Origin of the sequence: Arthrobacter sp. StoSoilB13 (genome assembly GCF_019977255.1) — a bacterium.
In the GTDB taxonomy this organism is placed as follows: Bacteria; Actinomycetota; Actinomycetes; order Actinomycetales; family Micrococcaceae; genus Arthrobacter.
Map to the genome: position 1 here is coordinate 341077 of NZ_AP024647.1, position 230686 is coordinate 571762.

The window sequence follows — 230686 nt, forward strand, 5'->3', positions numbered from 1 at the left end:
GTCCACGTCATCAGAGGCGTAATGGCCTTCAACGCAGGCGGCTGTTGGAGTGCGGCCTGCCACTGGGTGTTCCCGCAGTAACTGCCACCGAGCATCCCGACGCGCCCGGTGGAGCCGGGAAGCTGGGCGGCCCAGGCAATGGTGTCGGCGCCGTCTTCACCTTCGTGCTGCAGCGGCTCCCAGTCACCGTCAGAGGCATAACGCCCACGGACGTCCTGGATGACCATGATGAACCCTCTGCGGGCCACTTCTGTGGGGGAGAAGCCGTTCCAGACGTTGTCCGCCGCGCCGCTCTTGTTATAGGGCGTCCGGACCACCAACGTCGGCCATGGGCCCTCGCCGGCCGGCCGGTAGACGTCAGCCCGCAGCACGACGCCGTCCCGCATCTGGGCAGGGGCATCGAACTCCACTTGCACTGATGTTGCCGCGTCAGTATCGGCGTTCATAGTCCCAATTTCCTGCGCTTTCGTGTCCTGGGTCATTTGTCTTCAACCTGGTCGCGGAAGATCCAGCGGAGTGTCTCCGGGAACACCGCACCGGCATGCCGGAGGGTGTGTCCGCCTGTGCCGTACACGAACATCGAATCGTAGCGGCGGTACTTCAGGGCCGCGTCGAGGTCGTGGTTGGCGATGGGGATGTTGCCGTAGATGACGTCGACGTCGCGCGTCCCGGTCTGGTGCCAGACCCTGATCGGCTTTCGCGGTGCGCGGCGTACCATGCTGGGCAGGTTGTTGGCACCCAATATGTTGATGAAGCTGCCGCAATGCGAGATCACGTTTCCGAACTCGTTCGGGCGATGGAAGGCCGCGGTGAAGGCGCCTGCGCCGCCGGAGCTGAAGCCGCAGATCACGCGGCCGCGTGGGTCGTCGGTGAGCCTGACCTTGGTCCGGATGACGGGAAATAGCTCCTCCACGAGGTAGCGGGCGAAGTCATCGTTGACGGTGTCGTACTCGACAGCGCGGTTGGTGCTCCCGCCGTAGATCGGGTAGCCCGGTCCGGTTTCGCCCGGGTTGTGGAAGAGGCCAACGGTCATGGGGATCTCGCCGTCATGCACCAGGTTGTCCAGCACTGTGGTGGCACGACACTGCTCTCCGGCGTAACTCCAGGCCGTCCAGGCAGATCATCAGGTTGACCGATTCGGCTTCCTCAGCGCCGTGGGGCAGGTACAGGTAGACGCTGCTGGTAACGCCCGGGTAAACGGTGTGACTGGTCCAGCGGAAGTGGTAGTACTTCCCGGCAGGAACGCCGTCTCGAGGAAGTGAGTCGGACGTCAGCATGTATTCGGACGCTGTGTCGTTTTCTGATAACTCGTAAGTGGAAATGTCCTTGCGCGGCAACGTGTGCGCCAAGTCATCATCGTTTGTCAACATTCCCCAGTGGTCAAGATCCACCAGTTCGAGTTCGGTTGCAGCTACCTGCGGATAAGTCATGGTAAATACCTTTCTTCTTCTCAAGGTGGTCGAGGTCTTGTCTCAAGGTCGCTTGAGCACTTCGCCGTAACGGTGGGCGTTGAGCTCCAACCTAAAGTCTTGGCGCTCTGTTGTGACAAGCACCACAAAACCAACACCAAGCACTCTGACGACGGCGGCGCGAGTCATCGTCTGGATCGGCTTAGCGCGCTTCGCCGGCTCCCTTTGTGTACATATCCTCAGGTGGTCTCCTTAGGTCCGTAAGTATTCGGCAGCGTGCACTGATCTTGCCCTACGTAAATCGCTTCGGGTAGTGGTGGTTTAACCAATCGACGAGCACGGATTTGGTGTTGTTTCAGTGTCTAGACCCAGTTCGAAGGTGACGTCCGCGTAACAAGCAGCCGATGTTCCCGCGGGCGGAAGAGTCACGGACGAGAAGAGCCTTGGGTGAGCCATCAGTTTGGTGGTCCTCGTCGAGTGAACCGGGCCCGCGGTGTGGGGCCCTCTGCGGTTCCGTTCCTAGCTAACTTAGTCGCGGAAGTTCCAGCGGGGTGTCCCTGGGGAACACCGCACCGGAATGCCAGAGGGTGAGTCCGCCGGGTGCAGTGGACGAACATCGAGTCGTATGGGCGATACTTCAGGGCCGCGTCGAGGTCCTGGTTGGCGATGAGGATGTTGCCGTAGATAACGGTGACGTCGCGCGTCCCGGTCTGGTGCCAGACTCGGTCTGCTTTCGCAGGGCGCGGCGGACCATGCTGGGCATGGTGTTCGCGCCCAGGATGCTGATGAAGCTGCCGTGCATTGGTTTTCACTCGACATCGGCCGACAAGCAGCCCAGATTCTTGTACTGTCAGACCGTCTGTCCGTCTCTGGCACAACGTCGGCAAAGTCAGAAGGTGGAACCTTGCGCGGGGGTGTGAGGGGACGACGATGTTTCGACTGCAACAACGGACTCGTGGAACTCAAGGCTCACAGCCCTTCTCCTAAGCCGTGAGCGATTGCCATGGCAGCCTTCACCAACATGCCCCCGAATTTATCTTCCAACTCAGCCGACATTCGATGAACCGGGGTTGAGATGCCTATCCCAGCCACGCCTACTCCCGCGACAACGATGGGTGCCGCAATGCCGTGGACGCCTTCCTGCCACTGCTGGTCGTTCACTGCGTAGCCAAGTACTCTGGCCTGGTCAATGGCAGCGGACAGGGTATCGCGTTCCGTGATTGTAAACGGTGTGTAGGCGGTCAATCCCCGAGACAGGATCTCGTTGACCTCCTCGTCCGACCATGTCGAGAGAAGCGCTTGCCCGTTGGCGGAGGCCAACAGTGGAATGGACATGCCAGGTGAGACGTGGGCACGTACCGCCTGGGGGCTTTCGAGGCACTCGAGGACGAAAACCGAATCCCCTTTTATGACAGACAGATGGACGGTCTCGCGCGTCTCCTCCCGAAGATGCTCCATCGCCGGTAAGGCTATCGTGCGGAGATCATTGCCTGCCTGGTGTCGCTGCCCCAACTGGAACATTTTCGGTGTCAAGGTCCAACGTGTCACTTGGCCTTGGACCTCGGCGGCCCAACCTCCCTCTTGAAGCGTGCGGAGCATCCGCTGTACTGACGATTTTGGGAGCTCCAAGTCTCTGGCCAGCTGCGATACACCCACCAGACCAGGCTCGGAAAGTCGCTCAAGGACACGCATTCCGGTCAACACGCTTCTCACGCCCTCATTAGCCAACCGACCCCTCCCAATTTTTGCCGACACTGCAGATTGTCTCGCCAGCTTACTGCGTCCCGCCGTACCAGCCGGGACATCGAAGCTGACTGCAAGGGTCGGTGTTGAATCGAACTGGGATGACATTATGGGATTATCAGCTAATAACGGCTGCCGCCGAGTAGGGTTATTTGTAGCCGTCCTTGTCGTGGATGATCCAGGGGAGTCCGGGAACACCGAACTAGCATGCGTGAGGGCGTGTCCACCGCTGCCGTTCACGAACGTTGAGTCGTAGCGGAAGTGCTTCAGGGCCGCGTCGAGGTCATGGTTGGCGATCGGGATGTAGCCGTAGATGATGTCGACCTCGCCTTTCCCGCTCTTTTGTCATACACGGGTAGGCTTGCGTTGTAAGCGGCGGATTATGCTGGGCAGGTTGCTCGCACCCAGGCCTGAAATCCCGACTGGACAAAGGCCGGGCGCCCCAGCCGTGTTAGCGTCCAACAGGGTGGGACAGTTAGGCACGCTAGGACGCGGCTAGCATGCACGGATCAAGGCGTCCGAGATTGCCCGACTAAACATCACTTCGGGGCAGTTGACGAAGTGATGTTTAGTCGGGCGGCTTGCACGCGGCGCCTGTTCAATGGCAGCATTCCTATCGCGTCAAGATTGGATCAAACCTTCTTCATCAGAGATTCGTCTGCTTTTTCGATGGACGGTGCTGTTGTACGGCCTTGCCAGGCGGCGAACACGAACAAAATGCCTCCGAGCACGAACATGCCAGAAACGGCGGCCGTGCTTTCGGTCCCGGAAGCCGCTATCAGTGCCAGAGCCACCACGGGACCGAAGCCGGCGGTAATTGCGCCGCTGGACTCCTTGCCCACGCCTACTCCCGTGACACGAGTATTGGTAGCAAATTGCCGGGCCATGAATGGGCTTGCCGCTACGGAGAGTAGCGGCGCAAGAATGCCCGTCCCGAGAATCAGGGCGATCCAGATGTACAGCGCGACTCCTGTATTGAGTAGCCAGAAAAAGGGGAACGCGTAGGCGATGACCATAAGGCCGCCGTACGTCAGGACTCTCTGAACAGGGAGTACGTCGCAGAGCCGACCGCAAATGGGTGTCCACAAAATTGCGATCGCGCTGGCCAACGTTATGCCGAAGCTACTGACGGCACCACCAACATCTTTGAATTCAGCAAGGTAAGAAATGGAGAAGGTCTTCCAAAGAGTCGCGATGAGTGCGTAGCCGGCGTAAGTTGCGAACACGATTACCAGGCCCCTCCAGTCTGACCTGAAAAGGTCGGCCAAAACACGAAACCAGCTTCTTCGGGTTTCGGCAATTGGCATTGCCTCGAAATCGGGACTCTCCGGTAGCTTCCGGCGAATAACGAACCCCACGACGGCAACGAGAAAGCTTACTACAAACGGGATTCGCCAACCCCAAGAGTAGAAGAAGTCGTCGCCGATTAACGCCAAACCAGCCACCGCGAGTGAGGCGAAGAAGACGCCCAGGTTGACTCCGAGCGTCGGGAGGGAGCCGAACCGCCCGCGCTTGCCCTCCCCGGCGTGTTCATAGGAGACGGTTATCGCAGCACTGAATTCTGCGCCCGCGCCAACACCTTGAACGATGCGAAGCAGGACCAGCACGATGGGCGCTGCCACGCCGATCGTGTCGTAAGAAGGAAGCAATCCCATCAGTGCCGTGGATCCGCCCATCAAGATAAGACTCCAGGACAACACCACCTTGCGTCCGAACTTATCTCCCATGATGCCGAACACCAGGCCCGCAAGAGGGCGGGGCCAGGAACCCGACACCGAACGTCGCAAGGGCAGCCATTGCGCTTGCAGTTGAGTCCGAAGAGGGGAAGAACGTGGGACCGATTACTAGTCCTGCCATCGCCGAGTACAGAAAGAAATCGAAATATTCGAGAGCGGTGCCTACGACAACCGCGGGTCCGACTCGTCGATGAGCGGCCTTGGCTGACTGGATATTTGCCGCACTGGGCAGCGTTGGATGACTCACTAAATAACCTCCGATTAGTCGAGGTGGTCTGTAGTTTCCCACCCATTTGCCACATTGGCACAGTGTTCCAATAGGCGGCACACCTATGATTGCGGTCACAAACGGCGTGTGTCAATGGCCAAGCACCGCCCCAACGGGTGAATTGGAGAAAGCGGTCTCCGAAATGTTCTGCTCGCCATTGGGTTCTGCGGCGGCTAGTTCGGACCGCTGATCGGCGGCTGGCGTGACCGATATGAAGTCGGGTGAGCAACCTCAGGGTTCCTGCCGCTTGTGGAGATCTTGGGCTCATGGATTTTAGATCGAGCACTGGAAAAACTTACTTTCTAGTAAGCAACTATGTTAGGGTGGGCCCACCGATAGTAGTCGGGCGGAGACCTGAGCCCCCGACCAAGTCGGCAAGATCAAAGAGCAGAGGGCACAATATGTCATTGGATCCAAAACAACGTAATTCGCTCGTTCTGCCCGTTGTGTGCGCACCCATGGCAGGTGTGTCCGGGCCCGACCTGGTTCGCGAGGCATGCAAGTCGGGAATCATGGGCGTCTTACCGCGACACAACGCCGCCGACCTCGCACAATTCGGGGACTGGCTCCGCCAGATCCGCCTCGACCTTGACGAGTATCGCGAACGAGTTCCCTCTGCGATCATCGGCCCCCTGGCAGTGAATTTTTCTCGACGCAAGACAGCTGATGAGATGAAGGAAGACCTTGATCTCTGCGCTCGGTACGGTGTAGAGGTTATCGTCAGTGCGATGGGCGATCCGACCGAGCTCACACGAGTTGTGCACGGATGGGGCGGCAAGGTCTTTCACGATGTCACGAGCATGCGCTTCGCTGAGAAGGCGATCTCCGCCGGCGTCGACGGTCTGACTTGCATTGTCGGCGGTGGAGGTGGCCACTCGGGGCTACTTAGCCCACTGGTCTTCATTCCTCAGGTGCGGAATATGTTCGACGGCACAATACTTATGGCCGGCACCATTTCAACCGGCGCCGCTATCAGGTCTGCAGAGATCCTCGGCGCCGATCTCGCGTACCTAGGGACCCGCTTCATTGCCACAAAAGAGGCGAATGTTCCCCCGGCCTATAGGCAGATGCTTGTTGAGGCTAGGTCGACAGATCTGGTCTATACGAGCAGTGTAACTGCAGTTCCCGCCAATTGGTTGAAGCCCTCACTTGCCTCAATTGGCTTGGATCCTGAGAATCTTCCGGTCTCATCCGGCCGCGGTAATTACGACCATCTGCCGCCGAAGACGCGGCCATGGCGTGATATCTGGAGTGCCGGCCAGGGCATCGACCTCATCGACGATGTTCCTTCAGTGTCTGACTTGGTTCAACGCCTGCGCATCGAGTACCGCGCCGCCTGCCAGATTCCCGAATTTCTCCCGATCCATGAGAACTGTGATGTCAGCGATGCCGTTGACGCCTAGCAATTTGGAACGCCGCTCACTTCAAAGAGTGACGGCATGACAGAGCTGAGGATTGACCGCCCAGCAGCAGGAGTGCTCCGCTGCCGACTGGACGGACCGGACACTTTGAACGCGCTTGATGATCCCGTCAAGCGTGCACTGGTGGAGCAAATTGTCCTTTCGGCATCTGCACCGGAGGTGCGCGTGCTGATGCTGACAGGTACCGGCCGGGCGTTCTGTTCCGGTGGCGATATTGGGGGCATGGGGCGACGCACTCCGGCTGAGATGAACCAAGTGCTGACCTATGGCCGCCAGATTACCGAAGGCCTGTACAACCTGCAGAAGCCGGTCGTGGCGGCGGTGAATGGCATTGCGTCTGGAGCTGGTTTCAACCTTGCCCTCGCCTGCGACCTCATCTTAGCCGCCCCACAGGCATGGTTCCAGCAGTCCTTCGTAAAAATGGGTCTGATGCCAGATATGGGCGGTACTTATTTCCTGGCCCAGTCCATCGGTCTGCACCGCGCCAAGGATGCGGTGCTGAACATGCGCAGGTTCTCCGCACATGAAGGCAAACAGTTGGGGTTCGTAGCTGAGGTTCTGGAGGGTGAGTCTTTTGACGACCAAGCCGTGGCGTATTGTGCATCGCTTTCTCGACGAGCCCCTTTGGCCCTTGGACTGACAAAGCTCCTTACCAACCGCTCGGTTGACGGTACCCTCGGTGATGCACTGGACCGCGAGGGGCTTGCCCAGGGAGTCTTGGCCGCCACGGAAGACCACAAGCGTGCCGTGAGGACGTTTCAAAGCAAAGGTGACCTCAATGCCATCGAGTTCACGGGAAACTAATTCAACCGCTTCCCGGGGCCGGTGTCCGACTCTAGGTCATGTTGTGCTTGGTTTCACCACATTTCGAGCCCTTCGTAGACGCTTGCAAGGACAATCTTTATAGTGCGGCCTCGATGCTGCGGAGATACTGGTTCAGCGCGTCGGCGGGAAGGTCCAGTTTTGCGCTGAGCGCCCGACGAAGCAGACTGTGCCGTCGGGCCGAATAAGAGGGAGCATCTCGGGGAGAGCTGTTGCTCTGACGAACTCCAGGGCTGAGTCGAGGCCATCCGGTGCGAGCTTGCGGATCGCGTCTGGCAGGGAGTCGTCATCGACCAGAGCATGGTCGGCGCACCTCGATGAGGAGATCAGACCGGACTGGGTTTCGGGTTGTTGAGATGACTGTGGCGCCGAGCCCGTGAGCGATTGCATGAGCCCCACGGTGGAAGGCGTTAGTGAGTCGCCCGGCCGGTTCTCATCGTTTACGAGTGGGTGCGACCGGGTTCGGGTTGGCTCGATTACTGAGTGATGCCGGTACCCTCGGCGCCGACGAAGCCGCGGGTATTCCCGGGCCAGCCATGGTTAGGGCTGATGGCCCCTACACCAGCAAGCTCTGGACTGATCCTGTTCGTCGCAGAAACTCTGGGCTGGCCTGGGGCCTCGGCGGCGCTTTCAGGATCTCGTCCTTACCTTGCGTCTGTCCGGTCCTGTCTGCCGGCGGCGGCAGGCCTAGCTCTTTCGGCGTCGATCGGCTTGCTCCACTAACTCAGTAATCCACGGCCTATGCCCTCGATGGAAAGTCAAATGATCGGGTAAGCCATCGACGACTGGGACGGACTGTGAAATGTCAATGGTAATTCTGCCGCCTGCCATGGGTGCGTTTGTGATGTGGACATCACCAAAAGAATCGGGGAGGACTGGGTCCATCCACACGCCGCCTTGGGAAACGTGAGCGTCATACCGCATCAGGCCCGTCACTAACAGGATGGGGGTCGTTGCCGCCCAGGCCTGAGGCGAGCATGCCGTCGGATAGGGTAGAGGCACTGCGAATTGATCCCGGCTGAAACCGCAAAACAACTCCGGGAGACGGCCACCGGAAAACTCGGCGGCCTCCAGTAGGGCAGTCGAGATCCGTTGCGCCTCTTCTACGAACCCATACCGCAGCAGTCCGGCTGCAATAATGGCGTTGTCGTGGGGCCATACGGAGCCGTTGTGATAGCTGGCGGGGTTATACGCACCCATGTCCGTGGCCAAAGTTCGGACGCCCCATCCGCTGAACATCTCGGGGGACATGAGGTGCTTCACCACCGACGGTGCCTTGTCCTCATCCACAAGTCCGAGCCATAGACAGTGCCCCATGTTGGAAGCGCAAGCGTCAACCTGGCGCTTGTTGCCGTCCAAGGCAACGGCGTAATAGCCACGTTCCGGCATCCAGAATTCCTCGTTGAAACGCTTCTTCAACTGCACCATTAGATCGGCGTAATGGTTGCCCAAAACATCGTCTCCGGCATCATAAGCCATCCAGGCGCGGGGCCCGCGTAGGCTCCGTAGACGTATGCCTGCACCTCACACAGGGCTATTGGCGTCTCGGGCATACTTCCATCTGCGAAATTAATACCGTCCCAGGAATCCTTCCAGCCTTGGTTAATCAACCCTTGGTTGTTCAGGCGTTCATATTCGACAAACCCGTCACCGTCTTTATCCCCGTATTTTTGGATCCATTCCAGTGCGCGGTCTGCGTGGGGCAGTAGAGCGGCAATGGTGTCCGCGGCGAATCCCCAACGGCTAACCGATCCGAGAACCATGACAAAGAGAGGGGTGGCGTCAACGCTGCCGTAATAGGTGGCCTTGCCTCCTAGGGCCAGTCCGCTTGAGACATCAAGCCTGACCTCGTGCAAAATCTTGCCGGGTTCTTCTTCGCTTATTGGATCTATCACGCTGCCCTGGCGGTCGGCGAGTGTTTGCAGTGTGCCCAGTGCTAAGGAGGGATCAATAGGAAGCGACATCTCCGAGGCCCATAACGAGTCCCGACCAAAAAGGGTCATGAACCACGGTGCGCCGGCGGCCACGACAACTCGGTCCGGGTGGTAAGGGTCTTCAATCCTGAGTGCGCCCAAATCGTCATAGCTGCGCCGCATAGTTCGTTCAATCGACCGGTTCCCCATCTGCAGGACCGGAATCTTGGCCACCCACTGTTGTCGGCGAAGGTCACTGGGGGAGAGTTCGCCGTCCGCGTGGACGAAGGACGGTGGACGGCTGCCGCTCTCGGTTTCGGGCATCACCGTAATGGTTGTGCTCCACTGGCCGCGCGGTGCGATGGTCAACCTATATGTCAACGCTTCCGCCGTAACCTCCGCGCCAGGGGCACGAATAACGACGCCCTTTTGGACATCTTGCCAGGTGGCCTGAATAACCAGCTCATCGCTCCGGATCTGGCGGGTTTCGTCCCAATGCCTTTTTATTCGCGCCTCCTTCACTTCGAAAAGATCAGCGAAATCGGCGGCAACTCTTAGCGAAACGACGCAGTTGGCCGCCACAAGCGAGTAGTTCCGGACGGTGATCTGTTCGTGGATTCCGGCGCCCACTTCGCGCAGCCGCTCCACAATAAGGGGGCCATCGGCGCGTCCGTTAAAGCCGGGTACACGTCCCGCAAATAGCGCGCGGTACGGTTCCTTCGTTTCAGCCCCCAACTCTTCTACCACCTGGCCGTTTACGGATAAGCCCCAGTGCGACAAGATACGAGTGTCTTGGACGAAAAGACCATGTGGATGCTCAGGATGAATATCACCGTTCGCCAAGGAGATACAGAAAGACGAACCCTCAACGAGAGTAACCGTCCCGGCACCTAGAGGCCCCGCAGCATTATCAACATTCCAAGCGGACATTCCAGACCTCCCAGTAGAGGCCAGCGCCGTTTAGCACCGATACGCCGCAAGGTCTCACGTGAACATTCCCTCGAAATGGACGCTACTCTCGGCTGTGCTTTCAGGCTAGAGAGTGGGACCCGCGAAATTCTTTCGGTGTCTGTCACCAACGGGCAGGTTGAGACTCAGCATGCCGCCACTACCGGCCGATCTAGAGGTGTCCTCATAGCGTCCCAAGTGGCGCGTGTTGGAGTCGAAAGTGCGCATGTTGGCCGGCTAAGGGGTACAAGTTACTTTAATTGGCCTGAATTTTCTCATCCGCCGACAGCCGGATGTCTTCAATAATGCTCCTCATTCTCCTGTCGTACCACCCTCTCCGAACTGCTGCCGATTCCTTGGAAACGTGGGCTTCGGGCACCATCAGATCCGAACCATGAATTGTGCCGGCCCATTGGTGGAGGTCTGCCGTGCCACCGGAACGCCAGATTGCCTGAGCCAAAGCCGTCGTGTCGTCTCGGAAGGCATCACTCGCGCCACACATGAGAAAGACAGGAGGAAAGCCGGAAAAGTCACCGTCAAGCAGACGGCCAACAGCGAGGTGCGGATAGTCATCAAGGATAGAAGGAGAGGCCTTTCCCAGGACGGCGTTCCACATCACGCGGTACATCTCGGCAACAGCCGTAGAACTGTTGTCGAGTTGTTGATAGGAGATCGAACCTGCCCTGTCGTCAATCATGGCCCCGTCAATGACCAAGCCGGCATAGTCCAGGCCAGCCGCGCGCGCTTCGAAAGCGACTGCTGCTGCCAGGCCGGCGCCGCCGCTGAGTCCATGCAGGAACAGGGCATTCCGCGGATAGTTGAGCTCGTTTGCATGAGCTGCGACCCATAAAAAGGCATCAAGAGAATCCAGCATTCCGGCTGGGGCAGGATGGTCGGGCGCCCGACCGTATTCCACTGCAACGACGAGCAGGGACTGATCTTCAGCGATGTCCAAAATTTGGGGAAGATCCAGTGAGAGCGCCGCACCAGTAACCATCCCGCCGCTATGCAACCAAACAACGGCACCACGTGCCGATTGGTGTGCCGGACCTATGACATGCAGGGTCACGGATCGCCCCTTGCGGCCCTCTATAACCTTCGTGTGAACCGTGAACATTCCGTTACGCGTAATCTGATCATCCCCCAGAATTAATTCCCTCTGTTGAATCATCGCTTCGAGCGCAGCCGCTTGGTCTTCGTATGCCGCCATGCTGGCCATGAACGGTGCAACTTCAGGGTCATAGGGAGGAAGGGGGCCGAGGGCAGAAGGTTGAACTGACATTGATTAGTCCTTTTTCTTTAGGGCCGAATGCGGACACTTAGAGGGGAATCCCTTGAGCCGGCATCCTACTTGTCGCTGACCAGAACGGGCGCTGTGAGGACGTCCAGTTCAGGGATATCGGCCGTCCATGCCTCAACCTCAACGAGTGCGTGCTGAGCAGTGGTGGCCTGCGAAAGACTTGAAGACGGCCTGTCCGATGTCAACACATTGGGATTTCCGTGGCGGCAGAACGAAGGATCATCGGGTGCAGGGTCGTACCAGGCCCCTGCTGAAAGCTGGACAACACCCTTGCGTATGGCAGGAGAAATCTCCAGGCCGGCCAAGCACCTTCCACGGTCGTTTCGAACCAAGACGACCTGTCCGTCCGAGAGTTCACGGGCAGCAGCATCTTCTGGATTCATTCGGAGGGGCTCGCGTCCCCGTATTTTGGACTTTTGACTGGTAGCCCCTATGTCCAACTGGCTGTGTAGTTTGGTCTTGGGTTGATTCGCTATCAGGTGCAGCGGGTAATCGCCAGCTGATCCAAGCCATTCGTCGGGCTCGATCCAAACGGGATGACCGGGACAATCAGGGTAGCCGAAACTGTCGATCGTCGAGGAAAAGATCTCAATCTTGCCACTGGGGGTGGCCAGCGGATTCTCAATTGGATCGCGCCGGAATTCGGAAAACAGGACCTGATCCGGCTTTATCACCGGTATCTCGATCTTCTCGCTCGCCCAAAATGTGTCGAAATCCACGACTGGAGTTCCCTTGTCAGCGAGCCTCTTCTGCCACCCGTCATATAGATGGCGAAGCCAGCCCATTGTGTCGCGGTTTTCGGTGAAGACATCACCCCGCCCCATCTTTTCCGCCACAGCGGCAAAGATATCGAAATCATCCCGCGCTTCTCCAGCGGGCGCCGTCAGAGCGTGCATAGGAAAGAACGTAGGGTCGTTGCGGCCGGCCCCGTAATCGTTTCTCTCAAACGTCATTGTTGCAGGCAGTACTATATCGGCGTGCCGTGCGGTACTCGTCCAGAACTGCTCATTGACGATGACGGTTGCCGGCTTTGACCACGCCTTCCGGAATTTGGCAAGGTCTTGGTGGTGATGGAAGGGGTTGCCGCCCGCCCAATAGATCAATTCGATTTTCGGCAAAGTCAGGCGGTTGCCATTGAAGTCGATCTCGCTGCCCGGTTCGAGCAACATGTCCGAGATCCGTGCTACGGGGATATAGGACGGCTCTTCGTTTCGCCCCTGAGGAAAGGACGGTGCGCTCGATACTCGCAATGGCAATCCTACGTCTGCCGAAGAGCCGTACCCATGCTGGAAACCACCGCCAGGCAGGCCGATCTGGCCCAGCATGGCTGCAAGTGTCACACCGAGCCAAACAGGTTGCTCGCCATGCTGCTGCCGCTGCATTGACCAACTGATGTTAATCATCGTCCGCGAGGCTGCCATCTCGCGCGCAAGCCGAACGATTCGCTCAGCAGGTATCGACGTCAACTTTTCTGCCCATTGAGGATTCTTGGGCGCTCCATCAACTTCACCGCGTACGTAGGACAAGAATTTGTTCGCCCCAACGCAATAACGGTCCAGGAATTGCGAGTCAGCGAGGTTCTCTGCATCCAGAACGAAGGCCAATGCCAGCATCAAAGCGGCGTCACTGCCCGGAACGGGGGCGATCCATTCCGCTTGGGCTTCCCTATAAGTATCATCTGCGATTGGTGATACATCGATGAAGCGGCAGCCGCGCGCAACGGCGTCCTTAATTGCGTTGCGAGCGACGTGCCGACCAATTCCGCCTGGGGCCTACTCCGCTGTTTTTTTCTGACAATCCGCCAAAAGCAACGAACAGCTCTGTGTTCTGGCTGACCACGTCCCAGGATGTTGCCTTCGCCATGATTTCAACTGGGGGAGCGATAACGTGCGGAAGCAGTACGCCGGAGGCGCCGTAACTATAGTCGGTCACACCTGCAACGTATCCGCCCAGGGAGTTCAGGAATCTGTGGATTTGGCTTTGGGTGTGATGGAAGCGGCCGGCGCTGGCCCATCCGTATGAGCAGCCGTATACAGCCATGGGCCCGTATTCGGCGTAGACACGGCTAAGTTCCGCACTGACTAGCTCTATGGCCCGTTCCCACGAGACCTCCACGAAGGGCTCGGAACCACGTCCTGATCCACTCCCCGGTCCGTGTTCCAGCCATCCCGAACGAACGGCCGGACGCAGCACGCGAGTTGGATGATGTTGCGCTGAGGCCACATTATCGAGAATGTCTCTGGGGTCCGGATCTCCAGACCATGGTTTGACGGACCGTAGAGACTTTCCGTCGCTCTCAGCTTCGAAGGCTCCCCAGTGTGTCAAATGCGTACCCATGCTTCGGGTCCCCTTGCGTCGTTTCGTGTACGTCGGTCTGGTTCCCGTTCACGTCGTTAGACGTACCAGGCCACTTTGAGAACAGACTAGGTGTCGAAACGGAGTGGTGAACATTGGAGCACAGCCGACAGCGGGTTCGTGTGCTCGGCGAAACTCCAAATCCCCTCAAGAACTACGCATGCAGCACCGTTGCGAACCGGGTGGCAAGCAGTAAAGCTGTGCCGGGGCGAATCAACCTCCTGCGCTCGAGGATGGCTGGAACGCGAACGAAACCATCGACCAATCTTGGTGAATCAGCCAATTCCGGATGCGTAAGAGTGTGGCCAATATCATGTTAGACCGCTGAATTTGGGCGTCCAAACGAGGCCTGGAGCGGCGGTTCCATAATCACGTACCGACCGTGCGAGGCGGACGACACAAAGCGCCTCTCGCGGACAAATCACCTCCTCGGATGGTGCGGCAATAGGTTTTGTCACACCAAGCTTTGGGTACCGCTTGTGGCCCTACCTCGATCATTGGTGATCCAAAAATCGTGAACTAAGAAGGGACAACAAATGGATTTGACGATTCCGGCGGCCGCTGAGCGGTCCACCCAATCGCCCCACCTCACTGGCAACATGGGCTTCTTCCAGCTGATCTTTAGCGTGATGGCCTACAACGCACCGATGGTAGTTGTCATCGGAATTATCCCGATTATGGTCATGGAGGGGGCCGGTATCGGAACTCCCATCTCCTTTGTCGTGGCCGGCATTATCCTGGCTCTGTTCTCAGTTGGATTCACTAGAATGGCAAGGGTGCTGCCCAACCCCGGCGGCTTCTATGCCCTTATCACTGCAGGCCTCGGTCGCCATGTTGGTCTGGGGTCCGGTTATATCGCTTTGCTCGCTTATTTCTGCGTCTACGCCGGCACCTTTTCGTTCGCTGGCATCGTAGCGGGAGAACTCATTACAAACACCCTGCATGGTCCGGAGCTTCCCTGGTATGCCTGGGCGGCCTGCTTTTGGCTGGGTTCAGCGGTCCTCAGCTACTTTAAGGTCGAGTTGTCAGCTAAAGTTCTTACGATATTCCTCTTCTCCGAACTGACCGTCATCGTCATCTACTGCGTCTTGGTTTTCATTAATGGAGGTGCCAATGGTGCTGGCATTTCCTTGGAGCCTCTGAGCCCGGCGCATTGGTTCGACGGAAACTTCAGTCTGGGAGTTCTCCTGGCGATCGGTATGTATGGTGGGTTCGAGGTCACGGTGCTCTTCCGGGAGGAAGTACGTAATCCAGTCCGCGTCATCCCCCGTGCCACCTTCGCGGTCATTGCCATCGCGATGGCGACTTATGCATTGTCGTCGGTTGTATTCATAGGTTCTTTGGGCATCGACAACGTAGTAGGTCTGGCACAGGAAGACCCGACAGGGGCAATGAATGCCAGTATTCACTCCTCTGGCGGAGAATTGCTAGCCACCCTTGCAGCAGTGATGGTCGTTACAAGTACCTTCGCAGTGATCCTGGCTGCGCACAACATCACTGCACGATATGTCTTCAACCTCAGCGCCGATAAAATACTGCCTGAGAGGATGGCCTCGGTCCATAAGCGTCACGGATCGCCGCACATCGCCTCCATCATGACCAGCGCTGCTGCTCTCGTTCTCAATGGTGCCGCCGTTGTTTTCGGACTGGATCCTCTCGTCTTCTACGCGGCGGTACTTGGCATGACCAGCTTCATCGCTCTGGTCATCATCTTTGTCTGCAACCTTTCCGTTGGAACCTATATGCGTCGCAACGGCGGCCAGCTCGCCTCGCCCTGGGCAACCGTTGCTTGCCCGATTCTGGCTGCGGTAGGTCTGGGCAGCGTCCTGGTGATGGCCGCAATAAACTTCCCCATGTTGGTTGGAGGTTCCGAAGTACTAGCCGCTGGACTCATGGCCTTTATAGTCGGTGTGTTCATCTTGGGCGTTGTGACGGCGAGCGTCCATCGCCGTAAGAACGCTGATATTTACAGCCGCATCGGTCGGCAGTAATCGTCCCTTTCCCATGGTAATGACGACGGCGACGCCACCTCGGAAGGGGGCGTCGCCGTCGTCGTTTGTTCACCGTACCGACTCTCGTCCCGCCACGCTGCGCATCAGCGGCCTCCCCCTCCACAAGTCAGCAGCAGCCGCTGTCAGCAACGCCATGGCGTCGGCGACCAGTGCTGATATCAGCCCGTATGTGGCACCCCGGTCATCACAGGCTTGCCCATGCAGGCGATCCATTCCACCCTCGTGTGCCGTGCAACTGCGGCCTGTCCGGGCCGATCACCGCCGCCGGGCCGGTCTTGGTCCCCGCCGCGAAGGAACAAATCCTCCATCACCGAATTGGGAAACAACCGTTACTGATGCATGGCAGGAAAGGGAAAACGCTGGCCGGGGCCATCAAGTCCCCGGCCAGCGCCTTCACGAGTTTTCAGTTCTGCGTACTTGATCCGAAGTCAATGAACGTCGGGCGTAACGACAATCTTGCCGATATGGGTTCTCTTCAGCATCGTCTCCTGAGCCTTACTGAGCTCAGAGAGCGGAAAGACCTCTTCTACGAGAGGCTTGATCTTTCCCTCCTCGATGAGACCGACAAGACGCGCAAACGTCTCGGGCGTAGGGTTAGTGATCCCGTGCAACTCCAGATCCTTATAGATGAGCTCGCGAAGGTCGATACGGCTCACCGGTCCACCGATGGCTCCCGCTGTCGCGTATCGACCTCCACGCCGAAGCATGAGAAGCAAACTCTCGAACATGCTGCCCCCGACAACATCGATAACGACGTCCGCACCGCGTTCACCGATAACAGCTGCTACGGCAGCCGCCAGGTCCGGTACATCTCGAGGGACAAATCCGTCGACGCCGAGTTCTCGCAGCCGTGCCTCTTTGCCAGCACTTGCAATTGCGATAACACGGGCTCCACGTGCCTGCGCCAGCTGGATAGTCGCAGTGCCCACCCCGCCGGCTGCGCCGGTGACGACGACTGTCTCGCCGTCGCTCAGCTCGGTCCGGGCCAGCATCTCCTCGGCAGTGTCGTAAGAGCAGGGGAAAGTGGCGAGCTCGGCGTCACTGAGGTTAGTGCTTACCGGATGGGCGTTCACGGACGGTACGTGCACATACTCTGCGAAACCTCCGTCCCGGTCTCCACCCAGGTACTCAACAATCTGTGCACGGCGGGGAAGCTTCGGATCCCGAACGGACGGGTCGACGACGATTCGAGTACCGATCCGGCTCTCATCCACTCCTTCCCCGACTGCCACGATCGTTCCAGCCACCGAGGCGCCTTGAACCCGGGGAAACGACATTTTCGTGCTATTCCAAGTGGCACCGGCATCGTCGTCGCGCCCCGAACGGCCAAGCTCCTCTGAGACAGACTCCTCGACCACCCGGTCGTACCATCCCGTGCGCGTGTTGATCTCGGTATTGTTGAGTGCGCACGCGCCGACCTTGACCAGGACTTCTCCCGGCCCCGCCACAGGGGTCGGCACGTCGGTCCGGTACACCAGCTGGTCGAGGCCGCCGTGGCCGACCAGCTGGACGGCAGCCATCATTGTGGGAATGTTCGTAATAGTGGTCACTGCTCTCTCTGTCATCTCTTAGTCGTCCAGCTTCTAAAGGTCGAGCCCAGGCTTGACCATGACGTGCTTCAGCTGGGAGTACTCATCCAGACCGTGCAACGATAGCTCGCGGCCGTAGCCCGACTCGCCGTATCCGCCGAATGGCATCTCCGAAACATTGGGAGTGTGCTGGTTGACCCAGACTGTGCCGAAGCGCAGTTCTTTGCTAAAGCGCAGAGTGCGCGCAAGATTGGTCGTCCACACGCTGGCCGACAGGCCGTAATTGACGTCGTTCGCGAGCTGCAGCATCTCATCGTCGCTTTTTGCCGACTGGATACTCACTACCGGGCCGAACACTTCGCTCTGAACGATCTCGTCCGTCTGCTTAACGTCGGTGATCACAGTCGGTTCGATAAACCAGCCCGGACGATCTGCCTGTCGTCCGCCCTGCCTGATCGTGTTGCCGGCTTCCCGAGCGCGTTCGATGAACCCAAGGACGGACTTTAGTTGCCTTTCTGAAATCACCGGCCCCAGTGTCGTGGCAGGATCGGAGGGGTCGCCGAGGACGAGCTCGCTGACTTCTTGGCAGTATGCCTCGACGAATTCCTCGTAGACAGACTCTTCAACGATAATGCGGCAAGCAGCCGTGCAATCCTGGCCAGCGCCCGAATACCCGAAAGCCACGAGGTCCCTGGCCGTCTGGCGAATCGGGCTATCCGCGAACACCAGCACCGGTGCCTTGCCGCCGAGCTCGAGGCCCACCTTCTTGACGGTCTCTGCAGCAGTTGCTGCCACAAACTTGCCGGTGGAGGTTGCGCCAGTGAATGCGATCTTTCGAATTCCGGGGTGTTTGGCCATCGCGGTGCCTGCGGATCCGCTACCCAGGATGAGGTTGATAACGCCTTCAGGAAGGAAGCGGTTGGCGATCTCCACAAGCTTGAGGGTACTGAGGGGTGTAACAGTCGCCGGCTTGAGCAGCATTGTGTTGCCGGCTGCGAGGGCTGGCGCGATCTTCCAAGCTCCCATCAGGAGAGGATAGTTCCAGGGCGTGATGAGCCCGACGACACCGAGCGGCTCCCGCCGAACCCATGAAGTGCTTTCGTTGTCGTACTCATCGACGGCGGGCGCCGTAGAGATCCGGGCAGCACCCGCGAAGAATCGAAGAACATCCACGACAGTCGGCACCACGAAGTCGCGCACATCTCCGATCGGAAGGCCCACGTTCAGGCTCTCGATCCGCGCGAACTCGTCGATTTCCTGCTCGACGGCGTCAGCGATCTTAAGCAGCGCGGCCGCGCGCTCAGCTGGGGACGTGCTTCCCCACGTCTTGAACGCCTCCGAGGCTCGCTGCACGGCAGCATCGACGTCGGAATCAGACGCTATGGGAAATCTGGCGATCACTTCGCCAGTCGCCGGGTTGAATACCTTCGAAGCGTCTTCACCTTTCTCATCAGCGAGGTACGTTTCCGCAAACGCCATAAAGTCCATGCTTTCCAGGGTCATTGTCGAGTTGCTCCTCAGTGGTCGTGGTCGTCGTCCAAGGTTGGGTCACTGTCACGCTCAATCATCGCTTGCCGCGGTGGACGCCGCCTCGTAGATTTTCTGAAACGAACACAGAAAAGTGAGCCCTGGCACAACTGAGAACGATGCGAGGGCATCTGGATCGGCTTTCCGGGTCGCCCCGTTTGGGAATATGGAGATCTCATGATCTGTCATCGGTCACAAGATGCCGTCCGTTACTTCGTAATCTTCCCTAGCCCCTCGCTCGGGCACTTGCGGAAGGATGTTGGCAAGGCATGGATTTCAGTCGAGCGAGGCCGTTCGAACAACGCCATCTACCAAGTGAGGACAAACAATGAAGCTTGACGCTTATGACTACATCATTGTTGGGGGAGGTTCCGCAGGTTGCGTCCTCGCGAACCGTTTGAGCGAAGATCCACAAAACCGAGTATTGGTCCTTGAAGCCGGTCACAGATACTCCTCACTTGATGTCCCCGTGCGAGTGCCTGCAGCATTCCTCTTCCTCATGGGCCACCCTTTCTACGACTGGCGTACCAAGTCGGAGCCGGAGACAGGGCTTAAGGGTCGTCGAATCGACCACTATCACGGCAGAGTCATGGGTGGAAGCAGCTCGATTAACGGGATGTTTTATCAGCGCGCCAATCCACTCGTTTATGAGCGCTGGGCCCAAGAGACCGGAACCGAAGAATGGGATTACGCTCACGTTCTTCCGTATTTTAAGCGGATCGAGACGTTCAAGGGCTCGGATCCCACCGGTGAGTACCGTGGTCAATCTGGACCTATTCCAGTTAATCAGCACCATCACAACGGATCGCGCAACCCGTTGTTCGATGCGCTCTTCTCAGCGGCCGAGCAATCGGGCTACGAACTCGTCAATAACGTCAACGGCTACCGCCAGGAGGGCTTCTCCTCGTTCGATTCAAACATCGAGAACGGCGAACGCTACAACGCTGCGCGCACCTATTTTGCCCCGGTGAAGAAGCGGAAAAACCTCGACGTCATCACAGGCGCTCGAGCAACACGGGTGGTCTTCGAGGGGACACGCGCAGTCGGCGTCGAGTTTGCCACCCGGTTCCGGAAGCGGACCATCGCCAGAGGCGCTGAAGTCATCCTGAGCGGCGGTGCGTACAACTCGCCGCAGCTGCTGCAGCTGTCGGGCGTCGGTAACGCCGCCGAGCTAAGGGAGCATGGCATCGACGTCATCGCCGATCTGCCTGGTGTCGGCGAGAACCTGCAGGATCACCTTGAAGCGTTCATCATGTTCGAGTGCAAACAGCCCGTCTCCAACCAGAGCATCGTCAAAAAGCACACCTATCCGATGACAGGTCTCAAGTGGTTGTTCAATAAGACAGGGCCGGGTGCGTCGAATCACTTCGAAGGCGGCGGGTTCGTCCGCTCGTTCGATGACGCCCCCATGCCGAACCTGATGCTCACCATGCTCACGCTTGGGGTGCGGAACGACGGCACCCCTGCCGAGACTCCTCACGCGTATCAAATCAACCTCGGTCCGCAGCAGCCACAGTCGAAGGGGCACATTAAGTTGCGGAACAGCGATCCGTTCGAGCAGCCCGTTGCGACGTTCAATTATCTGTCCACCGAACGTGATCGCCAGGAATGGATTGACGGTGTTCGCACTACCCGGGGCCCCTTATGAATCAGCCCGCTTTCGCAGCATTCAACGGCGGTGAGCTTTCGCCTGGCCCCGAAGTTCAGACGGACGAGGAGATCCTCGACTGGGTCTCCAAGGATGCCGAGACGACATACCACCCGTGCGGGACCTGCAAGATGGGGAACGATGACCAGTCAGTCGTTGACCCCCACAGCTTCCGGGTGCACGGAGTTGAGGGCCTTCGAGTTGTCGATGCGTCGGTGATGCCGTCTATCCCAAATGCGAACCTCTATGCGCCAGTCATGATGATCGCCGAGAAGGCAGCCGACGTCATCCTCAACAAGGATCCGCTCCCCGCTGAGCACGTCGACTTTTACCGGCATGCTGCGGCCGAGGGTCTCAGCCTCTAGCACGAGGATTCGACCAGCTCGCGGGCATGGGACCGTCCGCAGCAGTCTGCCTCTTCTTCAAGTCAGTTCGACGGCGCGGTGCGGCTTCGCGTGGAAGCCGCAGCCCGCCGTCGTGCCTGTTTCGACTTGGATCCGAATCGCCGTGCTTGGCTGATGTCATGTGGCGACTGAACACGAACGAACAGTCATCCGAACGCTCTTGGTGCATTGGCCGATGTTCCAGATGTATTGCCGGCGTAATCAAAAGCCGTACCCACCGAACTTGAGGTGTCCTCGCGACGCCCACAGTGGCGGTTCCGAGATGACCGACCAACGTTGATGCGGTGAATCCGACAATGTCGCATGCTTCCCGGGCGATGAACATCGAAAAGATCATGCAACTTTATCAAGTTACTTGTGTATAATTATGCGAATGAGCGACGTTATAACGTGTTCCTCTATCGAGAATCTGAATCCGCTACTTCATACACCTCATACAGAGCGGAGGAAGCCTGTGGGCACAAATGGATCGTTGGACCGTCCTGCCGATTTTCCGTGGACGACCGCTTCCAACTTGGCAGGCATATCGCGCGTCAGCTCAAACGGAATCACGCTTGCCGTACGAGAGCATTCGTTCGATGACTGACTCGCCTGCGCCCTCCCGATTGGTTCCGGCTCTGATTTATGCAGCCCTTTCGACGTCGATCGTGAGTTCGCTCGGCATGTTGCTGGTGCCTGCTATATCTCGCGAGATGGATGTTTCGGTCAGCAACGCGCAGTGGATGCTCACCGTCAACCTGTTGTTTGGAGCGATCTCAACACCAATAATGGGGCGTCTAAGCGATGGCCCCCATAAGAAGCGGCTTCTCCTGGTCTCCTTGACCGTCATCCTTGTTGGCTCCGTGGTGGCGGGCCTTGGCGCCAAACTTTACGGTATTCCTCATCGGTCGAGCCCTTCAAGGATTGACCTATGGAATAGTACCGGTGACGATTGCTCTTGCCCGCCGCTACGCTTCGGCCGACAAAGTGCAGGTTTCTATCTCCAGCCTATCCGTGACGGTGGCTACCGGCCTGGGACTTGGGTACCCCTTGACGGGAGTGATCGCGGGCCTAACGGATTTTCGTGTCGCGTTCTGGTTTGCAGTGCTTTTTGTAGTTTCCGCAATCGTAGTGGTGTTCGTTGCAGTTCCGGCAGGACCTGATACGCAAGCCGCGCGTTTACCGTTCGATTACTGCGGAGCCGCGTTGCTCAGCCTAGGTCTGGGCGGACTACTGCTCAGTGTGAGCGAGGCACCAACGTGGGGGTGGGCATCTCCGTGGACAATGGGCAGCTTTGCTTTGGCCGCTCTCTTTCTGTTCCTTTGGGTCAGGACCGGGCTTCGATTGCGGGACCCCCTGATCAACCTACGAGTATTCCGGCACGGTGAGGTCTTGCTCGCTAATGCCACTGGAACCGGATTAGGCGCCGCACTGTACATCGGCCTCTCAATTTCAAGTCTCGTCGCACAAGCTCCCCTGTCCACCGGGTATGGCATCGCCCTTCCGGTCTTCTGGGCTGGATTCGTGATGCTGCCGCTCTCCGTGGGAAGCTTCGCGGCCAACCGACTGGTCCGCTGGCTCTCACGACGAATAAAGCTAACAACGCTTCTGCCGATTGGTGCCGGCATTATGACCGGGGCTGGAATGTTGCTCTGGTTTGCCCACGATGAACTCTGGGAGATTCTGGCGGGGATGGTCACTTTCGGTGTCGGTATGGGGGCCAGTTACGCCGCAATGCCTGCTCTCATTGCACGAAGCGTGGCTAGGGCGGAATTGGGAAGTTCCGTGAGCTTCAACCAGGTCTTACGATCAGTTGGCGCTTCCTTCGGCACCGCCGTTTCTGGCGCTGTGCTCGCGGCGAATATGGCACCTGACCTCCACGCAACCGGGGACGGAATCCGGGCAACCTTCGCGATCGGTGCGCTGCTCTGCATGGCGGTGTTCATAGCGCTGCTTATCCACGCATTCGTCGGTCGTCGTCGCCATATCGGCCTGGGGTGACCGTTCATTTAAGGGCTTGCTGCACAGGCTGGGATGTGTAGTCTGCGGTGAGGCGGGGAGCACACGCTCGACAACATATGCGGAGGGGAGAAGGTTTGGAACGTCGGCAGGGCACTCGGCCAGCTGCCAGCGGCACAGTCGGGGCGGCGATGGTGAGGTTCCCCAAGACGCTCCCTCGGACCTCGACCGTTGGCGAAGTTCGTTCCCTCTTCGCTGACGGCCACGTGCAGCTGGCCTTAGTGGTCGCGGCAGACGGACAGCTTTTGACCACCATCGAACGCTCTGACATTGCGGCGGAAGCGCCCGACGAAGCGCCGGCAGTCCATTTGGGAAGGCTTGAGGATAGGACAGCCTCGGAGTGGTGGCCCATCAGTCGGACGACCGCGTGGCTCAAGCTCTTAGGACGACGCCGGCTCGCAGTTGTCGACGCCGGCGGGCATCTGAGGGGCCTCCTCTGCCTCAAGCGCAGCGGAACAGGATACTGCTCAGACGCAGGCGTCCTTGCCCGGCAGCGGGAACAGGCCGAAGCGTGCGTTGGAGAGTATCCGAGCTGCACCTGAGTCTGCCGTATATTCTCCACTTTCCACTCTGTCGCTCCTTCTCATATATTCCTCTCAACTCTCGCTGAAGAAATCAAGCCATTTAGCCACGCAGCTCCCGGAGGAATCCCTCTGCCTGGTCGGAACCTTAAGTGGGGCTACGCCCCCCATTGTCGGGATAAGAGCGCAACTCGCTCATGCGTATGTGCCGAGCGAAAGCTTCCTAACGTTCGAATTTTCTCGAAATCTGCCGCATCTGACTCCTATGACCGGGAATCGACCGCGGCCATAGCACAGGAGCCTGAACCAGCATGACGACTGAAAACTACGCGGGAACGGGCAAAAGTAACAGTATCGCCGTGGTGAAACCCCTTGAGTCGGGTTTTGCCGCGGGAACCTCGACAGGCTACCGGATAGTCGAGACGGAACCGGGCAGACTGCGCGGCGGGGTCGCCGATGGGCTGGCCGTGTTCAAGGGCATCCACTATGGTGCATCGACGGCGGGGCCCAATCGCTTCCTGCCGCCTCGGCCGGTCACGCCCTGGGCGGGGGTGCGGGACGCGCTCGAGCTAGGTCCTCAATGTCCCCAGATCAACCCGGACTTCCCTGACTGGGTGGACCCCAGCGTTGAAAACGAGGACTGCCTCGTTCTCAACGTCTGGGCGCCGGACCACGCGACCATGTCCTCGAACCTGCCGGTCTTGGTCTGGTTGCACGGGGGGGCCTTCATCTGGGGTTCGGCGGGCGCGCCGTTCTACGACGGGGGCAGCATGGCGCGCCGGGGTGACGTCATCGCCGTCGGCGTCAACCACCGGCTAAACGCATTCGGATACACGTATCTCGGTGAGTCTGCCGACGAGCGGTTCGCTACCTCGGGAAATGTCGGCCAGCTCGATCTCGTTGCCGCGCTGCAGTGGGTGAGGGAGAACATCTCGTCCTTCGGCGGCGACCCGGACAACGTCACAATCTTCGGCCAGTCCGGAGGAGGAGCCAAGGTGATCGGCCTGATGGCGATGGAGGAGGCCAAAGGCCTCTTCCATAAGGCCATCGTGATGAGCGGCTCCCTGCTCAGTTCCAACACGGCCGAGGATGCCTCAACCGTAACGGCGGGCCTCTACCGGGAACTGGGCATCCGCCACGGCGACCTCCAGGCCCTGCAGGCGGCCCCGGCGAAGGCGATTGCGCAGTATGTGGAGAAGGTGACCGACCCGCCTTTGACCCCGAACGGATTGACGGCCTCCTTGAAATACGGGCCGGTAATCGACGGCAGAATCCTGAGGGGTAACTCTTGGGCAGATGGTGCTCCGGAGTCTGCCCGCCACATCCCGATGATGATCGGTACCGATCTGCACGAGACGGTGGGTTTTGCCGGCTTCGTCCCAGGGGAGCTGGAAATACCGCCCGCCGACGATCTCGAGTTCGCGCGGAGACTGGCGCCGTACGCCATCGTCAGCAACGTCAAGGTTGAGGAGCTCGTCCCCCTGATTGATGAATACCGGCGGGCCATGCCGTCGCTGCCACAGACGGAGCTTTCGCTGCGGATCACGACCGACATCGGCTTTTGGAACAGCGCAGTGCGGCAAAGCTCTGCCAAGGCCGAACAGGCAGGGGCCCAGGTCTTCGCGTATGAATGCCAATGGAGGACTCCGTGTTTCGATGGCAGGTGGTCTCCGCACGGCGTTGAGCTTCCGTTCGTCTTCAACCGTCAGGACTACGGTGTGGCCTGGGACGGCTAGGACTCCAATGAGGCACGCACCGCCGCCGACCCGAATGGAGACCGGTTCAATGTAGGGGACAAGATGTTCGATGCCTGGATGAACTTCGCCAGGACGGGCGACCCCTCAACGGACAGCCTGGCCTGGCCGGCCTACAACACGGCCTCGCGCCCGACTATGGTTTTCGACAAACACACCCGTGTGGTCAATGACCTCCGAGGAGACCTTCGGCCGCACATCACGGCGCTCACGATCTGGTGAAGGCACAGCACACCCGGGTTACCCGCCCCGTCGCCGTCTAAAGCAGCAAAGTGAGGGTGTCGACGTCCTTAACGGCGCTTTGGGGACTCCCTTCGTCGATGGGGGGCTTCCGCACGCCTGGCCTAGAAGGACGCAAACTCTCTGTCCAAACAACTTGACCAAGGTAGTCTGCGGCCGCTCGATGTATCGGGCTTGTGGGATACACCAACGGCGATCTCCCTTTTATGAAAATCAACAATTAACGGTGATCTTTTTCACAGATAAGTTCTTTATCAATCGTCATCGGTCTGTCCGATGCACCGAACATGGAGGTGTACCACATGGATCACAGCAGTCACGAGTCATCCGCAGCCAGGCCCGTCAATGCGTTCAAGCTGGAGGCTTCCCGACGGCAGGTGCTTGCGGTCGGCGGCATCAGCCTCGGCGCACTATTGCTGGCTGCTTGCACCAGCTCGCCTGGCACCGGTTCAGAACAGTCCGGGGGAGTTCCCCAGAAGGGCGGTACGCTGCGCATCGCGATCAGTGATGGTAGCAGTTCGGACACCCTGGATCCTGGTACGGCTCTCACCGGCAATGTATCCACAATCATAAAGGCGATCTATGACCCGCTCGCTGTTACCGACAAGGACTTTGTGGCGCAGCCTGCTCTCGCGACCTCGTGGGATGTAAACGCTGCTGCCACGCAGTGGACGATCCACCTTCGGGACGGCGTCAAGTGGCATGACGGAACTGATTTCACGTCAAAGGACGTCGTTTACACCATCAGCCGCTGGCTCGATCCAAAGTCCGGGAGTTCTATGAACGCATTCATGTCGCCTTATGTCGATATGAATGGGGTCTCGGCACCCGATGCCTCGACTGTAGTGCTCAATCTTAAGAAGCCCAACAGCGTCTTGATGCAGACTATTGGCAACTCCCTAAGTCACATAGTTAAGGAGGGTACTACTGATTTCAGCGGTACCACTGTCGTGGGCACGGGGCCGTTCAAGATCACGGCTTGGAGCCCGGGATCCAGCTGGAAGGTTGCGCGGAACGACGCTTACTGGGGTGGGGCGCCGTACTTGGACGGGGTAGAAGCGACGATTACGCCGGATCAGGGCGCCAAGCTGCAGTCCGCCCTGTCGGGAGCGGCAGATGTCACAGATTTGATTCCAATCTCATTGTGGGCAGGGATTCAAGGCCGCGACGATCTGGTGCTCGAAACGATCAAGAATCAGCGAACCTGGATTTATGCCTTTGATCAGCGCGTCGCGCCGTTCAACGATCCGCGAGTGCTCGATGCCATTAAGCTTGCAACCGACCGCGACAAGATGGTTGAAACCGCGCTGCAGGGCCACGGCTCGGCAGCGGCGGACGTGTTTATTGCCCCTGATTCTTCTTGGAATCCTCCTGGCCTTAAGCCCGAGTACGCCCCCGATAAGGCGAAGTCGTTGCTGGCCGAGGCGGGTTTCCCGAATGGCCTGGATATCAAGTTGAGTGTTACCGATTCGGTGCCTGGGATGTTGGACGCTGCTCAAGCATGGCAGCAGGCCGTCAAGGGTGCAGGGATCAACGTGACATTGGATCAGTACTCGCCGGACACGTACTGGTCCAAGGGGTACATGGTTACTCCTGCTTTCATGTCGTACTGTCCTCAGGTCTTCCCTCCGTCCCGGTTTGATGCCAGCTACCGCTCCACCGCAGCTTGGCCGTACAGCCACTTCTCGGATCCGGCCCTGGACAAGATCGTTGATGAGCTTTACACCACCACGGATCCGAGCCGGCAGATTGAACTGACTCAGAAGGCCTTCCTTCAAGCCAGGAAGACTTTTGGCATTCTGCTTCCTGTGTGGGCGGACGCGGCTTATGCTCGTTCCTCCAAAGTCAACGGCCTGTTCATCACTGTTGACACGGTGGATTTCAGAAAGACGTGGTTGGCCTGAAAGCCGAGGGACGGGCAGACACGATCGATGATTCGCAACTGAGAAGGGTAATGACATGACAAGCGTGGCAGCGGAACCCGTAGCCGACCCGGTGGTGGTTGGCGGCAGGAGTATGTCTCGCGTTTTGGCGTTGAGCCGTCAGCTTCTGATGTCGGTTCTGACGCTCGTGCTGATTTCATTCATAGCGTTCGTAGCAATGAACCGTTCAGGTGAGCAAATCGCGCGCAACGCCCTAGGGATCAACGTCACCGACGAGCAGTTGCAATCGTTCATCACGGTGCAGGGACTGGATCGTCCGTTGCTCGTTCGATACTTCGACTGGCTCGGTCACTACATCCAGGGTGATTGGGGAACAACTCTGATCTCAAAAGTACCGATCAAGCCGCTGGTACTTCCTGCTTTCGCCCACACGGCAGAGCTCGCTTTGGCATCTCTGGCCTGGTCCCTTCCCGTTGCCATCCTACTGGGAGTGTTCATGGCTCGAAAAGGAGGGTTCTTTGACCGAGTTGCATTCGTTGTGATGACAGTGCTGGCCGCGCTCCCGGAGTTTGTCATCGGACTGGGCCTGATGATCCTTTTGGCCGTCCAGGTTCGCTGGCTGCCCGTTGGCTCGTCTGCCGCCGCGGGGGAGGTTACTGCTGCCTGGTTCCTGGCATTCATCCTCCCCGCGTTGACTTTGGGACTGAGTGTCGTGCCTTACGTTTCACGAATAGCACGTGCGTCCGTTTCGGAGGCATTGAACGCACCGTTCACAAGGAACGCCGTTCTGCGGGGGTTGCCCAGGCGACTAGTTGTATGGCAACACGCCACCCGGTCCGCGGCCGTCCCGCTCGTGCACGCCGTTGCACTAGTCATGACGTACCTGCTGGGCGGAGCCATCATCGTTGAGAACGTGTTCGGTTTCCCAGGGCTGGGCCGTCTTTTGATTCAGGCCATCACCCAGGGTGACACCAACTCTGCTCTCTCGATAACCGTGCTACTGGGGGCGGTATTTATCGCACTTAGTTTCATCGCGGATATCTTCGTCACGTATCTCAACCCACGATTGAAGGCAGCCCGATGAGCGTTGATTCCATACCTCAAGCCACAGCTGTTCATCGTCGGCCAGTACGTAAGTTTCGTCCTCTGAGACCCATTACCCACACCTGGTCGGGTCGCTTCGGACTGGTCATTGTCAGCGCCGTCCTGCTCGTGCTCATTCTCGGTCCGGCATTGGCTCCACATGCGTACGATCAGCTTGCTGTCGGGCGCCCGCTGTCGCCGCCCAGCAGCGGTCTGCCGTTCGGAACGGACCACTTGGGGCGGGACGTTTTCAGCAGATTCCTACTGGGCGGCCAGATGGTGTTGCTGATTCCCCTCGCGGCCGTTGCACTGGCGACTATCACCGGGGGCTTGCTGGGGATGGTTGCTGCATATGCCGGGGGAGTGTTCGATAAGGTGGTTGCCCGAGTCTTCGACATTCTCCTGACTCTCCCGCCCCTGCTCATTGCCCTGTCCGTTATAGCTGGGTTCGGCTCGTCGGCGACAGTTCTGTTGATTACGGTGGCTGTTGTGTTCGTACCGCCAATCGGACGAGTCGCCCGGGGTGCCACGCTGGCAGTTGTCACGGCCGATTATGTCCAAGCCGCTCGGGCCCCGCGGCGAGCGTGCTGTTTCCATTGTCGTGCGGGAGATCGCCCCGAACATCGTCGGGCCGCTCGTCTCGGATCTTGCCCTCAGGATCACCTACGGCGTGCTCTTCGTTGCAGCCCTCAATTTCCTTGGCCTCGGAGCTACGCCACCCTCCCCTGACTGGGCCCTATCTATCGCGACCAGCTTGGGCTACGTGCAGGTTCAGCCCTGGGCGGCTCTCGCGCCGGTAGTCGGCATCGCCGCGCTGTCGGTTGGCCTCAACCTGATCGCAGATGCGATCATCTCCTACGTCAACAAAGACACTACGAAGGACTTCATGCTATGAGTACCTCGGTCGCACTGGAAGTGCGAGGCCTCTCAGTGGGGTACGGCCTGCGGAACGGCGTCCTGAAAGAGGTCGTGAGCGACGTCGATTTCGTGCTGGAGCGAGGAAAGATCCTCGGAATGGCGGGCGAATCCGGCTGTGGCAAGAGCACGACGGCGTTGGCGGCGATCGGTTATCGGCCGGGCGCCATGCAAGTGCCCGCCGGCCAGTCAAAGCTGGGCGACATTGATCTTCTGAAGATCCCCCTTGCACAACTTCGACGCATATGGGGGAGCAAGGTAGTTTACATGCCCCAAGCATCGTCGAATGGATTGACTCCGGCCTTGACTATTGGGCGTCAGATGGCCGAGCCCATGAAGATCCACCTCGGGCTAACCGGACAAGCCAACTATGACAGGCAAGTGGAGCTTTTGAAGGAGGTCGGCGTCCCTAATCCGGAGGCCGCGCTTCGACGTTATCCGCATCAGTTCAGTGGTGGTCAGCAACAGCGGATCAACCTGGCGATTGCTATCTCATGCAATCCCGAGGTGTTGATCCTCGACGAACCGACGACTGGGTTGGACGTTACGACCCAAGCAAGGATCGTCAAACTTCTCCGACGCGTAGTGGAGGAGCACCAGACCGCTGCCTTGTTCGTTAGCCATGACCTGCCTCTCCTCGCGGAGGTCTCCGACCGAATCGCGATTATGTATGCGGGCCAAGTCATCGAGTCCGGTCCAGCGGGTGAATTGATGTCACGTCCAGAGCACCCCTACACCAGGGCACTGCTGGCGGCCCGTTCCGGATGCAACCGGCACTCGTGCGTTATCAGGGATCCCCGGGGCACCGCCTCCAGGGGTTGTAGCTGGGGCCTGTCCCTTCGCACCACGCTGCCAGTTCAGTATCAAGAGCTGCTCGGAATCCAACCCCAAGCTGTTGCCGCTGCGGCCAACACACAACGTCCGGTGCCTCCGGGCTGGCAACTACGAAACACTTTCGATAAGTGACCGACCTGGAGTCCTGGGCACAGTCGAGGATTCAACGTCGCTGCTTTCTGTTGATGATGTCTGGTGCGAGTACGGCTCGCGTGGTCATGCGATCCCGGTCGTCAAGGGAGTCACATTCAGCGTCGCCCCAGGTGAGACGCTCGCCTTTGTCGGCGAATCGGGCAGTGGAAAATCAACTCTTCTGCGTGCCATTGCAGGACTGCACCCACGCAGCAGTGGAGAAATTCAGTTTGATGGGGCCACACTGGCCCCAGACGTGGGAAAGAGGTCACGCTCCGCGCGGCGCGACGTGCAAATAGTCTTCCAAAACCCCGACATGTCTCTAAACCCGCGGCACGACGTAATGAGCCTCGTCACCAGGCCACTGCATCTCTTTGCTCCCGAGCTATCCAAGGCCGACCGTGAAGAACGAGCACGTAAAATCCTGGCGGACGTAAATCTTCCCGAATCAATGGTCCATCGATACCCAAGTGAGCTCTCTGGTGGGCAGAAGCAACGCATAGCCATCGCACGGGCATTCGTGACGAATCCACGGCTGATTCTTGCCGACGAAATCACCTCAGCACTTGATGTGTCCGTGCAGGCTGCAATACTCGATCTCCTATCCGGACTGTCTGCTGAGTACGGCACGTCTGTAGTATTCGTCACCCATGACCTCGCGGTAGTACGCGCAATAGCCCATCGCGCGCTCGTTTTGCAGAAGGGCGTTGTCAGGGAGATCGGTCCGGTCACCCAACTGTTCGATTCACCGGCGGACGACTACACGCGTGAACTCGTTGGCGCCATCCCCATGTTCAGGCCACAAACGTATGGAGTCGAACCAACGAGCTCACTTACCTGAAAAGTCGCAAGTACGGCTTCGATCTTGAGGTTGAAGCCGTACTGTGCGAGTTCAACGGATCGTGTTCATCACGGCTCCCCCTTGACGTGAACCCTGCCGTACATGGCCACTTCACTGTCGCCGGAATCGCCGCCGGCGTCGCTGTTATATGCCGAGACCGTGGTAGCCCTTCTCTGACGGGCCGGGTCGTTATCTATCCAATGCTCGACGACAGAGACGCAACCTCCCCGTGCATGGGCTGGACAGCGCTGGTAGGAGACCGCTGTAACCGGACGGCGTTTAAGCTGAACTCGATGTCTGGCCAGGCAGTTGGACGCTTGTGGGTTACAGCGCTAAATGGTGGTGTTGTTACGGCGCTGGTGGGGCCTTTCGGAGGCGGTGCTCTTCCCTCGCACGATCGGATGTAGCCCGGAAGCGTTCTGGAACACTCCTGCAGGACTCGCCGAACTTCGTCACTTGGGGCTTTTGGTATCGCGACGCGGAAAGGGCGGCGGAAGCTTCGTGAGGGCGAACACCGGGGACATCGCCAAGGCCCAGCGGGACAACCTTGCTACGTACTCCCTTGAGGATCTGCGCGACATCCGGGCTTGCAGCCACCTCTGGATCCGTCCTTTTCACCCGCCAGGAGATTGCCACGCAGGCGGAGGTGGCGGCCTTGGTTGTTTGGGTCAGCTCGCCTGACCGTCGGCGTATGGCGGCGTACGAACACACGATGATTGTGGACGCAATACGGGCCGGGGACACCACCCGTGCCAGAGGCCTCGCCGAAGAGCCTGTGCGCCTGGACATGAACCGCCTCATTGACCTGCGGCTGTCCCTGGAATCTCCGCCACCAGACTCACCACCCGGAATCGAAGGCATAGATAGCGCAGTTTCCGCACTCGAATCGTGCGCTGTGAGCCTCCTAGGGACCGCCGCCGAATCGATCCGGACGGTCGAAGAAGCCGCCCATGATGCCATTAGCCGTGCTAAGAGGGCCAGGCTGGATGAATTGAATAACGTCTACTACATGGCGCGTCAGAATCTGAACGCCATGCCGGAACTATACGGGACGGGATTCAGAGCCGATTCATCCTACTTTGGCGAACCCGGCTCCATCTGGTGCTACCTCCCGTCGGGACCGGAATCGGCGCAACGGTACGAATACGAGATGGGCCCGGAGTTCTACGACTACTTGACAACGCCATGGTGGCCTGCTCCGGACCCTGATGACAAAGTCCACGCCACCTACGCCTACATCGACGCACTTGGCGCAAACCAACACGTCGTCACTTCAGCAAACGTGTCACCAGAGCGGGCACAATGGCAGGCGTCGCTGCCGCAGACGTCTTCGTCAGCCAGTTCCAGGCCGAATTCGACCCTTTCCTCCGGCCGTTGCCCCCAAACACATGCATCGTGGACCAGAACGAAGTCGTAATCGCCACAGACACGGCCAGCCTCGTCGGTGGAATCCTTTCTCCAACCCATCAGGCTGAACGAAGAATCGCTCTCCCCTTGGTTCCCTGGGGCCTCTGCTTGAGCGTAGATACCAGCGAGAACGCAGCTGATTCGGCCCGTTGAACCGTCGCCGGCCCCTTTGCCGGCTGTCCGGGAGCGTGACTAGGATACTGGCGCCCGCTTCGATTAAGTAGTGGTGACGGCTTCGAACTGGTTTGATCTTCAGCCGCGACTGATAAGCGGACGAGTCGTTCATCCGTGGATCGAACTGAACAGCAAGTTGTGCGCTTCAGATATGGAGACCCGCCTGATCCGGGGTGCAGTGATTTTCGCAGCGGCCTCTTCGGGACATTAGCGCGTCACGACTCACATCGCAGTCGAGTCCTCGCGTCAGGCTGCTGTGTCCCCGTGCCTGCCGGTCACGCCGAACGTCCTGGGAGGAGGGCTCAGAACAAGGGGCCCGGACCAACTCAAGGTTGCCTGGACCCGGGCCGCGGAGCGTGGGAGGTCAGGTGGGGCCTGTACTGAGGGCGAAGCGCCAGTGCACCTATACCGCGGGAGACGTAGGCTTCCATGGCTCGCGGAGCGGTTCGAACAGAACCACTGCGGACCAGGAGGCTTCACCTGTCAGCAGCTCAGGGAAAATACCACAAGCAGCGACCTTAGACGTCAGGGCGTGGCCCGCGGCCTGACGTCTAAGCGATTGTTACCCGCACCTTGTCTAGGTTGCTTCAGCACGGAGCCTGCCGGTCGCGGACTCACCAGAGCGCTCATGGTCTTGCCAAGTCTCCTCAGCCCGCTAATCCCGGGCGGGTGTATTAGCGTGGGCGGTTCGCCGGGGATCGTTCAAAGAGGGCTGCTCACGGAACACTCGTAACCGTCAGCTGCGTGGAAGAGGCGACGTTCCCCTACCCATGAAGTAACCCAAATAATAGTCCGGTCAAAACTCAGTGCGTCTACCGTTCCGGAGAAACGGTGATTCCCATTTTCGAGAACCACGTTATGCCCTTCTTCGACCAGATCCCAAGGGGTGGTTGACGGTTGCGTCCAAGCCTTTGGAGAACCTCCGAGACCTTCATCATATGTTGCTTCCATAGCTGAGATTCGCCCTAAGCGACTTCGTCACGCCAGTGGACTGGGCTGATGGAAAGCAAGAGGCGTGTACCAGGGGTTGCACTGTACTGAACAGTGGTTCCCTTAGGAAGAACGAGCAATTCGTCGGCGTCACCCGTCAGGGTGTCCTTGTGTTTACCATTGATGATAACCAGCCGGGCCTGTCCCTCGATGACGTAAATCGTTTCCTCATACTGAACGGTCCAAGGGTCGCTGAAACCGCTCTCCTCGAACGTCATAATGTAAGTTCCAAGCTGCTGGAGCTCGCAGCCGGCGGTTCGATGCTCGATTTTTGCCGGACCAAAGTCGTTTACGTTGCTTGGATCAAAAGTGGGTTTGTGGTTCAAAGCGGTTGTCATGGGGGCTCCATATGCTGTGGTTAGTGATTGGATGGCCAGCCAGGCGTACTCCGACGTTTTGCTGGCCGAGCTTGATGGGGAGAGTAGCTGGGACTTGGAGCAAGGTTTGTTGGATCAGCCCTCCAAGGCGCCATCGAGTGCCATCGCGACGGCTTCTGGAAGCGGTCGGGAGCGGGCCTGGGTTGGGTCGACGTTAACGTAAACGAGTTCGACGTTCGCCACCTCCGTTCCACCACGGGCAATCGAAACGTCAATCTTGAAGCTCGAGTTCCCGACGTTTCGGCACTTGACGTCAACGTCGAGAATGTCGTCGAAGTAAGCGGGGGATTTGAAGGAAAGAACTGCGCTGACCACCGAGGGATCCGTCCCCTCAGCGACCAGTTTCGGGTAGGGCCAACCAATACTGCGGAAGAACTCCGTCATAGCGACGTCGGCGACCTCGAGATAGCGGCTGTTGAAGAGAAACCCCTGAGAGTCCACCTCATGGTTCCTCACGCGATGCTGGTACAGCGACATTAGGCGCCCATTTCTGCCTGCAGCTTTGCGTACAGATCCAGCCTCCGCAGTGCCAGGCCGGGTGCTTCGGGCTTTGCACGTGAGGCAACCAACAGGTCGTGGTCCAAATCGGCGACCAGCACTTCTTCGTCGGCTGATGCGGTGATGGCCAGAATCCCGTCGTTGACTCCTACTGTTTTGTCCACGGGCCCCGGCGATTAGGGCCTTACCAACTGCGAACATCGGGGAATCGGTGGGAATGCCGCTTGTACCGAACAGTGGTGACATCACCACGTACAGTTGGTTCTCGATAGCTCGCGCCTGACACCCGGTACGCACCCTGTGGACGCCCCGCCGGTTCCACGTGAGGGAGGGGCAAAGGATCAGGTCGACGCCCTTATGGACCAGATAGCGTGAGAGCTCAGGGAACTGGATGTCCGCGCAGATCAGCAGGCCGACAGTAAACGGCCCAATCTTTGTGACCAGAAGTTCATCGCCGCCGCGGGCGCCGAGAGCATGCTCCTGTGGGGTGAGATGGATTTTGTCTTGGGACTCGATCCGACCATCCGGGTGGGCGATGAACGCTGTATTGCGCAGCGATCCATCCTCGGCGACCCGGTTGTGACTTCCACCAGCAACCACGATGTTGTAATCCCGAGCCATCCTGCGCATGCCCTCAACGAGGTCATCCGTGAACTCCGGCAGGAACTTCCAATAGTCCGAGGTGATTGTGGCGGTCGTCACTTCGTGATCGGCGACTGCTCCGAGGAGCCCCGTGCTTGCGAGCTCCGGGAAAAGCACGAGTTCGGCCTTTTGTTCCGCCGCGCGCTTTACCAGCCGCTCCACATGATCCAGATACTGCTGGAGGGTCCTCTCCGGCCGAAGCTCGAACTGAATGGTGGCTACCTTTAGTGACGCCTTGGTCATAGGAATCTCCTGTCTGAGAAGTCGGCCGTCTCTGGTCGGCGGTTCGTCCTTTATGTTCTTCCCGCGGTTGCGGACGCGTTGGTCGGCAGATCGTAGAAAGAATATTCAGGTGGGGCATGGCATTGTTGTCACAATCCATGCGCCGGTCCGACTCATGCAATAGACGCTAACGGAGCGTCGACGGGCTGAATATTAGGAGGATTCTGAAAGGGTAGTCAATGATTTGGTTCTGAGGCCAAAGGGTCAGGACTACTGAGCCTGCTGCATGGCTTTTGACATGGAAAGAACGCTGGAAAGCTAGTCGGCGGAGATTCTGAGCGCGGACCGGTTCATTTTCAAGGCACCAGCAAAGGTGCTGGTCTCCCCGGCGATGACCTCCGCCATCACTTGGCCGCAGATGGGCGCGCTTGCGATGCCCCATGCGTGGCCGAGATTAATATAGGCGCCGTCAGCCCGATCGACGATGGGCAGATGGTCTGTTGTTTCGCTTCCGAGTCCAGCCCAAAGTCCGGTAACGCCGTATTCCGCAAGGCTTGAGTATCTGTCCAAGGTTGTTGAAACCATTGCGTTTGTAGCATTAATGCTGATGTGGGGATTGAGGGAACCCCGTCCGTCAAGACTATTGCCGATGAATATTGACCCACCGCGGTTTTGGGCGATCGAATCGTCATAGTCGACGAACGAGGACCCTGAACTCCCGCCGGGGCTCGTTCCCGCGCTGGAACTGTTTGGGCGGGCAAAAACCGCGGCGTCATAAGTTGGAAGGTCCGTGAGCGCCCCGCATCCGTACACACCCCGGGGTCCATGCATTATGGCGTTCAAGCGCGTGTCTATGGGCTGAGTCAGCATCTGCCCCACTCTTGCGGTGCTGATTGGGACGTCGATCCCCTCGGCCCGGAGGTTGGTTGACCAGGCGCCCGTTGCCCACACCACGCCCGATGCATGGATCTCGCCCCGGACCGTGCGGACCCCTGTTACGGTTTCGCCATTTCGCAGGGTCGAAAGGACAGACGTATTTTCAAAAGTTCGGATACCTGCCCGCACACAGGCGCTGGCCAGAGCGTTGACGAACTGCACACCATCTATTTGGGCATCATCGGCGCAAAAGACGGCGCCGAGCGCGCTTTCCGGAAGGATGGAGGAGTGCTTCTGAGCCTCTTCCCGGCTGATCATGGTTGCGTCCAAGCCGGCTGCCCGCCGGTTGGAAGCATAATCTTCAAGAACCCGGCCCTGTGCGTCGTTTTCGAAGAAAAAGAGGCCACCTTGATTGCGATAGTCGAACACATCGCCAAGTTCGCTCAAGTAGTCCTGGTACTTTTCCTTGCCGGCTCTAGCGAGGGACAGTTCATCCCCTGTACGCCGCGTCTGCAGCCACAGGGAACCCGCGTTTCGTCCGGAAGCACCGTAGGCAGGAAACCGCTGTTCTACGACGACGACGTCGAATCCCCGCTTGCGCAGCTCCCAAGCGGTGCAAAGCCCCACAATTCCTGCTCCTATGACGACAATGTCACCTGTCGCAAGTGTGTCAGCGCTCATGGCAAGATACCTTCTTCCTCGGGCTGTCCTGTGGCCCTCTTCGTTAGTCTTCCAGATAGACGAATCCGATAGCAGGGAGAGAAGTCCTTGACGCTTGAATTTCCGGAGGTCAAGCCCATGCACATGACCTATACGCCAGATAACGCAAGCAGGCCCCATTTGCCAGCCGTACAGTGTTCGAGTCTCCACCTGTGACGTTAGGAGCCCACCAGCACAGGTGTAATTGTTTCTTGTCCAACGTTCGTGGAATAGCGTTAGAATTCTCACAGGGGGACGGCTAAATTTCTGGTCTAGTCTGGGCGAAAGCGCTAGGCGAGGCCAACCGCCCGTCCCGGTCTCTTCCCGAAAGAGTTCCCTATGATAGTTGATCCGACCTCCTTGCCACTGGGAGCAGTTCTAGCGGACTTGGGTCCTGCCGCGAAACTTGTCGCGGGCGCTGCTTCCCAGCAGTCCAGGCAAGTTCGCGGCGCTGTTGTCTTGCTGAAGCCGGAAGACTTACCGACCGACGTGGATGTGGTCGTGATTTGCCCAGGTGCCGCAAGCTTTAATGACTTGGTCGCTGACCGGCTCGATGGGGCCCCGGACGAGTCATCTTCGTTACGGCGTCAGATTCCTCTCTTTCGGAAGGGATCCAAGTCGTCGGGGAGCAACACGTAGTCATCGCTGTTGATCCAGCTCTGAACGTCGCTAGCGTCGTGATGTCATTTTCTCGATCGATGCAGATGCCGGAGGAATCTGTATCCCGGCGATTGGCCTCCTTGCAGCGGGCGCTCAGTCAATCGATGACCGAAACTGAACCGATACCGGCGCTACTAAGCCGATTGGCGCACGTATGTAATGCCACTGCAGTCCTGATCGATAGATTCGGTAAGACTGTCCATGCCACCGGGCCCACACCCATGTCACTTTTGTTTGAAGAGATCGGCCGCACCGAGGCCGATTCACAGAACGTGGACGTGGACGGATGGAGGGGGGTGGCAGCCAGAATTTCGGCGCCTGACGAGGCTGACTCGCATTTCGGTTGGCTCGTCATCACGGCTCGGCGGACGAATTTTCCGGATAGCCATTCAACCTCCGCGGCTCACGTGGCTGCAACCTTGGTGGAGGCCAGCCAGCGAATGGCCGTGGCAGCCCGACAACAAGAACGAGCCATACGCACTGCCGTGCTTGAGGAGGCGCTGGCATTGCGCCGCGAGCCTCACAATCCGGAATTGGCGGCCCGAATAGCGGCTTTCGGCCTGTCTTTCGCCGACGAGTTGCGGACCATTGTTTTCCGGCCAATTCGGCCTGCGGTTGCATCGCGCTCGTTGCCAGCGGCTGAGGATCTATCGGAAATGTTGGGCAAGGCACTGGAGTCACAGTCCATCGCGTACCTCATGACCGCCAAGGACAAGACAATAACGATAGCGGCGCAGTGCAGTGTTCAGGCGTTCAGGAGAATGATCGTGGCGGAAGGCTCCAAACTCCCAGGCGCTCTCATTGGAATCGGCCGCAGTGTTCATGCGTTAGGCGACATTCTGGACTCCTACCAGGATGCGCAGCTGGCGGTTCGAACCCTTCGCCGTAATTCGCGAGGACCAAAAGTTATGGCCTACGAAGACTTCAACTACGCAACGAGGCTTTTCGCTGATGTCGGGTTCGACAAGATGATTAAATGGGCCCAGGAGTTCCTGAAGCCCTTGGAGGGGCGGGAGCTGCTTGTTGAGGGTCTACAGACCTACTTTGAGCATGCTCAGAACATCAACGCGGCGGCCGATTATCTCGAAATCCACCACAACTCATTGCGCTACCGGATAGCTAAAGCTGAAGAAATCCTGGGCATCAATCTCAGGGAACCGGGTGCCGTCTCGTCCGTCTTCTTAGCACTAACAGCTCTTGAGTTAGGACGGATTCAACAGCCGCGGCCCAAGTCGTCGGGCGATACTGCGCGAAGCCGAAGGCCATCGGACGTTGAAGCAAGCGACGTAGTGCCCTACTCGAGGCCATCCGTCGAAAGGGCCGGCGTAGTTCGTGCTCCCGCGAGGTGAGACGCGGAGCGGGAGATCCTAAGAGCGTGGGCGGAGTTATCCAGAAGTCCGCTTCGTGGCGCTAAACGCTTGCTCTGTAGGAATCGTCGTTGGCCAAACCGAACGGAAGTCTTGGTCTCAGGGAGTGCGGCTGGCTGCAGCTCGATCGGGCGATTTGTGGCTCTTAAGCTGTGTTCCGCGGCCGTAGCGTCTGTTACTTGATTGATTTCATGAAGAAGTAGGCTAGTCCGCGCCGGCAACCACGCTTCGCCTGCGCACTACTGAGCCCTAACAATCCGCTTCCGCAAGATCAAAGCGGGATGTCCAACGTGAGACGTCTACCCTGGTGATGGTTCTGCCGGGATGGGTGTTCGTGGCGGTCTGGCTCGCTGCCACTTCGCTGGTGTCGCTCAGGCACCGACAAGCACTTAAATCTCTATCCACCATCGGCAAACCGTGCGCCAGAGACGACTGGTTTCGTAGCGGTGTTGATCAATACCCAGCATCCGCGCGGGTCCGCTTTTTTTGGCTGGACCAGCGGCCACGAGAAACCGAACGAAGCGGCTTCCTTGGCGGTGGCCTTGCCGGATCCGATGAGCGCGGCCAACACCGCTACACGGAGCCTGCGGCTGTGTGCCGTGCCCGGCGCGGGACCTGCGCTGTCTGCTCGCTGAAGGTCTGGCGGGCACAGGCAATCATCGCAAAAGAATCCTCGCTTTGCCGAGACCGCATCGACCGGACCAGCGACAGGAACGTCACGCAGACGTTGATGCCGGCGGGAACGAGCGTGGCTACTGACCTGACTTGGATCACGGGCCCTGGGTTTTCGATCGGGGATGGCTTTGACCTGCGATGATGTCTGCGAAATGGTGCTTTTTCACGCACTAATCGGTTTTGTTCTAGTGTCGCGGTGTGGTGTTTATCAGGCGGGTGCGAACGGCTTCGGGGGCGACGGCGGTGCAGATCGCCGAGTATGTACGAGGTCGTCAGCGGATCGTGGAGCATGTCGGTTCGGCGCATACGGAACCTGAGCTCGGTGTGCTGCTCGAGCGCGCCCGTGAACTGCTGGAGAATCCTGCCCAGGGTGTCCTTGATCTTGGCGTCGAGCCGACGCTGCCGTGAATGGTCTGGTGGGACCTGCCGGCCAGGGCCTGTACGAGGCGGCGGGCACGGTGACGGCGGCCGGTCGTGCCAGCCCGGGACGGGTGGTCGGCACGGACTCGCGGATCCTGTTCGATGCCTTGGCCGGGGTGTTCACAGCGCTGGGTTTCGGCGGGCTCGGCGACGAGGTGTGCCGTGACTTGGTGGTCGCCCGGGTGGTGGAACCGACATCGCTGCTGGATGCCGGCAGGATCCGGCGGGACCTTGGCCAAAACTCACGCACTAAGCAAATGAGCCAAGTCAGGAGCGTGGCTAAGACGACACCGCAGGTCGATGACCTCAAGGTCGGTGAAGCGGCAGCCGGACAGGTTGAAGTTGGTGGAAACGATCCATCCACTCGGTTCGTTCGAAGAGGCGAGACCTGTAAAGGAGACTAGGACACGAATTCTAGGGGAATGCCGTGCCAACTAGAGCAGCCGACCGCTCGAGTCTGCCATCGTCCGCCACCACAGTGGTCGGCATTGATGACAATCCGAGAGTAAGATCCAAGGCGGTCGAAACTCTGCTGGATACGTCCGAGATACTTCCCAGCCCATCCACCTCCGTCAAGATGCCGCGTTCGCCGTACCGGGACGTAACGGCGGTTGTCTGGTCGAAATACAGTTTCATCCTGCTTCTTATGACTTCCGCAGTGTCGTCCGAGCGGTTTTCGCGTTCAGCTCTCTGGAGTAAGCGCTGGACCAGTTCGTCTGTATCGGCAGTGAGCTGCAGTACGACGTCAAGCTCGCGACACCTGGTTGCAAGGATCTCGTCGAGATAGTCAACCTGACCTAGAGTGCGGGGATATCCATCCAACAGAAATCCGTTGTCCGCGTCGTTTTGTTCCAGGCGCTCACGAACCATCGCGTTCGTCACCGAATCGGGCACAAATTGCCCTGCATCCAGATATGACTTGGCCGATTGGCCCAAGCGTGTTTCATTTTTGACATTTTCGCGGAAGATGTCTCCGGTTGAAATGCTGACGATCCCGAACCTCTTTGCAATGTAGCTTGCTTGCGTACCTTTGCCAGCTCCAGGAGGACCTATGAGAAGCATTCTGATCACGGAAGCATCCTATCTAGCGGATCGAGGTCATTGAGGACGGTTCTGGAAACTGCGGGGGAGGACGCCGCTGCTGGCGCAGTGTCGTCTTGCCAGCAGTTGAAGAGCTCGGAGAGCGTTGGAAACCATACACCTTCAAATGAAGTGACGTGGTCGAGGAACTTTTCGAGCATTACAAGGTTGTGTGCGCGTCCAATGGTCTGCGGGTGTAGCGTCCACGTCATTGCGCCCCCGGCACATCGCTCATAGGCGAAATTGAAACTGTCGATCCAACGAGCCAGAACCGTCTCGTTGCTCTGCATGAGCGCGTTTCCCTTGAAAGACTCGAGTTCGGGGAAATCGTCGAGGAACCAGGACACAGGGAACTCAAGTACGCTGCTCTCCGGGCCGAAGGTGTTGCCTTCTTCTTCGCTAACGCCGACCACCATCCGGGGCCGGTAAGGCTCGAAGTCCCTCCCCATGAGAGACGAATCCCAGTCAAACTCGAATTTCGCAAGGAGATCGAGGGTGTTGTCCGTAACGTCCAATGCAGGAGAGCGGTATCCCCGAGGACGTTTACCCAGGAGCTTTTCGTGCTGGGCTATTTGAAGTTCCAGCAGTCGTTCCTCCTCGGCTCGATCGAGTGAAGGCACATATTCGTGGTAGACACCGTGGGCGCCGACTTCATGGCCGGATTCGACAATTGCATCCACTGAGCTGCGGAATGTTTGCATCGTGTGTGTGGGCACACACCACGTCGTAGTGATTCCGTAGCGACGGAAGACGTCAAGGAGTCGTGGGGCGCCGACTAAGGCGCCGAATTCACCTCGGGACATCAAGGACTGGGACGATGATCGAAAAGTGCCTAGCCATACGCTTTGGGCATCAAAATCGGGGCTTAGAGAAACGGCGAGGCGTTTGCCGTCGGGTAGATGAAGAGGCACTACGAGCAACTTTCTGTTCCAGGCAAGGGGAGCTCGCCGTGACGAATGTTCTTGTTCGAGCGGCCAGCCTAGGCTGGCCGCCGGGAAAGAAGGACGATCCAGTCGCCTTCCTGGCAGATCACGCCGTCCTGGTTCAGAATTTGAACCCGGGTGGTCACAACTCCCCGGTCGGGCTTGCTGGCAGACGGCTTGATGCCAATCACTTCTTCGCGGACACTGATGGTGTCGCCAATACGGATCGGCGCACGGAGGTTCCAGTTGTCAATTCCTAGAAAGGCGATTGCTGAGCCGTTCTTCCATCCCAGTGCCATTTCCAGCCCAAAGGCAATTGAAAGTGCGCCGGGACCATGGAAGAGCCGGGTGCCAAATTCTGTCGTTTTGGCGTACTCCTCGTTGGTGTGCAGCGGGTGCATGTCTCCGGACCATGTGGCGAACGTTACGACATCGAACTCTGTGACGGTCCGTCCTGCCGAGTTCCACTGCTGTCCAAGTTCCAACTCGTCCAGGTAGCGCACGGCTGACTCATTGGTCGTGCCGAGTAGATGAGTAGTCAATGTTTCTTTCACTTCCGTATAGTTTCTGATGCTCTTGTGGCAGGGGCGGGTGCCCCGGGCTAATAGCGGATGACTCCGTCTACCGGGGTGGTCAGGGACGACCGGTAGAGGGAAAGTTCGTCGAGGGAGTGGCTGAGGCGGTCGCCTGAGATCAGTTCGGCCACCAGCTTTCCCGTGATCGGCCCGGCCAAGTTGCCGTAGACGTGCCCGGTGGCCAGAATCAGACCGGGAAATTCCTCCACCTCGTCAACGATCGGGAGGGAGTCAGCCGTGGCGGGGACGAGGCCAGCCCAGGCACGTTCAATACCGAGAGCCCTGTAGTTCGGGAAGGTTTTGAGCAATGAATCGATGGCCAGTTTTAGACCGGCAGCAGGCATCCTGTCGTCGAGTTGCTCAGGATAGTCCATTGGGCAGCCAATGAATAGGTTCCCGTCCTCAGTCTTGGCCACACATTCCATGTGTTCGAGGCCCTGTGATTGGTCCTCTGAAGGGGAGGTGAAGTACTCGTCGCGGTAACTGGGGAGGTTCCGGATGTGGGCGTATTGCTTCGCAGCAAGCGGTCCATTCAGGATTTTATCGAGCTTCTCCTCTACAGGAGCCAGTAGGACAGCACCCAGCCTGTGCGGCTTGATGGGTACGGTTATACCCTCTGATTCGAGCATTGTAGACCACACACCACCCGCCCAAACGACCCTGTCAGCTGAAACGCTGCCGCCGGGTGTTCGTACTCCGACGACTTTCGAGCCATTCCGCAGGAGTCCAAGGACCGGCGTGTTTTCATGAATTCGAACACCGAGCCTCCGGCATTCCTGCGCCAAGGCACGGACGAACTTCGGCGTGCGAATTTGGCCATCTTCCGGGCTGAACGTTGCCCCAATAACATCGGGCGGCAGTATCGGGGCGGCTTCGTGGGCGGCCTGGTCGTCAAGGAGCTCGGCTTTGAAGCCATCAGCGATCCGGGCTTCTACAAATTCCTTGTAGACCCGCCGCTGATCGTCCGTGTAGAAGAACGTCATGGCACCGTTGCTTCGGTATTCGAATGACGGCCCAAGGAGGTCCGAAAAGTCGTCGTAAAGAGCCCTCCCAGCACGGGTCAGTTCGACGGCGTAGTCGCCATGGCGATTCTGCATGTGGAGGAATCCGAGGTTTCGCCCGGAAGCCCCGTGGCCAAGTTCCCGCTGTTCTAGAAGAACAACATCGTGTCCTTTTGACGCAAGAAAATAGGCGGTTGATACACCCACTATCCCGCCGCCTACAACAACCACACCGGCCTTATCGAGGATCATTTTCGTCATTTCCTAACATCGTCTTGGAGCAACACTCATGCGGGGTGCCGTCTCGTGATTTGTCGGCCTATGAAGCGGGCTGTTATGCCCTGCCCTGGCTCTTTTCGGCTGACAACAGCGTCGCGACGTCGCGCCTGTTGACTTTTCCCGTTGTCGAATTCACAGGAAGTGAGTCGACGACGATGAACTCGCTTGGGACCTTATACGACGACAGACGGGCGGAAGCGAATCCCTTTACTTCGGCTGCGTCAAGGGGCTCCGTGCCCCTGGGGACGACAGCCGCCACTACACGCTGGCCGTAGACGTCATCTGGAAGACCAACGACCGCCACTTCACCGATAGAGGCATGCTGCTGAAGCACACGCTCAACTTCCGCTGGGGAAATGTTTGTTCCGCCACGGATGATGACGTCGGAGAGCCGTCCAACGACATAGACAAAACCCTCCTCATCCACCCGCACAAGATCTTTTGTGCGGTACCAGCCGTCATCAGTAATGACAGAGCGAGTTTGTTCCTCGTCACGCCAATAACCGAGCATCAACCCCGGTCCAGTCGAGTATGCTTCCCCAACCTGTCCGGCTGAAACTTCCGTTCCGTCGGCGTCGAGAACTTTCAGCTTCGACCGCGGCACAAGCTTGCCTGCCGACCCGGGTTTGGGTGTTGGGTTCGCGATGGGGTCGTAAGTCACCAGCGGTAGGCATTCGGATGCGCAATACGCATCCAAGACTGGCAGTCCAGTTTGGGCTTCCCAACGGCTGAAAGCTACTTCGTTCCGGGGCTCCCCACCTGAGATGCAGAGTCGGAGTGATGGGAAAGCAGGCTGATCGCCGCCTCGGAGTTCAGCGAATTGGGCCAATTTCCCGAAAGTCGCGGTCACACCGGCGAGGAAAGTGGCGGAATGCATCTCGATGGCGGGAGCAATCATGTCAGGACGTGCTCTCCGGACTATCACAACCGTCCCGCCGCGTAGGAGGACGGCCAAGGATGTGCTGGCCAGCCCATAGAGCCACGCCATCGGCAAACAGATTATTGCTTTGTCTTCGGGCGAGAGGTGCCACACTTCGCCGTAAGTGTTCGCGCAGTTGTATAGGGCCAAGGCTGAGAGCATGATCGCTTTTGGACGGCTCGTGGTGCCAGACGAGAAGCAGATCATGGACAGCGGTTCGCGAAGACCCTCAGGGTTGGGAAGTGCGTCGTGCCGAACCTCGGTTACGTGAAAGTCGACGATTTCGACAATTGGCGCATTTCGTGCGGAGGCAGCGATATGCCCACGATCAACGCTTTCGGAGATGACTATCAGCGCAGGATCACTCGTGGCAATGGCATATTCCAGGTCCTCCGGACCCGAAGAAGGATAGACAGTAACCAGAACGCCGCCGCTGCGCCACACAGCGAGGGCTGTGGAAAGGTAGTGCGCTGAACTTTCTGCGACGAGGGCAACCCGGTAGCCTGGCTTAAGGCCAGCTGAAAGCAGCACAGCTGAGCGTTGCTCAATGGATATCTGAAGATCCCTGTAGCTCATGAAGGTGTCGCCGTCGACAATCGCTGTGTTGTCCGGGTACTGATCGGCGATGCGTTCCAGGGCGGAGACGCAATCCGCTAGTTCCGGCGACAATTCATTCATTTCCGCTCCACTTCATCTATTCGTTAGAAATTTCCAGTTCGCCCTTTGAGCCGGCCTCGCCGACTCAACGGGCGCCTGGACATTGGCGTTGGCTATTCTTGCTATTCTCCGGCCGCGAGTCCACGCAGAATTTTTTCTGCGTCTGATGCCATGTTTTGGACGATCTCACCAGCGGGCAGAATCTCATGGACAAGCTGCATGGTCTGACCCACCGGCATCATCCCGAAGTCCATGTCGCCGTCCTGGTAGCCTGTTTCGACCCGGGTGCCGGCGACGGCGTATTGTCCAGGGAATCCTGCCGGTTTCTTGTCAGCGGACTCCCATTCAGAGGTCCATTTGTTCTCGAAGGCACGCATACGCTTACCGCTGTACGAGTAAGTGATAGTGCTGTCCTTGAAGGATCCTTCCAGAACACGGTTCTTGAAATTGTCGTGCCCATAGGCTTCGGGGCTGGCAATGAACCGCGTTCCCACCCAGACGCCAGCTGCGCCCAAAGCGAGCGAGGCGGCCAGGCCGCGTCCATCAGCGATTCCGCCAGCGGCCAGGACTGGTTGATCCACCACATCAATAACGGCAGGGACGAGGGTCATAGTGGATGCGTACCCGGTGTGCCCACCGGCCTCAGTTCCTTGAGCGACAATAAAGTCGACACCCGCTGAGCTGGCTTCCTGGGCCTTGCCCACGGAGCCGACAAGGGAAAACACCGTGATCCCGCGGTCCTTGCACTCTTTGATGAACCAATCCGGTGTAGCGAACGTCAAAACAACTGCCGAAGGTGCAGCGTCCAGGACGATCTGCACCTGATCTGCGACGGCGCCTGGTGTGAGCATGGCCTCGACACCTGCCAGTTTCTTCTGGTCAGCCCCGGAGAGCGACTGCCACAGCTCGCGTACGGGAGCCCACTGCGCCTCATCCTCAGACGTCAACGAATCCGGCAACAGAAGGTTCACCGCGTACGGTTTGTCGGTTCCGGCTTCGATCTTCTTGATTTCGGCGCGAAGCTCATCCGGCATGAAGCTGACACCGCCCAGGCATCCCAAGCCGCCGGCGTTACTGACCGCGGTGACGAGTTCCGCCTGCGCGACACGCGCCATGCCAGCGGAGCAGACGGGGTATTGGAGGCCCAGGGCTTCCGTCAATGCTGTCTTGATCACTTATACACCTTTCATTCGGAGCCCAAGATCATCCTGGCTTCCGGATAGTTCATCATTGACCCAAGAAGGGAATAGTTGGTGGGGGATTCTGTTGTTAGTACGCCATATCGTCGGCGGCCTACGTCGCGTTCCAGCCGCCATCGACTTGGATGGTTTGACCGTTTACATAACCAGCAGCGTCCGACGCGAGGAACAGCACTACGCTCGCCACCTCTGATGGTTCGCCCGATCGCTTTGCCGGAATGAGGAAGTCCATAATTTCAGGCGACACCCCGATGCCTCGCTGCTGCGTCGAAACGAGATCACCCAAGATCTCCTCAGAAGTCGCACGAAGGTTTGTCTTGATGACGCCCGGGGCGACAACGTTGGCGGTTACCCCGTGTGGGGCAACATCGATGGCGAGACGACGGGTCAGTCCCTCTATGCCCGCCTTGGACGCGACGTAGGAGATGCCGTCTGCTGCGCCCCTTTGGCCGGCGACGGAGCCGATTGTAATGATGCGACCTGAGTTCTGCTTCGTCATTACCTGCGCCGCTGCACGGCAGCCGTAGAACGTCCCTGTCAGGTTGACCCCGATAATCTTGGCCCACAGCTCGGGCGTCGTTTCGAGCACGTCGGCGTACCCGTCGAAGACTCCCGCGCTATTGACCATGACGTCCAGTTTGCCGGTCTTCTCGACAACCTCGTCCACCAAGGCTGACACCGAGTGATAGTCGCTAACATCTACGGCCCGTGTGTGGAGTGAGTCCGGAGAGCCGAGCTCTTGCCGGGTCTCCGCCAAACGTTCCTCTGAAACGTCACTCGCATAGACTTCGTAGTCTGCTTCGACGAATGCCTGGGCAATGGCCCGGCCGATGCCTGAGCCGGATCCGGTGATTATTACGCTTTTGCTTCCCATGCCCTAAAAACTACGTTGGGTATCTTCCGAGTGAAACTGTCATCTTCACGGCTTTTTGGCGACGTTGTCGTGGAAGCTACAGGAGCCGGGTTGGAGGTTCGGTATCTGGGCCGTCCGCTCATGGACTCGCAGGTGAAGGATGAGGATGGGCTCTGACGCCCCGCGTTTGTACTTTGACTAGGGGTGCGTGGCGTCCGTTGAAAAAATACCGGGGCCGGTACCCGTCTTGTCGCTCTAAGGTGACAGGTACGACAAACCGTCAGCAGTTTCCGGCAAATCAAGGCGCACAGACCACAGAACGGGAAGCGCAGCGATTATGCCGGTACCAACCCCGGGTCCCCCAACTGACCGTACGCTGGGGGACCCGGCTCCAAGCAGTGCCACGTTTTTCGTCGCTTGACTGGGCCGTCGAGCACTTGCGCAGATGCGTTAGTAATTTTCCGCCTGGACGTCACGGCTTCAGAAAATCTCCAATGCCACGATGATGCGGTTGATTCTAAAGTTCAAGGACATGGCCGACATATTTGGAGCTTGGCTCGTCACCTTGCCTAGCACCGCAGGCCTTTTGAAACACATGACGGTTCGGGAGAAACATTGCAAAAGGATACTGCAGACCAGTCTGGGGCTTATTGGTCATCCTCTGTCAGCCAAGTCACTGATACGAACGTTTATGTTCGCGGCTATGACCTTGAGGACCTGATCGGGCAAATCCCCTTCACGGCAGCCATATTTCTCGTGATCCGTGGTCGGATCCCTTCGGACCATGAGATACGGGCGCTGGACGCAGTCCTCAGCGGAATCCTGGATTATGGTCTTGAAAAGCCCGGGACAGTGGCCGCGAGGTTTGCTGTCTCCGCCAATCCAAGTATGGCTATCGGCATGTCAGCCGCCTGTTTATCTGTCGGGAAGCACACGTTGGCGACTGAGGACAGCGGCCGCTTCATCCGGGCTACGCATGCGGAGTTTCTGGGATCCGGCCTCACACTCGAAGCTTTCGCTGAGGAAAAGGTAAACCGCATGCGTGAAGCAAAGGAACGCATCCCGGGCTTGGGGCACCCTATTTTTAAGGTTGTTGATCCTCGCGCTGAACGGCTCCGGTCGATTGCTCTGCAGGAAGGTCTGTGGGATCAGGCGGCTGAAGTGTACGAGGCAGTGCACAGGGCCTTCACGAAACTCCCAGGTAAGTCGGACATCCCGATAAATGACGTTGGTGTTATGGCCGCGATACTCCTGGGGCTCGGCTTCACGCCCGAAGAGGGTACAGGTGTTGCCTTGCTCTCGACGCTGCCTGGGGTTATCGCCCACGTATCCGAAGAGCTCTCCGGAGGAAAGCCAATCCGAATCGTCCCGAGAGATTCAGCATCCTACGAAGGGACCACTGGCCGGGATTTTGACGCGGACCGACTCAAAGCCGGCTGGGGGCCCTTCCGGGGCCTAGACGGTAACCGAATAGGAGCAAAGATGGATGCAGGAGCCGGGAATCGTCTGATCCCTTCAGCAACTCGATTCTTTGAGGATCTTCAAACCGGAGATTCGTGGTCGTCTCAAGGACGAACGATTACAGAGACGGACCTGGTTACCTTCGCGACGTGGTCCGGGGATATGCACCCCCTACACACCAACCAGGAGTATGCCCGTGGTACTCAGTTTGGAGAACGGGTTTTCCACGGTCCGGGGACACTTGCGATCGCTTTTGGCCTGGAAATGGGAATGGGGTGGAAGGAACGTTCGGCCATAGCATTTCTGGGCATTCACGACTGGAACCTCATTGCACCTGTTCGCATCGGCGACACCATTGCTGTACGGGAAGAGGTAGTAGAGCTCCGGCCTTCTGCGACTAAGCCGGACCGGGGCATTGTGAAAACCAGACTTCAGATACTCAATCAGCGAGGCGAAGTCTGCCAAGAGGGATTGTGGGTCGTTCTCCTGTATCGGTCTGCTGCCTACACACCATGAAGACGGAGGAATCGATGAGTGGGACCGCGGATGAGGAGATGGACTCAGCAGAACCGCGAGTTCCGCCGCTTGCGGTAAGCGTGGTCCTGATGCGGGATTCCCTGCACGGAGTTGAGGTCTTTGTCCAACGCAGGGCACTAACGATGGATTTTGCTGCTGGTGTGGTCGCATTTCCAGGAGGCCGCGTCGACGCTGCTGACTTCTTGCCTTCGGCGCTGAGCAGAACGCTGTTGGACTCTCAGGCATTGGCATGGCGGCGGACCAGGGTTGGAACGGATGCGACGAGTGCGCCCCATACTGCCGCTTGCCTCCTGTCTGCCGCCGTGCGTGAACTGGCAGAAGAATGCGATATTGTCCTACAACCAGAAGACTTGGTTCCGTGGGCAAACTGGATCACACCGGAGGGCTTTCCCAAACGTTTCGATACGTTCTTTTTTGTCACTGCCATAGCGCCCGATGTGGAGCCCCAGCATGTCACCACAGAGGCAACATCGGCGCAATGGATGCTGGTGCGAAGGATCCTTTCAGACGAAGCTGCCGGAAGGCTTAAACTCCTCCCCCCAACGCTGGCAATTCTGGATGAAATTGCAGTAACGCACACCACCGAGCAAGTGCTTTCGCGGAAACGGGCAATCGAGTCGGTGTGCCTACGCCTTGATGAAATAGAGGAGTTTCACCGCCTACGGCAACAGAGCACGACGGATACCCGGAAGCGGTCTTGATGCAGCTTCGCGTGCCTATACCAGCTGCGCATTCGGGGATGCCGCACTGCCAACCCACTACCAAGATTTTCACCAGAGTTTTGGTGAGGGGTTTGGTGCAATTCCAGTAGCGTCGCCGGAGCAGTCGTCGTACCGTGACGCATGTGCCGCAGAGCGGATGAAACTGTCATGAGTAAAGGAGTAGGTGTGGCCGACGTTGGGGATCAGGACGCTTTCCGGACCACGTCAACGGCTCTGCGGGAAGCCACGCTGTTTCCGGGAGATGTTCCTCTCCAACTGGACAGGTTTGTCACCAGAAGATTTTTTCAATATTGCATATCCGACGTGCGTGCCCGGCTTCCGGGACGAAACTGGAGCCTGATAACGCTATGACTCAAGATGTCCTCTCCACCCCGGGCCATGCACCGGTCCTTGCCCGGCTGGAAGCTGCGGGCGTGCTTGCCGAAGAAACGGGCCACCGTATTGCCGCGTATTCCTATGACGCGTCCAACTACAGAGTTCCGCCTCTTGCCGTGGCCTTCCCACGAAGCGTCCAGGATGTCGTCGCTGCGGTGGCCGCATGCCGGGAAACAGGCACACCGCTGGTGAGCCGGGGTGGCGGGACATCCATGGCAGGCAACGCCGTAGGCCCCGGCATTGTTCTGGACTTCTCCCGGTACATGAACCGCATCAATAGCGTCGATGAGGCCACCAAGACCGCCGACGTCGACCCCGGCGTCGTCCTCTCCCACCTCACCGTTGAGACAGAGAGGGTCACCAGTGGAAGGCTCACGTTTGCACCGGACCCTTCGTCAAAGAACCGCGCCACCATCGGCGGCTCACTCGGGAACGATGCTTGCGGTAATCACTCAGTACGCTACGGCCGCACCTCTGATCATGTGCTGGAGATTGACGTCGTCACTTCCGACGGCGCACAGTTGACCGCCACGGCGACCGGTCTGCGCGCAACTGACCCAGCCGATAGGTTCTCGGTCTCCCGCGCATTTGAGCTGGGGGCGGAGCTTAAGCAACTCGCCCAGGACAACCTGGCAAGTTTCCGGGTAGAGCTGGGCCGTATCCAGCGCCAGGTCTCCGGTTACCACCTGGCCAACCTCCTGCCCGAAAATAGTTTCAACGTGGCCCGAGCCCTCGTGGGAACCGAGGGCACTTGCGCGATCGTCGTGCGGGGCCCGCATGAAACTCGTCCCCAAAGCACCCAGCGCCCTCCTCGTGTGTCTCGGGTACGCCGACGTCGTGGACGCCGCCAAGGATATCGAAACCATCCTGGAATTTTCCCCCGCCGCCGTCGAGGGCATCGACGAGGCCATCGTGGACACGATGAAGTTGCGACGCGGACCCGATTCAGTACTCGGCCTGCCCGAAGGCAAGGCCTTCCTCTATGTGGACTTGGACGGGCAGAACCCTGAGCAGGTAGCGGGGGAAGCGTCACGGCTCCTCGAACGGCTGGCGGCAAACGGACGGATGGTGGACGGGCGCGCTGTTCCCGACCTCGTGCAGCGCGCCACCCTCTGGCGGGTCCGGGAAGACGGGGCGGGTCTTTCCTCCCGGCCGGCCAGCGGCGGGGAATCACAGGCAGGCTGGGAAGACTCAGCTGTTGCGCCGCAGAACCTGGCCTCATACTTGTCCGATTTCCGTGACCTTCTTGCTGAGTTCGGGTTGACCGGAATTATGTACGGGCACTTTGGTGCAGGCTGCATGCACATCCGCATCACTTATGACCTGCGTAGCGAGGAGGGCCGGGCCGTCTTCCGCAAGTTCACCCGGTCCGCAGCTGACCTCGTAGTGCGGCACGGTGGCTCTCTGTCTGGTGAGCATGGCGACGGACGCGCCCGGTCAGAGTTTCTGCCGGTCATGTATTCCCCAAAAATGGTCGCAGCATTTGAGACCTACCGTGGACTTTGGGACCCTGCCGGCATCCTGAACCCAGGGTCCATGACAGATGCGGACCCCATGGATGCCAACTTGGCGCACGAAGGTATTCCCCAACGCGAGTGGCGAACCCACTTTGAGCTCCGTCCGGTCGAAGCCGCGGCCGCCGGTGCTGACCCGTGGGTTCACGCTGTCCAGTCTTGCATTGGCGTAGGCAGGTGTCGGTCCGATGCCGGTGGCGTCATGTGCCCGAGCTACCGGGCCACAGGGGATGAAAAGGATTCAACGCGCGGCCGTTCCCGTACGCTCCAGGATATGGTCCGCGGTGCCAAGAGCATCGATGAAGGCTGGAAGTCGAAGGATGTCCGGGAAACACTGGACCTCTGCCTGGCCTGCAAAGCCTGCTCCAATGACTGCCCTGCCGGGGTGGACATGGCCACGTACAAGTCGGAGTTCTTCTCGCATTACTATGAGGGCAAGCTCCGCCCCATGTCGCACTTCACCCTCGGCTGGTTGCCGCGCTGGCTGAAACTGACCACCCTGATCAGCCCGCTCGTGAACCTGGTCTTGGCCAGTCCGCTGGGCAAGGTCGTGGCCGCAGCAGGCGGGCTGACAACGCACCGAAAGATGCCGAAGTTTGCCTCCCGGAAGATGCTCCGCAAAGAGCTGGCGCCCCACGACAATCCGTCGTCCCCGGCAGATGCCGTCCTGTTCGTCGACTCGTTCACCAAGGGCTTCAGGCCCGAAGTGGCCGGCGCGGCCGCCCGGGTCATGGAAAGCACCGGACGCACTGTCGCCTGCGAATCAGACGCCTGCTGCGGCCTGACCTGGATCTCCACCGGCCAATTGGACACCGCCAAGAAGCTCATGGGCAAGGCGGTGGCGAAGCTCGACGACGGGTCCGACACCCCCATCGTGGTGATTGAACCGAGCTGCGCCGCGGCGTTGAAGAAGGACGCACCCGAACTGCTCGGCAGTGAAGCGGCCGAGCGCGTCTCTCATAGGATCCGCAGTTTCGCCGAGGCTGTGAAGGAATGGGTCGACGGCGGCTGGACACCACCTGTCGTACCGACGGACGTCACCGTGCAAACCCACTGCCACGAATACTCAACCTTCGGGGCAACCGTCCAACGCAAGGCATTGGCCGCACTCGGCGTCGCAAACGTCAACGAAGCAACCGGCTGCTGCGGAGTCGCCGGGAACTTCGGGTTTGAAGCCAACCATTACGACATCTCCATGAAGGTGGCCGAACAAGCCCTGGCACCGGCCCTGACCAAAACAGCCTCCGACGTGCCCGTCCTTGCCGACGGCTTCAGCTGTGCCATGCAGATCAAGCAGTTGGACCCGGACCGCAAAAGCCTGCATCTGGCCGAACTCCTCGATGAACGCGCGCCAGGAAGTGAAATGCAATGAAGAAGTTAGAGCCAGCAGCAAGCTTTCCGGCGGCAGTCGAGCCCAACACCCCATGCTTGCCCCTCTTTTTCGATCCTTTGCTGGAGCTGACAAAACAGGGCCCGTCCTGGCGTCCGCAATCTGAACATACCGGCCCGAAGAAGTCACTTCCCCGACGCGGACTGCCGCGGAACCGATCCCGCGGCAGGTCAACTGACAGAAGTGCGATGCTCGACATGGTCGTCCATGACCTGCATGCCCTTGGTGTCCGACTCAATAGCAACAGTGCCCTTTCATCCGAGCACTCGTCCTACCTTCAGATCGGGCGCACGGAGATCCCTCCCCTTAGCTGCCGCGGCGAGGCCTCAGGCGCAATCTAGCGCAGGCCCTCCTCGTCGCGGAGTTCGTGTTACCCGGCCACCCTTCAATGAAGATCTCAAGAAAAGTGCCCCACGTAATGCAAAACGCACAAAAGCCCTCAGGAATGCCCGCCCACCGCTACACGCCGTTCCAGGACCAGATCAAGGTGGAACTGCCGGACCGCACCTGGCCGGACAAAATCATCGCCAAGGCGCCCCGCTGGTGCGCGGTGGACCTGCGCGACGGTAACCAGTCTCTGATCGATCCCATGAGCCCGGCGCGTAAGATGAAGATGTTCGACCTGCTGGTCCGCATGGGCTACAAGGAGATTGAGCTCGGGTTCCCGTCCGCCTCCCAGACCGATTTCGATTTCGTCCGGCAGCTTATCGAGGGCAACCATATCCCGGACGATGTGACCATCCAGGTCCTCACCCAGGCGCGCGAACACCTGATTGAGCGGACCTACGAATCCTTGGTGGGCGCCAAGCAGGCGATCGTCCACCTTTACAACGCCACCTCGGTGTTGCAGCGCCGCGTGGTGTTCAACCAAGACGAGGACGGGATTTTGGATATCGCCCTCCAAGGCGCCCGGCTCTGCAAGAAATACGAGGAAACGCTCGTTGACACGCATATCATCTATGAGTACTCCCCGGAGTCCTTTACGGGCACGGAACTGGAATACGCTGTGCGGGTGTGCAATGCCGTGGCCGATGTTTTTGAAGCCTCCGCTGACCGGCAGGTCATCATTAACCTTCCCGCAACCGTGGAAATGGCAACTCCCAATGTTTACGCCGATTCGATCGAGTGGATGAGCCGTCATCTGCACCCCCGGGAAGGCATCATCCTGTCGATGCACCCGCACAATGACCGTGGAACGGGTGTGGCCGCAGCGGAACTGGGCTACATGGCTGGCGCCGAGCGGATCGAAGGCTGCCTGTTCGGGAACGGCGAGCGGACCGGAAACGTGGACCTGGTCACCCTGGGCCTGAACCTTTTCGTCCAGGGCATCGATCCCATGATTGACTTCTCCAATATTGACGAGGTCCGCCGTACGGTGGAGTACTGCAACCAATTGCCCGTCCCGGAGCGATCCCCCTACGGCGGCGACCTCGTCTTTACAGCGTTCTCCGGATCACACCAGGACGCCATCAAGAAGGGCTTTGAAGCACTCGAACGGGACGCGGCCGCTGCCGGCAAAGACGTTTCCGACTTCACCTGGCAGGTGCCGTACCTGCCCATCGACCCCAAGGATCTGGGTCGCACCTATGAAGCAGTCATCAGGGTCAACTCCCAGTCCGGCAAGGGCGGCGTCGCCTACCTGCTTAAGACCGAGCACAGCCTGGATCTGCCGCGACGTGCCCAGATCGAGTTCTCCAGCGTCATCCAGCGGCGCACTGACACGGTGGGCGGGGAAGTCAGCGGGGCGCAGCTTTGGCGGATCTTCCAAGACGAATATCTGCCATCTGTCGAGGCTGATAGGCAGTGGGGCCGCTACTCGCTGGGCGCCATTAAGACGGAAACAGATGACGACGGCGGCACGACGCTTCACGTCTCACTTACCGTGGACGGCGTGCAGGTTCAGTGCACCGGCACCGGCAACGGCCCAATTGCTGCGCTGCTGAGCATCCTGCGAGAGGACGGCGTGGACCTCAGAGTGCTGGACTACAGCGAGCACGCCCTCTCAGAGGGTGGTAGCGCGATGGCTTCAGCGTGCGTGGAATGCGCGGTGGGGGAGCGAGTCCTCTGGGGCGTCGGCATTGACGCCAACACGAGCACCGCCGCGCTCAAGGCTGTTGTCTCCGCCGTGAATCGAGCCATTCGCGACGCCCAAGCATAATTCCTTCCACCAGGTGACGCCGCGCTGTTTCCGGACACGGTCGGGTGCCCAACCGTGTCCGGAAGCATCGAGATCGGCTAGCACATGAAGCCAGAGTTGCGATCGTTTCCCTAATAACTAGGAAGCCGGAACACCATTATTCAAAGAAGGCCCGTTTCGCATCTTCACATGAAAGAACAACAAAGTTGATCAAGCAGGTTGTATATTCGATGAATGATCGACCAGAAGAAAATGACACAATCCTTCTTCGAGGCGCTGCACCCTCTACTGGCGCGCTTGAACGTGGAGCGGACTCTCTCGCCCGGAAAGCTGGGGGTTCTCCGATATCTAGCTGAACATGGACGGGCGACCACTTCGGAGCTTGCTCAGGCTGGACGGGTTAGCCCTCAAGGCATTTCGCTCGCGGCGCGTGAGCTGGAACGGCTGCAGCTGGTATCGCGCGTCCCCGACGATGTGGACCGCCGCCGGGTTTGGATTGAACTGACGCAGGAAGGCAGCCAGAAACTCGCTCAGGAGGTGTCTGTCGGATACGGCTGGTTGGACCGAACGGTCAGCGAGCGTCTAACGCCGGAAGACCGCAAGGCGCTCGCAGCAGTCATTCCCGTTCTCAGGAAACTGGCGTCTGAGGCGACCAGCGACTGAACTCTGAATGCGTCTGCATCGAGGGGCCCTGGTGTTTGGCGGCCCGTAAGGGGCGCTGACTGAACCTTAAGCGCCTGTTGGCGTTCGGTCACGCCACCGTCTTATGCACAGAATGCGCTGGAACGTCATAGTTGTTCACCAAGTATTATGTTAGGCGGAAGTGTTTAGGGCAGGGTGGCCTAGCTCGTCCTCCAAGGCGGCCCCGCCGCACTTGAGGGGAGCCGGTCCGGCCAATTGCTAACGGCGAAGGCCTGGATAGCCCGTGATTGCAGGTTTCCTGGTGAACCTGCAATGCCCTTCGGTTGAAAGCCCCATGCAGCAGTGTCGGAGCGCCGCTAATGCCCCCCTTGACTAAGGAATGACTTATGACAAACCCCACTCGCACATCAACTCAAACTGATCCTGGGGGAGGCGCCGTACGCGGCCTCTCTTCCTATGCGCAATTGACAGAGGTCCAACTGCCTGCGGCAGGCACCTTCGCACTAATCACGCTTACGGGCGGTGAAGGCAAGCCGGCCACCTTTAGCTCTGAGTCGCTGCTGGGACTCCAGGAGATACTTGTGGAAGTCGCGGCGCGAGTAAACTCCGGACAGGTAGCTGGTGTTGGCATCACTGGCCAGAACCGTTTTTTCGTGGCTGGCGCAGACATTAAGGCTCTGAAGGACCTGAAGGACCTGGGGTCGGCCCGGGCTGTTGCACGCCTGGGGCATCAGGTGTTTGGCGCACTGGAAGCTATGAACGTTCCAACCTTCGCCTTTATCAACGGTGCGGCCATAGGTGGCGGGCTGGAAGTCGCGCTGGCAGCCCGCTACCGTACCGTCTCAACGGACGCGAATGCGATTTCCCTGCCCGAGGTCTACCTAGGCCTGCTGCCCGGCTGGGGCGGAGTGTACCGACTTCCTCGGCTAATCGGGCCCGCTAACGCGGTGAAGGTGATGATCGAGAACCCACTGGCTAACAACAAGGTTCTTGACGGTAGGTCAGCCTATGAGCTTGGTATAGCAGACACCGCATTCGACAGTCCCGATTTCCTGAGTCAGTCCCTCGCCTGGGCGGACCGGATTATCACCGACGCGGCACGCCGGGAAGAACTTGATCAACGGCGGGCCGCGATTGCTGATTCCTCTCGGGAAGAGTGGGATGCGGCCATTGCTGCCGGCCGGGTCATCGTCGAGTCCAAGACCTCCAATGCCGCACCTGCCCCTGCTCGTCTGCTGGATCTGCTCGAACTGGGCAGAAGCCTGGATCAGGCACAATCCGCTGACTTGGAAGTCAACGCACTCGGCGAACTGATCCTGTCACCCCAGTTCAAGGACTCCGTTTATGCGTTTCTTGAACTTCTACAGCGTAGAGCCAAGAATCCGTCGGGCGCGCCTGATCCGGCGCTTGCCCGTCCAGTCAACAAGGTCGGAGTTGTCGGAGCAGGCCTGATGGCAGGGCAGCTGGCCCTGTTGTTTGCTCGACAGTTGCATGTACCCGTTGTGATGACGGACATCGACCAAGGGCCGCGTGGATAAAGGTATAGGTTACGTCCATGCTCAGGTGGAAAAACTGCTCGCCGGGAAACGCATCTCCCCATGCGACGCCGATCACCTTAAGACCCTTATTAGCGGATCGGTTTCCACGACTGCCTTTGCCGACGCTGACTTCGTGGTCGAAGCTGTCTTCGAAGAACTCACCGTCAAGAAGCAAGTACTTGCAGAAGTTGAGTCGGTCGTTTCCGAAAACTGCATTCTCGCTACCAACACGTCCTCGTTGCTCGTAACGGAGATGGCAGCAGACCTCCTGCACCCGGAACGCGTCATTGGATTCCACTTCTTTAATCCGGTGGCGGCTATGCCCTTGCTGGAGATTGTGCGGACTTCCAGGACCAGTGATGAAGTCCTGGCCACGGCGTTTGTCCTCGGCAGGGCGCTGAAGAAGACTACGGTCCTCGTCCTCGATGCGCCTGCCTTCGTTGTCAACCGCGTGCTACTCCGTTCGGTGGCGGAGGTTCTAAAGGCCTTTGACGAGGGTACGCCTGCGGAAATAGCGGACGAAGCACTCAAGCCCATGGGCCTGCCAATGACCCCGTTTGCGCTGTTGGGCATGATTGGTCTTCCTGTCGCACAGCATGTCATCGAGTCTCTCCATAACGCCTTCGGCGACCGATTCCATGTATCTACCAATCTACAAAGACTTATCGACCGCGGCATCACTTCGCTCTGGACCGCTGAACACGATGGCGGCCCGCATATCCCGCAATCCACCATGGGCGTCCTCGAATTCGCTCACTTCCCGGCCACCTCGGAACAATTGCTCGAACGAGTCCAGGATGCCCTGGCAGAAGAAATCGGGCTTCTGCTTGAAGAGGGAGTGGTCGCTTCCGCGGAGGACGTGGATCTATGCATGATGGCCGGCGCCGGCTGGCCGCTGCACCTCGGCGGCATCACTCCGTACCTTGACCGAACGGGCGCCTCCGAGAGAGTCAATGGCAAGCTCTTTCACTTGGGTATGCGCTAAGCCCCAAATCCAGGGCGCACCTTGCCCGTCGGGGTCGTGGCACACGTGTGAGACTACCGTCCCCACATACTGGTGGCATGCTGCTAGATTCACCTTTGATTGATAACCGACAAACAAGTTCTTGATTGCTGACCAGTAAGTTGTTAAGCTACAAGAGCGTTCAAAGGAGTAAGACGTGGACAAAGGGCAAGCTGTCGAAGAAGCGTCCGGATGGCTTTCACACAATGAGGCTGTCTATAACAACACCGAGTTGCAGCGACCAGCCGCCGCTCGGAGGAGTGACCGTCCAGCGGGCAGGGAAGAGCAGGAGCCGGCGCCGAGGCGTCGGACGCAGCAAGAGCGGCGGGAGGAAGCCGAGACCCGGCTTCTTGCCGCTGCACGCACCCTCCTCTCGCGCAAAGGTTGGGTGGGAATGACCCTGGCCGAAGTCGGCCAGACGGCAGGTTACAGCCGGGGGCAAGCTGCTCATCACTTCGGCAGCAAGGGTGCGCTGTTGCGCGCTCTGACTCTGCACATCAATCGGTCCTTCGCCCAGGAGATGCGAGATGCTCCGACGCCCCCCGCTGGCCTGCAGGCGGTACTCGGCTATGTCCGTGTCTACTTGGGCCGAAGCGATCCGAAGTGGACGAACACCCGCACACTCCTACTGCTGCTGGCGGAGTCCCTTCTCGAGAACTCAGAAACGGCGGAAGTTGTTGCCGTCTATAACCGTGAGATGTTTGCGTGGCTGGAGGACAACCTGCGCATAGGAATTGCCCAAGGTGAGGTGCGTGCGGATATCGATCCTGCAATTGGGGCGGAGTTCGTCGTGGGCGCCCTTCGTGGCCTTGCATCCCAGCGTCTTATTCAAGGATCTGCAGCAGACATACGTGGAATCAGGGATCAGGTAGTGCAGTTGGTCGAACATACGTTCGCGGCACCTACCGATCGCGAACAGAAGGAAGGAGCAAACGATGGATGACGAAACGCGCGAGATGCTCCATCAAACGGCGACGAGCATTTTCGCCGATGGACCCCCTGACTTATGGGAGGTTCTGCAAAGCGTCGGTTTTGACAAGGCTTTGGTGCCTGAGAGTAAAGGTGGGGTCGGCGTGAGCTGGGTTGCTGCCTGTGAGCTCTTGGGGATTGCTGGCAAGTACGCCGCTGCCGTGCCGATGGCCGAAGCCATGATTGGGCATTGGCTCCTGAACTTTGCGGGCATTGAAGACGTCGAGTTGCCGACAATCGCCTTCCCTCCGCCCTCGAAACCGTTTCGGCTCAGCCGATCTGGCGACGAGTGGCACGTCGACGGAGCTCTCGTTCGCGTGCCATGGGGACGCGCCTGCACGCACGTCGCGTTCATGAGCGAGGGCCCAGCGGCCCAGCTGATCGTCGTTGCCCGCGATGCAGCCGGTGTCTCGATGACGCCCGGTCAAAACCTCGCAGGCGAACCGCGCGACGACATGACGCTCGAAGGCGTCGTCCCGCTTGCCGTGGTGCCCGTGCCGTTCGAGGCCAATTCGCTGCTGGCGATAGCTGCAGTCATGCGCAGCGCTTTGATGGCAGGTGCAATCGAACATGCATTGGCCTTGACCGTGGATTATGCGAATATGCGGGTCCAATTCGGCCGACCGATCGGCAAGTTTCAGGCGGTCCAGCAGAACATTGCCGTACTGGCCACGCAGGCAGCGGCCGCGCGGGCAGCGTCCGAAGCCGGTGGCGAGGCGATTGATGGCTGGCTCGCCGATACGAACGAGTCTCTCGCGCACAATATCGATGCGGTAAGTGCGAAGATCCGCACCGGTGAAGCGGCCGGACAAGCGTCCGCAATCGCCCACCAAGTATTCGGTGCGATCGGTTTCACGGAGGAACACGAATTGCATCGCTTCACGAAACGGCTCTGGTCCTGGCGCGACGAATGCGGCAACGAAGCCTTTTGGGCCGAAGTTCTAGGGCAATGCGTTCTGGCCGACGAATCTGGGAAAACCCTCTGGCGCACGCTGACGCCGGCGGGCAGTGCCCTCGAATTAGGAGCGACGCGATGAGTAACCTGTCCTTTCCGCGCCCAAGGCAGTCCGAGGTCGGCGAACGGCTGCGGGCAGAGGTACGCGAGTTCCTCGACGATTTTGATTTTCGGAGCGACCCGCACACGGCCAGCGTTTTTGGTGGCTTCGATCCTGAATTTAGCGAAGTGCTTGGCTCGCGCGGATGGATCGGTATGGGCTTTCCCCAGCGCTATGGCGGTGGCGGCTACGGACTCGTTGAACGCTATGTTGTTTTGGAAGAGCTGCTTGCCGCCCGCGCGCCGATCACTGCACACTCTGTAGCCGACCGCCAGAGCGGCCAATTGCTGCTGCGCTTCGGCAATGAGCGTCAGCGTGAGGAAATTTTGCCCCGCATCGCTGCCGGCAAATCTTACTTTTGTATTGGAATGAGCGAGCCGGACTCCGGGTCAGACTTGGCGTCGGTTCGCACTCGTGCCACGAAAGTGGACGGAGGCTGGCTTGTAAACGGCGCGAAAATCTGGACCACGAATGCACACCGCAGCCACTACATGATCCTGCTGTGCCGCACGTCGCCGGCCACTCAGGAGCGTCACGCGGGCCTGAGCCAGTTCCTGGTCGACATGAAGACGCCCGGAATCGTGTGCCAGCCGATCGTCAACATCGCCGGAGTGCACGACTTTAATGAAGTGCACTTGCAGGATGCTTTCCTTCCCGACGAGGCGCTTATCGGGGTCGAGGGTGAAGGATGGAAGCAGGTCACCAGTGAGCTGGCGTTCGAACGTAGCGGGCCGGAGCGCTTTCTGTCTCACCTCGGTCTCTTGGAAGAATTCGTCCATGTTCTGAAACGGCATCCGTCGACTGAGGGCGCCAAGGCCCTAGGGCGCCTGGTTGCCCACCTCGCCACCCTGCGCCGGATGTCACGATCTGTGGCGACGATGATCTCCGACGGCCAAGATGCCGCACTTCATGCGGCGCTGGTAAAAGATCTGGGCACCTGCTTCGAACAGGAGATCCCCGAGATCCTGCGGCTCGCTCTGCAGACCGAGCCCGATCCCACCGCCTCTGACGCCTATCGTGCTGCACTGGCTCACGTGGTTTTGAACGCGCCTTCCTCTACAATCCGCGGAGGAACAAAAGAAGTGCTGCGCAGCATCGTCGCGAAGGGGCTCGGATTGCGATGAGCGGGCTCGCCATGAACACTCAGGTTCCTGTGTCATGGAACGTGATGCTCAAACCCACCAAGAACTACCTAGCGAGGGCTTCAATGGGACGCCCGAGTATGCACAAGCGTAGTTAAATAAGAAGGGCAAATCTAATGTCTATAGAGCTGTCAACGGAGACGGACGAACTTCATCTGCAGCAGACCGGGCACGTCTTGTGGCTAAGGCTAAACCGGCCACAGGCTTTGAATGCGCTTACCGCGTCGCTTGTTGATGATCTGACCAAGGTCATTCAGGACGCTGATGAAGATCCAGATGTGCGGATTATTGTCCTCACTGGAACGGGTCGGGCTTTCTGTGCCGGCGCGGATTTGAAGGACAGTGCAAAGCGCAGTACCGAGGAGGGTGCTCGTTTTGTGAAGAAAATTGGTGAACTCACGAACCTGATCGAAGAGTGCACTAAGCCTGTGATCGCGGCGATTAACGGGATCGCTATCGCCGGTGGTCTGGAATTGGTGCTGGCGTGCGACGTTGTGATTGCGGCGGAGTCGGCGGTCCTCGGGGACGCCCATTCAAATTACGCTATGTTCCCTGGGGCGGGCGCCACGGTGCGTTTGCCGCGGAAGATCGGCCTCAACAATGCCAAGTATCTGATGTTCACAGGCGATATGCCTACCGCCCGCGAGTGGCTGGCGATGGGCTTGGTAAGCCAGGTCGTCCCGGGCGAAGACCTAAATGACGCGGTGTCGGCACTGGCCAGCAAGCTTGCCGGTAAGAGCCCGTTTGGGTTGGCAAAAATGAAGCAAGCGCTAAACGACTCTTTGGATCAACCGGCACAAATCGGACTGCGCTACGAACGGGCGTTGGTAAACCTTTATAGCCATTCTGCCGATCGCGTCGAGGGGCTGGCGGCATTCCGGGAAAAGCGTCCTCCGCAGTTTCAGGGTAGATAGATGGCGGTGCGTCCCGGGCCGAGGCCCCACACCTGCGTATTCAAGATTTAAGGAATGAGATCTATGGAACAGAACGTCAAAGGACCATTGTCAGGCATACGAGTGATCGATGTCGGCACCATGGTCGCTGGGCCCGTGGCTGCAACTCTGATGGCGGATTTCGGTGCTGAGGTGATCAAGGTCGAGCAACCCGGCAAGGGAGACACTTTGCGTCATATCGGCCCGAGTTTGGGCGATGGTGAGAGCTTGTGGTGGAACGTCGAGGGGCGCAACAAGAAATCAATCACGCTGGACTTACGTCAACCCGAGGGGCAGCGGATCCTGAAGGAGTTAGTGAAGAGCGCTGACGTACTGGTGGAGAATTTTCGTCCCGGGACCTTGGAACGGTGGAACCTTGCCTGGGAAGACCTGGAGCAGGTGAACCCTGGGCTGGTGATGCTCAGCGTCTCCGGGTATGGACAAACTGGCCCGTATGCCCCTCGAGCTGGCTATGACCGAATGGGTCTGGCGCTCGGCGGCGTGTTGAACGCGACAGGTTACCCTGACCGTGCTCCGGTTAAGGTCGGCGTTGCCATCGCCGACTACCAGACAGCGGTGCTTGCAGCTTTCGGGACGATGGTGGCCCTGTACAACAGGGACGTACGAGGCGGTAAGGGCCAGCAGATTGACCTTTCGCTGTATGAAACGGTCTTCCGATTCACTGATGTGATGGTGACCGCGTTCGATAAGTTTGGCGACAAGCGGGAGCGCACAGGGAACCTGCATTTTGCGGCCGCACCGGGGGACCACTTTGAAACGATCGATGGGCGGCATATCGTCCTCACAGTATCCTCGGACCGCATGTTCCGTCGCCTGTGTGAAGCAATACCGGACCTGATCGGTGATGAGCGCTTCATCACGCACGCGAATCGCATCGACAACATCGAGGAGATAAATCGACTCGTTGGGGAGTGGATCAAGTCTCTGCCCGTTCCGGAACTCTGCCAGATACTCGACGAAAAGGGTCTAGCATACTCCCTCATTTACTCGATCGAGGACATCGTTGGCGACCCGCAATATCAAGCCCGGGGCACAATCGCCACCGTCGAGAATCCTCGTCACGGTGCGCTGAAAATGCCCGCGCCACAGCCAAGGTTGAACCGCACGCCGGCTCCTGCGATGCGACCAGCTCCCGAACTGGGTTCCAACACGGACGAGGTTCTAAGTGAACTCATTGGTCTCTCGGCCGCGGATATCGCGGGACTGCGCAAAGCGGGCACGATCTAGCCTACGGCGCGGCGCTGTGATGCAAATGTTGGGAAGGCTAGAGATGAAGTTGCAGGGCGGGTCGGGCCCGGCGGGGTGCTAACTGCCCGTTCTGCCAGAGTCCACCTGATAGCCGATGAAGGCGTTCAGTAAGAATTACCGAAATCTAAACACTGCTAGGAGAAGTGCGTTGATATCATCACGCGTCACGACTGAAGTGCAGGACCCCGCGAGTGTGGAAGCCGCCATCGAGAGCCGCTTCTCCTGCCGGGCATTCCTTCCGGACAAGGCCGTCGCCCGAAGCGACATCCAGGAAATACTCCGCGTCGCCAGTCAATCCGCATCCGGCACGAATACACAACCGTGGAAGGTGTACGTGCTTCAGGGCGATCAGCGGGATAACGTTGTCCACCAAGTGTGCGCTGTGGACGACGCGGTCTTCTCTGATCCGGGCTTGGCCGAAAAGCACCGCGACAAGGTCGACTTCTACCCGGCTGAATGGGTTTCGCCGTACATCGACCGGCGGCGTCAAAACGGCTGGAGCTTGTACGACCTTCTCGGAATCGGCAGGGGCGAGAAGGACAAGATGCACGCTCAGCTACAGCGTAACTACCGCTTCTTTGATGCCCCCGTAGGGCTGATCTTTACGGTCGATAAGGTCATGGGGCGAGGATCGCTCATCGATTACGGCATGTTCCTGCAGAACATCATGCTTATGGCCCGGGCTCGGGGCCTTCACACGTGCCCGCAGGCGGCTTGGAACTACTACGAGTCGACAATTAAGCCCATCATTGGCGCTGGTCCGGACGAAACGCTGGTTTGCGGTATGTCACTTGGCTACGCCGATGAGTCAGCGCCAGTGAACACACTCGTGACGCCGCGGGAGACAGTGGATAGTTTCACCCAGTGGGTTTGAGCTATAGAGCTTGGTGCTGCTTCGTCTCGGGAGTGGGACTTTTCCATTCTGACAAGGTTCCCCTGTAGTCACCTTCTACGTCACACCAGCAATTCACCTTAAAAGCAACGGAGAACGAATCGTGGAGAAAATCATCGTCTTGGACGGTGCTCGCACCCCCACCGGCAGCTTCGGTGGCATCTTCAAAGATGTGCCCGGCCACGTGCTTGGGGCGACGGCCAGCAAGGCAGCCCTGGAACGCGCCGATGTTACGGTCGACGACATCGACGAAGTCGTCATGGGTTGCATCGGCCAGGTGGGGGCCGATGCGTATAACGCGCGGCGAGTCGCTGTCACGGCAGGACTGCCAACAGGGGTTCCGGCCTACAACGTCAACCGGCTGTGCGGTTCCGGATTGCAGGCCATCTGGTCGGCAGCCATGGAGATGCAGTGGAACCAGCTTGACTTCGCCCTTGCCGGCGGCAACGAGTCAATGACAAGGATGCCGTACTACGACTTTGGCGCGCGCCAGGGCTACCGACTTGGCGACCGTTCCCTCAGCGACGGCACTCTCATGATGCTCACCGACCCCTTGCACGGCATCCACATGGGAGTCACGGCGGAGAACGTCGCCAGCAAATACAACGTCTCACGCTTGGAACAGGACGAGTTCGCTGTCGAATCACAACGCCGCGCCGCTGCGCCCGAGGCCCAGGCAGCGTTCGCCGAGGAAATCACGCCAGTCTATGTCGCGGGTCGAAAGCCTTTCACAGCTGACAAGGATGAGCACCCCAAGCCTGAGACAAACATGGAGACCTTGGCGGGATTGCGTCCTGCATTTGCCACTGGCGGGACAGTCACGGCCGGCAATGCATCGGGTATCAACGACGGCGCGGCCGCCGTCGTCCTTGCTCGCGAGTCCGTCGCTGCTGAGCGGGGCCTGAAGGGCTTGGTTAGCCTTGAGGCCGTGGCCACGGCCGCCATGGAACCCGAACTCATGGGGTACGCGCCCACGCTGGCTCTGAGGTCCTTGTTCGAGAAGACCGGCACGACGCCAAAGGATATCGGTTCGATTGAACTAAACGAGGCTTTTGCCTCACAGGCTGTCGCTGTCATCCGGGACGCCGACCTCGATCCGGCCCAGGTCAATCCCTACGGCGGAGCCATTGCCCTAGGGCATCCGGTCGGTGCCACCGGGGCGATCCTGACGCTGCGCCTTGCCAAGGACATGGCACGCCGAGATCTGGAACTTGGAATTGTCACCATGTGCATCGGTGGAGGACAGGCGCTCGCAGCACTCTTCCGGAGGATCTGATGCCAACGCCTGTAACTCTAACTACTGTCGGCGGCGTCGGACACCTGCAGCTCAACCGCCCGGAGGCGGCCAACACGATAAATATGCCCTTGGCCGTGGCGCTCGGAGAGGCGGTTAACCGAGTTGCGGAGGACGACGCGATTAAGGCGGTCTTGCTGACCGGCAACGGCAAGCGGTTCTGTGCTGGTGGAGACATTTCTGCGTTCGCAGAGGCCTCAGACCAAGGCCAGTTCCTGACTGAGCTGGCGGCCACGGTTGATGGGGCTGTGCAGGCTCTCGAATCTCTGCAGAAGCCCGTAGTGGCGGCTGTCCACGGGGCCGTTGCCGGTGGTGGGCTTGGCATCATGCTGGGCGCCGACGTCATCATCGCAGCGGAAGGTACAAGCTTTGTGTTTGCCTACCCCTCCATTGGCCTGACTCCCGACTGTGGGACTTCCGCCAGCTTGCCCCGCGCCATGGGGCTACACCGCGCACTGGCCTTTGCCCTGTCCGGGCGGCCTTTGGACGCGGGTCAGGCGCTCAACCAGGGACTTGTCACAGAGGTGGTCGTCGATCCCATGGGCCGCGCACAAGAGGTGGTCGCAGCTTGGGTGGCCGGGGCGCCGGGTGCGCTCGGCGATGTCCGAAGGCTGTTGCGCCAGGGCCTCGGCCTCTCGCGCGCGGAGGTAGGCGCACGCGAGGCCGCGACTATCGGTGAGCGCATGGCCACCGACGAGGCTCAGTTCCTCATTCCAGCGTTCCTTGGTCGCTGACTCGGGGCGGCTCGTTTTCGCTTTCTCAAGGGCGAACCCGCAGCCACTTAACAATTCGCCACAGACGTCCAAGAAAATACTTGTCGAGCAACTAGTATTTTTTGCTAACTCCCCGTAAATTGGGATACGAAAAGCGAAAGCGTTAACCCACCGAGGAGGGTTCTCCATGAAGATTGTTGTGTTGGCGAAGCAGGTTCCGGACACGTGGTCCGATCGTAAAATCGACTTGGAGTCCGGAATGCTGGACCGCGGTGCGTCCGAGCCTGTGCCGGACGAGATCAATGAACGGGCCTTGGAGAACGCCCTTCAGCTGAAGGATTCGCGCAAAGATATCGAAATTGTGGTGGTCGCAATGGGGCCGGAGGACGCGGGCAAGAGCATTCGGAAGTTGTTGTCGATGGGCGCGGACTCCGCCGTTTTGGTCTCGGACGAGTCCTTGGCGGGTTCCGACATGGTGCAGACAGCGCGGGTGCTGGCCGCCGCCGTCGAAAAGCTCGGAGGGGTGGACCTGGTCGTCGCCGGAAACGCGGCCACGGATGGGCGGGGCGGAATGGTCCCTGCGATGGTGGCCGAGATCCTGGGGTGGCCTGTGTTGCCCTCCTTGGATGAGGTGACAATCGCCCCGGATGCCATATCCGGTGTGGCCCAGGTTGATGGTGGCGTTTTGCGCTTGTCGTCGGCTTTCCCAGCCGTGGTGTCGGTTACAGAGAAGTCTGCGGACGCCAGGTTTCCAAACTTCAAGGGGATTATGGCGGCGAAGAAGAAGCCACTGGCCAGTTGGTCGCTGGACGATGTGGGGATCACCGCCACGCCGGAAGCTGTATCGGTGATGGTCTCGGCGTCGGCCCGCCCAGTGAAGCAAGCCGGACCGAAGGTTGTCGACGACGGCACCGCGGCTGCGCAGCTGGCCGAGTTCCTGGCGGCGAACCGCCTCATCTGAACGTGAGCGGACCCTACTGACACAGAAGTTAAACAGCTGAAGGAAAATACCATGCCATATACCGGAAACGTTCTGGTCCTGATCGAGACCAACCGCGAGGGGTCGCCGAAGTCCACTGCCGCTGGCCTGCTTAGGTTGGCTGCCGACCTCGGCAAGCCCGTTGCGGTGGCGGTTACTGCCCCGGGCCGGTCCGGGGGCCTAGTCGCTGAACTGGGGACCTTGGGCGCGGCCAATGTGTACCTGGCCGAATCGGAGAGTGCCGCCACCGAATTGGGGTCCGCGCTGGTCGGTGCCCTGGCAGACGCCGTACATACGTATGGGGCCGGCTTGGTGTTGGTACCGGCGACGAACGATTCCAACGCTGTGGCAGGTCGGCTCGCAATTGTGGCTGGGGGTTCTGTAGCCGCTGACGCGGTCGCTGTTCGCTTTGACGAGGAGAGCCAGGAGCTCATAGCTACCCACTCAATTTTCGGCGGCGACTTTACGACCGAGTCGACCGTGGAAGGTGGCCTAATGGTAGTTACTGTGCGTCCGGGATCCATCGAGGGCGTGGCGGAAACCGTCGCCTCTCCTTCGGTCACGATCGCGGAGATATTAACCACGACGGCGACCGGGGCCACGGTCGATGAGGTCAGCGAGGCTGCGGCGAAAGCTGGCAGGCCGATGTTGAGAGGGGCGAAGAACGTCGTCTCCGGCGGGCGCGGTGTTGGTTCGAAGGAAGCGTTCAGCGTGGTGGAGGAACTAGCCGACGTGCTCGGTGCCGCTGTGGGTGCCTCGCGTGCCGCCGTTGATGCCGGGTACGTGCCGCAGTCCTACCAGGTGGGTCAAACTGGCGTGACGGTAACCCCCCAACTCTATGTGGCGCTGGGAATCTCAGGGGCCATCCAGCACCGGGCAGGCATGCAGACTTCCAAAACGATCGTTGCCATCAACAAGGACGAACATGCTCCGATTTTCGACGTCGCGGATTTCGGCATCGTCGGGGATGTGTTCACAGTGGTCCCACAGCTGATCGAAGAGATCAACAACAGACGCAGCTGACGCCGGTGCCGGGCGGTCCGCTACCCAGTGAGGACCATGAGCAATGGTCCGACGGAGGCCTTCCGGCCATTTGAACCCGAAGTTGATACCCAGGCAAAGGACCGAGATCCATGACTAGCGAGAGAGACCCCAGCCAGGCACCCAGACGCCGCCGCATGGCAGGATACACGCCGCTAGCGCCCGAGCGCACCGATGCCGCGCCCGTGTCTGCAGAGCGCGTACAGAGGCATCTGCAGCATCATCCGGACGATTCGTCGGTTACAGAGAAGGCCATGACGGTGTCGCCGACCATCGATGACGTCACTCCGACGATCGATAAGACGGAGCTTCAGGGAATCGACCTTCCAGCGGAGGGGGAACGCGAGCAAGCCAAGCCCGCTGCTGAGCACGCTACTCCACGCAAGCGCCGGATGGGCGCTGTCCCGCCGGCGGCCGGAGCCCAGGATGTCGCGCGTCCATCGACTGATTCTGCGGTAGGGAGCGGTTCCGGTTCCGCGCAGGCCGGTTTGGTCGCTCCGGCAGCCAAAATGACCTCTTCGGCTAGTCTCCTTGGCACAAAGGGGGCGGCGGAGGGTGGCGACATAAGTGAATCGAGGGTGACCGGCCCGGCATGGCGGAAACCCGCTGTGGTTACTGCTGGTTTATTGGTTCTGGGCCTGCTGATAGTGGTTGGCGCGCGTTGGCTACGTACGCTCGAGGGTGTGCAGCAGTTCGTTATGACTTACAGTGGGCACGCGTGGCAGCCCGAAGGTGCGCCGGTCGGAATCCCGGCATGGCTAGGCTGGCAACATTTTTTCAATATGTTCTTCATCGTGTTGATCGCCCGCACCGGCCTTCAAGTGCGTACGGAGCGTAAGCCTCCCGGCTACTGGACAGCGAAGAAGAACTCGTTCTTCTCCCCGAAGGGCAACAGCCCAAAAAAGGTATCACTGTCCCAATGGCTGCACCAGACTCTGGATGTACTCTGGGTGACGAACGGGATAATCTTTGTCGCTCTGCTATTTGTCAGCGGGCACTGGAATCGGATCGTACCGATGAGCTGGGACATCTTTCCAAACATGCTCTCAGCAGCAGTCCAATATGCCTCGCTGGACTGGCCGGCCGAAAACGGCTGGGTGCACTACAACGCACTGCAGGTGATGGCCTACTTCCTCACGGTGTTCATCGCCGCCCCGTTGGCGGTTCTGACGGGCGTCCGGATGTCGACTTGGTGGCCCGAACGTGCTGGGCGCCTCACGATGATGTTTCCGGTCGAATGGGCGCGGGCATTGCACTTTCCGGTGATGCTCTACTTCGTTGCGTTTACGGTGGTGCATGTGTTCCTGGTGTTCTTCACTGGAGCCTTACAGAACCTAAACCACATGTACGGCTCCCGGGACGTTGTGGACTGGTGGGGCCTCGTCGTGTTTCTGATCTCGCTGTTGGTCATCGCCGCAGCCTGGTTCCTGACCAAGCCGTTGTTCACCACACCCATCGCAAACCGTATGGGCAAGGTCACCAAATAGTCCAACGAGCTCCAGCCCGATGGCTTGAAGTATGGGCATGAGTCACCGCAGACCCCTGCGTGACGCAGTAAACAAACCCAATAACAGGCCGCTCAAAGGCCAATTTCCGGCTGGGACATTCCGTTCGGAAACGCCCGGCGCGCTGACGCGCAGAGTCACCGGCACTGTTCGCCTGGTCACTCTAGGTCGGTCAGCGGGCCGGACGGAAGAGTGCGTGCGCTTGTGCGACGGGCTTGGTTTCGAAGGCCTTGTCAAGGTTCTCTCGCATAGCAGTTCTTGAGCCAAGTGATGCCGGGTTCCGTGGAGTTCTACGGATGCTGAACAGTTCCACGTCCACGCTGCACAGGGAGCGGCCTGCATGTCGGATTCGTGTGCGTGTAGCAAGGGGGGCCGGTGGAAGGGCGGAGAAACACCATCCGCAGGGACTGGAGATCGAAGTGATCAGGAGCCGGAGTGGCCGAATGGGCCGCGAGGCCCGCCATCATGGACATAGCCCCTCCGTGAACGGTCCCATTCCGATTCATAAACTCATCGACCGCAGGGAAATCCGGTCCCCTAAGGAAACCTTCGGTATTCGCTGGCTTCCCGCCCGGAGGGGTTGAGGCCGGACTACGCATGCCAAGCAATCTGTCCAGCGTGACGTCGGATTCGGGCCCCAGTGGCAGCGCGCCCAATCGGTTGAAATGGTCAAGTGCCCCCGCGGGGGTGGGTCCGACTGTTTGAAACCAGCCAACGGCATGCACGTGCTCCCTGCCGTCCGGCCCACGGAGACTGCCAAAGGACACGCCTCCCCTCGGATCTACGAAGCCGCTTCGTGTCCAAGCCTCCAGTACTGTGCCGTCAGTAGGAAGCGGGGCCAGAAAGTTCAGTTGTAGCTCCGTCGTGACCATCCAAGTAAGGTCTGGGGCGGCGGCGCGGATAGAAGTTGCGAGAGTTTGGTCTAAGAGGGAGGCAGCCGTCAACCCCGTTGGGCGCCCCTCATGGTCCAGGCACCAAACTCCAGTGACCATGGAACCGGTGCATTCGGGTACCGTGCCGTCATCGGCGCCACGTAGTTGGGTTCGCATGAGCCGCTCGACGCGACCCGACGTGGGTGCCACGGCACCGGGGGAAGCTGCGGTGCGGGAGTCGGATGGCGCGGAGGACTTGTGCATGCCCGGAGTTGAAGGAGCCATTCCACGAACATATCGCAGTCTTCGCTATGCCTGAATCCGTATAGCAATCTGTGGGCCCTCGAGTGTCCCGCTGGTCTCCGTCGCAAGACCTTCCGGTCGAACTTTTAGTGCCCGTCAACTGCCAAACACTTGATTGCTGATCAGTAAGTGCTATCCTGCTTGCATGGTACCGCTCCAAAGCTAGTCAGAACGTTGGCAAGCGAAGCGATTAGTCCAACGGGGTTGCTACTAGCTCGCCGGCTCCGAGGGCCGGCAATCTCGATACATGGGAGGACTAGAGGTACTGCCACGGTACTCACGAGACTCGCATCGCAGACGTGCTACCTCGCTGCGTTGGCGGTTGTGCGCAACATGAGAAACCAGCGTGCAGGCTCGGAGCATTCGGTGCGCAAGCTATTGAACTACAGGTAAAACTAGAACTGAGGACATCAAAGTGACCACACGTGATACCAATGCTTGGGAAACTGACATAGGGGAAGTCGAAAAGGACGATGTAATTATTCGGGGACACCGCCTGAGTCAATTGATCGGGAATACTTCATATTCTGAGATGATGTACCTGGTTCTTACCGGAAAGCGTGCAACACCTGGTCAGGCTCGCGTTCTCGATGCTCTACTCGTCTCGGTGATGGAACACGGAATATCGCCGTCGAGTACGATCACCAGGATGCTCGCGTCATACGGGGTTCCCATTCAAGTAGGGATTGCGGCCGGAGTAACCACCTTCGGGGACATCCAGGGTGGCGCTGGACAACAACTGGCATTGAAGTTGCAATCGGTTGTTCATCGAATAGCCGAAGATGGCGAGGTCACCGACGAATCGCTGCAGCGAGCCGCCAAGGAGATTGTGGCTGATAGCAGGGCAAGGCGGGAGCCTCTTGAGGGGTTTGGTCATCCGCAACACGGTGCGGATCCGCGCTTTCCTATTCTGATGGGTATCGCCAAGGAAGAAGGGGTCTTCTCCCATCACTCGACATTGCTGGCGCACCTGGAACACGAGCTGAGTCAAGCGGTTGGGCGCAAGATTCCAGCGAATGTCGATGGCGCGATTGCAGCTCTCATTCTTGATCTGGGGTTCACCTGGGAAACGACGCGAATATTCCTGGTCGCACCGCGGTCTGTCGGCCTTGCAGCCCACTACTTAGAGGAGGTTGCACAGGGAAACACTTGGCGGCACGTTCCTGCCGACCAGGTAAATTACACTGGCCCAGACCCATCGTAATTGGTATTCCAACTGTGATGACAATGTTCGAGTGGCAGTATTCGCTTTGCGCTGCGGTCATCTTGTATTTCTCACAATCAACCTAGGTGAAGTTTGCTGTCTGAGTTCCTCCATGTTCAGTTGAGCGACAACACAACTGCGTCGGAATTTCAGCGCATCGTAGCGTGGTTCGGGACAATCTCGCTCGAGCATCAGTTTAAAGAAACGATCGAATGAATGGGAGCAGGCTTATGGGTGTTCTGGATGGAAGAGTGGCGATTGTGACTGGCGCCGGGCGCGGTCTCGGCCGCGAGCACGCCCTGCTGCTTGCGGCCGAGGGTGCGCGTGTGGTGGTAAATGACGTTGGGGGAGCGAGCCCGGACAATGGTCCGGCGCAGGATGTGGTTGCCGAAATCATATCCGCGGGCGGGCAGGCCGTGGCTAATACTGACAGCGTCAGTGACTGGCATGGCGCGCAGCGGCTGGTGGAAACCGCCATCCGCGAATTCGGAGACCTGCATGTGGTCGTAAACAACGCGGGCATCATGAGGGATCGGACGTTGATCAACATGACCGAGGAGGAGTTTGACTCGGTGGTGGACGTCAATCTAAAGGGTACTTTCGCTGTCAGCAGGCACGCGGCTGCGTATTGGCGTAACCAATCAAAATTGGGGTTGGCCGCAGACCGGGCGATTATCAATACTTCCTCGGCCGCGGGTCTACAGCCCGGGGCAGGTCAGACAAACTACGCCGCAGCGAAGGCAGGGATCGCTGCCATGACGCAGGTCGCTTCAAAGGAGCTAAAGAGGTATGGCGTGCGGGTCAACTGTATTGCGCCGGCTGCGCGGACCCACTTGACTCTGTCTACGCCGGGGCTCAGTGAACGGGTTGCGGAGCCGGAATCCGAGACGGAGTTTGACAGCTGGCACCCCGGAAATATCTCACCGCTGGTCGCGTTCCTGGCGGCCGAGCGCTGCACCCTCTCCGGCCATATGTTCCGCGTCGTAGGTGATCTGATCGGAGTCTACGAAGGTTGGCGGGTCGTAGAGACATTCGAGAACGGTAGCCGTTGGAGTGTGCCGCAGATCGAACAGGCACTTGTCGGCGTCGCAGTCGAGCCCGTCGCCCAAGAAGCCTGAGCGTAACGCGTCCTTCCATTGCCGAACGGTAGAAGCTCCGCCCGAAATTCGCCTGGTCATACAGGTGTTCGCGTCCTCGCACATGTGAGGACATGTGCGTTTCGCCGTGGCGGAAAACTGCTGCCAGTGACTCTGGCAAGACTAGGCTGATTCGGGAGTCGAACTAAACACTTGATTGCCAACCAGTAAGTGTTAGACTAGCCAAAGGCCACTTGAGCAAACGACCGCACTGCAGCGGAGCCTTATCGTTTTTGTTAAGAGAGTGAATTGGAGTAACTATGACCGACCGCGTAGCTATCGCTGGAATTGGAATGACTTCTTTTGGGAAGTTTCTTGATCGATCGGTGAAGAGTCTCTCCGAGGAAGCTGTGAGAATGGCGCTGGAGGATGCCGGAATCGATGCGGACAAAGTAGACCGCGTCTACTTCGGCAACTCGGCATCTGGAGTCATCACCGGGCAGGAGATGATTCGAGGCCAAGCGGCGCTCAGGAACACCGGCCTCATGGGTAAGCCAATAATTAATGTGGAAAACGCTTGCGCTACGGGCAGCACAGCGTTCCATCTGGCGTGGCAAACAGTGGCCAGCGGCCAGGCAGATGTTGTGCTGGCAGTGGGAGCGGAGAAGCTGAGCCATGCTGACAAGACCGTCTCCATCGCAGCGTTCGGAGGTGCGGTAGATAAGGAAGAAGAACTGCCTTCGCACGTTGGCTCCGGCAGTGGCTCCATTTTTATGGACATTTACGCAGAACGTACTCGCAGGTACATGGATGCCACGGGAACGACGCCAGCCGATTTTGCTCGAATAACTGTCAAGAGTCGCCACGCTGCGTCGCTCAACCCCTTCGCGCAGTTTCGTAAAGAGACGACAGTCGAGGAAGTGCTGGCAAGCCGGATGATCAGTGAACCGTTGACGCTTCCTATGTGCTCTGCAATCGGCGATGGGGCAGCAGCTGTGATCCTTTGTTCGGCTCGTGTGGCGTCCAAGCTCTCAAGGTTCAGGCCAGTTTGGGTAGCCAGTTCGGCGCTTGTTTCGGGCTCAGCAGATCCGACCAAGCCGAACGCTTCGTCTCGGGCGGCGAAGGTGGCTTACGAGGCAGCTTCGATTGGCCCCGAGGACGTCCATGTTGCAGAGGTTCACGACGCATCGGCCCCTGGCGAGCTGATCAACTACGAGGTCATGCAGTTCTGTGCGCCGGGCGGCGCTGCGGAACTGTTGCGCAGTGGTGCGACAGACCTTGGCGGAAGGATTTCTGTCAATCCGAGCGGTGGTTTGCTCAGCAGGGGCCACCCGATTGGTGCCACAGGAACCGCTCAGATATTCGAACTGGTCCATCAGTTGCGTGGAGAAGCGGGTGCACGGCAACGAAAGTCTGCCAAGGTAGCCTTGGCACAGAATTCTGGCGGGCAGGTTGGTGGCGATTCGGCTGCAGCAGTGGTCTCCATCCTTGTTGCATAGGTTTTCCTTCGTTGCCATCATCACTAATGATCGTGGCTGCTTGACCAAGGTGAGAGTATCCTCACCATCTGCGTTGCAGAACAGACCCCGGTGCGTTTGCACCGGGGTCTGTTGCTTGATGACGGACTATAACTTGTCCTCACCGACAATGTCCTGCCAGGCGTGGGCCATGTCGGATCCGGCCGGCCCGGTCGCAAGGTCCCATTTGGTTCCACCCTCGGCGGTCTCTGGTCGTTGCCGGGCAACAAATGCAACTATCCAACGTGAGTGATCGTCCGACCCTCTGTCGTCCCGGACGCATTCCCTGGCAAAGCAAGCCCCTGCACATATCGAAGGGTCGGTAACCGAGAGCGCATCGTTTAGAACCCGGCGACGAATGGCCTCGGTTGGGAGGACGCCAAAGTCCTGAATGCTCGTTGGTAAAACGACTATTTACGAGCAGATGACCAAGCAACGAATATCGTTATCGGTTGCCGGTCCCGAACACCCGAACTGGCCCTCGTGTCGATGCACCCCAACGAGCGGCCGTACACGTCGGACCCCACGGAAGCACCCCCAATATCTCTTGATATCAACAATCTCTACTTGGAAGGTACTAATCGATAATGAACGGAATGAGTTCAGTGGACACGGAGGTGCAGCGACAGAGCCAACCTCACCTCAAGGGCAATATGGGATTCCTTTCGCTGTTCTTCAGCGTAGTGGCGTATAACGCACCCTTGGTGGTTGTCGTCGGAGCCATCCCAATCATGGTGGGTAGCGGGGCAGGCCTCGGCACACCAGTATCCTTCATCTGTGCAGGGGCCATTTTGGCGGCGTTCGCTGTGGGCTTCACGCGCATGTCGAAAATCATGCCAAAACCAGGCGGCTTCTACTCTATGATCACCGCTGGACTCGGCCCGCAGATGGGCCTTGGCTCCGGTCTGGTGGCCTTTCTGGGCTACTTCTGCGCCTACGCCGGAAGCTTGGTGTTTGGCGGTGTCGTACTTGGAGAGCTGGTACATGGCTCCCTCAACGGCCCAGACATTCCCTGGTATTTTTGGAGTCTAATTTTCTGGGCAGCCAGCGCCGTTCTGGGGTATCTCAAGGTCGAATTGTCAGCCAAAGTACTGTCAATTTTTCTGTTGTTCGAAGTCGTCATCGTCGTCTCCTACGACGTCCTCGTCTTTATCAACGGCGGAGCCGGTCATCAGGGCATCTCTGTAGTGCCACTTAGCCCGAATCACTGGTTTGACGGTTCATTCTCTCTGGGCTTGCTCTTTGCTCTCGGTATGTACGCCGGCTTTGAGGTGACTGTCCTGTTCCGTGAGGAGGTCCGTGACCCCAGCCGAACCATTCCTCGCGTCACATATGCCGTGATCGCCCTGGCAACGGTCGTATACGGGCTGTCCTCGCTTTTGTTCATCAACTCGATCGGCCTCGACAACGTGGTCGAAGCCGCCACCGCAGACCCTACCGGTTCGATGACCCATAGCCTGCAAGCATTCGGCGGGAAAGTCCTTTCGGATGCTGCGACTGTCCTCGTCAACACAAGCACCTTTGCGGTGGTCCTCGCGGCCCACAACATCTCGGCAAGGTACTCCTTCAATCTGAGTGCGGACGGAATCCTCCCACGGACACTTAGCAGGGTGCACGCCCGCCACGGCTCGCCGCACAGCTCCTCCTTCGCCGTTAGTAGCGCGGGCCTCGTTATGCTCCTTGCCATTATTTTCACGGGGGTAGGGGCCATAGAGTTCTACACGGCACTGCTCGGGATCACCAGTTTCGTGATCCTCGGTGTCATCTTCCTTGCGGGAGTCGCCGTCCCTGTCTACCTGAGACGTCACAGCCGGGGGCTCTCGGTATGGAGTAGGATCGTATTCCCGTCCATCTCAATTGTCGGGTTGGGGTCCGGGTTGGTCCTCGCGGGGATCAATTTCCCCCTCCTGGTCGGAGGCTCGAACGTCCTAGCGACCATCTTGATGGTATTGATCGTCGGCCTCTTCGTCCTCGGCTTTACCCTTGCCATGGTTTACCGGCGGATGAGGCCCGGGCACCTATGCCCGGATCGGTCGGCAGTGAGGTCCGGCATTAGCTAGATCGAAGGACTTAGAAACCTACGAACTCAACGGTCCGCATCCCTTTGGGGGAGGCGCGATTGCGACACACGCGATATCGCCGGTGTCCAGCAGGCAAAGCGGCGCTGGTCAACCTGTACGAACCAAGTTGACCAGCGCTCTTAGTGACTTAAAACACGGGCGCTAGCAAACCTTCGACGCGGACAGGTGACAAGGGAACAACTTCGAGTGGAGTGCGACTTGTCTTCGAGTCCGATCTACAAGGAGGTGTTCAGTCCCTCATGCCAACGCGATCCTCACGCCAAAGGGGAGGCTCCCGCTGGCCCTGTGCCGTGGCAGACGCCCGTGCGGTGCTACCGGCAGATCCTCGAGATCAGGGTCAACCGCCGCTGAGGGAGCCCAAGGATCAGTTTCGGCCCGAGATCCATCCCTCCACAGGGCAATGCCGTCGAAACCACGAAGACGGCCGGCACAGCGGCGAATGTGCAAGCTGGGTACGCCTTCCTGCGCGAAGTCCTCGATCACCATTCCCGGCTGGCTTACGCGAGATCCTGGCCGCTTCAAAGAAGGTACAGATGAAGTGAGGAAAGCCGCCGCTGATTTCTGGGAACTTGCCAACTACCTTGAGGCGGGGGGCTCACGGTCAAACGGTCCTGGCCGGTAACGACTCCTGTGACCGCTCCTACGGTTGAGCGCGGCGTGGGCCCGCAGATGAAGCACACCCACACCAAGGCCGAACCACCCACGGCGTGCAAATCCCGCATGTCGTAGCTCAGTGGGCGGCGTTGTTCATTGAGTGCGGTGGGCGCAGGAGTCCTGGAGTGAATGCTTCTGCAGGGTCGCTTCCTAGCTGAATAACCTTGTTGTAGTTGTCTACGTGGACCACGCGAGGCTTGAAAGCTATGGCTTCGTCCGTCGTCATTTCGGCGTACGTGATGAGGATAACAATGTCGTTTTCCTGAACCAAGTGAGCTGCCGGGCCATTGATGCCAATAACACCGGAGCCGCGCTCTCCAGCGATCGTATAGGTCTCCAGACGGGAGCCATTTGTTACGTCGACTATCGAGACCAACTCTCCCGGGAGAATGTCCGCAGCGTTCAAGAGGTCTAAGTCGACCGTAACCGAACCGACGTAATGCAAGTCGGCATGAGTAACCGTTGCTCGATGAATTTTCGACTTGAACATTGTTCGTTTCAATTGAAGTTCCTTTAAGTTCTATCCGTTCGATCGATTTCCCTGATCCAACCAAAAGGTACTCCGTGTGGGTTTGCTTAAGTGGTCGGGTCGGCGGCCCTCCGAAGCACCGGTTTGGTGAGGCGACCTGCGGTGAAGTGTCACAGACGTTGCGAATAATTGATGATCCCAGTGATCACCCGACACCTCACCGCAGGAACTTTGGCTGCAGATATGCAGTTATATGGATCGCTGCTCGGAACCGTTGTATTCGCTGAGCGGCCGGATGAGGGAGTTGGATGCGACCTGTTCCATAATGTGGGCGGTCCAGCCGGTGATGCGGCTGGCGATGAAGATCGGCGTGAACGTGGGGGTGTCGAAGCCCATGAGGTGGTAGGTGGGGCCGGCGGGGTAGTCGAGGTTGGGTTTGATGGCTTTTGCCTCGTCCATGGCCTGTTCCAGGCCGTTGTAGAGGCCCAGGAGTTCGGGACGGCCGTAGTGGGCGATCATCTTGTCCAGTGCGGCTTTCATGGTGGGGACGCGGGAGTCGCCGTGCTTGTAGACGCGGTGTCCGAAGCCCATGACCTTCTTTTTCTGGGCGAGGGCGTCTTCCATCCATGCACGGGCGCGGGTGGCGGCTTCCTCGAGGGATTCTTCGCTGCGGATGCCGATTTCGTCGAAGGTGTGCATGACGGCCTCGTTGGCGCCACCGTGCAAGGGTCCCTTGAGCGCGCCGATCGCTGCAGTCACGGCCGAGTGGAGGTCAGAGAGTGTCGAGGTGACCACCCGGGCGGTGAACGTGGAGGCGTTAAAGGAGTGCTCGGCGTAGAGGATCATAGAGACGTTGAACGCCTCAACCACCTCGTCTACGGGTTCTTCGTCGAACGTCATCCAGAAGAAGTTTGCTGAGTAGCCCAGGTCATCACGGGGCTCGATGACCTCCAGACCACGGCGCCGGCGCTGGTCGTAAGCCACCACGGCAGGCATGGCCGCCCACAGATCCACGGCCTTCTTCATGTTGGCCTCAGGCGAGGAGTCCTCAGCAAGTTCATGCCTGGCACCCAGCACCGAGGCGGCAGTGCGGCAGACGTCCATCGGGTGCGCAGCCTTCGGGAGCGCGTCGATAATGTCCTGTAACGCCGGATCGAGAGCACGTCCGGAACGTTCCCGGGCCGTGAATTCTGCGAGCTGCGTTTGGTCGGGCAGTTCGCCGTTCCAGAGCAGGTAGGCGACCTCTTCGAAGCTGCATTTAGCAGCCAGTTCCTGGACCGGGTACCCACGGTACAGGAGCGAGTTGGTTTCTGCGTTGACCTTGGAGACAGCGGTGTGGTCCACCACGACGCCGGTAAGGCCCTTTTTGATTTCGGTGTCAGGCATGTTGAACTCCTTCGTTGCAGTTCTCGTTTAGTGATTGCCTGGGATCTGAAAGTTAAAGATCCCAGAATCGAATTTGTTGTATGCCTCGTAGTCAACGAGATCATAGAGACGAGCCCGCGTAAGCATCTGCGGGACGCGCACCTCCTGGCTCCCGAGGCTTCTCAGAGTGTCCAAGACCTGTTGCGCAGCGCCCATCGCACTGCGCAGCAGCGTGACGGGGTAGATGACCATGTTCACGCCGACTGCCTGAAGCTGTTTCGTGGTGAACAGCTCGCTTTTGCCGAACTCGGTCATGTTGGCCAGGATGGGCACGTCCACGGCGTCGCGGATGGCTTGGAACTCGTCCAGGGTGGCCATGGCTTCGGGGAAGATCGCGTCGGCCCCGGCATCTACCAGTGCTTTGGCGCGGTCCTGAGCGGCCCGCAAACCGTCGACCGCGCGGATGTCCGTGCGGGCCATGATGAGGAAGTTCGGGTCGCGGCGGGCGTCGGCTGCCGCGCGGATCCGCTTGGTGGCGGTGTCGAGGTCCACGACGTTCTTGCCGTCCAGGTGGCCGCAGCGTTTCGGGTTGAATTGGTCCTCAATGTGCAGTCCGGCCAGGCCGGCGTTTTCGAGTTCCTGGATGGACCGGGCCACGTTCATGGGTTCACCGAAGCCGGTGTCCGCGTCCACCAAGGAGGGCAGGTCCGTCATGCGGGCGATCTGTCCGGCCCGGGTTGCAACCTCTGTGAGGGTGGTTAGGCCGATGTCCGGCAGGCCGAGGTCGTTGGCCAGGACCGCGCCGGAGATGTAGACCCCGGCGAAGCCTTTTTCCTCAATGAGGCGTGCCGAGAGCGGATTGAATGCACCGGGAAACTGCTGGACTGTCCCGGAAGCCAACAGTTCGCGCAGGCGCAGCCGCTTCTGTTCCGGGGTGACTTTGGAGTACAGCATTTAGAACAGTCCCTTAGGTGCGTTCTCGAGGTTGATGATACCGGGGGCTGCGGTGATGTTGAGTTGGTCCAGTTCTCCTTCGCCGAGTTCGGTGACGCGTTCGACGGCGGCGAGGAACCTTTCGATCTCGGCTTCCTCCACGAGTCCGGCGGCGAGGGTGCGGAACTTGTTGATGTATTGCTCGCGGGCGAACGGCCGGGCGCCGAGCGGGTGCGCGTCGGCGACGGCGATCTCGTCAGTGACCACAGTGCCGTCCGTGAGCGTAATGACAACAGTGCCGCCGAAGGCCTTCTCGGCGATGTCCAGGGAGTGGTAGCGGCGGGTCCATTCCGGGTCTTCGACGGTGGTGACCTTGTGCCAGAGTTCCACGGTGTCCGGGCGGGTGGCGCGTTCGGGGGAGTAGGAGTCCACGTGGTGCCAGGCGCCGTCCTGAAGGGCGACGGTGAAGATGTACGGGATGGAGTGGTCCAGGGTTTCCCGTGAGGCGGTGGGGGAGTACTTTTGGGGGTCGTTGGCGCCCGAGCCGATGACGTAGTGCGTGTGGTGGCTGGTCTTGATCAGTACCGAGGCCACGTTGGCCGGGGTGGTGGTTTCGGGGTGTTCGCGGTGGAGTTTGCGGGCGAGGTCGATCCAGGCCTGGGCCTGGTATTCGGCGGAGTGTTCCTTGGTGTAGGTGTCCAAGATCGCGCGCTTGGCTTCGCCCTTCTCCGGCAGCGGGACCTCGTAGGAGGCGTCCGGGCCGTCGAGCATCCACGCGATCACGCCGTCTTCGCCTTCGTAGATCGGCACGGGCGAGGTCTGTCCTCGCATGGCCCGGTCGGCGGCTTCCACGGCCATCTTTCCGGCGAAGGCGGGGGCGTGGGCTTTCCACGTGGAGATTTCGCCCTTGCGGGACTGGCGGGTGGCGGTGGTGGTGTGCAGGGCCTGGCCGACGGACTGGAAGATGGTCTCCACGTCCAGGCCCAGGAGCGTGCCGATCCCGGCGGAGGCGGAGGGGCCGAGGTGGGCTACGTGGTCGATCTTGTGCTTGTGGAGGCAGATGGCCTTGACCAGGTTCACCTGGATCTCGTAGCCGGTGGCGATGGCCCGCACCAGGTCGGCGCCGTTGGAGCCGACGTGCTGGGCCACAGCCAGGATCGGCGGAATGTTGTCGCCAGGGTGCGAGTAATCCGCGGCCAGGAACGTGTCGTGATAGTCCAGTTCCCGCACGGCCACACCGTTCGCCCACGCCGCCCATTCCGGGGAGACCTGCTCTTCAATGCCGAACACCGAGGCGCCCTTGCCGCCCGTGCTCGGTCCGTGGGTCAGGGCCTGGGCGCGGGCAGCGACGATCGGTGCCCGGTTCAACGAGGCAATGGCAACTGAGGCGTTGTCGATGATGCGGTTGATCACCATGTCGGTGACTTCCGGGGTTACGTCGACGGGGTCGGCGGCGACCACGGCGATCTTGTGCGCCAGCTGCTCCTCGCGAGGGAGGTTCTCTTCGGACTTGTAAACGCGGACGTGATGGTTCTTGACCATGGTGCTCCTTTGGGTGAAGGTTCTAGGCGGCCGTGTGGGCGGCCTTGAGATGGGTGAGGCTTCGGTGAAGATGAAGCGTGGTGGCGGCTTCGGCCAGTCGGGGGTTTCCGGCCGCGATGGCCTCGGCAATGGCCGCGTGTTCGGCCGCAGCGTCGGCGAGCCGTGCAGCGTCGTCCGCGGCCAAACGCCGGACGCGGACCAAATGGACGCGGAGACCGCGCATGGCCTGGGCCAGGTAGGAGTTCGCGACGGCGGCATCGATCGCCTCATCCAGCCGTCCCACCAGGGCGTAGTACTCGTGCCGGGCAGGGTCTGCCTCACGCAGCAACCCGGGTGCACCCGCAAGCTGCGTTCGGAGGTCGGCGAAAACCGAGGGGTCGCCTCGTTCGGCGGCCAAGGCCGCCGCCCGCACCTCCAACGTCTCGCGCAGTTCGAAGAGTTCGTCGATGCTGTCCAGCGAGATATCGGTGACCACGACGCCGCGGCCGCCAGCCGCCGTCGTCAATCCTTCAGCGGTGAGCCGGCCCAGCGCCTCCCGCACCGGCGTCCGCGAGACACTCAGCCGTTCGGACTGCTCCACTTCAGCGAGCATGGTTCCCGGCCGCAGGCGCCACTCAATGATGTCCTCACGAAGGGCCTCATAAGCCCGGTCACTGGCGCGCATATCTTCGAGTGTATACATCGGAGGGGTTTGCGGGCAATGAAAGTGAGAAAATCGGTCTATATGTATACATTCTTGTGGGAGGGTCTAATGTAATGTGACATTTACGTCCCACAAGACTGCACATCCGCGGTGTATCGACCCTCATCCGGTAACCGTCCGGAGAGGCTCGGACGGCATGGAGACGCCCACCTACCGAAGGAGAATTAGATGGGTCCAACAAACAGTTCGGAGTCGGACTTTTCAGCTGGCTCTCACGCTCCTCACGGTAACGGTTCGAGTAGTTCGGTCGACTCGGAGGCAGGTCAAAGCCCTGCCAAGGTGCGCATTCATCACTTACAGCAAGCCAAGCTCGACGGTAAGAAATTCGCAATGCTGACCGCCTACGAGCAATACGCGGCAGAAATTTTTGATGCCGCCGGCATCGAAGTGCTCTTAGTTGGCGATTCGGCGTCCAACAATGTTCTCGGCAACGAGACCAGCATTCCCGTCACCGTGGACGAACTACTGCCGTTGTGCCGGGCAGTTGCCCGGTCGACGAAGCGCCCTCTGATCGTGGCGGACCTACCGTTCGGCAGCTACGAAGTTTCTGCGGAGCAGGCAGTATCTACAGGCGTCAGGTTTCTAAAGGAAGGCCTAGCTCATGCCGTCAAGATAGAAGGCGGTAGTTACTATGCTCCCACCATTCGCGCCATGGTTCAGGCCGGAATCCCCGTGATGGCCCATATTGGGTTCACGCCGCAGAGCGAGCATGCGTTGGGGGGCTATCGCATCCAGGGGCCGGGGCGATGATGCGCAACGGGTGATCGACGATGCGGTAGTTCTTGCTGAAGCGGGGGCTTTCTGCGTGCTGATGGAAATGGTTCCCGCAGAGACAGCAGCCGCCGTGGATGCAGCGGTCCGTGTTCCAACAGTGGGCATAGGCGCCGGCGCAGGAACCACAGGACAGGTGCTGGTGTGGCCGGACATGGCGGGTTTGCGCGGCGGGCGGATGGCCAAGTTCGTTAGGCAATACGCAGACCTTCGCCGCATACTCTCTGACGCCGCTGCCGCTTACGGCAGCGATGTTCGATCCGGACGCTTTCCAGGTCCGGAACACTCGTTCTGATTTCTGTATGGAGGGTGTCAGCGCGGAGACGTTTCCGATGTCAACGATGCCGAAGCCGAGGGATGTCGCGTTTGGTTTCGTATGAGTGACTTTGTTGGCGTTCCAGCGAGCGATGACGCCGACGCCGAGCATTTGATTGCTGAGCAGTGTGAAGCGGTAGCTGGTGCTCGGTGTCGAGCGGCAGGTTCATGAACCTTTGTGCTTTCGATCCTCGGCTTTGGTAATAGTTGATGTGGCCGCTGGCAGTGACGATAGGCGCAGCGTGTCGGGGTGGTTCGGGGTCTCCCGGATGATGGACTGCCCCATCTGGGCGCTCCTGAGGCTCGGAAGGCAAACCTCGGTGACGGCCCACCAGGGGGAGAGTCTGGTGGTCTGGCGTCTCGACATATCGACATAATGCTGGCAATGGCCCTGCGGGGTGGCCTATATCCAACGTGCTTGTGCCAATACCTACTTCCTTGTGAAAATGCTCAAGCTGCTACGAAATTTCAGTCTAATTTCTGACTGCGTCAAGTGGCTGAAATGTCCACACTGGATGTACGTGATCGCAACACCAGTTGAAATGAGGGCGAGGACGATGAAGCGCATAGGGACACAATATGACTGCCTCCACTCCGGGACGCCCACGGCGGACACCGCCAGATCGGTCCATGTTTCGACTTTCGTTGTAGAGGTTGGCGCGGTCGCACCTTTAGATAGATGGTGTGATGGCAGCATCTGGCCGGATTGCGCCGATTCGTCCCTTCGGACCACCGCACCAACGTCAGAGGTCGAGTACTTCTAGGGAATCGTTGCCGGCTGCGTTTAGCGCTAGATAACGTGCTTTCCTGGTTGGCCGCCTGAGGTGAGCGCGCGATGCGCGTCTGCGACGCCGTCCAGTCCGCGGTGCGTGCTTGCGATGGCGACGTGGAGGCTTTCCATCTCGATCGCCTTGAGGTACCTGTCGAGTGCGGCGGCCGGGAGGTCGCTGGCTGTACCGGAGTAGCTGGTGAGCCGCACACCGGAGGGGATGCTGAATGGTGAGAAATCAGGGATCGTCCACTTCCCGGTGAGTGCGCCGACGAAGCAGACCGTGCCGGCTGGGCGGACGAGGGACAATGTAGTGGGGAGTGCAGTGGCGCTGACGAATTCGAGCGCCGCATCGAGTACTGTCGGGGCCAGTGCTTGGACCATGTCTGCGAACGCGGCGTTGTCGAGGATGGCGTGGTCGGCGCCGGCGAGTTTGAGGAGGTCGAGGCTGGCCGGGTTGCGGGTGGTGGCGATGATGGTGGCGCCAAGCTGGTGAGCGATTGCGATCGCTGTTAGTCCGACGGTGGAGGTCCCGCCGTGGACAAGGATGCTCTGCTCGGGTTGCAGTTGCAGGGCGGTGGTGAGCGCGCCGTGGGCGGTTTGCAGCATCTCCGGAAGTGCTCCGACGACGTCCCAGGGCAGGGAAGTCTCGAACGGGATCACGTTCACAGGTTCAACGACGGCGTATTCGGCGTAGCTGCCGTCGATCGAGCGGCCGAGGCCGCCCATCATCGTGGCGACCTTCTGGCCCGGTTCGAGATCAACACCGTCACCGACTGCGTCGACCACGCCGACGGCTTCTATGCCCAGGATGCGGGGAAAGGTGAAGTCGGCGTCGGATTCGCCTACCCGGCTGGTTGCCTCGGATTCGTTGATCCCGAAGGCCATCACCCTGATACGAACCCACCCAGGTCGGACCCCGGGGATCGGCATGTCACTGACGGCGAGACCGTCGATGTCGACCGGGCCGTGAGTCGAATTGCGCGCATCGTGTCAGTCATGATTGCTCCTTCGTAGGCAATGGGTGATCGAGGGCAGGGAGGGCGAGGAGGGCTTCATAGGCCTGGCGGACCACCCCCTCATCGAGCCTTGCGTCGGGGTGTGCAAGGCGATGGCTCCACCACCCCCACAGCAGCGCATTGACGGTGAGTGCGGTGCTGTCCGGGAGCAAACCGTGGAACATCACGACGGAATCGTCCTCCACCGCCTGTAGGATCGCGGCCACCTTCGGGTTCCGCGCGCCGTAGTGCCGTATCTCCGCATACAGGCGGATTTCGTCCAGAGTCGGACTCGTCGCTCCGATCGTGGCCTCGACAAGCACGTCGACAATGTCGGCCAGGGTTCGGGCGTCTCGCAAAGGTTCCCCGTAGCGTGGTCCGAGGTCGCTACGGGTCGAATCCAACGCCGCTAGGATAAGGCCCTCGAGCGTGGGGAAGTAGTAGGTCATTGACCCCAGCGGCACCCCGGCGTGCGCGGCTATGCCCCGATACGACGCCCCGGCCACACCATGTTCCGTGATCACGTCAAGGGTGGCCTGCAGGATGCGGGACCGTCTTCCTGGGTCGTTCGGCTTTCCTAGGCGCACATCTTCTCCAATATCTGACAAAGTACGTACACTGGTACGTACCTTGATTCTAAACTAGCTCACGACGGAGGAGAGCGTATGAAGGCCGAAGACTTGCAGGAGTACGCCAGGGGCCGTGTCGAGGAACTCCCGGGTGCGGTCTTGGAGCATCCGTTTGGGCCTGACTGGGACGTGTTCAAGGTGCGGGACAAGGTGTTTATGCTGTTTACCGAGGTGACGGGGGAGCCGATCGTGGTTCTGAAGGCTTCGCCGGACGACGGTGAATTGCTGCGGGAGCAGCACGAGGCCATTACCCCCGGCTACCACATGAACAAGCGGCACTGGCTCACCTTGCATCCTGACGGGCAGTTTCAGAAGCTATTCGTCGAAGACCTCGTGACCGAGTCGTACTTGCTCGTAGTGGAGAGTTTGCCCCGGGCGAAGCGCCCTGTGGACCCTGCCGTGTTTGGCAAGGTCGGCCGGTGACCCTCACTGGTGGGCAGTTGCAGCAGACCGCGCGCGACACCGCGGGCGCGCTCGGGGACGTCAGCAGGGGTCGGCCGTTTACGCCCCACTTCGAGGTGTGGAAGGTCCGGGGCAAGGTGTTCCTGATCGTCACCGAGGATGACCCGGATCAACAGATCATTACGGTGAAGGTCGATCCGCACGAGGGCGACGCGCTCCGCCGCGACCACGACTCGATCACCCGGGGGCACTATCTGGACAAACAGCACTGGATCTCAATCGGGCCCGGCCCCCGGCGTCACTACACGACTTGTCGAGGAGTTGGTGCAGGACTCCTACGATCTCGCCTCGGGCCCGCATTTGGAGCGGCGTTCGTGAGCGGGCAGCCTCTGTCGCTGTTCGGCGTTGACGATTCTTCCCGGCCCCTTGCCGATCGGATGCGTCCGCGTACCCTGGCCGACGTCGTGGGCCAGGACCATCTTCTTGAAGAGGATGCGCCACTCGGACGCATGGTCGGTGCGCATCGACTCGTTTCGATGATCTTGTGGGGCCCTCCTGGCTGCGGGAAGACGACTATCGCGCGCCTCCTCGCAGAGGACACCAACCTGGCGTTCGAACCGCTCTCGGCCACATTCTCGGGTGTCGCGGATCTTAGGAAGGTGTTTCAAACGGCCAAGCGTCGGCGAGAGGTCGGGCAGGGAACGCTGCTCTTCGTCGACGAGATTCACCGCTTCAACCGCGCCCAACAGGACTCGTTCCTGCCCTACGTCGAAGACGGCACAATCGTCCTCGTCGGAGCAACCACCGAGAACCCAAGCTTCGAACTTAACGGCGCCCTGCTGTCCCGATGCCAGGTGTTCGTCCTGAAACGTCTCGACGAAGTAGCGCTCAGCACCCTCATCAATCGCGCCGAAGACATTGTCGGTGCACCGTTGCCACTGGACGAAATCGCCCGGCAGGCACTCATCGCGATGGCAGACGGAGACGGAAGATACCTGCTGAACATGATCGAGCAGGTACAGCACCTCGCCGAACCCGTCGACTCAGCCTCACTCGCTGCCGCGGTGCAGAAACGCGCACCGTTGTACGACAAATCGCAAGAGGGCCACTACAACCTCATCTCCGCGCTCCACAAATCGATGCGAGGCTCGGACCCGGACGCCGCCCTGTACTGGCTAGCGCGAATGCTCGACGGCGGTGAGGACCCGCTGTTTATCGCCCGCCGGATCACCCGGTTCGCCACCGAGGACATCGGCATGGCCGACCCGAACGCCATCCAGCAAGCCCTCGCTGCATGGGACATATACGAGCGACTCGGCTCCCCGGAAGGGGAACTCGCGATCGCGCAAGCCGTGCTGTATCTCGCGACGGCCCCGAAGTCCATCGGTGTCTACCGCGGCTTCAACAAGGCAACCGCTGCAGCTAAACGCACCGGGTCGCTGATGCCGCCTGCGCACATACTCAACGCTCCGACCCGGCTGATGAAGGACCTCGGCTACGGCAAGGGCTACCAGTACGATCCCGACACCGATACCGGGTTCTCCGGCGCCGACTACTTCCCCCACGGCATGACCCGGCAGACCTTTTACGAACCCACCGCCAACGGGTACGAACGCTCCATCACCGAACGCCTAAAGCTCTGGGCACAGCAACGCGACGCCAATCCGAGCACTTCTACCGCCAATAACTCCATAACTCCCGAAACCGACTGAGCTCTGGGAAAGGACTCACAAATGACTAAAACCACTGGCACCCCTGGGAATGAACACGCCGTGCGTTCCTGGCTGGGTATTCCTTACGCCACCGCGGAACGATTTCGCAGGCCCACCTTGGTGCCCTTCGACCCCAATCTGCCTTACGATCAGAAAGGCCCTGCACCGCTTCAGGCCGGGGATACCTCGTGGCTGGAAGCTGATAACGGTTTCAGTGAGGACTGCTTGAACCTCAACGTCTGGGCACCCGACGATGCTGGAGATGAGCTGCTGCCCGTGGTCGTCTACGTCTTCGGCGGCGGATGGGTGCTTGGCTCAAACACGCAGACCACTTCGAACGCGTCCGGACTCGCCTCGACCGGTCGCGCAGTCGGCGTGTCGCTGAATTATAGGCTCGGCCCTTTCGGATGGTTGTCTCTCTCCCAATATGGCGGTGCACTGGAGGAAGCCACGAACCTCGGCCTGCAGGATATCATCACCGCGCTGCGATGGGTGCGGGAGAATATTGCTCTTTTCGGCGGCGACCCGAACAACGTCACCGTTACCGGTCACAGCGCCGGCGCGTTCAACACGCTCGCCTTGCTCGCGGCGCCCTCGGCCGACGGCCTCTACCACCACCTCGCCGCCTTCTCCGGCATGCCCGCACGCCAAGTCCCCGCCTGGGGTGCCGAAGAACGCGCACTGGCCGTCCTCACCGCACTTGGCATCAAAGACGATCCCGAACAGATCCTCACCGTCGACGCGCACCTTCTCGCCGAGACGATGAGCAAAACGCTATCGCCAGACCCCGGTGCGCCGCACGGCGTCGACAACGAAACCATCGCCATCGTCGATGACCGGACCCAGCCCAACGGCATCCTTGTCGATCACCCCATGCGGGTCCTCGAGTCCGGACGACACCGACACGTCGACATCCTCTTCAGCAGCACCACTCATGAAACCGACTGGTGGGTCTTGCACAGAACCGATGATTTCGACCCCGGCAGCATCGACGGCCTGGTCGAAGAATTTGCCCACCGGAACCGTATCCCGCTCACCCGTGCTCGTAAGATCGTTGCAGCCTTCGACGTCGACGGGCGCACCCCCATCCAGGTGCGCGGGGCACTGCTCACCAACTTCTCCTTCACCCTGCCCCAGGGCCCCGCGGGGCACTCGCACACGCTGCAGCGGGCGGCAACGCGCACCTACTATCGGTGGGATCGGTCGACGGGGCGCAGGCGGTACATGGGACGGAGATGTACGGCATCGTCGGCCAAACGCAAAGCGGCGCCAGCGACGAGCAGATCCAACGCGACACCTTCGTCCGCGACACCCTTCTCGCCCTCGCCGCGGGACGAAGCAACGAGCTGTGGGGCGCCGTAACGACTGAACCCACCACGAAGGGCATCGGCAACATGCCCTACGACGCCACCACCCACGCGATCGACGTCCTACGCACCTTCGACGGCATCGAACGCCCCTAAGTTGGCTTAGGTTTCATGGCTCCTGACCCAAGAATTAAGCTCCCCCGGCGTGGTTGGTGGAGATTGCTCAGTGTCAGAGTGCTGCCCAGAGCACCCCCTGACACAGCTGATGCAGTCGGTTGCTACCTGATGGCAGCAGCAGGGTCATTCTGGACCGAGGGTGCAGACGCTTTGGTGAATTTGAGTCCGTAGCTGGCTCGATGTGCGCGTAGAAAGCCTCAGTTTCGGCGTGTTCCTCTTAGACTAAGCACGTTCAGGTCGTGCGATTTTGCGATGGATGATGAAGTCAATGTTGCCGAAGTCTCCCCGGAACTGCGTCGCCAGACGCCGTGCCCGAAGCCTTCGTGAATCTCAACTTTGCGGCCATAAATGCAGAAGCAGACATCACCGCAGGACATGCTGAAGCGGCGTGAGAATGGGCCATGAAAGGCGCCACCGGCCACGTGCGAGTGGCTCCCTCCACTGACCGCCTGCGCTCTCGGCGACTAGATCCAAAAAAGCCAGGGACGCTGGACGGCCTACAAACCGCTTGCAGGATGCCGTGGCAGACCTCAAGCACCGCTTTACCGCCATTCTGCACGAACCGGGCGAACAAGGCCCGCTCTACCGGACCCAATTCGCGGCGTTCGCCTCGCTCTACGAAGCCGAACTCGGCAGGGCCACAACAGCTCCTTACAACGCAGACGCCTGCGACGCGTCCTCTCTGCCGTGGGAAGGAGCCTGTGCACGGCATCGAATCGCCGAAGCGCTCCTCCTCCACGGACACAACAAACGATCAGTTCTTGCCGGTGTCCTGCAGCGTGGCCTCGAACTGTCTACAAGGCTGCAGACGCTCCCCACCCACTGCGCCTGAAACAACTGGCCCACCTCGCCCGGATCCCCACACAGCCCCACCCCAAAAGCAGCCCGAAGGAGACGAACTCCTAAGCGACCTCACAGCGCGGTACAAAGACGTCCTCACGCACGTCATTGCGGGAAAGCCGCACAAAGAAATCGCCGAAAGCATGGTCATCTGCTAAATGGCAGTCAGCACCCACATCTCCAACATTCTCCCAAAAACCGGCAGCACCAACCGCCACGACCTCAAACGCAGAACAGTGCCCAACCAAGGCTGACGATGAGCGCTCCCGAGACCACAGCGCCCCGATGTAGTCGGGCGTTCGGGGATGGCACCGTCGACGCTGCCGTAGCGGGGCTGTCTGAATAAAGGCAAGGATCATTGAAGCCGTGACGTGCCCAAACGGAAACGACGTTTGGACGGGATCCATGAAACCGTCCTCTCGCACTCCGTCTGTGGGCTGACCACCGTGGAAATCGCCGCGCACTTGAGGAGGTCTACGGTGCCAGAGACTCCAAAGACTCCATCTATCGCATCGCCCGAGAAAGACGCGGCCTAGCTGGCTGCATGGGCCATGCGTCCGCTGGACTCGGTCTATCCGGTGCCGAACCGCAGGGCTCGTGATCAGGGCATGCCGAAGTTGTTTTTGTAGGCAGTGCTTTTGTTGGTGTTCCAGCCGGCGATGATGCCGGCTCCGAGCATTTGGTCGGTGAGTCTTGCGAAGCGGTAGCCGGGGTCGGTGTCGAGGGCGAGTTGGAGGTATTGGTGGGCTTTGGATCCTCGGCCTTCCCACCAGTTGATGTAGCCGATGGTGGTGAGGATGGGTGCTGCGTGTTCTGGGGCTGTGAGGGTGTATGCGTGGGTGAGGAGTTGTTTGGCCCATTCGATGCGTGACCAGTCTGGTGCCTGGGTGGTTTGGGCGAAGAGGATGCGTTCGGGTGGTTCGTCGATGCCGGGGATGTCGGCCGTGAGCCGGTCGCGGATGTGCGGGAATTGGTAGTAGGCGATGAGCTTTATGGTGTCCTGGTCGGTGGGGTAGTCCTTGTTGCTGAGCATGCTTGTCCAGAGTTGGTGCGCGTCGTGGGTGGCAGCAGCAGGCGGTCCGCTGAGGATGGTTTGTTTATGGTGTTCGACGGCGGTCGCGTGCTCTTGCTGGTGGGTCGCCGACGGGAGGGTGATTTGGTTGGTGGGTTCGATGATGCTGCCGCGGTAGATGAACTCTGCATTGACTTGGGAATATTCCGTGCTGCTGATCGGGATGGCGATGTCGTTGCTTGGCATCGTGTCGTAGGGGGAGTAGGTGGTGTTGGTGACGTAGATGCCGTCTCGGATGGTGATGCCTTCGTGTGCCAGGACTCCGGTCAGGGTTGCAATGGTGCTTCGGTGCGGCCTTGCCTCGCCTGGCTCTGGGGTTTCTGACGTGTAGAGGGCGAAGACGATGCTGGTGGCTCGTTCGTCGGATGTGAGGTAGGCGGCGACGGTGCGGGCGAAGTGGATCTCCAGCCCTGGTTGTTTGGGGAGGTCGATGCGGAGGGTCGCGCCGACTTTGTCTTTGTCGAGGGTGATGCAGACGAGGCTTTCTTGTGGCCAGAAGCCGAGGGTGTGGCCGATGAAGCTGAGCAGGTCGGCGGGGTCCTTGATAGTGAGCGCATTCATTGTCATGTCTCCTCATGCGTTCTTGGTGTTGTTGAAGGGCCCGTTCTGCTGTGGGCTTCAGCTATCCATGGGCGCATGGCGCTCCCTGCACCATGACGAGACCCCGCCGACTTCGGGGACGGAGCGCACACAAGTGGTCAATCGTGCGGCGACGCGGACGCTGCGAATCCGCTGAGCTGCGCCGTCGTCGTTGGGGGTTGCTAATGTGCTCGTTCGCACGAAACGAGTCCTCTGGGCTGGTACCGAGCGCTTTTGTTCTACGCCTGGGTCCTCAGCTGAACAGCTCGAAATGGGTGCGTGGAAGGTTCGAACATATGCGCCGTTATCGGCTTCCAAGGACAGCGGATGGTGATAGGGGCCGATGTCTGGGGTGCCCGGCCCGGACGGTCAGAAGCAGCGGAGTCTCTTAGAAACGATTGTGATTAGAGAGCGTTGACACGACCAGTTCTGACCAGATCGCGCGTTTCGCTTACCGTACTCTGAATAAGAATTCCAGTGTAAAAGGAGAAAGATTGTAACCCGAAAAGGCTATGGCCACTCGGAAGTTGACTCAACACAACGGGGCGATGGGGAGGCGGAGGCGTTAAAGGACTTCCTCCAGATGGGCGCGTCGGTGAATTCTCTAACCTCGTCGGACTACGGGTTGGACTCGCATGTTCAGCTTCCATTGGTGCCGCAGAAGTTCGGTCGTCTTGAGTCTGAATGGGCACTATCGGGTCGAACCGCTCACGTTCAGGTCAAGAACATGACCAAAGGCGGTTCGCCTTCCGTAGAGGATTCCTCCGTTGAAGGTTGGGTTTCGGGCTCCAAGGTCGGCAGCCCAACCTTCTTTTTTGTCATCAAGAACAACAAAGAAAAGACGTTCTACTCACCGCGTGGTCTAGCCCGCTTGCTCGCAATCTGGAAAAGGACGAAATGCGGGAAAGCGTGCCAAGGGTGAGAAGGAGATCGAATCGGTGACCTTGACTGTAGACGCTGGACGCACTTTTGACGTTGACCTTCTTCCAACTCTCCTGCATCTGTGGACCAAATATCCTCGGGTCCTTATGAACCCAGCGGTGAACGTAGACGAATGGTCGAGACTGGACGCAGCACGTCTGAAGGTCAAGAGGAGGGCTTCGTGGCGCAGGTTTTGTTGGCCTGGCTTAGATCTTATTTTCCGGGACACCCAATTTTGGAAGAGGGGCGGGAAGAACCGCTAGCACTCCCTCTTGTCGCATCGGCATGGGCTGAGTTGGAAAAGGCAAGCAGGGAACGACCGGACAGTCTGTGAAGCACCTTCCACGAATGGACTCCCGAGTTTCTTGAGTACGCCAGCGACGTTATGCGGCCCCTTCTCGAAGCGGCAAGGCACCTTAATGCCTGGCCGACCGCCCCATTAGCTACGTCCTACTCTCTGGAAACAACTCCCCGGGAATCATTCGAAGAGGCAAAGGCTCTTGTCCGCGAGGTAGCCCGGTTCTACAGTCTATGCCTGGAGCGAGCACGGGAGAGTGAACACGCCTGACTCCCAGGCGGGAGAGCTTCGCCTCAAGTAGGGAACCTGCAACATGAGCATGGATCGTCCCCCGCAAACCCGAGAACCGGCAACCGAACGATTCCAGCGGGCCGACTCTTGGAGTCGTTCCGCTTATAGGAGGATGCAGATGCAAACGAGCGGAACAGCGGATACGGCGGCACTACTTTACGCTGACTTCGTGGCGCTCTGGCAAGGCGCCCCCATGCCGTCCAAGAAAATCATGACTGACTGGAATCGGCAGGAGGGAGCTGAAGCAACTGCGGTTGCCCTGCCTTGGGGTTGGATGGTTCGGGTGAGTAGGACAGGGGAAGCGGCCCTAAGGCTTGAAGCGGCAGGCTACTCAGAGGAAGCAGCGCCACTGATCCGTTCGATGCTGGAACACGCCATCAGGCTGCGGTGGGCACAGGCAGCGGGTGCTGAATTTGTTGAAGTTGCCCTCCGTATGCGCTCCAAAAGCCTCGAAAGGATAATCGAGGCCCAACGCGGCGGCTGGCAGCACAACCCGGAGCGCGTCGAGAAAATGGAGGCAGCCATGCAGGAGCAAGACGAAGGATTGGCCAGCTCCAACCATCTGCAAGCCCTTAAGCATGTGGTGGATACAGACCTGGACAAGTTTGGGTTCATGTACCAGCAGTGGCTCCTTGAGACGCAGGTATCACATCCAACTTTCCTGAGCGCCTCACCCTACTATGCGTACGAACAAAGAACGGGTTTCGACTTCTATCAGCAGCCAATAGGTCAAGACCCCGTATCGATGACAGCACGCGGGGGCCCTTCTCGCTGCCGTGGACAGCTACAAGAGCATTTCCGGCCTGGATGAGTATTTCGTCAATGGCTTGCGACCGCTGGCGCTCCGGTTTGGCGCGCTGTCTTGGAAACGTCCCGACGCACGAGCGTGAGGCTGTATGACTTGGGTTTTGCTGGGTCGGCCGCCGTGAGGGCCCTATTTGAAGCTCTGAGGCCCCTTTGCTCGCCGCCTAGCTACCCTGACCTACGGGCTACTTTCCCCAATTTTTTGGGTTCTGCAGTTCCACACCGCTGCCCATCCAACACCGAAGGGTCCTAGCTTAAAAGTTATCGGCTGCTTGGTCTTCAAATACGACTTGGCTAGAGGACACGTTTGATGGCGCTGGCTAGCCTATTTTGTCGGTGTTGTTTGCGTTCTCTTCGGTACCGTTTCCGGACATAGCGGATAACTTGTCGAGAAGTGCCCGGCAGCGCATTACGGCAGCTTGAACTGCCATTGTTAGAGGCTCTGTAGTTTCAGGGTCATCTATGGTCTCGACCCCTTCAGTGTCATCCGTCTCAGCCGTACTGGAACTTTCGTCATTTGCCGTTCCTGAAGTTGTTTTGAGTGAAACCGTTTCGAAATCCACTGCGAGCGGTTCGTCGGGAGCTGACTCTCCGCGGCCGCTATAGCGATGTATGAGCTGCTCAAGAGCACTTACCACACGGTCTTCCTCTGTTTTGGCAGTGGTTATGCCGGCTATGACCCATGGCTCTTCACATGAGATAGCATCCCTGGCGGTGTGCGCAACTACTAAACGAATCAGGTTCCCAACCTCGGAATCGATTTCGCAGGCTACGGGCAGAAGAGGGTATGTTGTCATGGCCTTGACACTCGGTGAATGCTCGTCAAACGGGCGGTAGTACGCCCAAGGGGCGGGGCTTGGGTCGAGCCTTTCGATCGCTCGCATAACCGGCCGCAAATACGCGTATGGCTCACCTTTCCAGGGCGCGCCGGATTTGTGTTCCCAGAGTTTGAGTACGACCTCTCGCGTTGTTGCAGCTAGTTGCTCGTCGTCCGGGTCTTCGCGGCAACGGTTGATGAGCTCAGCCAGGTGATGTGACATCCACCGGCCAACAATATCGCTGGGATTAAGGGCCTCAGCCAAGTCCCGGCCAAGCTGTAGGACGTTGTCGGTGTCAGGACTCATGTACCTCTCCTGCCGTGTCGATTAGGAAGTACTTCGTGTAAGGGGAGGGAAAGCCTAGCTCTTCGTCGTCAGGATTTTCAGAACGGCTACGCGAGATGTCCTCCGAGCGCCGTTGAATCTCAACCTCCAAGATGAGCCAACGATCAAGTTCACGGAGCATCCCTGCCAACCAGGAACGATTGAACACGATACTGTGCCCGATGGAACCCGTGGTTTGTCGTTTATCGGCATGGTCGTCCCACACGGTTGAGGTCGCGACAATCTGATTACCGTCGTACCAATGCCTTAAATCAGGGTCAGGAACCAGAAGATTGATGGGTGTGAACGATGTGCTGGGCCCTGACTGGTGGAAAGTCGATTGACCGTGCATATGGGTCCAGGCGGTCAAGCCCGTAATCAACGCCGTGATCTTCGATCCACCCGGTCAGCTCAAACCCAGGGACCGTCGAGCTGAAAGTGTCGTCGCCGGTGTCGGGGATTCGGTAGGCATGCTTGTCTGGAGACGTCTGAAGCGCCCTAAGCAAAGCGGGGGCCGTGGTTGGGGTGACGAGAGCCGAATGCATACTTACGCGCTCGTTCCGTGAGTAGTGGTCCGCACTCCGGAACCCTGAAACGACGACTTGATCAGGCGAAGGAAATAGCTCCTCCTTGAATCTGTGGGACTCAATCTGGTTAGCCCAAGTTGGGCCGTAGCTCGCTGTCCCGAGTCCCATCGGATCGTCTCGATCTATTCGAGCGTTCGGTGGAGACGGATCTCGCCGATCGGATAACCAGCGGCCGTCATCACGCGTGAGAGTGTGCCATTTGAGGAATCGCGTAAATTCAGACTCCCCGGCCTCATCGTCCTCGTCGTACCTTAGGATGACGGGGCGGCTACGCAGGAGGAGCCCCGCAACTTCATACAGCCCCTGAACGGCGAGGTAGAAGTCCAGGTCCTCTTCTTCAGGCCATTCGCCGCGGCTGGCATAACTATTCCGGGGATACAGTTTGAGAGTGTGACGGATGTCGTCTTCGACACGCCCCCTTGATGAAATCGCCCAACGGTCGATCAACACTTCGGCGACAATCAGTTCAACTGATTTTTCAGTGATGCCGAAAGCGTCGCCGAGGGACTTGCACCAGTACCGGCGGAAGTCGAAAAAGAACCTGAACCGCTCTTCCTCAGCCGGGTCACCGAGTTCGGGAACAATTGGCTGGTCGTCCCCAGCCTGGTTGATTTTGAGGAGTTGTGAGCCGATCTGCTTGGGCTTGGCGAACCTGCTTTTTGGTTGGGTTGAAGCGGTGTCCCTTGGTCTGATGCATGGGGGCCCGCGATATCCGCCAGCGAGACGTCGTCGTTGAGTTCATCCTTCCAGGAGTGGCGTGCGTGGCCCATAGGCTTGCCGGCTTGTTCAATGCCTTGCTTTTCCTCGGAACTGAGGGTGATATGGCCAGCGGTGTGGAGACGGAGCAGACTATCACGCGCAAGCGGCGTGTTAACCGCATGCGGAATTCCTAGTGCGGTCCTTTTCAATAGATGCTCGCAGACGGTTGCAGCTGCGAGACCTGTAGGTTCGACGGTCGCCCGGTTGATGCCTATGAGCAGCCATTGGACAGCATGCTTTTGGTAAAAATCGAGTCGTGAGTCGAGGAAAGGAGTCGGCACAATCCGTTCGCAGGCGAGATCGACCAAGCGTGATATCAAGCCGGCATGACCGAGCGTAAGAGCAAGGCGAACGCTGTGAGCAGCTTGCCATCGCGTCTTTCCTGCCGGGTCACCCAGAGCTGTCCAAATTACAGATGCCAGTGCCGGTTCAGTCTCCCAACTTTCTGTCATTCCGTTGCTGTGATGGCCGTCATGGCTGTTCAGGGGCGCAGCGTCCTTGAAGGACGAAGAGGCGAGGTCGAAAAGTTGGAGGGCCTCGTCCACGGGGAGCCTCCGGCCGAGGTTCGAGGCAAGCGCGTAAGCCTGATCCGTTGTGAAAGACGCCTGCTCGGCCAGTGCACGACTGGCAATGACTTCATAGGTAGTGTCGCTGTTTGTTAAGGTACGCGCGTTCTCGTAGTTGAAAGCACGCCAGGAAACGAGGAGTATATCGGGCGCAAATCGAGGAATTTGAGCAATGAGGACCTGATCAAGCGCGGCTTCAGCAGCCATCGAAAGTGGATGGTTGCCTAGTGCATCCAGCAGGCGGCTGAGGTCCCAGAAGCTGACGGAGGGACACTCCTTGAATGCTTGTAGGACTCCAGCGGATACAGTATCCATAGCAGCGATGTAGTCGAACAAGTCTGTTGACCGGTTGCCTGCTACCGAGCGGTCAAGTGCTTTAGCCCATCCGTCCACCGTTGTGAGATCGAAGTTCTTATAGTCCTCCCAGTCCTTCTTGGGCCTTTCGTCGGAAGCGAACGCGCTGGTTACAGCCTCCGATGTGCGAAGCAGTGAGGCGTCATTCTGTTCAACTGCTCTTTGCGTGACGCCTGTCAGTTCAAGAAGATCTTTTTGTTCGGCCGGGGTAAGCGGTGTGGGACGTCGGAATTGGAGATAAGCGATTACCGCGGAGGTTGCGTCCGGAAGTTTGGTCGCAAGCGCTGAGGCCAGTGCATGGTTGTCTGGGAAGCGGTCTCCGAGGGGAAGGAAACTTAGAGCGGCAGTAGGGTCCTTTTCCAGTAGGAGATCAGAGCTGGCCAGGATCGCATTGGCCAAGTCGCGGATGGAAGCCGTGCGCCTGTCCCTCCAACGCGAGCCAGCCGCGAGGGCTTCCGGCAGGGAAAGACGGCTAGCTGTGGCAAGCACGTCGGAGTGGGAGAGGTAATCCCCGAGGTAGGGTTCGAGGCGTTCTGCTATCTGGCATAGCCTGTAGGCTCTACCGGTTTGATTGGTTGTGCTTTGCCCCGCCTGGTTTGCAATTGCCAGGAACGTCTCCCATCGGCTCCAAGCGTCATCGCCAATGGCATTCGTTATTTCTAACGCTGCTTGGAAATGAACAACCGCTTCGTCGGGCGAGATACGATATGTGGCGCGGGAAAGTTGGACGAAATCGGCGGCAAGTTCGCTGGCGTCCTCCCGGGCAGCGGCCACTTCCTGATGGCAGCGCTTGGCAAGGTCGGATGAGAGCCTTTGGGTCAGGGGATTCGTGGCGGTCTGTCGAACGACGTTCGTCAGAGAACTCCTCGCGATCACATCGTCATTTGCGGCCTGGAACTTTAGGAGTTGCGCGTGGTCGGCGATATCGGGAAAGCGTGCAAGTGCGCGCCCGATGAGGGTGAAGACGTTGTTGATCTTGGTCTGGTCGACCCGTTCTTCACGCCATTCAGGTGGTTCCTGCCGCAAGAACTCGGATATTCGTTGGGAGAATCCGGCCTTGTTTTCAGGGCCGGGATTGCCCAGAAGGTCCAACCATGCCACGGCCCAGGAAGTCAGCGGTTCAACTTTCTCACGGTACGTCCGCAGTTCACGGGAGGACTCGTACTTCTCGCGTTCTTTAGCTTCCCGGATTCGTGGACCCTGGAAGTCGGTGGCATCGACGGAACGGCCCTCAAGTCGGGCGCAAAGTGTGAGCCCGAGGATGGGAAACCAGACGTCAGAGTCGTACCAGGAGCCACTCAGGTGCCCGAGGTTTTGTGGAAGGTACAACCGCAAGAGCTGTGCGGCTTTGTCCGCAGTGAGAACTTCGAGGGATACTGCCTGGTTGATCAGCCAACTCGCGGCCGTCAGGCCGCTGTGAATCGGGTCGCCTGAGCGGTTTCTGCGGTTAAGGTCGTTGCTTCGGCTAAGTTGCGGCTTTTGATCCTGTTTCAGAACTGGTTGAAGAAGGTGCGCCACGATGTCTGCGTCCAACTCCAAATCCCGTTCCGACGCGGCGTGGGCAATGGCAAACTTGAGGTACTTGCCTTTGGAGCAGCGGGCAAACTCCATAAAGTCTGCATCTCTACCGGCATCGAGCAACCGACGTGCGATATCTACTCCAACGTCGAAGGCGAGGGCACGAGGACGCCAGCCCCGTAGGAAACGAGTACATGCCGCAGGTCCGTCAGTGTTCAGCAGCCCCCAAGCGATCTGCAGAAAATCCAGGTCATTCAGATCTGACGGGTTGTTATTCCGCCGGGCCTGGCCCACCCAGACATACATCCAAGACATCGCGCTCCGGAGTCGGTTTCGTGCTTGGTCGCTTTGGCCCGCGGCACCTGCCAGCAGAGCGCCTTCAATTGGAAGGTTAGAGTTAGGCCACTTAGCCGCGATGCTTCGGGTAGCAATGAGATGTTCGAGCACGCTCGGGTCGAGGAAGCGTGCCGCCAGGTCGGTGTTTTCTCGTATTAGGTCGAGGCGGCGGGTACGTCCGGCCGTCAGTGCCCCCAGGCGCAGAGCGAGTTGGGCGGCTTCAAAGTGCCGGTCCGCCCGTAAAGCGGCCGACAGGGCGAAGTGTGTGCGCTGCTGTGCTATCTCACGCCGCTGGACCTCGTTCCGTTGTGAACGTGGGAGTGCGTTGTCAGGAAGCAGATCATCGGAAAGTGCGAGCTGCACAAGATCGTCGAATCGGTTGGCTTCGAAGAGCAGCGCCGGGAGCGAAGTAGCTACATAGGCATCCTTTTCGGCAATGGGCGAAAGGCGCTCTATAAATTCATCCAGACTCGCTCCAGCGGGCCGGAAATGATTTCGGAACCAAGTTTCGGTCGGTTCATCCCGGAACTGTACTGTGTCGCCGTCAATTAGGAGCGGGCGTCCAAGGTCTGCGACGAAGCTCAACACCACTGACGGGTGAACCTTCGCGAGTTCGGCCAAGACGCGAATGGGGATCATCGGGCGCAGTGCAGCAAGGGCCGGTGCAGATCGCGTCGATCTCCGGGGCCGATCCGTGTTGTCGATCGCGGATTTCGGCAACTTGGCGCTCGATGAAAGCATCCAGTGCTTGCCCGGGGGAACCTGGATTTGGTGCCAGCCAAGTCAGGGCTTCTTTGATGTCGTTGGTGGCATCCAGGACCGCGGCTTGTACCCGAGGGTTACTACTCGTCCTGTTGTGAAACTCAGACGCGTCAGTGGACGAGACATCTGGATAGACCGTCTTAAGATGGGCCCGTGTTTCTGCGAGGTCGAAACCTGAAAGCGGAACGTCCTGGTAGCCGACGGGAAGTCCGAGCAGGTCAATCCGCTCTGTCCGACAAGTGACTACTAGCCTCACATTCTGGGGAAGCGGCTCTCGAAGAAGGCCGCCAACAAACGATCGTTCCCCCATCTCATCGGCGATCATGGCCGCGTTGTCTGCGGCATCTACGATAATTGCCAAAAGTGCGTCTGTATCTGTGGCGGCGACCATCTCAGCCGCCTTGCTAAGTCTCCTATGGAAGGTAAGGGCATAATCGGCATCGTCCGCAGTGGAGGACGGAATAAGGGGATCGCATAGCGCGTGCGCTGCAAGTTCGTTAACCAGTTGAACAAAGCCTTGCTTAGAGCGGTGGCGCGGTGCGCTAGGCCGCCGGTACGAGCCATTACCGAAGCAGTCGAACACTATGGTGACTGAGCCTTCGGGTAAGTTGTCCTTCAACGTGCTGGCTAGAACACTTTTGCCAACACCGCCCGGGCCATGAACAAGAGTTGGGGCAGTGGAAGACTCACAAACCTTTGCGGCGATCTCGCCAAACTGGTGCCTATCGATTGAGCGCTTTGGGGCTTCAATCAAATTGGGCGCAGGAAGCAGCAGGTCTTCAGAAGTTTTAAGAGAGGCGAGCACATCGGCGCGACGCACCATGGGATTGTCGCCAGCGACTGACGTCGCCCGACTGGAAATCATTTCCCGCAGCAGAAGAGCCTGTTCGCCCGGTGCCCCGGGGAGTAAATCTGCGACATCCAGGTCCAGAAGATGACGGAGTTTGAGGAGGGATGGTGCTCGCTCATCGACCATGAGCCGTTCGCATAGGAGCCGGAGGTCCTCCGTGGAAATGATTTTCGAGAGCCGCTCTCGGATACTCTTGGTTGCCGGCGAGAGGTTTCCGTTCTGGAGGTCGCTGAGTGCCTTTAGGGCGGAGTCTGCGGGTGGTCGGTTACTGATGAATTCGAAATATACACAATTGAGTACGGCCGGGTTTTTGGTCTTCAAAGTGTTGTATTTGCGTGCGAAGCCAATTAACGTCTTTGTCAGGAACGAAAGCGTCCACGGGTCGTTCGCGTAGCGAGTGGAATGCTTGAACTGTCTATAGACAACCTTGGTCGTGTATGCAATATCGCTTGAGCCCCAATACTCCGCCAAGTCGATGACCTCATCACCCGTGCGAGTCTGCTCGTCGTCAGACAAATCGTCTGAATGGGACACATCGGGCTGCTCGCTGGGATCAACTGCTTCGACAAACAGTGAATCAAGTCCAGATGTTGCGTCGAGTAGTCGTAATGACTGACGCGCCGCCCAAGCGTAGTGAAATTGGTCGCCGTCCCGGCTCGGACGAAGCAGATCAGGTTCGCTCATTCCGAGTGCTCCGAGTGCTCCGAGTGCTCCGAGTGCTCGGACAGCTCTCCGATGGATCGGTTGGAATCTTCTTCCTTCGGTTGGTCGGCTTTTCGGTTGATCTTCTCATCCTCTTTCTGGGGCAGTGGATCTGCTTTCTCCCACAACGTGCTGTAGTGCCTTGAGGTCAACTTCGACGAAGAGGCTTCAAGGGTCGTAGCCACGCCAAATCGTTTGGTGATGGAGTTCAGGCTCGAGCCCAGCATGTAGACGCTTCCCCGCTCTGGGATGATGAAGCGATCGTGAAGCTCGCTTTGCTTGAGAGACCGTAGTGCGAGGTGGGGCACCTTTTCGTGCAGCAGCGCAAACACAGGTGCAATCTGCTTTAGTTTTGAGGTTCCAGTCAAGAGGCGGGTGACAGTATTGAAGTTGGCCAGCGTCAGTAACTGATCCACATCAAGGTAGGGGTCGATGACCATGCATGAATTAAGGCTGGTGATCTTCGACATCAATTGTGCATAGGCAAACGGATCTTTTGGATCAATGACGACTTCGACTGTCGACCCCGTATCGGACTCCGGCAGGGGCGCGTTGGCTTCCCGCAGCACCGCTCGTCCCAGCGGTGTAATGTCTACTTCCCCAGCCCTGAGGGTCATCCAGCGGACACGCACCATGAAATCCAGCATGGGTTCAACAACCCGTCTCCTTCCAAGGACGGACTCAGCAGTTTCCTCATCCATCTCGCTAAGTAGCCGTAAAGAAGACCAATCCATGGGCTTTGTGATTTTTGGTTGCCACCCAGCGGCGTAGGCCTCGAACTCAGCCTGGCGCAAAGTATGCCCCTGCCGCCGGACGGCCTCGACGTACGTCAGAACCCTGTGCGCAGATTCCCCCACGATTTCCATCAGGCGATCATATTAGAAAGGCGGCACCGCCGATGCATGTTGCGGCCTCGCTGCGCATCCCTTCGAGGAACCGGAAACTGCAAGGCTGGAAGTAATTGGCTCGAGTTTCCTTGAGCAACATTGCTCCTCGTGTTCGGCTTCTATACACCTGTGCGTCCCAGCGCTTCCGTGGCCGCCAGGCGTCTGCCTCCAGCAGCGACCGCTCAGGGCAGCGGCCGACGCGCAGCAGGCGAGCTATTCATCTACGTCCGCTGGTGCCAGATAACCACGACACCCGGTCGACTATTCCAGGCGACGCCTTACTGCCGGACATAGCGTCCGGCCCCAGGTGAAAGAGCCCAAGGACGCAAGGTTAGATGGCGTAAGTTGGTTCTTTTCTAAGTAGGTGAGAACATTTCGATCCACCGAGTCTGGATCAAGCCGATGAAGGGTTTCTCCTTGCATTCGACGTCCCAGCTGCGAGTTCAAAGCGCTTTTGCCACTTCGACACGTGCTGTTTCAGTGTCGAGGCCCAGCCGGTACAAACACGCCCAAAGATTTTCAAAAGACGGCGCATGCGCCGCTGGGAAATGACCAACTCGCCAAGGCTCGGAATTCAATGTGACAACTACTTGTTCAGGTAAATAGTCCTGTACGGCTGTGTCGGAGTCTGCAATCCCGTAAACGTGGCTAAGCCCCACGTGTGTTACTAGGAGGGCTGTCTCAGTTGGCGAAAGGTCCGCCTCATTGTTTGCGAATCTTCGCTCGAGACGGCAGTCAATGATCCTGGCAACTATCGACTTAAGCCACTTTAGGGGGCCCTCTACGAATTCGGCTACTAACGATGAACTCATCGACACAACTTGCAATTCAATTGATAGTAGAGCGGATCAGCTAAGCAACTTTGTGGATTTGCGTCATCCCCGTGAGCAGAGCATAGACGAAGCACTGGGATAGCGTTACACCTAGATCCACAGTCCCGGTCGCAAGGTAGTCTGTGCCTATGACGTTTCAGATTTCACTCAGCCGGAATGGTGACTGATGCCCAATATAGTCTATTTTTCGCACAGCTATAGGTCGCGGGATGTGCCTGTCAACGATTATTTTGCCCGCCTCATGAAGAGTGAGAACCTTGTGCCAAGTCTAGATCCGCCTTCGGACGCGATTAACGGCGCGAAACTGGAAAGGCACCTCAACTATAGCGACGGTATGGTCGCCGTGCTAACAGACCGAGGATCGAAAATTTCTCCGTACATAGACTTCGAAATTTCGTTGGCTATTCGTGGGCGTCGGCCGCTGCTTGTTTTTGTTGAAGATACGTTGCCCACGGGTATCGTTCCTCATCGGGTCCTGCAGCAGAGGTTTTCACACAGGTCGTTCCTTCGCCAGGCCAGGGAGCATCGACAAGCTCTTCGAACGCTCCGCGCGTATCTAGGCGAACAACCCGGGCCTCGCTACCAGTCATCAGAGTCTAAGAGGTCTTGCCTGGTCCTTGGTGACCATAACTCGCCGCAGCGTGATGCATTTGTGCAGTTTTTGGATAGCAACTTAGGGTATGAGCCGCTGGTTCTCAATCCGACGGAGGGGCCACCAGTCCTGGAGTCTGATTGGTGGGACGCGATCTCGCATGCGGATGTCGCCGTTGCCCTAGAAGCAGGCGATCCAAGTGCAAGCGACGCATATGCCTTGGGCGCAGTTCGCGGCGCCCTTCGACCATTGATTGTTCTCACTACAGATAAGTCTGCGGCAGTCGCTTCGCCCATACCTGTGGAGTATCGTCCACGTCAAGTTGAGTCGTTCGAATTCGAAGCATTGCAGCCCGCCCTCATCGAGGAGTTTTCGCTTCTCGAGCAAGATTTTCTGGACTTGGACGATCAGGGTGAGGTTGCCCGATATTCTCAACAATTGATAGAGCTAGATGGACATTATGGACCTAGTACGCGAGAACGAGTCACGGAGGTAGTGGTGGGAGACAAATATGAGGTTAGTGGTCAGGCAGCAGCAGTTGGCCCTAATGCCCACGTCCATCACGTAAGTTTCAACCAGCTCTGGCTGCAGAAGAAGGACGAACTGGACCTCGGAACGCTGGCAAGCGAACTCGAGCTAGTTAGGGTCAAAGCTCGAGCGACTGCAACATCTCCAGAAGAGGATGATGCCACAGCTGAAGCCGGTAAAGCTCAAAGGGCTGCTGAGGCGGGTGACGGCCCCACTGCTATGAGTCATCTCGCCCGCGCAGGGAACTGGGTGCTCTCTATTGCCGAGGACGTGGGGGCTGCAGTCGTTAGTGCCGCGATAAAGGCCTCGATCGGCATGTAATGCACTGAACAGCCCAATGACTGCCAATAGCCATCTTCAGTGATGGGGTTGAGATTCCGGAAGGCTAAAGCCGTGGCCGGCATCCAGAAGCGACCATTCCGAGGTTGCCGCTGAGCGATGCAATCTCAAGGCGGAAGCGCTGTACTAGATATCGGTCAAGCGGCGAGTCCGATGCGTCAGGTCGCTGATCTAATGGGGTCCAGCAGCGAGAATGGTGTTCATGAAGGATGAGGATAAGACACCAGCAAAGGCGCTGCGTAAGAATAGCGCCGGCGGCGGGGTTGCCGACAAGTTGGGCAACACGTATGAATTGTCCTGGGCCGTCCACCACGCGTTGCAGTGCATCCAAGATGAGCGGCGCGCTATCACCCTCGAGGATCTCGATCCGGACCTTTCCGACGGTTCTGAGTTCACCTTCGTCGATGAACGGGGCACCGTTGTCGTGACTCAGGTGAAACGTCAGCACAGCATCAACGACCACTGGACCGTCGCAGCCCTGCGGAGTCGCGGCATTTTCGCGGCAGCAGCGAGGCATGTCACTAACGGCCGGGAGTATCACTTCAGCTCCATGACGCCGTGCGGCCGGCTACGCGTGCTTAGCGAGTGGGCACGACAGTCCACGGACGTAAACCAATTCATAAGGCACCAACTCACGGATCAGTTGGGCCCGGCATTCGATGAACTTTCAGCTCCCGACATCTTTGGCAGCGCTGAGGGCGCCTGGCAGGTTATTCGCGGCATGTGGTTCGAGGTCGGTGACGAACAGCAGCTCGTTAGGACGAACGCTATGTTCGCAGCCACGGTGCTGGAGGGCGCCGCGGCGCCGCTGCTGCCCGTGGCTGTCGGCGCGGTGCTTCTGAATAACCTCCGTAAGCGCCTCACAAGGCGCGAATTGCTCGATGAACTGGCCAGCTATGGCATCTACGCCCGCCAGGCAGCAGCGAAACGAACTGCCTATGATGAGATCCACGCTGCAACGACGAGTTGGCGGCGGACCGTAGAGCGGGAATTACTCACACCAGCCATCCCCCGCGCGGAGTCCGTTGATCTCGTCGAGCTTTTGGGACGCACGCGGTTGGCGCTAGTAGTCGGCAGTGGTGGCGGTGGCAAGAGCTCGGTCGTTTATCAAGCTGTGAGAGTTCTTGAGTCGAGGGGCGCTGAGGTGCTGGCGTTCCGACTTGACCGCCGCGGGGCCTTCAGTTCGACCGCCGAGTTGGGGGCGCAGCTGGGCTTGACGAGCTCGCCTGTGGCGTCGCTGAGAATGGCCGCCGACGGCCGAGATGCCTTCTTGGTCATCGACCAGCTCGACGCCGTGTCACTCGTATCGGGACGGCTGTCCGAACGCTATGACGTCATCGAGGATCTGATTTATGAGGCTACGGCAGTTGAGGGCGTAAAGGTCATCCTGGTCTGCCGACTTTTCGATGTTGAGAACGATCATCGTATTCGCAAGCTCGATGCCCGCATGGACGTTGAGCGGCTCACTATCGGGCCGCTGCCCGAGGACGCCGTCAATGGTGCCATAGAAGCGATGGATATTGACCCCACGGTGCTTACGTCGTCGCAAAAACAGCTGCTGAGTTCGCCACTGAATCTCGTTCTACTTGAAAGCGTCGCGAACCAGCCTGGCGCGCTTAACTTTAATTCGCGCGGATCACTTTTCGAGGCCTTTTGGCAGCGCAAGCGCCAGACTATCAACGTCTATCGCCCCGAGGTTCGCTTTAACGACGTGCTTGCTCGCATTGCTAACGCGGCAAGCGATCAACAGGCCCTTTCCGTTGGTATCGAGATCCTCGATGCCGAGGACTACATTAAAGATGCCCAGGTGCTAGCGTCTGAGCAAATATTGGCTATCGACGGCGATCGCGTTTCCTTCTTCCATGAAACATTCTTCGACTACACCTTCGCGCGGCAATGGTTGACACGAGGGCAGTCAATGATCGAGTTCCTCTGCGCCCAGGAGCAAGAACTTTTCCGGCGGGCTCAAGTGCGTCAAATTCTTGAACTGCTGCGTGAACGTGATCCCGTACGCTTCCGCACGGAAGTCGAGGCGATACTGACCGAATCGTCTATCCGAATCCACATCAAGGAAACGGTCATGATCGTTTTCGCCAACGTAAGCGACCCGACGGATGAAGACTTGGACCTCGTCATCCGATTCAACGCGGGAGACTCAACGCTGATGAGACGTCTATGGCAGCGAATAGCCCGCCCGAGTTGGTTTGAAGTCGTCTATCGCCGCGGTCTCATCGAGACATGGCTCGATAGTTCAGATCAGATACTGCGTGACCGAGGCATAACCTGGCTGACCAACGCCGCCCCTCCTCGACCTCATGCTGAGTGCGCTGCGAGCGGGAGAGCTCGACCCGACTGACAAGAATCTCTGGCTGTCCGCTCATGACCTGGCCACGCGCGAACCACTTTGGGCGATCGACCTGCTGAGAGCCTGCTTTGTTGATAGTCCTTCGGCACTTATCACAGGCTTGGACGGCAAAGTCAGTAATCTCGCTCTGCACGATTACAGTGCCACTGAACTCATCAGAGAGACAAGCAGGCTCGAACCTCTGGCGTTCGCCGAAACAGTCGTCCCGTACCTTGTCGCCGTTATGCAAGTGACATCCGAGGAACGGCACAGCGAGGACCTAAGCTACGACCGACACTTTAGTCTCCGTCTTCCATCGTCGGCAGGCATTGACGACGTTGACGAGGCTCTCTACAACGGAGCGGCCAGTGCACTCACTAAGGTGGCCTCATCCGCCCCAGAAGCAATCATGCCCATACTTCGGACCCTCGCGGCAAACGAGCACGACTCCGCGCAAGCGCTATTGTTCCGTGCGTTCATCGCCAGTCCCGCGCACTTCAGCGACTGGGCAGCCGAGCTGATCCTCGAAGGCGGCAGCCGCCTCAGAAGCGGATACCTTTCAGACAGTTACTGGCTCTCGAGAGAGGTTGTCGAAGCTATCGCGCCGCTCGTCGCCGATGAGGATCACATCCGTCTCGAAGATGAACTGAGAGACCTCCGAAACCCTTATGAACGCTTCCAGTGGTTCGGATACACGGCCTTCAAATTTTTGTCGGCCCTGGACTACCGCCGGCTCAGCGCACTGGGCAAACGACGACTTGCTGAGCACCACAGGAAATTCGGACTAGAGGCTCCTCCGCCACCGACTGGCATCATCAGCTACACGGTCGGCTCTCCCATCGGCGACTCAGCGGCTGCGATGATGTCGGACAAGCACTGGCTTCGCGCCATGGCCAAATACGACAACGACCGCGATCTAGGCACCTCAGTCGGTGGTGCCCACGAACTGTCGCAGGTCCTCAAGAACCGCACTACAGAGAACCCGCAAAGGTTTGCAAGCCTCGCCATCCAAATGACACCAACGATCAATGCGGCCTACCCCAGCTCTATCCTTTGGGGATTCGGTGAAGCGACAATCCCACCCAACGCGCAACCAGCGGTATTCGACGCCATCCGACACATCATGAGCCTCGGGCTCACGGAGTGTGACCGCTGGCTTGGATGGTCCGTCCGGCGAGTCCTCGACGAGGCACCCCTCGACGTCGTCGACCTAATCAGAAAACGTGCCCAGTACGCACCAGACCCAGAAGACGACACGCCCGTCGTCACAGGGCAAAATAAGAAACCCCGTGGTCGCGACCTGCGTCAAATCGGCATAAACACGGCGAGAGGCAGTCTCGCCCAAGAACTCGGCGACCTCCTCGTCCATGACGTACACGGCGAGCGGACGGCGCTGATTAAGCCTTACATGCTACACCTCGCCAGCGACCCCGCCCTGAGCGTACGGTCGTGTGTAGCCCACACCATCGCGGCTTGCCTACGCCATGCAAGGCCAACGGCATATCAGGCCTTCGAGCGCCTCATCGCCGCAGACGACACTATTCTTGCCGCCGACCTCGTCGGTAATTTGATGATGTACATCGGCAACGTCGACCCTAAACGAATCGACCCAGTCATCGACCGAATGCTCAAGTCAACAGATGGAGAAGTACGGCAAGCCGGCGGATCCATGGCAGCATTTGCAGCCCTTCAGTGGGAACGACCTCAACTCATGCAACGAGCGCTTGCCGGGGACAACGCGACTCGGGCGGGCGCAGCCCTCGTGTGCAGCTCACGGCTCGACAGGGCTGCAGACTCAGAGCTTGTTCTGGCAACCTTGAGCCAACTCATGCACGACGATGCCGATGACGTTCGGAAAGAGGTGGGTGCGCTTGCTGGCCATCTCAGGGGTCAAGCCTTGCGTCCCTTCCATGGTTTCCTCTCGGACCTGATCGCGTCTCCAACTTACGCCCACGCCACCCCGCAACTTCTGATCGCCCTGCAAGAAGCCCCCGATGAGGTGGACGACCTGGTTGATTTAGCCGCGCATCGATTCCTCGATGTTTACGGCAGCGACGTTGCTGACATCCGAACTGGTGCTGCTGGCGACGCACATTACATCGCGGACCTAGTTGTTCGTGGGTTGGCGCAGGCCCCTGACAAAAAGCGAATTTCGGCACTTCTCGACATTCTCGATCGTCTGGTGGAACTCGGCGTTTACGGCGTCGACCAAGCCATCGAGCATGCTGAACGCCGCTAACCGTCCGCGCAATTCGTTTGCTGGGCATGTAGCTTGCTCTCATCCTCTCTATGAACCTAAGAAAGGGAGGAATCTAGTGGATACTTGGTGGGTTGGTGTGTCTGTTCGACGTCGAACAAACGTTCTTGCAGCCAGACCGGGACGATATTGGTCGGCGGCCGTGAAGGTGTTCCGGCGCAGGCCTACAGGAGGCGAAAAAAGAAGTGTGGACAATGTCCACACTTCCCGCCCCGGACTGGCCCGTACAACCGCCGGACTGGCCCGGATTCCGCATGTTTCCGCGGAATCCCAGCAGCAGCAAGGCCCGGAATCGCGTTCGAGTCCCACCTCGGGCACGGCATAACCCCTCGTCAGAGGGGTTTTTGCTTTTAAGTGTGGACAAATGTTGACAAGTCCCTCTGCCTCATCGTCCCGGATGGTGCCTGGCCGCCGGGTGCGGCCTGTTCAGTTAGGGCTGTGGGAGCGGGGTCAGTGCCCTGGCTGGTGGGCGCTCCGCTGGCTCTGCGTGCTGGGGCGATGAGCTCCTTTGTTGTTTGGTTCGTCGGGTAGGTCGTGGTTGGCCTGCATCTCTTCATGGAGAGGGAGACTGAGCGCAGCATGACTTCCAGGCCCTGGGTCAAAGTTCTTGGTCTTGGCTCGTCGCTGGACCTCAGAGCCTTGACCGAGCGCGAGCCTAGCCAGCCCAGAAGGGGCTTGGACATTGTCAACGCCTAAGCTTCCGTGAGGGCCCTCTGTGCAGAACTGCCCCGCAGCCATAACTGTTGAAGTACATCGACGCTGAGCCCTCGAAGCTGAATAAGTCGAGCTTGCTCAGTGGCCCGCCCTGCAGGGTCACGACGTCGCTTCGGGTGAATCGGTATGAAAAATCCCACCACGTCGACATAGCTCAGGTCGTGCAGTTGATGGCCGCGACAATTCGCTCCGCGAGTCGGATAGCAGATAACCAGCCGAAGTTCGGACTCCACGGGCCCTGCAAACTGAGCGAATTCGTGAGAACTGTTTTCCTCGGGTCTGGGCCGCCCCGTCAGGGCAGCCCAGACACGGGGCAAAGGGGGCAGCATTTGCCAGTCCTCTGTCCTGTCAGGCTGCGATGTTGTCCTTGATCCACTCGGTCAGGGTGGTGACTGGAATTGAGTGCCTCGCGTTGAAGGTGTCGTTCTTTGGCCAGGTCACTCCTCGGCCCTGGGCAAAGACGGCGCGGTATTTTCGTGTCATATTGTCCGGGTCGTTGGCCAGTTCGTCCAGCAGGAAAGGCACTGTCCATTCCACGACCCGGAACGGACGCTGAAGCACGGCTTCTAGGGTTTCGGCCAACTTACCGTAGGTGATGGTGTCACCGGCAAGGTAGACGATCTCGTTGCGGATACGTGGTTCAGCAAAGAGGATCTCGGCCGTGAGGACGCCGATGTCTTCGGGGGTCGTTACGGTGACAGCTGTATCCAGGCTGCCCAAGGCGTTGACAGTGTCGTTAGGGAGATCGACCATCCCGGACCCTGGTTCGAAGAGGTAGTTCATGAACATTCCGGTGGAGATGATCACCCACTCGGTCTCGTTCTGGGACCTGAGCAGATCCCTGACATCCAGTTGCGAGTCGAAGATGTCCTGGGGACTTCCCCGGCCGATCACGTCGAAGTCAACGCCGAACTGCCAGGGGAAGTATCGCGGAAGTTTCGCTTGGAGAGCGGCCTGCGCAACTTTCATGGGAGTGTCGAGCCCGGCGGTAATGCCCGTGCAGCCGATCACGGTGTCGTAGTTCGCGAAGATCGAGGCAAGTTCATCGACCGAGTTCTTGACCAGGTCGCCCTGGACAATCCTTACGCCCAGATGTCGGATCTCGGCGAGGTCGCGCTGCTTATCCGGCGCAACGGATTCGATAGCACTCGCCCGCAGGAGCACACTGACAGTTGAGCCGTCCACGTCTCGTGCCCGCCGTGCGACGTTGCGCAGGACGGGCATGCCGAGTTCTCCCGCTCCGATGATGAGGATGTCCCGCGAGCGGCCGGACGGAATTTCTTTAGTCATTAGCGCAGAGTCCTTACTTGTATTCACGCTTTATTCAGCAATTGCTCAGGTGGAGGAGGAGCCGGACCGCCCGACGCCGTAACGCGTACGCAGCGTCCGAGCGTAAAACCCCGAACGCTCACGTTGCGCACATCTGATGTGCACGACGGTGCACCTGTCCTCCATTTCATGCGAGAGACTCGTTGTCTCTCTTCCCGTGACCGACGAGACCCGCGTAAGAGCGGATCAGCGGACGGTATGAAAGTCAGCGTAAACTTTGACATTAGTGTCAAGGTCAAGTCGATGGTCGAAGCGAAAGGGTGCCTACGTTGAAGATCGGTGATGTCGCCAAGGAACTGGGTGTCCAAACTCGAATGCTCCGTTACTACGAGCAGCAGGGGCTCATCAATGCGTCACGTTCGACCAACGGGTACCGCGAGTACTCTGACGAGCAGATCGAGCATGCCCGTCACGTCAGGGCTCTGATAGCGGCCGGTTTGTCGACGAGAATGATCAAAATAGTGCTCAGCATCGAAACTCCAGCAACCCGAGATCAGCCCGACGTCTGCAATCGGGCTCTGGCGGAGGAGCTTGCTCAAGAACTACGCGTTGTGGAGAACAGAATAGTGTGCCTGGAAAAGAGCCGTGATGCCGTCATCGACTTCCTTCAGCGCACAAATCACGCAGATCTACTAACTACGAGGTGACCTTCCACGTGCCACTTTGCTTCGTTCAGTCAGATCACAACCACCTGTGGCCACGAACCCACAATGTCCCTAAGCATGTCTTGTGAGGGGTTGCTCAATCGGGAGTGCAATGCCGCCAGCCGCTTTGTGGAAATCCGCGATCCTGAACTGGCAGTCACAGGCGGGAACTGACCGATATCGCTTGGTACGGCATGTATGGAATAGGTCACGCTTAAGATGGGCATCCTTGACGTCCAGGATTGCGTCGCGAGATATCGCCCGGGGGTGGACAGATGAAGGCCATTTAGCGTTCCGGTGGACGTGGACGCATGTCCCTTGCGTGAGGAACGGCAGCTTTCGAGATGCGATCCGGCCCCCTGACCGGTCCCGCCCGTGATGCAGGACCGGTTGGTTTCGTTTAATTCAGGGCCGGGGTGTCTTGGGGGATGACGCCGGAACCGTAGAGATGGGCGGCCAGATCCTGAAGAGCGCGCAAGGCGACCCGCTGGGGAAAGGGGCCGTAGGAAACACGTGCAACGCCGAGTTCCTGGAGTTCCGCTGCGGTAAGCGCTCCTGGTGCGCCGATCACGGACAATTTGCCGTGTCCGAGGCCTGCGACGAGCGGCTCGATAACGTCGCGTGTCAGGGCACCAGGGACAAACACCAACGCTGCTCCTGCATCGAGGAAGGCGCGACCCCGGGCAATGGCGTCCTTGACGCTGTCCTCGATCGGGCGGTCCCCGCCCTTCGCGATGGCGTCCGTGCGTGCGTTCAGCTGGAACGGGATGCCTTCGCCGTTCGCGGCGTCGACGATGGCCTTAACCCGGGCGACGGCTTCATCGAAAGGACGCAAACGGTCTTCAACGTTGGCGCCCACGACACCGATGCCAATCGCCCGGCGGATGGTTTCGGCTGGGTCTTCATAACCGTCGTCGAGGTCTGCGGTGACCGGAATTTCAACCGCGTTGACGATCCTCTTCACGCCATCCAGCGCGACATCCAGGGGCATGGTTCCATCGGCGTAGCCATACGCCGCTGCAATCGAGTGCCCGGCGGTGGCAATGGCCTGCGTCTCGGGTGCGGCTGCAACGGTCGAGGCGCTGATTGCGTCCCATACGTTGACTACACTCAGGATTTCCGGTGCCTCATGCAGAGCCTTCAATTTCTCTGCCCGGGCGTTGATATTGCGTTCGGTCATGGTAGTCCTCCGTGGTCATGGTTGGATCACTAGGCAAAGTCAGCACAGACGCAATAGCGCCCATCCATGACAATGCGGGTGGAAATTGTGCAGGGGGAGAGCACGGGCAAAAAACGCTGTATGTACAGCCTTCTAGGGTCTTGCTGCATAACGGGTTCGCGTCGTGGCCGGGGCGGGTCCGCACTGAGGGTCGAAAGGGCCGTCGCAGGTGAACCTGCTTCAGCCCGGAAAGGTATCTCTCGGGCTCACGCACCCACCACCTAACCTTGTACGGTGTGGTCGACACGCCGCTGGGGCCGGTCTCGCCATCTGGGCGGGTAAAGATTCTCAGCGGTCATTCGGTATCGAAGCTCGCCGACGAGCTGGCCCGGTTCGAGCCAAACCTCGTAGTTGTCCGCGGCCAGGAACAATTCACGCCCGTAAGGCCCGTCCGCTGCCAGCCAGATCATGCTTGAATCGGGCATTACGGCTTCCACCCTTCCCGCGCGGACCAACGCTCCCCGCTGCCGTATCTCTATGGGGACCCCGTCCAGGCGATGCCACTCAGATGGGGGGTACTTCATCATCGAATTGCCCTGTCATGGAGCCCGCCGGTGCCTTCCGGATGGATCAAGAGATCACTCTCCTTCGATTGGGCTGTCCGTGGCAGCGGATCCGGACCCGGACTCTTCAACGAACGCCAAAACACGCGCTGGACTGGCCGTTCCGCCCACGATGGGTAAGGGCGTGACGACGATGAAAGCGCCAGCTGCCGGTAATTGGTGGAGGTTTTTCAGGGATGTAACCCCGTATTTGTCGTTTCCGAGAAGGAAATGATGCATGGGGAAAGGCGGCTCCAAGCTGAAGCCTGCCCCGGCGTCGATCCCAACGGTTTCGACACCAAAGCCGGCAATGTCGGTCTCCTCAGCGAGCCAGCGCGCGCACTCTGCAGAGACGCCGGGTGTATGCGGACCCGACTCATCAGAGTTGAGGAAAAGAGCTTCGTTGTCTCCGAAAGCATCCCATCCTGTCCGGTAAAGCAGCCACGCACCCTTTGGCAACCTGCCGTACCGGGCCTCCCAAGCCTCGACGTGGCGGACCTCAAGCAGGAAATCGGGATCTGCGGCGGCTTCAGCGGACGCATCGATCAGAACGGCGGGGCCGACGAGTTTTTCGGGTGGCAGTTGCGAAATGTCCCGTCCTTCCCTCCCACTGACCCAGTGGATGGGCGCGTCAACGTGAGTGCCAAAATGTTCGCCCACATGAATGTTGTTGTGCGCCCACATCGGTCCGCGTTCGTCGTATGCCGCGACCTCTTCGAGCCTGAGATCAATGACATTGGATAGAGGTGCCGGCAAGCGCAGGGCGGGAGTGTCAGGGGTCAAGGGCGTTGTCAGGTCAACGACGCGGATGCTCCCCTGGGCAAGGCCATCAATCAGGTTGGCCAGTAGATCCGGCGTTCGCGTTGTGTTGGTCATATGCGTGATGCCTGCGTGGTCAATGTGGGGTCCTTCCTTGATGGCCTTACGGGCATTAGTGGCCCTTGAATGCTTCCTCAAGCCACCAGGACGCGAAGCTGACGGTCTTTGCATCGATGAGGAGCGGCTTGTCACGGCTTCCGTCGAGCCACTCACGCACCGGCTCCAAATCTCCGGGATTCCGCACAGTCTGAGCTGCAAAGCCGTAACCGCGCGCGATGGCTGCGAAGTCGGTGTCGGGAAAAGTGATAAGCCCCAGGGCGTCATCGTCCTCGCCGAAGTGGTGTACTTCCGCTCCGTAAGCAGAGTCGTTGTAGACGATGACCACCAGCGGGATGCCCAGCCTCACAACGGACTCCATCTCCGCTGCCGCCATCAGGGCGCCGCCGTCACCGGTGCCGAGCACCGGGAGCCTGTCCGGCTGTGCGTATGCTGCCCCGATTGCACTGGCCAGACCCAGACCCACACATTGGAAGGCCTGGCTGAAGACGAGCCCGTTCTCGTCAGGAATATCAAGGAAGGCACTGGGATATCCGAGGAAATTGCCCGAATCGACGGCCACCACCCTTTCCTTGTCGAGCATCCCGTCCAAAGCAATGGTGAGGGTCCGGGGATCGATGCGCTCTCCATCGCCCAGGTCCTCGTAAGGGACGTCCTGCCATCGGCCTTCGGACTTGATGGCTTGTGCGATCTCTTCAGTTCGGTAGCCAACACGGGAGAAACCACGGCTGCGGAGCTCAACGGCTGTTGCTGCTGCCGTAAGCCCTGCGTCGCCCAAAACGCCGAAGTCGACGGGCCGGTGCTTGCCGGGGGCCAGTGGATCAACGTCTACCTGCACCACAGTGGTGGCCGGGCCAATGAGTTCGCCGTGACGCATGGTCCACATGTTCAATGCAGAACCAAAGGAGATGATGAGGTCGGAGTCCTGGATGGTACGAGCCGCCAGCGGTGTACTGAAGCCACCGGAAATGTCCAGATAGAACGGATCGTCATTGAACAGCCCGCGTGCGACCGCCGAGGTTGCCAAAAGGGCCCCCGAAACCTCCGCAAGTTCGCGGAGCTGAGGTCCGGCACCGCGCCCCCCGCGGCCGGCGATGATGACGGGACGATTCGACCGCTCGATGAGGTCGGCTAGGTGGCTGATGTCTTCGGCAACTGGTGCGGTCACCGTTGAAAGGGAGGCCCCGCTGGCAGCTGAGGCAGCAAACTCCTCAGTGGTTTCGGAGTTTTGGATGTCCAAGGGGAGATTGATCAGCACAGGAATGCGGCGCGTCACTGCCGTCCTGTAAGCAAGGGCAACGTCCCGGGCGGCAGTCTCCCTGGAGATACGGAAGCTGGCGGCTCCAACGGATTCAACCAGATGGCTCTGCTCGATGCGGAAATTGGAATGAATAGCCGAAGACGCAACTTCGGCGGCGAGAATCAGCATTGGTGTGCCGGATTTCGCGGCTTCCGCGATGCCGGTAATGGCATTTGTCAGCCCGCATCCCTGGTGCAAGGAGATTACAGGGACTGAGCTGCCTACTCGTCCAAAGGCGTCCGCCATAGACGCGGCTCCACCCTCGTGACGCGCCGCCACGTACGTGGCGCCGCCGGCAATGAGGGCCTTGGTCACGTCATAGTTGCCGCTGCCGACAACACCAAAGACTTGGCGAACGCCAAGCCCTATCAGCGTTTCGGCCACTTTTTCAAAAACACGCATCTGATTGGTACCTCTGGTTCTGGTTGCTGGAAGCTCTATACGAAAATGCTGCCTGCGACGGGCTCGTCTGGCTAATGCCTATTTCAGTCAGGGAGCCTGAATAAGGCATAGCTGCGGATGAGGTCACGCCATCAGGAAGCCGAAAGGGTCTTCCGGATTTCGACAGCTACTTGTTCAAAACAGCGCAGCATCAACACCACTGCCGGGCTCGGCAGCCTGTCCTGCAAAGTGGTCACGCCAACCGTTTGACTGATGCCTTTGATTCTCGCTCCGACAATGCGAAGCAGGGGATCGGCGGTGCCGATAGTGCGCGGCTGGAGCGCAAGAAAGTCCGTTTCGGCGACGATGGCACGAAGCGTCATGGTAGAGGAGCAATCTACTTGTTGTTCGGGAAGGTCCAGGCGTTCACGGGCAAAGGCGCTCTCGAGTTCCCCGCGCAGTGCCGTCTGCGCTACAGGCATGACCCACGGGTAGTTCCGTAATTGGTTCAAGGCGGTCTCCCCCCGCTCAAAAACAGGATGACCATGTCGTGCCACGACCTCGAAGGGCTCATGGTACAGCGCCGCCTGCTGCAATTCAGGAACGTCAGGATGCGGGGTAAGGCGCCCAACGACTATGTCGATTTCTCCCGCGACCAGTCCGTTGGTCAACCGGTCAGGAGTCGCTTCGTGGACGTGGACGCTGACATGTGGCCTTTGTTGCTTTAGCCGCGCAATCGCTTTGGGCAGCAGCAGGTTGCCTCCTGCGACATACGTGCCGATGGTCACTGAGCCGGCGCTGGCGTCCGCCAGCTCTGCTATGTGCTGGGTCGCTTGCTGGAGGTGGCCGACCACTGCCCGTGCGTGACTGATGAAGACTTCGGCAAATGGTGTGGGACGGACCCCGCGGGCGCCCCTTTCGAAAAGAGGCGCCCCAAGGGCATCCTCAACTTCGCGCAAACCGCGGCTGACCGCGGGCTGCGTGATGTACAAGTGCCTGGCCGCGCTGACGATTGTCCCGTGATCGGCGATAGCTAAGACCAACACCAGATGACGGATCTTCAGGGGGCCATTCAGTAAGGTTCTGATGTCCATGCCGATGATGATATGCCCATATGGACATGGCTTGCACCCGAAAAGGCATTCGACGGACATGGTTTGCGTCCAGCAGACTGGTGATACAACCCACACCGACGAACCGGGAGAAGCACCCATCATGGCGATTCCTACTCTGCGAAACTTCGTCGGCGGAGCCTTCCTCGACGCCGCCGACAAGACTTTTGAAAAGATCAGCCCCGTCGATGGCAGCGTTGTCGCCCACGTTGCCGAGGCCGACCGCGGCACTATTGACATGGCGGTTAAGGCCGGTCGGAGCGCACTGCAAGGCCGCTGGGGGAGTTCCACAGTCAATGAACGCGCAGCCCTGCTGCGGCGTATCGCGGATCGCATCGAAGCACGATTCGACGATCTGCTCGCCGCCGAAATCGCCGATACCGGCAAACCGGAAGCACTTGCCAGGGACCTCGACGTAGCCCGTGCAGCAGCCAACTTCCGCGCGTTTGCAGACATCATCGCCGCCGAAGGCCTGGACTCCTTCCTCACCGAACTTCCCGACGGCCGACGGGCCCTGAACTACGCTTTGCGCCGGCCGCTGGGCGTAGTCGCCGTAGTAGTGCCGTGGAACCTGCCTCTGTTGCTGTTGACCTGGAAAGTGGCTCCCGCAATCGCCTGCGGCAACGTGGTGATCGTCAAGCCATCGGAGGAAACGCCGTCGTCCGCGACCCTCCTGGCTGAGATCATGGCCGAGGGCCGGCGTACCCGATGGTGTGTTCAACCTGGTCCACGGCTTTGGTCCAGGATCGGCTGGCGAATTCCTCACCACGCATGAAGGCATCGACGGAATCACCTTTACAGGGGAGTCGTCCACAGGTTCGGCCATCATGCACGCGGCGGCGTCCAACGTCCGCCCGGTCTCTTTTGAACTCGGCGGTAAGAATGCTGCACTTGTTTTCGCAGACGCGGACCTCGAAGCTGCTGTGGACGGGCTCACCCGGTCAATCTTCACCAACACCGGGCAAGTCTGCCTCTGCACCGAGCGGGTCTACATCCAGCGTCCCATCTTTGACGATGTCGTAGCTGGACTTTCTGAGCGCGCCAGAGGCCTGACGCTCGGTCAGCCCATGGATCCCCGGACCACCACCGGACCACTGATCTCCCTTACTCACAGGCAAAAAGTTCTCTCATACCTCGAACGCGCTAAGCAGCTAGGCGGTGAGGCAATTGTGGGCGGTGGGATCCCCAATCTGGGCCACGAACTCAGCGGTGGCGCTTGGATTGAACCGACACTCTGGACCGGGCTCAGCCACGACGCACCCGTGATGCGCGAAGAAGTCTTCGGCCCCGTCGCGGGCCTGATTCCCTTCGACGACGAGGAAGAGGCCGTGCGCCTGGCCAACGACACAAAGTACGGCCTGGCTGCTTCTGTTTGGACCACCAATCTGGAGAGAGGACACCGGGTTGCTGGCCGCATGAACACCGGAATTACATGGGTCAACACCTGGTTCCTACGCGACCTGCGCTCACCCTTCGGCGGAGCCGGTCTGTCCGGTATCGGCCGCGAAGGCGGAACCCACTCCCTCCACTTTTACACCCAACCCACCAACGTGTGCGTAAACCTGAGCGAGGCAACACGATGACCGCAACCCACCCAGCCCCACCAATCAGCGAGATAGCGCGCAGACTCGATCAGGCCGAACGTAAAGGTATCGCCATAAATCAATTCGGCGACGTGCTGTCGCTTGACGCTGCCTATGAGGTACAGACCGAATTGCGGGACCTTCGCTTGGCGCGGGGAGAGCACCTTACGGGCGCGAAGCTGGGGTTCACCAGTGAGGCGAAGATGGCGCAGATGGGCGTGAAGGAAGTAATCGTTGGATTCCTCACCTCGACCATGGAAGTGCACAACGGCGACCGGCTTCGGCTTGACGGGTCCGTTCACCCACGCGTTGAACCCGAAGTCGCCTTCCGCTTCGGCCAGGCCGTCCCGCCAGATGCATCGGAGGAGCAGATCATTGCAAGCGTGGACGCAGTGGCACCCGCGCTTGAGATCATCGATTCGCGCTATCTCAACTTCTCGTTCAGTCTCGCTGACGTCGTTGCTGACAATACCTCGGCCAGTCGCTACGTCCTGGGCGAGTGGGCTACCTTTACGGACGATCTTGCCGGCCGGACGGTAACACTGCTTGTCGACGGATCCATCACCGAAACGGGGACCACTTCGGCTATCCTCGGTGACCCCCTGAACGCACTGCGGGAGTTTGCCCGGATGTACCGCCGCCACGGAGCCGGCCTCCCGGCCGGTGCAGTACTGCTGGCAGGCGCAGCTACTGCTGCCGTTCCGCTCTCACCAGGGTCCACCATCACGGCCATCGTCGCCGGCATCGGCAGCGTTGAACTGGAGACGGCAGGAGCTGACGCATGAGCGGGGCAAAACTTGTAGGGGACATGGCAAAGCCCCGTGGCCGCTTTCCCCACGTCAAGACTGCCGGTGACGTGATCTACGTTTCCGGGACAAGCAGCAGACGACCGGACAACACCTTCGTTGGTGTTGAAGCAGACGAACTGGGCACCACGAACCTCGACATTCGTGCGCAGACCCAAGCGGTCATCGAGAACATTGGACGCATTCTCCAGAGCGTCGGCGCCTCTCTCGACGACGTCGTTCAAGTCACTGCTTTCCTCGTCAACATGAATGACTTTGGCGGCTACAACGAAGTGTACGGACAGTATTTCGACGAGCACGGGCCGGCCCGCACCACCGTCGCTGTCCATCAACTTCCACATCCACACCTTCTCATCGAAATCCAGGCGATAGCCCACAGGAGGCAACCGCCGACAACACCAACACAACAACTGGAACAACAAGGAGCAGGACAATGACCACAAGCACCAACAAAACAAGCATCCTTCCCGTTTTCAACTTCCAGCAGTGGCTGGCCGAAAACGAGGCCTCACTGAAGCCGCCGGTAAACAACAAAGCAATGTGGACCCAGGTCGATGACTTCATCGTCCAGGTGGTCGGCGGCCCGAACCAGCGCACAGATTTCCACGTCGATCCCTACGAGGAGTGGTTCTACCAAGTAAAGGGCAACATGCATGTCAACGTCGTCACCGACGAAGGCATCAAGAGGGTAGACGTCCGGGAGGGCGAGATGTGGCTGCTCTCGGGCAACATCCCCCACTCACCCCAGCGACCCGAAGCCGGGTCCATCGGCATCGTGATCGAGCGCATCCGGGAGGAAGGAACCACGGAGAAGTTCCAGTGGTACTGCCTTGAGTGTTCCGACCTCATTCACGAGGTCGAACTCCAGGTCCGGGACATCGTGGAAGACCTGCCGCCCGTATTCGAGAAGTTCTACGCCAGCGACGCTTCCGCGCGCACGTGCAAGAACTGCGGGGCTGTCCACCCCGGCCGGGGCTAAGCAACCCCTCCGGAAAACGCATCTAAGGAAAAGATCCCTGTGACCAACCTTTCACCAACCATCGACATCCACACCCACTACGTGCCGAACGGGTGGCCCGACCTTGCCCAGGAAACTGGCGCAAACGGGCCTTGGCCGTGGCTTCGCAGCGATTCGGAACGGGAAGCGATGCTCATGCTGGGCTCCGCTGAATTCCGGCCCCTCCGCTCTAACGCCTGGGCCGCCGAAGAGCGGCTCGCCGCCATGGATGCGGACGGTGTGGACGTACAGGTTGTCTCACCTACCCCAGTGTTCTTCTCCTACGCCCGCGATCCAAAAGAAGCGGTCAAAGTGAGCCGGATCTTCAATGATCTGGCGTTGGAGGTCTGTGATCCAGCACCCCAACGCCTCATCCCTTTCTGCCAGGTGCCGCTGCAGGACACGGATGCTGCGTGCCGTGAACTTGACCGGTCACTGGAGAACGGCCACGTAGGCGTTGAAATCGGCAACCACGTGGGCGACCGTGACCTGGACGATGAAGGCATCATCACCTTCCTGCAACACTGCGCAGACCGGAATGCCGCCGTTTTTGTGCACCCTTGGGACATGCCCACTTCACCCCGGCTCGATCGATGGATGGCACGCTGGTTAGTGGGCATGCCCGGGGAAACACACTTGTCCATACTGTCGCTCATCCTCGGAGGGGGCTTCGACAGACTGCCCGCCCACCTACGCCTGTGCTTTGCACATGGAGGTGGCTCCTTTCCCTACTGGGTAGGGCGCATGGACAATGCCTGGCACCAGCGTCCGGACCTCATCGCCACATCCGAGTTCCCACCATCTCACTACCTGAACCGGTTCAGCGTGGACTCAGTAGTTTTCAATGACGCCTCCTTGCGGCTACTTACCGACGTCATGGGAAGCGAGCACATCATGCTGGGATCCGATTTCCCCTACCCCTTGGGCGAAAGGCCCGCGGGAAACCTCATCAGAAAGTCTGCCTTCTTGACTCAAGAACAACAGAGTCAAATCCTGAGCAGTAACGCACAAAAATTTCTCGGGATGGACGTCGACGCTGACGTCCGGACCTTCAACGAAACACCGGCCAGTGCTTGATGGCTGACCCGAAGGATCCCCGCTGTCGTGGATCTTCGCCCCTAACCCCCCTTTTTCCCAGGAGACGCTCATGTCACAAAAAGCCCCAGGCGCCAGCGACGCCAAAAGCCATGGAATTAAGCGCTATATCGTTGCATCCCTCATCGGGAATTCGCTCGAATGGTACGACTTCTTCCTCTACGCGACGGCGGCTGCCATCGTATTCGGAAAACTGTTCTTCCCGGCCGGCACTGACCCGCTTGTTGGTACTTTGGGAGCCTTCGTAGGCTTCGCGGTTGGGTTCGCTGCCCGTCCTTTTGGCGGGATTCTCTTCGGTCACATCGGTGATCGGGTGAGCCGGAAAACGGCCCTGGTGTTGACCCTGACCATCATGGGTATCGCCACCTTCCTGATGGGCCTGCTGCCCACGTACCAGCAGGTAGGCATCTGGGCCCCCATATTGCTGGTCGTTCTGCGCGTTCTCCAAGGCATCGCTGCCGGCGGTGAGTGGGGCGGCGGCGTTCTGATCATCAGCGAAAACTCATCGGATAAGCGCCGCGGCTTGTTTTCGGCCTTCAGCCAGGGCGGCGTTACCCTCGGATTTGTCCTCGCCTCGGCAGCTTTCTATCTCGCCCAGCTACTTCCAGAGGAACAATTCCTGGCGTGGGGCTGGCGCTTGCCGTTCCTCTTGAGCATCCTGTTGTTCGGCGTGGGAATGTACATCCGGTTCCGCTTGCCGGAGACCAAAGAATTCGAACAGGTCAAGAACGACGGCGAACGGGCGGCGTTGCCGGTACTGGCGGCACTGCGGACACACCCCAAGGAAATCCTGGTCGCCATGGGTCTCCGGATGGCAGAAAACGGTGGCTCCTATCTGCTGCTGTCATTCTCCCTTGTTTACGGTGTGCATGTGGGAGTCGAACGGGGAACGCTGCTGTTGGGCGTCATGCTCTCGATGCTGTTTGCGTTCTGCACCATCATTTTCTTTGGGCATCTATCCGACAAGATCGGCCGCCGAAAAGTCTACGCAATTGGGGCCACCGCACTGGCACTCATGGCCTTCCCCTTCTTCTGGCTCATCGACTCGAACTCGCCAGGCCTTATTGTTCTCGCCTACTTCATCGGAAACGGAATTTGCCACGCCGCGATGATCGGGGCCCAGCCCGCCTTCTTCCACGAACTGTTCAGCCCCGAAGTCCGCTATTCAGGAATGGCACTGGGCCACGAAGTAGCAGCTGTTTTTGCCGGCGGACTGGCACCATTCATCGCTACCGCACTCCTGCTGACCTACAACAGCTCAACGCCGGTTGCCCTGTACGCGATCGGCCTAGCTGCCATCACACTGATTGCGTTGGCCTTTTCCAGGAACGTGGGCCAGCACCGAACATCCCCTACGGATACCCAGAAGCACATCGACGACATTAGAGTCGGCCGCCGCTAGCCTCGTCCATTCCCGGTGGAGCCCCCACTGTGGCACTCCGTGGGCTCCACCCAACTGAACAGAAGAGAACCAGACATGGCAGTATCCATCATCGGCGCCGGCGAATCTCCGTACACGCGGCATCCACAACCGGGGACCACAACATCGGGCACACTCGTTGACGCGGTGAGCCGCGCGCTCAAAGATGCCGGGCTTCCCCCCAACGACGTCGACGGTTTCGCAGTATCAAGCTTTACCTTGGACCCAGACCACGCTATCGACCTCGCATGGAGGATGGGTCTGAAGCTGACGTGGCTCATGCAAGATACCAACGGTGGTGCCAGCGCCGGGAACATGCTGCAGCACGCAGTCCACGCCATCGAAGCGGGCGATGCCTCGGTTGTTGTACTCGCTGCGGGCGATCTCATGGACCATGGTGCCTTCGCCAACCTCGTTGCGAAGTACAACCGGGCCACGGCTGACCATTTGACCCCGTTGCCGATGTCAGGTCCCAACGCGCTTTTTGCCATGCTGACTACCCGCCAGATGGAGAAGTTTGGTCTGACTCGGGAGGACTATGGACGCATTGCCGTGGCCCAGCGGCAGTGGGCGGCCCTGAACCCAGGGGCGGTCTATCGAGCGCCCCTGACGCTTGAGCAGTACCTCGATGCACCGATGGTCGCAACGCCCCTGGGCCGATTTGACTGTGTACCCCCCGTTACCGGTGCCGATGCGATTGTGCTGGTTGCAGATGAAAGAGCAAGTGGGCGCCGCCGGGCGAGAGTTCTTTCAACCACTGCGTCCTATAATTCGGACCACCAGAAGGGTGACGGTCTGGTCACCGGTCTGCGGATGTGCGCACCGTTGGCGTGGGAGAGGGCAGGTGTCTCTCCGCAGGATATGGATGTCATTAGTGTCTACGACGACTATCCCGCCATGGTCGTCGCGCAGCTCGCGGACATGGGAGCAATTATTGATGGCGCGGACATCCCGGACTTTATCCGGGCCCGGATTCAATCCAGGGAACTCGCCCTCAACACTTCAGGAGGGCAGCTCTCCGCCGGTCAGGCGGGATCAGCTGGCGGAATGCATGGCCTGGTGGAGGCCACACGGCAGTTGCGGGGTCAAGGAGGAGACAGGCAGGTGCAAGCGAGACTTGCCGCAGTAAGCGGGTACGGCATGGTGTTGTACCGCTACGGCGCCTGCGCAAACATGACAGTGTTGGAGGCCGCCGAATGAGTGCCGTATTCCAAAGATGCGCCAATTGCCGGGCTGCCTACTTCCCGTTCCGGCTCATCTGCTCCAACTGCTCCGACACCTCCTTCATCGAAGATGACATCGATTTTGGAGTGGTTGAAAATGTCACACTGCTCTCCAACGGGCAGCAAACAGCCACCATCGTCTGCCCGGAGGACCTTCAATTCATTGCCCGGATTCTTGGGGGGACAGCCAGGGCGGGCGACCGTATCAGCCTCACCAATACGGACAGCCAAGAGACGGCCCTGGCTGGCTACGTACCTTTCCAGAGATATTAAATTTAGGAGAACCATGTCCGAAGATACCTACCGTGCAGGTTCAGGTGCCGCCTCCATGACGGTTCCCGGCCTGTTGATGGACCGGGCACAAGAACACCCGGACGCGCCGCTTTTGCGCTGCGGTTCCGTTAGACGCGATGGTCGGCAAATGCTCGAAGCTGTGGCCTTGGCCGGGGGAGTGCTGTTGAAGCACGATATTCGCCCGGGTGATCGTGTCGCACTGATGTCCAGCAACCGCATCGAACTTCTTGATCTCATCCTGGGGTGCGCATGGGTGGGAGCAATTGCTGTTCCCATCAATACGGCCGCACGAGGAGAGCAGCTTCATCACATCCTTGCCAATTCCGAGTCATCACTCCTTGTTACGGAGTCGGCGCTGCTTGAACATGTGGATAGGCTCCCGGACCTTCCTGCATTGCGCCAGATTTGGCTGTTTGATGAGGCAGCTTCAGCGCTTGATAGTCGCTACCCTGTCACAGGCTTGCCCGAGACAACATCCACTGCTGAGCCTGCGCCCGTACTACCCGGGGACACGGCAGCGATCCTTTACACATCCGGTACCACCGGAGTGTCCAAAGGCGTTCAATGCCCGCATGGGCAGTTTTACTGGTGGGGCGTAAATGTCTCTCGTCAGCTTGAAATCACAGAGGCAGACGTTCTGTACACCTGTTTGCCGCTTTTCCATACAAACGCCCTGAACGCGTTCAGCCAGGCATTGGTCAGCGGTGCCGAATACGTCCTGGGACCCCGATTCTCGGCCTCGCGGTTCTGGTCGGATGTTCACAGCGCAGGCGCGACATTCACGTATCTGCTCGGCGCCATGGTGAGCATCCTCGCCAGCAAACCACCTACTCCACTGGACCGGGCGCACGGAGTGGTCGCCGCGCTCGCGCCGGCAACACCTGCCGGGTTGTTGGCATCTTTCCGCGATCGGTTCGGGATCACCCTGATGGACGGCTACGGTTCAACTGAAACCAACTCAATCGTGGCCTCCAGCCGTAGCGAGCAAAGGCCCGGCTACATGGGAAGAGTGCAGCCCGGTTTCAGTGCCCGTGTCGTCGACGAGCACGGGTTGGAAGTTCCCGCCGGACAACCAGGTGAGCTGCTGCTGCGCAGCGACCAACCCCATGCCTTCGCCACTGGCTACTATCGGATGCCCGAAGCCACCGTCGCGGCTTGGAAGGACCTCTGGTTCCATACGGGGGACCGCGTCGTGGTGGAAGCAGACGGCTGGATGCGGTTCGTGGACAGGATCAAGGACGTCATCCGCCGCAGGGGCGAGAACATTTCCTCAGCCGAAGTAGAACACGTCCTTCTCGAACACCCTTTGATCAGCGAAGCCGCAGTCTACGCCGTGGACTCCGAACTCGGTGAAGACGAAGTCATGGCTGCAATCATCACCAAGGAATCCCTGGAGTTCAGCGACATCGAAGCCTTTTGCGAGCCTCGGCTTGCGAAGTACGCGATCCCGCGCTTCATACGCATCGTTCAGGACCTCCCGAAAACCGAAAACGGCAAAGTGCGGAAGACCGTGCTGAGAGAAGAGGGCACTGCAGCAGCCCAATGGGACAGGGAATCGCAGCCGCACAAGCTATCCACGCCGGCATTGAGCCCCACGGGCCATAGATAAGCCAGTCGAGGACCGTCCATGGAACCTCCAGCTGCCAACAACGACAAACCGGCAAGTCTTCACGCGCTGATAGGAACAACAATGCATATAACCACCAAGACCGGACAGCGGCGGGAAGAGGTCCTGCAGGGCTTCGCCCAAGAGCTGCTTACCGCCACAGTTACCCGAGCCCCTGTGCCACCCTTGCGTGATCGGCTGGCCGCCATGACCATCCAGGATGCGTACGAGGTTCAGGCCGATCAATTGAAGCAACACCAGGCAGCCGGTCGGATCCTCGCCGGAAGGAAAGTCGGCTTGACCTCCCAAGCCATGCAAGCACAACTTGGCGTCGACTCGCCCGACTTCGGTTTCTTCTTCGAAGACATGGTCCATCACGACGGAGCACAAATCCCCAGCGACAGTTTCATCTCTCCAAAAGTTGAGCCAGAATTCGGCTTCCTGCTCAAAGACGCACTTCAGGGCCCCGGCGTCACCTACCAGCAAGCAGTTGATGCCGTGGAAGCCGTCTACCCTGCGATCGAAATCATCGATTCACGCATCGCTGACTGGAATATCCGATTGGTGGACACCGTGGCGGACAATGCTTCCTGCGGCGCCATCGCAGTCGGCCGAACGCCGCTGGATATCCGCGTCGACGAACTCAAACAGGTCGAATGCACCCTGCGCATTGACGACCATCCGGTGGAAACCGGTACTGGCCAGGCTGTCATGGGTGACCCGATCCTGGCGCTGGTTTGGTTGGCCAACATTTTGGGAGAACAAGGCGTTGCCTTGGAAGCCGGACACCTTGTCCTCCCGGGATCATTCACCAAGGCCCTTCCGGTGGTTGCTGACAGCAGCGCGACCGCAGACTTCGGCGACCTTGGATCCCTGACAATCCACTTCACCTAGCCCACGCATAACAACGGCTACCAATCAAAGGAAACCCACATGGCCAAGAAGACCGCCGCAATTGTCGGTTCAGGCAACATCGGGACCGACTTGATGTTCAAGATCATGCGTCGCTCGAAAAACGTCGAAGTCAAATACATGATCGGCATCGACCCCAACTCTGACGGCCTTGCCCGCGCAGCCCGCCTCGGCGTGACAGTCTCTTCAGAAGGCGTCGAGTGGCTGCTGGCGCAGGAGGACAAACCGGACTTCGTGTTCGAATGTACTTCCGCTAAAGCCCACGCCGCGAATGCCCCGAAGTACCGAGAGGCGGGCATCCGGGCCATCGACCTCACCCCTGCCGCGGTGGGTCCTTACGTCGCTCCGGTAGTCAATTTGGAATCCATCACCGACACCATGAACGTCAACATGATTACCTGCGCCGGCCAGGCGACGACGCCGATCGTCGCCGCGATCTCGTCAGTAGTCCCAGTGGATTACGCGGAAATCGTGGCATCCATAGCATCGAAGTCTGCCGGCCCTGGCACACGGGCCAACGTCGATGAGTTCACTGAAACTACCGCAGAGGCGCTCCAGCTCGTCGGTGGTGCCAAGCAAGGCAAGGCAATCATCATCATCAACCCTGTAGAACCGCCCATGATCATGAGGAACACCATCTACTGCGCCATACCGGCAGAAGCGGCCGAACCGGGTCCAACCCAGGAGCGGATCCGGGCTGCGATCAACGAGGCTGTCGAAAAAACACGCGAATACGTTCCCGGATACGAACTGCGAATCGAACCACAGTTCGATAGCGCCCGCGACGACTGGAACGGCGCCGGAAGAGTCGGCGTGTGGGTCCAGGTCAAAGGTGCCGCCGACTACCTTCCCGAATATGCCGGCAACCTGGACATTATCACCGCGGCAGCAACCCGCACTGCAGACTTGCTTGCCGAGAAAATGGACGAGTCTGAGCTCGTCACAGCCTCCACCGAGAACACCAGGAGCCAATCATGACCACTACCGAAAACAGCGGTTCCAGCATCCGCCTGACAGATACCACCCTGCGTGATGGTTCCCACGCAATGAGTCACCGATTCACCGAAGCGCACGTAAGAAGCGTAGTGCGGGCCCTCGACGATGCCCACGTCGAAGTGATCGAAGTGACCCACGGAGACGGCCTGGGTGGCTCGTCCTTCAACTACGGGTTTTCCCTGACGCCGGAACTGCAACTCATCAAGGCCGCCGTCGATGAAGCCAAACGCGCCAGGATAGCCGTGCTCATGCTTCCGGGCCTCGGCACCATTCACGACCTCAACCAGGCATACGACGTCGGCGCAACAGTTGCGCGGATCGCGACCCACTGCACCGAAGCAGACATCTCCACGCAACACTTCTCCCACGCACGGGATTTAGGCATGGAAACCGTAGGGTTCCTCATGCTCTCCCATCGCGCCAGCCCTGAGGAACTCGCCAAGCAAGCCCGCATTATGGCGGATTCCGGATGTCAGTGTGTCTACGTCGTCGACTCTGCCGGTGCCCTAATTCTTGAAGATGTCGCGGATCGGGTCGCGGCCCTGGTGACCGAACTCGGTGCCGATGCGCAGGTAGGGTTCCACGGCCACCAAAACCTGAGCTTCGGCGTCGCCAATTCCGTCTTCGCTGTACGCGCCGGTGCGCGGCAGATCGACGGCACTCTTGTTGCCCTGGGAGCAGGGGCAGGCAATTCGCCCACGGAAGTACTTGCTGCAGCATTCGACCGGCTCAATATCTCGACGGGCGTAGACACCCAGGGTCTCATGGCCGCAGCGGAAGACATTGTGAAACCCATTATTACCCGCATGCCCGTCATGGACCGTGCTTCAATCATGCAAGGCTACGCCGGGGTCTATTCCTCATTCCTCATCCATGCAGAGCGGGCAGCAGAACGCTACGGAGTGCCGGCCTGGCAGATCCTCCAGGAAGTGGGCAAAGCCGGCTATGTAGGGGGACAGGAAGACATGATCGTCGACGTGGCATTGAACCTACAGGCGGCCGAAACCAACTGAAACTCACACCAAGGACGCTATGCCACACGCAATCGTTGCCACCCGCGCCGGCGGACCCGAAGTATTGAACTATCTAGCGGTTCCACGTCCTGTTCCTCAGCGGGGGCAGTTGCTGGTGCGGGTGGCCGCTGCTGGGATTAACTTCAGAGACACCCTTGAACGCAGAGGCACGCGCAAGGCCCTTTTTCCTTACATACCCGGCACGGAAGCCTCAGGAACTGTCGTACAAGCAGCAGAAGGGACTGAAGGATTTAGCGAAGGCGATCGCATAGCCACGGCAGAGAGCGTCGGCTGCTACGCGGAATACGTCCTGGTCGACGCGGAAAGAGCTTTGCCAATACCTGATGACGTCGACGATGTCACCGCGGCCGCACTAACTTTCCAAGGGCTGACTGCCCACTACTTGATAAATTCCTCGTTTGCTGTCGGCGGCCACCACACGGCACTGGTCAACACAGGCGGAGACGAAATGGGCTTGCTCCTTATCCAACTGCTCAAGGCCAAGGGCGCCCGGGTCATAACTACTGCGCCGACGGACCAAAGGGAAGCCCTCGCTCTGCAAGCCGGAGCAGATCAAAACTTCCGTCGCGCCGACTTCAACACGGACGTCCGCAACCTTACCGATGGACGCGGGGTCGATGTCGTGTACGACTGCGTCGGTAGGGACACCTTTGCTGAATCAATTGCCTCGCTCACTGTTCGCGGCGCCTTGGTGTCGTTCGGCCAACGCTCGGGTCCTGTCCCTCCCGTCGATCTGCAAGGAACGATAGCCGCTAAGTCAATCACCCTGATGCAGCCATCCATGGCATCGTATTTACAAAATCCCGTCGAGCGGCGCTGGCGCTCCTCGGAGATCTTCACTGCTGCTGGGAGCAATGCACTCAAGGTCTTTGTAAGCGCACAATACCCCCTATCAGATGCGTGCCGCGCGCATCAGGAACTTGAAGAGGGCCGACTTCAAGGGAAAGGCATTCTCATACCCTAGTTATCGGTCCTTAACCACACCGGCAGTTCATCTAGTGCACCGAAAAGCCTCTGAACGATACACCGGCCTTGCATCCCTTGCTGCAAGGCCCATCGATAGCGCACGTCAATATGGAACCTGTAAGCCCCAGTGTGTTGAGGTGTTCTTTGCTCGGGCAGATGGAGATCGGCCGGCGTGCAATCTGTTCTACCTGCGGGAATGAGTCATGCCTCGGAGGCGTGTCGACCGAGCTAAAAAGAAAGTGTGGACGTTGTCCACACTTTCCACCTCGGACTGGCCCGTACAGCCGCCGAACCGGCCCGGATTCCGCATGTTTCCGCCGCTTCCCAGTGTTTGCAGGGCCCGGAATCTCGTTCGAGTCCCACCTCGGGCACGGCATACCCCCTCGTCAGAGGGCGTTTTTGCTTTAACGTGTGTACATTCTGGTTGGTCAGGTCCCTGTGACACTGGCCGCGGGGTGTGCCTGGCGCCGCGGTCGCCTGTTTGGTTGTGGGGGAGCGGGTTCAGGGTCGTGGCTGGTTGACCCTCCGCCTGATGGGGTGTGGGGTGATTGGGCCTCCTTTCTGACCCTTGTTGGTGGCCGTTGTTGGCCTCACTTATTCATGTCCCGGCGTTGTGGAAGGACATGACTAGAAGGAAATCTCTTGAGGAAATTGCTCCCCGTCTCCGTCTTCCTGTTGCCGGGAAGGGAGTGCTGAGGGCCAAATATCAGCACAAAGGGGTGTGGACAGTGTCCACGCGTGGCTGCTGAACCAAAAGCAGGTTCTGCACAATGTGCAAAACCTGGGCGTCTGGGATTGGTGGACACGAAGGCCAGTGCATGGCTGCCTTCGTTCCCTGGCCCGAGCAGGACAACGCGCAGGACGGGGGTTTGGCTGCCGAAGGCTTCGGCTGCTTCTGAAGAGATGGACTCCCCGTAGACTTCGGCGCCGGCCGTGCCGCTGGTGACAATTCTGGCGAGCTACGGTTGCCGACCTTCCACCACTAGGAAATGCCCGACGGTGGTTCCGGATAGTGCCGCCTGTCGCAGCCCAAAACGTTCGATGCGTGCCTCCACCCAACGGATCCTGCCTTTGGAGACGTGCGGCTGCCCGGGGTATCGCTGCTTGCCGGGATGGTTCCCGCGTTACGCGGGTATTCCCACGATGCCCTGTGTATCAGAGCGAGTTGAGACTAGCGGTTCTTGCAAGTCTGCATGATCGCAGGGCGAGAAACCAGGTTCAAGCACGATGCCTATCTCGGCCGTTCCCGCTTGCGAACTTAGTCCCGCGACAGATCGACCTACAGGTTGGCCAGTCAGGTAGCGCAATGGCGTATGCAGGTGGAATGTTGTGTGCAACAGTGCAGTGACGGAACGGATAAAGCGGCCAACAGTTACGAGAACCTGGTCGCGGCGAGCCTATCCTTTGCTGGGAAAGACGCCTTTCCGTTTCAGGCCACCATAGACCGGCGCTAATGGCCGCGACTCATTTGCAGTCCCGGTCTATGCTTCATAAATGCCCGATTTCTCACGTGCCTGCCCGCGAGTTCGCGGAAGGGGAAACCATCTTCCGTGAGCAATTTGAGCCGCGGTGAGCGTCGTGTTCGCGAAGAGTCTCGCAAATTCCAGCGGCGTACACTGTTTATTGCCGCGGCGGCTTGCCTTGCGGCTGTCGCTGGTGTCGCTACGCCGATCATTTATCAGAGGATGGAGGCAGAAGCCTCCGATATAGCTGTAGTGGAAGACTGGGGTAATTCGAATTATGGCTGCGGTCTGCAATCATTAGCTATGATGTCCCCGCTCCCAGCCGCCGAGGGTAAAGTCGATCTGTCCGAAGTGACCTCTTTGTCTACGGCCCAGGCTCCAGTGCGAGCTGGGTTATGGGAGTCTGGATTTCTGCAGCTCAACCTGTCAGCTGCGGACTCATCGTCATTCACGGTGTTGTCTCTAACGGTTATTGACCGTAAAAAGCTTGAGAACCCTCCGCAGTGGATTTACGTAAAGTCTTATGGTGGATGTGGCAGTCTGGGCGACAAAAGTGTTTTCCTGACGGCGCGTATCGATAAACCATCAGTTCGCCCATCGAGTCAGGATACGAGCTTCGCGGCTTTTCAAGGGGGCGCATTCGAACCGTTTTCGGTAACAAAGGATGCTGCAGCGACATTCAAAGTAAGGAATGATGCTTGCCAAGAGAATTGGCAGTTTTCTCTTCAACTGAAGTATCAGAAGGCCCGCGAATCGCAGACTAGATTCAAGACATTTGGCCCTTTCAATGTCTATGGGACCAATCCGGGTATACCGGTACGTCTAGCTTCACCCGAGGGAAATCTAACGCCTTCTAGCCTTGCCGACCCTTTGGTCAACCTGTGGCGCTATGCAAAGTGCCCCACCTGACTGGACTGCAGGTGGTCCTGGACTCGTGGCGCGTCGAGGCTCTGGGCTGCCGACTGGCTGGCGGGTTTTCACGCACGAGTGGAATTTGTTCTGTTGTCGCTGGTGCGACGTTCATCAGGTAGGGCCGTATGGCCTTGGGGCACCAGGCGTGCAGATCGTCGAGCATGTCCGGCTATCGGTGGTTCGTTGGCGACCGTCGCCGCGACAGACCGAGGCCGTGAGGATGGCCAGGGTCTTGCGGAGTTCGGCGCGTTCGTGGCCGGCTTCGAGATCGATGAGGAATCTCCGGGAAACCCCTGCGCTGTCGGCAGGGCCTACTGCGACAGCCCACGGTACCGGCGGCGGGCACGGACCATTACGCCGACGTTTGCCGGCTCTCCGTGGTGCGTGGTGAAACGGATTCTGTGTCTTGAAAGCTGAAGGGCTCGCAGCCCTCCTGCGATGGATGTTCTCTACGCATTCATCAAGAGTCAGGAGCCCTCGTCTCCGCTCACCAAGGAACCAGCACGACGACGATCAGCACAACCGGGGTGACAACCACCGCCTCCAACGAACTTATCCTTGCCTTCATCAGTTCGGATGGACCGAACTCCGCCAATTCAGCCCGGATTGCGGCCGTTTCCGGCGCAGGGCTCAGCTGGACGCTCCGACAAAGAACCAACACGCAACCTGGCACCGCCGAGATCTGGCAAGCGGTCGCCCCCGGCCCGCTTTCGAATGCGACCATCACCGCCACACAAGCCTCGGGCAGTTGGCAGGCCGCCATGACGGTTGTCGCCTTCCGCGGGGCAGACATCACGACAGGAGCAACACTGGGTGCGAACGCCTCCTCGGGCGCGCCAACGGCCACCCTCACCACCACGAGGGCCGGTTCCTGGGTCTGGGGCGTCGGCACGGACTGGTCCAACCCGATATCCCATACGCCAGGGTCGAATCAGACCCTCGTCGACCAGTTCCTCGCGCCTGCGGGAGACACGTACTGGGTCCAACGACAGAACTCCACCACACCGACAACCGGAACGCCCGTGACGATCAATGACACGTCCCCAACATCCGGACCAGTGGGAGCTCGCGATCATTGAAGTTCTCGCCGCACCCTAGCCTGGGCTCGACCCGCGTTCCAGCAGTCCAGTTGTGGCCGCAGGGTTTATTGGCACTTCGCGATGCCACGTGAAGTAAACATGCCGGGTCAAGGCCAGGATCTGAATCAATGATTCATCCGGTGCATCATCGGCAGCCACCCGAGTAGCCTACGACACGCGATCCGGCTCATGACCGGCCCCGCCGGTGATGCCGGACCGGTTTCCTTGGTTTAGTTCAGGGCCGGGGTGTCCTTGGGGATGACGCCGGAAACGTACAGATCGGCTGCGAGATCCTGGAGGGCGCGCAAGGCGACCCGCTGGGTAAAGGGACCGTAGGAAACACGCGCAACGCCGAGTTTCTGGAGCTCGGCTGCAGGAAGCGCTCCGGGGGCGCCGATCACAGACAATTTGCCGTGTCCGAGGCCTGCGACGAGCGGCTCGATAACGTCGCGTGTCAGGGCGCCAGGGACGAATACCAACGCTGCTCCTGCATCCAGGAAGGCGCGACCACGGGCAATGGCGTCCTCAATTCTGTCCTTGATCGGGCGGTCGCCGCCCTTCGCAATGGCGTCGGTGCGTGCGTTCAGCTGGAACGCGATGCCCTCGCCGTTGGCGGCGTCGACGATCGCCTTCACGCGGGCGACGGCTTCATCGAAAGGACGCAGGCGGTCTTCGACATTGGCGCCCACGACGCCGATGCCAATCGCCCGGCGGATGGTTTCGGCTGGGTCTTCATAGCCGTCGTCGAGGTCTGCCGTGACCGGAAGTTCAACCGCGTTGACGATCCTCTTCACGCCATCCAGCGCGACATCCAGGGGCATGGTTCCATCGGCGTAGCCATACGCGGCCGCAATCGAGTGCCCGGCGGTGGCAATGGCTTTCGTCTCAGGAAGAGCTGCAACGGTCGAAGCGCTGATGGCGTCCCACACGTTGACCACCCTCAGGATTTCCGGTGCCTCATGCAGAGCCTTCAATTTCTCTGCCCGGGCATGGATATTTGATTCGGTCATGGTCGTCCTCCGTCGTCATGGTTGGGATCACTCGCCTAAGTCAGCCTAGACGCAAGGCGCCCTTCCATGCGGGCTTTAGAGCCGACGTCGATGACTTCAACCGGATCAGCCGTGGCTTGCGGTCGGGAGTGTTAGAGCACCTGGGGTGCAGATCATGGACACGTGCGTCAGCCACAGGATCCTTCGACGCTACTGGTTGGACAGGGATGGAGTGCGCATCGGAGAACAGATGGAGGGACTCCTGAGGCGCTAAAGTTCGGTGGTGTCCTGATCCAGCTCCCCTCGGTCTCTGAACAAAGATTGTTCTCCAGTGATTTGGGGGAGTATTAGAGGACGACTAGTGGTGGACTCTATGTGGATGGAAGATATCCACCCGTCGGCAGGTACTCAATGTCGGTAGACGCCAGGCAGGGATCTGAACAATGAGAGTGGGACTGCGGCTTCAGGGAACCAGCTGCCGGACCGTTGTACTGGATGGGCGGACTGTAGTTTCCGCCGCCCGGGAGGTGCACGCCGACAGCTTGCCCGAAGCACTGGAATCGTCCCTGTCCGCTCTCCGTCGGGAGTTCGCGTCAAGCATCACGGAGATCACTGCCGACGTCGGACGGGTTCTGGCGGAGCGGAAGCTGGCCCGCGTCGTCGCCATCCGTATTTCGCCCCGGCCTCCCGCGGACCGCTTCCATATGACCGTGCTGCCACCCCTTATTGAGCCGGCAGTGACCCGCACCGTTCATGTCCGCGGGGGTCACGACCTGCGGGGACGGCCTCTGGCCCGGTTGGACCTGGAGGCGTTCCTGGCCGATCTCCCAGGCATCCTTGCCGGTGACGTGCGGAACGTGGCGATCACTTCCGTCGGTTCGACGGCGTCAAAGGACCATGAAACGCGCATAGCCGATGCCATCCTCAGCAACGACCGGGACATGCGTATCAGTATTTCCAGTGACTTCTATTCCAGCGTTTTCCGGGACCGCGACTACACTGCCATCCTTAACAGTGCCCTGATGGAGACGGGGGAAGAGTTGGCTGTCCTGCTTGAGGAGGCAGGCCGGCGCCAGTTCCCGGCCACCCTCTTGTCGTTTGGAAAGAACGACGGCGGTCGGGCGCCTTTGTCACGCTTGGCGTTGGCTCCTGTGCACGGGTTGTACGCGGAGTCCGCGATGGCGATCCTTGGCGCGGCCACGTTGGCGGGAATCCCCGATGGGGAAGTCATTCTCTGCATGGAGGCCGGAGCCGCCGTGGGCCACACCCGGGGAGGCTTGCCTGCCGCCAGAAGCCTCATCCGCCAAGGATTCGACGCGAGCATCGCCAGCAATGCGGCCATACTTGAGCCTTACACTGTCCACCATCCCGTTCGCACGGACATCCCCTCCGTGATTGCCGATCTCCGCGAGCATCAGGAGACTGCGCTTCCGTTCGGGCTGGTGGCGACTCTGCCGGCGTCGCAGGACGCCGCGCTGGTAGGGTCTGCCGGGGCGCCGCTGACGGCGTGGATCGACAGGCTCGAGACCGTCCGCGGCCGGGATGACCTGCAACGCGTACAGAACCTCGCCGAAGAGGACGCCTACTCAGCGGCGGTCCAGTTGGGCGCCAGCCCCGGGCAGACCCGCATCATTGAATCGAACGTCTATGCCATGCCCTATGGCAACCCGGGTATCGTTCGCATACGGGTCCAAGCGGCAGGAGAAACGTACGTCCACGAGGAACACACGCTACCAACAGCTGCCCCTGGAGCAACCTTATGAGCACCGTACTCACTACCGAAGACGTCCGGAACCTCCGCACCGGGGCCCACTTCCTGACCTGCACCATCGACCCGACGGCCATCTACATCTACGCAGAAATGATCCAGCGGGCGATGGAGGGCCGGTCTTTGGAACTCATCACCGTTGACGAGCTTGCTCCCGACGACCTGGTGGTGGCGGTCGGAATGGTCACGCAGGGCCTTTTCATTGCCGATATGCCTCCGGTGGGAGATGAGTTCCTTGGCTGCATCCGTGCCATCGAGGCCAATCTCGGGCGCTCGGTGCGGGCGGTCTATTCACTTGCCGCCGCCAATATCAACGGAATCGTCCCCCTCATGGTTGGACTGCAGTCCGGGCTGCCCGTCATCGATTCCGACCCCATGGGCCGTGTTTTCCCCTTGATCAGCCAAACGACGCTGAATATTGGAAACGTGGCGATAGGCCCTATCGCACTCAAGGGGGTAACCGGGGAACGGGCGGTGGTCGAGGTGGAAAGCCCTCAGAGGGCCGAAACGCTGGTGCGTGCACTGGTGACCGAACTGGGCGGCTGGGCAGCCACCGCCATGTACCCGTGTTCAGCGCGACAGCTGAAGGAACACGGCGTCCACGGTTCCATCAGCCGGATGATCCGGATCGGGCAAATCCTCAACGCGAACACCCCAGTGGAGAGAAAGCTGTCGATGCTCGCCGAGCTCCTCGGCACCACGCGCATCGCCCGGGCCCGCGTGAGCCACATCGAAAGCCTCTCGCGGCCAACGGACCTCGGCCTGCCGGCGCAACCCTCCAGCGTAACGCTCGAGGACGAGACCACGGGGCGCATCGTTCGTCTCGAAATCCAGAATGAGATCCTGCTGGTCCTCGTGGATGGCGAAGTAACAGCAGCCGTCCCGGACATGGTTACCCTGCTCAATTCCGAGCAGGGCACGGTGGTCAACATCGACGACGTCCAGGTGGGCGACGTCATGGACATCATGAAGATTACGGCAGCGACACAGTGGTACACAGAGGCGGGGCTTGATCTCACTGAGCCCAAGGCCTTCGGCATCCCGATAGCGCACCCAAGGCGGCGACATGCGTAGGTCGAAAAATGAAACCCGGCTCGATCTCGCCGGGCTGTTGGCGCACGGCTCACTCCGTGGCACAACGCCTCTGTATCTCACTCCATCGAGCGGGTTGGTAGAGAGCGTAGTTCTGGTCTCCCAGCTTGAGGAAATCCGACAGGTGCGTCCCAACACTGTGGTCGTCCTCTCACCAGAGATGGGATCAGGTGGCTGGCTGGTTTCCGCGGCACTGCGACACGCTTGGGAGCGGCGGGCCAGCGCCGTCGTCGTGGCCGGCACTACCTATGCAAGCGGAGCGGTCGGACTGGCGGAGCGATTGGGCACCACCCTCCTGGCCGCTGACGGGGACCCAGCGGCATTGGCGTTGGCTCTGTCGGCAGAGATCGGAGCTGCCCTGTCGGTGGTCGATGCGGAACTGGCCCGGGTAGTCCGGGCGGTCACAAAGGACACCACCCTCGGTGACGTTCTCAAGACCATTTCCAGGGAACTGGACGGGGTGGGAGTTTTGCTGGGGTACGACGGCGTGGTGCTGGCCTCCGCCGGAATACCTCCACGGGAGACTGACGAAGTCATCACCGTAGAAGTCGGCGAGGCCAATAGTGCCCTCCGCTTCACCCTGACAGCAAGCGTGCCCACATCCGGGGTCCACAACCTGCGGCTTGTGCGCTCAATCCTTGAGGTAGCCACCCCGGCGGTGAAGGCCGCCTGGTTGTTGGAAGACCTCCACAGCTCTGCCCGTGCCATTCCCACAGCGGCGATCGCGGAATTGGATCAGGACCTTGATGCGTCAGGGGCGGAATTCGAGGAGAAACACCGACATCTGCTGAACCAGCTGGGCTGGCGCGAAGGGGAGCATTACGTGGCTGTGTGGTTCCGAGGCGGGCGGGTGCAAGACAATCGGCCCGAACTGACGGCTGTGCTGCGCCTGCTCTGGCGCAAGGTCACAGCCCGCAGTCCCTTGGCCGAGGTTCAAGGTGGTTGGCTGACGCTCGTACCGGCTGGGGACCAGGATGCCTCGACGCAGCTCGAAACCCGAATCAGGACACGTCTGGGACCGGCCCTTGCCGAGCTTGGCTTGGTGGCCGGACTGTCCCGGTGGCAGGAGGATGGCCCGGCGCTGGCGTTGATCGTGCGTGAGGGCCGGCTGGCTGCTGAATCGTCCCGGTCGATGGGACCGGGTACGGTTCTAGGCCTCGCCAGACTCGGGGTGGCGGCGGCCACCAGCTTCGTGGACATGGACGCCGTCGCGCTCGTGGCCGAACTAACACTGCCGCGCCTGATGGCATCTCCTGACCGCGACGTGATTATTACCGCGGTGGCCGCCTTCCTGGATCACCGCAGCTCAGTGAGCCTCGCAGCGAAGTCCCTCAATTTGCACCGGAACACCCTGCAGGCCCGGCTTAACCGGGCACGGGAACTCGGTGTCCGGCTGGATATCCCGTCCGAGTTGCTGTCCGTCCACCTCATTGCCAAAGTGCTGCAGCGCTCCTTGCAAGACTAGGCGAGCACGCGGGCATACCGTTCCGCCAGCAATCCGTGACCGCGGTCCATGCCCGGGAACGGTCCCTGGTCCGTGTCCTTTCGAACTGTTCCAGGGACAACTGTTCTATGGACAACTGTTCTGTGGACACGGTATCCAGGGACCGCAGGGCTAACCTATCTGGACAACAATCTTCCCTGACTGTTCGTTCGACTCCATGTAGCGGTAGGCGTCGAGCACCTGGTCGAAAGCAAAGACCCTGTCTACCCTGGGCCGCAGCGCGTCGGAGCCAATCCGCTCGAGGATGAAGTCGACGCCTCTCTGCCGTTCATCGGCCCGTCCGACATGGTTGAACATTGAGTAGGGATGGAACACCGATTGAGTCCTGCACATTGCTGCCATGGGGATGACGGGCTGCTGATCGCTCAGAGTTCCGTACCCGAAAATCACTGCGTTGGGTGCCAGGTGATGGACGTAGGTGCCGAGGGACTCTCCTCCTATAGGATCGAAAGCGACCCGCACGCCTTTGCCGTCGGTGGTGCGGTCAATGACCTCGCCGACATCGTCGACTCCCACAAGGGCAACTTCGCTTGCGCCTGCTTCGAGGAGGAGCGACCGCTTCTTCTCCGTCCGTGTCGTCGCGATCACCCTCGCCCCCAGTGCGCGCGCTACCTCGATGGCGCCAAGCCCGGCCGAACTGGCGGCGGCCGTGACGAGCACGGTGTCATCGGATCCGAGATTGGCTACCTCTGCGAAGGCGAAATAGGACGTCAGATATTGCATCCAAACAGAGCAGGCCTCGGCATCCGAAAGCTCGGGTGGAGCAAGGGTTAGGTAGTCTCCCGGAAGGACGGCTGTCGTTCCCTGCACGCCGTCAGTCGTGGTGTAGAAGGGAATACTCGTCACGCGGTCGCCGATGTTGAAGGCCGTGATGTTCTTGCCGATCTCGGTCACCGTTCCCACTGCCTCGGAACCGATGCGCGAGGGGAACGCCGGTATGGTGTAGTGCTCCCCGTGGATGAACATCAGATCTGCCCGGTTGAGTGCAAATGCTGCGACGTCGATGCGGACATCGTTGTCGGCGACCGGACGTGGCGAAGCATCTTCGACGCTCAGCACTTCAGGGCCTCCCAGTTCGCGGAAGACAACCGCGGATTCCGGCCTGCTCATGGCCGGACCATCGAGAGTTCAGTCAACACAGGGGCCGAAGTCATTGACACCATGTGCTTTGGCTTGAGGGCCGGGAAAAACTGCGCACGTTCTTGGGCGGTCGGCCCGTCGTAGCCCAAGCGCTTGCTGTGCGTCCAACCGAAACGGCGGGCCGAGTCCACGAACTGCTCAGCGTGTTTGAGCGGGGCCACAGTCGCGTCGATCACAGGTACGCCAATTTCCTCTTGAACCGTTTGGAAGAATCCGAATTCGGCCGTGCACCCGAGGATGACGACGTCTGCTCCGTCTTCCTCCACGGCCTTGCGGGCTTCGGTCATGATCCGCTTCTCCGTGAGAGCCGGGTCCGCCTGGAAGTCGTCGACGCCCATCTCGAGCACGCGCCACGAGGCAAGACGGTCTGACGCGCCGCAACGGTGGACGTTCTCGGCCATCTCGGGAATCCACTTTTTCCGTCCAACGAGAATGGAGAATCGCTCGCCCAGGCTGCCGGCGAGGCTCAGCGCCGAATGCGCCGGGCCCACAACCACCATGCGATCGGTGATTTCGCGTGCGGCCCGCAGCGCCGGGTCGTAGAAACAACCGATGACGGCGGCGTCGTAGCCTTCTTCTTCCGCCCAGCGCACCGTGCGCAGCAGTTGCGGAAGCATGAGTGCCTCGAAGGCGTTGTACTCAACGTGGGAGGGGCCCACGCCATCAAGTGAGACGACATCAACTTCGGTGCCCGGACGGACAATCTGGCGGAAGGAGTCCGCCATCGCGCGGTTGTAAAGATCGGTGAACAGCGGGTTGATCCACAGGATCCGGGCATTTTCCGGGAGAACGTCGAGACTTTCGCTTGGGCTGATCATTCCAATTCACTTCCTTCGGTTTCGGGCAAGAACAGGCCGAGGACGACCGTGGCAAACAAGAACATGTTGATAAAGAGGATTGTCGAAGTAGTTTCGGTGGCTGAGGCCAGGAGGAGCCCGACAAGACTCGGTGCGACCGTATTTGCGACGCGCTGACCGAAAAGCCCGGACCCGTAACCTGAGCCACGAAGCACTGAGGGGTAGAGCTCACCCATCCACGTGTCCCAGACACCCCAGGCTCCCAAGGCGAAGAAAGCCAGGGAGAACATGCCTACATACATCTCGGTCTCTGTGGAGGCTGTCCCGAAGAAGAATCCGCCGGCTGCTGCGGCGAGGACGTAGATCGTGAAGATCCACTTGCGCCCGAAACGTCCAGTGAGGTAGGAGGCCGACATATAGCCGGGGATCATGAGCACCGCGCTCAGGGCGATGAAGCCAAAGCTTGATGAGGCGCTCAGTCCTCGCCCTTCAAGCAACGTGGGCATCCACGATTGAAGTCCCCAGTAGCCCCAGGAGAAGGTGAAGTTGATGAGGACCTGAATAACCGTGATCCGGCCCATCCTCCCCTTGAAGAGGTTCCAGAAGGACAGCTTTTTGCCGTCCGAGACCGTCAATATGGTGCTCCGGGAGATGCCGCGTGCACCCAGACGCTCGAGTACAGCGTGTGCCTCTTCATTCCGGCCCCCGCCTCGCGAGCCAGTAGGGGGATTCCGGTACGACCTTGTATAGAACGATGCCCCATAGGCTGGCAAGCGCGCTGACAGCAATAACCCAGCGCCAGCCGTGCCCTCCGATCAGGGCAGCGGTGCCGAGGGCGGCAAGGATGCCAATCGGCCACCCTGCAGCCAGATATACAGTGGCCTTTCCGCGGACCTTCACGGGGAGCAGTTCTTCAAAATAGGGGAAAGTCACCGTGAAGACGCCGGAGAACAAAAGCCCGGAGAGGAAGCGAGCCACCGAGAGGACCTCAAAGTTCGGCGCGAAGCAGCTCAGGAGCGTAAAGACGCCATAACCGAAGAAGCTCCACGCACAGGTGGCCTTCCTGCCGATCCGGTCAGAGATGGGTCCCCAAACGAGTGACCCGGGAATCATGCCAAGGAAGAGCGCCGAAATGGCGATTCCTACCTGCGTCATACCGACCTGCAGGCTGGTAGCCAGATCACTGGCAACGTAGGTGAGCATGAGCATTTCCCAGGCTTCGATTGCGAAAGCAACGAAGAGGACCGCACAGATCTTGACGTGAATGAACCCGAAAGGCATGTCGCGGAACGCGTGCCCCACGGCCATGGATAGAGGTGGACTCGCCGTCCCGGGCACTGGCCCTGAAACGAGTGGGTCGATATTGGACATGTCGTGACCTCCGATATTGCGAATGGGATAAGAAGGACAAACAGCGTTTCTGTGCACGGAGAACAGTTCGGATCCCAAGGAATGCACGGTGCACCTCGGAGCAGCTCATCCAAGCCTCCACTCGGAGCAGCCTGTCCAAGCCTCCCGCCGAGTGATTGCCCTCACACTACAAACCGAGAACTCACAGATGGTGTTCAGCTTGCACTTTTCTGGCATGGAGGTTTGGGCGTCAAGCACTACCGCCCAAAACGTGCATCCGTTCGGGCGTGGCGTAACTGCCACCGCTTTTATGCAGTCTGCCCGTCCAGCTTGAGCACAAGGGTGCAGTATGCCCATCCCCATGGTTGGCCCCGTATGTAGCGTATTGCCACACACAAAGTGCCATTCCCAGAACCATGAGGAGATAAACATGCCGAACTACAGGGTGTCGATGGATATCGGCGGAACCTTTACCGACATTGTGGCGTACGACCAGGACGCCGGAACCTACGCGGCAACGAAAGCGTCAACCACGCCCGGGAACCTCAGTGCCGGCGTCATCGCAGGCCTCGAATCGATAGTCGATGATCTCTCGGACATCGATTTCCTGGTCCACGGCACCACACAGGGCCTGAACGCATTCCTCGAACGCCGTGGTGTTCCCGTGCTGCTGCTGGCCACCGCAGGCATCGAGGACACTTATCACATCGCCCGCGGACCGCGTCTTGAGCTCTACAACGCTCAGTACCGCAAGCCCGCCCCGCTGGTCGAGCGCAAGGATGTCATCGGCGTCGAAGGCAGGCTGGACAGCCAAGGCGGGGAACTTGTGCCCTTGGACGAACTGGCAGTCCGCCAAGCAGCGCGCCGGGCAAAAGAGGAGGGCTATGGCGCCGTCGCCGTTGCGTTCCTGTTCAGCTACAAGAACCCCTCGCACGAACTCAGGGCCCGCGAAATCCTCATAGAGGAACTAGGGGAAGACTTCACCGTCTCCCTATCGCACGAAGCAGCCAAGGAATGGCGCGAATACGAGCGCACGTCCTCTGCCGTCGTCGAGGCCTACACGGGTCCGGTCGTACGCAACTACCTTTTGGACTTGGAAGACAAACTCGCTGACCGGGGAGTGGAAGCCCCACTGCACATCATGCAGTCCTCCGGCGGTGTACTCACCGCCGAATCCGCTCGTAAGCGGCCGCTGCAGACGCTGCTTTCCGGCCCGGTCGGCGGTGCCATGGGCGACGTCGAACTGGCAGGTGTCTCGGGAAACCGCAACCTCATCGGTGTGGACATGGGCGGAACATCCTTTGACGTTTCCTTGGTGGTTGACGGCAAGCCGGACGTCTCCACGGAGGCCCACCTTGAAGGTCTGCCGATGCTCATGAGCGTTGTCAACATCCACACCGTCGGCGCTGGCGGCGGCTCCGTCGCCTGGCTCGAAGCCGGCGGCCTGCGGGTCGGACCGCGTTCCGCAGGAGCCAACCCCGGACCGGCTTGCTACGGCCGCGGCGGGACGGAACCCACCGTCACTGATGCCAACCTGGTCCTCGGCCGTGTCGACCCCGACTGGTTCGCCGGCGGACAGGTCGCCTTGGACCGCGAAGCCGCGATAACAGCCCTGAAAACTGTCGGTGACCAGCTCGGCCTGGACCCCATTGCCATGGCGGAAGGCATCTGCGACGTAGCCAACTCGCAGATGGCCCAGGCGATCCGGACCATCACGATCTCCCGCGGCATCGAGCCCCGGGACTTCTCCCTCGTGGCCTTCGGCGGAGCCGGACCCATGCACGCAGTCTTCCTCGCCAAGGAACTCGGCATCCCGGAAACAGTCGTTCCTCGATTCCCCGGCGCTTTCTCCGCCTGGGGCATGCTGCAAACCAACATCCGCAAGGACTTTTCCGAACCCTACTTCTACCTCGACGAAGACATCGACGTGGCCGACATGGCCGGCATCCTGCGCTCCATGGAAGTCGAAGGCTTGTCGTCACTGGTCTCGGAAGGGGTCCCGGAGGAAAGCCGCGCAACGAAGGCGTCCGTGGACGTCCGCTATCAGTCACAGGAGTTCTCGCTGAACGTTCCGCTGACGTCCGCTGACGAGCCCGAATCTCCCGACTTCGTCGCCAACCTCGCCCGCCGATTCTCCGCGATGTACCACGAGCGCTACGGCCACTCCAACCCTGGTGCGCCGATCGAAATCGTTACGCTGCGCACGCAGGCTGTCGGTGACCTGGGACGGCTGGAAGCTCCGAGCTACGTCACTGCACAGGGGCCGGAGTTCAAGCACGAAATCCGTCAGGTGGTCTTTGACCACGTTGAGCACAGCACCACCGTGGTCCGCCGGGACGACCTCGGAGCAGGCCACACTTTCGAAGGTCCCGCCATCATTGTTGAGCAGACCGCCACCACCGTGGTTCCACCCGGGTTCAACGTCAAGGTCGACGAGTTCGGCTCCCTGGTCATCCGCACTGAAAACGTCGAAGAAAACTGAGGTACCAAAAATGACAATTGCAGCAGTCACAACCCTGGATCCGGTCACCGTGGAAATCATCCGCAATGCGCTCACCAGCGCGGCGGATGACATGAACGCCACCCTGATCCGCTCCGCCTACTCACCCATCCTCTACGAGGGCGGGGACTGCGTCGTGGCCCTACTGGACACCGAACACCGAGTGCTCGGACAGTCCGCAGGCCTGCCGCTGTTCCTGGGCAACCTCGAAACGTGTTCGATCGCCGTGGAGGAAATGTACGGCCGCGCGGTCTGGCAGGAAGGGGACATCTGGATCCTCAACGATTCATACCTGGGTGGGACCCACCTGAACGATGTGACCATTTTTGCTCCGATCTTCGACGACGGCGCCGTGGTTGGATTCGCGGCCACTCGGGCGCACTGGATGGACATGGGATCCAAGGATGTGGGCGGCTCGATGGACTCGACAGATATCTTCCAGGAAGGCTTCAGGATGGGGCCGGTCAAGCTGGTCGAAGCCGGTATAGAGACTTCTGTCGTTGACCTGATCCGGACTAATGTGCGCTTCCCTTACCAGACCATTGGTGACATGCACGCGATGATCGCAGCCCTCCGGATGGGGACCACCCGCATGAAGGAGCTCGTGGGCAGGTACGGGATGGAGCAGTTGGATGCCGCCCGGGATGAGATCTTCCGCCAAACGGAGGAAATCGAGCGTGCGACCGTCCGCAACATCCCGGACGGCGTCTACGAAGCCGAGGGTTTCCTGGACAACGACGGCATCGATCTGGACACTCCCATTCCAATCAAGCTGCGGATCACGGTAGCGGACGATACCGTTGACTTTGACGTCACCGGATCGGCGGACCAGACCCTGGGTCCGGTCAACTGTGGTGCCGCCCAGGCCGTCTCGGCACTGCGCGTGGGCTACAAGCTCCTCGTCAGCCCGGAGTCCAACTCCAACGGTGGTTCCTTCCGGCCAATGACCACCCAGGTGCGGTCCGGCTCGGTTCTGGGCGCCGTGACGCCGGCCCCGTGCCAGTGGTACTTCTCCCACCTTGGGCTGCTGATTGACCTCGTCTCCAAGGCAATGGCCCCGGCCATGCCCGATCGGGTCGCCAGCGCCAGCCACGGTGACTCCATGATTATCACCGCCGCCGGTTTCGACACCCGCTTCGGCCGGAACTTCGTCACTATGGAAGCCACCCTGGGCGGCTGGGGTGCCTGGCAGGGCACGGACGGTGAATCAGCCATGATCAACAACGTCAACGGCTCACTCAAGGACCTGCCGATCGAGATGTTGGAGACCCGTTACCCATTCCGGATCAACGAGTACTCCATCCGCCCCAACTCCGGCGGACCCGGACAGTACCGTGGCGGCAACGGCGTAGTGCGCGAATACGAATTCCTGGCCGACTGCGTGGTCGGGCTGTGGTTCGAACGGTCAAAGACCCCCGCTTGGGGACTCTTCGGCGGATCGGACGCTCAAGGCCCGGAAGTTGTGATCAACCCCGGACGCTCTGATGAGGTCCGCACTCTGAAGGCGAACGCCCGCAAGGTCAAAGCCGGCGACGTCGTCCGCCTCGCTGTGGGCGGGGGCGGCGGCTTCGGAGACGTCTCCAAGCGCTCCCGCGAGGACATCACCTACGACATCGTCAATGGATTCATCACCGACGACTTTGCCCGGACGCACTACGGCTACTAAGCCCCACCAGTGGATGGGTTCCCATCCAGAAGGGAGGACTCCATGAGTTCCCAATATCAATCCTTCGACGACGTTTGCGAAAGCGCCCGGAAAGCAGTCGGCGTCACCCTCTTTACCATCTCAGTCATCGCCGACGACGGCGCCAGTATGGCCCGCGTCTACACCACCCATCCCGATGTCTATCCGGTAGGCGGGAAGAAGACCCTCGCCGGGGACACGAACCGGGTGTGGCTTGAACAGGTCCTCGAGGGACAGCAGCCGTTCCTGGGGGCGGACAAGGAAGCGGTCCGCGCATTCTTCTTTGATTCGGAAACGATCGAGTCATTGGGCTGCGGGGCCATCGTGAACGTTCCGGTCGTGAGCAGCGGCCGGACTATCGGATCGATGAACTTCCTCGCACCTGAGGGCAGCTACGACCAGAGTTCGGTGGAGGCAGCCGTGGACGTCGCACGGCGGTCCGTCCATCTGCTCCAAGAAGCCCTTATCACCACTAACTAGTTCCACCGCGGGCGGGCACCAATTGGGGGCCCGCCCGCGCCGACAACAACAGGAAGGAACCGCACGTGACCACTCCGGAAAGCCTGACAATACGTAACGCCCTGATCTTCGACGGCGAATCACCTGACCTGATTGAGGGCTCTATCAGCATCCGGGATGGCCGGATCACCGACGTGGGGCGGGAGGTGGAAGATACCGGTGCCGTCCTTGACGCCGGCGGCCGAACCGTGATTCCAGGACTTATCGATGCACATTTTCATGCTTACGCGCTCAGCCTGACGTCTGCCACGAACGAGACGGGGCCACTTAGCTATTCCGCACTTACCGGTGCAAGGCGCCTCGCTGCTGCATTGCTCCGTGGATTCACAGCGGTGCGTGACGTGGCGGGCGGTGACGTTGGCCTTGCCAACGCCATCGAGGAGGGACTGTACCCTGGTCCACGCTACTTCTTCACGGGACCGGCGCTAAGCCAAACAGGAGGCCACGGCGATATCCGGGCCGCGAACGACGGAGGATGCTTCCATGGCGGCCACATGTGCGAAGTGTTGGACGGCGCAGATGACCTGCTGCGGGCCGTGCGCCACCGATTCCGAACCGGCGCCACCGCGATAAAGCTCATGACCTCCGGAGGGGTTGTTTCGCCGGTCGATCCGATTCGGGTTCCGCAGTACAGTGCGGAGGAAATCCGCGTCGTAACGGACGAGGCTTCCCGGCGGGGCAGCTATGCCACCGCCCACGCATATTCGCCCGAGGCTATTCGCCATTCAGTACTTAACGGGGTCCGCTGCATCGAACACGGCAATCTGCTGGATGCGGAAACCGCCCGGCTCATGGCTGACAACGACGTCTATCTCGTCCCCACCTTGGTGACCTACGAGGCCATGGAGCGACGCGGAGAGGAAGTCGGCCTCACCAAAACGGGAACGGCCAAGAATCGGGAAGTGCTGGAGGCCGGGAGGAACGCGCTGGCACTGGCCCGCGACGCTGGGGTCCGGATCGGATTCGGAACAGACCTCATGGGTGAACTGGAGGACGAGCAACTGGCCGGACTCCGCCTTCAGTGCGAAGTGCTTGGCGTGTACGGCGCCCTCCGGTCGGCAACATCAACCAACGCCGCCCTGCTTGGACGCGGTGACCTTGGACGCATCACCCGAGGGTCGTGCGCGGACTTGGTGGTGCTGGACGGGAATCCCTTCCACGAACCATCGATCCTCTGGGACGAAAGCAAGACGCGGACCGTCATCAAGGATGGGCAGATCATCTCCACCGGTGCCCTTCGGGGTGCGGCGGACCTCCCGTTAAACGTTTCGGTTGCCTGAGAAAGCCGGATGGTGTACTTGCGCGCGCCCCGGGCACCGACACGGACAAGCTGCAAGTAGTTCGCATAGTGCTAACAGCGGTTTGTTTTCGGTCAGATCCGTTCTAAACCTTTCCGGTCAGCGTCGGTTACGATGTACGCCCTATTGACTGAAAGAACCCGGCTGAAACTCAGCTGGGTTCGTGCCGGTCCCATTTAGCTACTGCTGCGAGGCATTTCTGTATGCGCGCTAGTGGTCTGAGTGCCTCGCAACAGTGATTTGGTCACGCTCGGCGTAGTAGCGACTTCGAAGCATAGTAATGAGACCGAGACGTGATGCCCTAGTTGCAATTCTCCGGGTGTGAATCGCAGGAGTATTTGGCGTGGTTCTGTCAGCGCTGCCGGTTCCGAACGGACTTCTCGGGCCCACCAGGGCACGTAGCCCTCCGTTAGGTGAGGGCTGGGGGCTCCCGGCGGCCCGCGCGCGCCAACTTGCTTTTACGGAGGGGGCGGGTGGAGTCTCCCCGCGTTTCCCGGGATTTCTATAAGGCCGACAACGGGCCTTTCGTACAGCTCGGTAGGGGAGGGGTAATGGGGCATGCGACGCACTCACCCTGCGACCGAAGTTCTGGGCAGCCCCGCAAGCCAGTCCCCTCCGGCGCCAACACGACATACCGGCCGCTATCCAGGGCGACCATGCAACCTGCGAGATTGGGCGATGAGTCAGGCATCCCGGAGGCCGGAACGATTTCCGAAGACAGGCGCTCCTTGTGAGCTTTAAGTCTCGTGAGCTCCGGTCCCGCCGTGCGGTCCCATACCATTCAGACTGGCGTCCGGAGAAGCTAATTTGTGCCTTTGGCAACGGTCATGTGGGATATCTGCCTGATTCGGGTCCGGTCCGGGATTCGAGGGCGGTGGCGGCGTCGAGGGCGTCGTCGACCACGATGAGGTAGTTGTCGCGTCCGGCGGCGAGTGGGATGGAGTGTTCGCCGTATTTGTCGTATGCGAGGTCGACGGCGTCGGCGGCGTTGGTGATGTTGAGTCGGCGCAGGAGCCGGGCGATGTCGAGGGTGTCTTTGTCGCGTTCGGCCGCGATTTTCATGGCCAGGAGCGTTTCGGTGTCTGCGGCCCTGGATGGTGAGTCCGTCGAGCTGTTCGATGTCGACCCAGGTGGCGTTCTCGGGGACGAAGGCTGAGGCGTTGGTGTTGAGCCAGTCGGGCGCGAGGTCGTAGTCTGCTGCCATTTCCGTGACGACGGTGTGGATGGTGTGTGGGTCGGCGTAGCTGGCGTCGATGTCTGCGGTGGGCCGGTTGCCGATGCCCTGAAGGATGAGGGCGGCACCGCCCACTAACTTGACGTCGCCGTGAGCACCGGTGGCCTGCAGGCGCCTGCCGAGTTCATGGAGGAGAGCCCGGATTTGTGCGGCGGTGAGTTCTCCGCCGGTAATGCCGTGACCAGGCTACGTTCGCGGATGAAGACGTTCAAAGCGGCGAGTTCCGGCGGGGTTTCGGTGCGGGTGAGTTCCTTCATGGGTGCGCGGATGGTGCGGTAGGACTCTGCCGGCATCCATGCCTTGTCGAGGGGTTTGATTCGTCGTGTCCAGGATGGCGTGGGTTGGCCGAGGCGGTGTGCGGTGTAGTTGGTGATTCCGGCGAGGGCCGCTGACCAGTGCGGGTCTTTGAGGCGGGGGCTGCGCTGGAGCAGCGGTCTGCCGGCGGTGAGGGAAGCGGTGGCGTAGTCGGCGAGCATTTTGATGGCGAACTCAAAGTCCCGTTCGGAGATGAGTCGGGTGAAGGTTGCCGCGTAGTCTCGCCGCGAAGGGTCGAAGTCGCTGCCCCGGGGGATGGGATCTGTGGCGGCCAAGGTCAGGCCGACGGCGGCCATGACGGCTAGGGTTTTGCCGAGTTCGGCGCGGTCATGGCCGGCTTCCAGATCGATGAGGAACTTCCGTGACACACCGGCCATGTCGGCAAGGGTTTGCTGGGACAGCCGGCGGGCTGTGCGGCGGGCGCGGATGATGGCGCCCGCTGATGCCGGGGTCTCGATGGTGCTTTCCAGTGTCATGGCGTCCCTTCTACCGTCCATTATGTCACCGAATGGTGACATATGCATTTGAGGGCGGGCGTCCGGCGGTCAGCTGGCTCGTATGTGGATGCCAAGCATAGTGGACGCTATTGATCGGTCAGGTGAGTTTCGGCCGAGCGGATCATGAGATTGCCGAAGGGAGGTGCAGCCGCCGTGGAGAGATTGGATGCGGGTAAGGTTTTGGACGCAGGGAGCTACTGCCTGCGGGCGTGCCCTCGGCCGTGGGTTCAGGCCGGGTGGAGCCTCGGATTGTTTGCCAGCACAATGAGAAACCGCGCCCCTTCCATATGGGGTGCGATCGGCGGTTGGAGAGCTTGAATCGGCGAAATTGGCGTGTGGACACTGTCCACCCTTCTCGCTTCGTCCTGGCCCGTACTGCCGCCGGACTGGCCCGGATCCCGCATGTTTCCGCCACTTCCCAGTGTCCGCAAGGCCGGGAATCCCGTTCGAGTCCCACCTCGGGCACGGCATACCCCCTCAACAGAGGGGGTTTTTGCTTTAACGTGTGTACATTCTGGTTGGTCAGGCCCCTCTGACATTGGCCGCGGGTGTGCCTGGCGCCGCGGGTCGCCTGTTTGGTTGTGGGGTTATGCGATCCTTTCTTGTATGTCTGTTAGGTCCTGGTTGGCCTACAACCTTTCATGGGTAGCGGAGCTGAGCGCAACATGACTTCGTGATAATGCGTCAAAAGTTCTTGGTTTTGGCTCGTTGCTGACGTTGTGTACCCGGCGTGGCCGATGTTTTGTCAGGCCAAAGAGGGCGTGGACATTGTCCACACTTAAATCTTCTTTATTGAGACTGATGACAGCCATTGCCTGCCCGTTGTTCGGCCTACATCTAGTCATCGCCTGTAATTGGCCCGAGCGACATGCCGCCCATTCGCAAGCGCACTATCTGCAGGGCCCCGGCGACGTGAGAGTTCAGTCGGCGCGGTCGATCGGATGTTTTGGGGGAGGACTCGTCGGCGTCGTCGACGCGTGACTACGAACAAATGGGGGAGTGGCACGGCGCAGCTTGCGGTCTCTGCCAAGGTCGCCGAGCATTGGGAGTTTTCACACGATCCTCGGGGCCGCCCACGTCGAAGCCGACCGGTTCGCCGATAGCGGGGATTCGGTAAGGCTTGGGGAGGGGCTGGATAGCGGTAACCCGAAGCCTGCAGGGCCTTTAGCCTGCCACGCCAGGATTAGGGTAGGTCTTCAGTAGAACCGTCCTGAACGCCCGTCGAGGGCACTGGCCGCACGCATACTTCGTACCCCGGACCCTCAGCGACAAACCCACCACTCAGTTGCTGGCACATGACTGGAGGGGGTGGTGGGCCTTAGTCGTCGAAATGGTTTACCGGTGCCGTGGTGGTGCCGTTGCGTTCGGCGACGATGTTCCCGGCGAGGTCGTGGAGTTTTTGGTTCCGATTCTGGGATGCCTGGTGAAGGAACGCGAAAGCTTCATTCTGGGTGCAGTTGTTCTCGGCCATGATGATCCCGGTCGATAGATCAATGACCGTGCGGCGACGCATGGCGGCTTTGAGGTCTTCGGTGAGCAGATCAGCCGTGGCGATCCGCAGCGCCAGCCGCAACGCCTGGCCAGCCATGTCCGCGAAGACCATGGCCTCGTTCACGACTTCCTTGGTGAAGGTTCCCGCCTCGGGGGCGAAGAAATTCAGGGCCGCTGAGGCGTCGTTGCCCAGCTCCAGTGGTGCCGCGAGGACACTGCGCGCACCGGCCTCAGCGATAGTGCTGGTGTACTTGGGCCACGGATTATCGGCGCTGGTGTCCGCCACCACCACTGGCTGGCCGGTTTGGAGTGCTTCCAGGACTGGGCCGTCGCCCAGGCTCTGTTCGACGCCGTCCCAGAGGATCGCCTCGTCGCTGCTCCCGGCCAGGGTCACGGCCCGCTTCCGGCGCCAAAGGGTGACCGCGCATTCGATCCTGATCTGCGTGGCGCGGCTTAAAGTCGTAGCCGCGCAGCGAGTCATTCCGTCCAGAAAGGACTTGACGTCATCGGTTCCAGCGATGAGTTGGTGAAGTCGCTGGAAGTCTTCGTTCTGCTCCTCAGTGTCCACATCCAGCATTGTAGAAGCGGGTATTTACAGGGGCAAGACGGATGAGGGGCCCTTTTTTGGGCCGGGATTTCTGCTTCAGTTCGGGGCGCTGATTTCCTCGACGGCGGCCTCCAAAGCCAGCTCGTCGGAGGCGCTGAAAGGTGCCAACCCGTGGACATAGGCGTCCAAATCCAGCACGTCGGCGTTGCCGCCCATGCTCCAGAACGAGACCCAGAGATCGTTGACCGTCGTGCTGGTTGTGTCCAGCACGGCAAGCGCGACCCGACGCGCTTCCTCCACAACGCCCATGCTAGGAACTGCTTCCCCGTCAAAGCAAGAGAAACCGCACTTCAACACCAATTGCCAGCACAAGAGCGCGCTATTAAGAAGCATGATGCTGAGCTGCTCACGCGTTTTGAGGACGCGTGACCGCGTACCTGGACATCGAGGACGCGCTCCAGCTTGTTGACCGGTACGGCTTGCATATCCGCGATGTCGGTTTGCTGGCCTCGGCTTTGGCTAGGCCCGCGACAACCGTCATGGGCGCCGAAGCATACCCGGACCCTGCGTTGAAGGCGGCTGCCTTGTTGGATTAGGTCGGGCGGGCAGAACCCGCCGCTGGGTCTCCTGGGACGAATGCATAATGGCGACGAATTGTTCGTCGGTCAGGGGCCGGATCGCCTCCGAGTTCGTGGCTCGACCTCGGAGGGCGTGGGCATGGTGATACTAATGGCTATCATGTGTGCCGGTAACGTCGCCGGCTCTCATCGGACCCAGTCGGCGATCTGATCTCCCGGGCGGATCGCCATTGCATCAAATTTCTAACCTGAAATCATTGGACGCCTCAGCGCGTAGGCATCGGCGCAGGGGTCGATGCCGGGAGCGCGGCGAGGTTCCGGTAGAGATCCGAGTCGCGCGTGGTGTGCCCGCGGTTGTCAGTGACGTAGACCTCGAACGTGAAGGTGCTGTCGTCGTGGTCGAGCGTGAATTCGATAGTGGGGTCCCTTACGGATATTGTCCCTTGCGAGACGATTCGGCCGTATTTCTGCTCCGGGACACTGAGATCCGTGCCGTGCTGCGCGGGGTCACGGATGAAGTATCGAACCGTGTACGGCGCCGGCGGCAGGTGCCGCAAGGTTGGGAAGAAGGTGAAGTCCCTCGTGCCGGTCGTCGGGTAGACCTTCGCATGCCACTGGTAGCCGGAGACTCCGGGAGTGAGCGCGTCGTCGAGGTCGCGGATGCCCGTGCGGTTTGTTTGGGGGTCGGCGCTGCTGCGGGTGTGGCTTAGGGCTTTGGTGGCGGGTCCGAGTCCGACGCCGAGGCTTAGACCGAGCCCAATCGAGACCACCGGGAGGAGGATCGCCCACAAGCGCGCGCGGCGCTGCAGGCCAGTCCGGACGGCCTGCCGGTGCATCGATAGCGTGTAGGGCACGGCGCCGGTGGGGATAGCTCTCGAGTACGGACTATAGCCCGCGCGGGCCCAGGCCTCAATGTACGCAGCACGGGGCGGGAGTGAAGCTTCAGTGCCTCCGACCGGGTTCCAGTAGGCAAGGAATGGCAGCGGCAGATCCCTCAGCCGGTCGTATGGGTCCTTGGTGGTGAAGGTCGGCACCATGCGGTAGCGAACTCCCCCGCCGGCAGCGTACTGGTGAAGGTAGGCGTGGAAGTCTTCAAGGTGTGTGCGGTCGACCTTGATCTGGACTATGAATGCCCTCGTCACGATCGCCTCAAACCGTGTGAGCGTGACCCACTCTCCGGCATGCCAAAGCAGGAGGGCACCCGAGATAGCTGAGATTATTGATCCCGCCATGATGAGCGCCTCGACCCAAAACGGGATGATCGTGCTGTCACTATCGTTGACAAGGATCGAACCGGCGACCGCTGCCACCGCGATCACCACAAGGGCCGCACCGAGGGCCGCGCCTGCCCAGCGTGGCATTCGGATTGCACGAATCTGGGCCGGCAGATCCTCCTCGCGGAAGTGATCACTGGAATTCGGAACGAACATCGCTACCTCCAACATCCAACGGGAAAGGCCCTGAGGACGATGCTTCCATAAGCCGCCCCAGCTGGGTGGTGGATTGACGAATCTTGTGCAATTCTTCGACAAAACCTTGCAATGTCCTTCGGTGCACATGCTCCGGTTCCCGCACCGACGGCGGACTCCTCGCCAGGAGTCGGGAAGTGGGATGTTGGCGGGAAGTCTCAACACCGACTTCTGCGCGGGCTGCGCCTGGGGTTTTGCGAGATGGCTGACCATAATGTCACCGGTGACTGCTGGAGGCGTTGTGCCTGGCCGGGCTGGTCATGTCGTGCGCTGCCGGACCTGCAATGGACGGTGGGAGAACGACCAGCGGAGGGGAGGGAAGCCGATGCACTTTGTGCCAAGATTTTCGTTCGGAAACCAGTTCCCGAACGTTTCGGCGCGGGTGATTCGGATCGCGACGGCGGCCCGCTCGGCTTTGCTTCCATTAAGTGTGGGGCCTTGCCGGAAGGCAAATAAGAGGGTGTGGACACTGTCCACACTTTGCCTGTCGGACTGGGGCGTACATCGGTCGGATCGGGCCGGATTCGGCATGATTCCCGGAAATCCCAGCGTTCCCAAGGCCTGGAATCACCTTCGAGTCCCACCTCGGGCACGGCATACCCCCTCGTCAGAGGGGTTTTTGCTTTTAAGTGTGGACAAAGCTTGACAATCGTCTCTGAATTGTTGGTCCGGCTGGTGCCTGGCCGCCGGGTACGGCCTGTTCAGTTTGGGTGGGGGAGCGGGATCAGTGCCCTGGCGTTTGGGCGCTCCGCTGGCTCTGAGCTGGGGCCATGTCGATTCCTTCTTTCGGTTCTGTGCGGTAGGTCTGGAGTGGCCTAGGCATGTTCATAGGCGGGGGGAGTAGGCACGACATGACTTCGAGAGATTTCTGTTTCGTCGGGTTGAGCGATCTGATTTCCCTCCCTTCATGGCGCCGAAAAGTGACTTTGTCGGGCCAAAGGGGGTGTGCACATTGTGCACACTTAAGTCTGTTTTGTTTCTGATCACGGTTTGCTCTCTTTCTTGCCATCACGTGTTCATTCTGCCCGGCGGATTCGACGACATGACGAAGACGGAATCCATGGTGCTGTGCCGGCGCTTCGTCTCTCTACTGGTCGGCAGCCGCACTCCAACGACGGGGGACGACAGGGCTTCGCTGTCGCGGGTCTCGCGGACTCTCAGGATGAGGTCTATGAACTCGCGTGTCTGCCGTCCGACGTAAGCGAAACGGGCCCTAACCTGACCCCAAACCTCGCAGGATCTGACGTCAGGTTGGGGTGTGCTCTAACCGGACTATCCGAACTCACGCTGGCGTCGTTCTGGGTATGCCGCGGGCGGTGCGGCAGCCATGCGCAAGTGCTAAGGGCCAACGAGGCTATCAATCCAAGCGTTGCGTAGACATCAAAAGCCCAGGGTACGGCGGGGAGCCGTGAGAGGGACTTTGGGGCAACGGCCACCAAGGCGTCGGCCGGTTCCGTGGGGTTGTCCGTCTGCTCCAAAACGGGCATGGCATCGAGGCGTGGTTCAAGCTCCCGCCCGTCCGCATCGTCCGCGGCCGTGACGCATGCCAGGAGTTCCCAGAGCTTGGCTGTGTTGCCCTCGCCGGGTTTGGGGGCGTCTGTATGATGTCCTCGGCCGGTGTCAGCAGTGCTGGGACGTCGCCCACTGCTGCCTGGACCCATTTCCAGCATCGGTTCCAGGGGCTTGCAGTTGGACGGGCTCGGAACTGATGCGGACGGGCTGGGCTTCGGTGTCGCTCATGGAGCCAAGACTATTCTAAGGAACTTAGGTTATGGGCTTGAAGGTAAGCGAACGACGGCGGGAGCTTCTCGCCGTCGTTCTTTATGATTTTGCTTGTGGAAGGTTGGGCTTCTAGATGATGGCGTTCATGACGTTCCAGCCGGACCCGACCTGGACTCTGGGAAGCCAGCCCAGTTTGCCGTTGCCGGGGTAGAGCCACAGTGTTCCTGTTGAATCACGGGCCAGGAGGTCGACGTTGCCGTCGCCATTGAAGTCGCCGGGGGTGGCGATGGCTGTCATGGCGTTCCAGCCCCAGCCGATGGCAGGGCCGTTACCGAGGGCGCCGCTTCCGCCCCAGTAGAGCCAGAGCGTTCCCATGGTGTCCCGGCCAATGAGGTCCTGCGTGCCGTTTCCATTGATATCGCCGATTCCTCCGAGGTAATTCAGGGATTCGAAGCTGCGACCTATCTGCACCTGTCCTGCCCAGCCACCGCTGCCGTTACCCCGGTAGTGGATCAAGGAGCCGTAGTAGTTGGTGCGGCCTATGATGTCCGCATTACCATCAAGGTCAAGGTCTCCAATGGGGAACATCGTATTCACGACGCCCCATCCCCATCCGATTGCACTTCGTGCGAGCCAGCCGCCATGGCCGTCTCCTGGATAGAGCCACAGCGTGTCGTTGCTGTCGCGGGCCAGGAGGTCATCCTTGCCATCTCCGGTGAAGTCACCAGGCGCCGCGATTTCGGTCATTACATTCCAGCCTTGGCCAACCTGGGTTCGATTTAGCCACCCTCCGCTGCCATTTCCGGGGTACAGCCAAAGCTTTCCGTTGGTGTCGCGGGCCAGCACGTCAGGCTTGCCGTCGCTATTGTAGTCGGCACGTATGTCTTTTGGGGCGATCGTGATGGTGACCATCGGGGTTATCGCATCGGGGCTGATGCCGTTCGTAGCTGATACGCGAAAGCTGTAGACACCAGCGGTTGTGGGTACGCCGCTGAGTACGCCGTTAACCTGTGTCAAGCCCGGGGGGAGCGATCCGGAGACAACCTGGATTTTCGGGGTGAGGGATCCAGAGAAGCCAAAGCCGCCTGTGTAGAACGATCCGACACGCCCTTTTGCGGGTGTCGGCGGACTGATGAGCTGCGGTGCTTTGTCGGTTCCGTCGATGACGGTGGCGGTGTATCCATTAGTCGCGTAGATCCTGTTGGTCTTCTCATTAATGGCCAGTTCGTGGAAGCTGGTCGACGTCGTCCTCACGAGATCGGACGTCAAAGCGGCTGCAGTGTAGACGCTGATCCCGCTTGAAGATGCAACGTACACCTTGTTGGTGGTCGCATTCACCGCAATGCCCCTGGCGGTGTCATTAGCTGGGAAGCTCTTCTGTGTCTCGGTTACCCCATCAACCTGAACCAGCGTTTGGCTGTTCGGGTGAAGAGCAAAAATTGTGTTGGTTTTTTCATTGATTCCCAGGAGCGCGGGTGCGCGCCCTGTCTGGATGCTGTGTACGGCGCGAGTGGCACCGTCGACGACCAACAACTTGCTACCCGACGTTATCGATTGACCGGACACATAGATCTTGTTTGTCCCGACGTTAACGGCCAAATCATCTATGTACGTTCCCTTTTCGATGAGGTTGATGGCGTTGGTTGCACCATCAAACTCGGCTAAGAATCCCGCATCGCCGCCAAAGTATGCTTTATTAGTTACAGGATTTACCACTATCTGATATCGATATCCGTAGCCTTTTATGGAATGTGGAATGACAGTCACGGCGTTGTCCTTGCCGTCGATGATATTGAGAGCCTCTTCCGACGGAACATAGACTTTGTTGGTTGTTTCATTGACTGCAACTCCCCAACTGCTGGAGCCGACGGGAATTGACGCCACTGTGTTTGTCATCCCGTCGATCACTGAGACCACTTGTCCGCCGCGATGCCCCACATAGATCTTGTTGGTCTTTGAGTTGACGACAGCGATCCCTGGCCAGCCGCCGACTGTTAGGGTCTGGGCCTGGTTGGTAGCACCATCGATCACAGTGACGGTCCCGTGTCCCTCATTGGGAACGTAGATTTTGTTTGTCACTTGATTGATGGCCATGCCACCCGGGTTGGACCCCACGGGCACTTGTGTAACTTCAACATCTGCTCGGGCTGCCGTGGGGGGGCATACCTATCAGGAGAACTACGGTCATGGCGCTGGCCAACAATCCTGCCGAAATCCGTTTCCCTGCTGAGCGTGAAAATAACGTAGAAAAACCCCGAGCAGCCAACGGCTCAACCCCCAAAATCCAATGCGCGACTATCGCTTCAACCAGCGAATTCTACAGCCGACGGAGGCCGGATTGTGACGTGCGCCGCAATGTTGCGTAGGCGGTCCACGGCCGGGAACACTGGGCCGAAGGAATCCCATGCCGCAGCCCATCGAACACGCCACCGTCCTCACTGACTCACATGCAGGGCAAAGGTACAGCCAAGCCACGCTTCCTCAGCAGCCTGGGCGCGGACCTTTCTGCGTCCCTCGTAGTTTTCGTCGTGGCACTGCCTCTTTCCCTGGGCATCGCCGGCGCGTCCTGAGCTCCTGTCACGACGGGCCTCATCGCCGCGGCCATTGGGGGCATCGTGGCAGGTAGCCTGGGTGGCTCCCCGGCCGCAAGTGACGAGCTGCCCGAAGATGCCCCGGATCGGTGGCTCAGCGGTGTTGACCACAACCACCCAGGACGCTCTTGGGACCCCAGCCACGACAGGAGGAGCACAAGTCGGTGGAGCCCTGGCGAACGCGAACCGCAATGGCAAAGAGAGGCCATCGCCCGCATCTTCGGCAGGAATCAATAGGCAGGCGCGACGCGGACGGGCCCTTCGTGCCGCCAGACGGCCGGTGAGAACTTTTGGAGGCAGCGGGAAAGCTTAAGGGGAAGGAACTCCGTGAGCCTCTAAGTAGGAAGAAAGCCCGCCGATGGGGGACCGGCGGACTTTCCATCGTCGACTGTACGGACATAGCCTTCAAAACATCGAGTGGAGCAAACCTGACCCCGTGCCCGAACTGCGCCTGCGCGCCGGATAACGTTAGTTATAAACCTGATAACATTCGTTATATAGAGGGAGGGGTTTGGATATGACAATCACCAGCCCCGAGAACGCCACTGCCAATGCCCGCCGGGCCCGTGCGCGCCGCGAGCTGGGTGGCCTGGACTACATCAGGAACGTCCGCGCCGCCGTCGAAACAGCAGACCAGCGAGGGGTCGCCCGCGCCCTGGGCGTCAGCCAGCCGGCCATCAGCCGGCTACTTTCGCAGGCAGACGCCAGGGGAGTGAAGCCCATACCCGAGGGATTCAGCGGTGCCAGCCCCTACGAGATCGCAGAACGCTACGCGGCCGGCGACATCGACCGCGACGCCATGATCCGCGAGCTGTCAGCGTGGCCTTACCCGAAGAACGAAGGCGGGGCCGCAGCTGCTGCCGAGTGGGACTCCACGCCCTACCTGGACACCCCGGGATCGTTCGCGGAAGTCGGCCGGGCCTTTGATGAAGGACTCATCGACGGGGACACCTACGACCAGATTCTGGACGCCTCCGACGAGGCTCCCGAAGTCTGACGACTACGCTGTAAAGCGTAACTACTGAAGACCAGGCAGCAGCCCACCGAACCACCTTGGAGCGCCTGGGTTCAGATGGGGGACCGCTGACCGCCCAGAGCAAGACCGCGACCTTCCAGAACCCCGGGCGGTTCAACGTCCGTCGAGGCGAGCCACGCCAGGACCGCCGGCGGCTGCATAACGAGATCCTTGCACGCTTCATGGAGTCTCGCCCCGAGGTCCGCCGTGACAAGAAGGCGATTGTCCTTGCCGGCCCTCCCGGTGCCGGAAAATCCACCGCGCCAGCAGCACTCATCCAGGCAACCCGGACGCAGCCGGAGCACTGGCTGTGGACAATGTTGCGGATCCGGAGGTGGGGGAGTGTACCGGCGTGGGCGTCCCGGTTCTAAGGCATCATCGTCGAAGCGATGCTGCGGCGGTAGAAGTCATGGGCGGCTTGTTTCGTGACCCCCAGTGCCTCGCCGATCTGGGACCACGTAGCGCTGGCCGCGCGTGCGGATTTGATGACGTATCAGCGCCTTGCCGTCAGCAGATCGACGGCCTTCGCGTTCGCACGAAGCGCCTCCAGCGCTGCAACTTCCCTTACCTCGGCAAGGACCTGTGCTGCAGCGACCCGCGCCTGGTCGTTGCCGGTGGCAGAGACTTCGCGCCAGGTCTCGCCGCGGTTGAAGTCTTCCCACACTCTGAGCAACTCATGGACATCACCGCCGTCGCCGGCAAACTGGAGATTGTGCGGCGGGAACGGGCAAAAGGGCGAACTGCCCAAGAGGCCGCACAGCTCGTCGGGCGGAGCCGGGCGACCCTGTACCGTTACCAGAAGGCCAAGACCAGCCTCGGCTCGTAAGTCTGGCGCCGCGAGTTGGGCCGCGCTCCGGTCATCTCACTTGGCAACAACAGCTCTGGCCGAGGCCAAACGCAACAGGTTGGATCCCGGGAAGGTCGCTTCAGTTTCGCAGTGATGCGGTAGTTGTTGATTCTCGCAGGAGGAGGGCGGGTCGGACCTTGGAGTCTCGGACGACTGTGTCTCCGGTGAGACGCTGTTGGAGCAGTTCGAAAGCTCTTAGTCCGAGGTCTTGGAAATCAGGTGCGACGGTGGCTAATGATGGCCACGTAAATTCGCTGAAGGGCTGATTGTCCCAGCCGATGATTGATACGTCTTCCGGGACCCGCACGCCCTTCTCATGGAGGGCCCGAAGCGCGGCGAGAGCGAGCCCATCGTTGGAGCAGAAGATAGCGGTCACTGAAGGGTCCGCTGCTATGCGAAGTCCTTGCTCGTAGCCGGACTTTGCTGCGCGGGAGGCTTTGAGGACGGGTGGCGGGGTGATGCCGGCATCTGTAAGCGCGTCGTGCCAGCCTTGGTAGCGTCCCGAGAACTGGGTTAGGGGAAACAAGCCCAGATGGTGCACGGTTCTGTGTCCAAGGCTCAGCAGGTGCTCTGTAGCTTGACGACCCGCGGCGTACTCGTCGATGAAGGCGTATGGGAAACCTGGCTGGCCTACGGGAAAGCCGGAGGCCGCCACCGTCGGGATGGAGGACGGGAGTTGTTTCAGGACTTCGGCGGCTGAAGGGTCGAAGTCCAAGACGATGATCCCAGCGAGTTGCTGCTGGAGGGTGCCTTCCAAGGCTGCTTGGACGTCTGCAACGTCTGCAGATTTGACGGCCGATATGACGACGGAATAGCCCGCTGCCTGGGCGGCCTCCTCGATGCCGGCCAAGGTGTTGGCGTAGCCGTATGCTGCTGTGCTGGCCGCGAAGATGGCGATCATAGTTTTCGTTCCGCTGCGAAGGCTGCGTGCCAGCGAGCTGGGACGGTAGTCCAGTTCCTTGATGGCAGCCTCGACGCGCTCCCTCAGGCCTTGGCTTACGGGGATGTTCCCGGTGAGGACACGCGAAACGGTGGGAACAGAGACCCCCGCCAGGCGTGCGACGTCGGCAATGACAGGTTTGCGGGAATCGTTGGCGATCGTCATGGCATCCTTGCTCTCAAGATAGTGTTCGTCTGTCCGATTCAGCCCCCTTGGCGGCTACGGGCATCTGCTGGCCTTCGAACCAGCAGCCATGCCAGTAGCGCCGGTACCAGGCCGCTGAACACTGGTATTAGTGTAGGCAGGCGGAGCGCGAGAACTCCCCAAGTGGCCAAGGCAATGACCGCTGCGGCGAGGAACAGTGGCTTTTTGAAGACGATGCGCATTCCTTCTTCCCAAAGGTCCCGGGCCCCGGTGTCCGGGCCTGCATTCATTGCGCCTCCTAGCACCGCGAGATAGACGGCAGCTGCTGCACCGCATATGGGTATCAGTACGCATAAAGCCAATGTGCCGAGCATCCCGGGAGTGGAAAGCCAAAACAGAATGGCGAAGGTGGCTGCGGCCGCGAACGCCGTGGCAAGGATGCCCCACCAGCCAACACGCCTCCACGCCCAGACAAATTCCCTAAGGAAACGCCGTGTGGTGCCGGGCCTATGGTCAAGTACCACCTGTTGGAAGGCCCGTTGCAAAGCAATTGCTGCGGGAAAAGCCGTCAGCAACGGAATGCTGGCGACCAGGAACAGTAGCTGGAGCAGCAGAACCTCGCCGGTGACCTCGAATGCGTTTGTAACGGCAGCTCCTTTGGAGCGGTTCTGTTCCTTGTTCATGCGTCCATCTTTCCGTCTGCTTCGTTGCTGACGATACGCCTGTGGAGTTCCCGGAGGCCTCCAAAAAATGTGACTTGCATCGCTGATATCGATATCATACACTGATTCCACTCGCCGTCCACCGTTGGATGGCTCACTCAGGAGGATTGATATGGCACGTCGACGTGCAGCAGGTTTTCTTGCGCTGGCAGTGGCTGGCACTCTGGCTCTCAGCGCATGCGGCTCCGGCGGATCGTCCAGCGCCCCCGCATCCAACCCGGCTGAAGTAACGGGTACGCTCCGGGTCCTGGTTCCCAGCTACCCGGCAAGCAATGAGGGCAAAGCCGCTCTCGCAAAGGTTGTCTCAGCGTTCAATGCGAAGTACCCCAAGGTCACTGTTGAACCGGACTTCGCCACGTTCGACACGCTGAACCAGAAGATTTCCACGTCCATCGCTGGCGGCCAGGGCTATGACGTCCTGGTGACGGGTATCGGGTGGGTACCGCCTTTTGCGGCGAAGAATGTTTTCGAGGACTTGTCTACTTTTGGAGCCTCAGGTGACTCCCTTGGAAAGTCGACCAACCCGGCGCTTGTCCCGGCCTCAGAGTTCAAGGGCAAGGTGTACGCGGTCCCCCTGATCGCCGGCCCCAAGCCGCTGGCTTTGCGTAAGTCGCTGTTCCAGAAGGCTGGGCTGGATCCGAGCAAGCCCCCGACAACCATGGAGGAGATCAAGGCCGCGGCCGAGAAGCTGAGCGTCAAGGACGCTGCCGGCAACATCACCCAGGCTGGCTTCGATTTCTGGGCAGGACCGGGCGGCTACCGCCAGGACTTCGTTGCCTTGCTCGGGTCTTTGGGCAAGCCGCTATACGACGGTGAAGGCAAGCCTCAGTTTGCCGGCTCCGAGGGCGCTCAGACCCTGGAGTGGATGAAGAGCATGGTCAACAACGTGCAGAAGTATGGTGCGCAGAATGCCGCGAAGTCGCCCTTGGTCAACACCGGGGAAGCAGCAATGGGCTTCACTGGCGGCTACATCGACTGCTCCGACAAGGGCGTGGGCAAGGCCACGTGCGATGACCTGGTCTACTTCAACCTCAAGGACAAGGAAGGCTCCATGTTCACCGGCGGCCAGCTGGCTTCGGTGGGTAAGAGCAGCAAGATCAAGTCTGCTGCCTGGGACTTCATTCAGGAACTGAGCAAGCCGGCGGCCGAATCGGATATCGCAACCTTGAACTTCGCCGTCCCGGCAGCCAAGGACGCCGCTGACTCCACTGTTGTGAAATCCAACCCGGCAAGCACCTTCGTCGCGTCCAACCTCGGTGACGCGAAGTTCGAAGGAGGCGCTGCCAACTGGCTGGAACTGCGCGGAACGTTTGGAACAAGCCTCGATGACGCCTTGCTGGGCAAGAAGCCGGTCCAGGACACACTGATGGCATTGGAGCAGCAGTCCAAGTGAGCACGCTCAAAGAACCAAAGACGGTGGCGCACGCGACGCGGGGCAGTAACGCCCGCGCCGTGCGCGCCACGGGGCGCCGCGGATCACGCCTGACCAGGCAGCAGTCACGGGCCGGCTGGTGGCTTCTGACGCCGGCACTGCTGCACTCAACGTTCTTCCTTGCCGTACCTGCCGTGGCTGCGTTGTTCCTCAGCTTCACCGACTACGACTTTTCCGGGGCCCTGGAAGCTGATTGGGGCGGAGAACTACATCGAGCTCTTCCAGGACACCCGTTTCCAGGCTGCACTGCGCAACACGATCGCCTACACGCTGGTAGTGGTTCCCTTGTCGATGGTCCTGGCACTGCTGATAGCGCTGGGCCTGAATCTGAAGATCCGGGGACTGGGCTTCTTCCGCACCGTCTACTACCTTCCTGTGGTTACCGCCACGGTTGCCGTGGCCTCGGTGTGGTTGTGGATCTATCACCCCAGCGCTGGTCTCGCCAACGCCGTCGGCAGCCTCTTCGGGCTCTCCCGCTCCGAATGGCTGAATGACCCAGGCATGGCACTTCCGGCATTGATGGCGGTCGGAATCTGGCAAGGACTCGGCGCCAAAATGATCGTCTACCTGGCTGCCCTGCAAGGCGTCTCCAAGGAACTTCTTGAGGCGGCCAACCTCGACGGAGCCAACCGCTGGCAGGTATTCCGCAATGTCATCTGGCCCGCCCTGGGACCGGCACACTACTTCGTCCTCATCACCGCGATCGTGCAGACCTTCCAGGTTTTCGACCTCGTCTTCGTCATGACCAAGGGTGGTCCGGTCAACTCAACAACCGTTCTGACCTTCGACATCTACAACAACGCTTTCGAAGGCCTCCGGCTGGGCTACGCGTCCGCTGAGACGGTCATCATGCTCATACTCGTTGCGGTCTTCATCTATCTGGGCGGCCGTTCGCAAAGGAAAAACCAGGATGCATAGCAAAAAGCTCACGCCCGGCCGGGTAGTTCTGTACGCAGTACTGCTGCTGGGCTCGGTAGTGATGATCGGACCGTTCATCTGGATGATCCTGACCGCGCTGAAGTCCACTGGGGAAGTCAGCACCTTCTCGTGGCTGCCCACACAGTTCCACTGGGAAAATTTTGCAGAGGCCATGAACGCCGCACCCTTCCTGCGGTACTTCGGAAACAGCCTCCTGCTGACCCTGGGTGAAACGGCCCTGACCCTGGTGTTCTGCACCATGGCCGGATACGCCCTCGCCAAGGCGCCCATCAGGGGAGCCAAAGGACTGCTGAACTACTTCATCGCCCTGATGATGGTTCCCTTCCAGATCATCCTGGTTCCGCTGTTCCTGCTGGTGAAGTCCATCCCGCTCTTTGGCGGCAACGACATCTTCGGCCAAGGCGGCACCGGATGGCTGAACACCTGGTGGGGCCCTTGATCATCCCGCTCGCCATTGCACCCCTGTACACGTTCCTGGCACGTCAGTTCTACGTGACCTTGCCCTCGGAACTGGCCGACGCCGCCAGGGTCGACGGTCTCGGCGAGTTCGGAATCTTCTTCCGCATCATGACACCTCTGATCAAACCCGCATTGGTCACCATCGGCGTCTTCCAAATCGAAGCAGCCTGGAACAGTTTCCTGTGGCCCCTGATCGTTACCAACTCCGATGAGCTCAGGCCCCTGCAGGTCGGGCTGGCGATCTTCTCCCAAGACCCCCTGAACGTCCAGTGGCCCTACCTGATGGCTGGGGCAACCCTGGCCACCCTTCCGATGATCGTCCTGTTCATCTTCGCCCAGCGCAGGTTCGTTGAAGGCATGGCCAGCGCAGGGCTCAAGGGCTGACACAATCCTCCTCCCACACTCAAGGAATCACATGATCACGCCGTCGGCGTCCACCTTAGGCGCGCCCGGAACACCATTGCCGGTCGTGCTGAGATGGCTCAAAGATGTCCAATTTCCTGGCATCGAACTGCGGCTGGCGCCCGGAGAAGCGGCCGATCCTAACCTCGACAGGCAGGCCCGGGAGGCACTCAGAAAGGCAATAGAAGCCGCCGGTATCAAGGTGACGTCCATCGCGAGCTATGTCCAAGTAGCCGCGGCGGGCAAGGACGAAACCGTTATCCGCGAGCTCATCCAAGCCCTGGACTTCGGCCGGGACCTCGGCGCACCCATGGTTCGCGTGTTCCCCGGAGCCGAGACAGCTCCCGCCCCGTTCAACACCGCACCGGCCCTGCTGGAACCTGCAGACGTTGTTGATGAACGCGCCGCCCGGCGGCTCACAAGCGTGAGCGCATATGGCGACGTCGTAGGCGTCATGCCAGTGCTCGAAACGCACGACTCGCACCCGACAGGGGCCGACATCGCGCGAATCCTCGCACGTGTCCAAGGCACCGTCGGCGTCGTCTGGGACCTCCTACACCCCTGGCGGGTCGGCGAGGCGCTGGAAGACACCTGGAAGTCACTCCGGCCTTGGTTTTCCACTGGCCGTGGAACCGTGCAAGTAAAGGACGCCGCACTGCCCGAAAGTACGCCCGAACTCCTTGGCGGCGGCAACCTTCCGCTCAACGATTTCGCCGAACTGCTGATCAACGAAAAATATCAAGGCACTGTCACGCTCGAATGGGAAAAGGCTTGGTACCCGCAGGTTCCGCAATTGGACCTGGCACTCAAATCCACCCGCACCTGGCTGGACCTGCACTGGCGAGGAGAAGAAAAGTGAGCGCTGCATTGCACAGTAACGCCCAGCAAAAGGGACAGGCACTGTTTCGCCCACGAATCGGCCTGGCCATGCAGGACGCTGAACTGCGGGACGCCCTTTTTTCCAAACGGCTGCAGTCACGACTGGAAACCATCGGCGATTGCGATTTCAGCAACGTCATCCAGGACTTCAGCGCAGTCCCGGACAGCGTCCTTGATGGCATTGATGTCCTGCTTACGGGATGGTTCTCCCCACGCATTGATGCCGATGTTCTGGCACGCATGCCCCGGCTCCACCTCATTTCCCATGCCGGGGGCAGCGTCAAAGGACACGTCCTGCCCGAATGCTGGGAGCGGGGGATCACCGTCACGACAGCTGCGGAAGCCAATGCTATCCCGGTAGCCGAGTTCACCTTGGGGATGATCCTGCTCGCAGGAAAGTCAGCCGTCACCGCCAGCCGCCTGTACACGCAACGACAAACAAAAATCGACAGGGAAGCAGAGTTCCCCAGCTGCGGAAACTATGAACGGGCCGTGGGCATCGTCGGCGCGTCAACCATCGGACGGCTCGTGCTCGAACGCCTGCAACCGTTCGATTTCGACGTCTTCCTATACGACCCAACCATTACCGACGCCGAAGCACGCAGACTCGGCGCGAGGCCGGTCAGTCTCAACGAACTCATGGAATCAAGCGACATTGTGTCCCTGCACGCGCCCGTCCTTCCAGAGACCATCGGAATGATCGGGGCCAAACAATTGGCCGCCATGAAAGACGGTTCAACGTTGCTCAACACGGCCCGTGGCGAACTCGTGGACCAAGCAGCCCTGACCCGGGAGCTGCAGGCCGGCAGGATCAATGCCTACCTCGATGTGACCCATCCGGAACCACTCCCAGCCGGAGACCCCCTCTTTGCGTTGCCCAACGTCTGGCTGACGCCCCACATCGCAGGATCCATGGGCACCGAGCTGCACCGTCTCACCGCCTATGCATTGGACGAAGTCGAGCGCTACGCGGCAGGGCTATCTCCGAAGTTTCCCGTCGGCTTGTCCGACCTGGCAAGAATGGCTTAGCACATGGCGACCGATTCGATCTCGTGGACCAATGGATCCTTCTCACTGGTCCTGCAAACCGCCACGGACCGCCCCGTCGCGGTCGCCCACCTGGGCCCCACCGAACCAAAAGCCGTGTTCCAACAAGGACCTGCCCTTGTAGAAATCCTGACGGTCCAGCACGGGAGGGCCAGGACGAGCCAACGTTACGGCGAGTCGGTCGTGGGAACCCGGCTCCGGTACATCGGCCACGAGACCGGCAACGACGGACACTGGCACACCCTCACGGTCCGCCAGCGTGACGAAGGGACCGGGATCGAAGCTGAGGTTGTGTTCCGAACAGCAACAAAAGCGCGGGCTCTGCAGGCCGTCACCACCGTACGGAACACCGGGCAAGAACCCCTCCATTTGCAGGCAGTTACTTCCCTGGCAGTACCGCTCCTTAACGGCGGGCGGGGGGCGGACCTGCGCAGCTTGCGCCTTGCCTCCGGAACGTCGCAGTGGCTGGGTGAGAATCAGTGGACCCTCAAGGCGCTGCGCGAGGTTCTGCCCGATCTGAACCTGGGTTTCCATGCCCAGGACCAGCGAGGGCATCTGCTCCGAGCCTCAACGTCTTCCTGGTCGACGGGCGGCCCACTGCCCACAGCGGCTCTGGTGGACGCCGACGACAGGTGGTGCTGGATGTGGCAGGTGGAGCACAACGGCGGATGGGCCTGGGAACTAAGCGAAACCCGGCAAGGCGCCAACCTTGCCCTGCTGGGTCCGACCGATGACCAGCACCAGTGGCTTCAGCTGCTGCAGCCGGGCCAGACGTTTACGTCGGTACCGGCCTCGGTGGCGGTCAGCTACGAAGGACTCCACGGTGCCCTCGCCGAGATGACGGCACACCGCCGCGCGCTCCGCGGAACTGCCGTCACCCCAGGGCCTCCGGTGGTCTACAACGACTTCATGAACACCCTCATGGGCGAGCCCAGCACGGAAAAGCTTCTGCCGCTGATCAAGAGCGCCAAGTCTGCCGGCGCCGACATCTTCTGCATCGACGCCGGCTGGTACGACGACAGAACTGACTGGTGGGACGCAGTGGGGGAGTGGCAGCCCTCCACGGGACGGTTCCCCAACGGTCTGGCCGAGGTCACCGACGCCATCGGCCTCCATGGCATGGGAGTAGGCATCTGGCTCGAACCCGAAGTCGTCGGAGTACGCAGTCCGATGGCAGAAGCCCTGCCACAGGAGGCATTCCTGCAACGCAACGGCACACGCGTGGTCGAGCACGGCAGATACCACCTGGACTTCCGCCACCCAGCCGTCAGGGCACACTTGGACGAAACCATCGACCGGCTCGTCCATGACTTCGGCGTCAGTTACTTCAAGCTCGACTACAACATCACGGCCGGACCGGGAACAGATATTGATGCCAGTTCAACGGGGGCCGGCCTTCTCGGACACAACCGCGCCTACCTTGCCTGGCTCGACGGAATAAGAACCCGCCATCCACTTCTGACGATCGAAAACTGCGCCTCAGGCGCCATGCGGCAGGACTATGCCCTCCTGTCCCGCCTCGACCTGCAGTCCACCTCTGACCAGCAGGACCTGCTGCTTTACCCGCCGATCGCGGCCAACGCCTTCCTCAGCGTCCTACCCGAGCAGGCGGCCCACTGGGCCTACCCGCAAGCGGACATGACCGGCGCGGAAATACAATTCACGCTGTCCACAGGCATGCTCGGCAGAATGTGCCTGTCAGGTTTCCTGGACCGAATGACCGATGAACAAATGAGCATGGTCCGCACCGCAGTGATGGCCCACAAAGACCTGCTTCCGGAAATCCACTCCGCCACGGCATTCCTGCCCTCCGGCATCCCGCAATGGGAGGACCAGTGGCTGGCTGTCGGTCTGAAGGCCGCAGGCCGCGACCTCGTCACAGTGTGGAAACGGGAAGGACCCGAAAGCGAATTCGCCCTTCACTTACCGCAATGGGCAGGACAAGAGGTCCTCGTTGAATGGATCGGCGCGGGTGGAGCATTCGATTTCAAGTGGGACACGACCGGTTACTTGATGGTGAGCGCAACGGCGGCTGACATCTCTGCTGGAACCTTCGCCGTCAGCGCCAGAGGACACGGCTGACCGTCCGGCACCCCCCGTACTTTTCGACACAACCCGCCCAGCCGCGGCTCCAGAAAATCGAGAACTCCCATCATGCATCGTCTCAAGAACACCATCCGCAATTACAAGTGGGGATCAACCACGCTCATGGCGGACTACCTCGGCCATGAGAAATCAGGCCAGCCCGAGGCCGAGATGTGGCTGGGCGCACATCCCGGCGCCGCTTCGATTGCCCTTTCGGACGATCATGACAGCCGGCTGGATGAGCTCATCCTCGGCAACCCACAGCTCCTGGGTGAGGCCTCCCGGCAAAGTTTCGGTGATCAACTGCCTTTCCTCATGAAAGTGCTGGCCGCAGAATCGGCCCTCTCACTTCAAGTCCACCCCACGCGAAACCAAGCAGCGCACGGCTTCGCAGAGGAGGATGCACGGGGCATACCCCGCGATGCCCCACATCGAAACTTCAAGGATTCAAACCACAAACCGGAAATGATCGTCGCCCTGACCGACTTCGAGGCATTGTGTGGATTCCGTTCCGTGTCCGAGGCTGCCAGCATCTTTTCCTTTCTGGCTGCCGAGTCCTCGAGCTGCGAATCATCGTCTGTGCCGCTGTTTGGTGAGCTGCACCGAACCCTCACCCTCAACGGCCGCAGCGACACCGCCGCAATAGAAGCAGCGTTCGGCCAGTTGCTCACGGGCGGGCCTGCCGTCACAGAGGCCGTCAACAGCCTTGCGGAGCTGCTGGACCACGACCAGCCGGCGCACCACCCCTTCGGGGATGCACTGTCAACGGCACGTGAGTTGAGCCGGCTTTACCCGGGGGACCCTGGAGTGCTCATCTCACTGATGCTCAACCATGTTGCCCTGAAACCGGGCGATGCTATTTTCCTGCCGGCCGGAAACATCCATGCCTACCTTCACGGCCTGGGCATCGAAGTCATGGCCTCCTCCGACAACGTGCTCCGCGGCGGCCTCACCGGCAAACACGTCGACATCCCTGAGCTGATGCGTACCGTCGACTTCACCCCACTTCCCGTGCCATGCCTCAACTCCTCGATGACCGAACCAGGCCGCCGTGTCTGGGAACCACCCTTCAACGAGTTCCAGCTCCAGCAAATTGAGCTGGATGCCGACAACCGACATATCGAACTGCCACCAGGAAGCCCTGCCATTGTGCTGGTCGTTGACGGCCAAGGAACCGTGGCATCAACGAGCCAATCGCTGCACCTGCACCGAGGCCAGAGTGCCTTCATCGGGGCAACGGAGCACGGCGTAACCCTGCAGACCAACGAAACCGTAACTGCCTTCGTGACAACCCTCGCCACCAATGTCAACGCCACAACAACCAGCCAACCCAGCCACCGATAACCGCTCAAGGACTGCCATGCCAGATACACAAGCGCCGGGGACGACCGTGTGGGAAACCACGCCCGCACACAACAGGCACCTTCCAGTCATGATCGGCCTTGATATCGGAGGGACAAAAACACACGGGCTGCGTTTCGAAAACGGAAAACAGGCCTTGGAATACATCGCCGGAAGCGCCAATGTCCAGAACGTCAGCCGGGAAACCGCCCAATCCAACCTTGCACAACTGTTCCACCACCTAGGCCAGGGGCCCATTGAACGGGTGTATGTAGGGGCAGGCGGAATCGACACGGCCGAGGACGCCGAAGAACTTAGGCAATTGATTCAACCGTTCGTTCCTGAAGCAAAAATCGCCATCGTTCACGACTCGCGTCTCCTGCTGGCCGCCGGCGGGGTCGACACCGGAGTGGCCGTCATCGCTGGAACGGGGTCGGCCGCCTGGGGACGAAACAGCCAATGCGATGAAGCGCGTGCCGGAGGGTGGGGCTACCTTCTGGGAGACGAAGGCAGCGGCTACTGGCTTGGCCGGGAAGCAGTCCGGCACAGCCTTGATCTCATGAACCGAAACATCGCCCCCGACGCGCTGGGCCTCGCGCTCCTGGAAGCCTGTGGGATTGACCAACCCAGCCAGCTCATCGCACTCTTTCATTCCCCCGGCACCGGGCGGAGGTACTGGGCACAGCGCGGACAACTCGTCGCCGCCACCGCCGACCAAGGACACCAACCAAGCCAGCGCATCATCAACCAAGCAGCGCAGGACCTGGCCCGCATCACCTTCCAGACGCTGACCCAGCTGGAGATGACCGGTCCCGTCATCCTCGGAGGGGGGCTCGGCAGGAATTCAACCCGCTTCCAGGAAGCGTTCCGCGCGGCACTGGCTGAATGGGGAATCCACGACATCCGGGTTGCCCCTCACGATCCGGTGCACGGCGTAAAACGGCTCGCCGCCGAAATGCCCTAAGCAATCTCGCACCACCTTCGAACCATCCACTGCCCAGCACATCAACGACCACGGAGGTCACCGTTGCACACAGCCCAGACATCCCATGAAGCACTCCCGGTTGCCCCCTCCCGTGGCACCCTCTCGCCACTGCCCCTCCACGCCGTCACCCTCTCAAAGGGATTCTGGGGTGACCGGCAGGAACTCAACCGGGAGGCGATCATTCCCCACGGGCTCTCCTGGGTAACCCGACTCGGATGGCTGGGCAACCTCGAAAAGGCGGCCACCACCGAGTCCTTTGAACACCGGGGCCGCGAGTTCGCGGACTCCGAAATCTACAAACTCATCGAAGCAATGTCCTGGGAACACGCCCGGGCCGGTACCTCCGGGCTCGATGACATCCTGGACACCTTCATCGGCAAACTGGACGCAGCCCAAGACCCCGACGGCTACCTCCACACCCTTTTTGGCCGGCCCTGGCAGCAACCTCGCTACTCTGACTTCAAATGGGGCCACGAGCTGTACTGCTTCGGCCATCTCATCCAGGCCGCAGTTGCCAACCACCGCGCCACCGGCGCCACAACACTCCTCGACGTGGCACGCAAACTCGCAGACCACGTATGCGTCATGTTCGGCCCCGAAGGACTGAACAAGGTATGCGGCCACGCCGAAATCGAAGTGGCCCTGGTGGAGCTCTACCGGGTGACCGGCGAGACCAAGTACCTCGAACAGGCCGAATTGTTCATCGACCGGCGCGGCACAGGAACCCTGCCCTTGTTTGAATTCGGGCGCGCCTACTGGCAGGACGATATCCCGGTACGGGCGGCCACCGTGTTGCGCGGACATGCCGTGCGGGCACTCTACCTGGCCGCCGGAGCCGTGGATGTCGCCGTCGAAACCCAAGACACCGAACTGCTCGAAGCCCTGAAGCTCCAATGGCACAACACCGTCGCCCGCAGGACCTACATCACCGGCGGAATGGGTTCGCACCACATGGACGAGGCCTACGGCGAGGACTTCGTTCTCCCCCCTGACCGCTCCTACTGCGAAACCTGCGCAGGCGTCGCCTCCATCATGTTCAGCTGGCGCCTGTTGCTGGCGACCGGCGAACCTCAGTACGCGGACCTGATCGAGCGGACGCTGTACAACGTCGTGGCAACCTCGCCCTCTGCAGACGGCCGATCATTCTTCTACGCCAACACCCTCCATCAGCGCTCGGTTGCCGGAGAAGCGCCGCTGAACGAGGATGGTGTGTGCATCCGCGGCGGCTCCAGCGGGCGCGAGGCTTGGTTCGAAGTCTCCTGCTGCCCGCCGAACGTTGCCAGAACGCTGGCCAGCCTCGGCAGCTATCTCGCAACCTCGGATCCCACCGGTGTTCAGCTCCACCAATACGCCGCGGCGCGAATCCAGGCAGAACTGGCGGGTGGAACCCTGCAAGTGGACGTGGAGACCACCTACCCGTATTCGGGGCGCGTCATCGTTGCAGTGGTAGAAGCACCGGAAGCCCCCACGTCCATCCAGTTCCGCGTCCCGGCATGGGCTCAAGGGGCAACCATTGATTCCGGATCCGGGCCGCAGCAGGTGGAAACGGGCACCGCGACCGTCACCCAGGTGTTCACGCCCGGGCAGCGGATCGTGCTGGACCTGCCCATGAGCCCGCGGTTTTCCTGGCCCGACCACCGGATCGATGCCGTCCGAGGCTGTGTGGCCATCGAACGAGGCCCCGAAGTGTTCGCGCTTGAATCAGTCGACCTGCCCGAGGGCTGGGAACTCGACCAAGCAATGGTCGATACCAAGGAAGGAATCCACCAAGACGGAGACAGCCTCCTGGTCACCCTGAAACGGCGCCAGAACCCTGCCGACCGGCCCTGGCCGACTATCGCACACAACGAGGAGCCGGGCGCAACAGCAACCAACCAGGTGCCCCTGGTGCCCTATCACTCCTGGGCTGAACGGGGGAGCTCCACTATGCGCATCTGGATTCCAACCCTTGATTCCACCGATTTGTCCTGAATGCACCCGTCCATCAAATAAATAACGGCAGATTGGCAGGAACACTTCCATCAGTGGCTTTGGAAGTAGTCCTGCCAGTCCGTCGTGCCGTCAATAGGGACGCATCCTGGGCCCCTTGATGACGGCACGAAAATTGATTCATCAAATACGCCCAAACCACTTGTCAGAGCGAATAACCCGTGGTGAAATCGATATCACCTAGGCGGCCCGACCGGCCTAGAAGTAGTACCGAAAAGCCCTCACCACTCAACGAATCCAGCGTTCGGCAGATTTGCAGCGCCCTCCGGATCCACTGCGCTCACCACCGGTGACATTGTCGCCACCACCTTTCAGTGAGGAAAGAGATGGTCCCATCATCGAAAGCACTTCCGCTCGGAAGCCTGCTGGTTGTCGTCGTTGCCTCCGCGCTCACGGCCAGCACGGTACCGGCTGCGGCCGACGGTTCAGCCGGCGGACCGGCGTTGGAAGTAACCCAAGTCATTTATCCCGTCATCGACACCGACGTCCACGGCACAACCACTGTCCCCAGCCATTGGCTTCCCACCTTGGAAGTTGCCAATGGGGGCACTCCCGAAAGCCCTGAATCGCGGGCTTCCTATCTGCGCTTTGATGTGAAATCGAACATTCCGGGCACGTTGAAGGACGCGCGACTTGAGATGACCCTGAAGGACCCGGCGGCGGCAGGTCCGACGACCCTGACCACGGGGTTCGTCAATAATGACACCTGGGTGCCGACCCGGGAGCGGGCCGAGCAGCCCCAATTCGAAATGACCGGAGCCACCAAACTGCCCGCTACCGACATCGCCGGGACAAGCGCATCGGTCCAGGTAAGCCACGGCACAGCGAAGTATTCGGCCCAAGTAGGGCAAGCTGCCCTCTCAGAGCGCGCCGGAGATGGGAAGCTCAGCCTGCGCGTAACCGCAGATCAGGTAGACCCGGGCAAGGTACTGTCATTCTTCTCCGACGAAGGAGGGATCGGAGACCAGCGACCCCACCTGGTTCTGACTACTGTGCTGACGGACCCGAAGGAGATCTCTGACGTCAAGCAGGCCCAAAGGGACCTGGCCTCGGCCCAAGCGCTCCTGGAGACGAACAAAACAGCCACGGCAGACCTGCCGCTGACCAGCCGGGGGCTTTCTCCTGAAGCGATCGCGTGGTCATCCTGGGACTCAGACGTCATTAGCGATGACGGGAAGGTCACCCGCCCTCAGAAAGCCGTGGGCGACGCCACCGTAAAACTCGATGTCACGGTCACCAACGGGCCGATCAAGCTGACCGACAGGTTCGAGGTCAATGTCCCGGCACTTGAGACCGCCCAAACGCCCCCGGCGTCTCCAGCAGCCAAAGTCGAAACGGTCGAGCTGGAACCCACAGTGAACACTCTGATCACCGAGAAATGGTCCAATCAGTTCAACCATGTCCAGTACCCGCAACAGAACCTCGCCAACGAACTCACTGTGGCCCCCGGAGGTTCAATTCAGGCAGCAATCGACTCACTCGCAGCACAGGGTGGAGGCGTAGTCAGGCTCACCGAGGGTGTCTACACCGTCGGAACACGCATCAACCTGAAAAACCTCATCACCCTTGTCGGTGCCGGCCGTGACTACACCGTCATCCAGTACGAAGGCACTGGCACGGCCATCGGAACCACCCAGCGGATCCTTTCCGACGTGGTCGTCAAGGACCTCACCCTCAAAGGGGACCGAGGCTCGGCAAACCTCGCCCATGGCGTCCTCCTGGAAGGGGTGGACCCGGTCGCCTCGCGGCACAGCCGTATCGCCCTTCAAAACATCACCGTCAAAGACTTCACCGTTCACGGCGTACACATGAAGCGTTCGAGCAACATCATCATGTCCAACGCGAATATCCACCAGAACGGGTCCGCCAACGGGCTGTATCACAACGTGTACTGGCTCTTCGACAACAACATCCTGCAGTCGGATGTGGACATGTCGAACCCGGTCCGCGGCAAGGGGGCCAAGTACACCTCAACGTCCAACGTGATCGTCCAACGAGCCCAAATCCGCAACTCCACGGTCAATGGAGTCCAGGCGGACGGAGCCAACGACGACAAGATCCTCTTCCACAAGTTCGACATCACCGGCTCAGGTAAAACCGCACTGTGGTTCATTGCGGAAATATTCAGCAACCCAAACCAGTACACCGAAGACACTGCAAACGCGCCACGCGATGTCATCATCAGCGAATCGAAAATCACCGGCAACAAGCGCGGCGGCGTCTGGAAGATCGCATCAAACGTCACCGTTCTCAACAGCACGTTCGCCAACACCGACAGCGACCTCTTGCTGATGAAGAGCTACCCCACCCTCGAAAACACCACCTTCACGCACCCGCCACAGTACTTCACCGATCCCTCCCAAGTACCGCTCTTCTGAAACCCCGCAGCCTCGAATCCACCGTGGCCTGGTCCCGGCACCCCGGGACCAAGCCACCTGGATGGCTCACCACCAATCGTCGGTGTCTCTTTCCACTGACGCCCTCTTGAATCGGCACCACATCAGAGCCTGTGCCTCACTGCCCGGCGCAGTCTGACGTGCCTCTCACCGGCCAAAGGAGCCCAAATGACTGAACTATCCCGCCGTACCTTCGTGCAGGCCGCCTCCGCGGCCCTGGCATCAGCTGCCATCTGGACTTTGACCGATGCCACAGCAGCCCAAGCTGCCCCAGCAGGGTCCGGGCCCCTGGACCGCCTCGCATTCGGCGACGCCGCCTCGGAAACGGCCCACGGTGTGGCCGGCACCCTCTCATCCACTCTGACCGGTGCCCTGTCCCAACCGGCCAGGATCCTCAGCCCCACCGAACCGGCAGGGTCCTGGGGTGGCACCATTCGTTTCCGCATCAAGGTGGACCCCAAGGCAACCACATACCTGTCGCTTAAATTCTGGGGCGAGGACTTCGCCGCGCAGGAGCAGGAATGGCGCCTTCAGCTCTTCATCGACGGCAAGTCTGTCGGGTGGCTGGACCAGGGCCCTGTGGATGGCCTGGACCAGATGAGCCTGGCACCAAGGACAGCCGGGATGTTCTACCTCCACACCATTCCACTTCCCGAAAAGCTCACCAGCGGCCAAACAGAGCTGGAAGTCCAGATCCGTTCCCTCGGACGAATCTGGGCCTACGGGGACGAAACAAGCTTCTACAAGCCCATGACCAGCCCGTCACGACCCATCTACGCCGCCTACTCACACACCGATCCCTACTTCGCCCCGGCCACCGACGACCCGTTCGGAACGCCGTCTCAGCGCGGTGCACGGCCGGATGATTCAGAGGCCGCCATCCAACGTGTCCGCGACCGGGTGCTGACAGACCAAAACGCCCTGTTTTACGCCAAACCACCAGCCTCGCTCGATCCCTGGGCATGGATGACACTCGCCCATGGATACCAGTGGAAAGAAAGCCCGGCCTACAACTCTCCACTGGCACTCACCAAGATCTGTGAAGCAATTGACGCCACCTACATGGCTTGGAAAGCCAACAACGCCGTACTTACCGCGTCCGGCCAGCAATGGCTCGGATTCGGACGGGTAGCACTGGCCCTGGATACCTTGTGGGAAAACCTCCGGCCACTGCTGGACCAGCAGGTCACGCCAGGGAGCACCTTGGTTCCGAACCCCGGATTCGAAGCAGGCACGGCAGGCTGGACCGTCACCACCTGGAGGGGGAGCGGCTCCGCCGTCGCGGACCCCGCCGTTGCACGCTCCGGCAAGAGTTCCCTGAAAGTAACGGCCAACCCGAGCGGCTCAACCGGCAGCGTCGTGGGCGTCACCCTCGCCGGTAACAGCCGACCCCTTGTCGGCAACGGAACCTACCGCATCTCCGCCTGGTGTAAGACCGCAGCTGCAACAGCGCCGGGGGCCTACCTGAACATCCTTTTCTACAATTCTGCCGGCGCAGTGGTGCAAAGTGACCGAAAGTTCTTTGCAACCGCCGGCACCCACGACTGGGAGCAAATCACCGCGGAACTGCCCACACCCGCCGGTGCGGCCCGCATCCGCATCGACCTGCGCCTTGAGGGAACCGGAACAGCATGGTTCGATGACGTCACCCTTGAGCTGGTCAACGGTACGCCTCCCACGTCCGGCACTCTTCCGCTGCGACGCGATGCGTACCGCGAGATGCTCCTCGCCAGCCGCGAGTACTGGCGGCAAAACCAGCGGCACTACACCAACCAGGTCCAGTTCACCAGCCTGGGCGTATACCTCTGCAATAAGGGACTGGAGCTGCTTTCCCCGGCCGACGCATGGCCGGAGGAACGCGCGCGTGAATGGATCTACGAGGCCGTTGGACTGCTTCCCCTGTCCAGCGGAGAAAACGCCGACGGCAGCAAGAAATGGAAGCTGGGAAAGCAGTACTACATCTACAGCGAGCAGGGCCTCAGTCGCGAGCTGGGCTACGTCGGGGGCTACGGCGAGATCACCGCGGACTTGCTCGTGGGGATGTACGAGGCCGTGACCACCGGCGCCATCAAACGCGACGATGAAAAGCTGCGGGCCCGGGTGGAGCAACTCTTCCTCAACCGGGGATGGTTCAGGCACGAGGGCTTCGATGAGGAAGGCCACCGCGTGATGCGCCTTGAATCCATCGTAGGCTGGCGCAACGAGCACTACCCCGGGGAAGTGGTCTATGTAACTCCTACTGACAAGGACGTAACCCCGCTCCAGGCAACTGCGGCGTTCCCAAGCCCCAAACTCGTCGGCTGGGCCCAGCAAATGATCCAGGACGGACAACTTGGGCCGGCCCTGGCCCTCCTGCACACCGATACCTCGGCAAGAATCGGACTCACGGCTTCGCGGTTCATCATGCATGACCTCCCAGCTTTCCAAGCCGCGGCCCCCAGCAGCGAACGACTCCCCGCCGGCTGGGGGCGCCCCGACTTCGCCTTCGCCGACCCAACCACCGGAGTGATCGCAATCAAGCGCGGCGACGAAGTTCTGTACGCCTCCCTCTACTGGCGGGCACGGCAAGCCGTGAACCGCTGGTCCCGGGTCCACCTGTTGCGACCGGACACCGAGCGAAGCGCCACGGTCCGTTGCGAGGTGGAATTCGGGTCCGCAACACCTGTTGGCACGTTCACTATCCAAGACTGGGTCTGCTGGGACTACACCATCAACGACAGCGACGGGAACGGACTCCGTCCCGGCGGGTTCGCCCCTCCCGGCCCTGCCCTTCACCAGGCCTACGCCGGCGACGAGCTTCCGATCGCCCGCACACCGGAGGGAATGGATCCGAAGCTTGGAGCCACCACACTGGGCGTGGAAGCCATCGAATCGGGCCGGGCGCCCTTCTACCGGCTCTCCTACGCCGGCTACCACATCGCAATGAACACCACCAAGGACCAAACCTTCGAGTACAAATGTCCTGCAACCGGCACGGGAATTGACTGCCGTACCGGGCAAAAGACAGCACTGCCAAACATGCGAAGGGTCGGGCCGGGAGAAACCGTCATTCTCTTCGACCCAGCAATCCGTCCCTAACTTGCTGCCATCGCAAACCGCGGATGACACATCAGACGTCGGTCGCGGCGACCTGCGCTCGGAACCGCAACATTTGAGTAAGCGTCCTGAGACGGCCGTTCATGAAACAACACCCCGGGCCGCATCGCCGCCCGGGGTGTTGTGCTCCCCTGGCCGTCTCCGGAAGCTGTTCTGCCAGCGACGTTCGCGGTACGTTGGCGCGGTGGCCATGGTTGGATTGCCCTGAAGGGCTGCCCGTCAACGCTGTTCCGGTTCCAAGGTTCTGTCAGGGTCCGTCGTAGATGCTCCTTTCCCGACCCCGGGTTTACGCAAGTCAATGTTGTTGGCCAACGCTGGAACGTGGGCCACATGTGTTGGCCAAGCGATTACCCCGGCGTTGATCGGGTGCCTACCGCTGCCGTCCCTTCCAAGCCGGCAGAAGGTTCTACAGCCTCAAGGCCATGAATACTGTCCCGGAGGCTGGCGAACCCGTGGAACCGTTCCGTGTCGTCATCGGCTTCAACAATCAGGAACTCTCGGCTTACGTAGCCCTTTTATCGAGCTCGTGGCAACGCCGGAACGACTGGAGTTCCGTGCCCGTTTAGGGTTCGGCCGGTTTATGGGACCATGGCGCGTCGAGCGGTCCGAGGTCACCAAGATCTTCAGGGCTCCGGGTTTGATGATGGGCGATTGCATCGCCGTCCGAGGCAAGCATTACCTCGACTGGACGATCTATGCGTTTGGCCTGGAGCCGATACTCCTCACGCTCGAGGAACTCGGCTATCCCGTGGATTGGATTCACAGCACGCCGTGAACCTAGGCACTTCTGGAGTCGCTTCAGTTTGAAGGTTTTCCCGGGTTCGGCACAATTTCGGCTTGGAACCGACTTCGCTATGCGAGTCGACGCTTGTTTGGACATCGTTCAATCATGGGGCCACTCGTGCTGGTCTGGTGATTAGTCACGTGGCGTGGCCCGGTTGAGGTTGGTCATGAGATCGCGGTTCGCAGCCCGCGCGGCGGTGTAGTCACTGTGTTGGATACTTCATCGATCCGGCGGGCTGCGCGGTGCCACGCAACATGCAATCTGCAGGGGCGGCTGTGCCGGCGTCCCGGCCCCCCTACGGGTGGGCAGGAACGCGTCAAGGACTCGGACTATCTCGTACAGCCATCGGACTGGCCCGGATTCCGCATGTTTCCGTCACTTCCCATGAGCGATGTTAACGAGGACGACGGCGGGAGTTATCCTCCCGCCGTCGTGAGCCGTTCGGCTTGCCGCCTCGCATTGCTGGCGCGGCGCTCAGCCTTCAAGCTTGGAATGCTCGCCCAGACGGTGCCATGAACGGTTGTGGTAGACCAGAGCGTCGCCGGGTTCGCCCGCTGAGACGTCACGCATTACGCGCGCCTCCAGGGCGTGAACGGCGATGATTGTGGAGGTCCCCACCTCCATGCGATTGATGACGGCGCAGCGCACCCAGGCGCGGACATCGTCATAGACGGCTTCGCCGGTTGCAAGGGCCGACCAGCGGTGCGTCTGGTCAAAGCGGTTGGCCCCCGGGGTCGCTCCAAACTTGGCCAAGTCGACGTCGTGCGCGTCCAGCAGGTGCACGACGACGGTTTCGGCGCGTGAAAGCACCTCGGACGCAGAGGACAGTGCCGAGACCGAGAAGATCAGCAACGGAGGTTCCGCACTCACTGACACGACCGACGATACCGTCAGTGCCACCGGTCCTTCGCCGGCATCGGCCGTGATGACGGCGACACCTCCTGGGTGGCCACGGAACAGTGCTTTGAATTCGTCGGCGGAGAGGGAGGACGGGAAGGTTTGCTTCGGAGCCCCGAGGCAAGTGTCTGGGGGGTAGGCGTGAAACATCGTTACGACACCCTGGGGGCCGAGCGGGCGAGTTCCTCGCGAATGATGTTCGTCCCTGCGCTTAGAGCACTCAGCTTGGCCAGTGCGACGTCCCGGGGGAACGGTGCCATACCGCAGTTGGAGCTGGCGATGAGCTTGTCCGCATCGACGAACTGCAGGGCCTTGCGGAGGGTGTTGGCGACGTCCTCCGGGGTCTCGATGGTCTCGCTTGCGACGTCGATTGCCCCGAGCATGACTTTCTTGCCGCGGAGGAGCTCGATGAGGTCCATGGGCACGTGGGAGTTCTGGGATTCCAGCGAGATGATGTCGATGCTGGAGCTCTGCAGCAGCGGGAACGTTTCCTCGTACTGCCGCCATTGTGAGCCGAGCGTCGCCTTCCAGTCAGTATTCGCCTTGATGCCGTAGCCGTAGCAGATATGCACGGCGGTCTCCGCGCGCAGTCCTTCTGCCGCTCTCTCAAGCGCAGCCACTCCCCAGTCCTTGACCTCATCGAGGAAGACATTGAACGCGGGCTCGTCGAACTGGATGATGTCCACGCCGGCCGCCTCTAGTTCTTTCGCCTCCTGGTTCAGGATCGTGGCGAACTCCCAGGCAAGCTTCTCGCGGCTCTTGTAGTGGTCATCGTAGAGCGTGTCCACCATGGTCATTGGGCCGGGAAGAGTCCATTTGATCGGCCGGTCGGTGGTTGCGCGGAGGAACTTTGCGTCTTCGACGAATACCGGCTGCTCGCGGCGCACGGCTCCGACGACGGTCGGCACGCTCGCGTCGTAGCGATCGCGGATGCGCACGGTCTTCCGCTGTTCAAAGTCGACCCCGCTGAGGTGTTCGATGAAGGTGGTGACGAAGTGCTGGCGGGTTTGCTCGCCGTCGCTGACGATGTCGATGCCGCGTCGGCTCTGTTCGTGGATGGCAATGCGCAGAGCATCCTGCTTGCCCTCGAGCAGCGCATCTCCCTCCAGTTTCCACGGGGACCAAAGAGTCTCAGGCTGAGCGAGCCACGATGGTTTGGGCAGGCTTCCGACAACGGTGGTGGGCAAAAGTGTGTTCATGATTGACGATTCTCCGTGGGTCAGTTGACGAGAGCGGGGTATTTGGCGGTCCACTGGTCCAACAGGTCCTTGTGGGGCGTGATGAAGTGTTCCTCCGTGTACTTCGCCTGCGTGATCGCGAGCTGACTGCGTTCTACGCGGTCGTAAGCGATCTGGGTCCGCGAGTAATCCTGCTCTCCCAGGCTCGGCTGGTAGACGTGGGCGGCGGCGGAGTTCGCGTTGTAGATCTCCGGGCGGTAGATCTTCTGGAACGTCTCCATGGTGCTGATTGTGCCGATGAGCTGCAGGTTGGAGTAGTCGTTGAGCAGGTCGCCGCGGAAATAGAAGGCGAGCGGCGCGACGCTGCCGCGTGGCATGAAGTAGCGGACCTGCATCCCCATCTTTGCGAAGTACGCGTCCGTCAGCGAGAACTCGTCCTGCTGGTACTCGACGCCCAGGACCGGGTGACGGTTCTCCGTTCGCCGGTACGTCTTGCTCGTGGAGACGCTGATGCAGACCACTGGCGGCTGCGGGAAGCGTTCCTGGCATGCCGGGGAATCGAGGAATTGCTGGAACAGTTTGCCGTGAAGATCGCCGAAGTCCTCGGGAACGGTGGGCTTGCCTGAGTCCCCTGCTGCCGCTGGCAGTACGATGCTGAAGTCGAAGTCACGGACGTAGGAGGAGAAGTTGTTCCCAACGATCCCTTGGTGGCGGACCCCGTTCAGCTGGTCGATGATCTGGATGTCGAGAACTTCGAACAGCGGGAACTGCTGATCCGTACCGTCTGCAGTGAACTCTATCTGCACAGAGACGATCTCAAGCTCGAGCGTGTAACGGTCCCGGTCCGGGTTGTCCCAGCTTGCGAGATCGTTGAAGCGGCGCCGAATCATGGTCAAGGCGTTGCGGAGGTTCTCCTGGCGGTGCTCGCCCCGTGCCAGGTTGGCGAAATTCGTCGTGATCCGTGAGCCTTCCGACGGGGAGTAGTCCTCATCGAAGGGGGTGGTGGTGATGCTGAAGGTGAAGTCGTCTGCCATGTGCTGCCAATCCGTTGATGGGCCGGAGACGGCCTTTCAGAAGGTGATGTATCCATGGTGCAGCCTTCCGTGGGGTATCAAGTAACTCGTGGTTACTATGCGTTCATATAGAATTTTCCTATGCCCCAGATTTCGAGCGGATTGACCCTGCAGCAGCTGCGCTATTTCATAGAAGTTGCAGCTGAGGGGTCGATCTCCGCGGCTGCCGATCTTCTCTATGTAGCGCAGCCGACAATGTCCGCAGCAATGAAGGATCTTGAGGCCCGGGTGGGCCGTGAGCTCCTGGTTCGCTCCGCCCGCGGGGTCACCCTGACCGCCGACGGGGCAGAGTTCCTCGGCTACGCGAGGCAGGTCGTCGAGCAGTTCGCTCTCCTCGAGCAGCGCTACCTTGGCAGGCCACCGCGGCGACGTCTGCTCGGGGTGTCGACGCAGCACTACTCGTTCGCGGTGGACGCCTTCGTCCGGATGGTCAAGGCCACCGATGTGGCCGAATACGAGTTCTCGCTGCGTGAGTCCCGTACCTGGGACATCATCGAGGATGTCCGGACGCTCCGCAGCGAGATAGGCATCCTCTACCGGAACGATTTCAACCGGAAGGTCATCGACAAGCTGCTCCGGGAATCCGGGCTCGGGTTCACTCCGCTTTTCCTCGCCGATCCGCACATTTTCATTTCACGGAACAACCCGCTCGCCTCAAAAGAGCGTGCGACTCTCGATGATCTCGCCGGCTTGCCGCGGCTAACCTTCGATCAAGGTGCGAACAACTCCTTTTACTTCGCCGAGGAGATTCTCTCCACCATGTCCAGCAAGCAGGAGATCCGGGTCTCTGACCGTGCCACGATCTTCAACCTCATGATCGGACTCCACGGCTACACGATCTCGACGGGCATCATCAGCGGGCAGCTCGACCCGGAGATCGTCGCCATCCCGCTCGACGTTGACGAACGCATCGAGATCGGCTGGGTCGGCCACGCCGCGATTCCGCTTACCGACCAAGCGCAGCACTACCTCAGGGAATTGCGGGCCGTCGTCGCTGAGTTCGGCGTAGCGCTACTCGACTGACTGCCGTTGAGCGGGCGGGTCTTTAACCCTTCGGTGATTGGACGTGATCGTTGCAGCCGAGCGGGTTGCTGGTGACGTACACGCCCGTCGCCGACGTTGGCATGGCCGGGGCAGACGCCAGCGAGGAAACCGGCCTGTTCCAGGTGGTGACGATCCAGCCAAGGGACATCTGGGCCTGAAACGCTGTGTCAGCGCTGCCCGCCTCATTCTCGAGTCCGGCAGGCACGCGCCCAGGACGCCTAAAGGGCCACGGTCCGGAACCCGCAGTTGCCGCTGGAGGATTCGGGAGTGTTCGACGTACGTGCCGCAACGCGGTACCGGTTGCAGTAGGAATCGTGACAGAGGTAGGAGCCACCACGCATGACGCGTCCCGCCCCGATTGAGGGGCCTTGGGGGTTATCGGTTGGTGAGTTGCGGTAGTACTTGGGCAGGAACCAGTCCGAGCACCATTCCCAGACATTTCCCGCTACTTCGTAGAGGCCGTATGCGTTGGGTGGGAAAGACTTTATCGGCGCCGTTCCCAGGTAGCCGTCGTCGGAGGTGTTCCTTTGGGGGAACGTACCTTGCCAGATGTTGCAGCGGTGTTCGCCGTTGGGTGTCAGTTCGTTGCCCCACGCGTAGCGCATGCCTTCCAGGCCGCCCCGGGCAGCGTACTCCCACTCCGCCTCGGTGGGCAGTCGCCGTCCAGCCCAGTCGCAGTAGGCAAGGGCATCGGTGTGCGATACGTGGACGACGGGATGATCCGGAATGTCCTCCCACTGCGAGTCCGGGCCAGTGGGATGGGCCCACTCGGCGCCGCGGATGTTCAGCCACCAAGGTGCTCCCGCAGCGACGCCGAGGACGTCGTCTGCCTTGGCGGTCGAGATCAAGTGGAAGACAGCGGATGAGCCAAAGACCTCCGCTTCGGTACGATAGCCGGTCTCTTCCACGAAGGCGGCAAACATCTTGTTGGTGACCGTGGTTGCGTCAATAGTGAATGAGTCGACGCGCACTTGGTGGGCAGGTGATTCCCCGTCACGGGGATATCCTTCCCCGAAAGCATCCCCCATGGTGTACGTTCCTCCGGGAATTGAGATGTCCTCGTGGGTTGGTTTCAAGAACCCTGTCGATGGCGAATCTGTCTGAGCTTGCTGCCGCGTTCCACCCGGCTTCCGAGTCGGCGCACAGCAGCTCTTGCCAAGTGCCGTGTTGGAATCACTCAAGGACAGAGGTATCACTTTTCTCTCCTCAGGTCCCGTTGCCGTATCAAGGCTTCCAGCCGGACTTCTGTTGCTTCAAGCCACGCCATCAGACTGTTCACCATGTAGAGGCCCCTCTCACTTTGCAGTCTGACAAGTTCCTCGCGCCAGTACCGCTCGTCGTCGTCCTCCTCGGGGGCGAAGTCTTCTTCTGCGAGGGCGCTGGCAAAGAGGTGATTTTGACGGTGCTCGCGGCGGAAACGCAACTCGGTGCGGACAAGCTCCAGAGCTTTTTCCGGGCTCTGGGTTCCCGCGAACCTAAGCCGTACCTGGAAATCGGGGTCCAGGGGCCGGATGGGCGGCGCATAGGGTGAGTCAATCCATTCCTGCAGCTTCCGGCGGCCTTCGTCGGTGATCTCGTATAGCTTGGCGTCCGGTCCGGATTCGCGGGGATCCGGCACCGGGATAGCCCACTCGCGATCCACGAGTTTGCCGAGTTGGCGGTAGATCTGGGAGGTTTGGGCACTGTAGCCAACGTACGGACCGTGGCGGTCAAGCCATTTGCGCACGTCGTATCCGGTACGCGCGCTGGTGCTTAGCAGGCTCAGCAGGATCACCTCGAGCCTGCCCAGTGACGCACCGGTTTCGGCACGGGACCGCTTAAGTGTCGGTACTTTTTCGACAGGTACAGTCACCACTTGTCTTACTCCTCCGCCATGACCGTTGCAGCAAACCGCTTCCGCATTGCTTCTCGATCTTCCTCGCTGATCGGCACCTGCGCGTGCCAGGAGACGTGTGTCGCCGAGTTGCCCGGGTTCAAACGTTCCTCGAGATGCTTCGCGAGGTGGCTCCGCCCGGTGTTACGCAGATGCCGCATATAGTCTTTGGGCTGATTGTAGAGGGTAGGGCCCACCTGAAGGGCTCCCTGCATGGGGTCCGGAAGCGCTCCTGGGGTTCCCGCATAGAAACCGAGCCACTCCATAAGGTTGGACCGCATCTGCGTTGCGAGGGCCGGGTCTGCGTCGATCAGGTTGTTGGTGAGGTAGGGATCTTCGGTGACGTTGAACAGTGACTCGAGTTCGGCGCGAAAGCAGCCTGGGTGGTACGTGCGGATGTACAGGTGGTCGCGGGTTCGGACGGCCCGCTGGTATGTGTGCGCACCGTGTCCCCAGACGAGATAGGGGCGCGATTGGATGGCTTCTCCGCGTACGGCTGGAGCGTAGGACGCGCCCTGCCACTTTTCGGGCTGTTGCAGCCCCAGCAGGTCAAGGATGGTCGGGGCGTAATCAATGTTGTAGAGCAGTGCGTCATTGTGGGTCGCCGCTACGGCGGGCTGGTCAGTGACGCCCGGCCAGTGAATGATCATGGGGAGGCGATGCACGGGTTCGGACGCCAGACCATGTTCGGCGTAGAGGCCGAGTTCGCCGAAGGATTCGCCATGGTCCGAGGAGACGATAATGGCGACGTCCTCGGCCAGCCCCATCTCCTCGATGGACCGGCGAAGCCGTCCGAACTCGGAATCCCAGAAGTGGATTGCCCCGTCGTAGCCGTTGATGAGGTGTTCGAAGTCGGCCCGGGTACGGATCTCGTCCGGCATGTTGTGGGGCACACGTGACTTACGGGGTCCCCCGGAATAGTGGAGGTCAAGGGCACTGCGTGCGCCATAAACCTCGGCGTGCCCATCAATGGCTTTCTGGTCTGGCCAAGCGGGCGCGGGGCCGGACTCTGCGGCTTTCCGTGTCCACGATTCGTCCTGCAGGTAGTCGGTGTGCGGATCCCAGTAGGTGACATGGAGGTACCAGTTATCTAGGTCGCGGTGCTTGCCGATCCACTCCAGGGCAGCATCGGTGATCATGTCTGCCGGTTCGTCGCCCATATCGGGGGTGACTTGAACATTTTCCCGGAAGTTGCCCATGAAGTAGTAGGCCCGGTGCCGTTCGGCGAACGATGAGACTGCGGCGCAGGTGTAACCGGCCATGTTCAGCGCCTGGCCGAGAAGTGGCCGGTGAGGGTGAGGGGCGTGGCCGGCGTCGAGGCGGAACCGGGCGTCGTCGCCGAAGTGTCCGATGACCCCGTTTGTGATCCCATGCTGACCGCTGGTTAACGCTGTCCTGGAGGGCAGGCACGGCGAGTCGGAGCAGTAGTACCGGTCGAAGATCACGCTGCTTTTGGCCATCTCGTCCAAGTTGGGCGTGATGTTTCTGGCGTAGCCGTAGGCGCCGGTGTGGTCGGGGCGGAGCGAGTCCACGTCCACGTAGATGATCTTCATCGATCCATTCCTGTCTGCTGGTTGCCGCTAAAGCCGGGAGGTCGCTGTGTGGGTGGGGACATCCCGCTGATGTCATCCTTTATAGCACTAGTGGAAATGCTTGAACAGGTATTTCACGGTAAACAAGGGACAGCACTATTTCACAAGTTGACTATCAAAGGTCTTGTGCTGTGGCTCACAGTGTGTCATTCTCGAATTACTGCTCAATGCTGAGCGGCAGGTACTGCGGCGAAAACGGCTGGGTACCTCCACAGCTGAAAGGACGTAATGATGCGTTTTAAGAAGGCCGCCGTTGCAGCCGCGATCGCCGCCGGTCTCGCGCTGGCTGGATGCGGCGGCGGTGGGACCGGTGGTGCGGCGAAATCTTCGCCCAGCCTTGTTCTTGGCAACATCACCCCTCCGGCAACGTTTGAGGCGCGGAACATCAACTGGGGCAACCAGTCAGTGTATTTCCAGGCGGTGTACGACAGCCTCCTCAAGCCTTCACCGAACGGCAAGGACGTCGAAGCGAACCTGGCCACGGAGTGGAAGTACAACGAAGACAAGACCGTCCTCACAATGAAACTGCGTGATGGCGTCACCTTCACCGACGGCACTGCTTTCACCGCGGACGTAGCAGCACAAAACCTTCTTCGCTTCCGCGATGGAACTTCCCCCCAGAAGAGCAAGGTCGTGGACTTGGCAGATGCCACCGCCAAAGACAAAAACACCCTGGAAATCAAGCTCAAGCAGGCAAACCCGGCGTTCCTGATCTACCTGGCCCAGGCGGCCGGCATGCAGGAAAGTCCTGCCGCTTTCGACAAGCCCGATGTGCAGACCAATCCGGTCGGCTCCGGACCGTACATCCTTAACTCCGGCTCGAGTGTCGTCGGGACGTCGTATAAATTCGACAAGAACCCCAAGTACTGGAATCCGGATGCGGTCAAGTACGACACCCTGACGATCAACGTCTACAACGACGCCACCTCACTGCTGAACGCGTTGCGGGGCAAGCAGTTGGACGCGTCCGCCATTAACGACGTCAGCATCATCCCACAGGTCAAGGCCGCCGGTTTCACCGATAACGGCAGCGACTTGAATTTCGCCGGCCTGATGCTGTTTGACCGCGCAGGACAAAGCAACCCAGCGCTGGGCAAAGTCGAAGTACGGCAGGCCATCAACTATGCCGTCGACCGTGACGCCTTCCTCAAAGTTGTCGGCCTCGGCTTCGGAAAGGTGACCGGGCAGGTCTTCCGTGAAGACTCCCCGGCCTTCGACGGCCAGCTGAACGACACGTACAAGTTCGATCCCGCCAAGGCCAAGGAACTGCTCGCCAAGGCGGGCTACCCCAAGGGCTTTGACCTGACGATCCCCACTTCCCCGGGATTCCCGAAGCAGATGTGGCCGCTGCTGCAGCAGCAGCTCGGTGATGTAGGTATCAAGGTCTCCTACACCGACGTCGGACAGAACATCATTGCTGACCTTCAGGCCAAGAAATACGGGGTGTCCTACTTCACCCTCCAGCGCGATGCGAATGAATGGCAGCTCATCAGCTTCCTTCTGGCCCCTACAGCAACCTGGAACACCTTCAAGTACCAGGATCCCACCGTTGATGCACTGATCTCCAAGATCCGTACCGCCGAGGGCGGGGACCGTGACGCGGCCCTGAAGGAACTCAACAAGTACGTAGTTGACCAAGCCTGGTTTGCCCCCTGGTACACGCCAACGAACTTCTTCGTCACCAATGCCAAGACGAACGTTGAACTGAACCAGGGCAACGCCTGGCCCAACCTCTGGAACATCACCCCCAAGGCATAGGACCACTGCCGGGGACCGCTCCCACGGCCCCCGGCAGCCCTACCCACTGAAAGATCATCATCATGATTTCATTCATCGTGAAAAGGCTGCTCACGGGCATCGTCATGCTCGCTGCTATCACCACAGTCGGATTCACGCTCCTGTACCTGGGTGGCGGGGACATCGCCAGGAAGATTCTCGGCGAGTCCGCGGACGCCCAAACGGTCGCCCAAAAGGCCCGGGAACTCGGCCTGGACCGTCCCGTCCTGATGCAATACGGCGACTGGGTAGTCCACGCACTTACCGGAGACTTCGGCTATTCATGGTTCAGCGGCCAGACCGTTTCCGCCGCGATCATCTCCCGTCTGTCCGTCACCTTGTCCCTTGTCATCGGCACCGTCGTTGTGGTCGCCATCGTCTCGGTGGTTCTTGGCGTACTCGCGGCAACGAAACGGGGCTGGGTCGACAAACTTGCCCAGTTGCTCGCCGTCCTCGGCCACGCAATCCCCGGGTTCCTTTTCGCCGTCGGCCTGGTTCTGTTCTTTGCACTTGCCCTGGGCTGGTTCGACCCCACTGGGTACGTCCCCTTCACAGAATCACCGACGGGATGGCTCAAGACCGTGACCCTGCCCGTAATCGCCCTGGCGCTGGGTGGTATCGCCAACGTCACCCAGCAGATCCGGGGAGCCGTCATCGATGCCCTCCGCAACGACTACGTCCGCACCTTGCGCAGCCGCGGAATCCCCGAGCGCACCGTCATCCTCAAGCACGTTCTGCGTAATGCTGCAGGCCCTGCCCTTGCAGTCCTCGCCGTCATCTTCGTTGGACTCCTCGGTGGAGCAGTCATCGTGGAGCAAGTATTCGCGATCCCCGGACTGGGACAAGTAGCCGTGCAGGCCACAACCCAGGGCGACATTCCCCTCGTCATGGGTTTGCTTGTCGCCACCGGTGTCATCGTTATCGTTTTCAACCTCCTGGTCGACCTGGCCCAGGGCTGGCTCAACCCGAAAGTGCGTCTGTCATGACAACTCCGGCACACACCACCGATCCCGAGATCGTCGTCGCACCCCGCGACGGCACAAGGGTCTCCCTGTTCCGCCGAGTGCTCCGCAATCCCCTCGCCCTCGCTTCGATGGTGTTCCTCACCATTGCTGTGCTCACGGCAATGTTCGCCCAGTTCCTTGCCCCGCATGACCCCAACAACGCCGTTATCCAGAATGTGCTCGCCCCTCCAGGCGGGGACAACCCGCTGGGGGCCGACGGTTCAGGCCGCGATGTCCTGTCCCGGTTGATATTCGGCGCGCAGTTCAGCCTTGCCGGAGCCTTGGTCGCCTTGCTGACCGCGATGGTGATCGGCGTGACCGGCGGCCTTCTGGCTGGCTACTTTGGCAAGTGGATCGACACCGTCTGGACATGGGTTATCTCCCTGCTGATGGCGCTGCCCGCGATCATCGTACTCCTGGCCGCCCGCGCGGTCGTTGGGCCGTCCCTGTGGGTGTCCATGCTCATTTTCGGCATCATGTTGTCCCCGGCGTTCTTCCGGCTGGTCTACGCTTCCGTCACCGCGGTACGCAACGAACTCTATGTCGACGCCGCCCGTGTATCGGGACTCAGTGATGCCCGCATCATCACCATCCATATCCTGTCCGTCGTCCGGGCCCCCATTGTGATCCAGTCCGCCATAGTGGGCGGCATCGCCCTGGCCGTCCAGTCAGGGCTCGAATTCCTCGGCCTGGGGGACATCAACGTCCCTACATGGGGTTCCATGCTCAGCGATGGCTTCACCAACCTCTACACCGCTCCGATGCTGATCCTTTGGCCGGCCCTGGCCATCGGTCTGACCCTGATCGCCCTGACTCTGCTCGCCAACAGCCTCAGGGACGAGCTTGAACGCGCCAACGCACCCCGTAAGCAGTTGCGCAAGAAGAAGGCCGCAGTTACCACGACCGACCCGAAGACCGTGGACGACATCATCCGGCACCCGGAGCCTGAAGCTTCCGAAGGAGACGTCGTCCTCGAAGTCGCCAACCTCTCTGTTGGCTACCCAGGGCCCAGACGGTGGCACCAAGAGGGTCGTCCACGACGTCTCCCTCACTGTCCGCAGGGGTGAGGTCCATGGGCTCGTCGGCGAATCAGGTTCGGGCAAGACCCAGACTGCCTGGTCCATCCTCCGACTACTCCCCGAAGGCGGCAAGATCGTCGGCGGCTCCATCCACTTCCAGGGCAAAGACCTGGCGAAGCTGTCGTCACGGGACATCGAAAAAATGCACGGGCGGAAGATCGCCTACATTCCACAGGAACCCATGTCCAACCTGGACCCGTCCTTCACCATCGGAAGCCAACTCGTTGAGCCCATGCGCATTCAGCTTGGCATATCGGCCAAAGAGGCCAAAGAACGTGCGCTGAGCCTCCTGGCACGAGTAGGCATCCCCAACCCCGAGCGAACGTATAACTCCTACCCTCATCAGGTCTCCGGCGGTATGGCCCAACGCGTCCTCATCGCCGGCGCCATCTCCTGTAACCCGGACCTTCTGATCGCCGACGAACCCACTACCGCCCTCGACGTCACCGTCCAGGCCGAGGTCCTGGACCTCCTCCGGGACCTCCAGTCCGAGTTCCAGATGGCAGTGGTCCTCGTTACGCATAACTTTGGTGTCGTCGCGGACCTTTGCGACCGGGTTTCCGTCATGCGTCTCGGCCGGATCGTGGAAACCGGCCCGACTGAGCCGATTTTTGACTCCCCGCGCCACCCCTACACCCAGGAGCTGCTCGGCGCCATCCTTAGCGAGGCTGAACCGCGTGGCCCGCTCGTTGGTGCTGGCGGCAGCGCCAGCCCGTCCCCGAAGGGAGCAGTTCGATGAGCGAGTTGTTGCTTGATATCCAGAATGTCACAGTTGAGTACCCCGGCCATGGTTTCCGTGGCAAACCCTTCCGGGCCCTGCACAGTGTCTCCGTTGATGTTCAAAAAGGCGAGTGCGTAGGCCTGGTAGGTGAATCCGGGTCAGGCAAAACCACGCTGGGCAGAGCTGTCCTCGGCCTGGCGCCGGTCACCGAAGGGAAAGTGCTGTTCCGCGGAGAAGACATCGCGCATGCCGACCGTGCCCACCGCCGACGGCTGGCCAGCGACATCCAGGTGGTCTTCCAGGACCCCTACACCTCCCTGAACCCGTCGCTGACAGTCGAGCAGATCCTGTCCGAACCCCTCGACGTACGTAAGGTCCCCAAGGCCGAATCTTCCAAGCGAATCAAGGACCTCTTCGATATGGTCCGCCTCCCGGCCGACGCGGGAAGCCGTCTTCCCCGGGAGTTCTCCGGCGGTCAGCGGCAACGCATCGCCATTGCACGCGCCCTTGCACTCAAACCAGCCCTGATCGTCTGCGACGAGCCGGTATCAGCCCTTGACCTTTCAACCCAGGCCCGGGTCCTGGAACTATTCAAAGACATTCAGGAGCAAACCCAGGTCGCCTACCTCTTTGTCTCCCATGATCTTGAGGTCGTGCGGCACATCAGTCACCGCGTTGCAGTGATGTACCGGGGGGAAATCGTCGAATTCGGTGACGGAGACCAGGTCACGAGCCGACCCCGGCACCCCTATACCCAGCGCTTGTTCTTCGCCGCTCCGGTGGCAAACCCCAAGGCCCAGGCACGTCGCCGCGAAGAACGCCGACAGCTGCTCGCCGCCCAGAACGCATAGAGGAAGCGGTGCAGACAACCACCACCATGAGCCCAGAAGCAAACAAAGGCAACAGCGTGACAAGCAGCTTCCTGATCACGGCCGACGACATGGACGGCAGCACAACTAACCTCGCGGGAAACCCTGACATGGCACCGGTCCGCACCCGAAAAGGGAACAGCCTGTCCCGCTGGATGACCGGCACCGGCGATCCGATGACCAGCCAATTTCGTTCAGGAATCGGGCAGGCAACTGAATTCACTGGGGCGCCCACCGCATGAACAAGCCCAACATAGTTTGGATTTCCACGCATGACATCAACCCTGATCTCGGCAGCTACCGGGGCATCTGGCCAGGTGCCGAATATGCGCTGACGCCTAATCTGGACCGCTTGGCCGCAGAGGGCGCCCGTTTCGACCGGGCGTTCGCCTCTGCACCGGTTTGCTCGCCTGCCCGATCGGCAATCATGACCGGCTGTTTTCCCAATGCAATTGGCACGATGCACATGCGAACGAAGGCCGTCCCCCCGGCCGAAGTGAGGCTGTTGCCGCAATATTTTCGCGAAGCGGGCTACTACTGCACCAACAACTACTTCACCGACTTCCAGGTGGACGTACCGCCGGTCGTTTTCGACGACTGCAGCCCAACGGCTCATTGGCGCAACAGACCGGACAAGGACGCGCCGTTTTTCGCAGCCTTTCATGGAATGACCACCCATGAGTCACAGATATATCTCGATGAGGAGTCCTTCCAACGCGCCACCACGCATGTAGCGCCGCAGGATCGGCACGACATGGCAGCCGCGCCGCTGCCGCCCTACTACCCGGATACCGAAATCTTCCGCAAAGCGTGGGCACGGTACGCGGACCTCATTACCGAAATGGACCACTGGGTCGGCGATATCCTCAGCCAACTGGAGGAAGACGGGCTTGCCGACAACACCATCGTGGTTTTCTGGAGCGACCACGGCAGGGGAATGCCCCGCGCCAAGCGTTGGGCGACGGAAGCGGGCCTGCGTGTACCCCTTCTCCTGCGCTGGCCAGGTGTCATTGACCCCGGGACAGTCAGGACTGACCTTGTCCACACCATGGATCTTGCTCCTACAATGCTTGCCGTCAGCGGGCTGGGCATTCCTGCCCACATGCACGGAAGACCGCTCCTGGAACGGGACGGCACTTTCATCAGCCACCCCAACGCCTACATCTATGGCGGCCGGGACCGCATGGACGAGTCGGAGGACACGACCCGGACCGTCCGCGACGAGCGGTACCGCTATGTCAGGAACTTCCATCCGGACCGTTCGCCCATGCCGCACATCGACTACCCCGACCACACAGCCACTTGGGCAGAGCTCAGGCGGTTAAGGGGGGAGGAAGCCAGGCAACTGGCATGCGGTGAACTGCCCAGCCTTCTGAGCGAGCTTCAACGGCGCCTCGTCGCAGCTTCAAAGCCCGAAGAGGAACTCTACGACCTTGAGCAGGACCCCCACGAAACGTGCAACCTCGTGCAAGACCCTGAAAGTGCCGAAGCTCTGGCGACGTTGCGTCGCGTCCTTCAAACATGGCAGGACCGCATCCAAGACATGGGCATGCTGCCGGAACGACAGTTGATGGAGACATGGCGCCCTAACGGCCAGGCGCCGGTGACCGCTACTCCAACCGTCTCGCTGACCGCCGAAGGGGCCACAGCTGACTGCGAGACACCAGGCGCGTCAATTGGATGGACAGCCCTCCCGTGGCAACCGCAAGAGCCGAGGAAACTCATGGACCGGGTAACTGGCAGTCCCGGGGAAGACGGACGTATCTGGAACCTCTACACAGGCCCCGTACGCGTCAGTGGGGCCACTTCATTGCGCTTCAAAGCCTGGCGTCTCGGCTTCACGCCAAGCCAAGAAGCACGGCTGGAAGCCCCACTGCCCGGACGTGCCCCGCATTCCTGCGAGGGCCACCTCCAAGAAAGCAAAGAACTGCCCCTTTGAGGCGGCAAACAACAACGTGCAGCGAAAGAAGGAATCATGGAAACCCTCACCGTAGACCAACGCATGGAAGCACTGCTCAACGAACTGAGCTTGGAGGAAAAGATCCAGCTCCTGACGGGCCGGGATTTTTGGACGACATGGCCGATGGAGAAAATCGGCCTGCGCCGGATCCTGGTTTCGGATGGTCCGACGGGTGTGCGGGGTGAGGCGTGGGATGAGCGGCAGCCGTCGGTGAATTTCCCGTCCGCGACGGCCATCAGCTCCACCTGGGACCCTGCCATGGCTGACCGTCTGGGTGCCGCCTCGGCGGTGGAGGCACGGCGCAAGGGCGTCGACGTCGTTCTTGGCCCGACGATCAACCTGCACCGTTCCCCGCTGGGCGGCCGGCACTTCGAGGCTTTCAGTGAGGACCCTGTCCTGACGGCTGAGCTTGCCGCGGCGTATGTGAACGGGGTGCAGCGCAACGGCGTGGGCGCCACACCGAAGCACTACGTCGCCAACGATTCCGAAACCGACCGGTTCACCGTTGACGTGCAGGTGGACGAGCGGCCGCTGCGCGAGCTGTACCTGCTGGCGTTCGAGAAAGCCGTCGTTGAATCCCGTGCGTGGCTGGTGATGAGCGCGTACAACTCCATCAACGGCACCACCGCCACCGAAAACGACCTGCTGGAGACCCCGCTGAACAGCGAGTGGGGCTTCGACGGGGTGGTGATCAGTGACTGGACCGCGGTCCGCAGCGTTGATGCCGCGAAGGCTTCCCAGGACCTGGTCATGCCGGGACCGGATGGGCCGTGGGGTGGGGCGCTCGTGGCCGCAGTCCAGGCAGGGGAGATCCCGGAAGCAAGCATTGACCGGAAGGTGCTGCGGATCCTACAGCTCGCCGCGAGGGTCGGCGCGCTGGAAGGGTTCGAACCCGTTCAGGCAGAACCCGTGGACAAGGAAGACCTTGTCGCCTTCACCCGGGAAGCCTCGGCCGCCGGCACGGTGATGGTGAAGAACGACGGCGTGCTGCCGCTGGATCCTGCCGCGACGGGCCCTCTGGCGGTGATCGGGCACAACGCCAAGCACGCCAGGACCCAGGGTGGCGGCTCGGCCACGGTCCTGCCGGAGAAGGTCGCCTCACCGCTGGACGGCATCCGGGCAGCCTTCGGAGCCGATAACGTCACTTACAGCATCGGCGCGATCGTGCAGGAAGGGGTCGCCGAACTACCCCTGGACCAGCTGACCAACCCCGTCACCGGCGAACCCGGCCTGCGGGTGACCTTCCTCAACGGCGCCGGGGCTGAGCTGTTCACCGAAGACCGCCGTTCCACGGCCCTGGTCTGGTTCGGCGGTGATGCCCCGGTCCGGGATTCCTCCACTGTGCGGCTGCACACCATCTACACACCGGACGAAACCGGCACCGTCCGACTGGGCGCCGCGACCGTGGGTAAGACACGGCTCTACGTCAACGACGTTCTTGTCCACGAAGGGAAACATTGAGGTGGAGGGCAAGGACATTGCCGAATCCTTCCTCGCCCCACCCTCCTCAACCACCGAAATCGCAGTGGAAGCCGGTGTTCCCCTGGACGTCCGCGTCGACCTGGACACCGCGGAACGCTCCGGGCCTCTAGACAATGCCCTCAGCGTCACCCTCGGCACCGAGACCGCCGACGCGGACCCTGAAATGCTGATCACTGAAGCAGCCAAGGCCGCCCGGAAAGCCGACGTCGCCGTCGTCGTCGTCGGGACCAATGCCCGGGTGGAATCCGAAGGTTACGACCGCACCACCTTGGACCTGCCCGGCCTGCAGGACCGGCTGGTCCACGCCGTCGCCGCCGCGAACCCCCGCACGATTGTCATCGTCAACGCCGGGTCCCCGGTCATTATGCCGTGGCGGCACGAGGTCGCCGCGATCCTTATCGGCTACTTCGGCGGCCAGGAATTTGGCAACGCCCTCACCGACATCCTCACCGGCACCGTCGAACCAGGCGGGCGCTTGCCCACCACCTGGCCTGCCACCCAAGGCAGCGTCCCGGTCCTTAACACCACACCCGACGCCGACGGGAAGCTCCGGTACGACGAAGGCATCCACATCGGCTACCGCGCCTGGCTCAAGACCGGGGCTACTCCAGCCTACGAATTCGGCTACGGCCTCGGCTACACCACTTGGACCCTGGACACCGTCGACGGACCCGACGGCCCCCTCACTCCGGGCGAGGCCATCCCGGTCAGCGTCACCCTCACCAACAAAGGCGAACGGAGCGGCAAGCAGGTGGTCCAGGTTTACGCCGAAAAGAAGGACTCCGCCGTCGAGCGCCCGGTCCGCTGGCTCATTGCCTCCACACCCGTCTGGGCCCCAACCCGGCGAAACTGTAACCGCGACTCTGGAGGTCCCCACCCGTCTGCTGGCGTACTGGGACAACGGATGGACCTACGAACCCGGCGAATACACCCTCAGGATCGGCACCTCCGTCTCAGAGCTTCCAATCACCAGGGTTGTTCGGCTCACCCAGCCAGAGCACTGATAAGCGACAGCCCCCAGGATCAGCACCAAACGTACGAAAGGAAGAACGATGTCGAGGACGAACATCATCTTCATCATGTCCGATGACCACGCCGCCCACGCCATTTCGGCATACGGCAGCCGGGTGAACCAAACGCCGCACCTTGACCGCATCGCCCAAGGAGGCATGCGCATGGATGCCGTCTTCTGCACCAACTCGATCTGCAGTCCCTCCCGGGCGTCTATCCTCACAGGGACCTACAGCCATATCAACGGCGTATCCTCCATCTGGACCGAGATGGACTACCGGGTACCCACATTCGTGGACGTACTCCACGAACAGGGCTACAAGACTGCCCTTTTCGGGAAATGGCACTTGGGTGAGCACGGGAAGTCCTTGCCGCGCGGATTCGATGCCTGGAAGATCTTTCCTGGACAGGGTGACTACCTCAATCCGGAGATGATCGACGAGATGGGCAGCGCGACCGTTCCCGGCTATGCGACGAACATCGTCACCGACCTCTCCATCAATTGGCTGGATGGACTCACGGGGGAGGAGCCTTTCTGCATGCTCGTCCACCACAAAGCACCGCACCGCCCCTGGATCCCCGACGAGAAACACAAGCACCTCTACGCTGACGGGAAGATCCCGGAGCCCGAAACATTCTTTGATGACTACGCCACCCGCAGCCAAGCTGTACGGAACGTCCACATGACCATTGCCGACGACATGGGTGCCGAGGACCTCAAGTCTGAGGTCCCGGAGGAACTCCGCGGACCTGAGAACAGGGAAGCGCGCATGCGGTGGAAGTACCAGATCTACATGCGCGACTACCTGCAGTGCATCCAATCCATCGACGACAACGTCGGTCGGCTTCTCGATTACCTCGATGAGCGCGGACTGTCCGAGAACACCCTCGTCGTCTACACATCCGATCAGGGCTTCTTCCTCGGTGACCACGGCTGGTTCGACAAGCGGCTGATGTTTGACCAGTCCCTGCAGATGCCGATGCTGATGAAATGGCCCGCCGAAATCTCTGCCGGCAGCCGTTGCGAGGCAATCATCACAAACGTCGATTTCGCCGCCACCTTTTTGGACATCGCCGGAATCAAGGCAGACGAGGCACTTCCCACATCGCAGGGCAGGAGCTTCCGGCCTCTCCTGCGGGGTGAGGAGATCGACGATTGGCCCGACGCGGCGTATTACCGGTACTGGGAGCACGACGATCCTATTCACTCAGCACCAGGCCACTACGGCATCCGGACCTCCGATTACAAGCTGATCCACTACTACAACGCCGGGCTGGACGTCCCCGGGGCCTCTGATCGTGTCTTTGAGGCTGAATGGGAACTGTACGACCTCAGAAGCGACCCCACCGAAGTCCGTAATGTAGCCGATGACCCCAGCTACCGCTCCGTCAGAGCCGAGCTCGAACAGAAACTAGCCGGGTACCAGCATCATTACCGGGACGAACCCTACGCGGGTCCCGGCACACCTCACCCGGAATGGGGACCGCACGATGCAGACACCTTGGAACGAGTCGAAACATATGTCCAGGCTCTTCGGGCATCCAGCTAGGACGCGATAGGTGGCGGGCTGTCCAGCACAAGCCGGGCAGCCCCGTACCCGTTGCAGCTCTGGTTGTCGCACCGCCCGGGTTTACGGCAAGACTCAAAGAGGCTGGCGTCAGTACACCAAGCCCGGAGATATCCGTGCGCTCTGCACCTCTGGACCTGTCGTCAATATTGGAGTTAACATGATTAACATGAATGTTGGCGGGGGTACAGCCCGGCGCTACGACAACCGGAAACGGGCGTCAAACGCCGCTGACACGGGGCGCCGGATCCTTGAGGCGACACGGGAGCTCTTCATGGAAAGACCGCTCTCGGAGATCACCTTGATCGCGGTGGCTGATCGTGCCGGAGTCACCGTGCAGACCGTCATCCGTCGCTTCGGCGACCGCAGCGGGCTCATCGATGCAACGGTCGAACACACCGCTGCGCAGGTGATGGCCCAGCGCGATGCTGCGCCTGCCGGCAACGTCCCCGGCGCCATCGAGAACCTGCTCGAACACTATGAGACCACGGGCGCTCTCGCCTTGAAGATGCTGTCCGAGGAGGGAACCTCAGCGGCCGTGGCGGACATGACTGAAACGGGCAGACGCCTTCACCGCCTGTGGTGCGAGCGGGTTTTCGCCCCGTTCCTTGAGGATGATTTTCTCCCGGACGGGGCGGATCGGGGCCGCCGTCTTGCCCAGTTCGTCGCTCTTTGTGACGTCTACACCTGGAAGCTGCTCCGGCTGGACGCTGGCCTGACCCGTGACCAGGTGGCCCTTTCCTTAATCGAAATGCTTGAGCCCTTCACCCGGAGGCCATAATGTCCACCGTTCTCGCCTACACCTCGCCCGCCATCGGCCATCTCTTTCCCATGGTCCCGCTGTTACTGGAACTGAAGGCCCGGGGACATGAGGTCCACGTGCGGACAATTCCCCAACAGCTAACGGCCCTTCGCGGCGCCGGCTTCCAGGCCGAATCCGTCGACCCGCGCCTCCTTGAGATCAGGCACCGGGACTATCTGGCGAAATCGATCAAGGATGGGCTGACCGCGAGCACTGAGACCTTCACGGCGCGTGCCCGCTTCGACGCCCCTGACCTTCGCCGCGCCATCGGCGATACCAGTCCGGATCTGATGCTCGTGGACATCAATGCGTGGGGCGCACGTATCGTGGCTGAGGATCTCGGGCTCCCGTGGGCCAGCTTCTGCCCCTACACACCGCCACTGACGTCCCGGGGAACCCCGCCGTTCGGACCCGGGCTGGATCCGATGCCAGGTCCAGTGGGAAGGCTCCGGGACGCGCTCATCCGACCCCTGGTGACTGGCGCCGTCGAAAAGCTGATGATGCCCGGGATCAACAGGGCCCGGGCCGAAATCTCCGGCGGGAAACTGCCGCCGTCGCGGAACGTGGATGACTTCTTCCTCACCGCGCCGCTCCTCCTCGTTACCAGTGCCGAGCCGTTTGAATACCCGCACCCGGACTGGGGACACCGTGTCCGGATGATCGGGGCGCTGTCATGGGACCCGCCCTTCTCTCCGCCAGCTTGGCTTGAGAACGCCGTGGACCCGGTCATCCTGGTGACCACCTCGTCCGAGTACCAGGCCGACGAGGATTTGGTCCGCGCAGCATTGCAGGGCATGGCCAACGAGCCCTTCACTGTCGTTGCCACGCTGCCTGCGGAGGGGAGCGGATCGGCAGGAGACCAGCGGTCCGCCGGACCGGTGGATTTTGGACCCCTTCCTGCCAATGCCCGGCTGGAACGGTTCGTGCCCCATTCAGAGGTGTTGGAGCGCGCTGCGGTTGCCATCACCCATGGCGGTATGGGAGCCACCCAAAAGGCACTGTCCAAGGGAGTTCCGGTGGTGGTGGTTCCGTTCGGCCGCGATCAGCATGAGGTTGCGGCCCGGGTGGTGGCCGCCGACGCGGGTGTGCGGCTCAGCAGGAAGAAGCTCACTGCGGAGAAGCTTCGCGCCGCAGTTCACGAAGCCCTGACAAAGAAGGAAGGAGCCCGGCGGGTCGCTGCTGGCTACGCAGCCGCCGGGGGTGCGGCGGCTGGAGCCGATGCCCTCGAAGAGCTGCTCCGGATTCCCCACGCCTGAGGCCTGGCAGAACCCCAGCCTCAGGGTGGAGGAATTGGCAGCCTTTGCCAAGACCAGGCTGGCCGCCTACAAGTACCCCCCGGAGCATCGAATTCATGACGGAACTGCCGTTAATAGGGTTTGGCCAGGGACGAAGCGCTCGATCAGGAGCGGGAGAAAAGATCCAATTCGTGGGTCATTCCGTGAGGGACATCAGGGGAGAGCTGTATTGTGAAGGTTTCGCGATCATGGCGGGTTACCAACACGCCATATCCGGGGTCTTTGAGGGCCTTCTGGATCGCGGCAGCCACTTCCAGATTGAGTCCGTTGTCTAAATCATTGCGGTGTCTGATGTTGAGCCGTACTGGACGGGACATGATGTTGTAAAACCTTCGTTCTTATTTCTGTGGTCGTGTATTGACTTGGCCGTCTCGGTGTAGCCGGGTTCCATCGCAGCCTTTTCGTGGTTGGAAGGAATGTGGGCCCCTACGGGGTTAGCACGAGCTTCCGCGGGGCCCCCTGCTGCTGTAATTCCCAGGCCTGTTGGCAAGCGGAAAGAGGCAGGGTCATTGCGTCGACGGACAAAGCGCCTGTCGCCGCGAGCGCCGTCAGATTCAGGTAAGCCTCTCTCCGGATCTGTGCTGGCGGGTCCATATGGGCGAAGCCGAGGAGCTCCAGGCGGGCGGCACGGACGATCCCGGCGGGAAGCTCCAGAGTTGCTCCCGCTGACTGGCCGATCTGGATATGGCGGGCGCCCCGGGCTGCAACATGCATTGCGGCAAGGGCGGGTTCACCCCACACCGGGTCAAGGATGACATCGAACCCGCTGTCACCCACTGTGCTGCGGAAGGCTGCCACGAGGTCGGTGCCCGGGCTGATGGTCACGCTCGCATCGGCTCCGCGTTCCCGGGACAGGGCGAGGCGGCCGGTGTCACGGTCGGCAGCGACCACCGTTGCGGCGCCAAGGGACTTTGCGAGTTGGACGGCGATGGAGCCCAGTGCGCCGGTTGCGCCAAGCACAAGCACGTTCTGGCCTGGCTGCAGCTTGGCCCGCCAGGTGAGGGCCAGCCAGGCGGCAAGTCCGGTGTTGCCAAGCGCAGCCGCGGTGACGTCGTCCACGTCGTCGGCGAGGTCCAGCAGGTCTTCCTCGGCCACGACGGTGCGCTCGGCCCAGGAACCATGCGGCGAAACCGGTGAGGTGAAGAAGACGCGACGTCCGGCGGAGGTCCTGCCTACGCCGTCGGCGCCAATCACGTAAGGCAGGGTGTCGGGATCTCCGAATGCTCCCGAGGCCTTGGCCAGGTCGAGGTGATGGACCCCGGCCGCCGCTACCTCGACGACCACTTGTCCACTGTGGGGCTCTGGATCTCGGAAGTCTTCGTAAGATGGGACTGTTCCAGTCCGGGTCAGAACGGCTGCCTTCATGGTCTGCTCCTTGATGTTGGTGTGTGTGTCAGTCTGGCTGGTCGGTGTCGGCGGGGATGATCTGCACGCTGATGGTTCCAAGGCCGCTGATGCGTCCCTCGAGCCGGTCTCCGGGGTGCATCCAGGTTCCGGTGCTGAGGCCCACCCCAGCGGGAGTTCCCGTGAGCACAACGTCGCCAGGTTCGAGGGTCACGTGTTCACTGATCAGGGAGACCAGCTCGGGAACAGACCAGATCAGGTCGGACGTGTTGGCGTTTTGGCGCAGCTCACCGTTGAGCCGGAACTGCAGCTGCAGGTTGGTGTCATCGACAAAGCGGGCGGGCACAATTCCCGGACCAAGCGGACAGCTGTCGTCGAAGACTTTGCCGCCGAAGAGATCGAATTTGACGAGGTGCTTGGGGTGGCGCTGCCAGTCACGGGCCGACAGGTCCAGGGCGATGGTGTAGCCGGCGATGTGGTCACGCGCCCGGTCCAGCGGGATGTTCCGGCCGCGCCGGCCGATGACAAGGGCAAGTTCAAGCTCGTAGTCGAACTTCTCCGTCTGGCTGGGGTAATGGACGGCTCTGCCCTGGCCGACGAGCGTGGTGGTGGGCGGCTTGAGGAAGAAGACCGGAATGTTGTCTTCCTTCGAAAAGCCAGCATGGCCGCCGTCGTTGACCACATGGTCGTAATAGTTGGCGCCGGCGCAGATGACCTTGTTCGGATACTGCAGCGGCGTGAGCCAGTCTTCAGGCTCGGCCGGCTCGGGCAACTGGGCTGCCGTGCCCTCAGTGAGGGTCTCGACGGCGGCAAGCAGCCGGGGCTCGGCGGTCTCCCAATTGGCGAAGACTGTCATAAGCCCGCCCACCGGATGGTGGTGGAGTACCTCGGGTGCGACGTCGGCGAGTCGGTATATGGGACCGTCGGAGAGCCGGAGCACCGGGGTGGGCACTCCGTCGACCCGCAGAGTGGACAAGGAAAAGGTCACCTGGTCTGCTCCTTCACATGGGTCCTGCCGGCCGCTGGAGCGGCCGCCACCAGCATCCACTCCTTGAGGACAATGTGGAGGGCAACTGCGGGCCGGGCCAGCAGCTCCCGTGCAAGGTCGCGCACCTGGCCCCGTTGCCCAGATGTCAGATACTCCACCGGGGAGGCTCCGTCGACCCGGGCCAGGGCGAGCAGCGGCAGCAGGCCAGCGACACGCGCCATCAGGTCCGCGGACGGTTCCCAGTCAATATGGTGGGCGTAGCCGTCCAGCAGCATTGTTGCGGAAGTGTGCAGCTGTGCTGTGTGCTGCGGCAGGATAATCGCTTTGAGCATCAGATGGTTCAGGCAAAATGCGACGTCGAATGCAGGGTCGCCGAACCAGCCGCACTCGGCATCGAGCAGGACCGGCCCGTCCGGACCCAGGAGGATGTTCTTGGGACTGACGTCGCCGTGTACCAACGCCATATGCGTGCCGGCGGTCCTCTCGGCAAGAACCTCGATCCTGTCCGCGAGGTTGGGGTTGGCGCGTGCAGTGACGCGGAAGTATGGCTCAATGCGCAGGGCGTCGAAGTTGCTGTCGGTGGCGAACCTACGTGCCAGCGCTGGATCCTTGGCGCTTGCCGAGTGCAGCCTGCCGAGGAGGACGCCGAGAGCATGAGCGGCGGCCGGGTCCACGTGCCCGGCCAGGAGGCTTTCCTTCCAGACCGGGTAGTCCCGGGAGGGGAGGAACTGCATGGCGAACAACCCGGCCTCCCCATCGTAGGCCAGGACCTGGGGGACCTGTTTGGGGGCAACGCTGCCGGCAAACTGCAGCCAGTCGTACTCAACCCGGTTGCGGGAGAGGGGCGCGAGCCACTCGTGGGCCACCTTCAGCTGGGCCAATGCTCCCTTGACGCACAGGGTGCGGCCGGGCAGCGACACTTGCCAGAGGTCCGAGCTCACGCCGCCGGTCAACGGGTGTAGTGCCGGCTCCTCACCAGGCTGCATCAGTCCATGGCGGAGCAGGAACTCCCGAACCCGCTCCTGGGGTTCGGCGATTTTCACCGGCCACCGTCCGCGGTTAAGGCCAGCGCCGGGAGGTTCGTGAAGCCCAGGGCCGGGTCCTCGGCGATGCGCACCAGCTGGTTGTACTTGGCGAGCCGTTCAGAATTCCGTACCGACCCGACCTTGATCTGCCCCGATGCGGTGCCTACAGCCAGATCGGCGAGGAAGTCATCTTCGGTCTCCCCGGAGCGGGCTGATACCACCGGCGCATAGCCTGCGGCCCGCGCTTGGGCCACCACGTCAAGGGTGCCTGTCAGTGTGCCGTTCTGGTTCACTTTGACCAGGACTCCGTTGGCAACGCCCTGGGAAATGCCCCGGGCGAGCCGTTCGCTGTTTGTGGTGAACAGGTCGTCGCCGATCAGCCTGATCCGGTGGCCGAGGCGCTTCGTCAGGGTCCGCCAGCCGGTCCAGTCATCTTCATCGAGCGGATCTTCAATCGAGACAATGGCGAAGCGGTCCACCCATGAGGACACCATGTCAATCATCTCGGTGGTGCTGAGGCGTTGTCCCTGTCGCCGCAGGTGGTAGTCGCCTGCCTCACTGTCGTACAGGGATGCAGCGGCGACATCGATGGCGATGGCAATGTCCGTACCCGGCTGCAGGCCAGCGGCCAGGATGGACTCGGTGATGAGCTCCAGGGCCTCCTCGCCCGTTCGGCAGCCAGGGCTCAGCCCGCCCTCGTCGGCCAACAGCGTGGGCAGTCCCCGTTCGGCGCAGAGGGCAGCGGCGGCCGTTCGGACACGGGAGGTAAGTTGGATGGCTTCGAGTGCGGACATTGCCGCGACCGGTACTGCGAGGAAGTCCTGGACGTCCATGCCGCGTCCGGCGTGGAGGCCGCCGGAAAGGATGTTGACCATCGGCATCGGCAGTACGGGCTCGTCGACGTCGGCGAGCTGGGCGATCCTTCGGTACAGCGGCAGGCCGCTGGCCACGGCCGAGGCGCGGCAGACCGCCAGCGAGGTCCCCAGTACTGCGTTGGCACCGAGCCGGGACAGCGTGGAGGTGCCGTCCAGGTTCCGCAGCCTTTCGTCGATGGCCCGTTGGTCGTCAACATCCTGGCCGAGCAGCGACGCTGCGATCTCGCCGTTTACATGCTCGACGGCGGAGGTGACTCCGAGGCCGTCGAAAACGGATGCGTCGCCATCGCGTAATTCGTGTGCCTCGTGGGTGCCGGTGGAGGCTCCGGAAGGTACTGACGCCCGGGCGCTGGCACCGTTTTCGAGGATGATGTCCACCTCAACAGTGGGGCGGCCTCGGGAATCAAAGATCTGGCGGCCGTGGACGGTGCGGATGTTGCTCACGATGACACTCCTGTTGCGAGGGCGGACGGGGTGTTACAGGGATAGTTTGCGGGTTCTCCGCGCAGGACGCGGACCACTTCCTCGGCGGCGCTGCGTCGCAGGTCGATCACCGAAGCGTCGGAGGCAAAAGCGATGTGTGGTGTGACAATCACACCTGGAAAGGCCAGCAGCCCTGACGGAACTGCAGGCTCCTCCTCCAGGACATCCAGTCCTGCTCCGCCGAGCTTGCCTGATTGCAGGGCGGCCGTCAGGGCGTCGGTATCGACCAACCCGCCGCGGCTGACATTGATCAGGAAGGCGTCCTGCGGAAGCAGGGCCAGTTCCCGGGCCCCGATAAGGTGATGTGTCTGCGGGACCAGGGGAGCGTGGAGGACTACGATGTCGCTGGCTGCCAGGAGGCCATCCAATGCCATCACCTCAATACCGTCGGTTTTGGCCGGTGGGTGTGGATCGCTGATCACCACGCGGGCTCCGAGCGCTTTGAGCTTGGCTGCGGTGGTTCTGCCAATGCGGCCGTATCCGACCACGCCGCACGTCAGGTTGGACAGGCGGCGAAGCCGGGCCCCGGCGGGGTTCCAACGTCCGGCGCGGACCTCACGGTCCGCGGCCACGAGGCCGCGCGTCCAAGCCAGGGCCAGACCGACGGCGTGGTCGGAGACCTCTTCGACGCAGTAGTCGGGCACGTTGGTCACCTGCACGCCATGATCCGTGGCCGCGGGCACGGCGATGTTGTCCAGGCCAACGCCCATCCGGGCAACAACCCGCAACGGGGCTGAGGATGCGATTGCTTTGGCGGACACTGTTGCCCAGCAGGTGAGGATGGCGGCGGGCTGGTGTTCGGCGATCAGCGCGTCGATGGCCTCAACTGGTGCGGGGTCGGCAGGACCGGCAACAAGACGGAAGCCGGCGTCTTCGATGATGCCGCGTTCAATACTGTCGTCGGGCCAGGGCCCGGTCTGTCAGCAGGACTGTTTGCTGCAGCGTCATGAGTCTGCTCCTTATGTGGTGGTCAGGCCTGGATCGGCCAAGGTTGAAGGGGATGGGGTGGGAATGGATGTCGGACCAACGAAGCGGGTGCGCTGCTCGCCGAGCCCGGTTATCGAGGCCTTCACGGAGTCTCCGGGCCGCAGAAACCGGCCGTGGTGGATCCCGAACCCGGCGGGGGAGCCGGTGCAGAGCAGGTCTCCGGGGCGAAGACGGGTGTGTTGGGACAGGTAAGCCATCTGTTCGGGGATGGTGAACAGCATGTCGTCGGCCGTGTCGTCCTGCATGGGCGAGCCGTTGAGCGAGAGCCGAAGCCGCAGTGACGAGGGGTCGGGGACCTGCCAGGCTGGCACGAACCAGGGTCCAAGCGGCAGCGACCCATGCATTCCCTTGCACTGCAGCCAATCCGAGGCCAGCGCGGGCAAGTCGGGCCGGAAGATGCGGGAGCGAATGGTCAGGTCGTTGACCACGCAGTAGCCGGCGACCACCGCCTCAGCCTCCGGCAGCGTCAAGCGGTAGCCGGAACCTCCGACGACGGCGCCGATCTCCACTTCCCAGTCAAGGGTGTCCATGTCCGGCTCCAGGGCGAGTTCACCATCAGCGGGGCCAACCCTGTCGTTGCTGGTCAAGCAGACGTAGGGGCTGCCGTCCCGGCGTCGGAGTTTTAGTGCCTGGGCGGTGTCGGCCGCTAATTGCCCGGCGTCGGCGGGGTCGCCGGCGTCCACTGCGGCTTCGATGACCTGGCGGCGGTAGTTCCCGATGGTGCAGAAAACCTGGGTGGGCTGGATGGGAGCCTTGAGCCGCAGGGAAGCCACCGGAACGCCGTCTTCGCTGATCGCCGCTGAAGTCTGAGGGAGCTCGATGAGCCGGCGAAGCTCCGCATGGACGCTGCCCCAGTGGGCAATCAGCTCAGTGAGTGAGGCGAATCCGGCGCAGGCCCAGCGTCCGGCCCACGCCTGCAACGGAAGTGCCTTGCCGCTGTGCACCAGCCAGATGGCTGCCTTTTCGTGGGGGAGGCCCGCCTGGGTCAGGACGATTCCTGCGGGAGCGACGCCGTCGTCGATCTTATCTTCTTCAAGCATAATGCTAACGATAGCACAGATGGAGGCAAATGCCAGATGCTTACCCCGTGAAAGTAAACGGTCGACGCTAAATCACTCCCGGTTTTGATCCCATCCCTTGACACCTCAGCGTCATGGGGGAATAGTGCTAACGATTGCACATAGAGAGAGGACAAGCCATGACTGTACGCAGAGTGGTGACCGGCATGGACGGATCTGGAAAGTCCGTTTTTGTTTCCGACGGACCAGTGCCCAACAGCCATGCGTTCGCGAGTATGCCGGGACAGGCTCAGGTCCGGGTCTGGTTTACACCGGGGGTGCCATCAGGTTCCCTGCCGGAGGGGGAACCTACCGACAACCACGGCCCGGTGGTGCCGGGGCCAGGCGGGGCCAGCTTCGTGATCGTGAGCTACGCACCGGAATCCGTGGTGATGAGCCCGGGCTTCGATCCGGGCGCCGCAGGGCAGGAGATGGCGGCCTACGCCCCTGACCTTGCGGAGGTGTTCGAGCCGGACGGCATGCACCGCACGCCCAGCGTCGACTACGGAGTGGTGCTGGACGGGGAGCTGTGGCTGGAGCTCGACGACGGCGCACAGGTGCTGTTGAGCCCGGGTGACACCATAGTGCAGCTTGCCGCCCGCCATGCCTGGCGGAACAAGACAAAGACGCCGGCGACGGTGGCATTTGTGCTCACCGGCGCCGGCGCCTGAGTACTGTCCCGTGTCTCAGGGACACCTCGGCTGGCCGTCCCCGAAGGGACGGCCAGCCGGAAACTTCACTAGGGAATGACTACATAGTTGCTGAAGCCACCGCGCGGGTCCTTCAACCGCCCTGAGATGGCATTGTTAACGTCTGACAGCGGGAAGGCCTCGGTCTCAAGGTAGGTGAGGTCCAGGGTTCCTGTCTCGACCATGTCTGCCATCTCCTGGCCCTGGGCTGCGGTGAACCAGTTCGAACCGATAATCTGCACCTGCTCGTCCATCAGCCACTTCATGTCCACTGGGACCTCGTCGGCAACTCCGCCGACGTTCACCACGCGGCCGCCACGCCGGACCCCCTTCATGGAGTCCACCATGGTTGCGGCGTCAGCCCTGGCCCCGAGCGCACTGATCACGAAGTGGGCACCGTCGCCCCGTGTCCGAGCCTTGGCCCACTCCCCGGAGGACTGCTCCCCGAGGTTCATGACCTCTATCCTGTTCGGGGCGAGCGCCTTCACGCGCTGGAGCAGCTCCGCGTTGCGCCCCGTGCCCAGGATCTTCGCAACGCCCATGCTCAAACAAAGCACGGTAGCAGCCACGCCCAAGGTACCGGTGATGCCGTCTATCAAGCCCACCGTGCCGGGTCCGGCATCGGCCAGGCGCAGGGCACCGTAAGCGGTGCCGATGTAGCCAAAACGGGCTGCCAGCTCAAACGGAAGGTTGTCAGGAATCTTAACCAGAGCCTGTTGTGGCGCGGTCATGAACTCACTGAACCCGCCGTAAGGGTAGAGATCAAAGATCCTCTGGCCATCGCGGGAGGTGCTGAAATACCCGTTGAGGGTGTAGTAGCGGCAGCGGCTGGGGGTTCCCCCGGAACAGGCGTAGCAGCTGCCGCAGGAGCGGAGCGGGCTCACATACACCCGGTCTCCGGGTTTGATGTTGATGACGGACTCGCCCACTTCTTCCACCACCCCGGTGGGATCGAGCCCGAAGATCGCCGGAAATTTGGGGATCGGTTGGTGCGGAAACCAAGTGGGCCAACTATTGATCACGTTGGCCATGTTCGGCACAATGCCGACGGCCTTGACCCTGACCAGTACATCCGTGGGTCGGGGCTTGGGTACTTCGATGGTGTCGATCGACATCGGATCGCCGATCTGATGCAGTCTGGCTGCGCGCATCGTCGCCATTGACGGCTCCTTCTGGGAAAAGGGTGTGGTTCTGGGGGAGGGAGGCAGGCAGCTACTTACGGTAGCTGTCCTCGAGTTCAATGCCGAGGAGGCCCATTATCCGGACGCCTGAGTTGTACCAGGCGATGGTCAACGTGAGCTCCACCATCTGCTGGTCATCGAGGTGCTTGGCTGCAGCTGACCAGCTTTCATCGGACACATTCACGTTGATGGTGGATTCACGCGCCAGCGCTATCACTGCGCGTTCGAGGTCATTGAACAACTCAGTGCTGGTGCCGTCGGCCACTGCGGCAAGCTGCTCATCCGTGAGTCCGGCTTTGAGGCCATGGGACTGGTGGTGCGCGATCTCATACTCAGAGCCGGTGGCGTGACCCACGGACAGGATGGCAAGCTCCCGCAGCTTCGGGCTCAGCAGGGAGCTGTCGCGCATGGCGTTGGCGTAGGAGAGGAACGCGTCGAGCAGCACCGGGGCGTTCGCCAGTGAGCGGAAGATGTTGGCTGTGGGCATTTTGCGTTCCGCCTCGATGCGGTCCCACAGCGGCTGCTGGTGGACCGAGACGGCGTTGTCGCGGGACAGGGAGGGAACTCGGGACATAGTGTGGTGCTCCAGTCGGGTTGGGGTGTCAGCGGGGCTGGCAATCAGGGGAGTTGGGGGCTGGCCAGGAACTTTTCCAGCGTCATGGGGGCAGGGCGGACAGCCGGGGACTTCAGTGGTGTGCCGACGAAGGGCGAGGCTTCGAAGTACCACTGTTCCAGGGCCGGCAGGCCCCAGCGTGCGTTGGTGCTCACCGATGCGGCGTCCCAGCGAACAGGCTCGGTCTCAAGATCGATGGTCTGGTAGTGGCTGTTGAAGACCTCAACACGGTGGCCGTCCGGGTCCCGGAGGTACGCGAACAGCATGCCGCCCGGGCCATGACGGCCTGGACCACGCTCCACCTGGTCGCCATAGCCCAGGATGCCGGCGAAATCGCAGGCGGTGAAGATGTCGTGGCTCTCCGAGACTGTGTAAGCGAAGTGGTGGAGGCTTGGACCAGCGCCGGGCACCATCGCCAGGTCGAGGCAGGTGCCCTTGCGGTACATAAAGGCTCCCACAAGTTCATCGCCATGCTCGAGGTACTCCGAGTTGCGGAATCCCAGTTCGCTGTAGAACGCGCACAACCCGTATACGTCGGGCGTGAGCAGTTGGAAGTGGTCCAGCCGCTGGGAGTGGGCGCCTTTGTACTGCTCAAAGTTGATGTGCAGCCGTGGCCGGGTCTCCATGGTTGCGCACAGCTCCAGGGGAGTGCCGGCGGGGTCTGCAACATGCAAGGTGCGGCCTTGATGTGGCATGTCCACCCACTCGGCCGGGAGTCCCCGCTCACGAAAATAGCTGTAGGCCTCGTCCAGGTCCTCTTCAAAGAAGACGCGGAAACCTATCCGGCGGGCGGTGCCGCCGTCTTTGCTCTTCTCCAGCACAAGGCTGTGATGACAGGCCTCGGCGAGGCCACGCAGGTAGACGGTGGAGTTGTCCTCCTCGGTCACCACCAGGCCGAGGACAGTGGTGTAGAAGTCACGGCTCGCGGCAAGGTCGGCGACATTCAGGCGCAGGTGGCTGGTTCGGGTGATGTTGAATGGCGGACGTAGATCGACCGGTGGCAGCATATTTGTCCATCTCCAATGTGATTTATGTCATGCTATCGTTAGCATCATTACTTTTAAGTTCGCGCAAGGGGCGCAGCTTTTGGTTGGTAATTCGGTTTCAGGCGGAGCGCTCGCGCGATGCCGCGGGAGGTGGGGCAGTGCTGCCCCGTTGCACGAGCCAGCCCACTGACGCCGACTCGTAGGGGTCATTTCCAGCAGGCGGATTGTTGAGCCGGCGGATGAACCATAGGCCGCAGGAGGTGGCCACATCGCCGATGGGAAGGCTGACGGTAGTCAGGCCAGGCCCCCACCAGGAGAATCCGCTTTGATCGCCGAAGCCCACCACGGACAGTTCCGTTGGAACGTCGATGCCCATCTCCAGTAATCCGTCCAGAACGCCCACAGTGTGAAGGACGGAGCCAAGGACGACGGCGGTGGGCGGGCTGGGTCGGTTCAGTAGCCGGCGGATGGCCTCCCGGGCGTGCTCGGGAGACGCCGGTGGGCCCAGCTCGACCAGCTGCGAGCGTTGTGGAACGTTGCTTTCGTGCAGGGCCTGGCTGTAGCCTTCGAGCCGCTCCCGGCCTGTGGGCAGGTCGGCGGGCGCTCCGATATAGGCGATCCGGGAGTGGCCGAGATCGAGCAGGTGCGTCGTGGCATCCTTGAGCGCACGACGGTCGTTGATGCCGAACCACTGGGCGCCCAGAGATGAATGCTTGCGCAGTAGTTGGACGTGCGGCATTCCGCTCAGCATATTGATCGAATCGCTGTGGGGATTTGGGGTGGGGGCAATAACGACCCCTGCCGCACGGCTCGCCGAGAGCTCGCGAAGATGGCGCCTCTCAATGAGGCGGTCATCGAAAGTCTCGGCCAGCATCAGCTGATAGTCCTCGCCGGCCATGATCGTAGACAGCTCATGGGCAATCGTGAAGTAGAAACTGTTTCGGATATCAGGGATGACCAGCCCTACCACGTTGCTGGGAGCCCCGCGCATCATTCGTGCGGCATGGTTGCCTACGTATCCGAGCTCGGAAGCCGCCTGGCGCACCCGCGCCTTGGTCTGGTCGCTGATGCGCGCGTCATCGGCTAGTGCGCGGCCCACTGTGGAGACCGACAGCTGCAGGTGTGCAGCGATATCCTTGGTGGTGACCATCGTTCCTCCTGTGAAGCCGGTGAGCGGTTGCTATCGGGAACCGGGCTGGGATCAGTGTACTGATGCGGCCTGGACTGACGCGCCATCCCGAGCGCCAGTCCATTTCAACGTACTGGCATGAAGGCTCAAATCGTGCCAGCGACGAGGACTACTAGTGCTAACGATAGCACTCCTGCGGTAGTCGTCAAGGCGGATGACTTTTGTGATCAGAAGTACCAGCATGCTCTTGACTCGGCCAGTGTGTGTGCTATCGTTAGCACAAGTTCCACATCTCGTCGCATCCAATCTGCACAGACTGCACGAGCAGAAACGGGCAGCTTCTATACACTGCGACGCACGAGGCGGGTCCCACCTGACCAGGGGAGGAGACTTCCGGGCCTGGTCAGGATCCGGCCACCTGCCGTACTTCATGTCATTCCGTTGATCATTGGCCGATTCGGCCAGCAAATCCACATGAGAACGAAATCCTCCCGACTAGGAGACAAAGATGTCCCACTCGACCCCCTTCGGCACAGGCCAGGCTTCGGCCCCAGCTGGACCTTCCACCGACCCCGCCGTGCCCACATACCCGGAACCCATGGACGCTATTTCCATGGATGCGGTTCCGTCCAGCCCTGCACCATCACGGGTCAAGGACAATCCCGAGGGCATGCCCACCAAGGTGGTTGCTGGTGTGTCGCTCGCGGTACTGGCCATCACATTTATGCTCAACGCGATGGACAGGCAGGTCTTCTTTCCCTTGCTGGGCACTATCAGCACTGAGTACGGGTTCAGCCTGCAGGCCGGCGGACTGCTGGCCACTATCTTCACCTTGGGGATGGCTATTGCAGGCATCCCTGCGGGGTTCCTGGTGGAGCGCTTCTCGCGCAAAACCGTCCTGATAGTCAGCATTGCGATCTACTCCCTGGGCACGCTGGCCACACCGCTTGCCGCTTCGTGGGGCGACATGGCCGTGTACCGGGTCATCTCCGGGCTGGGTGAGGGCATGCAGGCCGCAGCTCTGTTCGCCGCGGTCGGGTCGTTCTTCCACCTCCGGCGGGGCCTCGCCCTGGGTATATTGGGCTTCGCATTCGGCCTGGGTGCAACCTTCGGGGCCCGCCCTCGGCATCATGTTCGCCGGCCAGTTCGGAACGTGGCGTGCGCCCTTTACGATCTTCGGGGCACTCGGTCTGCTGCTCGCAGTGGTGGTCGCGTTCACCGTCAGCCGCAAGTTCACCGAGCGGGCCATCAGCCTGACCGGCGTCGAAGGATCCTATGACTACATGCCGGACAGGGCGTACAACCGCAACTCCTTGGCGATCGCGGCTGCCGCCGGCTGCGGCTCCATCGCGCTCTATGGATTCCTGGGCCTGTACCCCACATTCCTGACCACTCAACTGGGCATTTCCACCGGAGAGTCCGCCGTGGCACTGAGTTTCGTGGGTCTGGGCGGCCTCGCCGGTCTGCTCGGGGGCTGGATCGGGGACCGGATCAACCAGCGGACCCTGCTGATCGTTTCCCTGGCTGTCATGGCGGTGCTCGGCGTGCTGATCTACCAGCTCAAGGCACCGTTCGCTTGGCAGTGCGTCTTCGCCTGCCTCATGGGGGTGTTCGGTACTGGCGTCTTCTTCCCCAACATGAACAGCGCCATCCAGCGGGCAGTCCGTCCGCACCAGGTGGGGCGTGCCGCCGGTCTCTTCGTCACCTGCTACTACGGATCGGCAGCCTTTTCCGGCTTGCTGTTCGCTGCGCTGGTGCCAAGCGTCGGTTGGCAAGGGGCCGGCCTGCTGCAGGTGACCGTGTTGCCGCTGGCGGCCGCCGCCATCATGCTGATCGTCCGGACGCCGCTCTTCAACAACGCGGTCCGCGCAGCCAGTCATTGATCACCCCGCTGATCACCAACTAAGGAGTTCCAATGATTGACACCGGTCCGCAACGCCCGCCTGCCGGCGCGCTGGCGGGGATCATCGTCGCAGATTTCAGCAGGGTGCTGGCGGCGCCGTACGCGACGATGCTGTTCGGTGACCTTGGCGCCGACGTCATAAAGATCGAGCGTCCCGGTTCGGGTGACGATACCCGGCACTGGGGTCCGCCGTTTACCGATGATCATGAGGCGACGTACTTCCTGTCGGTCAACCGCAACAAGCGCTCCTTTACCGCAGACATGTCAGCGGCGGCCGACCATGAGGACCTGGTCGAACTGATTCGGCGCGCCGACGTACTGATCGAAAACTTCCGGCCGGGCACGATGGCAAGGTACGGGCTGTCCTACCACCAGATGGCAGAGATCAACCCACGGCTGGTGTACTGCTCCATCACAGGGTTCGGCTCCCACGACGCCGCGGCGGACCTGCCGGGCTACGACCTGCTGGTGCAGGCCGTCGGAGGATTGATGAGCGTCACAGGGCCCGCACCTGGTGAGCCGGTCAAGGCCGGCGTCGCCCTGGTCGACGTGCTGACGGGGCTCCATGCCGCGATCGGTGTGCTGGCCGCCCTGCGGGCGCGGGAGACAACAGGACGGGGCCAGCTTGTTGAGGTGAATCTGCTAGGCACTTTGCTGTCCAGCATGGTCAACCAGAGCGTGGGCTACACCGCCGCGGGCTCGGTTCCGGGCATCCTGGGCAACCGGCACCCGTCGATCGCGCCGTACCAGCTGTTTCCCGCTTCGGACAGGTCAGTGGTCATCGCTGTTGGCAACGACCGGCAGTTCACCCAGCTCTGCACCGCACTTGGCGTTCCACAGGCAGCAAACGATCCACGTTTCGCTACCAACGCTGCCCGCGTCGCCCACATCGATGAGCTCGACAGCATCATCACGGAACGGACAACCGGCGAAACCGCCGACCACTGGTACAGGTTGCTGTCAGCGCATGGGATTCCCTGCGGGCCGGTCAACAACATCGCCGAAGCCTTTGCCATGGCCGGCGAACTTGGTCTCAGCCCCCGCGTAAGCGTTGGAGCCGGCCACGACAACACCGACCGAGATGGCGTGAGCCAGGACAGCGTAGACCTGGCCGCCAATCCGATCACTTTATCCGACACCCCAGTGTCCTACCGCCGGCGGCCACCCCGGCTTGGGCAGCACGCCGACGAAGTCCGTGCCTGGCTCAACAGCCTGCCAGTCACAGATTCCCCACAACTCCACAGCAAGAACACCAACGACCAGCCAATGGGAGCACACCCGTGATCGACCTCGCCACCGACTACCTTGACATCGACTCACTGCTCAGCCAACAGGAGCTCGACCTGCGCAGCCAGGTCCGCCAGTTCGTCGATGACCGCATTCGGCCCAACATCAACGCCTGGTACGAGGACGCGGTTTTCCCTCAGGACCTTGTCAAAGAGATGGGAAGCCTGGGCCTGCTCGGCATGCACCTGAACGGCTACGGCTGCGGCGGCCGCAGCGCCGTCGAATACGGAATAGCCGCTATGGAACTTGAAGCCGGCGATTCAGGCATCCGAACTTTTGTCTCCGTGCAGGGTTCCCTGGCTATGAGCGCCATAGCCAAGTTCGGGTCAGAGGAGCAAAAGCGCCAATGGCTCCCAGGCATGGCTGCAGGTGAGCTCATCGGCTGCTTCGGCCTCACCGAACCAACTGCGGGCAGTGATCCCGCCAGCATGGTCACCCGGGCGGAACGTGTTGGGCACGGCTGGGTGCTGAATGGGGCCAAGCGCTGGATAGGCCTTGCCTCCATCGCGGATGTGGCCGTCGTCTGGGCAGCTACCGACGACGGCATCCGCGGCTTCGTCGTCCCGACGGACACCGAGGGCTTCATGGCCACCCCGATCCCGGACAAGCTGTCCATGCGGGCCTCAATCCAGTGCGACATCACCATGGAGAACGTCCAGTTGCCCGCCACTGCCGTACTCCCCGAAGTCACTGGTCTCCGGGGCCCCTTCTCCTGCCTCAATGAAGCCCGGTACGGCATCCTGTGGGGCGCCATGGGCGCCGCCCGCGATGCGTACCAAACCGTCTTGGCTTATGCCGACCAGCGGACCCAGTTTGGCAAGCCGCTCGCTGCGTTCCAGCTCACGCAGCAGAAGCTGGTGGACATGGTGCTGGAGATCCAAAAGGGGACACTGGTGGCCCTCCAGACCGGGCGCCTGAAGGACTCCGGACGGCTGCGTCCCGAGCAAATCTCCTTCGGGAAGCTCAACAATGTCCGGCAGGCAATTGAGATCTGCCGCTCCGCGCGCACCATCCTCGGCGGAAACGGGATCACGCTCGAATACTCGCCGCTGCGGCACGCAAACAATCTTGAAAGTGTGCGGACCTACGAGGGCACGGACGAGATCCACACCCTGATCATGGGCCGTGCCATCACCGGCATTCCAAGCTTCTCCTAGTCCCATGACACAGCCCACAGAAACCGTCACCGAGACCGTCACGACCTATATGGACCACGCCGGTTTCCGCTTCGCGGTCCTAACCTTGGCTAACCCTGGCAACCGGCCCGTGACCCTGGGCCCGGCATCCCTGGCCAGGTTCAAGGCCGCTGTGCTTTCACTAAGACTGGATGGAGTTGACGCGGTCGCCGTTACAGGTAAGGGCGCGGTATTTTGTGCCGGCGCCGATCTGAAGTCGATGACAGAGGCCACCACCCTGGAGCAGGCAGAGAACGTGGCGCGCCAGGGCCTCGATGCGCTGGGCAGGCTGGCGGCGCTTCCCGTGCCAACTTTCGCGTTCGTCAACGGAATCGCGTTGGGCGGCGGGCTCGAACTGGCCCTCCACGCCGACTACCGTACTGTCGCAGACTCGGTTCAGGCCCTTGGCTTTCCCGAGGTCCGGCTCGGGCTGGTTCCAGCTTGGGGCGGCATACCGCGAACAGCAGCGCTACTCGGACCCGCCCGGACGGCCCGGCTGGTGGTCACGGATTCGCTCGCTGGCAAGAACCTGTCAGCCAAAGCCGCGGCTGGGCTTGCCTTGGTCGATACGGTGTTGCCGGAGGAGGGATTCCTGGTAGCGTCATTGGATTTTGCCGCCGGGATCCTCGCCGGCACTGCTGGAGCCCCGAGCCGCCCGGGCCCAGCCGAAGAGGAAGGGCAGCCCGCCGGGTTCGCTGATTCCACAGCGCTGGAGGCGGTCCTGACTCAACTCGACGCCCGCCTCCATGGTGCTGCGCCTGCTCCTTACCGCGCCTTGGACCTGATCGCAGCGACCGATGTCACCGCCGGCGCCGCTGCTCAGACAGCAGCAACGATCCGGGCCTTTGGAGAGCTACTGCTTTCCGATGAGGCGCGAGCAAGCATTTACGCCTTTCACCTCACGAAGTCCATGGCCAAGAGGCCCACGGGCAGGCCGGACGCCGAGCCGCTGTCCGTGCGCGCGGTTGGCGTCATCGGTGCCGGACTCATGGCCAGTCAGCTCGCCCTCGTCTTCGCCCAGCAGTTGCGCATCCCAGTACACATCACCGATCTGTCCCAGGAGCGCATCGACTCAGCTTTGGGCCGGATCGGCGCGGAGCTGGGCAAACTGGTGGACCGGGGGATCCTTCACGAAAGGGATGCGGATGCCGTCCGCGACCTGATCACGGGGGGCACGGACAAGGCCGCTTTTGCCCACTGCGACGTCGTCATTGAAGCAGTTTTTGAAGAACTAGAGGTGAAACGGGCAGTGCTCGCTGAGCTCGAACCGATGCTGCGGCCGGACACTCTGCTGCTGACCAACACCTCCTCATTGTCGATTGAAGCTATGGGCCACGGCCTCGCGCATCCTGAACGGCTGGTCGGTTTCCACTTTTTCAACCCCGTAGCCGTGCTGCCGCTGGTGGAGATCATCACCTCACCTCGCACAGACGATTCCTCGCTTGCGACGGCGTTTGAGCTTGCCCGGCGTCTACGCAAAGCCGCCGTGCTGGTAACGGATACGGCCGGCTTCGTGGTGAACCGTGTGCTGACCCGCCTGTTCAGCGAGATGCTCTCGATGATTGACGACGGCGCCGATCCCGCCACCGTGGACGGTGCTTTGGAACCGCTGGGCCTGCCCATGACTCCACTGCAACTGCTGCAATACATCGGCCCGGCCGTGCAGTTGCACATCTGCAAGGCCATGCATGCGGCCTATCCGGTGCGCTTCCCAGTAAGCACCAGCCTGGCTGCGCTCGTCGCCTCCGGGAGCGCCGGCTATTTGGACGACGAAGGCGGGATTTCACCTGCCGCCGTCGACCTCCTGCCTGTGCCGAGGTCCGTCGATCCCGTCGCCGTCCAATACAGGATTCTGTCCGCGCTGGCCCAGGAAGTCACAGCCATGCTCGACGAGGGCGTGGTGGCCGGACCGGAGCAGATCGATTTGTGCATGATCCTCGGCGCCAACTATCCCTTCCATGCAGGAGGGCTGACGCCGCTGCTGGACCGGAAAGTTGGCACCACTTTCCACCCCGGCCTGCGCGTTTCCCAAGGAGAAGATATGAAGAAGACGTCAGATGTTGTGATCGTAGGGGCAGCACGCACCCCGCAAGGCAGGCTTATGGGACAGCTTGCATCACTGTCCGCCACTGAGCTCGGCGGCCAAGCAATCTCGGCGGCTCTGGACAGGGCTGGAATCCACCCCGATGTGGTGGACGCCGTCATCATGGGTCACGTCCTCCAGGCCGGGGCGGGACAAAACCCTGCCCGCCAGGCGGCCGTCGCCGGGGGGATTCCGCTTGCCGCCCACGCCTCCACCGTCAATAAGGTGTGCCTCTCCGGCCTGAGTGCCATTATCGAGGCGAGCCGCCTGCTGCAGTTGGGAGAAGCCGATGTAGTGGTGGCAGGCGGACAGGAGTCGATGAGCAACGCCCCACACCTTCTGGCAGGCTCGCGCGCCGGACATCTTTACGGAAACGCCGCCTTAGTCGACTCGGCGGCTCATGACGGACTTACCGATGCCTTCGACCACGAGGCCATGGGCCTGGCGACGGACCGCGTCAATGAGGCTATCGGGATTACCCGCGGGGAACAGGACAGGACTGCGGCCGATTCCCACCGCCGGGCTGCTGCCGCACAGGCTGCCGGGCTCTTCGACGCCGAGATCGTCCCTGTTAAGGTGCCCCATCGGGGCGGACAGACCGAACTGGCAACCATGGACGAGGGCGTACGCCCGAACAGCAGCGAAGAACTGCTGGGTCGGCTCCGGCCGGCCTTCTCACCCAACGGCACAATCACGGCCGGTAATGCCTCACCCCTCAACGACGGTGCGGCCGCCGTCGTCCTTACTACCCGCCGCTACGCGAATGACCATGGACTTGAGGTCCTGGCCGTACTCGGTGCCCCCGGGCAGACAGCCGGTCCCGACACGTCACTGCCGGACAAACCAGCCCGTGCAATCGGCAAAGCACTGGCAAAGGAGGGCTGGAACGCCGCTGAACTGGATTTCGTGGAGATCAACGAGGCCTTTGCCTCGGTAGCGCTCCATTCTGCCGCACAGCTTGGCGTCGGGATGGAGAGGATCAACATCAACGGCGGAGCGATCGCCCTAGGCCACCCTATCGGCGCTTCCGGTGCACGGCTGGTGGTCAGCGCCGCCTACGAACTCCTACGGCGCGGCACCGGCAAGGCCGCTGTCGGCTTATGCGGCGGCGGCGGCCAGGGGGAAGCCCTGCTCCTCAGCCGCTGAATAAGGGTTTGCCCTGCTCAATTTTCGCGACTGCACAGCTGAACAACACCACCAACAGGAAAGAAGGGAACCGCCATGAAGTCCCGGCGGCTAATCAATCATCCGACAGGGAGCACTCCAACGGTCATAAGACTCCCACTGACATGCACTGAACACATCCCGCCCGAGATACAGTTGCTCGGCCCCTACGATGCTGATGCCAATGGCCAAATCACTCAGGCAGTTTTATGGCGCGCAAAGCCAAGTGGATCCGCCCATGTCAAATAATCTGCACGGAAAATTGTGCCATCACGGTACTGCCCCCGCGGAGCTCTGTACGAGCGTTGTATTGCCCGACCAGCATCCTCAACCAACTATGTATACCGAACGCGGGCTGGAGAATCTTACGCTCCCGTCTGCATCTGTGCACGAAGAGATGATGCCAGAGGGTCCTCTCCTCGGCTCGGCAGCGTGGATTGGATGGTGGTTCGAAATTTGATGTTGCACCACTTCGAGCGGCCAGGAACTCACTGGCTTCATCAAGATAGCCCTACCAACCATGGAGTCGCTGATATGACGGGTCGACGTATTGATGACTGGACTCATCTGGCCGGGCGCACCATTTGTGTACGGAGAGGGAGCCGGTATAGCCGGATTGGAAAAGTAGAGGCAGTAACACCAAAGGCTGACATGCTATGGATGCTTGGCGATGGTGTGGAACCTCGCGTTCTCTTCGAAAAATCGCAAGGCTACACAGCTTGGACTGTCACGGAAAGGGAGTTCAGCGCACCGATTGATGCCCCAGTGGCCGGCGCGGACGTGTTGGAATTCAGCCGTAGTGGTGTGGTCCAAAGGTATGGGCGCAACTAATGCGGGGGGAGGGGGAAGCTTGCCCGGTGAGGGCTTTAGACCGCTGCTGAGCGTTCCCGGTGGGCCCGGACGTTGGCCCGGTTTCCGCAGACCTTGACGTCATGCCAGGCGCCGCTGTTGTTGTTGGAACGGTCGAAGAAGACGACGTCACACGTCTCGCTCTTGCATGACTTCATGCGCCGTAGGACGCCTTCGAGTTGACTTTGGTGGCAGATGAGCAGCAGCAGTGCCATCTCGAAGTAGTGGGCGGTGTCCAAGGTGACGAGCAGGTCGGGGGAGCTATGGTTCCCTCTGTGATGGTGTTGAGGAAGTCCTGAACGAGACCGAGGGTTCCGGGCGCGACAGAGAGCCCGTAGCGGGTGGTAGCGGGCCAAGCCATGTAGCGTCCGGATCCGTCAGTCATGGTCAGATGTTTCTCCCTACACTACTGTTCCGGCATGAGGTGCTTGGTGAACCATTGCAGGGCTGCACCGGAGGTCGCTTCGAATTCGCCGAGGTAGGCGTCAAAGTGTCCCCCGGGGAAGACCAGCAGCTCTTTGGGTTCGAGGGCGCGCTGGTAGGCCTCCAGTGCCAGATCCGTTGGTGTCACCGTGTCGCTGTCCCCGACGATCATCAGCAGAGGCGTCGGTGAGATGCGTCCGATGAAGATCCCGGGTTCGTAGGGCCCGCGCCGCCCGTGTTGAGCGTATGGTGACGTTGTTCTCCCAGAGCCCGTCGGGGATGGGTTGCAGGTAGAACGATACGGCTTCCGGATCGGTGTAGCTGGCAGGGACGGACCCGTCAGAGACCAGGGCGATACGGTGCGGTTCCTCACCGGCGAGTTGTGCACGGTCATCGGCCGCGAACGAGGCCTGCAATGCTGCCAGTTTTTCCGGGCTGACCCGCCGGAGTCCTTGCTGATAGCCGCTGATGGTGGGCACTTGCGAGACGATCGCCTTCAACCGGGGTTCGGTAGCGCCCAGGACGAGTGCGTGGCCTCCCGAGTAGCTCGAGCCCCATAGGCCGATCCGATCCGGATCCACTTCAGGGCGGGACTCAAGGTAGGTGATGGCCCTGCGCCAGTCTTCGATTTGCTGCCAGGGGTTGATGTCCTGGCGCGGTGTTCCATCGCTTTCTCCGAAGCCGCGGTGGTCGTGGAAGAGCACGACGAAGCCGGCGCTGGCGAAGGCTTCGGCATAGGGGAGTGCGCCCTGTTCCTTGACTCCTCCGTACCCCATGGAAAGTGTCAGTGCCGGGTGTGGGCCATCACCTGTCGTGGGGATGTAGAGATTGCCCCGAAGCTCAACGTCGCCGTCGGCACGGAAGCCGACCCGTTCGATCGTGAATTTGCCCTGGGTTTGCGATCGCGGCGTTTGGTGCTGATCATTGGACATGGCTGACTCCTTTGTCATTGTCAGTGCAGTTACTAAATCGGGGGAACCCATCGTGCCGGTGCTCTACATGTATCGTTCGACCGCCGATGGTCAGGGAATAGGTTTCCTCGCGCAAGACCATCAGCACTAGGAGGCCATTAGGCCGCCGTCGACGAGCAGGATGTGTCCGGTTACAAAATCGGAGGAACGCGATGACAGGAAAATCACCGGCCCGATCAGGTCCTCCACGTCACCGATGCGCCCGAGCGGAGAGAGCCCCTCGAAGAACTTCACCTGATCCGGTTGATCCGTTATTGCTTTGATGAACGGTGTGCGTACCAGGGACGGTGCAACCGCATTGACGCGGATGTTCTGCGGCCCCCATTCAACTGCCAGCGATCGCGTCATGTTGACGACAGCACCCTTGGTGGCCTGGTAAGCCAGGTTCGGGTACCACCCGCCGGACAGCCCCAGTGCCGAGGCAGTATTGACGATCCTGCCACCTCCGCCAGTGAACATAATTGCGGCCGCGGCCCGGGCGGCAAGCATCGATCCAGTCATGTTCACCGCGATCACCAACTGCCAGTCCGCCATGCTGAGCTCAGTGGTCTTCACACGCCGGTTGACGCCGGCGTTGTTGAAGAGCACGTCGAGTTTGCCGTGCTCGTCGGCGATCCGCGCGAAACCGTCGGTTACGGATGCCTCGTTAGTGACATCGATAGCGACCGCAGTTGCGCCATGACCAACTTCCGCGGCGGCCAATTCGGCGGCCTCCTCGTTGGCATCGGTGATGATGACGGTCGCGCCCACATCGGCGTATGCCGCGGCCAAGGTTTTTCCAATGCCGCTCCCGCCGCCTGTGACGACGACGACGTCGCCGTCAAGGCGGAAGCGATCGGTTGTCTCGTTCATGGTGTAGCTTCCTTGTCGGCGGGATTTAGTTGAGGGTGTTGTCGGCCAGCGCGCGCGCCTCCCGGCGACGTGACGCGACCCCGAGCAGGATCATTGCGATCGTTCCTATGAGGAGCGGGAAGCCGATTGCAAAGAAGATCTGCCCGGTGCTCCAGCCGAGGGAGAGCATGACGCCGCCGACAATGCCGCTGACAATGGTGCCGACGCGACCGAATCCGTGCATCCACGAGACTCCCGTACCTCGGGCCCTTGTTGGGTAGACAAGCGCGGCAAGCGCGTTGACGCCCGTGTTCGTTGCGGGGAGAAACAGTCCCCAGGCGAAGGCGGCCACCAAGAGGCCGGATAACCCGAGTGTGAACGCCGCGACAGCCCAGATTGAGAGGGAACCGAGGCTAAACATGACACCGAGCACCCGGAAACTGCCGAGCTTGCCCATGGCGAAACCGACGAGCAGCGAGCCCACCGTGCCGCCCCAACCGTACATTGCGACGATCACGCCGGCATCTGCAGCGGTCAGCCCGTAGGCATTGATGATGAGGGGCAAGTAGTTGACGAGGAGGTACGTGACCGAAAGCCCAATAAAGTAGCAGACCCATAGCAGGATGCTCGAGGCCAGGAACTGCTTGGACAGCACGACTCGGACGCCGCCCTCCCGTACAGGCTCGGCGCGATCGATGCCGAGGTTGATGTTCTCAACGTCAGCCGATGGCGAAATTGCCTGGAGAGTGTGCTTGACCATCTCGGGGGAGCGTTCCTTGAGCGCCAGGAAGGTAACCGACTCCGGGATTTTCCACGCGAGCAAGGGGATGATCGCGAGCGAGAGTATCCCTGCAGTGACCAGGAGCGCCTGCCATCCGAGGGTCGGAACGATTGCTGCTGCCAAGTAGCCGCACAAGATTACACCGAAAGTGAATCCGGAGAAGGCGATGGTAATGAGAGTGGAACGTCGCGCCGCCGGCATAAACTCGGCTACGAGAGTGACGATTGTAGGCAGGACGGCGCCGAGGCCAAGACACGCCAACAAGCGGGTGGCGCCAACCATCTCAACAGTTTGCGAAGCGGCACCGAGAAGCGTGAAGACTGTGAACCACGCGGTCCCCACCAAGATGATTGTCCGTCGTCCGAAGCGGTCGGCGAGGGGGCCACCGAGTATGGCGCCAACGGCCATACCCACTACACCGAGAGTAACCACTGCGGTAATCGCGGCAAGGGGCGTCCCCCATTTGGCCACGATCTGCGGAAAGACGAAACTCCACGCCTGGACATCGATGCCGTCGAGGGTGATCACCAGGAACGCAAGGACCACGATGGACCAGCGTCTTCTTCCTACGGGTTGCGAGTCGAGGAAACCCTGGATGGTCGTTTTCGCGGAGGTCGTATCAGTGGTCGCCACGATCGGCGAGGTTTTGTCAGAAGTAGCCACGATCGGCCTTTCTTGGGATCAGCATTGACCCGGTAGATGAGTGTGAGGGAACGTCTAATTCGTAGGTGACATGCACTGCGGATCTCTTAGAGAATCGAACGACCGCCGTCGATCACGAGTGTTTGACCGGTGATGTAGGAGCCGGCCGGCGAGGCGAACAGCAGGACAGCACCCACCACCTCTTCCGGTTCTGCGATGCGCCCGAGGGCCGTCTTGCGCGCGGCTGCGTCGCCGCGTTGGTCGTCGTCCCAGACGGGAGCGGCGAATGGTGTGCGCACGATCGAGGGAGCAATGCTGTTGATTCGGATGCCGCGGCTGCCCCATTCCGCCGCGATGCTTCGAACGAAGGCGTCCGTGGCTGCCTTGCCTGCGCCGTACGCGCCAAGCGAAATGCTGGCGCGAACTGAGGCAATGCTTGAAGTTGCGACTATGGACCCGCCACCGTTCTTCGACATCATCGGCAGGAAGCCGCGCATCAGCTCGAAGTTGTTGAGGACCCCGTTGAAGAGGCGGTCGAGTTCCTCGCGGGTAGTCTGTTCGATCGGGCCCATTGGCGCAAATGGCGTGGCATGCGCAATCAGGATGTCGATGGGCCCGAATTCGTCGGTGACGGCCGCTGGGAACGAGCGCACGTTATCCGAACTCGAGAGGTCGCATGTTGTGCCCGAAACCTCGATACCGTCGCTGGCCAGCATCTCGACTGTGCTACTAACATCGTCCGCGTCGAAGCTCGAGATGATGGTGTCTGCCCCGTGCAGTGCAAAGGCTCGAGCGACAGCAAGTCCCATGCCGGAAGTTGCCCCCGTGATCACGGCGCGCTTGCCGCGGAGTTCAAAGGGGCTGCCGGGCGCAGTGGCCCCCTGGTGCATTGAGGGCATGGGCTCGGAGAGTTCCTGTTGTCGTTGAGGGAATAGAGCGGCGTGATGGCCGCTCGCGATGGCTGAGTATCCATTGCCACTGGATGTCGTAGGTGTTGTGGAAGTCTCCATTGAATTCCAGTCCTGTCTAATTAGAGGAGAAATGATAGAAAGGGGTTTCGGATGACGTGCCAGGGCTGCCCCGATGACTTCGTTGCATTCGCCAATGCGTCCGACGGGGACCTTTCTGCTGGGCCGGCCCTGGGATCAAAGCCCTTGGCGCTGGCCAGTCCCTGACCCGGCGTCGTGTCCGGTGACCAAAACTCTTCCCCGACATTCGAAGGGGGAATGGATCACTTCAGGCCGCCGTTGTCCTGGTCCCTGAGAAACTTCAGGACATGTTCGCTGAAGGTTTCCGGGTACTGGAAGAGTGAGGCGTGTCCGGAGTCGGGGTAGATGATCAACTGGGCATTGGGAATGCGCTGGGCCATTAGGAAGGAGTTCGGGGTGGGCACCATGACGTCATTGGAACCATTGACGACCAGGACCGGGTGCTGGATGTTCGCCAGCTCCGGCAAGGTGGAGCCGTTGCCTTCCCACCAGTCAACGATGGCGGCGCGCTGTTTTGCGCCGGCCTCGGCAGTTACATTGGCGCGCCCGGGACGCTCGGGAGTGTAAATGCGGTCCATGTAGGCGCGGGTGGCGGCTCTGCCGGTCCATTTACCGTTGAACCACAATGCCTGGAAGGTGAGTTCCGGGTCTCGTGCTGCATTCACCCAGTGTTCAACCTCCGGCCCGGGGTAGGTGGCTCCTTCGCCGCCACCAGGACCCGTGCCTACGAGGATGATGTTCCGGACCAGCTCCGGCTCGGTCAGGGCGATGCGCTGGGCGATGTACCCGCCCATCGAGAAGCCAAGCAGGTCCGCCTTCTCAACACCAAGGGACTTGATGAACTCGATGGCAGTCTTGGCCATCTCGGTAATGTTGGCCCCAACCTCACCGTCACTGAAGCCCACGCCGGCGTTGTCGAAGGTGACCACGCGGCGATGCTGGGAGAGCAGTTCGATGACAGTGGGATCCCAGTCGTCGATGCTTCCGCGGAACCGGCTGAACAAAACCAGCGGAACGCCGGCTTGGTCTCCGAATTCGCGGTATGCCAGCCCAGTGCCGTCAACGTCGACAGAGCGCACAGGGGTAGCAAGGTACAGAGAGGACATGCCTTTCCTTTCAGATTGGGAATGCAGGGGCAATGCCCGACAGCCCGCAATGACTACATTCTCGGTAGTTACTTCGGAAGTCACTACGTTTTCAGTAGTCGATGGTGATGCGTGCAACACTATTCCGTGGCAGCGTGGCTGTCAACGATTGGATTCAGCATCCCATCCGCGAACTTTCCTACCTTTCCACCCAGGGCATCGAAAGGTCGATGTCGGAAACCAGATTGCCGCCGCCGAAGCTCATGTTCTCCAGCGGAATGGCATGCATAAGCAGAGTTACATCGTCCTGGTCGACGCCCACGCGTTCCACTGCGTAGCGGGTGACCAACTCGGCGAGCCTGCGCTTCTGCTCGATAGTCCTGCTGTCACCGAAGGTTACGGTCACGATCAGGCGCCGGTCGGACCTTTTTTGGGCCGGGAATGTTGGGTGGATGAAGAGCTCATCCACGCCATGCTCGCTGATGACGACAAAACGATCATCCATGGGCGTTTCCATCGCTTCATGAAGCGCAAGATTCAAGGCATCGGCAAGAGCGCGCTTCTCCTCGCTTGAGAATTTTTGAGCTGGAATATACGCGTGAAATATGGGCATAAAACTTTTCCTTTGTAGTTGCTGGGGCTTGAACAGCGTTCGAAGTGGAACTTCCAGCGAATCGAATCAACAATCGCCGGGAACATGGCGTGAAGGCCAACCGCGGCCGAATCGCGAAGGGGAATGTAACAAGCGCGATGGCCTCCGGATCGCACTTACTCCATTTTCGATAGTTACTCGGAGGGTTGCTACGTTTTCAGTAGTAAGTGGTGATGGCAGATACATTATTCCGTCACAGTGCGCCTGTCAACCCCTCACGTTGACTCACGGAAAAGGTCCTCGGCGGGGCATAGGTTGCCTCGTTGAAAAAGGCCCGGTTGGGGCTGTTCGTGGACATACTTGGCAATGGAGGTGCGACGCGTGCGGGGCCCGGCCCGCTCTCGCACCGTTTTGTGGCGCGGGTCGTTGAGTTGGTCGTGTGTTGGACCGTTCTGCTGGCGCCGGCCAGCAAACGACTGGCGCCGATGCTGCCTGAGTTGGTGCCGACGCCCCGGCTCCGGCATGGTGCAGACCAGACCGCCGTGAACGTCGCCGATGCCGGTTAACGGCTGGAGGCGCCTGACCCGACGGCTACGGGCTCGCTGAACCAGCGGGATATGACGTTCTGGGCATAGCCTGAGACCATGATGGGGTCAGCGGCATCGGGCGTGCGGGCGTGTTCGTATCCCCAGTTATCCAAAACCTTTATCAGCACCTCGAGTTCCCTGCCAGCGGACGTCAGCTTGTACTCGAATCGGGGAGGCCTTTCGTTGTACAGAGAGCGCTCGAAAATGCCCGCGTCCACCAGGGTTGCCAGCCTCTTGGACAAAACCGTAGGCGAAATGGAAAGACTCTCCAGGAATTCGTCGTAGCGGCTCTTGCCCCAGACAACGGCGTCCCGGATGATCAGCACGCTCCATTCGTCACCGATGGCTTCGAGAGCATGGGCGACGTTGCATTTCATGCCGTCAAAGCTGCTTCGGCTGCGCATTGTCCCACCGCCTTTCTGGGGTTGACTCAATAACTGATCTACCGATGTAACTCCTGAGTTGATAGTTATCATACCCGAAGGCCCGAAATTCAGTTCCGAGTGAGAGTCAGCCGCGCGATGGGTCCCAGGCAGGAGTGCCTGGCTTGAAGGAACCCAAGTACCGAGGGATAGTCCCGTTATTGCGTGGGAGCGTGGCGCACCATAGAGGGGCCCTGCCGCAGGGGTGGGGGAGTAGGCGGCATGACTTGTCAGCCATGAAGATGATCCGTACTCCGTTCATCACGAACGAGCCCCTCATGCTTCATATTTCGACGGGTCACCCGATTGACATTCGGGCCTTTTGGTCCAGCGCGTATCCCTGGCCTGCCAAGTATTTGAAAGCACTCCACGTTGGCGAAACCAACTGGCAGCCATACTGATGATGGGCGGCGAACGATGGCCGCCGCTTC

The 230686-nt window shown here is 60.4% G+C and carries 184 protein-coding genes and 13 pseudogenes (1 of these 197 cut by a window edge); 115 read left to right on the forward strand and 82 right to left on the reverse strand.

Annotation, left to right across the window (positions count from 1 at the left end; translation table 11 throughout):
- The 5 genes from LDP01_RS01725 to LDP01_RS01745 form a co-directional block, all read right to left on the reverse strand.
- Positions 1-446, reverse strand: partial view of a CocE/NonD family hydrolase gene (locus tag LDP01_RS01725; RefSeq protein WP_263433731.1) — the 5' portion only. The gene continues 730 nt to the left of window position 1, outside the view; 446 of the gene's 1176 nt are visible here — the first part of the coding sequence; it begins with the start codon at positions 444-446; its stop codon lies off the left edge, out of view.
- A gap of 32 nt (positions 447-478) precedes the next feature.
- Positions 479-1069 (reverse strand): alpha/beta hydrolase, encoded by a 591-nt coding sequence (locus tag LDP01_RS01730; protein WP_224089829.1) that lies wholly within the window; start codon positions 1067-1069, stop codon positions 479-481.
- Positions 1047-1430, reverse strand: a complete 384-nt coding sequence (locus tag LDP01_RS01735; protein WP_224089830.1) for a hypothetical protein — start codon at positions 1428-1430, stop codon at positions 1047-1049. Before LDP01_RS01735 ends, LDP01_RS01730 begins: the two co-directional genes overlap by 23 nt.
- A 948-nt stretch (positions 1431-2378) precedes the next feature.
- A complete protein-coding gene (locus LDP01_RS23580) occupies positions 2379-3260 on the reverse strand; it encodes an IclR family transcriptional regulator (RefSeq protein WP_224089831.1) in 882 nt (293 codons plus the stop codon).
- A 524-nt stretch (positions 3261-3784) separates the two neighbouring features.
- Complete coding sequence (locus tag LDP01_RS01745; protein WP_224090969.1) at positions 3785-4927, reverse strand: MFS transporter; 1143 nt, start codon at positions 4925-4927, stop codon at positions 3785-3787.
- Between the two features lie 630 nt (positions 4928-5557).
- On the opposite strand from LDP01_RS01745, the gene LDP01_RS01750 reads away from it, so the two are divergent.
- Both LDP01_RS01750 and LDP01_RS01755 read left to right on the forward strand, forming a co-directional pair.
- Positions 5558-6559, forward strand: coding sequence for an NAD(P)H-dependent flavin oxidoreductase (locus LDP01_RS01750; protein ID WP_224089833.1), 1002 nt, complete (start codon positions 5558-5560; stop codon positions 6557-6559).
- A 36-nt stretch (positions 6560-6595) separates the two neighbouring features.
- Entirely contained in the window at positions 6596-7381 is a 786-nt protein-coding gene (locus tag LDP01_RS01755; protein WP_224089835.1) for an enoyl-CoA hydratase/isomerase family protein, read from the forward strand.
- Between the two features lie 705 nt (positions 7382-8086).
- Here the strand turns inward: LDP01_RS01755 and LDP01_RS01760 are convergent.
- From LDP01_RS01760 to LDP01_RS23275, 4 genes and pseudogenes are all read right to left on the reverse strand, one after another.
- A pseudogene (locus LDP01_RS01760) lies at positions 8087-10242 on the reverse strand (glucosylglycerate hydrolase family protein).
- 274 nt (positions 10243-10516) lie between these two features.
- Complete coding sequence (locus tag LDP01_RS01765; protein WP_224089836.1) at positions 10517-11542, reverse strand: alpha/beta hydrolase; 1026 nt, start codon at positions 11540-11542, stop codon at positions 10517-10519.
- 65 nt (positions 11543-11607) lie between these two features.
- Positions 11608-13320 carry a molybdopterin-dependent oxidoreductase gene (locus tag LDP01_RS23270; RefSeq protein WP_346658917.1) on the reverse strand — a complete coding sequence of 571 codons (1713 nt, stop codon included), beginning with the start codon at positions 13318-13320 and terminating at the stop codon, positions 11608-11610.
- Positions 13289-13897 (reverse strand): molybdopterin-dependent oxidoreductase, encoded by a 609-nt coding sequence (locus tag LDP01_RS23275; RefSeq protein ID WP_263433732.1) that lies wholly within the window; start codon positions 13895-13897, stop codon positions 13289-13291. Before LDP01_RS23275 ends, LDP01_RS23270 begins: the two co-directional genes overlap by 32 nt.
- A gap of 554 nt (positions 13898-14451) precedes the next feature.
- Here LDP01_RS23275 and LDP01_RS01780 point away from each other — a divergent pair.
- A complete protein-coding gene (locus LDP01_RS01780) occupies positions 14452-15906 on the forward strand; it encodes an APC family permease (RefSeq protein WP_224089838.1) in 1455 nt (484 codons plus the stop codon).
- Positions 15907-16355: 449 nt separating this feature from the next.
- Here LDP01_RS01780 and LDP01_RS01785 read toward each other — a convergent pair whose 3' ends face one another.
- Together LDP01_RS01785 and LDP01_RS01790 are read right to left on the reverse strand one after the other, a co-directional pair.
- Positions 16356-17477 (reverse strand): alcohol dehydrogenase family protein, encoded by a 1122-nt coding sequence (locus LDP01_RS01785; RefSeq protein ID WP_224089840.1) that lies wholly within the window; start codon positions 17475-17477, stop codon positions 16356-16358.
- Positions 17478-17510: 33 nt separating this feature from the next.
- Positions 17511-18959, reverse strand: a complete 1449-nt coding sequence (locus LDP01_RS01790; protein WP_224089842.1) for an aldehyde dehydrogenase family protein — start codon at positions 18957-18959, stop codon at positions 17511-17513.
- 352 nt (positions 18960-19311) lie between these two features.
- On the opposite strand from LDP01_RS01790, the gene LDP01_RS01795 reads away from it, so the two are divergent.
- The 14 genes and pseudogenes from LDP01_RS01795 (at position 19312) to LDP01_RS01845 (ending at position 32653) form a co-directional block, all read left to right on the forward strand.
- Positions 19312-20631 (forward strand): GMC family oxidoreductase N-terminal domain-containing protein, encoded by a 1320-nt coding sequence (locus tag LDP01_RS01795; protein ID WP_263433733.1) that lies wholly within the window; start codon positions 19312-19314, stop codon positions 20629-20631.
- On the forward strand, positions 20628-20996 hold the full coding sequence (locus tag LDP01_RS23280) for a GMC oxidoreductase (RefSeq protein ID WP_263433734.1): 369 nt from the start codon (positions 20628-20630) through the stop codon (positions 20994-20996). The genes LDP01_RS01795 and LDP01_RS23280 overlap by 4 nt, the downstream gene beginning before the upstream one ends.
- Before the next feature lie 942 nt (positions 20997-21938).
- Positions 21939-23015: an MFS transporter gene (locus LDP01_RS01800; protein WP_346658888.1), complete on the forward strand. Its 1077-nt coding sequence runs from the start codon at positions 21939-21941 to the stop codon at positions 23013-23015.
- Positions 23016-23164: 149 nt separating this feature from the next.
- Complete coding sequence (locus tag LDP01_RS01805; RefSeq protein WP_224089844.1) at positions 23165-23575, forward strand: CBS domain-containing protein; 411 nt, start codon at positions 23165-23167, stop codon at positions 23573-23575.
- A 290-nt stretch (positions 23576-23865) separates the two neighbouring features.
- Positions 23866-25290, forward strand: coding sequence for a carboxylesterase/lipase family protein (locus LDP01_RS01810; protein ID WP_346658889.1), 1425 nt, complete (start codon positions 23866-23868; stop codon positions 25288-25290).
- A 63-nt stretch (positions 25291-25353) separates the two neighbouring features.
- Positions 25354-25530, forward strand: a complete 177-nt coding sequence (locus LDP01_RS23585) for a hypothetical protein (protein WP_346658890.1) — start codon at positions 25354-25356, stop codon at positions 25528-25530.
- A gap of 320 nt (positions 25531-25850) precedes the next feature.
- Positions 25851-27452, forward strand: coding sequence for an ABC transporter substrate-binding protein (locus LDP01_RS01815; RefSeq protein WP_224089845.1), 1602 nt, complete (start codon positions 25851-25853; stop codon positions 27450-27452).
- Between the two features lie 55 nt (positions 27453-27507).
- Positions 27508-28515 (forward strand): ABC transporter permease, encoded by a 1008-nt coding sequence (locus LDP01_RS01820; protein WP_224089846.1) that lies wholly within the window; start codon positions 27508-27510, stop codon positions 28513-28515.
- 338 nt (positions 28516-28853) lie between these two features.
- Positions 28854-29027 (forward strand): annotated as a pseudogene (locus LDP01_RS23870) (ABC transporter permease); the annotation flags it as partial.
- A 40-nt stretch (positions 29028-29067) separates the two neighbouring features.
- Positions 29068-29409 carry an ABC transporter permease subunit gene (locus LDP01_RS23285; protein WP_263433737.1) on the forward strand — a complete coding sequence of 114 codons (342 nt, stop codon included), beginning with the start codon at positions 29068-29070 and terminating at the stop codon, positions 29407-29409.
- Positions 29406-30395: an ABC transporter ATP-binding protein gene (locus LDP01_RS01830; RefSeq protein WP_263433738.1), complete on the forward strand. Its 990-nt coding sequence runs from the start codon at positions 29406-29408 to the stop codon at positions 30393-30395. Before LDP01_RS23285 ends, LDP01_RS01830 begins: the two co-directional genes overlap by 4 nt.
- A complete protein-coding gene (locus LDP01_RS01835; RefSeq protein ID WP_263433739.1) occupies positions 30325-31236 on the forward strand; it encodes an ABC transporter ATP-binding protein in 912 nt (303 codons plus the stop codon). Before LDP01_RS01830 ends, LDP01_RS01835 begins: the two co-directional genes overlap by 71 nt.
- A 501-nt stretch (positions 31237-31737) precedes the next feature.
- A complete protein-coding gene (locus LDP01_RS01840; protein ID WP_224089847.1) occupies positions 31738-31917 on the forward strand; it encodes a hypothetical protein in 180 nt (59 codons plus the stop codon).
- Between the two features lie 10 nt (positions 31918-31927).
- Complete coding sequence (locus tag LDP01_RS01845) at positions 31928-32653, forward strand: PDC sensor domain-containing protein (RefSeq protein WP_224089848.1); 726 nt, start codon at positions 31928-31930, stop codon at positions 32651-32653.
- 1129 nt (positions 32654-33782) lie between these two features.
- On the opposite strand, the gene LDP01_RS01850 is transcribed toward LDP01_RS01845, so the two are convergent.
- From LDP01_RS01850 to LDP01_RS01870, 5 genes and pseudogenes are all read right to left on the reverse strand, one after another.
- Positions 33783-34145 carry a EutQ-related cupin domain-containing protein gene (locus tag LDP01_RS01850; protein ID WP_224089849.1) on the reverse strand — a complete coding sequence of 121 codons (363 nt, stop codon included), beginning with the start codon at positions 34143-34145 and terminating at the stop codon, positions 33783-33785.
- Between the two features lie 114 nt (positions 34146-34259).
- The gene (locus LDP01_RS01855; protein WP_224090975.1) at positions 34260-34661 is read right to left on the reverse strand and encodes an acyl-CoA thioesterase; all 402 of its coding nucleotides are present in this window, start codon (positions 34659-34661) and stop codon (positions 34260-34262) included.
- Positions 34661-34846 carry a hypothetical protein gene (locus LDP01_RS01860; RefSeq protein ID WP_224091204.1) on the reverse strand — a complete coding sequence of 62 codons (186 nt, stop codon included), beginning with the start codon at positions 34844-34846 and terminating at the stop codon, positions 34661-34663. Before LDP01_RS01860 ends, LDP01_RS01855 begins: the two co-directional genes overlap by 1 nt.
- A 52-nt stretch (positions 34847-34898) precedes the next feature.
- A pseudogene (locus tag LDP01_RS23875) lies at positions 34899-35567 on the reverse strand (nitrilase-related carbon-nitrogen hydrolase); the annotation flags it as partial.
- Between the two features lie 297 nt (positions 35568-35864).
- Positions 35865-37103, reverse strand: coding sequence for an NAD(P)/FAD-dependent oxidoreductase (locus tag LDP01_RS01870; protein ID WP_224089851.1), 1239 nt, complete (start codon positions 37101-37103; stop codon positions 35865-35867).
- A gap of 899 nt (positions 37104-38002) precedes the next feature.
- On the opposite strand from LDP01_RS01870, the gene LDP01_RS01875 reads away from it, so the two are divergent.
- Positions 38003-39130 (forward strand): PucR family transcriptional regulator, encoded by a 1128-nt coding sequence (locus LDP01_RS01875; RefSeq protein WP_224089852.1) that lies wholly within the window; start codon positions 38003-38005, stop codon positions 39128-39130.
- 591 nt (positions 39131-39721) lie between these two features.
- Here LDP01_RS01875 and LDP01_RS01880 read toward each other — a convergent pair.
- Positions 39722-39922, reverse strand: a complete 201-nt coding sequence (locus LDP01_RS01880; protein ID WP_224089853.1) for a hypothetical protein — start codon at positions 39920-39922, stop codon at positions 39722-39724.
- Positions 39923-40021: 99 nt separating this feature from the next.
- Here LDP01_RS01880 and LDP01_RS23880 point away from each other — a divergent pair.
- A pseudogene (locus tag LDP01_RS23880) lies at positions 40022-40488 on the forward strand (IS1634 family transposase); the annotation flags it as partial.
- Between the two features lie 169 nt (positions 40489-40657).
- Here the strand turns inward: LDP01_RS23880 and LDP01_RS01895 are convergent.
- From LDP01_RS01895 to LDP01_RS01925, 7 genes are all read right to left on the reverse strand, one after another.
- Complete coding sequence (locus LDP01_RS01895; RefSeq protein WP_224090977.1) at positions 40658-41305, reverse strand: adenylate kinase; 648 nt, start codon at positions 41303-41305, stop codon at positions 40658-40660.
- A gap of 5 nt (positions 41306-41310) precedes the next feature.
- Complete coding sequence (locus LDP01_RS01900) at positions 41311-42126, reverse strand: polysaccharide deacetylase family protein (protein ID WP_224089856.1); 816 nt, start codon at positions 42124-42126, stop codon at positions 41311-41313.
- A 176-nt stretch (positions 42127-42302) separates the two neighbouring features.
- Entirely contained in the window at positions 42303-42788 is a 486-nt protein-coding gene (locus tag LDP01_RS01905; protein ID WP_224089857.1) for a MaoC/PaaZ C-terminal domain-containing protein, read from the reverse strand.
- 59 nt (positions 42789-42847) lie between these two features.
- A complete protein-coding gene (locus tag LDP01_RS01910) occupies positions 42848-44074 on the reverse strand; it encodes an NAD(P)/FAD-dependent oxidoreductase (protein ID WP_224089858.1) in 1227 nt (408 codons plus the stop codon).
- An 82-nt stretch (positions 44075-44156) separates the two neighbouring features.
- Complete coding sequence (locus LDP01_RS01915; protein WP_224089859.1) at positions 44157-45698, reverse strand: class I adenylate-forming enzyme family protein; 1542 nt, start codon at positions 45696-45698, stop codon at positions 44157-44159.
- A gap of 101 nt (positions 45699-45799) precedes the next feature.
- Complete coding sequence (locus tag LDP01_RS01920) at positions 45800-46852, reverse strand: NAD(P)H-dependent flavin oxidoreductase (protein ID WP_224089860.1); 1053 nt, start codon at positions 46850-46852, stop codon at positions 45800-45802.
- 118 nt (positions 46853-46970) lie between these two features.
- A complete protein-coding gene (locus tag LDP01_RS01925) occupies positions 46971-47750 on the reverse strand; it encodes an SDR family NAD(P)-dependent oxidoreductase (RefSeq protein ID WP_224089862.1) in 780 nt (259 codons plus the stop codon).
- 594 nt (positions 47751-48344) lie between these two features.
- Here LDP01_RS01925 and LDP01_RS01930 point away from each other — a divergent pair.
- From LDP01_RS01930 to LDP01_RS02030, 21 genes and pseudogenes are all read left to right on the forward strand, one after another.
- Positions 48345-49706 (forward strand): citryl-CoA lyase, encoded by a 1362-nt coding sequence (locus LDP01_RS01930; RefSeq protein ID WP_224089864.1) that lies wholly within the window; start codon positions 48345-48347, stop codon positions 49704-49706.
- Positions 49707-50029: 323 nt separating this feature from the next.
- Positions 50030-50428: an NUDIX hydrolase gene (locus tag LDP01_RS01935; protein ID WP_224089866.1), complete on the forward strand. Its 399-nt coding sequence runs from the start codon at positions 50030-50032 to the stop codon at positions 50426-50428.
- A 368-nt stretch (positions 50429-50796) separates the two neighbouring features.
- Positions 50797-53710, forward strand: a pseudogene (locus tag LDP01_RS01940) (FAD-binding and (Fe-S)-binding domain-containing protein).
- Positions 53711-54146: 436 nt separating this feature from the next.
- Positions 54147-55886, forward strand: a complete 1740-nt coding sequence (gene leuA / locus LDP01_RS01945; protein WP_224089868.1) for a 2-isopropylmalate synthase — start codon at positions 54147-54149, stop codon at positions 55884-55886.
- A 213-nt stretch (positions 55887-56099) separates the two neighbouring features.
- Complete coding sequence (locus LDP01_RS01950) at positions 56100-56528, forward strand: MarR family winged helix-turn-helix transcriptional regulator (protein ID WP_224089870.1); 429 nt, start codon at positions 56100-56102, stop codon at positions 56526-56528.
- Between the two features lie 365 nt (positions 56529-56893).
- Positions 56894-59030, forward strand: a pseudogene (locus LDP01_RS01955) (3-hydroxyacyl-CoA dehydrogenase NAD-binding domain-containing protein).
- A gap of 175 nt (positions 59031-59205) precedes the next feature.
- Positions 59206-59991, forward strand: a complete 786-nt coding sequence (locus LDP01_RS01960) for a TetR/AcrR family transcriptional regulator (RefSeq protein WP_224089871.1) — start codon at positions 59206-59208, stop codon at positions 59989-59991.
- Entirely contained in the window at positions 59984-61054 is a 1071-nt protein-coding gene (locus tag LDP01_RS01965) for an acyl-CoA dehydrogenase family protein (RefSeq protein WP_224089872.1), read from the forward strand. Before LDP01_RS01960 ends, LDP01_RS01965 begins: the two co-directional genes overlap by 8 nt.
- Positions 61051-62196, forward strand: coding sequence for an acyl-CoA dehydrogenase family protein (locus LDP01_RS01970; protein ID WP_224089873.1), 1146 nt, complete (start codon positions 61051-61053; stop codon positions 62194-62196). Before LDP01_RS01965 ends, LDP01_RS01970 begins: the two co-directional genes overlap by 4 nt.
- A 134-nt stretch (positions 62197-62330) precedes the next feature.
- Entirely contained in the window at positions 62331-63128 is a 798-nt protein-coding gene (locus LDP01_RS01975; protein WP_224089874.1) for an enoyl-CoA hydratase/isomerase family protein, read from the forward strand.
- A gap of 63 nt (positions 63129-63191) precedes the next feature.
- Positions 63192-64394: a CaiB/BaiF CoA transferase family protein gene (locus tag LDP01_RS01980; RefSeq protein WP_224089875.1), complete on the forward strand. Its 1203-nt coding sequence runs from the start codon at positions 63192-63194 to the stop codon at positions 64392-64394.
- Between the two features lie 169 nt (positions 64395-64563).
- Positions 64564-65289, forward strand: a complete 726-nt coding sequence (locus LDP01_RS01985; RefSeq protein ID WP_224089876.1) for a nitroreductase — start codon at positions 64564-64566, stop codon at positions 65287-65289.
- Positions 65290-65407: 118 nt separating this feature from the next.
- Positions 65408-66583 carry a thiolase family protein gene (locus LDP01_RS01990; protein ID WP_224090979.1) on the forward strand — a complete coding sequence of 392 codons (1176 nt, stop codon included), beginning with the start codon at positions 65408-65410 and terminating at the stop codon, positions 66581-66583.
- Positions 66583-67335, forward strand: a complete 753-nt coding sequence (locus LDP01_RS01995; protein ID WP_224089877.1) for an enoyl-CoA hydratase/isomerase family protein — start codon at positions 66583-66585, stop codon at positions 67333-67335. Before LDP01_RS01990 ends, LDP01_RS01995 begins: the two co-directional genes overlap by 1 nt.
- Before the next feature lie 166 nt (positions 67336-67501).
- A complete protein-coding gene (locus LDP01_RS02000) occupies positions 67502-68275 on the forward strand; it encodes an electron transfer flavoprotein subunit beta/FixA family protein (protein ID WP_224089879.1) in 774 nt (257 codons plus the stop codon).
- A 51-nt stretch (positions 68276-68326) separates the two neighbouring features.
- Positions 68327-69316: an electron transfer flavoprotein subunit alpha/FixB family protein gene (locus LDP01_RS02005; RefSeq protein WP_224089881.1), complete on the forward strand. Its 990-nt coding sequence runs from the start codon at positions 68327-68329 to the stop codon at positions 69314-69316.
- A gap of 110 nt (positions 69317-69426) precedes the next feature.
- The gene (locus LDP01_RS02010) at positions 69427-70821 is read left to right on the forward strand and encodes a cytochrome b/b6 domain-containing protein (RefSeq protein WP_224089883.1); all 1395 of its coding nucleotides are present in this window, start codon (positions 69427-69429) and stop codon (positions 70819-70821) included.
- Positions 70822-72429: 1608 nt separating this feature from the next.
- On the forward strand, positions 72430-73218 hold the full coding sequence (locus LDP01_RS02015; RefSeq protein WP_224089884.1) for a citryl-CoA lyase: 789 nt from the start codon (positions 72430-72432) through the stop codon (positions 73216-73218).
- A 230-nt stretch (positions 73219-73448) separates the two neighbouring features.
- Positions 73449-74336, forward strand: a complete 888-nt coding sequence (locus LDP01_RS02020) for an SDR family oxidoreductase (protein WP_224089885.1) — start codon at positions 73449-73451, stop codon at positions 74334-74336.
- A gap of 278 nt (positions 74337-74614) precedes the next feature.
- Entirely contained in the window at positions 74615-75793 is a 1179-nt protein-coding gene (locus LDP01_RS02025) for a thiolase family protein (protein WP_224089886.1), read from the forward strand.
- A gap of 614 nt (positions 75794-76407) precedes the next feature.
- Entirely contained in the window at positions 76408-77871 is a 1464-nt protein-coding gene (locus LDP01_RS02030) for an APC family permease (RefSeq protein WP_224089887.1), read from the forward strand.
- A 751-nt stretch (positions 77872-78622) separates the two neighbouring features.
- Here the strand turns inward: LDP01_RS02030 and panD are convergent.
- The 5 genes from panD to LDP01_RS02055 form a co-directional block, all read right to left on the reverse strand.
- Positions 78623-79048 carry an aspartate 1-decarboxylase gene (gene panD / locus LDP01_RS02035; RefSeq protein WP_224089888.1) on the reverse strand — a complete coding sequence of 142 codons (426 nt, stop codon included), beginning with the start codon at positions 79046-79048 and terminating at the stop codon, positions 78623-78625.
- Between the two features lie 216 nt (positions 79049-79264).
- Entirely contained in the window at positions 79265-80401 is a 1137-nt protein-coding gene (locus LDP01_RS02040) for a bifunctional 2-methylcitrate synthase/citrate synthase (RefSeq protein WP_224089889.1), read from the reverse strand.
- 27 nt (positions 80402-80428) lie between these two features.
- On the reverse strand, positions 80429-81334 hold the full coding sequence (gene prpB, locus LDP01_RS02045) for a methylisocitrate lyase (RefSeq protein ID WP_224089890.1): 906 nt from the start codon (positions 81332-81334) through the stop codon (positions 80429-80431).
- Positions 81335-82855 (reverse strand): MmgE/PrpD family protein, encoded by a 1521-nt coding sequence (locus LDP01_RS02050; protein WP_224089892.1) that lies wholly within the window; start codon positions 82853-82855, stop codon positions 81335-81337.
- Between the two features lie 22 nt (positions 82856-82877).
- On the reverse strand, positions 82878-83519 hold the full coding sequence (locus tag LDP01_RS02055; RefSeq protein WP_224089895.1) for a GntR family transcriptional regulator: 642 nt from the start codon (positions 83517-83519) through the stop codon (positions 82878-82880).
- 207 nt (positions 83520-83726) lie between these two features.
- Here LDP01_RS02055 and panB point away from each other — a divergent pair.
- Positions 83727-84624 (forward strand): annotated as a pseudogene (gene panB, locus LDP01_RS02060) (3-methyl-2-oxobutanoate hydroxymethyltransferase).
- 810 nt (positions 84625-85434) lie between these two features.
- Here the strand turns inward: panB and LDP01_RS02065 are convergent.
- Both LDP01_RS02065 and LDP01_RS02070 read right to left on the reverse strand, forming a co-directional pair.
- Positions 85435-86346: a zinc-binding dehydrogenase gene (locus LDP01_RS02065; RefSeq protein ID WP_224089896.1), complete on the reverse strand. Its 912-nt coding sequence runs from the start codon at positions 86344-86346 to the stop codon at positions 85435-85437.
- A gap of 64 nt (positions 86347-86410) precedes the next feature.
- Entirely contained in the window at positions 86411-86998 is a 588-nt protein-coding gene (locus LDP01_RS02070; RefSeq protein ID WP_224089897.1) for a TetR/AcrR family transcriptional regulator, read from the reverse strand.
- Positions 86999-87076: 78 nt separating this feature from the next.
- Here LDP01_RS02070 and LDP01_RS02075 point away from each other — a divergent pair, with 78 nt between their 5' ends.
- The 4 genes from LDP01_RS02075 to LDP01_RS02090 all read left to right on the forward strand — a co-directional run bounded on the left by LDP01_RS02075 (position 87077) and on the right by LDP01_RS02090 (position 91470).
- The gene (locus LDP01_RS02075; RefSeq protein ID WP_224089898.1) at positions 87077-87463 is read left to right on the forward strand and encodes an MmcQ/YjbR family DNA-binding protein; all 387 of its coding nucleotides are present in this window, start codon (positions 87077-87079) and stop codon (positions 87461-87463) included.
- Positions 87460-89154, forward strand: a complete 1695-nt coding sequence (locus LDP01_RS02080; RefSeq protein ID WP_224089899.1) for an AAA family ATPase — start codon at positions 87460-87462, stop codon at positions 89152-89154. Before LDP01_RS02075 ends, LDP01_RS02080 begins: the two co-directional genes overlap by 4 nt.
- A gap of 21 nt (positions 89155-89175) precedes the next feature.
- A complete protein-coding gene (locus LDP01_RS02085; protein WP_224089900.1) occupies positions 89176-90516 on the forward strand; it encodes a carboxylesterase family protein in 1341 nt (446 codons plus the stop codon).
- A 642-nt stretch (positions 90517-91158) separates the two neighbouring features.
- A complete protein-coding gene (locus LDP01_RS02090) occupies positions 91159-91470 on the forward strand; it encodes a hypothetical protein (RefSeq protein WP_224089901.1) in 312 nt (103 codons plus the stop codon).
- Between the two features lie 609 nt (positions 91471-92079).
- Here the strand turns inward: LDP01_RS02090 and LDP01_RS02095 are convergent.
- Complete coding sequence (locus LDP01_RS02095; RefSeq protein ID WP_224089902.1) at positions 92080-93111, reverse strand: DUF4192 domain-containing protein; 1032 nt, start codon at positions 93109-93111, stop codon at positions 92080-92082.
- 1646 nt (positions 93112-94757) lie between these two features.
- Between LDP01_RS02095 and LDP01_RS02100 the strand changes: the two genes are divergently transcribed.
- Positions 94758-95450 (forward strand): DUF5677 domain-containing protein, encoded by a 693-nt coding sequence (locus LDP01_RS02100; protein ID WP_224089903.1) that lies wholly within the window; start codon positions 94758-94760, stop codon positions 95448-95450.
- 313 nt (positions 95451-95763) lie between these two features.
- Here the strand turns inward: LDP01_RS02100 and LDP01_RS02105 are convergent, their stop codons facing one another.
- The 4 genes from LDP01_RS02105 to LDP01_RS02120 all read right to left on the reverse strand — a co-directional run bounded on the left by LDP01_RS02105 (position 95764) and on the right by LDP01_RS02120 (position 103720).
- Positions 95764-96567, reverse strand: a complete 804-nt coding sequence (locus LDP01_RS02105) for a hypothetical protein (protein ID WP_224089904.1) — start codon at positions 96565-96567, stop codon at positions 95764-95766.
- Between the two features lie 1066 nt (positions 96568-97633).
- The gene (locus LDP01_RS02110; protein WP_224089905.1) at positions 97634-101326 is read right to left on the reverse strand and encodes a hypothetical protein; all 3693 of its coding nucleotides are present in this window, start codon (positions 101324-101326) and stop codon (positions 97634-97636) included.
- Complete coding sequence (locus LDP01_RS02115) at positions 101250-103001, reverse strand: ATP-binding protein (protein ID WP_224089906.1); 1752 nt, start codon at positions 102999-103001, stop codon at positions 101250-101252. Before LDP01_RS02115 ends, LDP01_RS02110 begins: the two co-directional genes overlap by 77 nt.
- On the reverse strand, positions 102998-103720 hold the full coding sequence (locus LDP01_RS02120; protein WP_224089907.1) for a hypothetical protein: 723 nt from the start codon (positions 103718-103720) through the stop codon (positions 102998-103000). The genes LDP01_RS02115 and LDP01_RS02120 overlap by 4 nt, the downstream gene beginning before the upstream one ends.
- A gap of 1230 nt (positions 103721-104950) precedes the next feature.
- Here LDP01_RS02120 and LDP01_RS02125 point away from each other — a divergent pair.
- The 3 genes from LDP01_RS02125 to LDP01_RS02135 all read left to right on the forward strand — a co-directional run bounded on the left by LDP01_RS02125 (position 104951) and on the right by LDP01_RS02135 (position 110781).
- Positions 104951-106180 carry a hypothetical protein gene (locus LDP01_RS02125; RefSeq protein WP_224089908.1) on the forward strand — a complete coding sequence of 410 codons (1230 nt, stop codon included), beginning with the start codon at positions 104951-104953 and terminating at the stop codon, positions 106178-106180.
- A gap of 220 nt (positions 106181-106400) precedes the next feature.
- Positions 106401-108554, forward strand: a complete 2154-nt coding sequence (locus LDP01_RS02130; RefSeq protein ID WP_224089909.1) for an nSTAND1 domain-containing NTPase — start codon at positions 106401-106403, stop codon at positions 108552-108554.
- Between the two features lie 109 nt (positions 108555-108663).
- Positions 108664-110781, forward strand: a complete 2118-nt coding sequence (locus LDP01_RS02135; protein WP_224089910.1) for a hypothetical protein — start codon at positions 108664-108666, stop codon at positions 110779-110781.
- 1080 nt (positions 110782-111861) lie between these two features.
- On the opposite strand, the gene LDP01_RS02140 is transcribed toward LDP01_RS02135, so the two are convergent.
- A complete protein-coding gene (locus tag LDP01_RS02140; protein ID WP_224089913.1) occupies positions 111862-112803 on the reverse strand; it encodes an aromatic alcohol reductase in 942 nt (313 codons plus the stop codon).
- A gap of 308 nt (positions 112804-113111) precedes the next feature.
- Here LDP01_RS02140 and LDP01_RS02145 point away from each other — a divergent pair, with 308 nt between their 5' ends.
- Positions 113112-113489: a MerR family transcriptional regulator gene (locus LDP01_RS02145; protein WP_224089914.1), complete on the forward strand. Its 378-nt coding sequence runs from the start codon at positions 113112-113114 to the stop codon at positions 113487-113489.
- Positions 113490-113886: 397 nt separating this feature from the next.
- Here LDP01_RS02145 and LDP01_RS02150 read toward each other — a convergent pair whose 3' ends face one another.
- The 5 genes from LDP01_RS02150 to LDP01_RS02170 form a co-directional block, all read right to left on the reverse strand.
- Positions 113887-114666: an isocitrate lyase/PEP mutase family protein gene (locus LDP01_RS02150; RefSeq protein ID WP_224089915.1), complete on the reverse strand. Its 780-nt coding sequence runs from the start codon at positions 114664-114666 to the stop codon at positions 113887-113889.
- Between the two features lie 260 nt (positions 114667-114926).
- The gene (locus LDP01_RS02155) at positions 114927-115130 is read right to left on the reverse strand and encodes a hypothetical protein (RefSeq protein ID WP_224089916.1); all 204 of its coding nucleotides are present in this window, start codon (positions 115128-115130) and stop codon (positions 114927-114929) included.
- A 153-nt stretch (positions 115131-115283) separates the two neighbouring features.
- A complete protein-coding gene (locus tag LDP01_RS02160) occupies positions 115284-116123 on the reverse strand; it encodes a cyclase family protein (protein WP_224090981.1) in 840 nt (279 codons plus the stop codon).
- A gap of 55 nt (positions 116124-116178) precedes the next feature.
- Complete coding sequence (locus tag LDP01_RS02165; protein WP_224089917.1) at positions 116179-117825, reverse strand: thiamine pyrophosphate-binding protein; 1647 nt, start codon at positions 117823-117825, stop codon at positions 116179-116181.
- A 131-nt stretch (positions 117826-117956) separates the two neighbouring features.
- Positions 117957-118898, reverse strand: coding sequence for a LysR substrate-binding domain-containing protein (locus LDP01_RS02170; RefSeq protein WP_224089918.1), 942 nt, complete (start codon positions 118896-118898; stop codon positions 117957-117959).
- Positions 118899-119019: 121 nt separating this feature from the next.
- On the opposite strand from LDP01_RS02170, the pseudogene LDP01_RS23295 reads away from it, so the two are divergent.
- A pseudogene (locus LDP01_RS23295) lies at positions 119020-119589 on the forward strand (aldehyde dehydrogenase family protein); the annotation flags it as partial.
- Here the strand turns inward: LDP01_RS23295 and LDP01_RS23885 are convergent.
- Positions 119491-119745, reverse strand: a pseudogene (locus tag LDP01_RS23885) (hypothetical protein); the annotation flags it as partial. The pseudogenes LDP01_RS23295 and LDP01_RS23885 overlap by 99 nt on opposite strands.
- On the opposite strand from LDP01_RS23885, the gene LDP01_RS23300 reads away from it, so the two are divergent.
- The 15 genes from LDP01_RS23300 (at position 119630) to LDP01_RS02245 (ending at position 135302) form a co-directional block, all read left to right on the forward strand.
- Positions 119630-120499 carry an aldehyde dehydrogenase family protein gene (locus LDP01_RS23300; RefSeq protein WP_263433742.1) on the forward strand — a complete coding sequence of 290 codons (870 nt, stop codon included), beginning with the start codon at positions 119630-119632 and terminating at the stop codon, positions 120497-120499. The pseudogene LDP01_RS23885 and the gene LDP01_RS23300 overlap by 116 nt on opposite strands.
- Positions 120496-121284 (forward strand): 2-keto-4-pentenoate hydratase, encoded by a 789-nt coding sequence (locus LDP01_RS02180; protein WP_224089919.1) that lies wholly within the window; start codon positions 120496-120498, stop codon positions 121282-121284. The genes LDP01_RS23300 and LDP01_RS02180 overlap by 4 nt, the downstream gene beginning before the upstream one ends.
- Positions 121281-121742, forward strand: coding sequence for a RidA family protein (locus LDP01_RS02185; RefSeq protein WP_224089920.1), 462 nt, complete (start codon positions 121281-121283; stop codon positions 121740-121742). The genes LDP01_RS02180 and LDP01_RS02185 overlap by 4 nt, the downstream gene beginning before the upstream one ends.
- The gene (locus LDP01_RS02190) at positions 121739-122284 is read left to right on the forward strand and encodes a 3-hydroxyanthranilate 3,4-dioxygenase (RefSeq protein ID WP_224089921.1); all 546 of its coding nucleotides are present in this window, start codon (positions 121739-121741) and stop codon (positions 122282-122284) included. The genes LDP01_RS02185 and LDP01_RS02190 overlap by 4 nt, the downstream gene beginning before the upstream one ends.
- A 39-nt stretch (positions 122285-122323) precedes the next feature.
- Entirely contained in the window at positions 122324-123379 is a 1056-nt protein-coding gene (locus tag LDP01_RS02195) for an amidohydrolase family protein (RefSeq protein ID WP_224089922.1), read from the forward strand.
- Positions 123380-123449: 70 nt separating this feature from the next.
- Positions 123450-124799: an MFS transporter gene (locus LDP01_RS02200; RefSeq protein WP_091466909.1), complete on the forward strand. Its 1350-nt coding sequence runs from the start codon at positions 123450-123452 to the stop codon at positions 124797-124799.
- Positions 124800-124874: 75 nt separating this feature from the next.
- A complete protein-coding gene (locus LDP01_RS02205; RefSeq protein WP_224089923.1) occupies positions 124875-126017 on the forward strand; it encodes a thiolase family protein in 1143 nt (380 codons plus the stop codon).
- Positions 126014-126313 carry a zinc ribbon domain-containing protein gene (locus LDP01_RS02210; RefSeq protein WP_224089924.1) on the forward strand — a complete coding sequence of 100 codons (300 nt, stop codon included), beginning with the start codon at positions 126014-126016 and terminating at the stop codon, positions 126311-126313. The genes LDP01_RS02205 and LDP01_RS02210 overlap by 4 nt, the downstream gene beginning before the upstream one ends.
- A 13-nt stretch (positions 126314-126326) precedes the next feature.
- Entirely contained in the window at positions 126327-127943 is a 1617-nt protein-coding gene (locus tag LDP01_RS02215) for an ATP-dependent acyl-CoA ligase (RefSeq protein ID WP_224089925.1), read from the forward strand.
- Between the two features lie 18 nt (positions 127944-127961).
- On the forward strand, positions 127962-128834 hold the full coding sequence (locus LDP01_RS02220) for a 2-keto-4-pentenoate hydratase (protein WP_224089926.1): 873 nt from the start codon (positions 127962-127964) through the stop codon (positions 128832-128834).
- A 39-nt stretch (positions 128835-128873) separates the two neighbouring features.
- The gene (locus tag LDP01_RS02225) at positions 128874-129830 is read left to right on the forward strand and encodes an acetaldehyde dehydrogenase (acetylating) (RefSeq protein ID WP_224089927.1); all 957 of its coding nucleotides are present in this window, start codon (positions 128874-128876) and stop codon (positions 129828-129830) included.
- Positions 129827-130861, forward strand: coding sequence for a 4-hydroxy-2-oxovalerate aldolase (gene dmpG / locus LDP01_RS02230; protein WP_224089928.1), 1035 nt, complete (start codon positions 129827-129829; stop codon positions 130859-130861). Before LDP01_RS02225 ends, dmpG begins: the two co-directional genes overlap by 4 nt.
- 19 nt (positions 130862-130880) lie before the next feature.
- Entirely contained in the window at positions 130881-131846 is a 966-nt protein-coding gene (locus tag LDP01_RS02235; RefSeq protein WP_224089929.1) for a quinone oxidoreductase family protein, read from the forward strand.
- Positions 131847-133398: 1552 nt separating this feature from the next.
- On the forward strand, positions 133399-134220 hold the full coding sequence (locus LDP01_RS02240) for a hypothetical protein (RefSeq protein ID WP_224089930.1): 822 nt from the start codon (positions 133399-133401) through the stop codon (positions 134218-134220).
- A gap of 530 nt (positions 134221-134750) precedes the next feature.
- A complete protein-coding gene (locus LDP01_RS02245) occupies positions 134751-135302 on the forward strand; it encodes a hypothetical protein (RefSeq protein ID WP_224089931.1) in 552 nt (183 codons plus the stop codon).
- A gap of 230 nt (positions 135303-135532) precedes the next feature.
- Here the strand turns inward: LDP01_RS02245 and LDP01_RS02250 are convergent, their stop codons facing one another.
- The gene (locus LDP01_RS02250) at positions 135533-136312 is read right to left on the reverse strand and encodes an isocitrate lyase/PEP mutase family protein (protein ID WP_224089932.1); all 780 of its coding nucleotides are present in this window, start codon (positions 136310-136312) and stop codon (positions 135533-135535) included.
- Positions 136313-136734: 422 nt separating this feature from the next.
- Between LDP01_RS02250 and LDP01_RS02255 the strand changes: the two genes are divergently transcribed.
- Genes LDP01_RS02255 through LDP01_RS02265 form a run of 3 tightly spaced genes read left to right on the forward strand, consistent with a single transcriptional unit; the run spans position 136735 to position 140616 of the window.
- A complete protein-coding gene (locus LDP01_RS02255) occupies positions 136735-138054 on the forward strand; it encodes a hydantoinase/oxoprolinase N-terminal domain-containing protein (protein WP_224089933.1) in 1320 nt (439 codons plus the stop codon).
- Positions 138051-139133: a DUF917 domain-containing protein gene (locus LDP01_RS02260; RefSeq protein WP_224089934.1), complete on the forward strand. Its 1083-nt coding sequence runs from the start codon at positions 138051-138053 to the stop codon at positions 139131-139133. Before LDP01_RS02255 ends, LDP01_RS02260 begins: the two co-directional genes overlap by 4 nt.
- Positions 139126-140616 carry a helix-turn-helix domain-containing protein gene (locus tag LDP01_RS02265; protein WP_224089935.1) on the forward strand — a complete coding sequence of 497 codons (1491 nt, stop codon included), beginning with the start codon at positions 139126-139128 and terminating at the stop codon, positions 140614-140616. Before LDP01_RS02260 ends, LDP01_RS02265 begins: the two co-directional genes overlap by 8 nt.
- A gap of 150 nt (positions 140617-140766) precedes the next feature.
- Here LDP01_RS02265 and LDP01_RS02270 read toward each other — a convergent pair whose 3' ends face one another.
- The 4 genes from LDP01_RS02270 to LDP01_RS23310 are packed head-to-tail and all read right to left on the reverse strand — an operon-like array spanning position 140767 to position 143963.
- Complete coding sequence (locus LDP01_RS02270; RefSeq protein WP_224089936.1) at positions 140767-141765, reverse strand: zinc-dependent alcohol dehydrogenase family protein; 999 nt, start codon at positions 141763-141765, stop codon at positions 140767-140769.
- The gene (locus LDP01_RS02275) at positions 141762-142613 is read right to left on the reverse strand and encodes an aspartate/glutamate racemase family protein (RefSeq protein WP_224089937.1); all 852 of its coding nucleotides are present in this window, start codon (positions 142611-142613) and stop codon (positions 141762-141764) included. Before LDP01_RS02275 ends, LDP01_RS02270 begins: the two co-directional genes overlap by 4 nt.
- The gene (locus LDP01_RS23305) at positions 142610-143380 is read right to left on the reverse strand and encodes an MFS transporter (RefSeq protein WP_346658892.1); all 771 of its coding nucleotides are present in this window, start codon (positions 143378-143380) and stop codon (positions 142610-142612) included. The genes LDP01_RS02275 and LDP01_RS23305 overlap by 4 nt, the downstream gene beginning before the upstream one ends.
- Positions 143286-143963, reverse strand: coding sequence for an MFS transporter (locus LDP01_RS23310; RefSeq protein ID WP_263433743.1), 678 nt, complete (start codon positions 143961-143963; stop codon positions 143286-143288). The genes LDP01_RS23305 and LDP01_RS23310 overlap by 95 nt, the downstream gene beginning before the upstream one ends.
- A 409-nt stretch (positions 143964-144372) precedes the next feature.
- Between LDP01_RS23310 and LDP01_RS02285 the strand changes: the two genes are divergently transcribed.
- From LDP01_RS02285 to LDP01_RS02300, 4 genes are all read left to right on the forward strand, one after another.
- The gene (locus tag LDP01_RS02285; protein ID WP_224089938.1) at positions 144373-146424 is read left to right on the forward strand and encodes a hydantoinase/oxoprolinase family protein; all 2052 of its coding nucleotides are present in this window, start codon (positions 144373-144375) and stop codon (positions 146422-146424) included.
- A 10-nt stretch (positions 146425-146434) separates the two neighbouring features.
- On the forward strand, positions 146435-148108 hold the full coding sequence (locus LDP01_RS02290; protein WP_224089940.1) for a hydantoinase B/oxoprolinase family protein: 1674 nt from the start codon (positions 146435-146437) through the stop codon (positions 148106-148108).
- Positions 148109-148150: 42 nt separating this feature from the next.
- On the forward strand, positions 148151-148606 hold the full coding sequence (locus LDP01_RS02295; protein WP_224089941.1) for a GAF domain-containing protein: 456 nt from the start codon (positions 148151-148153) through the stop codon (positions 148604-148606).
- Positions 148607-148671: 65 nt separating this feature from the next.
- Positions 148672-149925 (forward strand): metal-dependent hydrolase family protein, encoded by a 1254-nt coding sequence (locus LDP01_RS02300; RefSeq protein ID WP_224089943.1) that lies wholly within the window; start codon positions 148672-148674, stop codon positions 149923-149925.
- An 843-nt stretch (positions 149926-150768) separates the two neighbouring features.
- Here the strand turns inward: LDP01_RS02300 and LDP01_RS02305 are convergent.
- From LDP01_RS02305 to LDP01_RS02320, 5 genes and pseudogenes are all read right to left on the reverse strand, one after another.
- Positions 150769-151005, reverse strand: a complete 237-nt coding sequence (locus LDP01_RS02305; RefSeq protein ID WP_224089945.1) for a hypothetical protein — start codon at positions 151003-151005, stop codon at positions 150769-150771.
- A gap of 163 nt (positions 151006-151168) precedes the next feature.
- Positions 151169-151252, reverse strand: a pseudogene (locus LDP01_RS23890) (hypothetical protein); the annotation flags it as partial.
- Positions 151252-151968, reverse strand: a complete 717-nt coding sequence (locus LDP01_RS02310) for a helix-turn-helix domain-containing protein (protein ID WP_224089946.1) — start codon at positions 151966-151968, stop codon at positions 151252-151254. The gene LDP01_RS02310 and the pseudogene LDP01_RS23890, both read right to left, overlap by 1 nt.
- Before the next feature lie 1339 nt (positions 151969-153307).
- On the reverse strand, positions 153308-154048 hold the full coding sequence (locus LDP01_RS02315; RefSeq protein WP_224089947.1) for a GAF and ANTAR domain-containing protein: 741 nt from the start codon (positions 154046-154048) through the stop codon (positions 153308-153310).
- A gap of 75 nt (positions 154049-154123) precedes the next feature.
- Complete coding sequence (locus tag LDP01_RS02320) at positions 154124-154336, reverse strand: hypothetical protein (protein ID WP_224089948.1); 213 nt, start codon at positions 154334-154336, stop codon at positions 154124-154126.
- Between the two features lie 116 nt (positions 154337-154452).
- Between LDP01_RS02320 and LDP01_RS02325 the strand changes: the two genes are divergently transcribed.
- A complete protein-coding gene (locus LDP01_RS02325; protein WP_224089949.1) occupies positions 154453-154623 on the forward strand; it encodes a hypothetical protein in 171 nt (56 codons plus the stop codon).
- Positions 154624-154871: 248 nt separating this feature from the next.
- On the opposite strand, the gene LDP01_RS02330 is transcribed toward LDP01_RS02325, so the two are convergent.
- Both LDP01_RS02330 and LDP01_RS02335 read right to left on the reverse strand, forming a co-directional pair.
- The gene (locus tag LDP01_RS02330; RefSeq protein WP_224089950.1) at positions 154872-156035 is read right to left on the reverse strand and encodes a hypothetical protein; all 1164 of its coding nucleotides are present in this window, start codon (positions 156033-156035) and stop codon (positions 154872-154874) included.
- A gap of 1890 nt (positions 156036-157925) precedes the next feature.
- Positions 157926-159890 carry an FG-GAP-like repeat-containing protein gene (locus LDP01_RS02335; protein WP_224089951.1) on the reverse strand — a complete coding sequence of 655 codons (1965 nt, stop codon included), beginning with the start codon at positions 159888-159890 and terminating at the stop codon, positions 157926-157928.
- 353 nt (positions 159891-160243) lie between these two features.
- Here LDP01_RS02335 and LDP01_RS23315 point away from each other — a divergent pair, with 353 nt between their 5' ends.
- The 4 genes from LDP01_RS23315 to LDP01_RS02355 all read left to right on the forward strand — a co-directional run bounded on the left by LDP01_RS23315 (position 160244) and on the right by LDP01_RS02355 (position 162228).
- The gene (locus LDP01_RS23315) at positions 160244-160366 is read left to right on the forward strand and encodes a hypothetical protein (protein WP_263433744.1); all 123 of its coding nucleotides are present in this window, start codon (positions 160244-160246) and stop codon (positions 160364-160366) included.
- Between the two features lie 538 nt (positions 160367-160904).
- Complete coding sequence (locus tag LDP01_RS02345; protein WP_224089952.1) at positions 160905-161384, forward strand: helix-turn-helix domain-containing protein; 480 nt, start codon at positions 160905-160907, stop codon at positions 161382-161384.
- Positions 161385-161440: 56 nt separating this feature from the next.
- The gene (locus LDP01_RS02350; protein WP_224089953.1) at positions 161441-161773 is read left to right on the forward strand and encodes a nucleoside/nucleotide kinase family protein; all 333 of its coding nucleotides are present in this window, start codon (positions 161441-161443) and stop codon (positions 161771-161773) included.
- Positions 161755-162228, forward strand: coding sequence for a helix-turn-helix domain-containing protein (locus LDP01_RS02355; RefSeq protein WP_224089955.1), 474 nt, complete (start codon positions 161755-161757; stop codon positions 162226-162228). Before LDP01_RS02350 ends, LDP01_RS02355 begins: the two co-directional genes overlap by 19 nt.
- A 100-nt stretch (positions 162229-162328) precedes the next feature.
- Here LDP01_RS02355 and LDP01_RS02360 read toward each other — a convergent pair whose 3' ends face one another.
- Together LDP01_RS02360 and LDP01_RS02365 are read right to left on the reverse strand one after the other, a co-directional pair.
- A complete protein-coding gene (locus tag LDP01_RS02360; protein ID WP_224089957.1) occupies positions 162329-163354 on the reverse strand; it encodes a LacI family DNA-binding transcriptional regulator in 1026 nt (341 codons plus the stop codon).
- 38 nt (positions 163355-163392) lie between these two features.
- A complete protein-coding gene (locus LDP01_RS02365) occupies positions 163393-164016 on the reverse strand; it encodes a DUF624 domain-containing protein (RefSeq protein ID WP_224089960.1) in 624 nt (207 codons plus the stop codon).
- 151 nt (positions 164017-164167) lie between these two features.
- Between LDP01_RS02365 and LDP01_RS02370 the strand changes: the two genes are divergently transcribed.
- The 14 genes from LDP01_RS02370 to LDP01_RS02435 all read left to right on the forward strand — a co-directional run bounded on the left by LDP01_RS02370 (position 164168) and on the right by LDP01_RS02435 (position 181880).
- Positions 164168-165448, forward strand: coding sequence for an extracellular solute-binding protein (locus tag LDP01_RS02370; protein ID WP_224089962.1), 1281 nt, complete (start codon positions 164168-164170; stop codon positions 165446-165448).
- A 159-nt stretch (positions 165449-165607) separates the two neighbouring features.
- Positions 165608-166405, forward strand: a complete 798-nt coding sequence (locus tag LDP01_RS02375; RefSeq protein WP_224089964.1) for a carbohydrate ABC transporter permease — start codon at positions 165608-165610, stop codon at positions 166403-166405.
- Entirely contained in the window at positions 166398-166865 is a 468-nt protein-coding gene (locus LDP01_RS02380) for a carbohydrate ABC transporter permease (RefSeq protein ID WP_224089966.1), read from the forward strand. Before LDP01_RS02375 ends, LDP01_RS02380 begins: the two co-directional genes overlap by 8 nt.
- Positions 166838-167269, forward strand: coding sequence for a carbohydrate ABC transporter permease (locus tag LDP01_RS02385; protein ID WP_224089967.1), 432 nt, complete (start codon positions 166838-166840; stop codon positions 167267-167269). The genes LDP01_RS02380 and LDP01_RS02385 overlap by 28 nt, the downstream gene beginning before the upstream one ends.
- 31 nt (positions 167270-167300) lie before the next feature.
- A complete protein-coding gene (locus LDP01_RS02390; RefSeq protein ID WP_224089969.1) occupies positions 167301-168146 on the forward strand; it encodes a sugar phosphate isomerase/epimerase family protein in 846 nt (281 codons plus the stop codon).
- Entirely contained in the window at positions 168143-169195 is a 1053-nt protein-coding gene (locus LDP01_RS02395) for a hydroxyacid dehydrogenase (protein ID WP_224089971.1), read from the forward strand. Before LDP01_RS02390 ends, LDP01_RS02395 begins: the two co-directional genes overlap by 4 nt.
- A gap of 3 nt (positions 169196-169198) precedes the next feature.
- A complete protein-coding gene (locus LDP01_RS02400) occupies positions 169199-171295 on the forward strand; it encodes a glycoside hydrolase family 36 protein (protein ID WP_224089973.1) in 2097 nt (698 codons plus the stop codon).
- A 72-nt stretch (positions 171296-171367) separates the two neighbouring features.
- Positions 171368-172642, forward strand: coding sequence for a mannose-6-phosphate isomerase, class I (gene manA, locus LDP01_RS02405; protein ID WP_224089975.1), 1275 nt, complete (start codon positions 171368-171370; stop codon positions 172640-172642).
- Positions 172643-172658: 16 nt separating this feature from the next.
- Positions 172659-173603 carry an N-acetylglucosamine kinase gene (locus LDP01_RS02410; protein WP_224089976.1) on the forward strand — a complete coding sequence of 315 codons (945 nt, stop codon included), beginning with the start codon at positions 172659-172661 and terminating at the stop codon, positions 173601-173603.
- A gap of 63 nt (positions 173604-173666) precedes the next feature.
- On the forward strand, positions 173667-175595 hold the full coding sequence (locus tag LDP01_RS02415; protein ID WP_224089977.1) for a glycoside hydrolase family 127 protein: 1929 nt from the start codon (positions 173667-173669) through the stop codon (positions 175593-175595).
- A gap of 344 nt (positions 175596-175939) precedes the next feature.
- Positions 175940-177991, forward strand: a complete 2052-nt coding sequence (locus LDP01_RS02420) for an immunoglobulin-like domain-containing protein (RefSeq protein ID WP_224089978.1) — start codon at positions 175940-175942, stop codon at positions 177989-177991.
- Between the two features lie 186 nt (positions 177992-178177).
- Complete coding sequence (locus tag LDP01_RS02425) at positions 178178-181087, forward strand: carbohydrate binding domain-containing protein (RefSeq protein WP_224089979.1); 2910 nt, start codon at positions 178178-178180, stop codon at positions 181085-181087.
- Between the two features lie 440 nt (positions 181088-181527).
- Entirely contained in the window at positions 181528-181671 is a 144-nt protein-coding gene (locus LDP01_RS02430) for a hypothetical protein (protein ID WP_224089980.1), read from the forward strand.
- Positions 181672-181685: 14 nt separating this feature from the next.
- Positions 181686-181880, forward strand: coding sequence for a hypothetical protein (locus LDP01_RS02435; protein ID WP_224089981.1), 195 nt, complete (start codon positions 181686-181688; stop codon positions 181878-181880).
- Positions 181881-182363: 483 nt separating this feature from the next.
- Here the strand turns inward: LDP01_RS02435 and LDP01_RS02440 are convergent, their stop codons facing one another.
- From LDP01_RS02440 to LDP01_RS02450, 3 genes are read right to left on the reverse strand one after another with little or no spacing between them, the layout of a single operon-like run.
- Positions 182364-182936 carry a flavin reductase family protein gene (locus LDP01_RS02440; protein ID WP_224089982.1) on the reverse strand — a complete coding sequence of 191 codons (573 nt, stop codon included), beginning with the start codon at positions 182934-182936 and terminating at the stop codon, positions 182364-182366.
- Between the two features lie 2 nt (positions 182937-182938).
- Positions 182939-183985, reverse strand: coding sequence for a methionine synthase (locus LDP01_RS02445; protein WP_224089983.1), 1047 nt, complete (start codon positions 183983-183985; stop codon positions 182939-182941).
- A 20-nt stretch (positions 183986-184005) separates the two neighbouring features.
- Positions 184006-184998, reverse strand: coding sequence for a DUF1852 domain-containing protein (locus LDP01_RS02450; RefSeq protein WP_224089985.1), 993 nt, complete (start codon positions 184996-184998; stop codon positions 184006-184008).
- A 120-nt stretch (positions 184999-185118) separates the two neighbouring features.
- Between LDP01_RS02450 and LDP01_RS02455 the strand changes: the two genes are divergently transcribed.
- Positions 185119-186060, forward strand: a complete 942-nt coding sequence (locus tag LDP01_RS02455) for a LysR family transcriptional regulator (RefSeq protein ID WP_224089986.1) — start codon at positions 185119-185121, stop codon at positions 186058-186060.
- 239 nt (positions 186061-186299) lie between these two features.
- On the opposite strand, the gene LDP01_RS02460 is transcribed toward LDP01_RS02455, so the two are convergent.
- From LDP01_RS02460 to LDP01_RS02470, 3 genes are read right to left on the reverse strand one after another with little or no spacing between them, the layout of a single operon-like run.
- A complete protein-coding gene (locus LDP01_RS02460) occupies positions 186300-187262 on the reverse strand; it encodes a formylglycine-generating enzyme family protein (RefSeq protein WP_527249049.1) in 963 nt (320 codons plus the stop codon).
- Between the two features lie 11 nt (positions 187263-187273).
- On the reverse strand, positions 187274-187936 hold the full coding sequence (locus LDP01_RS02465; RefSeq protein WP_224089988.1) for a PadR family transcriptional regulator: 663 nt from the start codon (positions 187934-187936) through the stop codon (positions 187274-187276).
- A 5-nt stretch (positions 187937-187941) separates the two neighbouring features.
- The gene (locus tag LDP01_RS02470; RefSeq protein WP_224089989.1) at positions 187942-189507 is read right to left on the reverse strand and encodes a sulfatase family protein; all 1566 of its coding nucleotides are present in this window, start codon (positions 189505-189507) and stop codon (positions 187942-187944) included.
- Positions 189508-189774: 267 nt separating this feature from the next.
- Here LDP01_RS02470 and LDP01_RS02475 point away from each other — a divergent pair, with 267 nt between their 5' ends.
- The 13 genes and pseudogenes from LDP01_RS02475 to LDP01_RS02525 all read left to right on the forward strand — a co-directional run bounded on the left by LDP01_RS02475 (position 189775) and on the right by LDP01_RS02525 (position 203074).
- Positions 189775-191304, forward strand: a complete 1530-nt coding sequence (locus tag LDP01_RS02475; RefSeq protein WP_224089990.1) for an ABC transporter substrate-binding protein — start codon at positions 189775-189777, stop codon at positions 191302-191304.
- A gap of 62 nt (positions 191305-191366) precedes the next feature.
- Positions 191367-192308 (forward strand): ABC transporter permease, encoded by a 942-nt coding sequence (locus tag LDP01_RS02480; RefSeq protein WP_224089991.1) that lies wholly within the window; start codon positions 191367-191369, stop codon positions 192306-192308.
- Complete coding sequence (locus tag LDP01_RS02485; protein WP_224089992.1) at positions 192305-193393, forward strand: ABC transporter permease; 1089 nt, start codon at positions 192305-192307, stop codon at positions 193391-193393. Before LDP01_RS02480 ends, LDP01_RS02485 begins: the two co-directional genes overlap by 4 nt.
- Positions 193320-194144, forward strand: a complete 825-nt coding sequence (locus LDP01_RS02490) for an ABC transporter ATP-binding protein (protein WP_224089993.1) — start codon at positions 193320-193322, stop codon at positions 194142-194144. The genes LDP01_RS02485 and LDP01_RS02490 overlap by 74 nt, the downstream gene beginning before the upstream one ends.
- Complete coding sequence (locus LDP01_RS02495; RefSeq protein ID WP_224089995.1) at positions 194141-194977, forward strand: ATP-binding cassette domain-containing protein; 837 nt, start codon at positions 194141-194143, stop codon at positions 194975-194977. The genes LDP01_RS02490 and LDP01_RS02495 overlap by 4 nt, the downstream gene beginning before the upstream one ends.
- Positions 194978-195003: 26 nt before the next feature.
- A complete protein-coding gene (locus LDP01_RS02500; RefSeq protein WP_224089997.1) occupies positions 195004-195237 on the forward strand; it encodes a hypothetical protein in 234 nt (77 codons plus the stop codon).
- Complete coding sequence (locus LDP01_RS02505) at positions 195234-196934, forward strand: sulfatase family protein (RefSeq protein ID WP_224089999.1); 1701 nt, start codon at positions 195234-195236, stop codon at positions 196932-196934. The genes LDP01_RS02500 and LDP01_RS02505 overlap by 4 nt, the downstream gene beginning before the upstream one ends.
- Before the next feature lie 36 nt (positions 196935-196970).
- Positions 196971-198416, forward strand: a complete 1446-nt coding sequence (locus tag LDP01_RS23595; protein ID WP_346658893.1) for a glycoside hydrolase family 3 N-terminal domain-containing protein — start codon at positions 196971-196973, stop codon at positions 198414-198416.
- A gap of 184 nt (positions 198417-198600) precedes the next feature.
- Positions 198601-199017: pseudogene (locus tag LDP01_RS23600) on the forward strand (glycoside hydrolase family 3 C-terminal domain-containing protein); the annotation flags it as partial.
- Positions 199018-199249: 232 nt separating this feature from the next.
- Positions 199250-199441, forward strand: a complete 192-nt coding sequence (locus LDP01_RS23605) for a fibronectin type III-like domain-contianing protein (protein ID WP_346658918.1) — start codon at positions 199250-199252, stop codon at positions 199439-199441.
- Positions 199442-199489: 48 nt separating this feature from the next.
- A complete protein-coding gene (locus LDP01_RS02515; RefSeq protein WP_224090001.1) occupies positions 199490-200998 on the forward strand; it encodes a sulfatase family protein in 1509 nt (502 codons plus the stop codon).
- A gap of 178 nt (positions 200999-201176) precedes the next feature.
- Positions 201177-201797 carry a TetR/AcrR family transcriptional regulator gene (locus tag LDP01_RS02520; RefSeq protein WP_224090003.1) on the forward strand — a complete coding sequence of 207 codons (621 nt, stop codon included), beginning with the start codon at positions 201177-201179 and terminating at the stop codon, positions 201795-201797.
- Entirely contained in the window at positions 201797-203074 is a 1278-nt protein-coding gene (locus LDP01_RS02525) for a glycosyltransferase (RefSeq protein WP_224090005.1), read from the forward strand. Before LDP01_RS02520 ends, LDP01_RS02525 begins: the two co-directional genes overlap by 1 nt.
- A gap of 143 nt (positions 203075-203217) precedes the next feature.
- Here the strand turns inward: LDP01_RS02525 and LDP01_RS02530 are convergent, their stop codons facing one another.
- The 6 genes from LDP01_RS02530 to LDP01_RS02555 form a co-directional block, all read right to left on the reverse strand.
- Positions 203218-203430, reverse strand: a complete 213-nt coding sequence (locus tag LDP01_RS02530; RefSeq protein ID WP_224090007.1) for a hypothetical protein — start codon at positions 203428-203430, stop codon at positions 203218-203220.
- Positions 203431-203539: 109 nt separating this feature from the next.
- Entirely contained in the window at positions 203540-204478 is a 939-nt protein-coding gene (locus tag LDP01_RS02535) for a quinone oxidoreductase family protein (RefSeq protein WP_224090009.1), read from the reverse strand.
- A 28-nt stretch (positions 204479-204506) separates the two neighbouring features.
- On the reverse strand, positions 204507-205445 hold the full coding sequence (locus tag LDP01_RS02540; RefSeq protein WP_224090011.1) for a fumarylacetoacetate hydrolase family protein: 939 nt from the start codon (positions 205443-205445) through the stop codon (positions 204507-204509).
- On the reverse strand, positions 205442-206488 hold the full coding sequence (locus LDP01_RS02545) for a phosphotransferase family protein (RefSeq protein ID WP_224090012.1): 1047 nt from the start codon (positions 206486-206488) through the stop codon (positions 205442-205444). Before LDP01_RS02545 ends, LDP01_RS02540 begins: the two co-directional genes overlap by 4 nt.
- Entirely contained in the window at positions 206485-207789 is a 1305-nt protein-coding gene (gene eno, locus LDP01_RS02550) for a phosphopyruvate hydratase (RefSeq protein WP_224090014.1), read from the reverse strand. Before eno ends, LDP01_RS02545 begins: the two co-directional genes overlap by 4 nt.
- Positions 207786-208646, reverse strand: coding sequence for a C-terminal binding protein (locus LDP01_RS02555; RefSeq protein ID WP_346658919.1), 861 nt, complete (start codon positions 208644-208646; stop codon positions 207786-207788). Before LDP01_RS02555 ends, eno begins: the two co-directional genes overlap by 4 nt.
- Between LDP01_RS02555 and LDP01_RS02560 the strand changes: the two genes are divergently transcribed.
- Positions 208623-208778: a hypothetical protein gene (locus LDP01_RS02560; RefSeq protein ID WP_224090016.1), complete on the forward strand. Its 156-nt coding sequence runs from the start codon at positions 208623-208625 to the stop codon at positions 208776-208778. The two genes, LDP01_RS02555 and LDP01_RS02560, sit on opposite strands and share 24 nt — an antisense overlap.
- Positions 208779-208787: 9 nt before the next feature.
- Here the strand turns inward: LDP01_RS02560 and LDP01_RS02565 are convergent, their stop codons facing one another.
- Positions 208788-209855 (reverse strand): fumarylacetoacetate hydrolase family protein, encoded by a 1068-nt coding sequence (locus tag LDP01_RS02565; RefSeq protein WP_224090017.1) that lies wholly within the window; start codon positions 209853-209855, stop codon positions 208788-208790.
- Between the two features lie 158 nt (positions 209856-210013).
- Between LDP01_RS02565 and LDP01_RS02570 the strand changes: the two genes are divergently transcribed.
- Positions 210014-210544 carry a cupin domain-containing protein gene (locus LDP01_RS02570; RefSeq protein ID WP_224090019.1) on the forward strand — a complete coding sequence of 177 codons (531 nt, stop codon included), beginning with the start codon at positions 210014-210016 and terminating at the stop codon, positions 210542-210544.
- 68 nt (positions 210545-210612) lie between these two features.
- On the opposite strand, the gene LDP01_RS02575 is transcribed toward LDP01_RS02570, so the two are convergent.
- The 4 genes from LDP01_RS02575 to LDP01_RS02590 form a co-directional block, all read right to left on the reverse strand.
- On the reverse strand, positions 210613-211722 hold the full coding sequence (locus tag LDP01_RS02575) for an alcohol dehydrogenase catalytic domain-containing protein (RefSeq protein ID WP_224090020.1): 1110 nt from the start codon (positions 211720-211722) through the stop codon (positions 210613-210615).
- A gap of 52 nt (positions 211723-211774) precedes the next feature.
- Positions 211775-212317 (reverse strand): carboxymuconolactone decarboxylase family protein, encoded by a 543-nt coding sequence (locus LDP01_RS02580; RefSeq protein WP_224090021.1) that lies wholly within the window; start codon positions 212315-212317, stop codon positions 211775-211777.
- A 44-nt stretch (positions 212318-212361) separates the two neighbouring features.
- The gene (locus LDP01_RS02585) at positions 212362-213363 is read right to left on the reverse strand and encodes a VOC family protein (protein WP_224090022.1); all 1002 of its coding nucleotides are present in this window, start codon (positions 213361-213363) and stop codon (positions 212362-212364) included.
- Positions 213364-213460: 97 nt separating this feature from the next.
- Positions 213461-214492, reverse strand: coding sequence for a LacI family DNA-binding transcriptional regulator (locus LDP01_RS02590; protein ID WP_224090023.1), 1032 nt, complete (start codon positions 214490-214492; stop codon positions 213461-213463).
- Positions 214493-215141: 649 nt separating this feature from the next.
- Between LDP01_RS02590 and LDP01_RS23320 the strand changes: the two are divergent.
- The 6 genes and pseudogenes from LDP01_RS23320 to LDP01_RS02615 form a co-directional block, all read left to right on the forward strand.
- Positions 215142-215576 (forward strand): annotated as a pseudogene (locus tag LDP01_RS23320) (MFS transporter); the annotation flags it as partial.
- 25 nt (positions 215577-215601) lie between these two features.
- Positions 215602-216354: an MFS transporter gene (locus LDP01_RS23325; RefSeq protein WP_263433764.1), complete on the forward strand. Its 753-nt coding sequence runs from the start codon at positions 215602-215604 to the stop codon at positions 216352-216354.
- 32 nt (positions 216355-216386) lie between these two features.
- Complete coding sequence (locus LDP01_RS02600) at positions 216387-217658, forward strand: CaiB/BaiF CoA transferase family protein (RefSeq protein WP_224090024.1); 1272 nt, start codon at positions 216387-216389, stop codon at positions 217656-217658.
- On the forward strand, positions 217658-218818 hold the full coding sequence (locus tag LDP01_RS02605) for an acyl-CoA dehydrogenase family protein (RefSeq protein WP_527249061.1): 1161 nt from the start codon (positions 217658-217660) through the stop codon (positions 218816-218818). Before LDP01_RS02600 ends, LDP01_RS02605 begins: the two co-directional genes overlap by 1 nt.
- Before the next feature lie 49 nt (positions 218819-218867).
- Positions 218868-220589 (forward strand): annotated as a pseudogene (locus LDP01_RS02610) (3-hydroxyacyl-CoA dehydrogenase NAD-binding domain-containing protein); the annotation flags it as partial.
- A gap of 288 nt (positions 220590-220877) precedes the next feature.
- On the forward strand, positions 220878-222065 hold the full coding sequence (locus LDP01_RS02615; protein WP_224090985.1) for an acetyl-CoA C-acyltransferase: 1188 nt from the start codon (positions 220878-220880) through the stop codon (positions 222063-222065).
- 884 nt (positions 222066-222949) lie between these two features.
- Here the strand turns inward: LDP01_RS02615 and LDP01_RS02620 are convergent.
- The 7 genes from LDP01_RS02620 to LDP01_RS02650 all read right to left on the reverse strand — a co-directional run bounded on the left by LDP01_RS02620 (position 222950) and on the right by LDP01_RS02650 (position 229267).
- Positions 222950-223171 carry a CGNR zinc finger domain-containing protein gene (locus tag LDP01_RS02620; RefSeq protein WP_224090026.1) on the reverse strand — a complete coding sequence of 74 codons (222 nt, stop codon included), beginning with the start codon at positions 223169-223171 and terminating at the stop codon, positions 222950-222952.
- Between the two features lie 246 nt (positions 223172-223417).
- Positions 223418-224287 carry an alpha/beta hydrolase gene (locus LDP01_RS02625; protein ID WP_224090028.1) on the reverse strand — a complete coding sequence of 290 codons (870 nt, stop codon included), beginning with the start codon at positions 224285-224287 and terminating at the stop codon, positions 223418-223420.
- A gap of 126 nt (positions 224288-224413) precedes the next feature.
- Positions 224414-225178: an SDR family NAD(P)-dependent oxidoreductase gene (locus LDP01_RS02630; protein ID WP_224090030.1), complete on the reverse strand. Its 765-nt coding sequence runs from the start codon at positions 225176-225178 to the stop codon at positions 224414-224416.
- Positions 225179-225203: 25 nt separating this feature from the next.
- The gene (locus LDP01_RS02635) at positions 225204-226601 is read right to left on the reverse strand and encodes an MFS transporter (protein ID WP_224090031.1); all 1398 of its coding nucleotides are present in this window, start codon (positions 226599-226601) and stop codon (positions 225204-225206) included.
- A gap of 86 nt (positions 226602-226687) precedes the next feature.
- Positions 226688-227479 (reverse strand): SDR family NAD(P)-dependent oxidoreductase, encoded by a 792-nt coding sequence (locus tag LDP01_RS02640; RefSeq protein WP_224090033.1) that lies wholly within the window; start codon positions 227477-227479, stop codon positions 226688-226690.
- A 332-nt stretch (positions 227480-227811) separates the two neighbouring features.
- Positions 227812-228675, reverse strand: coding sequence for an alpha/beta fold hydrolase (locus tag LDP01_RS02645; RefSeq protein ID WP_224090035.1), 864 nt, complete (start codon positions 228673-228675; stop codon positions 227812-227814).
- Between the two features lie 178 nt (positions 228676-228853).
- Complete coding sequence (locus LDP01_RS02650; RefSeq protein ID WP_224090036.1) at positions 228854-229267, reverse strand: tautomerase family protein; 414 nt, start codon at positions 229265-229267, stop codon at positions 228854-228856.
- Positions 229268-229569: 302 nt separating this feature from the next.
- On the opposite strand from LDP01_RS02650, the gene LDP01_RS02655 reads away from it, so the two are divergent.
- Positions 229570-229812, forward strand: a complete 243-nt coding sequence (locus LDP01_RS02655) for a hypothetical protein (protein WP_224090037.1) — start codon at positions 229570-229572, stop codon at positions 229810-229812.
- Here the strand turns inward: LDP01_RS02655 and LDP01_RS02660 are convergent.
- Entirely contained in the window at positions 229809-230237 is a 429-nt protein-coding gene (locus LDP01_RS02660) for a winged helix-turn-helix transcriptional regulator (protein ID WP_224090038.1), read from the reverse strand. The genes LDP01_RS02655 and LDP01_RS02660 overlap by 4 nt on opposite strands.
- Positions 230238-230686: the final 449 nt, after the last annotated feature.

Excerpts from the sequence above, each read along its gene's own strand:
- LDP01_RS02010 (WP_224089883.1), top strand. The coding sequence starts at position 69,427 with ATGACTAGCGAGAGAGACCCCAGCCAGGCACCCAGACGCCGCCGCATG.
- LDP01_RS01995 (WP_224089877.1), top strand. The coding sequence starts at position 66,583 with ATGCCAACGCCTGTAACTCTAACTACTGTCGGCGGCGTCGGACACCTG.
- LDP01_RS02345 (WP_224089952.1), top strand. The coding sequence starts at position 160,905 with ATGACAATCACCAGCCCCGAGAACGCCACTGCCAATGCCCGCCGGGCC.
- LDP01_RS02565 (WP_224090017.1), bottom strand. The coding sequence starts at position 209,855 with ATGCTTGAAGAAGATAAGATCGACGACGGCGTCGCTCCCGCAGGAATC.
- LDP01_RS02295 (WP_224089941.1), top strand. The coding sequence starts at position 148,151 with ATGAGTTCCCAATATCAATCCTTCGACGACGTTTGCGAAAGCGCCCGG.
- LDP01_RS01850 (WP_224089849.1), bottom strand. The coding sequence starts at position 34,145 with ATGACAACCGCTTTGAACCACAAACCCACTTTTGATCCAAGCAACGTA.
- LDP01_RS01805 (WP_224089844.1), top strand. The coding sequence starts at position 23,165 with ATGGTGAGGTTCCCCAAGACGCTCCCTCGGACCTCGACCGTTGGCGAA.
- LDP01_RS02215 (WP_224089925.1), top strand. The coding sequence starts at position 126,327 with ATGTCCGAAGATACCTACCGTGCAGGTTCAGGTGCCGCCTCCATGACG.
- LDP01_RS01895 (WP_224090977.1), bottom strand. The coding sequence starts at position 41,305 with ATGCTTCTCATAGGTCCTCCTGGAGCTGGCAAAGGTACGCAAGCAAGC.
- LDP01_RS02305 (WP_224089945.1), bottom strand. The coding sequence starts at position 151,005 with ATGAAAATCGCGGCCGAACGCGACAAAGACACCCTCGACATCGCCCGG.
- LDP01_RS02040 (WP_224089889.1), bottom strand. The coding sequence starts at position 80,401 with ATGCCTGACACCGAAATCAAAAAGGGCCTTACCGGCGTCGTGGTGGAC.
- LDP01_RS02065 (WP_224089896.1), bottom strand. The coding sequence starts at position 86,346 with ATGCCGATCCCCGGGGTCCGACCTGGGTGGGTTCGTATCAGGGTGATG.
- LDP01_RS02120 (WP_224089907.1), bottom strand. The coding sequence starts at position 103,720 with ATGGATGAGGAAACTGCTGAGTCCGTCCTTGGAAGGAGACGGGTTGTT.
- LDP01_RS02150 (WP_224089915.1), bottom strand. The coding sequence starts at position 114,666 with ATGACCGAACGCAATATCAACGCCCGGGCAGAGAAATTGAAGGCTCTG.
- LDP01_RS02660 (WP_224090038.1), bottom strand. The coding sequence starts at position 230,237 with ATGCGCAGCCGAAGCAGCTTTGACGGCATGAAATGCAACGTCGCCCAT.
- LDP01_RS02000 (WP_224089879.1), top strand. The coding sequence starts at position 67,502 with ATGAAGATTGTTGTGTTGGCGAAGCAGGTTCCGGACACGTGGTCCGAT.
- LDP01_RS02380 (WP_224089966.1), top strand. The coding sequence starts at position 166,398 with ATGCATAGCAAAAAGCTCACGCCCGGCCGGGTAGTTCTGTACGCAGTA.
- LDP01_RS02590 (WP_224090023.1), bottom strand. The coding sequence starts at position 214,492 with ATGGTCACCACCAAGGATATCGCTGCACACCTGCAGCTGTCGGTCTCC.
- LDP01_RS02630 (WP_224090030.1), bottom strand. The coding sequence starts at position 225,178 with ATGAACGAGACAACCGATCGCTTCCGCCTTGACGGCGACGTCGTCGTC.
- LDP01_RS01855 (WP_224090975.1), bottom strand. The coding sequence starts at position 34,661 with ATGTCGCTGTACCAGCATCGCGTGAGGAACCATGAGGTGGACTCTCAG.
- LDP01_RS02180 (WP_224089919.1), top strand. The coding sequence starts at position 120,496 with ATGACCGCAACCCACCCAGCCCCACCAATCAGCGAGATAGCGCGCAGA.
- LDP01_RS02585 (WP_224090022.1), bottom strand. The coding sequence starts at position 213,363 with ATGCTGCCACCGGTCGATCTACGTCCGCCATTCAACATCACCCGAACC.
- LDP01_RS23585 (WP_346658890.1), top strand. The coding sequence starts at position 25,354 with ATGTTCGATGCCTGGATGAACTTCGCCAGGACGGGCGACCCCTCAACG.
- LDP01_RS01965 (WP_224089872.1), top strand. The coding sequence starts at position 59,984 with ATGGATGACGAAACGCGCGAGATGCTCCATCAAACGGCGACGAGCATT.
- LDP01_RS02360 (WP_224089957.1), bottom strand. The coding sequence starts at position 163,354 with ATGACGATCGCCAACGATTCCCGCAAACCTGTCATTGCCGACGTCGCA.
- LDP01_RS01830 (WP_263433738.1), top strand. The coding sequence starts at position 29,406 with ATGAGTACCTCGGTCGCACTGGAAGTGCGAGGCCTCTCAGTGGGGTAC.
- LDP01_RS02160 (WP_224090981.1), bottom strand. The coding sequence starts at position 116,123 with ATGACCAACACAACGCGAACGCCGGATCTACTGGCCAACCTGATTGAT.
- LDP01_RS01735 (WP_224089830.1), bottom strand. The coding sequence starts at position 1,430 with ATGACTTATCCGCAGGTAGCTGCAACCGAACTCGAACTGGTGGATCTT.
- LDP01_RS02575 (WP_224090020.1), bottom strand. The coding sequence starts at position 211,722 with ATGGCGACGATGCGCGCAGCCAGACTGCATCAGATCGGCGATCCGATG.
- LDP01_RS01815 (WP_224089845.1), top strand. The coding sequence starts at position 25,851 with ATGGATCACAGCAGTCACGAGTCATCCGCAGCCAGGCCCGTCAATGCG.
- LDP01_RS02425 (WP_224089979.1), top strand. The coding sequence starts at position 178,178 with ATGACTGAACTATCCCGCCGTACCTTCGTGCAGGCCGCCTCCGCGGCC.
- LDP01_RS02105 (WP_224089904.1), bottom strand. The coding sequence starts at position 96,567 with ATGAGTCCTGACACCGACAACGTCCTACAGCTTGGCCGGGACTTGGCT.
- LDP01_RS02530 (WP_224090007.1), bottom strand. The coding sequence starts at position 203,430 with ATGTCCCGTCCAGTACGGCTCAACATCAGACACCGCAATGATTTAGAC.
- LDP01_RS02030 (WP_224089887.1), top strand. The coding sequence starts at position 76,408 with ATGAGTTCAGTGGACACGGAGGTGCAGCGACAGAGCCAACCTCACCTC.
- LDP01_RS02335 (WP_224089951.1), bottom strand. The coding sequence starts at position 159,890 with ATGGCCATCAATCAAGTGACAAACAAAATCTACGTTCCCAATGAGGGA.
- LDP01_RS02450 (WP_224089985.1), bottom strand. The coding sequence starts at position 184,998 with ATGGCAGACGACTTCACCTTCAGCATCACCACCACCCCCTTCGATGAG.
- LDP01_RS02170 (WP_224089918.1), bottom strand. The coding sequence starts at position 118,898 with ATGGACATCAGAACCTTACTGAATGGCCCCCTGAAGATCCGTCATCTG.
- LDP01_RS23595 (WP_346658893.1), top strand. The coding sequence starts at position 196,971 with ATGGAAACCCTCACCGTAGACCAACGCATGGAAGCACTGCTCAACGAA.
- LDP01_RS02440 (WP_224089982.1), bottom strand. The coding sequence starts at position 182,936 with ATGTTTCACGCCTACCCCCCAGACACTTGCCTCGGGGCTCCGAAGCAA.
- LDP01_RS02100 (WP_224089903.1), top strand. The coding sequence starts at position 94,758 with ATGCAAACGAGCGGAACAGCGGATACGGCGGCACTACTTTACGCTGAC.
- LDP01_RS02225 (WP_224089927.1), top strand. The coding sequence starts at position 128,874 with ATGGCCAAGAAGACCGCCGCAATTGTCGGTTCAGGCAACATCGGGACC.
- LDP01_RS02130 (WP_224089909.1), top strand. The coding sequence starts at position 106,401 with ATGAAGGATGAGGATAAGACACCAGCAAAGGCGCTGCGTAAGAATAGC.
- LDP01_RS01755 (WP_224089835.1), top strand. The coding sequence starts at position 6,596 with ATGACAGAGCTGAGGATTGACCGCCCAGCAGCAGGAGTGCTCCGCTGC.
- LDP01_RS02365 (WP_224089960.1), bottom strand. The coding sequence starts at position 164,016 with ATGAACAAGGAACAGAACCGCTCCAAAGGAGCTGCCGTTACAAACGCA.
- dmpG (WP_224089928.1), top strand. The coding sequence starts at position 129,827 with ATGACCACTACCGAAAACAGCGGTTCCAGCATCCGCCTGACAGATACC.
- LDP01_RS02290 (WP_224089940.1), top strand. The coding sequence starts at position 146,435 with ATGACAATTGCAGCAGTCACAACCCTGGATCCGGTCACCGTGGAAATC.
- LDP01_RS02155 (WP_224089916.1), bottom strand. The coding sequence starts at position 115,130 with ATGCCCGATTCAAGCATGATCTGGCTGGCAGCGGACGGGCCTTACGGG.
- LDP01_RS02055 (WP_224089895.1), bottom strand. The coding sequence starts at position 83,519 with ATGCGCGCCAGTGACCGGGCTTATGAGGCCCTTCGTGAGGACATCATT.
- LDP01_RS01750 (WP_224089833.1), top strand. The coding sequence starts at position 5,558 with ATGTCATTGGATCCAAAACAACGTAATTCGCTCGTTCTGCCCGTTGTG.
- LDP01_RS01845 (WP_224089848.1), top strand. The coding sequence starts at position 31,928 with ATGGCGGCGTACGAACACACGATGATTGTGGACGCAATACGGGCCGGG.
- LDP01_RS02330 (WP_224089950.1), bottom strand. The coding sequence starts at position 156,035 with ATGTTCGTTCCGAATTCCAGTGATCACTTCCGCGAGGAGGATCTGCCG.
- LDP01_RS02255 (WP_224089933.1), top strand. The coding sequence starts at position 136,735 with ATGAGAGTGGGACTGCGGCTTCAGGGAACCAGCTGCCGGACCGTTGTA.
- LDP01_RS02370 (WP_224089962.1), top strand. The coding sequence starts at position 164,168 with ATGGCACGTCGACGTGCAGCAGGTTTTCTTGCGCTGGCAGTGGCTGGC.
- LDP01_RS01925 (WP_224089862.1), bottom strand. The coding sequence starts at position 47,750 with ATGGGAAGCAAAAGCGTAATAATCACCGGATCCGGCTCAGGCATCGGC.
- LDP01_RS02475 (WP_224089990.1), top strand. The coding sequence starts at position 189,775 with ATGATGCGTTTTAAGAAGGCCGCCGTTGCAGCCGCGATCGCCGCCGGT.
- LDP01_RS23280 (WP_263433734.1), top strand. The coding sequence starts at position 20,628 with ATGAATCAGCCCGCTTTCGCAGCATTCAACGGCGGTGAGCTTTCGCCT.
- LDP01_RS01975 (WP_224089874.1), top strand. The coding sequence starts at position 62,331 with ATGTCTATAGAGCTGTCAACGGAGACGGACGAACTTCATCTGCAGCAG.
- LDP01_RS01910 (WP_224089858.1), bottom strand. The coding sequence starts at position 44,074 with ATGATCCTCGATAAGGCCGGTGTGGTTGTTGTAGGCGGCGGGATAGTG.
- LDP01_RS02210 (WP_224089924.1), top strand. The coding sequence starts at position 126,014 with ATGAGTGCCGTATTCCAAAGATGCGCCAATTGCCGGGCTGCCTACTTC.
- LDP01_RS02400 (WP_224089973.1), top strand. The coding sequence starts at position 169,199 with ATGGCGACCGATTCGATCTCGTGGACCAATGGATCCTTCTCACTGGTC.
- LDP01_RS02385 (WP_224089967.1), top strand. The coding sequence starts at position 166,838 with ATGGCTGAACACCTGGTGGGGCCCTTGATCATCCCGCTCGCCATTGCA.
- LDP01_RS02435 (WP_224089981.1), top strand. The coding sequence starts at position 181,686 with ATGGGACCATGGCGCGTCGAGCGGTCCGAGGTCACCAAGATCTTCAGG.
- LDP01_RS02640 (WP_224090033.1), bottom strand. The coding sequence starts at position 227,479 with ATGCCCTCAATGCACCAGGGGGCCACTGCGCCCGGCAGCCCCTTTGAA.
- LDP01_RS02220 (WP_224089926.1), top strand. The coding sequence starts at position 127,962 with ATGGAACCTCCAGCTGCCAACAACGACAAACCGGCAAGTCTTCACGCG.
- LDP01_RS23325 (WP_263433764.1), top strand. The coding sequence starts at position 215,602 with ATGTTCGCCGGCCAGTTCGGAACGTGGCGTGCGCCCTTTACGATCTTC.
- LDP01_RS02650 (WP_224090036.1), bottom strand. The coding sequence starts at position 229,267 with ATGCCCATATTTCACGCGTATATTCCAGCTCAAAAATTCTCAAGCGAG.
- LDP01_RS02285 (WP_224089938.1), top strand. The coding sequence starts at position 144,373 with ATGCCGAACTACAGGGTGTCGATGGATATCGGCGGAACCTTTACCGAC.
- prpB (WP_224089890.1), bottom strand. The coding sequence starts at position 81,334 with ATGCTGTACTCCAAAGTCACCCCGGAACAGAAGCGGCTGCGCCTGCGC.
- LDP01_RS02420 (WP_224089978.1), top strand. The coding sequence starts at position 175,940 with ATGGTCCCATCATCGAAAGCACTTCCGCTCGGAAGCCTGCTGGTTGTC.
- LDP01_RS01980 (WP_224089875.1), top strand. The coding sequence starts at position 63,192 with ATGGAACAGAACGTCAAAGGACCATTGTCAGGCATACGAGTGATCGAT.
- LDP01_RS02250 (WP_224089932.1), bottom strand. The coding sequence starts at position 136,312 with ATGACCGAATCAAATATCCATGCCCGGGCAGAGAAATTGAAGGCTCTG.
- LDP01_RS02275 (WP_224089937.1), bottom strand. The coding sequence starts at position 142,613 with ATGATCAGCCCAAGCGAAAGTCTCGACGTTCTCCCGGAAAATGCCCGG.
- LDP01_RS02050 (WP_224089892.1), bottom strand. The coding sequence starts at position 82,855 with ATGGTCAAGAACCATCACGTCCGCGTTTACAAGTCCGAAGAGAACCTC.
- LDP01_RS02625 (WP_224090028.1), bottom strand. The coding sequence starts at position 224,287 with ATGTCCAATGATCAGCACCAAACGCCGCGATCGCAAACCCAGGGCAAA.
- LDP01_RS02525 (WP_224090005.1), top strand. The coding sequence starts at position 201,797 with ATGTCCACCGTTCTCGCCTACACCTCGCCCGCCATCGGCCATCTCTTT.
- LDP01_RS23310 (WP_263433743.1), bottom strand. The coding sequence starts at position 143,963 with ATGTCCAATATCGACCCACTCGTTTCAGGGCCAGTGCCCGGGACGGCG.
- LDP01_RS01790 (WP_224089842.1), bottom strand. The coding sequence starts at position 18,959 with ATGACCCTGGAAAGCATGGACTTTATGGCGTTTGCGGAAACGTACCTC.
- LDP01_RS01915 (WP_224089859.1), bottom strand. The coding sequence starts at position 45,698 with ATGAATGAATTGTCGCCGGAACTAGCGGATTGCGTCTCCGCCCTGGAA.
- LDP01_RS01820 (WP_224089846.1), top strand. The coding sequence starts at position 27,508 with ATGACAAGCGTGGCAGCGGAACCCGTAGCCGACCCGGTGGTGGTTGGC.
- LDP01_RS02505 (WP_224089999.1), top strand. The coding sequence starts at position 195,234 with ATGAACAAGCCCAACATAGTTTGGATTTCCACGCATGACATCAACCCT.
- LDP01_RS02200 (WP_091466909.1), top strand. The coding sequence starts at position 123,450 with ATGTCACAAAAAGCCCCAGGCGCCAGCGACGCCAAAAGCCATGGAATT.
- LDP01_RS23275 (WP_263433732.1), bottom strand. The coding sequence starts at position 13,897 with ATGGGTACGCATTTGACACACTGGGGAGCCTTCGAAGCTGAGAGCGAC.
- LDP01_RS02485 (WP_224089992.1), top strand. The coding sequence starts at position 192,305 with ATGACAACTCCGGCACACACCACCGATCCCGAGATCGTCGTCGCACCC.
- LDP01_RS01875 (WP_224089852.1), top strand. The coding sequence starts at position 38,003 with ATGTCACTTTTGTTTGAAGAGATCGGCCGCACCGAGGCCGATTCACAG.
- LDP01_RS01795 (WP_263433733.1), top strand. The coding sequence starts at position 19,312 with ATGAAGCTTGACGCTTATGACTACATCATTGTTGGGGGAGGTTCCGCA.
- LDP01_RS02320 (WP_224089948.1), bottom strand. The coding sequence starts at position 154,336 with ATGGGCGTTGTGGAGGAAGCGCGTCGGGTCGCGCTTGCCGTGCTGGAC.
- LDP01_RS02445 (WP_224089983.1), bottom strand. The coding sequence starts at position 183,985 with ATGAACACACTTTTGCCCACCACCGTTGTCGGAAGCCTGCCCAAACCA.
- LDP01_RS02515 (WP_224090001.1), top strand. The coding sequence starts at position 199,490 with ATGTCGAGGACGAACATCATCTTCATCATGTCCGATGACCACGCCGCC.
- LDP01_RS01900 (WP_224089856.1), bottom strand. The coding sequence starts at position 42,126 with ATGTCCCGAGGTGAATTCGGCGCCTTAGTCGGCGCCCCACGACTCCTT.
- LDP01_RS02520 (WP_224090003.1), top strand. The coding sequence starts at position 201,177 with ATGATTAACATGAATGTTGGCGGGGGTACAGCCCGGCGCTACGACAAC.
- LDP01_RS02470 (WP_224089989.1), bottom strand. The coding sequence starts at position 189,507 with ATGAAGATCATCTACGTGGACGTGGACTCGCTCCGCCCCGACCACACC.
- LDP01_RS01765 (WP_224089836.1), bottom strand. The coding sequence starts at position 11,542 with ATGTCAGTTCAACCTTCTGCCCTCGGCCCCCTTCCTCCCTATGACCCT.
- LDP01_RS02190 (WP_224089921.1), top strand. The coding sequence starts at position 121,739 with ATGACCACAAGCACCAACAAAACAAGCATCCTTCCCGTTTTCAACTTC.
- LDP01_RS02410 (WP_224089976.1), top strand. The coding sequence starts at position 172,659 with ATGCCAGATACACAAGCGCCGGGGACGACCGTGTGGGAAACCACGCCC.
- LDP01_RS02085 (WP_224089900.1), top strand. The coding sequence starts at position 89,176 with ATGACTAAAACCACTGGCACCCCTGGGAATGAACACGCCGTGCGTTCC.
- LDP01_RS02185 (WP_224089920.1), top strand. The coding sequence starts at position 121,281 with ATGAGCGGGGCAAAACTTGTAGGGGACATGGCAAAGCCCCGTGGCCGC.
- LDP01_RS02645 (WP_224090035.1), bottom strand. The coding sequence starts at position 228,675 with ATGTCCTCTCTGTACCTTGCTACCCCTGTGCGCTCTGTCGACGTTGAC.
- LDP01_RS01950 (WP_224089870.1), top strand. The coding sequence starts at position 56,100 with ATGATCGACCAGAAGAAAATGACACAATCCTTCTTCGAGGCGCTGCAC.
- LDP01_RS02480 (WP_224089991.1), top strand. The coding sequence starts at position 191,367 with ATGATTTCATTCATCGTGAAAAGGCTGCTCACGGGCATCGTCATGCTC.
- leuA (WP_224089868.1), top strand. The coding sequence starts at position 54,147 with ATGCAAAACGCACAAAAGCCCTCAGGAATGCCCGCCCACCGCTACACG.
- LDP01_RS02430 (WP_224089980.1), top strand. The coding sequence starts at position 181,528 with ATGAATACTGTCCCGGAGGCTGGCGAACCCGTGGAACCGTTCCGTGTC.
- LDP01_RS02005 (WP_224089881.1), top strand. The coding sequence starts at position 68,327 with ATGCCATATACCGGAAACGTTCTGGTCCTGATCGAGACCAACCGCGAG.
- LDP01_RS02500 (WP_224089997.1), top strand. The coding sequence starts at position 195,004 with ATGAGCCCAGAAGCAAACAAAGGCAACAGCGTGACAAGCAGCTTCCTG.
- LDP01_RS02390 (WP_224089969.1), top strand. The coding sequence starts at position 167,301 with ATGATCACGCCGTCGGCGTCCACCTTAGGCGCGCCCGGAACACCATTG.
- LDP01_RS02115 (WP_224089906.1), bottom strand. The coding sequence starts at position 103,001 with ATGAGCGAACCTGATCTGCTTCGTCCGAGCCGGGACGGCGACCAATTT.
- LDP01_RS02140 (WP_224089913.1), bottom strand. The coding sequence starts at position 112,803 with ATGACTAAAGAAATTCCGTCCGGCCGCTCGCGGGACATCCTCATCATC.
- LDP01_RS02270 (WP_224089936.1), bottom strand. The coding sequence starts at position 141,765 with ATGAGCAGGCCGGAATCCGCGGTTGTCTTCCGCGAACTGGGAGGCCCT.
- LDP01_RS02455 (WP_224089986.1), top strand. The coding sequence starts at position 185,119 with ATGCCCCAGATTTCGAGCGGATTGACCCTGCAGCAGCTGCGCTATTTC.
- manA (WP_224089975.1), top strand. The coding sequence starts at position 171,368 with ATGCATCGTCTCAAGAACACCATCCGCAATTACAAGTGGGGATCAACC.
- LDP01_RS02165 (WP_224089917.1), bottom strand. The coding sequence starts at position 117,825 with ATGCGTGTTTTTGAAAAAGTGGCCGAAACGCTGATAGGGCTTGGCGTT.
- LDP01_RS02205 (WP_224089923.1), top strand. The coding sequence starts at position 124,875 with ATGGCAGTATCCATCATCGGCGCCGGCGAATCTCCGTACACGCGGCAT.
- LDP01_RS02020 (WP_224089885.1), top strand. The coding sequence starts at position 73,449 with ATGGGTGTTCTGGATGGAAGAGTGGCGATTGTGACTGGCGCCGGGCGC.
- LDP01_RS01780 (WP_224089838.1), top strand. The coding sequence starts at position 14,452 with ATGGATTTGACGATTCCGGCGGCCGCTGAGCGGTCCACCCAATCGCCC.
- LDP01_RS01810 (WP_346658889.1), top strand. The coding sequence starts at position 23,866 with ATGACGACTGAAAACTACGCGGGAACGGGCAAAAGTAACAGTATCGCC.
- LDP01_RS02025 (WP_224089886.1), top strand. The coding sequence starts at position 74,615 with ATGACCGACCGCGTAGCTATCGCTGGAATTGGAATGACTTCTTTTGGG.
- LDP01_RS02235 (WP_224089929.1), top strand. The coding sequence starts at position 130,881 with ATGCCACACGCAATCGTTGCCACCCGCGCCGGCGGACCCGAAGTATTG.
- LDP01_RS23285 (WP_263433737.1), top strand. The coding sequence starts at position 29,068 with ATGTCCAAGCCGCTCGGGCCCCGCGGCGAGCGTGCTGTTTCCATTGTC.
- LDP01_RS02580 (WP_224090021.1), bottom strand. The coding sequence starts at position 212,317 with ATGTCCCGAGTTCCCTCCCTGTCCCGCGACAACGCCGTCTCGGTCCAC.
- LDP01_RS02310 (WP_224089946.1), bottom strand. The coding sequence starts at position 151,968 with ATGACACTGGAAAGCACCATCGAGACCCCGGCATCAGCGGGCGCCATC.
- LDP01_RS02535 (WP_224090009.1), bottom strand. The coding sequence starts at position 204,478 with ATGAAGGCAGCCGTTCTGACCCGGACTGGAACAGTCCCATCTTACGAA.
- LDP01_RS01970 (WP_224089873.1), top strand. The coding sequence starts at position 61,051 with ATGAGTAACCTGTCCTTTCCGCGCCCAAGGCAGTCCGAGGTCGGCGAA.
- LDP01_RS23580 (WP_224089831.1), bottom strand. The coding sequence starts at position 3,260 with ATGTCATCCCAGTTCGATTCAACACCGACCCTTGCAGTCAGCTTCGAT.
- LDP01_RS02095 (WP_224089902.1), bottom strand. The coding sequence starts at position 93,111 with ATGAATGCGCTCACTATCAAGGACCCCGCCGACCTGCTCAGCTTCATC.
- LDP01_RS23315 (WP_263433744.1), top strand. The coding sequence starts at position 160,244 with ATGCAGGGCAAAGGTACAGCCAAGCCACGCTTCCTCAGCAGCCTGGGC.
- LDP01_RS02615 (WP_224090985.1), top strand. The coding sequence starts at position 220,878 with ATGAAGAAGACGTCAGATGTTGTGATCGTAGGGGCAGCACGCACCCCG.
- LDP01_RS02260 (WP_224089934.1), top strand. The coding sequence starts at position 138,051 with ATGAGCACCGTACTCACTACCGAAGACGTCCGGAACCTCCGCACCGGG.
- LDP01_RS02075 (WP_224089898.1), top strand. The coding sequence starts at position 87,077 with ATGAAGGCCGAAGACTTGCAGGAGTACGCCAGGGGCCGTGTCGAGGAA.
- LDP01_RS02600 (WP_224090024.1), top strand. The coding sequence starts at position 216,387 with ATGATTGACACCGGTCCGCAACGCCCGCCTGCCGGCGCGCTGGCGGGG.
- LDP01_RS02495 (WP_224089995.1), top strand. The coding sequence starts at position 194,141 with ATGAGCGAGTTGTTGCTTGATATCCAGAATGTCACAGTTGAGTACCCC.
- LDP01_RS02265 (WP_224089935.1), top strand. The coding sequence starts at position 139,126 with ATGCGTAGGTCGAAAAATGAAACCCGGCTCGATCTCGCCGGGCTGTTG.
- LDP01_RS02570 (WP_224090019.1), top strand. The coding sequence starts at position 210,014 with ATGACTGTACGCAGAGTGGTGACCGGCATGGACGGATCTGGAAAGTCC.
- LDP01_RS01870 (WP_224089851.1), bottom strand. The coding sequence starts at position 37,103 with ATGAGCGCTGACACACTTGCGACAGGTGACATTGTCGTCATAGGAGCA.